Here is a 164,990-nt window from a genome sequence, read left to right as displayed (position 1 = left end):
TTTGGCCCGGGTGTGCCGGCGCGGCGCCCGCGCCGCGCCGTCACAGCCGGTCGGGTTCCGAGGGGCCTACCGGAGCTCGCGCTTGAGGATCTTGCCCGTGGCGGTCATCGGCAGCGCGTCGCGGAACTCCACGACGCGCGGGTACTTGTAGGCCGCCATGTTCTCCTTGGCCCAGGCGATCAGCTCGTCCTCGGTCGCGGTAGAGCCGGGCGTACGGATGATGTACGCCTTGATCTCCTCGCCGAGCGACTCGTGCGATACGCCGACGACGGCGGCCAGCGAGACGGCCTCGTGCGTCATCAGGACCTCTTCGAGCTCGCGCGGGTAGACGTTGAACCCGCCACGGATGATCATGTCCTTGGACCGGTCGACGATCGAGTAGTAGCCGTCGGCGTCGCGGGTGGCGATGTCGCCGCTGCGGAACCAGCCGTCGCGCATCACCTCGTCCGTGGCCTCCGGACGGCCGTAGTAGCCCTTCATGATGTTGTGGCCGCGGATCGCGATCTCGCCCGGCCCCTCGCCCTCGATCGTCTTCCAGCCGCTGTCGATGAGCTTCATCTCCACGCCCCAGATCGGGGTGCCGACCGTGCCCGGCTTGGCGGGGTGGTCCGGCTGGTTGAAGCTGGCCACCGGCGAGGTCTCCGACAGGCCGTACCCCTCGAGGATGGCGACGCCGAACGTCTTCTCGAAGTCCTTCAGCACCTCGAGCGGAGAGGCGGAGCCGCCCGCCACGGCGGTCCGCAGGCCGGCGGGCGGCGTGACGCCGTCCGCGTGGACCTTCGACAGCATCGCCCAGTACATGGTCGGCACGCCCGCGAAGAACGTGACGCCCTCCTTGGCCATGAGCGCCAGCGCGTCGCCCGGCTCGAAGCGCGGCATCAGCACGATCGAGGCCCGCCGCAGGAACCCCTGGTTCATCACGACCGTCTGCCCGAACGAGTGGAACAGCGGCAGCACCGCCATCATCACGTCGCCGCCCTCGGCGCTGGGGAACATCCGGTCGCAGACAATGGCGTTCATCAGCATGTTCTGGTGGCTGAGCTCGGCGCCCTTGGGCTGGCCGGTGGTGCCGGAGGTGTAGAGGATCACCGCCGTGTCCTCGGCCGCCGTCTGCACGGTCTCGAACGCGCCGGACATGCCGTCGAGCGCCGCCCAGATCGACTCGCCGTACACGGACTCGGTCGCCAGCGCCGTGGCGGGCAGCACGAAGAAGTGCTCGCAGCCCTCGGCCGCCTCGAAGCCGGCCTTGCCGCGCTCGCCCAGCGGCAGCTCGGGCGTGCCCTCGAAGCAGAACAGCGCCTTGGCGTCGCTGTCGTCGAGGTGGTAGGCGATCTCCCGCGACTGCAGCAGCACGTTGAGGGGCACCACCGTTGCCCCGGCCTTGAGGATGCCGAAGTAGACGAACGGGAAGTACGGCAGGTTGGGGCAGGCCAGCGCGACCTTGTCACCCTTGCCGATGCCGCGCGAGACCAGCAGGTTGGCCACCTGGGCGGCCACAGTGTCGATCATTGAGTACGGCAGGCGCATGTCACCGAAGACGATGGCCGTGCCATCCGGCGTGGCCCTGGCACTGTCCTCCAGGACGATCGACAGGTTGAGCATGAGCGCCTTCCTCCCTGTGTACGGCTTGCGCGCCATCATGGCAGCAAGACATACCGACCGGTAGGGGCAAACCCCGTCACCTCAGAGGCCGGTTACAGGCGCGTATAGACGCGGTACATCGCCTGGAGTAAGCAAGTACCAGATTACTTACGCCTGGGAGGGGCCATGGAGTACGACTACGTGATCGTGGGGGCCGGGTCGGCGGGGTGTGTGCTGGCCAACAGGCTCTCGGCCGATCCCAGGGTGTCCGTGGCGCTGATCGAGGCGGGCGGCAAGGACGACAAGCTGGAGATCCGCATGCCCGCGGGCTTCGCCAAGCTGTTCAAGACCGACTACGACTGGAACTACACCACCGCCAAGCAGAGCGAGATGTCCGACCGGGAGCTCTACTGGCCCAGGGGCAGGGTGATCGGCGGCTCGTCCTCGCTCAACGCGCAGATGTGGGTACGGGGCTGCGAACGCGACTACGACCAGTGGGGGATCCCGGGCTGGACCTATGACGACGTCCTGCCGTACTTCACCAAGGCCGAGCACCGCGTCGGCAGCAACCACGGCGGCGTCTACGGCTCGTCCGGCCCGCTGTTCATCTCCGAGCTGCGCAGTCCCAACGTCACCACCGCGGCCTTCCTGAAAGCCTGCGACGAGCTCGGATTACAGCGGCTGGCCGAGCTCAACGGCCGCTCCAACGAGGGCTACAGCGCCACGCCCGTCACCCAGAACCGCGGCAGGCGGTGGAGCTCCGCCGACGCCTACCTGCGCCCGGTGTTGAAGCGGCCCAACCTGACGGTGATCACCGGCGCGACCGTGGACCGGGTGCTGTTCGACGGCACGCGGGCCGTCGGCGTCGAGCACGACGGCGGCGCGCAGATCAAGGCCAAGCGGGAGGTCATCCTGTCGGCGGGCGCGATCGGCTCTCCGTACCTGCTCATGCGCTCGGGGGTCGGCGCGGCCGACGAGCTGCGCGACGAGGGCGTCCCGATCGTGCGGGACCTGCCCGAAGTCGGCAAGAACCTCCAGGACCACCTGTCGACCGGCGTGTACGTGCAGTCCAAGGAGCCGGTCACGCTGACCAAGGCGGAGTCGATCGGCAACCTCCTGCGCTACATCGTGCTGCGCTCCGGCATGCTCACCACGAATGTGGGCGAGGCGGTGGCGTTCATCAGGACGTCGCCGGAGGAGCCCGCCCCCGACATCGAGCTGATCTTCGCGCCCGGCCCGTTCATCGACCACGGCCTCACCCCGCCGACCGGCCACGGGCTGACCGTCGGCGTGGTGCTGCTGCAGCCGGAGAGCCGGGGCACGGTCGGGCTGAGCGGCCGCGAGGTGGTGATCGACCCCGGCTACCTGACCCAGGAGGCCGACGTCAAGCGGCTGGTCGCCGGGCTGAAGACGGCCAAGCAGGTCTTCGCCACCGCCGCGATGAGCAAGTACGCGGGCGGCCCGATGGCCCCCTACCAGGGGCCCGAGAGCGACACCGAGCTCGCTCAGTGGGTACGCGAGCGCGGCGAGACCCTCTACCACCCGGTCGGCACCTGCCGCATGGGCACCGACGCCGAGTCGGTCGTCGACCCGGAGCTCAAGGTACGCGGCCTCGACGGGCTCAGGGTCGTGGACGTGTCGATCATGCCGACCCTGAACCGCGGACACACGCACGCCCCGGCCATCATGATCGGCGAAAAGGGAGCCGAGCTCATCGCCAAGCGGTCTTGACGTAAGTGACTACTTGCAGAAGGCTTGGTGTTCATGACGCTCTCCAGTGACCTGGACATCTCGCAACTGGTGTTCTGGGGGCTGCCCCAGGCCGAGCGCATGGCCGCCTTCCGCCGGTTGCGCCAGCTGGACGAGCCGGTGTTCCTGACCGAGCAGGCCGTGCCGTTCATCAAGGGCGGGCCCGGCTACTACGCCCTGGTACGCCACGCGGACGTGACCGAGGCCAGCAGGAACGCGGCCGTGTTCAGCAGTGAGCCGTGTTCCAACAGCGTGCCCGACATGCCGCGCTGGCTGGCCGTGTACTTCGGGTCGATGATCAACATGGACGACCCGCGGCACGCCCGGCTGCGCAGGATCGTGTCCAGGGCGTTCACGCCGCGCATCCTGTCCAAGATGGAAGAGGACCTGGCCACGGCCGCCACCGAGATCGTGGACCGGGCGATCGAGGAGGGGCCGGGCGACTTCGTGGCGCAGATCGCCGCCCGCCTCCCGGTCCGCGTCATCTGCGACATGATGGGCATTCCGGCGACATTTCATGACATGGTGCTTCGGCGGACCAACGTGATCCTCGGCAACGCCGACCCCGAGTACACCGGCATCGACCCCGAGTTCAGCCGCGTCAACGTGGCCCGCGGCCTGGCCAAGCTGCTGCACGCCGGCTTCTCCCTGAACCGCCTCGCCGCCCGCCTGGGCGACGAGCGGCGCAAGAATCCCACGGGCGACCTGGTCAGCCTGCTGGTCAACGGCGAGGAGCGGCTCACCTCGCAGGAGCTGGGCTCGTTCTTCATCCTGCTCGTGGTGGCCGGCAGCGAGACCACCCGCAACGCCATCGCGTACGGGCTCAAACTCTTCACCGACCACCCCGAGCAGCGGCGGCTGCTCCTGGACGACTTCGACGGCCGCGTCACCAAGGCGTGCGACGAGATCGTGCGCTACGCCACGCCGGTGATCCAGTTCCGCCGCACCCTCACGCGGGACCATGAGATGAACGGCATGCGCTACAAGAAGGGGGACAAGGTCCTGCTCTTCTACAACTCGGCCAACCGTGACGAGACCGTGTTCAAGGACCCCGACACGTTCGACATCACCCGCGACCCGAACCCGCACGTCGGCTTCGGCGGCCCCGGCCCGCACTTCTGCCTGGGCGCCCACCTGGCGCGCAGGGAGATGAGCGTGATGTTCCGCGAGCTGTTCACGCGCCTGCCCGGCATCAGGTCAGAGGGGGAGCCCGACTTCCTGCTGTCCAACTTCATCAACGGGATCAAGCACCTGAAGTACACCTTCTGAGGGCCTCGGCCAGGCCCTCCTCGCCGCGCCAGGCCACGAACCCGTCCGGCCGTACGAGCAGCGTCCCGTACGGCCAGCCGTCCACCACGTGCACCGGAACGTCGGCCGCCACGCCGGGGTCGGCCGTGAGCACGCACCACTGCGATCCCACGAGATCCAGCGTGGACACCCCGTCGGCCACCCACATGTGCGGCAGGCGGGATCCCGGCGACCCGTCCAGGTCGAGGGTGACGTCCTCGGTGGACGGAAGCTCCGCGCCGCCGTACCGGTAGCCCATGTGCACCACCGGCGCGTTGATCGCCCCCGCCGCCTTGCGCGCCTCCGCCATGTCCTGCCCCCAGTGCAGGGACGGATCGTTGAACCGCAGGAGCGCCTGCTCCATCGTCATGAGGGCCACCGGATGGCGCTCCGCGTGATAAGTCGCCAGCAGCTCGGGCCCGGCCTCACCGCGTAGCGCGTGCGCGAGCTTCCACGCCAGATTGTGCGCGTCGGCGATGCCGGTGTTCAGCCCGAACGCGCCCAGCGGGGGGATGGCGTGCGCCGCGTCGCCCACCAGGAAGGCCCGCCCGGCGGAGAGGCGATCGGCCACCTGGCCGAGCCCCCGGAACGTCAGCACGCTGCGGATCTCCACCTCGATCGACGGGTCGCCGAGCGCGGTGCGGATGTGCTCCGGAGTCGGCTCCGTGCCGAGGCGGGTGAGGAAGACCCACTCGCGTTCGCCGTCGACGGTCACCAGCAGGCCGGTCGCGTCCGGATGCTCGATGTCGCACATGGCGAACGGCTTGCGCGGGCGCAGATCAGCGCGGAACAGGACGCTCGTCGTCTCCTGGCCGATCACACCGGGACCGGTGAGTCCGACGCCGAGGATCTGCCGAACCCGGCTGCGCACACCGTCGGCCGCCACCAGATAGCGCGCCCGCACGACCCGCCCGTCGGACAGGGTCGCCGTGACGCCGTCGGAGTCCTGCTCGAACGAGTCGAGCGCCACGCCGAACTCCACGTCGCCCGCCTTGGTGATCAGCACGCGGTCGAACCGGTTCTGTGCGCAGGTGCCGCGGATCCGGGCCGGCGTGTAGGTGAAGTCGGCCGCTCCTCTCGCCTTCCACGCCTCGCCTTCGGTGAAGTCGGCCTCGGCGAGCGTGCGTCCTTTGATCTTCCCCGCCCGCAGGTCGACCGCGGCCTCGTTGACCGCTTGTTCCAGGCCGACCTCGCGCAGGATCTCCACCGACCGCAGCCCGATGCCGTTGGCTCTGGGGTGGTGCGACAGCTCCGGCTTCTCCTCGACGACGAGGGGTTTGACGCCGTGGTGGCGCAGCAGCACCGCGAGCATGAGTCCGACGGATCCGCCGCCGGCGATCAAAACGTCTGTGGTAACAGTGTTCCCAGTCATGGGCACACCGTACCCACATCTGTAGACTCCTGTCCATGCCGCTTATCTGGGAGCGCGAGCCGTACCAGCCGAAAAGGCAGGCCCTGAGCGTGGAGCGCATCGTGGACACGTCCGTCGCCATCGCCGACGCCGAGGGGCTCGACGCGCTGTCGATGCGCCGTGTCGCCGCCGAGCTGTCGACCGGTACGACCTCGCTCTACCGCTACGTCGACAGCCGCGACGACCTGCTCGACCTCATGGCCGACGCCGTGCAGGACGACCACGTGCCGCTGACGGGAGACTGGCGGGCCGACCTCGAGGCGTACGCCCACCACGAGCGCGAGCTGTGGCTGCGGCACGCCTGGCTCGCCCCGCTGCTGGCGACCCGGCCATCGCTCGGCCCCAACTGGCTGCGCCGCCTGGAGCACGCCCTCGCCGCGGCCGCCCCGCTGACCTCCGACATCGCCGACGCGGGCTCGGCCGTCGGGCTGATCAGGGACTACGTGCGCGGCGCGGTCATGCGCGAGCTCGCCGAGAAGGAGACCCAGCGACGCACCGGTCAGACCGAGGACGAGTGGCGCGCCGACGTCGCCCCCTACATGCGCAAGGTCATCGAGAGCGGTGCCTATCCCCGGGTCTCGCGCATGACCGAGTCCGCCGACCTGAGCCCGGCCGAACAGTTCTCGAACGGCTTGCGCCGCATCCTCACCGGGATCGCGGCCTCTCAGCAGACGGAAAAGTGATCATCAACGCCGCGATCAAGCCTTCGAGGTGCCGCATGAACCCCATGCGGCACGGGCGAGAATCCTCGGGCTGCAACTGCTAGGTTTCGCAGTCATGGAGATCAGAACCGTCCACGCCAACGGGGTGGAGTTCGCGTATCTGGCCGTAGGGGAGGGGCCGCTGGCCCTGTGCCTGCACGGCTTCCCTGACACGGCCCACACCTGGCGTCACCTGCTCCCGGCGCTGGCCGAGCGTGGCTACCGCGCGGTCGCGCCGTTCCTGCGCGGCTACGCGCCGACCGAGATCCCCGCCGACGGCGCCTACGAGGCCGGCGCCCTCGTCGCCGACGTACGGGCGCTGCACGAGGAGCTCGGTGGCGACTCCGCCGCGGTGCTCATCGGCCACGACTGGGGCGCGTTCCCCGTCTACGCGACCGCCGACCGCTTCCGCAGATCCGTGGCCATGGCCGTGCCACCGGCGGCCGCCCTGGCGACCGGCTTCCTGGACTACGAGCAGCTCAAGCGCTCGTTCTACGTCTTCCTCTTCCAGACCGCCCTGGCCGAGACGGCCGCCGCCGCCCCCGGCTTCCTCGAGGGCATCTGGCGCGACTGGTCCCCCGGCTACGACGCCGAACAGGACCTGGAGTTCGTCCGGCAGAGCATCGGCGCACCGGCGAACCTGGCGGCGGCCATCGGCTACTACCGGGCGATGCTCGGCACCACCCCGCCCACCGGGCGCTACCCGGCACCGGAGCCCGCCACCACCGGGCCGATCCTCTACCTGCACGGGACTCAGGACGGCTGCCTCTCGGCCGACCTGGGCAAGGACGCGCTGAGCCACCTGCCGGCCGGATCGCGGACCGAGCAGGTGGCCGGCGCGGGCCACTTCCTCCACCTCGAAAAGCCGGCGGAGGTCAACCGGCTCATCCTCGACTGGCTGACCTCCTGAGGACCGCCACGACCGGATGGCGGCCTGACAGGGTGAGGTGGATCACCCTGTCCACCCCGAAGCCGGGTGGCTGCCACGCCTCCGGAATGAGCGCCACCACCGTGCCGTCCACGGCCAGGACCCGGTGGATCTCCCGCCACAGGTGGCCGGGGTCCCGGCGGAGCCGCCCGCTCGGGGCGACCTGGCGGTCCCAGGGCGGGTTCACCAGGACCCGGTCCACACTGCCGTCCGGCAGGGGAAGCCGCCCCGCATCGGCCACACCCCAGGCGATACCGCCCGTCGCGGGGCTCCGGCTCGGGTGGGCCGAGGTGGTGGCGCCCGTCGTGGGGATCCGGCCCGTCGGGGGCGCAGCCCGGTCGATGCCGCCCCTCGTGGAAGTCCGGCCCGTGTGGGCCGAGGTGATGGCGTCGGCTGCGGCGCGGGCGGCGTTGGCGGCGGCGACGTGGACGGCGCGCGGGTCGTGGTCGAAGCCGAGCAGGCGCGCGTGCGGCGCGAGCGCGCGGGCCTCGATGAGCGTGGTACCGGCGCCACAACAGGGGTCGAGCACCGTGCCGGCACGGTCGAGTCGCGCCAGAACGGCCATGGCGGCGGCCACCGGCGGATGCAGCGTGCCCGGGACCGACTCCGTCTTGTACGGCCTGCGGTGCAGCGGCCTGGCAGGCACCCGCAGCGCGATGACCGCCTGCCCGTCCTCCACCGTGACCCGCCACGCCGTCGAGCCTTCGGGCGGCACCCGGCCGTCGCGGCGCGAGTGGTACGGCAGGCCCAGCGGCCTGGCGAGCTCGGCGCCGACAGCGTCCTCGATGTCGAACCGGCTGTAGTTCCGCCGCCCGACGAACGACGCCGACACCTCCACCCCACCGCCCCGCACGCTGTACGGTGGGCCACCGTCCAGCACCCCGCCGTCCCGCACGCTGTCCAGCACCCCGCCGTCCCGCACGCCGTACGGTAGGTCGCCCTCCAGTACCCCGCCCGGCAGAGCGTCCCGCATCCCGCCGTCCAGCACGCCATACGGGCGGTCGGTGGTTCGGTCGGTGATCTGGTGGGCGAGTTTCGTCAGGCTCTCGGCGTCGAGCTGGCGAGCCGCCCGCGCCAGCCGCCCCAGCGCCTCCCTGTCGCGCCCGATCCCCTCCACGACGGCCGCCACCAGCAGCACGTCGTCGGCCATCCGCAATCCCAGCAGCTCCGGCCCGGGATCGGCCGTCTCGAACCACACCTCACGGTGGCGCACTCCGCGCACCACCCCGAGCCCGGCACGTCGGATCTCCGCGGCCACCAGGGGCTCGATGCCACGCACCGCCCTGGCCACGGCAAGTGTATGCACGTGTCCTTCTCCCACGTCGCGACCCGGGACGGCGGCCGGCCGTCCCGCATCACCGGCGGTGGGTCATCCACGGCCCGCCGGCGGGTCGCTAGCGCAGGAAGAAGAAGAACGTCATACGCCCACGCTATAGATCACCCGCCTCCGGAGGCCACCGATTTTCCGCGCACGCCCGGCCCCGCAGACGTACGGTGTACTTCGATCGCGTTGACGTGAATAGGCCGCTATCCGAATGATGGTGTTCATGGACGTGCTGGACTTCGACCTGTCGGACCGTGACTTCTGGGCCAAGCCGATGGCGGAGCGGAGGGCCGCCTTCGAGCGGCTGCGGGCGCGAGATACGCCGGCCTTCTTCGCCGAGCCCGTGGTCGACTTCGCCCCGCAGGGGCCCGGCTACTACGCGCTGGTCAAGCATGCCGACATCCTGGAGGCCAGTCGCAATCCCGAGGTCTTCTCCTCGGGCGAGGGCGGGGCCACGAACATCCTCGACATGCCCGCCGAGTTCACCGAGTACTTCGGCTCGATGATCAACATGGACGACCCCCGGCACGCGCGCCTGCGCCGGATCGTCTCCCGGGCCTTCACCCCCAAGATGATCAAGCAGTTCGAGGCCGACGTGGACGTCGCGGCCGCCAAGATCGTGGACGACCTGCTGGTCACGGGCTCCGGCTGCGACTTCGTCACCGAGGTCGCCGCCCGCCTGCCCTTGAAGATCATCTGCGACATGATGGGCATCCCCGAGCGCGACTACCAGTTCGTCTACGAGCGCTCGAACGTCATCCTGGGCGGCTTCGACCCCGAATACACCGGCGACGACGTCACCCAGGTGGTCCCGCTCCTGCTCAACGCCGGGATGGAGCTGCAGCAGCTGGTCCAGGACCTGGCCGCCTACCGCACCGACAACCCCACGAACGACCTGACGTCATCCCTCGTCAATGCCAACATCGACGGCGAGCGGCTGACCTCGCAGGAGCTCGGGTCGTTCTTCATCCTGCTGGTGGTGGCGGGCAACGAGACCACCCGCAACGCCATCTCGTACGGCCTGCGCCTGCTCACCAACAACCCCGACCAGCGGGGGCTGTGGCTGGAGGACGTCCAGGGCCGGGCGGCCGGGGCCGTGGAGGAGATCGTCCGGCTGGCCTCGCCGGTGAACTTCATGCGCCGCAAGGTGACCAGGGACCACGAGATGAACGGCCACCTGTACCGAAAGGGCGACAAGGCGGTCCTGTACTACTGGGCGGCCAACCGCGACGAGGCCGTCTTCGAGGAGCCCGAGCGCTTCGACATCACCCGCTCACCCAACCCGCACGTGGGGTTCGGCGGACCGGGGCCGCACTTCTGCTTGGGGGCGCACCTGGCCCGGCGGGAGATCACGGTGATGTACCGGGAACTGCTCCGCCGGGTGCCCGGCATCCAGGCGGGCAAGCCGGACCGCCTGCACTCCAGCTTCATCAACGGCATCAAGCACCTGGAGTGCACCTTCTAGAACCAGCTGCCCGGCCCCCGGGATGCCGGGGGCCGGGGGGACAGGGTCAGGAGGCGGGGGTGACCTTGATCTGCTTGATGACCGTGTTGACGTCCGGCAGAAGCTGCTTGCTGGTCGACGGGATCGACATGTAGACGATCGCCGGTACGTCCTTGCCGGTGTTGATGGCGGCCGTGACGATGGTGGCCTTCTCGGTGCCCGAGGTCAGGGCGTACGCGATGACCCGGCCCGAGGACTGCCCGACCTTGATCGGCTGCTGGGCGATCTTCTTGACCGTGTTGCCCACGGGGAAGAAGCGCTTGCGGGCGTTCAGCACCACCTGCTTGATCACCGGCTCCAGGTCGTCCTCGCTGGTGAACGAGGAGGCCAGCTTGGCCGGGAGCGGGCCGGTGAGGATCTGGGCGGAGCTGTCGGTGCCCGTGATGACGTACTGGCGGGTGTCGAAGCCGTACGTGGTCTTGACGGTGGCGCGCTGGTCCTGCTGCCAGGTGCCGCCGAGGCGCGGGACCGTGATGCCGGCCGAGGGGTTGGAGACTATGCCCGTCACGGGGGCGGCCTTGCCGGACCACCGCGGCAGGCGGGGGATCGAGCTCGCCGCCTTGGTGGGGGCGGCACTGGCCGACGTGCTCGGCTTGGCGGCCGCGGTGTTGGAGGTGGCGGCCGGCGTGTTGCTGGCCAGCGGTCCGGCCAGGAACGCCCAGAGGACGGCGCCGACCAGGGCGATGGCCACCGAGCCCGCCAGGGCGTAGATCCAGAGGGGTTTGCCGGGGTTGTCGAGCGACTCCGGCTCGCCCATCGCCTGGTAGTCGTCGCCGAAGACGGTGTTCCAGAGCTCCTGCTGGCGCTCGGGCGGCGGGGTACGGGAGCCGCTGATCTGGCCGGCCGTCACGAACCTGTGGTCCGGGTCGGACGGGTCGCGGCTCAGGTTGGAACCCGGCCTGCCGTGCTCGGCCTGGTGCTCCTCCCCGGTCGGCGGCTGGCCACCAGGCCCTTGGCCGCCCGGTCCGTGGCCACCAGGCCCTTGACCACCCGGTCCGTGGCCACCGGGTCCTTGCCCACCCGGTCCGGGACCACCAGGTCCGTGGCCGATCTGCGGCTGGCCGGGCGGTGCTTGGCCGACCGGCGCCTGACCGTACGCGACCAGGCGGTCGTCGGGGGAGGGCGCGGAACGCGGCACCGCGCGGTCGTCGAGGGGAGTGCCCCGGCGCCGACTGTCCAGCGGAGTGACATTTCGCGGCCCATCCAGCGGCGAGCCAGAACGAGGACCGTCGAGCGGGGAGCCCGAACGAGGACCGTCGAGCGGGGAGCCGGACCGAGGACCATCCAGCGGGGAGCCGGACCGAGGACCATCCAGCGGGGAGCCGGAACGCGGTGCGCCTCGGTCGTCCGGGGGCGGGTACGCGCGCTCGCCGAGCGGATTCGGCGGGAACTGGTGGTACGCCGTGGGCTGATTATCCGGAGAACCCTGGCCATAGGAGACCGTGCGCTCCATCGGGTCGCCGGGACGCGGCTGAGGCCGGGCGTCCTGCGGGCCGAGGTTCGACCACGCGTCCGAGGAGGGCGGTGCCTCCGACCAGGCGGGCCCGGAGTCCGGCCAGGACTGCTGCGACCCCTGCGACGGCGCGCCGCCGTGCCGCGACGGATCGGGCCAGGAGGGCGAGGACTGCGACGGGTCCGGCCACGAAGGCGAGGACTGTGCGGGGTCCGGCCACGAAGGCGAGGACTGTGCGGGATCGGGCCAGGACGGCGAGGATTGCGCCGGATCCGGCCACGAGGGTGAGGACTGTGCGGGGTCGGGCCACGACGGCGAGGACTGCGAGGAGTCCGGCCATGACGACTGGGCGGCACCGCCCCGTGAGGAGTCAGGCCATGCCGCGTCCTGCCGGGGCGCCTCGGGCCAGGATGTCGGCACCTCCGGCTTTGGCGCCTCGGGCCAGGACGGTGGCAGATGGGGTGCTCCGGAATTCTCCGTTGCCATTGCTGCCGTACCTCCCGAGGTTATGTCCGGATTTGACGCATCCGGCATGATCTCACGCGAGACCAGGGGTTCCGCAGTAAAACGCGCGAAGCCGTGCGGATCCGTCGGTGGGTCCTGCATGGGCAGGCCACCATCTGGACGTTCTGGCTCTACTGGGTACACCACGGCGACGAGAGTATTCTAATGGGACATTAGAGGTCACAACGGATACATCACCATCAGATCTCACCAGACCTGAAGAGTCCATTGTGCCCACTGACCCGGCTCGACGACCCGCATTCAGCCGAAGACGTGCGCTAGGCTTGACCTATGCGTTCCGCGACCCTGCTTCTTAGCGGGCCGCGACGGCTCTGATCAGCTCGCCGTCGCGGCTGCCCCTCGTCATGCGCACGAGGGGTTTTCTTATGGGTCCGAGTCAATCCAAAAGGACAACCGCCGTGAGTGAGTACAACCCGCAGGCGCTGCAGGCCAAGTGGCAGCAGCGATGGGAGGGGCAGGACCCGTTCCGGGCCAGCGATGACGCCGCCGACACGCGTGAGCGGCGCTACATGCTGGACATGTTCCCCTATCCTTCCGGTGACCTCCACATGGGCCATGCCGAGGTGTTCGCGATCGCCGATGTGGTCGCGCGCTACTGGTTCCAGAAGGGCTACAACGTCCTCCACCCGATCGGCTGGGACTCCTTCGGCCTGCCGGCCGAGAACGCCGCCATCAAGCGGAACGCACACCCCGCCGAGTGGACCTACGCCAACATCGAGACGCAGGCCGGCTCGTTCAAGCGCTACGGCATCTCCTTCGACTGGTCGCGCCGTCTGCACACCAGCGACCCCGACTACTACCGCTGGAACCAGTGGCTGTTCATCCGCTTCTTCGAGCGCGGCCTGGCCTACCGCAAGGGCGGCCTGGTCAACTGGTGCCCCCAGGACCAGACCGTGCTGGCCAACGAGCAGGTCGTGGCGGGCAAGTGCGAGCGCTGCGGCGCCGACGTGATCCGCCGCGAGCTGACGCAGTGGTACTTCAAGATCACTGACTACGCGCAGCGGCTGCTGGATGACATGCAGCAGCTGGACGGCTGGCCCGAGCGCCTGCTGACCATGCAGCGCAACTGGATCGGCCGCTCCGAGGGCGCCGACGTATTGTTCGAGATCGAGGGCCGCGAGGAGCCGGTCCACGTCTACACCACGCGGCCCGACACGCTGTTCGGCGCGACGTTCTTCGTGGTGGCCGTGGACGCGCCGCTGGCCGACGAGATCGTCACGGACGAGCAGCGCGCGGCCTTCGAGGCGTACCGGACCGAGTCGGCCAAGCTGAGCGACATCGAGCGGCTGTCCACCGACAAGGACAAGACCGGCGTCTTCCTGGGCCGCTACGCGATCAACCCGGTCAACGGTGAGCGCATCCAGGTCTGGGCGGCCGACTACGTGCTGTCCGACTACGGCCACGGCGCCATCATGGCCGTGCCCGCCCACGACCAGCGCGACCTGGACTTCGCGGTGAAGTTCGGGCTGCCGGTGAAGGTCGTCGTGCACACCGGCCTGGCCGACCCCGGCGAGACCGGCGAGGCCACGCCGGGCGAGGGCAAGCTGGTCAACTCCGGCCCGCTGGACGGGCTGTCCAAGACCGAGGCCATCTCCAAGATCATCGAAGTGCTGGAGACCCAGGGCCGGGGCACGGGCGCGATCAACTTCCGGCTGCGCGACTGGCTGCTGTCCCGCCAGCGCTACTGGGGCACGCCGATCCCGATCATCCACTGCGCCGACTGCGGCGAGGTGCCCGTCCCCGACGACCAGCTGCCGATCACGCTGCCCGACCTGCGCGGCGAGGCCCTGGCGCCGAAGGGCGTGTCCCCGCTGGCCAGCGCCACCGACTGGGTCAACGTCGAGTGCCCCAAGTGCGGCAGTCCGGCCAAGCGCGACACCGACACCATGGACACCTTCGTCGACTCGTCCTGGTACTTCCTGCGCTACACCTCACCCGGCTACACCGACGGCCCGTTCGACGTCGAGGCGGTCCGCAAGTGGGGCCCGATCGACCAGTACGTCGGCGGCATCGAGCACGCGGTGCTGCACCTGCTCTACTCGCGCTTCTTCACCAAGGTCCTGCACGACATGGGCATGCTGGACTTCACCGAGCCGTTCCTGCGCATGCTCAACCAGGGCCAGGTGATCAACGGCGGCAAGGCCATGTCCAAGTCCCTGGGCAACGGCGTGGACCTGGGCAAGCAGATCGACGACTTCGGGGTCGACGCGGTCCGCCTGACCATGGTGTTCGCCGGTCCGCCCGAGGAGGACATCGACTGGGCCGACATGTCGCCGGCCGCGTCGCAGAAGTTCCTGGCCCGCGCCTTCCGCGTGATGGACGAGGTGGCCGCCGAGCCCGGCGTGTCGTTCGAGGGCGGCGATGTCGAGCTGCGCAAGGCCACGCACCACGCGATCGACGAAGTCACCCGGCTGGTGGAGTCCCAGCGCTTCAACGTCGCGATCGCGCGCATGATGGAGCTGACCTCGGCGGCCCGCAAGGCCATCGACTCCGGTCCCGGCGCCGCCGACCCCGCGGTCCGCGAGGCGGCCGAGACGCTGGCCGTCATGCTGTCGCTGGTGGCGCCCTACACCGCCGAGGAGGGCTGGGAGCGCCTGGGCCACGAGGGCGGCGTCAGCCGGGCCGGCTGGCCCACCGCCGACCCGGCGCTGCTGGTGCAGGAGTCGGTGACCTGCGTCGTCCAGGTGGCCGGCAAGGTGCGTGAGCGCCTGGAGGTGTCGCCCGACATCTCCGAGGCCGACCTGAGGGCGCTGGCCCTGGACTCGGAGAAGGTCCGCTCCTACCTGACGGGCGAGCCGCGCAAGGTGATCGTGCGGGCGCCGAAGCTGGTCAACATCGTCCCCTGACGCAGACTTAGAGGCGGCGTAGCGCGGGCAGCAGCTCTTTCTCGGCCCAGCCGAAGAAGGGCTGCTGCTGGTCGTGGCCGATCTGGACGAGCGCGACGTGCGTGAACCCGGCGTCGGTGTACTTCCGGACCGCCTCGACCACCGCGTCCACGTCGTCGCCGCACGGCACGCTCTCGGCGACGTCCTCGGGCCGTACATAGTCGGCGTAGGCGCCGAAGTTGACCGGCCCCGGCAGCTCGGCCATCACCTTCCACCCGGCCGCCGACCAGCGCCACAGCTCGTGGGCCCGCTCCCTGGCCGCCTCAGCGTCGGTGTCGTAGGAGATGGCCAGCTGGCCGTACACCGGTTTGCCCGAGCCGCCGAGCGCGTTGAACTGCTCCACCACCTCCGGCATCGGCTCGTTGACGATCAGCAGATCGCCGAACTCGGCCGCCAGGTCCGCCGACTGCCCACCGGAGGCGGCGACCCCGATCGGGATCCGGCCCTCGGGCAGGTCGTAGAGCTTGGCCGAGTCCACGTCGTAGAACTCACCCTGGTAGGTGACGTACTCGCCGGAGAACAGCTTCTTGATGATCTGGACGGCCTCGCGCAGCATCCGGTGCCGGGTGTTGACCGGCGGCCAGCCCTCGCCGATCACGTGCTCGTTCAGGTTCTCGCCGGAGCCCAGCCCCAGCGTGAACCGGCCCTGGCTGAGCACGCCCATCGTGGCGGCCTTCTGCGCGACGACGGCCGGGTGATAGCGCATCAGCGGGCACGTCACGTACGTCATCAGGGGCAGCCGCTCGGTGGCGTTCGCCGCCGCGCCCAGGACCGACCAGGCGTAGGGCGCGTGACCCTGCTCCTCAAGCCACGGGAAGTAGTGGTCGGAGATGACCGCGTAGTCGAATCCGGTCCGTTCGGCTGTGGCCGCGTCGTCCACCAGCTGCCGGGCCGGGGTCTGCTCGCACATCAGGGTGTAGCCGATTTCTGCCATGGTGTGCCGCCTACCCGGGCCTGCACACGTTAGTTACCAGGCACCGGAGATCAACGTTGGGTCAGTTCCTCCAGCACCAGGCCCAGTCCGATGCCCAGCAGCCAGACGTCCTTGGCGACGGAGATCCCCTCCTGAGAGGGGCTCAGAGTGCCGTCTTTGCGCAGCCCGGGGGTCTTGACGTAGAAGCCCATCAGCCCGCCGGCGAACGCGGTGAGCGCCGCCCCCGCGAACAGCGACGGCACCACCGGGATCAGCAGCGCCGAGCCGACGGCGATCTGCGACTTCGACAGCAGCCGGATGAACGTCTCGGGATCGTAGCGGCGAAGGAACGGGAAGGCCGTGGCCGCCATGCCGTGCACGCCGGTGGCGGCCTCGCGGTCGGCCTGGGCAAGGGTCAGCCCGGAGTCCAGGATGTACGCGCCCGCCGCGATGCGAGGTGGCCACTGGTGGGGGCGGGCGAAGATCCTCACGCTTCCTCCAGAAATGACGTCACGTACGGCTTCTGCCCCATCACCATCCGTCACACGCCGCCCGGCGACGGCCTTGACCAAGACTTCAAGGGCGGACTTCGCGGCCGGGCGCGCACTAGTGTGCAGCTGTGACAACTGGCGCATACCTGAGATTTCCACACCTGCACGGTGACCTGGTCACCTTCGTCGCCGACGACGATGTCTGGCTGGCTCCCGTGGCGGGCGGACGGGCCTGGCGGTTCACCGCCGACCGTACGCCCGTGTCGTTCCCCAGGTTCTCGCCCGACGGCGCCCGCATCGCGTGGACCAGCCATCGGGAGGGACCGCCCGAAGTGTTCGCGGCCGAGCTCGACGGGGCCGAAGGCGAGCGGCTGACCCACTGGGGCAGCGCGACGACCAGCGCGCGCGGGTGGACCGCCGGCGGGGATGTGCTCGCGGTCAGCGCGGCGGGAGAGGGCTCGCGGGCCAGGAGCTGGGCGTACGCGGTCCCGCTGGACGGCGGCCCGGCGGTGCGCCTGCCGTACGGGTGGGTGAGCGAGGCCGCGGTCAGCGGCGAGAAGGTCGCGACCGTGTCGTCGGTCTACCGCGAGCCGTCACAGTGGAAGCGCTATCGGGGAGGTACGGCGGGCAAGATCTGGGTCGACGCCGAGGGGAACGGCGAGTTCGCCCGGCTGTTCGCCGACAGCGACGCCCAGTACTGGTCGGTCATGTGGGTAGGTGACCGCGTGGCGTTCCTGGCCGACATCGACGGCACCGGCAACGTGTACTCGGCCCTGCCCGACGGCTCCGACCTGCGCAAGCACACCGGGCACGACGAGTTCTACGCCCGCCACGCCTCGACCGACGGGGAGCGGGTGATCTACAGCCACGCCGGCGACCTCTGGCTGCTGGAGAGCCTGGACGCCGAGCCGTACAAGCTGGAGGTCAAGCTCGGCGGGCCGCGGCCGGCTCGCGCGCGGCGACCGGCGCCGGCCCGCGTCGGCGGGTTCTCGCCGGACGAGACCGGGCGGGCGAGCGCGGTCGAGATCCGCGGCACCGCCCACTGGGTGACCCACCGTGACGGGCCCGCGGGCGCGTTGCGGGTGGAGCCGGGCGTCCGGGTGCGGCTGCCGCGGGCGCTGGACGCCGACGGCCGGGCGATCTGGGTCTCGGACGCCACCGGTGAGGACGGGCTGGAGATCGGCACGCCCGGCGGCGAGATCCGTACGCTGGCCGCGGGCGAGCTCGGCCGGGTGCTCCAGCTTGGCGCCTCGCCCAACGGCAAGCACGCGGCCGTGGCCACGCACGACGGGCGGCTGCTCGCCATCGACCTCGAATCCGGAAATATCCGGGAGCTGGATCGCACGACGCAGGGGGACATCAGCGGGCTGACGTTCTCGCCCGACTCGTCCTGGCTGGCGTGGGTGCACCCGCATGACGCGCGGCTGTCGCAGATCAGGATGGGCCGCCTCGACGGGACCTCCGTCATCGACGTGACGCCGCTGCGTTTCGCCGACTTCGACCCGGTCTTCACCAGGGACGGTAAGCATCTGGCGTTCCTGTCGGTACGGACGTTCGACCCGATCTACGACGCGCACGTGTTCGACCTGTCCTTCCCGGCGGGCTGCCGGCCGTACCTGGTGCCGTTGCAGGCGACGACGCCCTCGCCGTTCGACCCGAGCCTGCAGGGGCGCGGGTTCAACGGCGAGGACGACAAGCCCGCCTTGTCCTCCGCCTCGTCGTCGGAAGACAAGAAGACCTCGGACAAGAAGGACGCCGAGCCGCCGCGTACCGAAGTGGACCTCGAGGGGCTGGCCTCGCGCGTGGTGCCGGTGCCGGTGCCCGCCGCGCACTACCGCAACCTGCGTACCGCCAAGGACGCCCTGCTCTGGCTGCGCCACCCGGCGGCCGGGCTGCTCGGCGACGGCACCGAGCCGACCGGCGAGACCGTCCTCGAACGCTACGACCTCAAGAAACGCGCCAAGGCCGAGCTCGGCAGGGAGACGCGCGCCTTCGAGGTGAGCGGCGACGGCAGCAGGCTCGTCCTCAACGGCAAGAACGGCCTGCAGACCCGTACCAGCGGCGAGGGCGACGAGGTCGTCACCATCGACCTCGACCGGATCACGGTCCAGATCGACCCGATCGCCGAGTGGCGGCAGGGCTATGCCGAGGCCGGCCGGTTGATGCGCGACCACTTCTGGCGCGCGGACATGAACGGCGTCGACTGGCAGGGCGTGCTCGACCGCTACGCGCCGCTGGTCGACCGGATCGGCGCCTACTCCGAGCTCATCGACCTGCTCTGGGAGGTACAGGGCGAACTGGGCACCTCGCACGCCTACGCCCGGCCTGTCGGCGGGGGCTACGACCCGCGCCGGCGCCAGGGCCTGCTCGGCGCCGACATCGCCCGCGACGCGGACGGCGTCTGGCGCGTCGAACGGATCCTGCCCGGCGAGTCGTCCGACCACGACGCGCGCTCGCCGCTGCTCGCGCCGGGCGTCGCCGTGCGCGAGGGCGACGCGATCGTGGCGGTGGGCGGCCGGCCCATCGATCCCGTACGCGGCCCGCTCGCCTCCCTGGCCGGTACGGCCGGGCAGCCCATCGAGCTGACCGTACGACCGGCGTCAGGCGGCGAGACGCGCCGGGTGGTGGTCACCCCGATCTCCGACGAGACGCAACTGCGCTACCACGACTGGGTGGAGGGCCGGCGCGCCTACGTCAGGCAGGCGTCGGAGGGGCGGCTCGGCTACCTGCACGTGCCCGACATGGTGGCGTCGGGGTGGGCGCAGTTCCATCGCGACCTGCGTACGGAGATGGCCCGCGAGGGGCTGGTCGTGGACGTACGCGAGAACGGCGGCGGGCACACCTCCGAGCTCGTGCTGGAGAAGCTGTCGCGCCAGGTCACCGGCTGGAATCACGCCCGCGGCTACGAGCCGATGCGCTACCCCGAGGACTCGCCGCGCGGCCCGATCGTGGCCGTCACCGACGAGTTCGCGGGCTCGGACGGCGACATCGTCAGCGCGGGCATCAAGAACCGGAAGATCGGTCCGCTGGTGGGCACCCGGACGTGGGGCGGAGTGATCGGCATCGACTCGCGCTACTCGCTGGTGGACGGGACGGTGGTGACCCAACCCCGCTACTCGTTCTGGCTGGCCGGGCAGGGCTGGGGCGTGGAGAACTACGGCGTCGACCCCGACATCGAGGTGGTCATCACGCCGCAGGACCGGGTGGCGGGGCGCGATCCGCAGCTGGAGAAGGCGGTCGAACTCGCGCTCGCCGCCCTGGCCGAGCACCCGGCGGCCACACCTCCGGACCTGCCGCCGCTGGCGACATGACCTCGCGGCGTTACTGACCTCGCTCGCGACATAACGGACTCATCACGGGATCCGCTCCGATGATGATCGGAGCGGATCCTGTCGGCAGAGTAAGAACTGTTGTCGGCGCTCGCTATGCCAGCTGGTGGTTGCCAGAAGAACTGTGGTTGGTTTCTGATCGACCGCGACTGAAGGTGATCAGATGGTAATGTTCAGTCACAGCCGGGTGCCTGACTGGCGTTCGGCCCCCGCCCCCATTGGTGTCCGCACCAACGGGACAGCGTCCGGCGGGGCGGTGGCCCAAGAGCCGCACTCTCTCCAGGAATGCGGGGTCAGGCCCCGACAAAGCGGTTCTCAACCACGGTCCGCCCGGCTCGCCGGACGGACGCGGTATCGGCTTCCACCAGATCGCCTTCCGGCCTCGGCCAGCAGGCGACGAGGCTACGCTGATGTCCGTTTTACTCACGTAAACACAGAGAGCGGAAGACGCTTGATCCCATGAAGTCCCTCGCGTATCGCCAGAGTGACGCCGCTGGGCAGGGCGTGGTCGCTATCGCCTTTCTTCAGGCGTAAGGCGGTGGATCCTCTCGCCTATCGTCAGAGCGGTATCCGGGAAACCGGGCTGAATGCTCAGGACATCCGGAAGGCCCTGGAAAAGCTCGCCGTTCCAGAGCTCCCCTTGGGGACGTTCGGCATGGCCGGTGGTGCGGCGAGAGATCGCCACAACCAGGCCAGTGACGAGTTCAACGGCCGGGCGCGGCGCGGTGTGGAGTCGGCCGAGGATATCTCGCGCAACCTGAAGCTCACCGCCGACGGGTATGTGCGGGCCTCCAACGACGTCATGCGCGCGGTCCTCGCCGTCGGCGGCCACCGGCAGCCTCTCGTACGCGGGCAGGCGCCTTCTCCGGAGTCGGAAGTCCGGAACGGCGTGGGATATGGCCTCACGTCGCTCGGCACCACGGGTATGACCCTCGTCCGGCTGGCGGAGGCCTCCTCCTACCTTCAGCAAGGCTCGGCCGCCGGGATCGCGAACATGTCGGCCGAGGCGGCGAAGATGGCGAACCTGAGCCAGCGCACGCTGTCCATGCTCAAGGTCGCCGCCACGATGTCGATCACGGCCGCGACCGGGCTCATGCTCTGGCTGGCCACCGTGACCTGGAACGACGACAAGGTCGACGAGGCCATCGCGGCCTGGCGCCACGCCGCCAACTCCCTGGGCGAGATCTTCGGGGCCGGGGACCCGATGAAGCTGGAGGCACTTGCGGCAGCATGGCACGGCGGCGCCAAGGACGTGGCCGACCAGAAGCTACGAGACTTCGTCACCGCGGGTGTCCAGCTCGCCGACTATGCCGCGGGCCGGGCCGTCGGGTTGCAGGACGCGGTGAAGCAGCTGAACCGGCTGCACTCGTACGCGTTCTGGACGACCATGGGCGAGCTGGGGGTGATCGCGGCGCTGCGCCTGGTCGCGTCCGTCAACCCGGCTGCCCGGCTGGCGTCCATCAAGGTGGGGTGGCGGTTGTCGCTCGCCCTTGTACTGATTCAGGGGGCTATCACCGCGCGGCTGGAGTACCTGGCGGGAGAGTCCTTGAAGAAGGACTCGGTGGGCGCCGGGCCGGCGGGGGTCGAGGAAACGGACTTCCCTCGCTTCTAGCCTGTTTGTGTGATGCGGTCCAGGATCTCGGTCAGGATGGGCTCGGTGGTGGCGAAGTTCAGCCGTACACAGTGCGCGCCGCCGGGCCCGAACGTGGCGCCATCGCTCAGCATGACCTTCGCGTCACGTTCGAGCGTTTCCTGTACGCCTGGGCGGCCGTAGTCGAGCCAGGCCAGGTAGGTGGCCTCCGGGATGCGGTAGCCAATCCCCTCGGGCAGCCGGTCGGCGATCGTCCGGCGATTCCTGTCCAACAGGGCACGGGTCTCCTCAAGCCAGGCGTCGCCGTGCCGCCAGGCCGCCACCGTCGCCTCCACTCCGAACAGATTGGCCGAGCCGAACACGAAGGGCGGCTGCGCGTCGAGAGCCTTACGCAGCTCCGGCGAACCGATGTGGGCGACCGAGCACCGGATGCCGCCAAGATTGAACGCCTTGGTGGCAGAGGTGAGCGTGACGGTCCGCTCAGGCAGGAGGGCGGCGAACGGGATGTGCTGGTTGGGGGCGTACGCGAGGTCGGCGTGGATCTCGTCGGAGATGACGAGCAGGTCATGACGCTCGACGTGCTCCGCCAGCTCGGTCAGCTCCTCGCGGGTGAAGACCCGACCTGTGGGATTGTGCGGGTTGACCAGCAGCAACACCTTGCAGCGGGACAGATCAGGCACCTCAAACCGCCACGAGTCCCCGTCGGCGATCAGCTGGAGGGGATGCAGCGGCCGGTTCATGGTCTCCAGCGTGCCGAGGAACGGGGGATAGGCGGGGGTATGCACGGCCACGCCGTCCCCTGGGCGGGTCCATACGTGGAGGAGCACCTGGAGCGCTTGGTTGATGTCGGAATAACTCCGCACATACTCAAGCTCCGGCTCCCAGCCGTACCGACCGGCCATCCGCTCAACGAACGCCTCAGCCAGGGGACCACAGCGGGGACTGTCCAGCCAGGTGGGGTAGCCGAGGTCACCGTGGGCCCGCCGTTGAAGGGCGTTGACGACTTCGGGGGCGGTGGGGAGGTCCATATCGGCGATCCAGGCGGGGATGACGCCGGGAGCGGCTTTGGCCCACTTGAATCCGTCGTGTGTTGCCTTGAGGTCTTCTGCCCGCTTTGTGTCGGTCACGCGGCCATTCTAGAAACCACCGCTGTTCTGGCCAGCCCGTCTCATTGGCCAGGCGACTTCACCTTCGGTCAGATGTCTCTTTTGGTACGCCGATCTCCGCCGGCAGTCGGTCGCGGAGACCGGCAACCTACGATCTGGTCCCTGTCTTGAGGCCGGTGGTCTGGCCCGAATGGCTGATGACCGTACTCCTCAAGAGGACACGAACAGAGGGCATGGCAGGTGTGTTGCCTGCCATGCCCTCTGTCGCATGCGTACGGAGCCGATGGCGTACGCCTGGCGCATCACCCTGCCATACGCCCGGACATGCGTGCGGTGCTAGAGGCGGCGGAGGACCGCTACGACCTTGCCCAGGACGCTGGCCTCGTCGCCGGGGATCGGGTCGTAGTTGGCGTTGTGCGGCACCAGCCAGACGTGGCCGTCCTTGCGCTTGAACGTCTTCACCGTAGCCTCGCCCTCGATCATGGCCGCCACGATGTCACCGCTCTCCGCGACCGGCTGCTGGCGGACGACGACCCAGTCGCCGTCGGCGATGGCGGCGTCGATCATCGAATCACCGGCGACCTGCAGGAGGAAGAGGGTGCCTTCACCGACCAGTTGCTTGGGCAGGGCGAAGACGTCTTCGACGCTCTCCTCGGCGAGGATCGGTCCACCGGCGGCGATCCGGCCGACCAGCGGCACGTAGGCGGCCGTGGGCCTGCTCACCGGGGAGTCGGACTCGTTGGCGGCGTCGGGATCGACCCAGAGCACGGGCTCGCCCGGCAGACGCACCTCGAGCGCGCGCGGCCGGTGGGGGTCGCGTCTCAGGTAGCCCTTGCGCTGCAACGCCGTCAGCTGGTGCGACACGCTGGACGTGCTGGTCAGTTGCACGGCCTCGCCGATCTCGCGCATGGACGGCGGGTAGCCCCGCTGTTGGACCGAGTCGCGAATCACCTCGAGGATCTTGCGTTGCCTGGGTGTCAGCCCCAGGGAGTCACGCCGACGCACCGCGAGGTCACTGACCCCGTTGGTGTCATCCCGATCGCTCATGATCTGCCTCCTCGCCCGGCGGCCCGCCTCACCGGCGAATCTCCCGGTCCGTGGTCTTCGTGTCGCACACAGCGACCGTATCGCTGTTGAAGATCATCTTCAAACAATTGTTCGAGTCTTCCTCGAAATTGTTGGCAGCGTGGTGTACAACATCGTACGGGAGTTCGATCGACACCGTGTTCGATTTGCCGATCTTTATTGGGTCTTTTTTTCGGGCCGGGACGGCTGGGAGGTCAAACATGCGAGCGACCACCATCACAGATGCGACCAGCGACGACGTCAAGCGACTCACCCTCCTGGCAGACGCCACCCGGCGACCGGTGGCGGGGGGCGGCAACACGGGTGACGACCAGGGGGATGGTTGTCGGGGCGGCGATTCCGCCGACCGGCCAGATCGCGAACCCCCGCTTACCCGTGACAACTCCGACAACCGGGCTCCGGGGTCCGCCGGTCCGGGGTTTGTTGGCCCGGCGCCTGACGGTCCGGGGACCGTCGGCACGGGGTCCGCTGGTCCGGGATCGACCGGTTCGGGGTCCGGCGGCCCGGGGTTCGCTGTTCCGGGGCCGGAAGGCCGTCTCGAGATAGCGGGCGGGGCTCGTTCCCGAACCGGGGGTGCGGGTCGTTCGCGGACTGGGGGCGGGAGCGTTCGCGAGAGTGGAGACGGAGGCCGTTTCGGCAGGGAAGGCGGGGCGCGGCCTGCACGCGGGGGCGGGGGTCGTCCCGAATACGGCAGCGGCGGCCGGCCGGGGGGAGGGGGCGAACGTACGAGGGGCGGATCGGCCGGCAGAGGGCCTCTCAGTCGTCGGGCCGCAGCACAGGGAAGACCGCTTCTGTGGCTGGTGCCCGCGCCACGCCCTGACTCCGACGACACACCGCGGTCTGATGGAAGTGTGCGACCCACGGACGCGACCGGGCGCCCAGTGGAGCCCGCAGGCTCGGCGGAAGTCGGGCGATCGGTGGAGTTCGGGAACTCGTCGGTTCGGGCGAGCGACGGCCGCGCGGAGAGCCCTCTGCGCGATGCGGGCGCTCGCTCCCGTGAGGCAGAGAGCCGGTCGGAGGGGCGCTCGCGCCGGGCGGGCGGCCGGTACGGTGCGCGGTCTCGGGGTGTGGGTGGGCGTGTCGGGGGCCCGGCTCGGGAAGTGGCCGGTCGTTCCGGCGGCCGGGTCCGTGAGGTGCCGGGCTCGTACACGCGCCGTCCCCGGCGCAAGGGCGGTCTGCCCGCCGATCGGACCCATCTGTCCAGGAGGCAGGCCGGCGTTACTCGACGGGGGCGGCGTAATCCTCCCGTACGGCTCACGCGACGGGGGCGGGCCGTACTGGTGATGGCCATGGCTCTGCTGTCCCTGGGCGGCTTCTGGCTCGGCACCCGCGCGGTCGGCCAGGCGTCCGCGGCGCCTGTCGTGCCGAGTCACGCGGGCCTGCCCTGGGTGACCGTCCACGAGGGGGACTCGCTCTGGACGATCGCCGACGCGGTGGCTCCCGACGAGGGCGACCCCGCAGCGGTGGTGACCGAGATCAAGCGGCTGAACGGCCTGCCCGGCTCGCTCATCCGCCCCGGCAGCCGCCTGTACATCCCGAGCGCCCGCGCCTTGCAGTAAGCCTCGAGCCTCAACCAGTAGCGATACGGTCCGTCCCCAACCGAAAGCGTGGAGACGAGCGCGTACGGATGTGCCGTACGAGATGCCTGTGAGCCGTGTTCACCCACGTGAGACCGGCCAACCAACGTGACCAGCGAGGCGAGGAACACACCCCCACCGGCCGGTGTTGACGACGACACGCCCGAGTCGGACCAAGGTGGCTGCGCTGATCAGCGACTTCGGCGGCAAGCCTCCGTCCAACTTGCGTTCATGGTCGCTCGCTTCTACGGTTGGACCACAACATCTAGTAGTTACACCGATGTAGTTCACCACAAATTGTGTTTCTCTGACCGCACCATGGCAAGCCGTGGGGCGTGCGCAAGCGTACGCAGAACAGCGCTTTACGCCTGTGGTGACCGCATGGTCGAGGAGGGCGAACAAACGTGCACTGTCCGTTCTGTCGTCATCCTGATACGAGGGTCATCGACAGCCGCTCGACAGAGGACGGCGCGGCCATTCGGCGCCGCCGTACCTGTCCGGAATGCGGGCGCCGGTTCACCACGCAGGAGACCGTACTGCTGATGGTGAGCAAGCGCAGCGGAGTAACGGAGCCGTTTTCGCGTGACAAGGTCGTCGCGGGCGTGCGACGGGCCTGCCAGGGCAGGCCGGTGAGCGAGGATTCGCTGGCTCAATTGGGCCAGCGCGTCGAGGAGGCCATCCGGGCCAAGGGTGCCGCTGAACTCCCCTCCAACGAGGTGGGGCTGGCGATCCTGGGCCCGTTGCGGGAGTTGGACGAGGTGGCCTACTTGCGATTCGCATCGGTATATCGCGGTTTCGAGAGCCTGGCGGACTTCGAGGCCGAGATCGAACAGTTGAAGGCGGAGAAGGGGGAGTCATGACGGAGACGGCCAGCGGTTCAGTCACGCGCGGAGGCAAGCGTCCGCGCAAGGGGCTCAAGATGAAGCGAATCTTCACTAAGCCCGGTGTGCACCCATATGACGACATCCAGTGGGAGCGCCGCGACGTCGTCATGACCAATTGGCGCGACGGCTCGATCAATTTCGAGCAGCGGGGCGTCGAGTTTCCTGAGTTCTGGTCGGTCAACGCGGCCAACATCGTCACCACCAAATACTTCCGCGGCGCCGTGGGCACCCCGCAGCGCGAGTGGAGCCTGAAGCAGTTGGTCGACCGGGTCGTCGGCGTCTACACCAAGACCGCGGTGGAGCACGGCTACTTCGCCACCGACGAGGATGCCGAGATCTTCGATCACGAGCTGAAGCACGCGCTGACGCACCAGGTGTTCGCGTTCAACTCGCCGGTGTGGTTCAACGTGGGCACCGCGAGCCCGCAGCAGGTGAGCGCCTGCTTCATCTTGGCCGTGGACGACACGATGGAGTCGATCCTCGACTGGTACAAGGAAGAGGGCGTGATCTTCAAGGGCGGCTCGGGCTCGGGGGTCAACCTGTCCCGCATCCGCTCCTCGAAGGAGCTCCTGTCCAGCGGCGGTACGGCCAGCGGGCCGGTCTCGTTCATGCGCGGCGCCGACGCGAGCGCGGGCACCATCAAGTCCGGCGGCGCCACCCGCCGGGCGGCCAAGATGGTCGTGCTCGACGTCGACCACCCCGACATCGTGGAGTTCGTCGAGACCAAGGCCCGCGAGGAGGACAAGGTCCGCGCGCTGCGCGACGCCGGGTTCGACATGGACCTGGGCGGCAAGGACATCGTCTCGGTCCAATACCAGAACGCCAACAACTCGGTGCGCGTCTCCGAGGAGTTCATGCACGCGGTCGAGAAGGGCGACGACTTCGCGCTGCGCGGCCGCCTGACCGGCGAGGTGATCGAGAAGGTCGACGCGCGGGAGCTGTTCCGCAAGATGGCCAAGGCGGCCTGGGAGTGCGCCGACCCCGGCGTCCAGTACGACGACACGATCAACGACTGGCACACCACCCCGGAGACCGGGCGCATCACCGCCAGCAACCCCTGCAGCGAGTACGTCCACCTCGACAACTCCTCCTGCAACCTGGCCAGCATCAACCTGCTGAAGTTCCTGAAGGACGACGACACCTTCGACGTCGCGAACTTCGTCAAGCTGACCGAGCTGATCATCACGGCCATGGACGTGTCGATCACGTTCGCCGACTTCCCGACCGAGAAGATCGGCGAGACGACCCGCGCCTACCGCCAGCTCGGCATCGGCTACGCGAACCTGGGCGCGCTGCTCATGGCCACCGGCCACGCGTACGACTCCGACGGCGGCCGCGCGGTCGCCGGGGCGATCACGTCGCTGATGACCGGTGTGTCCTACCGGCGCAGCGCCGAGCTGGCCGGAGTCGTCGGCCCGTACGACGGCTATGCCCGCAACGCCGAGCCGCACAAGCGGATCATGCGCAAGCACGCCGCCGCCAACGACGACCTGCGCACGGTCGGCTCGATGGACGCCAAGATCCACGCCGAGGCGTCCCGTCAGTGGTCGGAGTGCCTCAAGGCCGGCGAGAAGAACGGCTACCGCAACGCGCAGGCCAGCCTGCTCGCGCCCACGGGCACCATCGGCCTGATGATGGACTGCGACACCACCGGCATCGAGCCCGACCTGGCGCTGGTCAAGTTCAAGAAGCTCGTCGGCGGCGGCTCGATGCAGATCGTCAACCAGACGATCCCGCGCGCGCTCAGGCAGCTCAACTACCAGCAGGAGCAGATCGAGGCCATCGTCGAGTACATCGCCGAGCACGGCCACGTCGTCGACGCCCCCGGCCTGCGCAGGGAGCACTACGAGGTGTTCGACTGCGCGATGGGCGAGCGGGCCATCGCCCCGATGGGTCACGTCCGCATGATGGCCGCCGCGCAGCCGTTCCTGTCCGGCGCGATCTCCAAGACGGTCAACCTGCCGGAGTCGGCCACGATCGACGACATCGAGCAGGTCTACCTGGAGGGCTGGCGGCTCGGCCTCAAGGCGCTGGCGGTCTACCGCGACAACTGCAAGGTCGGCCAGCCGCTGTCGGCCGGCGGCAGCAAGAAGGAAGCCGAGAAGGCCGACAAGGCGGCCGAGGTCGCCGAGCCCGAGGTCCGGGTCATCGAGGTCAACCGGCCCACCCGGCGCCGGATGCCCAACCAGCGGCCCAGCATGACCACCCGCTTCACGGTCGGCGGCGCCAAGGGCTACATGACCGCCTCGTCCTACCCCGACGACGGGCTCGGCGAGGTCTTCCTGAAGATGTCCAAGCAGGGTTCGACGCTGGCGGGCGTCATGGACGCCTTCTCGGTGGCGATCTCGATAGGGCTCCAGTACGGCGTGCCGCTCGAGACGTACATGAGCAAGTTCGTCAACATGCGCTTCGAGCCCGCCGGGATGACGGACGACCCCGACATCCGGATGGCCACCTCGGTGATGGACTACATCTTCCGCCGCCTGGCCCTCGACCACCTGCCCTACGACGAGCGGGCGGCGCTGGGCATCTTCTCGGCGGCCGAGCGCGCCGCGCAGCAGCGCGGCGAGGACCCGGCCGCGCTCCAGGAGGCGGTCGACCGTGAGGCGCTCGCCCAGTCGGCCCCGATCGAGGCCAAGCAGGAGGCGGAGCAGAAGGCCGAGCCGGAGCCGGTGCAGGAGTTCACGCTGGAGAACCACCAGCGCATCACCGCCGACGCCCCGCTCTGCATGACCTGCGGCACCAAGATGCGCCCGGCGGGCAGCTGCTACGTCTGCGAGGGCTGCGGCTCGACCAGCGGCTGCAGCTAGTTTCAGGCGTCGAGGCGAGAAACGCCTGGTCAGGGCAGGGGGCCCGCATCTCTTAGGCTCCCTGCCCTGTGCTTTGCCTGACGATTGGCGCAGCGCGCGCACCGTTGCGAGCTGCTCTGGGTGGCATTCTGAAGAGACTCTCGCTGGAGGTGCCGCCATGGCCGTCGTCCACTTCGACAGCTATACCGAAGCTCGTACGCATCTCAAGGCGCTGCTGGACGCGGCGGAGCGAGGTCGCGTGGCCACAGTGCGGCGCGAATCGGCCGTGACGGCCCTCGTGGACGTTGAAAGACTGCGTCACTACCTCGCGATGGTCATTCCTTCTCGTGCGCAGGTGGTTCCTGAGGCAGGCGGCTGGTCGATTTTCATCCCGGGGTCACCGGTCGCCGCGGATGGCGCGACCTTTGATCAGGCTGTTGCGGAGATGGTCGAGGGGCTGCGTGAGTACGCCGAGGACTGGCAGGATCACCTGCTCGACGTTCCCAACCACCGTGACAACTGGGGGGTCGTGCAGTTGATCAGCCTCAGTAATGACGATCAGTTGCGTGAATGGCTGGTGGGGGCCAGCCGTCGGAGGCGTTGCCCGCCGATCTCGTCTTCATGTTGATCTCAAGGGTCGGACTCGACGAGATGACGGTCGCGGCGATGAGCAAGGACGAGGCCATCGCCAGAGTGCAGAAGTACTGGGTCGACGGCACCTGATCCGAGGAAATAGGGTCCGGCCATGGCTCAACAGCGATCAACGGGACCGGCCGGCTTCAAGTAGTTCGCCAGGACATACCTGGCGGTGCTACCCAGGGAGCCTCATGTCCCGCACTGCCCATCACAACGCTCGTCCTGTTCTCGGCGGGGGAGCCCCATGGCGGTCGGTGGTGATAGTTGATCTCCGTTACAGTGCCGCATGCCTGAGACAGGCACGGCGGGCCGGCCACCGGCCACGTCCGATGTCCCTCTGCCACAAGGTCGACGTCTACTCCTGGGCCAGGGCCGATCCCCGAGACCAGTCGGTATCGGAGTGGGCCGGCATCGAGGAGCGCCAGGCACGCCAACGCCTGCGCCTCAGGCTCGAAGCCATCCGTCAGAGGATCAACGCCACGACCGATGGCTGTCTGGCCATCGATGATCTCGAAATCCACCCCGCGCGACACCGTCACAACGCCATCTGGCAATACTGACCACGGAATGCCGCACCCATCGAATATGTGCCCAATATCCAGGCTGACCGACGGCCCTCAGGGGCCGGTTCAAAAGAGAGAGGCGTGATGGCGCCATGACCTATCCACCGCCGACCTATGACGGTGACGCCGGCGAGCCGAGCGCGACGTACCGGCGCCCGGACGCGGTGCCGGAACTGATCTACCCGAGCGGTAACACGGCGCATTACTTGGCGACCGGCGCGTCGACCAACGGACAGTTCGGGCTGTATCGCTGGGAAATGGGACCGGAGCCCAGCGGTCCTGCGGCGCACTTCCACCGGTCGATCTCTGAGTCGTTCTACATTCTGTCCGGCACCGTGCGTATCTACGACGGGCGGCGCTGGATCGACACCACGCCGGGCGATTTCGTGCATGTCCCGGAAGGTGGCGTGCACGCGTTTCGTAATGAATCGGGGGCGCCGGCGTCGATGCTGCTGCACTTCGCGCCGGGCGCGCCCCGAGAGGGTTACTTCGAGGGGCTGCTCACCCTGGCGGGCAAGAGCGAGGAAGAGAGGGCGGAGTTCTTCCGCGAACACGACACCTACTGGCTGTGACTTCCGCGCCCGCTGAACGGACCATTGGCCGTCAACCGCGGGCCGGGGCTCTATGGTTATCCGTCATGAAGATCAGCGTTCTCGCCGCCGTCGCGGCCGTCCCGATCCTGTTATTCACCGGTACGGCCGAGGCCGCCGCCTTCCCCGTCAAGGATGCCCCTGACCTGACGAACAACAAGCTGTACAAAGCAGGCAAGCTGGCCAAGCCGAAATGCGCCAAGCTGGTCAAGGGCACCACCAGGGCCTCCGTGGAGAAGTACCTGTCCGGGCTGGTCGGCTGCATGAACACCGCCTGGGCCGGAAAGCTGAAGCGTCCCGCCTTCGACTTCGACTACCAGGAGGCGACGATCGAGGTCGAGTCGACGTTCGCGGAGCGCGTCTGCGGTTCCTGGGGCAAGGCCAAGGGTTCCGCCGTCCTCTACTGCTACCGGAAGCTCCAGGTCCAGCTCAAGTCCGACTGGGTGAAGAACGCATCGGACCTCCCGATACTCGCCGAGATGAGCCGGGAGTTCAGCCTGCACGTGATGGGTCACGTGGACATCAACGAGGCATTCTCCAACCTCAAGAGCGAAAGCAACGCCGAGAACCGCGAGCAGTACCGCCGCTACGCCCTCCAGTCAGACTGCCTGGGCGGCGTCTTCCTCAAGAGCATCTGGGCCGGACAGGGCCGCACGGCCAAGGACTGGAAGCAACTGCTCGCCTACATCGAGGGCAGCCTCAAGGTGGCCGGTCCGCAGAACGCCTGGTACGGCAAGGCGTCCAGCCGCTCCTACTGGTTCGACCAGGGCTTCAGCCAGGCAGATCCCGCCTCCTGCAACACCTGGAAGGCGCCCTCGGCCAAGGTCGTCTAGCAAGAACCTGCCGTGTGTCACGACGTTCGACAGCACGTCCAAGGGGTCGCCGCAGAGGCGCACATTCCCGCAGACGGAGACCACGCGGCTAGGACGGAGACCACGCGGCTAGTTGGTCCGTATTCAGCAGGCATCCCCTTGGAGGAGTTCCTGAGCGTGGGGCTCCTCGCCAGGCGGCTGGCCCAGCACCTGCGCGAGCGCGTCGCGCCCGGACACTCCGAGCTTGGCGTACACCCGGCCCAGGTGGTTGTTGACGGTTCGGAGCGAGAGGCCGAGGCGGTCGGCGACGGCGCGGCTGGGCAGTCCCGCCGCGGTCAGCTTCGCCACCTGCAGCTCTCGAGGAGTCAGCGACACCTCGAGAGCCCCCGTCAGGTCCGTCAGCGGCGTCCGGGCGCCGTCGCACTCGGTGAGCAGCTCACGGGCGAACACGAGCGCGGCCTTGGCCGCCGTACGCCGCCGCGCCCCGGCATGCAGCCGGTGGGCCGTCGCGGCCGCCTCCGCGGCGGGCAGCAGATGGCCGAGGCGATGGAGTCGCTCGGCCGTCTCCGCGAGCAGGTGAGCGTCGTCCGTGGCCAGGGCGGTGGCCATCGTGGCGAAGGCCGCCGTCGCGGGTGCGGCGGTGCCCCTGGCGAGCTGGTGCAGCTTGTCGCACACCTCTTTCGCGGCGCCGAATCGCGCGGCGTCGAACAACGCCAGTGCCTCGATCATCGGCACTCCGGCCTTGCCCGCGGTCTTCGCGGCGCCGAGGGCGTGGCCGGCGGCGCTGGGGAGATCGAGCGCGGCGGCGGCCACCCAGGCGCGGTCGCGCTCGATCCAGGCGTCGAAGAGCGCGCCCCGTGGCGGGGGGCAGCCCTCCATCCGGCACAGCCACGCGTCCGCCTGGACGGTGTCTCCGGCCATCGCGTACGCGCCGGCCAACTCGGCCAGGTAGACAGCCGGTAATCGCAGCGGGTCGTGCTCGCCGAGTAACACGACCGCCTCGCGCAGCGCCTGCTGGGCCGGCTTCACCCGTCCCTGAGCCTTCGCCACGAAGCCGCGCACGATCGCCCACATGCCGACCATGGGTGCCGCCATCCGCGTCTCGACGGCTTCTCGATACGCGATGTCCACGGACTTGGCCGCGGTGGTGAGAGCGCCGGCCAGCACGAGGGCGACGCACCTGGCGGCGCCGACCTGGGCCTCTGTCCACGGCGAGGCGACCTCCAGGCCGGTGGCGCTCGCTCGTTCGACGAGGCGGATGTCTCCCATGAGACCGGCGGCGAGCACCACCGCCGTGGCCGCCCGTGCCGTCGCCTCCGCCGGCAGCGGCGGTCCTGGCCGGGTGAGCAGCGCCGTGCCGATGGAGAGAGCTCCCGCGACGTGTCCCTCGATCAGCATCGTCCAGGCTCGCACCGCCTCCGCCGCCCGCTCGCCGGTCGGATTCCCCTGCGCCGGTGCGGCTTCGTGCTGCCAGTATTCGATCTTCTCCCTGACTATCGCCCGCCGGTCGGCGCGTCCTTCGGTGTCGCATTCCCCTGGAGCCGGGAGTACGCCGGCCGCGTCGGCGAAGCGGCCCTGCAACGCCATCACCTCGGCCAGGGTCAGGTTCGCGTCCACCCCGCCATCGGCGGCACCGGCCGCGGTCGCCAGCCGCTCGGCGACCTCGAGCTCCAAACGTTCGGCGGCGCGTTCCGCGGCGGCCAGCAACTCCTGGCCGGAGGACTCGAGGCCCGCCGTGCGCCGCCACATGACCAGCTCGAGCGCGTCGTCCGCGCGACGGCGTGGCGAGGCGGCGAGGGACCCGGCCAGCCGCGCCCAGATCTCGTGCGCTCGGGCGCGTGGCATGCGCGCGCGGATGACCTCCCCGTACGCGGGTATCGCCAGTCGCGTCTGGTGCCGCGCTCCGGAGGGTTCGACCACCACCAGCCCTTGCCGTTCGGCCCGCACCACCGCGGAGTGCCCGGTGAGATCCTCGAGCACGAGCTGGCCGAGCGGCTCCTTACAGGCGAGCACCTCGAGTACGGCCAGCACGACCGGATCGTCGACCTGCATCTGCGCCTCGATCAGATCACCGAGCCGGCCGGTGATCCGCAGGTCACCGCCCAGGTGCCAGAGGCCGTCGCGGCGCAGCAGCGCGGATCCCTCCAGCGCGGACCGCGCGAGCTCACGCAGCACGAGCGGGTTGCCGGCGGACAGGCGGCGGAACGTGTGCCGCGTGACGGCGTCCAGCGGACCGCCCAGGCCGCGCTCGAGCAGGGTGTCCACCTCGTCGTCGCTCAGCGGCCGCAGCTCGACGCGGCGGGCCACCCCTTCCTTCCATAACGCCGTCATCACGTCGGGCGCCGTGTGTCCCTGCCGTACGGTGAGCAGCACGAAGGTTCTCGTGTGCACGGCGAGCTGGTAGACGAGCGCGGCCGAGACGTCGTCGAGCAGATGGGTGTCGTCCACGACGAATACCGGCCGTTTCCCGGAGGAAACGCTGAAACGTTCCACGATCTGGCCGAAGATGTGCGCCGTGACGGGCTCCGCGGCATCCTGGGGGAGCGCGAGATGCAGCAATGAGCCCAAGGGGATCGCCCCGGCGGCACGGGTCCCGGTCGCCCAGGCCGTCGGATGACCCGCCGCCGCGAGCCGCGCGACCGCCTCCTTGGCCAGGCGCGTCCGGCCCACACCCGGCGGTCCCACGATCACCACGCCGCCGACGTCCGCCCGCGTCGCCGCTGACAGGACCGTGCGCAGCGCCGTGGCGCGCCCGACGAGTGGCCAAAGGTTCCCGGGGCGTCCGTCGTGCGGACGGCTGTCTGCCATGTCGTCCCTTCCGGATGTCGTCACACTGCGACGTCGTGCCCTGACCGGAGATGCCCCGCGCGGCGACTCTCATGCCGCGTCCCCCCGCCTGAAACTCGAGCGGGTCCTTGATCTTCTCCACGTGAAGCGTGCTCCCCTTTGCCGCCCTTCAAACAGTTTGCCGCCCTGCAAACAGGCGTGGCCGGACGGTGACCGCGCGTGACGATGTCCGGCCACGCCGACGGCCACCCACTTGAGGCCCCAGGCCCAAGGGGTGGTGTGGACGGGCTGTTCGTTACGGTGCGAGGAGGTCGTCGGCGATGGCGAGCAGGCGTACGGCTGCCGCGTCCGACGACCGGTCCCTGCCCCGCAGCCGCTCGCCGATCCGCCGCAGCAGCGCGTGCGGGTCGGCGAGCGGCTCCCGGCCATCGCTCCGCCGCACGCGGATCAGGAGCTCCAGTGCGCAGGCGGCCTGCGTGGCGAACATCCCCAGGAGCTCCATGTCATCCAGATCACTGCGCGAGGCCGTGCGATCCAGCACCTCCAGGACGCCCACGCACTCCTCGAACCGGATGAGCGGCGCGGCCATGATGGTCCGCGGGACGTACCCGGTGGATTCCGCCGCGTCCTGGGCGAACTGCGTCACAGCCGACACGTCGTCCGCGACCATCGGCTGTCCACTCGCCGCGACCCAGCCGGCGATCCCGGTTCCCGCCGGAAAGTGGCTCCCGACCAGCTCTTTCTCGCCTTCGCCCGAGACGGCTTCGAAGACCAGGTCACCGGTGTCCGGGTCCACGAGGAAGATGGAGGCGGCGGCGGCGCCGAACATGTGGCGGGCCACCTCGACGATCGACTGCAGCAGCCTGCGCTCGGTGCCGTCCAGCGGATCGGGAGAGTCAGGGAAGTCAGCGGACATGGGGCTCTCCGTTCTGCGTCATGGTGTTGTCGGCGGCCAGGTAGAGGACCGTTTTGAGCTGGAACGGCGTCAGCCACGGATGCTTGCCCAGGATGAGCGCGCAGATCCCCGTGATGTGCGGCGCCGCGAAGCTGTTGCCGGTGCTGCGGATCTCCCGGCCGCCGGGCCAGGCGACCGGCACCCTGACCCCACGCGCGAGGAACTCGGCCGGCGGCGCGGGGTTGTAGTAGTACGTCATCGGGTTCGCCTCGTCGTGGCTGGCCACCGAGACGACCGAGGAGAACGTCCACGGGTAGCTGAGCACCGGCATGTTGTGCGCCGCGGCGACCAGGAGGCAACGCCGGAAGTACGCGCGGTCGGCGAGTTCGTGCAGGGATTCGCGCAGGCCCGACCTCGTGCTGGAGAGGCTGAGGTTGACCAGGTCGTAACCCTGGTCGATGGCCCAGCGCAGCCCGGTCACCAGGGCGTCGCCGGTGCCGGACTTCCCGTCGGTGAGCGCGCGTACGGAGGTGATCGCCGCTCCGGGGGCGACCGACCTGATCACTCCGGCGCAGGCCGTGCCGTGCCCCGCCGGGTCGACGGGAGCGCACTCGGCGACGCTCAGCCTGCCCTCGTCCCCGCTGACGACCTCGACCGACCGATCCAGGCCGCCGATCTTGGGATGGTCGCCCGCCACGCCCGTGTCCACGACGCACACGCGTACTCCCGTGCCGTCGGACCCACCCCATGCCCACTCCCTGGTCACCGCCGCCAGCGGGCTGACCTGGAAGGGCTCCGGGGGCTGCCGCGTGGTGGCCAGCCCCCACGCGGGCACCCCGGGGAAGTGCGCGCGCTGGTCCCGGCGCCAGGGCGGCGTGCTCATCGCGGTCCCTCCATCCAGTCGCGGACGCGCCGCGCCGGCAGATTCGCGCCCTTGCTCAGGTACGCGTCGAGCGCGCGCCGGGCGGCTTCGGCCGGGTCGTGTCCGGCGGCCCGCCGGATCCGCGCGATCTCGACCAGGACGTCCCCTCGAAGACAGGGGTCGTCGGTCGATTCGAGCAGCGCGCCCGCGCGTTCGGCGGCGCTCATCGCGTCCGCGTGTTCCCCGTCGAACGAGGCGATCGCGCCTGTCATCGTGATGGCCGTGAGCTCGCCGCGCAGCTGCGGTGGCCCCGCTTCGCGCGCCAGTTCCCGTGCCGCCTGCCGGACGTCTCCCTGCCGGAAGGTCTCCCGCGCCGCGTAGAGCTCCAAGGTGGCGGCGGGCCCCCCATGCCCTGCCGTACGGAGCGCGGCGGCGGCCCGCCTGAACAGCTCCCTGGCGTCCTCGTGGTTGCCGTCCAGGGATTCCACCAGCCCCCGCACCTGGACGACGGCGATCGCCGAGAGGCCGAGGTGCAACTCCTCCGCGTAGTGGCCGGCCGTGTCGAGCGCCTCACGGGCACCGCCGAGGTCGCCGGAGAGCGCGAGCAGGCGGCCCCTGGTGACGAGCACCGGCACCAGCAGGGCGCGATCGCCGGCGAAGCGGGCCAGCAGGTCGGCGCAGAGCGCGAGCCCTTCGCGCACCGGGGTGGGAGACCATTGCACCAGCTCGCACAGCCCGCCGAGCAGCCGGTCCTCTTCGTAGCGGTCGGCCATCGGCCGGGCCAGCGCGAGCCCGTCACGAAGCGCGCGGTCGGCGGCGCCGAAACGGCCTTCCTGGATGTGGACCAGGGCCTGGAGCTGGTGGAAGCGGCACCAGCTCAGGTCGTCCCGGGCGTCGAGCGCCAGCCGTACGCGAAGGGGCTCGAGCTCCGGCGCGCGGGCGCCCGAGCGCAGGGCGAGGACCTCCCGCTGGATCAGGCAGATGAGCTGAGTTCGCGGGTCTTCCGGCAGCAGTTCCTCCGCGCGGTCCAGGGCCGCGGCCGCCGCGGCGGCCTGCCCCCGTGCCAGCTCCGCGTCGCTGATGCGGACGGCCAGCGACCGGTGCTCGTCCCTGCCCGGGGGCAGGATCTCCCGTCCCTGCTCCAGCAGCGCGATCGCCGCGGGCAGGTCTCTGCGGTGCAACGCCTGACCGCCGTCCCTGATGAGCCGGTCCGCGGCCCGGCCGGTCAGCTCGGGCAGGAGCGGATCGCCGGGGCGTACCTGCCGGGTGAGGCGGCAGGCCGCCAGCAGGTGCCGGCTGACGTCTCCGGACGCCGGTCCGAGGAAGGGAGCCTGTTCCGAGGCGTCGCCGGCCCGGTCGCCGAACCAGTCGGCCAGCCTTCGGTGCCAGTCGGCCCGCACCTCCTTGCTCGTCAGCGCGTACACGGTCTCCCGGGTGAGGGTCTGCGCGAACTCGTACGCTCCCGGCAGCGCGCCACGCCGGATGAGGCGGTCGCGCCGCAACCGGCGCAGCGGAGCGGCCGTCATGGCGGGCTCATCGTCGAAGAGCGCCTCCAGCTGTTCCACCGAGAAGGCGTGCCCGATGGTCGCGGCCCGTTCGAGCACCTGGCGCTCGGCCGCGCCCAGCCGATCCAGCCGGGCGCCGAGCAGCGCCTGGATGGTGGGCGGGAGGGAGGCGGCGCCCTCGGCGATGGTCTCCAGCATCAGCTCGGCGAAGAGCGGGTTGCCGTCCGAACCGTGGATGACCCGCTGGTAGGTGCCGTCGTCGTCGTGGGCGACGACGTCCGCCCGCCCGGCGCGGAGCTCGGCGACCAGCCGGGCCATGTGCGGCGGGCTCATCGGGCCCAGCTCCAGCGACATGGCGCAGGTCATCCCCCCTCCCCAGGAGGGGCGGGCCTCGTAGAGCTCGGGCCGGGCGACGCAGACGAGGAGCACGGGCACGTCGGCGAGCCACGCCGAGCAGTCCTCGATCAGGTCGAGGAGGGTCGGCTCGGCCCACTGCAGGTTGTCCAGCACCACCACCAGCGGCCGGCGCTGGGCGAGCGCCTCGAAGAGCGACCGTACGGCCTGCGCGATCTCCGCGACCCCGGGAGTGTCGTCCTGGTAATCCGCGTCACCGCGGCACGCCAGCCCGCGCAACGCCCGCGCGCCATCCGTGCCCAAGGCTTCGGCGATGGCGGGCCAGTCGCCGTTGAGGGCCTCGAGCATCTCCGTGATGGGCCGGTAGGTGGCGCCGATGCCGTAGGACGGGCACCGGCCGGTGAGCACGGTCACGTCCGCGGGCAGGTTCGTCAGAAACTCCCTGACGAGCCGGGACTTGCCGATGCCCGGAACACCGAGCAGGGTCGCCATGCAGCACTGCCGGCCGCGTACGACGCGGTCGTGGAAGCGCGTCAGCTGCTGCAGCTCTTCGGTCCGGCCGATCAACGGGACCGTGTCGGTCTCCGGCGTGCCGCGATCGGGCTCCACGGCGATGAGCCGCCACGCCCGTACCGGATCTCTCTTGCCCTTGAGCGTGAGCGGGGGTACGCCGTCCAGCAGCGCGTGCTGCCTGACCAGGCGGGCCACATCGTCGCCCAGGAGGATCTCGCCGGCGCCCGCCGCGGACTGCAGCCGGCTCGCGGTGTTGACCGTGTCACCGATCACCCGTACGTTCGAGCCGGATCCGTCGGCGACCATCACCTGGCCGAAGGCGATGCCGCAATGGGCGTCCAGCCGGACTCCGTGGGTGGGGGCTATCTCGGCGCCGAGCCGGTGCACGGCCGTCATCGCCGCGTCCGCCGCGAGGACGGCCCGCAGCGCGTCGTCCTCGCGGCTGAGCGGGACGCCGAACACCGCCATGATCGCGTCGCCGATGTACTTCTCCACGGCGCCGCCGTGCTCGAAGATCTCCGTCCGGCACGCCGCGTAGTAGCGGTCGAGGATGCGCAGGAGCAGTTCGGGGTCGAGGCTCTCGGCGAGCTCCGTCGACCCCACGATGTCGATGAACAGGACCACGACGTTACGGCGGGCAGGTCGCGGGTCCCTGTCGCTCATACGAGCTTGAGCTCCTGTCCTTCCACTTCGCCGGTGTGGTCGTCCAGACGCTTCTTGATCGAGTTCAGTACGGCGACCTCGGTCTCCGTGAGCGAGGCGAACACGGTTCGCTGCCGCTCATCGAGCAGGTCGATGGGATGCCCGCCGGCCCGCAGCGTGGCCAGCGCGTCGAACCCGCCCGATCCGGTTGCGTTCATGAACCACAAGCCTGAGACGGCTCTTCAGGGTTCGCAAGAGATCGGGACACCCACATTCGTGTGGTCTTCGCTCTGCCTGGTGAAAGGCGGTTAGCCCACGTTTGTGGGGTTGTGTCCCCTCCGTACCGCCAGCCGATACTCGACCTGCAACGCGTCCCCCCTTAAGACGGAGAGGTGAAGGCATGGCCTTCGATCCGAAGGAAGCCCTGCGTGCAGCCGGCGTCCTGAACGACCCGATCGCCGCGGAAGTCGAGGCGGCGTTCGCCACCTTGACCAAAGAGGAAACCGACCTGCTCATCTCGCTGAAGGACAAGCTGCCCGCCGCACTGCCCGTGGTCATGGCGGGTGGCCAGTGGGCCAGGCCCGAGGTCGAGGTGCACAACGAGTCCCCCGAGGCGTCGTGCCTGTGCGGGGCCTGGTCCGGGTCCGGGTCCGGGTCCACCCCGACCAAGCCGAACCCCTAGTCCGACGGCTTACGGGTGCGGCCCCGGTCGCCTGTCGCCGGACAAGGCCGGGGCCGCGCCTGCCGCTGAGAGCGTGAAGGGAACTGGATGTCTGGGAAGCTGGCCCGGAACCACGCGTTGTTCTACGTACCAGAAGACCTTACCTACTTCATGCACGCCGGTAACCATCTGGTCGTCAACCCGAACTCCGGCGGTCGGTGTGTCCTCGATTCGCGTGAGTTCGGCGTCCTGCGAGCCTTGACCCGGCCCTACGCGCGGCTTGAAGAGACCGACGAGACCGATCGGGTCCTCGCCAAGCTCATTCTGAGCTGGATCGTCTACTACAACGGCAACCATCCGCGGATCAAGCTGAAGGAGCCGCCGCTCCGCATGGCGTACTACGCCATCACCGACGGTTGCAACCTTCGCTGCCCTTACTGCTACGCGTCCTCGGAGAAGTGCCTGCCGGGTGAGCTCAACACCGAGGAGTCGCTCAGCCTGGTCTCCCAGATCGCCGACTTCGGCGCCTCCACCGTGGTCTTCACCGGCGGCGAGCCCATGCTCAGGAAAGACCTGTTCCAGATCGTGGAGCATGCCAACCGGAGCGGCCTGACGTCGAACATCATCACCAACGCCACCATGATCAGGACTCCCGCGATGGCGGAGCGGTTCGCCGAACTGTTCGGCAGCGTCACGGTGAGCGTCGACGGCGGCACGGCCGAGACGCACGACCGTACGCGGGGCGCCGGCTCCTTCGCCAAGACCCACAAGGCCCTGCGGCTGCTCAACGACGCGGGCGTGGTGCCGTTGATCAACCATATCGTCACCTCGGAGAACGTCGAGGAGCTCGAAGGCTTCGCCTCGTTCATGGAGGGGATCGAGGTGAACAGCATCCGGCTGATGTACCACAACAACCTGGGCCGGGGAGAGAGCGACGAGTACGACTTCGGCTGGGACGACCATCTGAGGATCCAGCAGCTCACCTGGACCTCACCCGTCGCCGGCAAGCTGCTCCCGGACGGGCCGAAGACGCTGAAGCTGTGCTCGGTGAAAGCCAACTGCGGGATGGGCGGCAACGAGATCTACATCAACTCGCTGGGGGACGTCTACCCGTGCAAGCTCGTCACGGGACGCTCACACTTCGCGGGCAACGTGAGACGGCAATCCCTGGCGGAGATCTTCGGCAGCCCGGTCCTGTACGACATGCGGACGAGCTCCGTGTTCGGCGGCGACTATCACGCCGACTGCGCGAAGTGCTACATCAAGTCCTCCTGCGGCGGAGGCTGCCGCGCCTCTCATATGGCGGAGTCGGGGGACCTGCGGCGCAACAGCCGTCATCAGTGCAGGATCCTGCGGCACGGCATCGTCACGCAACTTTGGCTGGAATCCGGCGTCAACCCCGCGGAACTCGCCGAGGATCCCGAAATGCAGACGCCCCGCCTGCTCCTCAACGACGACGTCCATCCGGTCTTCGACGACTGGAAGACCTACGTTCTCCCCTCAGCCGACGCCGTCAAGGTCGGCGCGCTGCTTCCCATAACGCCGGTATAGAGGAGGTGGAGTGTGTCACTCCAGATCAGTGACTCGGTGATTTGGCAGGAGACCGCGGGGGGCATCTCGCTCTACCATGCCGAAACCGGGGATTTCCACACCCTGAACGAGACGGGTTCCCGGATATGGGAGCTCGTCGCGAGCGACGGGGAGCGCGAGCCGATCGTCGCGAAGCTGTCCCATGAGTTCGCCGGAGACAACCTCGCGATGAGCGTCCGCGTGCTGAAGGACGTGCAGGAGTTCCTCGGCAGCATGATCGAACGGGGTCTGATCGAAGAGCGCCCTGCATGACCAGAGCGGTCGTCCTCGGCGGCGGCTTCGCGGGAACGCTGGCCGGCGCCGTGCTCGCCAGGCACGTGGACGACGTGATCGTGATCGAGAACGATCACTATCCGGCCGATCCCCGTGCTCGGCGGGGGCTGCCCCAGTCGCAGCACAGCCATGTCCTCGTGGCCGGTGGCGCGAGGGCACTGCAGGAGTTGCTGCCTGGGACGCTCGAAGAGCTCTTCGCGCGCGGCGCGCATCACCGCCGCCTGCCCGGCGACGCGCTGATCCTCGCCGCGGCGGGGTGGTTCCGGCGGCTGGACACCGGGGCGTACCTCATCTCGTGCAGCCGGGGACTCCTGGACCAGGTGGTCCGGCAGCGGGCGCTGGGTGCCGTCTCGACCTGTACGGGAACGCGGGCGCCGGGCGCCGTCTCGACCTGGGCGGGCACGCGGGCGCTCGGCCTGGTGGGAGACGCGAGCCGGGTCACCGGGGTCTCGGTCAGCCGCGAGGACGGCGCGCCGGAGACGATCGAGGCGGATCTCGTCGTCGACGCGACCGGGCGCAGATCGAAGGCGCCACGGTGGCTGGCCGAGATCGGCGGCCCGGAGATCGAGGAGCTGACCGTCTCCTCCGGGCTGGCCTACTCCACCCGGGTCTTTCAGGCGCCCGCCGAACTCGCCGGCGAGATTCCGGCCATCATGCTGCATCCGCGGCCGTCGAGGGGGCGGCCGGGCCAGGGGGCGACGTTGTTCCCGATCGAGGACGGCCGGTGGATCGTCACCCTGACCGGCACCCGGGGCGGCGAGCCGCCCACGGATGAGCGGGGATTCGCGGACTTCGCGCGCTCGCTGCGCGACCCGATCGTGGCGGACCTCATGGCGGCGGCCACACCGCTCGGCGGGGTCCGGCCGTACCGCGACACCTCGAACCGGAGGAGGTTCTTCGAACGGGCGCGCCCGCCCGCCGGCTTCGTCGCGATCGGTGACGCGGTCGTCGCGGTGAATCCCGTTCACTCGCACGGGATGTCGGTCGCCGCGCTGGGCGCGCTCCGGCTGGACAGGGAGCTGACGCGGCGCGGGCTCGATCCGGCCGCCACCCCCGAACTGCAGGCGGCCATGACGGCGGAGGCGGAATCGTCATGGCGGATGGCGCTCGCGCAGGACGCGGGACCGGCCGGGCGGCGGGAGGCGACCGCGTTCGAGCGCGAGATTCTCACCCGCCGGACTCGGGCCCTGCTGAGCAGCCCAGAACTGGCCGCCGAATTCTTCCGCGCTCAGACCCTGATGCCGCCACGGGCGGAGAAAGACGGATCGGCGGTGGTTCGGGCGCTGACGGGAGAACCGGATCCGCTGCTCACCACGCGGGAAGCCGTCATGCGGTACCCCGCGCTGCACGCCTGGTGGGACGCGCTTACCCGCGTGCGCGGCGGCCGTGAGCCGAGCCTGCGGTGATGAAGCCGGATTCGTACGCGATGCCGACCGCGTGCGCCCGGTTCGCCGCCGACAGCTTGGTGAGGATGCGCGCCAGATGGGAACGGACGGTTCCGGTGCCGATGCCGAGCTTCTCGGCGATGCCGGCGTTCGACAGGCCGGCCGCGACGAGCAGGAGGACCTCGGCCTCGCGGCGGGTGAGTTCCGCGAGCCGGTGATCGACCCCGGTGGTCACCGCGGCGATGCGATCACGTAGCCGCGTGATCATCGAGCTGGAGATGAACGTGTGCCCGGCGGCGACCAGGCGGATCGCGGGCACGATCTCCTCGACCAGCGACGCCCGGTGCACGAAACCGCCCGCGCCCCCGCGTAACGCGCGCCCGAGCAGCTCCTCATCCAGCGCTTCGGAGATCACCACCACCCGCATCCCGTTCCTCGCCTGCGCCGCGACGATCCGGGCGAACTCCACGCCGTCGGCCTGCCGCAGCGCCGCGTTCACCACCGCCACCCTCGGCCGATGCCTGACGACCAGGTCGCCCAGCCGGTCGGCGGCGCCGGCCTCACCCACCACGTAGATGCCGTTGCCCATGTGGAGCACGCTCCTGAGCCTGGCGCGCACCACCCGGTCCGGCTCGCCCACGACGACCCGCAGAATGGGCATGGCCTCGCCGGCAGGGCTCGCGTCAATCGGTTGCGCCACCTGACCACCCGAGTTTGAGCCCGTTTGCTCGACCGGCACACTATGCGCGTCCGCCTCCCGGACAGCCAGAGCAGCGGGGTTACTCACGTCGGCGGGTCGCATGTGAGAGATACTCATGACTGCCTGTAGCCCGCGTTGTCGGGACGGCAACCGGAGAATCGGCCCTGTTGCCAGGGGTGGACGACCGGAGAATCGGTCCTGCTGCCTGGGCAGGCGGCCGGAGAATCGGCTCTCAGGACGGATCCGCGACGAGGATCCGAATCGCCGAACCGCGCAACGGCGGCGTGACGTCGGTCAGGTCGAACCCGCCGGCCGCGAGCAGAGCCTGGAACTCGGCCCGGTCGCGTTCCCAGCCGCCGGTGTAGACGAGCATGGCGATGTCGCTCATCACGACACCGGCCGCCTCCGGCGTGCCGAGCCTGGCCGGCAGCACCGGTTCCAGCACCAGCAGGCGCCCGCCCGCCGCGATCGAGGCGCGGCAGTTGCGCAGCAGCGCGGTGCACCGCTGGTCGTCCCAATCGTGCAGGACGCCTTTCAGCAGCATGAGATCGCCTTCGGGCACGGCCTCGAAGAAATCGCCCACGCGCCTGGTGCACCGATCCGACAGCCCCGCCTTCCGGAACGTCTCGGCGGCGGCCGCCCCGCCGTCGGCGGTGTCGTACAGGATGCCCTGGGCGCCGGGCGTGGCCGCCAGTACCGCGGCGAGCAGCGCGCCGTTTCCGCCCCCGATGTCGACCACGGTGCGGACACCGGTGAAGTCGTAGGCCTGGGCGACCTCCGACGCGATGCGCTCGGTGCCCTCGCACATGGCCGTGTTGAAGATCTCCGACAGGTCAGGATGGCCGGCGAGGTAGTCGAAGAGCGGCTGGTCGTGCACGTGATCGAAGGCGGCCGCACCCGTTCGTACGCTGTGGGTCAACGCCCCCCATGCCCGCCAGGTCGCGGGATCGCCGAGCAGCAGCACGCTGGAGCGCATCGACCAGGGATGGTCGGCACACAGCGGCTGACCCAGCTCGGCCAGCGCGAGGTGTCCCGGCGCCACCTCGTCGACCACGCCCAGGACCACCAGGGCCCGCGACAGCCGCTCCAGGGCCCGCGGGTCGGCCCCGATGGCGTGCGCCAGTTTCTCGACCGGCAGCGCACCGGCGGCGAGGGCATCCGGAATGCCCAGGCGGACGGCCGCGTACAGGATCTGCGAGGTGGCGTAGCCGAACGCCATCCGGGACAGCTCTCCGTACCCCTTGATCATGGGCCCTTCTCCAACAGCAGCGGCAGGCGGCGTACACCGTGCAGGAACAGGTCCGGCGTCCACTCCAGGCCGGCCGGATCGACGGCCAGGGCCAGGCCGGGGAAACGGCGCACCAGCGCGCCGATGGCGGCCCGGGCCTGCAGCCGGGCCAGCGCGGCACCCAGGCAGAAGTGGATGCCGTGGCCGAAGCCCAGGTGCCGGTTCGGGGTGCGGCCGATGTCGAAGGCATCCGGCCGGGGGAACACCGCCGGGTCGCGGTTGGCGGCCAGCAGCACCGGCACGACGATGTCACCACGGGGGATCACCGATGACCCGATCTCCACGTCGGCCAGCGCGAACAGCGGCCGGGAGTGCCCGACCGGGCCGTTGAAGCGCAGCACCTCCTCCACCGCGGAGTCGATCAGCTGGGGCCGGGCGCGGAGGCGTTCGAGCTGGTCAGGGTGGCGCAGGAGTTCCAGCACGCCGTTGCCGACGAGGTTGACCGTCGTCTCGTCCCCGGCCAGCAGCAACTGGAACACGCTGGACACCAGCTCGGCGTGCGTGATCTCCGTTGACCGGACGAGCCGCGACAGCAGGTCCGCGCCCGGGTGGGCCCGGCGCTCGTCGAGCTGCTCGTTGACGTAGGCGACGAACGCGATTCCGGTACGGCGCACCAGTGCCGCGTCCCGGCTGCGCAGCATGTCGTCGCTCCACCCGCGCAGCCGGGTCCGGTCGCCGATCGGGAAGCCGACCAGGTCCGCGACGATCAGGATCGGCAGCGGCAGCGCCAGGACCTCGATCAGGTCGGCTCCGTCTCCGGCGGCGGCCAGGTCGTCGACCAGCTCGCCGACGACCTGATGGATGCGCCGCTCCAGCGCCGCCACCGTCCGGGGGCCGAACGCGGGCGCCATCAGCCGCCGCAGCCGGGTGTGGTCGGGCGGGTCGAGGTTGAACATGTTCCGCCGCACCATCGCCAGCGGGTCGTTCTCCCACCGGCGGTGAAAGGCGGCCAGCTCGCCGGGCAGCCGGTCGAGCTGACGCCCTATGTCCGGGTGGTGGAGCGCGCGCTGCACGTCGGCGTAGCGGGTCAGGTACCAGGACACGCGACCGTTCGCCGGGGCGTGGCGGTAGACCGGCGCCCGCTCGCGCATGCGGTGGAAGAGCGGGTGCGGGTCCCGGCGGTGCCGCGCGCCGGTCGGGTCGAACGCCTGCTCAAGCCCGGTCGCGCTCATCACCCCTTGGCCTTACGCACATCCAGGGGGAAGAACCTGGCGGCGGTCTGTCCCAGATCCGCCATGCTGAGGAACCCGCGCCGCGCCAGCTCGACCTCCGCGGTCGTGCCGGGGCCGTTCCAGTGGCGGGAGAAGATCCGTCCGCAGATCGCCGGCGCCGGGACGACCACCCGGCCGAGGGTCTGTTCCGCGATCTCATCGGCACGGGCCACGATGCCGGACCATTCGGGCCAGCGGCTCGATTCCCGGATCCGCTCCAGGACGATCGGCCGCCAATCCGCCGACTGCCAGACCGGCCACACCCGCACCATGACCAGGCGGAGTAGCTCGGCGACGGGCAGGGTCGCCCGCTCCGTCTCGGACAGCCACGGAGCGAGGACGTGCGGCAGGCCGGCGCGGTCATCGACGCCGAGCTTGGCGCGCGCGTACGCCTCCAGCCCCATGCCCCGCGCGGCGGCGAAGTCCGCCAGGAGGCCGGTCAGGATCTCCTCGTGCAGCTTCGGGTAGTCCTGGTCGAACAGCCGCGCCGCCTCCAGGACATCGAGGTCGGACATCCACCTGCCCGGCGCGTACTCCCGCATCGACCGCCAGGCCAGCGCCTCATAGTGGGTGATGCCCGTCAGGGCCACCTCGGCCGCCCACGCGCTGGGCGCTTCGCTCCGGGGCCCGCCGACGGCTTTCAGGGCCGCCATCGCGTCCAGCCGCTTGAGGTCCCACTCACCCGTCCCGATTTTCTGCTCCAGCGTGCTCAGCGCGTCGCCGGTGTCCGGGCCCAGGGCCTCTTCCAGCTCGCGCCAGGTCCGGTGTACGAAGGGCCTGGATTTCGCCGCTTCGACGATCCGCTCGCCGGCCGCCGCCGGAACCAGGCCGCTCCTGACGCCCTCCTGGCAGCCGTAGCGGATGTTGACCATGGCCACCGTGCCGGTGGGGTACCCGCGTTCCGCCGGCCCGTGCAGGACCGCCACCTCGTCGTCCCCGTCGACCTCGCCGGTCGCGTACATGCGGAAGACGGACCCGACACCCCGCATGCCGTACGGGCTCAGTTCCGCCGCCCGCAGCGCCCCCATGCTCGCCGCCCCGATGACGTTCACGCCTTCGTTGAGCAGCCAGAGAATCTCCTTGTGGCCCACGGACAACCGCTCCCGGTAGTACCCGTCGATGATGACGGCGGTGTCGTCCCGGCTCCACTCCTGCCTGAGGAGATCGCCCCGGGCCACGGGCGGCCGCGCCTGTGCCTCGGGAAGCACGACGCGGACCTCGTCGTGCGAGATCGTCGGCCCGGCGTAGACGACTGTCTTCTGGCGGCTCACTAGAACACCTCCGGGGTGACGCGGCTGCCCGGCGCCACCACTCTGACCACCGGGACACCGATCTCTTCCCTCGTCAGATCGATGACGAGCGGGGCGGCGGAGAACGCGGCCGCGGCCCGCCCGACCACGTCCGCCAGATCGTCGACCAGGCTCTGGTGGGCCGTCAGCTTCGGGATCGCCTCGCCGGTGTCCGTCGCGGGTATGGGCCGGTGGCGCACGCCGTCGTGGACGCCCGGATGGAGGTCGTCTCTCGCGCCCGAGATGTAGCCGAGCCTGGCCTGCGCGGCCTCGGTGACGGCCCGGGTGAGCGCTATCTCCGAGCCGAGGTGGCAGCCGAATCCCATGAACGCCGGTGGATAGTCGTCGCAGGAGATCCGGGCGAGGAAGCACGGCAGCCCGGTGGGCGAGGGCAGGGACCTGACCTCGAGACGGACCCGGGCCCGCGCGATCATCCCGCACAGCTCGTCGACGACCGGCGACCCCAGGGTTCCCGGGTCGACGAGGACGCCCTTGTCGCCGCCGGCCATCGCCGTGGTCACGGCGTCTCGCTCGATCACCTCGTACAGGGCGTGCAAAACCGCCTCGACCAGGGTGTTCCCGCTCGCCAGGCCGTTCGTCGACTCGAAGAACGCCGGCGGGTTCCAGCCGGTCCTGCGTACGAGGGAGAATCCCACCGACTCCTTGGGCACCAGCCGCTCCGAGCCGTCGACCAGCGACCGGCCGGCCACCCAGTCCAGCGGCAGCCCCTCATGCAGCACGGTCGGCGGGGAGAGCGGCAGGTCGCGGACGTCATAGCCCAGCTGCCCGCTGACGTCGCGCGGAGAGGCCGTCGTCACCGGCGTCATGGGCTGCTCGGCATGCCAGAGCTCGACGGCTTCCATCATCGCGGACAGCTTCGCCAGCTCCGGCGTGATTCCTTTCCCCTGAGACACGGCGAGCGTCCGGGAAGTCGGCCTGATCGCCTGAAAGGTCGGAATTCCGATGGTGTCCAGTCTGGTGATGTCCGCGACCCTGGTGATACCGACCATCCGGGCCGCCCGGCCGGCCATCGCCAGCGTGGCCGTCGGGTCGTGAGCTCTGTCCGTGCCCGGCAGCCGGACCTTCGACCGGTCGGACCGCGAGAGAAGCCACGAGAGAGAGGAGTTGTCTGTCCGCATCGTCCCCTGCCCTTGACGAGATCAGATGTTGCGAGCGCGCTTGATCAGGGCCCGGCCGCCCACGGTGTAGGCGATGGCCGCCAGGACGGCCAGCACCAGGAGGTCCTGCCACGCGTCGGCGAAACCGAAGAACGCGGCGTTGCGCATCCCGTCGATCGCGTACGTCAGCGGGTTGATCATCGCTACCCACTGCAGCACGGTGGGCATGCTGTCGATCGGGTAGAGCGACGGGGCGCTGAACACGAGAACGGGGATCGACACGTTCGACAGCAGCATGAAGACCTGGTAGTCGGTGATCAGGATCGCCGTGGCCAGATACAGCCCGTTGAAGGCGAGGGCGGCCAGCGTGAGCGTCGACAGCAGGCCGACCCAGGCTTGCAGGTCGAACGGCAACGCGAAGATGAGCACCGCCACACCCAGGGCCAGCAGCGCCTGTCCCAGCACCAGTGACACGCCCGCGATCACCTTGCCGAGCAGGAAGCGTGACCTGCGCAGCGGGTAGGACCACAGCTGCGTCGCCGCGCCGCTCATCTCCTCCTGGAACACCGCCATGCCGGACGTTCCCGCCGCGCTGACGACCGACATCGCCAGCGTCATCGGCAGCAGGAAGATCGTGAACGGCACGTCGACGCCCTTGTAGTGGACGACCCTGAGGAGGTTGCCCAGCGAGGTGTTCACGAGCAGCAGGTAGATCAGCATCGGGGCCAGGCCGAGGATGAGATACACCCGGTTGCGGGCGAGCAGCGCGTACTCGCGGTAGAGCACCGCGGACAGGTCGGCCGCCTTCGGGGTCCCGGTCGGAGGAGTGTTGTCGAATGCCAGCTTGGCGGCCACATTTGCCCCTTTTGTAGGGATCAGTCCTCGGCTTCCGTCATCCGGAGGAAGACCTGCTCCAGCGAGTCCGTGACGGTCGAGACGCCGGAGATCGCGACCGCGTGGTCCAGGCAGTGCCGCGACAGTTCCGGCAGCACCTCCTGCGCTCGCGCGCCGTGGATGCGTACGTCGGACTCCTCGACCGTGGCCTTGAGCCCGGCCAGCTCCGCCCAGGCCGCCACCACCAGGCCGGCCGCCGGATCGTCGAGGGCCACCAGCAAGTGGGTGGTGCCGAACTCCTCGACGAGTTCGCGCGGTTTGGCGAAGCGCAGCACTTTTCCATGGTTGATGACCATCACGCGCTGGCTGTTGCGTTCCAGCTCGTCGATGTGGTGGCTGGTCCACAGCACGGTCACGCCGTGCTCCTCGCGCAGCCAGGTCACGAAGCGCTCGATGTGCCGCCGCCCCACCACGTCCAGCCCGGCGGAGGGCTCGTCGAGGATCAGCAGCCGCGGAATGGTGAGCAACGCCCGTACCAGCTGCAACCGCTGTCGCTGACCGCCCGACAGCTGGAAGCAGAAGCGCGGCAGGGCCTCCGTCAAGCTGAGGAAGTCCGCCAGTTCGAGCGCCCACGGCCGCACGGCACGCCACTTCAGACCGCGGAAGCGGGCGGCGATCCGCAGGTTGTCGAGCGCCGGCAGCATCATGTCGAACGGGCCCGACTGGTGCATCGCCCCGATGCCGCTCTTGGCGGCGACCGGCTGGCGCACCGGATCGGCGCCGAAGACGCGGACCTGGCCGGAGGTAGGGGTGGTGACCCCGCAGATCATTTTGATCAGAGTCGTCTTCCCGGCGCCGTTGGGCCCCAGGAGCCCGATGGTCTCTCCCTGCGCGATCTCGAACGAGACATCGTCCACCGCCGGTCTCTCGCTGCGCCGATAGCGTTTGGTCAGCCCCACGGCCGTCACCACATCGCTCGACACGGCACCACCCTTCACTTCCCGCTCGACAGAACGTGCAGGTTGTCGGCTGCTGGAGATGTGTTGCAGGTCGAGTATGGACCGGCGATCAGCGGGTGACACAACCCCACAAACGTGGGCTGTACGGGACGGTATGCCGAACGACAGAGGGCACATTGTGTGATCACGCTCCGTGTGATCATCATCGGCACATGGACCCGGTTCAGTCGCGCGTTCCGTACACCCTGCGCATGCCGGCCGCCACTCCCGGCGTGACCTGGCAGCTCCCGGAGGAGACCGACCCGGCGGCCGCACTGCCGTGCGTGGTCCTGGTGGATCGCGCGGGGATCTCCGAGTTCGCCGTGCTCCAGCGCGGGCTGCGCACGCTCGGCGTGCCGAGCGTGCGGATCGACGCCGGGTCGATCGGCGGCCTGCGGATCCTGACCCGGCTCGACGACGGCTCGCTGACGGTGAACGGGCGCCGCATCATCCCCACCGTCACCTGGGTGCGGCACTTCTCACCGCGGGCCGTGCAGGGGGAGAACGGCTCGGCGCTGTCGCTGTTCCGGGCCGACTCGTGGGCCGCCCTCATCGACCAGTTGTCGTCGCTGTCGGCCGCCCGGCTGCCCGGCGGCAGCGATCTGGGGCGATTGGTGCAGCTGGACGGGGCGGCGGAGGCAGGAGTCCGTACCCCGCGCACGATCGCCACGACCGACCTGGGGGCGGCGAGCGCGGCGCTGGCCAGCGACCGGATCATCGTCAAGGCGCTCGACCAGCATTTCGTCGAGACCGAACCGGGCACCCTGCACGGTGTCTTCCCGGAGATCGTGGCCGGCGTCGCGGCCAGAAAGCTGCCCGCGCGGGACGCGCCCATGATCGTCCAGGAGTACGTCGACCACTGGGCGGAGCTGCGCGTCTACTTCGTGGATGGCGAGATCCGGGCCTTCCGCGTCGGCAAACCGTCGCCGGAGGCGATCTGGTGCGACGCGGCGTCGGTCACGGTCTCTCCGGCGGCGGCGCCGGAGCCCGTGGTGGCGGCGGTGCACCGGCTCGCCGGGATCTGGGGCCTGCGCTACGGCGCCTTCGACTTCCTGCTGACCAGGCAAGGACCGGTCTTCCTCGAAGTCAATCGCGACGGCGATTGGCGATGGTTCGAAGCCAAGGCCGGGGTCGACGACGTCTCCATCGCCACGCTTTCCACGGTGCGTACACTCCACCGCCAGGTGGCCAGGGCGGGTTCGGCGCCGATCGACCTGGCCGGATTCCTGGCGCTGGGCACCGACCGGATCAAGCGGGCGAAAGCCAGCACCTCGCGCTTGGACGCCCGCGTGCTCGGCGCGCTCGAGGTCCGGGTGGACGGCACGCTCGTGCACGTCAGCGCCAGGAAGGCCCGGCTGCTGGCGGCCATCCTGCTCTCCCGCCCGAACCAGGTGGTTCCGACGGACCAGCTGATCGATTCCTTGTGGGGAGAACGACCACCCCCCACGGCACGCAAGAACCTGCAGGTCTACGTCTCGGCGTTGCGGCGGAGATTCGGGGACCGGATCTCCTACCAAGGCTGGGGATACCGGCTCGACGCCGGGCCGGACGAGCTCGACCTCCTCAGGTTCCGGCGGCTGGCCGGCGCCGGCCGGGACATGCGGCGCAGAGGCGACGCCGAGGCCGCGTTGACCGCGCTCGACGACGCCCTGCGCCTGTGGGGCGGCCAGCCGCTCGCGGAGTTCTCGGGTGTCGCCTTGGTCGATGAGGCGGTCGGCAGATTCACCGACCTGTACCTCACGGTCAACGAGGACTGGGCGGAACTCGAGATCGAGCGGGGCGGCCACGTCGAGGTGCTGAACCGGCTCGACGACCTGGTGCCCTTCTTTCCCGCGCGAGAGCGGCTCGTGGCGGCGAGGATGACCGCTCTCGCCGGTTGCGGCCGCGCGCCGGAGGCGCTCTCGCAGTTCGAGACCGTACGCCGGCATCTCGTGGCCGAACTCGGCATCGACCCCAGCCCCGTACTCAGGAATCTCTACGAGGAGATCTTCCAAAGGCAGCTCGCCCGGGCCGATCCTTAACCGCTCGCATGGTCCGGCCATACCGCTGATTAAGCAGACGCTTCTAGCTTGCACACAGAGGTGCTTTCACCAGGGGCGCCTCTGGCCAAGGCGATCCGAACCGGGACTTGCTATGGATCTTGTTTTCGACGATCTGATAACTGATCGCGACACGCGGCTGATCGTCCTGCTGGCCAGGGGATATACGACGACAAGAATCGCCCGCGAGCTGAAACTCAGCCGATATACGGTGGCGGAGCGGATCAGCAAGCTCCTCGACCGATTCGCCTGCAGTAACCGGAGCCAGCTCGTGGCGTACTCCTATGCCCACAAGCTCCTGGACGTCGGCATCTGGCCACCGGGCGCCTCCGAGCCGCTTCCTTGAGGAACCCGGCTGCTCCCAAGGATCGTCGTGGGAGCCGCGTCAGAACATGCCGTGTGGCACCTCCGCCGGTTCGGGGACCGGCTGGACCACGTCCCAGTGCTCGGCGATCAGGCCGTCTTCGACCCGCCAGAAGTCCACGACCGCCAGGCCGCGCCCGCCTTCCCGGGGGATCAGGTGATAGTGCATCACCACGAGATCGCCTTCCGCCACGACCCGCTTGAGCTCCAGCCGGGAGGTGGCCAGCGGGGAGTCTCTGATGAAGTCGATGAAGGCTTGCCTGCCCGATGGGTTGCCCGGGCTGTGCTCGATGAAGTCCTCGCTCAGGAGCGTCTGGAGCACCTCGATGTTGCCCGCGGCGAACTCCGCGAAGCCGGACATGATCAGTTCTTTGCTGCTCGTCATGGGAGAACGCTGACAGCGGCCGCGGGGTGGTGTCGATTACCTGGGATGTACTTTCCCCCGATGCTCGGGCGAAGAAGCAACTCGGGTTGACGATGAATGAAACGGGTGGCCGCTGTGCTCGCCGCGCTGGCGGTAGGTGCCGGGGTGATGGCCGGGACCGGGGTCGCCGGCGCCGAGACCGCCTGGTCACCCTGCCCGCCGCCGACATCACCTGCCACGCGGACTGAACATCAGGATCTGTTCCGAGAGGTGCCACAGCCTTGTGCCCGTAGGATGACCGGCTGGACCTGATCGCTGCCCAGCTGGGCAGGCGTCAGCACCGTACGACATGAGAGGCACAGCACCATGGCGAACCGGGACGCCATCGCGCTCGATGACCCGGTGGGCGCATCACTGCGCGGTCACCACGCGCACCATGCCCGCCGGCTCGGCAGGGCGGCCACTTACCAGCCGGATGTCGCGACCTTCTCCGCGGTGAGCGCCGACCCGGATCCGCAGGAGTGGGCCGACCTCGCCCGGCTGCTCGGCCGAGGCGAGCTCGCCGACATGTTCAGCCGCGCAACGGTGCCGCCGCCGGACTGGGAGCCGGTCTTCGTCCTCGAAGGCCGCCAGATGACCTGGTCCGGCGGCGGCCGCCGCCCTGCCGAGACCGGCACCGAGGTGGTCGAACTCGGCAGGGACAGCGTGCCCGAGATGCTCGATCTCGTCGCGCGGGCCAAGCCGGGGCCGCCGCCCCCGAGGCACGCGGGCGAGGCCATGCCGCCCGCCTGGTCGGTGCGCTCGTCGCCCGGATCGTGGCTCGTGACGAACGTCCCTTCATACATGTGGCCGAGGCGAACACCGGCGCGATCGCCCTCTACGAGCGGCTCGGATTCGAGACCCGCAAGCCCGTGACCTTCCGGGGGTTCCGCACGCCGTGACGGCTTCCGTCACTGAGCCGGGGCGCTACCGGACCTTGGTCCGCAGGGCCCCCGCCGTTGGCCACAGGCCGGCGGTGAGCAGGGTGGTCTTGCGTTGCTCGATGGAGAGCCGCACGCCCTTGGGGTCCGGCCGTACGGCGCCCGCGAACGAGTCCCTGCGCCAGTCGGAGAGCTTCTCCTCCTTGACCACGTCTCCGGTGTGCGGCGCGTGCACCATGTATCCGGGCCTCGAGATCATCCCCACGTGCCCGAGTCCGTGGAAGAAGACCAGGTCACCTGGCTTGAGGTGGGCCCAGGAGATCTTCTTGGAGAACGCGCTGTACTGCTCCGTCGTGGTGCGCGGCAGCTCGATCCCGGCGTGCTTGTACGCCTTGAGCATGAGCCCGGAGCAGTCGTAGCCGCTGTCGCTGGTCCCGCCCCAGACGTACGGGATACCGCGCTTCTTCATGGCGAACTTCAGGGCGACCTTCCAGGCCGGAGTGGTCTGGCCCGTCTGCTGCTGGACGGGCTTGCTCTCGGTGCCGGTAGAGGTGCTGGGGCCGGTAGGGGTGGTGGGGTCGGCGTGAGCTGGAGCGGCCAGAGTGAGCCCGGCGACGGCTGCCGCCAGGCAGATGGCGAGGGGAGCCACTGCTGTGTCCTTCCATACGGCCTACCGGGTTAGCTGACGGGCTCGGGCCTGGAAGTGGCCCTACGGCTATGCCGATTCGCCCCAGAGGGAACTTGGGTCCCCGGCTCCACGCGGGTGAGTGGATTAGGCGGGACGAACACTAACAAAACGGTCAAAGACTTGTAAACTGTCTAAAATCGGGCGTCAACTAGGCGGGCATGACATGGCAGGTAATCGACACCACCCTGGAAGGCCAGGTAGAACCAGCCACTATGCACATGGATCAGCCGATAGGGGAGTTGCTGCGAGACTGGCGGCACCTGCGCGGGCTCACGCAGCTCGACCTGGCCCTCCAGACCGACGTGTCCGCGCGGCACGTCAGCTTCGTCGAGACCGGGCGGACGATCCCGAGCCGGTCCATGGTGCTGCGCCTGGCCGAGCAGCTCGATGTGCCGCTGCGCGCGCGCAACCGGCTGCTGCTCGCGGCCGGGTACGCGCCCATCTACCCCGAGCGCCCGCTTGACGACCCCGACCTGGGCAAGGCGTACGAGGCGCTCCAGCGGATCCTGCGCGGTCACGAGCCGTATCCGGCGATGGCCCTGGACCACCGGTGGAACCTGTTACTGGCCAACGACGCCATGAACGTCTTCCTCGACGACGTGGACCCGGCCCTCCTGCGGCCGCCGGTGAACATGATGCGACTCGGCCTGCATCCGGACGGGTTCGCGCCACGCGTGCGGAACCTGGCGCAGGTCCGCGGGTTCCTGCTGCCCCGGCTCGCCAGGCAGGTCGCCCGCGCGGGTGATCCGGAGCTGAGCGCGCTCTACGAGGAGCTGCTGACCTATGGAGACGATGGCGAGGCGCCTCTGCCCGACCCCGCAGACATCGCGTTGCCCGTACGGATCACGCATCGGGGGGACGAGCTCTGCTTCTTCAGTACGATCACGACGTTCGGCGCGGCGTTCGACATCACCCTGGAAGGGGTCGCCGTCGAGGCGTATTTCCCCGCCGACGACGAGACCACGCGGCTAGTCGGGAACCGTTGATGCCACTGATGTGGCCAGTTCGGTACGGTTCGCGACACCCAGCTTCGCGTACACGTGAGCCAGGTGCGTCTTGACCGTACTGCGGCTCATGAAGAGCCGTTTGCCGATCTCCGGGTTCGTCAGCCCGTCGACGGCCAGCTGGACGACCTCGCGCTCGGCGGGGGTCAGGCTGGCCCAGCCGCTCGCCGGCCGCCGCCGGGTGGTGCGGGCCCGCCGCGCGTAGGCGATGGCCTCGTCGAGGTCCATCAGACGGCCCTCGGCCAGCGCGTCGTCGTACTCGGGCGCCCCCAGGGCCGGCTCCGTATGGAGGGTGTGGTCCGGCCGTGGACAGCCCAGATCGTCCCGCGCCCGGTCGCAGGCGCCCAGCAGGCGGGCGGCCTGGAGCGGCGAGCCGCGTTGGGCGGCCAGGGAGACCAGCGCGTCCAGACTGTCCAGGCAGGCCAGGCGGAGTCCGTGCTCGGCTCGTAGGGCGAGGGCCTCGTGGTGCAGGAGTACGGCCCGATCCGGGTCGGCCAGGAACGCCTGCTGCTCCAGCGCGGCGGCGATCAGCCTCGGCATCCCCTGGGTTCTGGCGAGTTCGAGGGCGCCCGAGCAGCTGCGCTCGGCCGCCGCGAGGTCACCGGCCGCGCGCAGGGCGGCCACGAGAGCTATGCGGGTCTCGAGCGCGAGATCCTCGTCCGAGGCGTCGCCTCCGGACCAGGAAGCCTCGCGGCGGTACGACTCGATCGCGAGGTCCGGCCGGCCGTCCCCCAAGTGGATCTGGCCGATCGCCAGCGCCAGCCGTGGGATGAAGGGCTGCGCGGGCGCCCGGTCCACCAGGCGGACGATCGGGTCGAGGGCCTCTCGCGCCTCGGCCGGTCGGCCCTGGAGCCCGCGGACGAAGGCCAGGACACTCCGGGCGGTGCCGACCCGGTGGTAGTCGGCGAGCGGGTGCGCGACGTCGACGGCCTGAGCGGCCAGGTCCCCGGCCTGCCGAAGCCGGCCGAGGTGGGCGTTGCTGAGAGCCATCAGCCCGAGCGCCATGGCCGCGATCCCGCGGTCGCCCCGGCGGACGAGCCCGGTGACGGCGGTCTCCAGGAGGGTGATGGCCTCCTGGTGCTCGTCCAGGGAGTGGGCCACGAGACCGGCGACGGCGCCGGCCGCGTCGGCGGCGAACGCGTCACCGGCCGCGCTCGCTTCGGCGCGGATGTCGAGCGCCTGGGCTCGCATGCCATCGAGATCGTGGCCGAACAGCCCGATCGCGCCCAGTACCCCCGCCAGGCGGGCGGTTCGGGGGTCTCCGCAGGCGCGGGCCATGTCCCTGGCCGCGTTCGCCGCGTCGAAGTCATCGCCGAACGGGTGCGTCGTGTCGGCCACCAGCGCCAGGCCGGTGAGCACCCGGGCCTGAAGGGCGGAATGTTCGTCGAGGCCCGAGCCTCTGTCCGCCGCCAGGCGCAGCAGGCTCAGCCCTTCGTGCCTGCGCCCTTCGAGGTGCCACAGCCACGCCAGCGCCGCCGCCAGCCGGCGTCCCTTGTGCGGGTCGTCGAGCGAAAGACCCCATTCGAGCGCCGTACGCAGGTTGGGGTACTCGGCGTGGATCAGCGCCCGCCAAGCGTCCTTGTCCGTATCGAGGAGCGGGGCGGCGCCCTCGGCGATGGCGAGATACGTGGTGAGATGACGGTCCTGTACGGCGGACAGCTCGCCCGACGAGGTCAGGCGGCCCAGCGCGTAGTGGCGGACCGTCTCCAGCATCCGGTAGCGCGTCACTCCCTCGCCGGTCTCCGCGACGAGCGCGACGAGCAGGGACTTGTCCACGAGCCGCCGCAGCGCGGGCAGGACCGCGATGCCGTCGAAGCCGCAGACGTTCTGGGCCGCGGCCAGGGTGAACCCGGCCTGGAAAACGCCGAGGCGGCGGAACAGCAGCCGCTCGTCCGCTTCCAGAAGGTCGTGGCTCCAGGCCATCGACGCCTCCAGGGTCCGCTGGCGCGGCGGGGCGGCCCGGGGGCCCGCTATGAGCAGGCCGAACCGGTCGTCCAGTTCGGTGACGATCTCATACGGGGACAGGGTCCCGGTCCAGGCGGAGGCCAGTTCGATCGCGAGAGGGATCCCGTCGAGCCGGGCGCAGATCTGGTCGACGGCGCTCGCGGCCGCCGGCGTCGCCGCGCCGCGTGCACAGCGCTCGGCGAACAGCGTCACCGCGTCACCGGCGTCCATCGGCGGCACCCGCCACACCACCTCGCCCAGGACGCCGAGCGGCTCCCGGCCGGTCGCGAGCACGGTGAGGTGCGGGCAGCGGCGCAGCAGCTCGGACACCACCTCGGCGACCGCGGGCAGGAGATGCTCGCAGTTGTCCAGGACCAGCAGCAGGTGGCGGTCGTGCAGCTGCCGGGCCAGCGCGGGCGTCGCGTCGGTCCCCGGCGCCGGCAGCACCCCGAGCCCGGACGCGATGTGCCGCGCCACGATGGCGGGATCCGTCTCGCGGGAGAGGTCGATCCACCAGACGCCGTCGCGCCAGAAGTCCACCTGCCGCTCCGCGGTCCGCTTGGCCAGGCGGGTCTTCCCGCAGCCTCCCGGGCCGGTCAGGGTCAGACAGCGCGCGCCGGTGAGGGCGACGGCGACCGAGCGGAGCTCGGCTTGGCGGCCGACGAACGACGTCAGCTCGGCGGGCAGGTTGTGGGCGTACGTCGTGGAGGCCGGGCCGGTCCGCCTGCCTCTGACCTCGTACGCATGCCGCAGATCGGCCACCTGGCCGATGTTATCGCTCGCCGTTCCCCCAAAGATGGTGACAACGGAGCAAACGATAAGGAAGTGACTCATGAGCGCAGCTCAGAACGCCGGCCGCACCGTCATCGGCAACATCCTCCTGTCCCTGGACGGCCGCGTCTCGGGCCCGGCGGGCGAGTACGACATGGGCTGGATCGTGCCGCACGCCATCAGCGAGGGCGCCAGGGAGCACGTCGCCCGCATCACGGAGACGGCCACCACGGTGCTGCTCGGGCGCAAGAACTACCAGGGATTCGGCGGCTTCTGGCCGTCGGTCGCCAACGACGACGCGGCCGACCCCCGGGACCGGTCGTTCTCCCAGTGGCTCAACGCTGTGGAGAAGGTGGTGTTCTCCTCGACGCTCAAGGAGGCGCCATGGGAGAACAGCCGCATCGTCGACGCCGCCCCGGCCGAGGTGGTCAAGGACCTGCGCGGGCAGGACGGCGGCGACATCGTCGTACTGGCCAGCGGTAGCGTCATCAAGGACCTCCTGCTGGCCGACGAACTGGACCGGCTGAGCGTCATCCTGGCCCCGGAGCTGGTCGGGGGCGGGGCGCGCCTGTTCGAGGACGGCCTGCCGACCTCGAGCTGGCGCCTCACGAGCGAGGCCGAGACCACGGCGAGCGGCGCCCTGTGCCTGTTCTACGACCGCGTCCGTGAGGGTGGCTGACATCCGCTGACGTCCGCGAGGCCGGCTGACGTCGGCGAGGCCGGGTGACATCCGCGACGCCGGGTGACGTCAGTACGCGGCGGTGAACCTGACCCGGTGGTGCCTGGGCCGTTCCGCCTCGTCCAGCAGCACGACCGCGAGGTCCTCCATGGAGATCGCCGAGTTCCCCTCGGCGTCCATGAGCAGCTCGTCGGCGCCCAGCCGGTAGACGCCGGTACGCTCGCCCGGCGCCAGCAGCGCGGCCGGACTCAGGTACGCCCAGTCCACGCCGGTCTCCGCGCGGCAGACGTCGAGCTGGTCGTTGCAGGCCAGCGCGATGTCGCGATAGGCGTCGGACATGAAGCGCGGGTCGTCGAGCACGGTACGCCCGCCGGATCCGGGAACGGTCAGCCCGGCCGCCCCGCCGACGAGCAGCAGCCGGACGCCGGTCCCCGCGAGCCCCGCCAGCAGCGCCTTGGCGGTCGTGACGAGATCGTGCTCGCGACCGGTGGGCGGGCGGGTCGCGCTGATCACGAGGTCCTGGCCGGTGCCGAGCCTGGTCACGTCCTCGACATAGGCGGCGTCGCCGACCTGCGGATGGGCGCCGGGGTGCAGTGAGGGGAAGCGGGCCGGGTCGCGTACGACGGCGGTGACCTCGTGGCCACGGGACAGCGCCTCGGCGACCACACGAGCGCCGACGCTGCCGGCCGCTCCGAACACGGTGATGCGCATGGTTTCTCCTTGATGAGCAGCGAGAGTGAGGGGGTGGAGATCGGACGGTCAGGGCGTGGGGATCAGACGATCACGAGTGGGCGCGTCCGCCTGACCTGGCAGCTTCTGCTCTGGGTCGTTACGAGGGGCTGGGCCGCGACGGGGGCGGCTGGTCTGGGCCGCTACTAGAGCTGTCAGGACGACGAGCCCGCCCACGATCTGGGCCACGGTGAGCGACTGTCCGAGGGCGAGCCAGCCCAGCGCGGTGGCGACCAGCGGGCTGAGCAGGCCGAGGAAGGTGACGTGGGTGGGGGACAGGGCGCGGATCCCGCGGAACCACAGGGAGTAGGCGACGGCCGAGCCGATGACGGCGAGGTAGGCGTACCCGGTCAGGTTCGCCGGGGTCAGTGCGGCGGGCGGCGGACCCTCGACGAGGAGGGCCACCGGGAGCAGCAGCAGGCCGCCCGCCACCAGCTGCCAGCCGGTGGTCGCGAGCAGGGGCGCCGGTGAGGTCCACCGCTTGCTGAGGACGACTCCGGTGGCCATGACGATCGCGCCTCCGGCGGCCGCGGCGATGCCGACGGCGTCCAGCCGGGCGTCGGCCCGCAGGACGAGGAGGCTGACACCGGCCACACCCGCCACGGCGGCGATCGCCGTACGCGCGGACAGGCGCTCGCCGAGCAGGCCGGAGGACAGACCGGCGACCAGGAGGGGCTGCACCGCGCCGATGGTCGCGGCCACCCCGCCGGGCAGCCGGTAGGCGCCGATGAACAGCAGCGCGAAGAACAACCCGATGTTGAGCGCACCGAGGACGAGCGCGCGCCACCACCACACCCCTCGCGGCAGGCGCCGGGTGAGCAGGAGGAGCAGCAGCCCGGCGGGCAGGGCCCGGACGACCGCGGCCAGGAGCGGGCGGCCGGGCGGCAGCAGTTCGGTGGTGACGAGGTAGGTGGTCCCCCAGATGGCCGGGGCCAGCGCGGTCACCATGATCAGGGCAAGTCGATTTCTTAGCACTAAGACAATGTATCTCATCGCTAAGACATCCGATAGGGTGGAGTTGTGACTGATCATGTTGACCGGGTGCTGGAGCAGTGGGCCGAGCAGCGCCCCGATCTGGATGTGTCGCCGATGGCGATCATCGGGCGGCTGTCACGACTGTCGCGGCTGATCGGCACGGAGCTGACCCGTACGTTCAGCGCTCACGAGCTCGACTCGGCGTCGTTCGACGTGCTGGCCACGCTGCGGCGCAATGGACGGTCGCTGACCCCGGCCGAGCTCATGAAGTCGGCCATGGTCACCTCGGGGGCGATCACCCAGCGCCTCGACCGCCTCCAGTCCCGGGGCCTGGTGTCCCGTACACCCAGCGAGAAGGACGGCCGAGTCGTGCACGTCGCCCTCACCGAGGAGGGCCGGGCGCTGATCGACCGGGCGCTGCCCGATCACGTCGAGACCGAGCACCGGCTGCTCGCCGCGCTCTCCGAGCCCCGGCGCGCCGCCCTGGCCGGCGAGCTCAAGGAGCTCCTGGAGTCACTGGGCGACACCCTGGACTGAACGGCGTACGCCGCCTGCCTGCCGGGCGATCACTCAGACGGGCGGGATGAGGGATCAGACCGGCGGGACGAGGGTGAAGTATCGGTCGAGCACGGCCCGGTCACCGTGCACGTCGAGCCGCTCGTACGGGATGCGGTGCCACAGGAACAGCATGAGGTCCGACGCGGTCCCGGCCACCACCACGTCACAGCCGTCCGCGTCCCCGACGCCCACGTCGGTCCCTTCCCCGATACTCACCTCGATTCCTTCTCCGACACTCACCTCGGTCTCTTCTTCGAGGCTCACGTCGGCCCCGTTCACGAGGCTCACGTCGGCCCCGTCGAAGCGGGCCGTCCACCGCCCCGGCCCGTCGCTCTGCCGGAAGCCGTACGTCTCTCCCGCTCCGGGCGGTGCCGCCGTCCAGGCCCGCCGGGCCGGGGCCATCACCTCGAACGTCTGCCCCACCGCGTCGGCCGCCAGCTCCGCGTCCATCGGCCCGGCGGTCCCCGCCACCGTTTCGGCGTCCCAGCGGTGAATGGCCGCCTCGATCGTCTGCATCCGCAGCCAGAACCCGACGCTCTGCTCGCCCGACCACGTCCACACCGGCACGTCCGGATCCGTGGTGGCGAACGCGGTCTCCAGCTTGGCGGCGCCCTCCGCGAACCAGTCGAGCAGCCCGGCCGGCAGCGGCCCGGTCGCCGGTGCCCCCGCCGGATCCGGCCAGCCCGCCGGATCGGCCGGCAGACCGAGGAAGGACAGGTCCGCGGGGTCCGGCTGCTCGGTGAGCCGGTCGCCGATGACCCACACCAGATAGCGGTGCACACCGCCCAGATGCATGACGAGATCGGGCACGCCCCAACCCGGACAGGACGGCACCAGAGCGGAACCCACGGCCCGGCACGCCGCCTCGAACGCGCGGACCTCCCGACCGAAGTGGGAAAGATGATCCATGCCTTCACTCTGCCCGCCCCGCCCAATCCCCGCCAGCGACAAGCGCCTGATGCCCGGCGCTCACCAACGTCCGCCGGGCATCCGCCCCCGGAGGGGGTCTCCCTCCGCAGGGAGCTCTGCCGCGACGGGCCGTCTTCTTCCGCTCCCCCGAAGGGGGATCCCTCCAAAAGGACCCCGGCCACCACGGATCGTCACAGAAATTGAGACGGTCGTGTGACGAACCCCCCGGGAACCACTGTGGGCCCCCGCACTAGCCTGGTTGGAATGAGATTCGGCGGGACGCTGGCCGTGCTTCTGTCCGCCTGGTTCATGGCCCAGTTCGACTTCTTCGTGGTCAACGTCGCCGCGCCGTCGTTCGAACGCGAGCTGCACGCGAGCCCCGCCGCCCTGGAGCTCATCGTGGGCGGCTACGCCTTCACCTACGCGGCGGGCATGATCACCGGCGGGCGGCTCGGTGACCGGTACGGCTACCGGCGGATGTTCATCGGCGGCGTGGTCGCGTTCACGATCGCGTCGCTGCTGTGCGGGATCGCGCTGAACCCGGCCCAGCTCGTCGCCGCCCGCCTGCTGCAGGGATTGGCCGGTGCGGCGATGGTGCCGCAGGTGCTCGCCATGATCTCCGCGGTCTTCCCGCCGCACGAGCGGCGCCGCGCCGTGGGCTGGTACGGCGCGGCCGGCGGTCTCGGCTCGATCGCCGGCCAGGTGCTGGGCGGGCTGCTGTTGTCGGCCGATCTGTTCGGGCTCGGCTGGCGGGTCATCTTCCTGATCAACCTGCCGGTCGGCCTGGTCGTGGTCCCGCTGGCCGTCTGGCTGCTGCCCAGGGTCGAGCCGGCCGGGCGCTCACGGCTGGACCTGCTCGGCGCGGCCGGGCTGGCCGCCGGGCTGGCGCTGGTCCTGGTGCCGCTCGGCCTCGGCAACGGCGCGGGCTGGCCCGCCTGGACGTGGATCTGCATCGGCGCGAGCCTGCCTCTCCTGGGCCTGACGCTGCGCTGGCAGTACGTCCTCGGCAGGCGCGGCGGTCAGCCGGTGCTGGACCTGGCGCTGCTCAAGGTGCACTCCTACCTGGCGGGCGTCGGCGCGATCACCGCGTTCATGGCCTACTTCGCCTCGTTCATGTTCACGCTCACGCTGCTGCTCCAGGGCGGGTTGCGGCTCACCGCGTTCCAGGCCGGGCTGGCGTTCGCGCCGATGGGCGTGCTGTTCACGATCAGCTCGCTGCTGGGGACCCGCCTGGTCGGGAGGTACGGCCTGATCGTCGTCATGATCGGCGGACTCGTGACCGCGTCGGGCCTGGCGCTGCTGCTGGGCACGGCGGGTGCCGGGCTGCCGTGGATCATGGCCGCGCTGGTGCTCGTGGGGCTCGGCAACGGCCTGGTGATCCCGCAGCTCATCGGGGCGGCACTGGTGGAGGTCGCGCCGCACCAGGCGGGCATCGGCTCGGGATTCCTCAGTACGGCCCAGCAGTTCGGGGGCTCGGGTGGGGTCGCGGTGATCGGGGCGGTCTTCTTCGCGGCCTCGACCGGCGGCGACTACACCGGTGCGATGCGCTGGTCGGCCGCCATAGATCTGGCGCTCATCCTCGCCGTGGTCGCGGTGGTGGCCTACAACCGGCGGCGGGCTATTCGGCGGGCGGCGCCGGCAGCGACGTCCCGTACAGCCGGGAGACCCGGAGCCTGATCACCAGCCGCCGGTCCGCGACCGCCTGACCCAGGAACGCGGCCGCGCCGACCGGGTCTTCGAGGCCCGCCGGACGTCCCGACCGCATGGCCAGCAGCTCCCGGCCCACCTCGTCGCCGGGCTCGACGCTCACCGGTGACAGCTCGGCCAGGCCCTCGGCCACGGCGTAGGACCAGAAGTCGTCGCTGGCCACGTACAGGGCGGCGCGCGGGTCCTTGTGCAGCTGGCGTACTTTGAGCCGGCCGTCGACCGTCGCGACGCGCACCACCCGCTGGTCGGAGTCCCAGTCGTACACGACGGTCGACAGGTGCGGGCGGCCGTTGGCGCCCAGCGTGGCCAGCGCGCCGAAGCGCTGCTGGCTGAGCAGGTGGGACAGGTCCTCGTCCGGCAGGCTGCTGGGGCCGGGCTCGTAGGCGGCCTGATCCTCGGCCAATTCGTTCTCCTTTGACTGTTGCCGAAACCCTACCCAAGCCCTGGTCAAGGAGCGAAGCGCACGGACTGCTATATGCCGAAATATCGGTCAATGTAGGTTGCTGTTATGAATCTCGCGATCACCAGCGGATATGTCGTGCCGGTTGATGGCGCTCCGATCGAGGGCGGCACCGTGCTGATCCAGGACGGGAAGATCGCCGCGGTCGGCCGCGAGGTCGAGATACCGCAGGGGACCCCTGTCGTCGACGCGGCCGGTGGCTGGGTGCTGCCGGGCTTCGTCGAGGCCCACGGCCACCTGGGCGTGCACGAGGAGGCCCAGGGCTGGGCCGGCCAGGACACCAACGAGACGACCGACCCCAACGGCGCCCGCCTGCGCGCCCTAGACGCCATCAACCCGGCCGACCTGGGCTTCGCCGACGCGCTCTCCGGCGGCGTCACCACCGCCGTGATCAAGCCGGGGTCGGCCAACCCCATCGGCGGCCAGACGGTGGCGGTCAAGTGCTGGGGCCGTACCGTCGACGAGATGCTGATCCGGGAGCCGGTGAGCGTGAAGAGCGCCCTCGGCGAGAACCCCAAGCGCGTCTACGGCGACCAGAAGCGGCTGCCCGCCACCCGCCAGGGCGTGGCGGCGGTGATCCGCGACGCGTTCATGAAGGCGCAGGACTACCGGGCCAGACGGGCCGCGGCCGCCGACGAGGGCAAGCCGTTCGAGCGCGACGCCACGCAGGAGATCCTCGTCCGCGTGCTCGACGGCGAGCTGCCCTGGTGCCAGCACACGCACCGGGCCGACGACATCGCGACCGCGCTGCGGCTGGCGGACGAGTTCGGCTACCGGGTGGTGATCAACCACGGCACGGAGGGGCACCTGATCGCCGACGTACTGGCCGAGCGCGGCATTCCGGTCATCATCGGGCCGCTCTTCACCAGCCGCTCCAAGGTCGAGCTCCGGCACCGCTCGCTGCGCAATCCGGGCATCCTCGCGCGCGCCGGGGTCGAGCTGGCGATCACCACCGACCACCCGGTGGTGCCGATCCACTTCCTGGTCCACCAGGCGACGCTGGCGGTCAAGGAGGGGCTGGACCGGGACGTGGCACTGCGGTCCATCACCGTCAACCCGGCCCGCATCATGGGCCTCGACGACCGGGTGGGCGCCCTGCGTCCGGGGCTCGACGGCGACGTGGTGATCTGGTCCGGTGATCCGCTGGACATCATGAGCCGGGCGCTGCGGGTCTTCGTCGACGGCCGCGAGGTGTACTCGTACGAGGACGGGGTCGCCGATCCCTACTACCGGGAAGCCGCACAGTGATCGAGCCCGGTAAGTAGGCGATCAAGCTCGGCAAGTAATCGTCAAGCGTCTGTCGACGGGCCCGATCCATAGTGGGAGCCCGTCCGAAAAGAGGTATGGCGATGACAGTGCGGACCCGACCTTCTTCGCTCCCGCAGCGGCCCAGCAAGGCGCTCCTGATCTGCCTGGTGATCTCGAGCGCCCTGGCGGTGCTCGTGCTGGTCAGCATGCTGCTGAAGGGTGGCCCGCTCGGGTTCGGCCTGTCGATGCTGCTGGCGCTGGCGCCCCTGCCGCTGCTGCTCGCGGCGGTGCTCTCGCTCGACCGGCTGGAGCCCGAGCCCGGGTTGCACCTGGGCTTCGCGTTCGCGTGGGGCGCGGGCGTGGCCATCGCGCTGGGCATCGTGCTGACCCTCGCCGGCCAGGCCATGTTCGCCAGAGCCGGTTACGGCGAGCAGACCGTCTACCAGCTGGGGACGGCCTTCCTGGCTCCGGTGATCGAGGAGGCGCTCAAGGGTTCGGCGCTGCTGCTGCTCCTGGTCAGAAGGCGGGAGATCGACGGCCTCACCGACGGCATCGTGTACGGCTCGATGGCCGGCCTGGGCTTCGCGGTCGTCGAGAACGTCGGCTACTACCTGGGCGCGTTCACCGAGGACGGTGTGGGCGGGGCCGTGCAGCTGTTCGTGATCAGGGGGCTGATCGACCCGCTCGGCCACCCCGTCTACACCGCGATGACCGGGCTCGGCGTCGCGTACGCGCTCACCCGCCGCGGCCCCGCGCGGTTCGCGGCCATCCCGCTCGGCTACTTCGGCGCGGTCTTCCTGCACGGGCTCTGGAACGGCACCGCCTTGCTCCAGTCGCTCGGCTGGCTGGCCCTGGCCTACCTGGTGATCATGGGAGCGCTCATCGGGCTCATCCTGGTGACCGTTCGCGAGCGCAGGCAGTTGGTGGCCAAGATAGGCGTCTACCTGCCTGCGTACCAGCCCACCGGGCTCCTCACCCCGCCGGACATCAAGATGCTGAGCACCCTGTCCGCCCGCCGGTCCGCGCGCAAGTGGGCCAAGGGCGTGGGGCTCGGCCGGGCGATGGGCGACTACCAGCAGGCGGCGACCGAGCTGACCATGCTGCACCTGCGCGCCGAACGCGAAGGCGCGGACCCGGTCGGGTTCGCCGCCGAGCGCGACGTGCTGCTCGACGCCTTGAGCCAGGCCCGGCGCTGGTAGCCACCGTCGCCTAGCCGGAGGCGTGGCTCAGTGGCTCAGCGGCTCAGTGGCTCAGCGGCTCAGTGGCGGGTGACGAGTGCGGCCACGGCCGTGGCCGCCGTCAGCGCGATGCACGCCGCCACCGCGACCACCACCCCCTGCTGCGCCCCGAGCCCGCCGATGACCCCCGCCACCCCGGCCGCCCCCAGTGAGCTGCCCACGTACCGGGCGGTGTTGTTGGCTCCCGACCCCATGCCGACCCGATGCGCCGGCACGCTCTCGATCGCCAGATGGGTGATCGAGGAGTTGATCACCCCGGCCCCGATCCCGCTCACCACCAGTCCGCCGACCACGAGCGCGGGCACGAACTCCCCGCCCAGGCCCAGCAGCCCCGCGAAGCCCAGCGCCGTCAGCGCCAGCCCGAGCGCCAGCCGCGCGGCCGTGGGCAGCCGCAGGTGCCGCGACAGGAGCGCGGCCACGAACGACAGCCCGGACCACAAGACGAACAGCAGCGCGGTCCCGAGCGGCGTCATGCCGTGCGCCGTCTGCAGCACGGTCGGCAGGTAGGTGAGCAGCCCGACCACCGCCGCGCCGACCACCAGCGCCCCACCCGTCGCCACCAGGAACACCGGCCGCCGGAACAGCTCCAGGTCGATCAGCGGCTCCGCCCGCCGCCGCTCGGCCAGCACGAAGGCCGTCACCAGCAGGGCCGCCACCGCGAACGCCACCAGCACCACCGGCCGCGACCAGCCGAGACGGCCCTCGGTCACGCCCGTCAGCAGCGCGGCGACGCCCAGGCTGAGCAGCACCACACCGGGCACGTCGAACCGCCGGGGCGCCGGCGAGCGCGACTCCTCCAGCGTGCGCGCCGAGACCACCGCAAGGGCCACCGCGCACGCCGCCATCAGCCAGTACGCCGCCCGCCAGCCGGCCACCTCGGCCAGCACCCCGGACAAGAGCGGTCCCACCATGGTGCCCAGCCCGATCATCGCGCCGTAGCGGCCGGTGGCCCGCACCCGCTCCGGTCCCGAGGGGAAGGCGTGGCCCACGATGCCGAGGCTCGCCGCCAGCATCGCCGCGCTCGCACCGCCCTGCACCAGCCGGGCCGCCACGAACACCACCACGGTCGTGCTCAACGCGGCCACCACACTGGCGACCGCGAGCACGACCGTGCCCGCCACCAGCACCCGCTTGCGGCCGTAGTCGTCGGCCAGCCCACCGGAGACCAGCAGCAGCGCCGACAGGCCGAGCGAGATCGCGCCCAGGATCCACACCGGTCCGGTAGGGCCCGCGCCGAGCTCCCGCGCGGTCAGGGGCAGCGTGACCGTCGGCACCGTGAAGTTCGTCAGCACGAGCAGGGGCGCCGACGAGGCCACGGCGAGCGTTCGCCGGCCGGGCGCGATCACCGGCCTTGGTTCAGTGATTGAACTCATGCCGGGCAAGCTACCATAGTTCAATGAACGAACCGAGGGGGTCTCATGGCGCTGGGTAAGAACTACGACGCTCAGGACTGCTCGCTGGCCAGGGCGCTGGAGGTGATCGGCGAGCGCTGGACGCTGCTGGTGGTGCGCGACGCGATGTACGGCGTACGGCGCTTCGGCGATTTCCTCGCCCATCTGGACATCCCTAGGGCGGTGCTGTCGCAGCGGCTGGCCACGCTCGTCGAGGCGGGCGTCCTCGACAAGCGCCGCTACCAGGACTCGCCACCGCGCGACGAGTACGTTCTGACCCCCGTGGGCCACGAGCTCTGGCTGCCGGTCCTGGCCCTGGCCGACTGGGGCGAGCGCCACTTGTCCGGGACCGCCCCGCGCCGCGTCTTCCACCATCTGGCCTGCGGCTCCCGCATCGACGGCACCGCCCGCTGCGCCGCCTGCGGCGTGCAGGTGTCGATCGGGGAAGTGGAGGTACGCCCCGGCCCGGGCCTGAAGGGCATCAGGAACGATCCGGTCAGCGTCGCCCTGCGTACCCCGCATCGGATGCTCCACCCGATCCCCTGAGAGAATTGGCGAAACCCCCGAAGGGAGACGGCATGAGCTGGGTGGAGATCGAGTCGGAAGCCGAACTGCGCGAGCTACTGGGCGAGGTGATGCCGCGCGCGGCCACCAAGGACCGGCCGAAGCTGCACGAGCGCGACAGGCAGTGGCTGGAGAGCTCGCCGTTCTGCCTGATCGCCACCTCCGACGCCGACGGCACCTGCGACGTCTCGCCCAAGGGCGACCCGGCCGGGTTCACGTACGTCATCGACGACACCACGATCGCCATCCCCGACCGGCCGGGCAACCGCCGGGCGGACGGCTTCCGCAATGTCCTGAAAAATCCGCACGTGGGGTTGATTTACCTGATCCCTGGGCGCAACGAGACGTTGCGGATCAACGGGCGCGCCCGGCTGATCAGCGAGGCGCCGTTCTTCGACGACATGATCGTCAAGGGCCACCGCCCGCACCTGGCGCTCGTGGTGGAGATCGAGCAGATCTTCTTCCACTGCGCCAAGGCGTTCCTGCGCTCGGCGCTGTGGAAGCCCGACAGCTGGGAGTCCGACGCGCTGCCCTCGCACGCGACCCTGGTCAAGGACGTGCAGAAGGTCGAGGAGACCCTCGAGCAACTGGAGAGCTACTACGGCGAGACCTACGCCAAGAAGCTCTACGGCTGACCCTCGGGGATCAGGCGGCGGGGGTGGGGCCGTCGGGGAGCCGGATGACGTTGCGGCCGCTGTAAGCTTGGAGATCGACGACCTTGGGATCGTGATCGCGCGCGACAGGCCTGCGGCGCTCTCCCGACCGGATGTCGCGGATCTTGTGCCGGGCGACGTGTGGCGGCACCACCACTAGTCTCTTCATCGTGAGCCCCCCGTGACGTTCTTGTTACCTATGTTATCTACAGCTGCCTCGGTAAGATAGGTGTAAGTAGCGATTCAGTAAGGGAGTCGGCGGCCCGATGGGGACCGCAGGTCCAGGCCCGTGTTCCGGTCCTGTCGCCGCTTCGCCGACTTGACGATCCGCACGCGTCTCATGATCTGCCCCCTCTCGCGCTCGCCTGCGACAGCCTCTACGTGCACTGTGCACGCCACCGCTTGACGGTGGCTTGGCGGCGAGTTGCAGCCGCCATGTGCCACAACCTAACCGGGGACGTCCGCTCGTTCCATGTATTTCTACCGGGGGACCGGGGGGGAGGTGCCTCCCCCCGGCGGAAACACTCAGGCGCCGGGCGCGACCCGGGCCATGACGTTGATCCGGTTCCAGGCGTTGATCATCGCGATCCCCACGACCAGCGAGGCGAGCTGCTGCTCGTCGTAGTGTTCGGCCGCCTCCTGCCACACCTCGTCGGGGACGGCCGCGCGGTCGGCCAGCCGGGTCGCCTCCTCGGTCAGCGCGAGCGCGGCCCTCTCCGCCGGGGTGTAGACCGTCGCCTCGCGCCAGGCGGCCACGGACCAGAGTCGCTCGTCGCTCTCGCCGGCCTTCTTCATGGCACGGCTGTGCATGTCGACGCAGTAGCCGCAGCCGTTGATCTGGCTGGCCCGCAGCTTGACCAGCTCAATCGTGCCGACCGGCAGCCCGCACGCGTGCAGATACTTCTCCACGGCGAAGAACGCCTGGTAGGCCTCGGGGGCGAGCTTCATGACGTTGAGCCGCTGAGACATGGGAACCTCCATCGTGTAAGTCGTGACACGAGGAAGACACGACAGGGCGCCCATGTGTGACAACTTCGGACGATCAGCTGCCGCGGACCGGGGGCGGGTCAGCCGGCGCAGTTGCCCCAGGAGTTACGGCCGCCGCCGGCCTCGACGCGGCCGCTGGGGTCGCGGGTCCAGCCCCAGAACTTCACGCACTTCCAGCTACCGTTGACATGACCGGTCTCGGCGTAGAAGCGGTACTTCTGGACGTCCTCGGACCGGCCGCCGCCCCGCACCACGATGCCGGCGCCCGTGGTGGTCTTGGTGCCGAGATAGGCCGTCTTGATGGCGGCCACGCAGTTCTTCCCGGAGCGCTTGTTGTACATCAGGTACACGTGCCCGAACACCGCCCCCTCGCGCGTCTTCATCGCACGGTGACCATCGTTGACCCTGCGGAAACCGGGGCCGCACACCCGCTCCGGCGAGTACGGGGCGGCGCTCGCGGAGGCGGCGGCGCTGACCGGCGCGGTGGGAGTGGCAGTGGCGGCAGCGGGGGTCGCGGCGATCCCGGCGGCGGCCAGAGTGGCCGCGATGACCGTTCGCGTGAGCACGATAATTCCTTCGATTGGGGATATTTAGGACATTGACGATCTTTGCTGGCACATAACCGTAATGCACGGTGAGGGGGGTTGGTGGGGGAACGCGGCATACCGTTGATCGCGGTCAGCGCGGCCTGGGGCGGGTTCTGGGGCTCCTGGTCAGCACTGCTACCGGCGATCAAGGAGCAGCTCGGCGCGTCCACGGCCGATCTCGGGCTGGCGCTGAGCGCGGTGCCGGTGGGGGCGATTCCGGCCATGGCCCTGGCCGGGCGGCTGGCCGGCGGCAGGGAGCGTACGGCGCTGATCGCGGTCACCGTGGCCTTCGCGCTGAGCGTGGTGGCCATCGCGCCCGTCGGCTCGCCCGTGGCGCTCGGGCTGACGTTGCTCCTGGTCGGCATGGCCAGTGGGGCGCTCGACATCGCGCTGAACCTGGCCACCGGGCGGGCCGAGCGGGAGAGCGGGCGCCGGCTGTTCCAGGCGGTGCACGCCGCCTTCCCCGTCGCCGTGATCGTCGCGGCTCCCGCCACCGGGCTGGCCCGGTCGCTGGGCATGGGCACCGGCGCGGTGCTGGTGACGGCGGCGGCCCTCGTCCTCGTTTCGTCGCTGTCCGTGACCGCCCTGCGCATCGGCCGGGGACTGCCCGCCGCCGGGGGAGCGGGCGGCAAGCGGCGGTGGAGGGTCGCCATCGTGCTCGGCGCGCTGGCCGCGTGCGTGCTGATCATCGAGAACTCGGTCGAACAGTGGTCGGTGCTGCTCCTCGAAGACCATCGCGGAGCCTCGACAGTGGTGGCGAGCGCGGCCCCGGCCGTCTACATGGCGGCGCTCACCCTGGGACGGATCATCGCGCACGCCCTGCCCAGGCTCACGCTGCGGACCTTTTACCTGGTGGGCGGGGTGGGCGGCGTCGCGGGCATGGCGCTGGCGGGGCTCGGCGGCTCGGTCCTGGCCGCGATGGCGGGGTTCGCGCTGACCGGGCTCGCGCTCGGGCCGCTGGTGCCCGCCGTGCTCAGCCGCGCGGCGGCCGACGACACGAGCGGGGCGCTGGTGTCCACGGTCTCCGCGATCTCCTACACCGGATTCGTCATCAGCCCGCTGCTCGTGGCCGCCCTGACGGCCCGGTTCGGCCTGCCGGGCGCGCTCGCCGCGCTGGGGCTGCTGGCCGTGCCCCTGGTGGCCGGCTATCTCGGCGTACGGACGGAAAATTGCCGTCCGTTGAGGCAATGAGGAGGGGGAAGCGGGTATCCCCGGGCCATGGCCGTCTGCGAAGTCTGTGGCAACGATTACGACATGTCCTTCGAGGTGCACGCCCAGGGGGCGGTGCACACGTTCGACTCCTTCCAGTGCGCCATCCAGTTCATGGCGCCCATCTGCGAGCACTGCGGCACCCGGGTGATCGGGCACGGAGTCCAGTCGGGCGAGCACTGGTACTGCTGTGCCCACTGCGCCCGCCAGGAGGGCAGCCAGGGAATCGTCGATCGTGTCATGGCGGCGATGTCCTGATAGGTGGACACTTGATGTGTGGCCCCTTTTGACTTCGATGTCCTCGTACTCGGAACCGGTCCCGGCGGGCAGAAGGCAGCAATCGCCGCGGCGAAGCTCGGCAAGCGCGTCGCGGTCGTAGAGAAGACGCACATGCTCGGCGGCGTGTGCATCAACACCGGCACGATCCCCTCCAAGACCCTGCGTGAGGCGGTCCTCTATCTCACGGGCCTCAACCAGCGGGAGCTGTACGGGGCGAGTTACCGGGTGAAGGAAGAGATCACGGTCGCCGACCTCGGCATGCGCACCCAGCATGTGATCGGCCGCGAGATCCAGGTGATCCGCAGCCAGCTCGGCCGCAACCACGTGACGATGCTGCAGGGGACCGGCCGGTTCCTCGACCCGCACACCATCGGGATCACCAGTGACGAGGAGGAGAAGAAGGTCACGGCCGACAAGATCGTGATCGCCACGGGCACCTCGCCGGCCCGTCCGTCCACTGTGGAGTTCGACGACAGGACGGTCATCGACTCCGACGCGATCCTGCACCTCGACCGGGTGCCCGAGACTCTTGTGGTCGTCGGGGCGGGGGTCATCGGCATCGAGTACGCCTCCATGTTCGCGGCGCTGGGCACCAAGGTGACCGTGGTCGAGCGGCGCGACCGGATGCTGGAGTTCTGCGATCTGGAGGTCGTGGAGGCGCTGAAGTACCACCTGCGGGACCTTGCCGTCACCTTCAGGTTCGGGGAGAACGTCGCCGCGGTCGAGCGGCGGCCCCGTGGGGCGCTGACCGTACTGGAGAGCGGGAAGAAGATCCCCGCCGACTGCGTCATGTACTCGGCCGGCCGGCAGGGAAAGACGGAGGAGCTGTGCCTGGAGGCGGCCGGGCTGGCCGCCGACGACCGGGGCCGGATCAAGGTGGACGAGAACTACGCCACGCCCGTCCCGCACATCTACGCCGTCGGCGACGTCATCGGCTTCCCCGCGCTGGCCGCCACCTCGATGGAGCAGGGCCGGCTGGCCGCGCAGCACGCCTGCGGCGAGCCGGTCGCGGAGATGAACGACCTGCCGCCGATCGGCATCTACACCATCCCGGAGATCAGCTTCGTCGGGAAGTCCGAGGACGACCTGACCCGGGACAAGATCCCCTTCGAGGTGGGCATCTCGCGCTACCGGGAGCTGGCTCGGGGGCAGATCATCGGCGACTCGTACGGCATGCTCAAGCTGCTGGTCTCCTCCGAGGACCGGCGGCTGCTGGGCGTGCACGTGTTCGGCACGGGCGCCACCGAGCTCGTCCACATCGGGCAGACCGTCATGGGGTGCGGCGGCACGGTCGACTACCTGGTCAACGCGGTGTTCAACTATCCGACGCTGGCCGAGTCCTACAAGGTCGCCGCCCTGGACGCGATGAACAAGATGCGGGTGATCGCCCGGCTGACGGCCGAGCTGTGACCCGGTGACCGGCTCCCGGCGGGGATCACTCGTCGGGGGTCGTGCGGCGGCCGCGGGCCGGGGGCTTCTTGCGCCCGGCCACGAGCGTGTCGCCCGTTGCGGGCGAGGGGGTGGGCTCGTCCCCGGGCTCGGCCGACGGGCGGCGCGGCCGGGTGTGCGGTGCCGTGTCCTCCAGCGCTTCCGGCTCGCTCTCGGAGCGCGAACTCGACGACGACCGCGCTCCTGACGACTTGCCGCTCGAACTCGACGAGGCACCAGAGCTCGAGGACCCTGAGGGCCCTGAGGACTTGGGCCGGGCGGGCGGCCGGAACCCGGGAGAGTCGGGGTCGCGGAGCGCCGCGATGACCTCGTCGGCCTCCGTCTCGGCGGCGAACTCGTTGGCCGCCGCCGATTCCCGGCGCCGGATCACCACCAGATGGTCCACGGAGATCCGCCCGGCCCCCACCACGGCCAGCAGCAGCGCGGCCACGCCCAGCAGGATCAGCTCGTTCGTGGTGATCGGGTTGAGCGGCGGCGCGATCAGGAAGACGGCCAGGGACTCGGCGAAGAGGATCAGCCCCATCACGGAAACGATCAGCCCGGCGATGAGCAGCGCCCCGCCGATCAGCTCGGTGAGCATGGTGACCGTGGCCCAGGCGCGCGGCGCGGGCGCGCCCTGCGCGAGGAATTTCGCCCCCGTGGTGTTCAGGCCGTCTTCGAGCTTGGTCCAGCCGTTGGCGAAGCAGATGCCGCCCACACCGATGCGGGCGACCAGGGAAGCGAGATCATGGAGGGTCTGTCTCACGGTTGTTGTCTGCCCTAAGCGGGACATCACACACCTCAATCACGGCGCAGCAGCGTGGCCACGACGACGGCGGTCAGGCTGAGCAGGACGACGCTCACGACGACGGTCGTGTGCAGGGCATTGACGAAGGCCCACCGGGCGGCGTCGAGCAGCGCACCACCGGCGCCACCGCCGACCTGGTCGGCGACGTGCGCGGCACTGGCGAGAGATTGCCTGGCCTCGTCCATGCCACCGCCGGACACTCCGGGAACGTCGGGCAACGCGGGCGCGTAGGCGATCGTGGTGATCGTGCCGAGCACGGCGACCCCGAGCCCGGCGCCGAGCTCGTAGGCGGTCTCCTCGATGGCCGCCGCCCCGCCCGCCTGGGCCTCGGGGGCCGAGGACATGATCGTGTCGGACGCGGCGAGCAGCGCCACCTGCACGCCGAACCCGACGCCCACGAAGCAGACCGAGAGCATCACCGGATGCGCCTCGACGCCCCAGGTGAGCGTGGGGGTGAGCGCGAGCGCGACGAGGCCGAGCCCGCCGCTCATGGTGGCGCGCAGGCCGATCCGGGGCAGCAGGTGCGCCGCGGCCAGCCCGCCGCAGATCGCCGAGATCACCAGCGGCAGCATCCGTACGGCCGCCAGCAGCGGGCTGTCGCCGAGCACGAGCTGCAGGTATTGCGCCAGCATGAGCTGCAGCCCCACCAGCGCGAACACGCCCAGCAGCACCCCGGCGACGCCGGTGCCGAACTCGCGCCGACGGAACAGCCCGACCTCCAGCAGCGGCGAGGCCAGCCGGAGCTGCCGCCGGACGAACCAGACGAGCAGCCCCACTCCGGTGAGCAGGACCAGGACGGATGCCCCGAACGGGAGCAGGCTGCCCGCTCCCGCCTCCTTCAGCCCGAACGCCACCGCCAGGATGCCGAACACGGACAGCGCGGCGCTGAGACCGTCCCACGGCTGCCCGCCACGCTGCCGCGACTCCGGCAGCAGCCGGGCGGCGGCGGGCAGCAGCACGAGCAGGATGGGCACATTGATGAGGAAGACCGCGCCCCACCAGATGCCGACGAGCAGCCCGCCGATCAACGGCCCCACGGCGGCGCCCGCCGCGGCGACCGCGCTCCAGACGCCCAGCGCGATGGCCCGCTCACGCCGGTCGGGGAAGACCTGGCGGATCAGCGACAGCGTGGCCGGCATGATCATCGCGCCGCCCACCCCGAGCAGCGCCCTGGCCAGGATCAGGACCAGCGGCGTGGGAGAGAAGGCGGCGGCGGCCGAGGCCACGCCGAACAGCACGAAACCCGCCAGCACCAGCCGTTTGCGCCCGTAGCGGTCGCCGAGCGTGCCGAACAGGAGCAGCAGCGGCGCCACGACCAGCGAGTAGACGTCGATGATCCAGAGCAGCTGCACCGCCGACGGCTCCAGCGCCGCGGTGAGCGCGGGCACGGCGATGTGCAGGACGGTCGCGTCTACGGTGATCAGGAGCAGGCTCAGGCAGAGCAGCACCAGGATGGACCAGCGGTTGTCCCGATGTTCCTGAACCGCGCGCCGGAGGACCGGGGCGGCCTGAGTGACGGTCATGGGGCCTCCTTGCAGGCCGATCCGATCTCACGCAAGGCCCACATGAACTTGCGTGGCAGCTTAGGCCATGCCATCCACTCGGGACAGCGGTATCGGTCTATCCACGGCCTGAGGCACCTCTCTAGAGAGACACAGCCATATGTCCCGGCCTATCCATCTCTGTCCGGTCAGCCGATCATGGGGTCCGTGGGGACCGCCGAAAGTGCCGACAGGACCGACAGATCCCCCCGCGAATGGTGTGCAGAGGCGGTCACCAGACTCCAGGCGGGCCGCCCGGAAGCCGCGCTGGAGGCCGCTCGCACGGCCGCCGACATGGATCCGGCCAACGAGTGGGCCTACCGCCTGATCAGCCTCGCGCTGGAACGCCAGGGCCGTGACGCCGACGCGGTCGCGCCCGCGGAGCACGCGGTGCGCCTCGCTCTGGGATCCTGGCCGGCCCGGCTGCGGCTGGGCACCGCGTTGCGCCGCGTCCCCGGCCACTGGGACGAGGCCGTCGAGCAGGCGGCGTTGGCCCGCGCGTACGCCCCCGAGGAGGCCGCCCCCCACGTGCTCCGCGGCGATCAGGCGCTGCTCCGCGCCGAGCACGCGCCCGCCCGGCGCGCCTATCTGACCGCGCTCGACCGGGATCCCGCGCATCCGCAGGCCCGCGTCAACCTCGGGCTGACGCTGCTGCGCTGGGACCGCCTTCCGGCCCACCGCGACCCCGCCTGGCCGATCGACCCGCGCGAGAGCGGCCGGGCCAGGCGGGCGCTGGAGGTCTGGTCGCGCCAGTCCCGCCTGCTGGTCGCGCTCGCGACGATCGCCATCGTCGTGGCCGCCCTGGCCTTCGACCGGGGCCGCGAGGGCCGGCTCGGCGGCCTCCTGGTGCTGGTCCTGCTCGTGCCGATCACGCTCAGGCAGGTGCGCAGGGTGGGGGTGTGGTCCTACGTCCCCGCCATGCTCGGCCGTGACCCCTGGCTGGGCGCCGCCCTGGTGTCGGCCGTCGCCTCGGTGGTCGCGTTCGCGGGCTGGCTGACGATGGGCGCGCTGCCGGGCCTGCCATCGGCCTTCGACCCGGTGTGGGCCGGTCTGGCGGGCGTGGTGGTGCTCGGCTGGCCGGTGACGGCGGGCGTACGCGCGCTGGCCGAGCTCTGGCGGGGCAGTCCGATGCGGGCCCTGGCCCAGTTCGCCCGGGTGCCCGCCGAGCGCACGGCCAGGCGGAACACGGGGGTCACGCTCTGGATCGTGCTCGGCAGGACGTGGTCGGTGCTGGTGCCCCTGGTGTGCGGGGCGCTGGCCGTGGAGCCGCGGGCCGCCGTACTCGCGGTGGTGGTGCCGTACCCGCTGCTGGCCTCCTACCGGCGGATTCGCCATCACGAGGACAGATGGCTGCCGGTCGCGACCGGGCTGGTCGTACTGGCGTCCGTGGCCTGCGCGGTGGGCGGTCTGCTGGGGCTGACCTGGGCATGGCGGGCCGGGCTCGGCGCGCTCTGCGCGGCGGTGGCGGTGTTCGCGCTGCGCGCCGCGCGGGCCTGGTGGCGCGGCGGGCCAGGGCCCTGGCGCGCGTCACTGATCATGTGCGACCTGCCCACCGGCGACGCCCCGTCCGTCGCGCTCACCCCGGAGGTACGCCAGGCGTTCGCGTACGCCAGGAGCGTCGTGCTGTCCTTCGGCGACTCCCTCGGCCCGCGCGTCGTGGGCACGGCGGCGACCGTCACCCCGTCGGGAGAGCTCAGGCTGGTCGCCGAGACGCAGACACGGACGGCCGTCGAAGCGGATCCACGGGTGGCGGTCTTCGCCGCCGATCCGCTGCAGCGCAGATATTGGGTGGAGGTGCGCGGCATCGCCGTGGCCGATGCGGACCTGCTGCGGATCACTCCCAAGCAGGTGCTCATGGGGGAGTTCCCTGGGCGGCACCAGCGGCGCTAGCTAGAATATCGTTCTATGCGGACTCTCCGTACCCCCGAAGAGCGTTTCGCCGGCCTGCCCGACTTCCCCTACGAGCCGCGCTACGCCGAGGTGGCCGACGGCCTGCGCATGGCCTACGTCGAGACGGGCCGCGCCGACGGGGCGCCGGTGGTGCTGCTGCACGGCGAGCCGACATGGTCCTTCCTCTACCGGCACGTCATGCGCGAGCTGGCGGCGGCCGGGCTGCGGGCCATCGCCGTCGACCTGGTGGGCTTCGGCCGCTCCGACAAGCCGGCCGAACGGGCCGACCACACCTACGCCAGGCACGTCGAATGGACCCGCGCGCTGCTGTTCGACGCGCTCGGGCTGAGCGGCGTCACCATGGTCGGGCAGGACTGGGGCGGCCTGATCGGGCTGCGGATCGCCGGTGAGCATCCGGAGCGCATAGCCAGGATCGTCGCGGCCAACACGGGCTTGCCGACCGGTGACATTCCCATGCCCGAGTTGTGGCATCGCTTCAAAGACGCGGTGATGAACGCTCCCGCGCTGGACATCGCCAGATTCGTCCAGTCGGGCTGCAAGAGCGAACTCCCCGCGGCCGTGCGCGCCGCCTACGACGCCCCCTTCCCCGACGAGTCGTACAAAGCCGCCGCGAAGGCCATGCCGGGGCTCGTCCCCATCACCCCCGACGACCCCGCCGCGCCCGCCAACCGCGCCGCCTGGCAGGTGCTCACCACGCTCGATCGCCCCTTTTTGGTGGCCTTCTCCGACGGAGATCCGATAACGGGGGGTATGGCGCCGATCCTCATGAAGTCGATGGCGGGCGCCGCAGGACGCGCTCATCCGGTGATCACGGGCGCCGGCCACTTCCTCCAGGAGGACGCGGGCGGCGAACTCGGCCGCCACATCGCACAATTCGTCACCGGCACCTAGCGTGTCAGGTCCGCCCAATCGTCGGTCTGGTGCGGTATAACCAGGGGCGGACCGGGGAGGCGTGATGCGTGAGTCCGGCAGGGCCCAGGCCGCAGGGCGGACCGCGGCGCGGGATCTGTTTGAACAGGTGCGGCTGCGCTATTTCCATCTTCCCCCGGCCATGCGCCGGGTGATGCACGTGGTCGTGCTCATCGCGACCGTCGGCGTGGCCGCCGCGCTCGGCTGGGACCTGTTCAAGACCTTCCTCATCACCCTGCTGGTGCTCGCGTTCCTCGCGCTGACGCTGCGCTTCCCGCGCGCCGCCGCGACCGTGCTGGTGCTCGCCGGCTGGTGCGCGCTGCTGCCGGTGTTCTACCTGTGCTTCCCGCCGCCCTCACTGGCCCCCACGCTCTTGATGGTGCTGGCCGTGCCCGTCGCCGCCGGCGCGCATCTGATCCGCTGGGTGACGCCGTGGCTGACCGTGCTGATGGCGCTGGTCCCCGCCGGGGCGCTCGCCGCGGCCCTCTCGTTCGTCTCCGACGGCGCCGCGGTCTGGGTCGCCTACGGCGCGGCCACCGCCGTCCTCGTCCAGCGTTTCATCGCCGCCCGCCGGGCCAGGGGCGCGCTGAGCGCCGAGGAGCAGGTCCGGGTCAGGGCCCGCGACGGCAGGCCGGAGGCGCCGCCCGAGAAGGCCGGCGGGCTGCCCGACATCTCGGTCGAGGAGGCGCTGGCCGAGCTGGAGAGCATGATCGGGCTCGTCCCGGTCAAGGAGCAGGTCCGCTCGATCGCCGCCTCCATCGAGGCGTCCCGGCTGCGGGCCGAGGCCGGCTACAAGGCCGGCCGGCCGACCAGGCACCTGGTCTTCCTCGGGCCGCCGGGCACGGGCAAGACCAGCGTGGCCCGTACGGTGGCGAAGATCTTCTACGCGTTCGGCCTGCTCGACACGCCCTTCGTGGTCGAGGCGCAGCGGGCCGACCTGGTGGGGGAGTTCCTCGGCGCGACCGCGATCAAGACCAATGAGCTGGTCGACCGGGCGCTGGGCGGCGTGCTGTTCATCGACGAGGCCTACGGGCTGATCAACTCCTCCGACGGCCAGCCCGACAGGTTCGGCGCCGAGGCCGTGCAGACGCTGCTCAAGCGGGCCGAGGACGACCGCGACCGGCTGATCATCATCCTGGCCGGCTACGAGCAGGAGATGACCTCGTTCCTGTCCAGCAACCCCGGCCTGGCCAGCAGGTTCGCCACCCGGGTGCGCTTCCCGAGCTACTCGCCGGGTGAGCTGTCGGAGATCACCGAGCTGCTCCAGCGGCACCGGGGCGACACGATGGCGCCCGACGCGCGCGCCGCGCTGCTCGGCCTGTTCGAGGACGTCCAGCGGCGCGGGCTGGTCGACGACCTGGGCAACGCCCGGTTCGTCCGCAGCCTCATCGAGGCCGCGGCGACGGCCCGTGACGTGCGCGTCGTGGGCGCGGGCGGGACGCCGACCACCGAGGACCTCGTCACCACCACGACCGCCGACGTGACCAAGGCGTTCGACGAGCTGACCGCCCGCTTCCGCGGCTACGAGGACACCCCCACCATCGAGGAGGCGCTGGCCGACCTCGACCGGATGGCCGGGCTCGAGCCGGTCAAGCGGCAGGTGCACGCCATCGCCGCCCAGCTCCAGGTCGCCCGGATGCGGCAGGAGCGCGGGCTGCCCACGCCGCCGCAGACGCGCCACTTCGTGTTCGCGGGCCCGCCGGGCACCGGCAAGACCACGGTGGCCAGGGTCATCGGCCGCATCTTCGCCGCGCTCGGCCTGCTGGCCAGGCCCGACGTGATCGAGGCGCAGCGGGCCGACCTGGTCGGCCAGCACCTCGGCGCGACCGCGATCAAGACCAACGAGCTGGTCGACCGGGCGCTGGGCGGCGTGCTGTTCATCGACGAGGCCTACAGCCTGGTCAACCCCGGCTACTCCGGCGGCGACGCGTTCGGCGCCGAGGCCGTGCAGACGCTGCTCAAGCGGGCCGAGGACGACCGCGACCGGCTCGTGATCGTGCTGGCCGGCTACCAACGCGAGATGGACACCTTCCTGGCCACCAATCCCGGTTTGGCCAGCCGGTTCAACCAGCGGGTCGCCTTCCCCAGCTACTCCGCGCGGGAGCTGTCCGAGATCGCCGTGCTGCTGGCCGACAAATCGGGCGACCGCTTCGACGAGGCGGCGCTGCGCGACCTCGACGAGGTCTTCGCCTGGGTCTGCGACGAGCGGCTGATCGACGGGCTCGGCAACGGGCGCTTCGCCAGGTCGCTGTTCGAGCGCGCGGCCATGCGCCGCGATGTGCGGCTCGCCGCTCTGGCGGGGGGTGGCGGGTCGGCCAGCTCGGCGGAGCTGACGACTATCACCAGTGACGATGTCCGCATGGCCGTGGACGAACTTTCCGGACGTTAGGCAGCGAACTTTCCGGACGTTAAGCAGACTGCAGTTTGGTAGTTCCGTGCGCCCCGATGCTCGCATGGTGTAGCAATATGACTACACATCGTGCGCGCCGAAGGGGAGGGCGATGGCGGGGTTCCTGGCCCGCAGGCTGCTCAACTATCTCGTGCTCGTGGCCGTCGCAGCCAGCCTCGCCTACATGCTCGCGGCCAGCGCCCTCGATCCGCGCTCCAACTACGCCGACCGGACCCCCAAGCCGCCCCCGGCCGTCGTGGACGCCCAGCTCACCGCGCTCAACCTCAACGACCACACGCCGCTGCTCGAGCGCTACGCGACCTGGGCGGGCGGTGTGGTGCAGGGCGACTTCGGCCGTACGGTGACCGGTTCGCCGGTCAACGAGGACCTCAAACGGCGCATGGGGGTCACCTTCCGGCTGGTCATGCTCGGGCTGATCTTCGGCAGCCTGCTGGGGGTGATCGTCGGGGCGGCCGCCGCGGTCAAGCAGTACGGGTGGTTCGACCGATTGTCGACAGGGATGTCGTTCCTGGTGCTCGCGATGCCGGTGGTCGTGCTGGCCAACATGCTGATCCTGCTCGGCACCCTGGCCAACGATCGGCTCTTCGGGCACCGGCTCTTCCTGGTCAGCGGCGAATACAGCGCCGGGCTCGACACCGGCTTCTGGGGGACCGTGAGCGACCGGCTGCGGCACCTGATCCTGCCGACGATCTCGCTGTCGCTGGGGCTGACCGCGGTCTTCAGCCGCTACCAGCGCAACGCCATGCTCGACGTGCTCGGCGCCGACTTCGTCCGCACCGCCATGGCCAAGGGGCTGAGCAGGAGCCAGGCGCTCATCCACCACGCCCTGCGCACCGCCCTGATCCCCGTGGCGACCTACTTCGCCTTCACCTTCGGCGCGCTGCTGACCGGCGCGACGTTCACCGAGAAGATCTTCGGCTGGCACGGGCTGGGCGAACAACTGATCAACTCCATCTTCACCAACGACGTCAACACCGTGGCGGCCATCGCCTTCATCGCCGCGATCGCGGTGCTGTGCGCGTCGCTGGCGGCCGATCTGCTGCACGCCGCCCTCGACCCCCGGGTGAGGGCCGGATGACGGCGCTGCTCGTCGGTAGACGGGCTCCCTCGCGGCTGCGGGTGGTCGCCTGGCGGTTCTTCCGGTCCACGCAGGGGCGGATCGGCTTCGCGGTGCTCGTGCTGCTGTTCCTGCTGGCCTTCGCCGGGCCGGTGCTCAGCCCGTGGTCCTACACCGACAAGGACTTCACCGCCTTCCTCAGCCCGCCGTCGGCCGAGCACTGGTTCGGCACGCTGCAGACCGGCGCCGACGTCTACGCGGTGACGCTGCGCGGCATGCGCAAGTCGCTGATCGTCGGGCTGCTGGCGGCGCTGGTGTCCACCGCGCTGGCCGCCGTCGTCGGGGCGTTCGCCGGCTACTTCCCCGGCTGGACCGACCGGACGCTCACCTGGGGCGCCGACCTGCTCCTGGTGCTGCCCGCGTTCCTGATCCTGGCCGTCATGTCGCCGCTGTTCGGGGCGGGGCAGTGGGTGCTGTTCGTGATCATGCTGGCGCTGTTCCTCTGGATGGTCACCTCGAAGATCGTCAGGGGGATGACGATCTCGCTGAAGCAGCGGGAGTTCATCCAGGCCGCCCGGTTCATGGGCGTCTCGCCGGTGCGCATCATCTTCCGGCACATCATCCCCAACCTGTCGTCGCTGCTGATCGTCGACGCCACCCTCAATGTCAGCGCGGCCATCCTCACCGAGACCTCGCTGTCCTACTTCGGCTTCGGCATCCAGCCGCCCGACGTCTCCTTCGGCACGCTCATCGCCGACGGCTCCAGGACCGCCCTCTACGCGCCGTGGACGTTCTGGTTCGTCGCCGGGCTGCTGGTGATCACCGTGCTCGCGGTCAACCTCATCGGCGACGCGCTGCGCGACGCGTTCGACCCCGCCTCCCGGAGGCCACGGTGACCCCCGTCCTGGAGGTCACCGACCTCAACGTCTCCTTCGGCGACGTGGCGGCCGTACGCGGCGTCAGCTATGCCGTACACCAGGGCGAGGTGCTCGGCATCGTCGGCGAGTCGGGCTCCGGCAAGTCCGTCACCTCGGCCGCGGTCATGGGCCTGCTGCCGCCGGGCGCCACGGTCATCGGCTCGGTGCGGCTGCACGGCAAGGAGCTGATCGGCGCCCGGCAGCGGGAGCTGACCGCCTTGCGCGGCAAGAGCATGTCGATGGTCTTCCAGGACCCGCTGTCCGCGCTGACCCCCGTCTACCGCGTCGGCGACCAGGTCGCCGAGGCCGTGCGCGTCCACCAGAAGGTGACCAGGAAACAGGCCGAGGCCATGGCCGTCGAGCTGCTCGACCTGGTCGGCATCCCCAACCCGGCCGAGCGGGCCCTGGCCTTCCCCCACGAGTTCTCCGGCGGGATGCGGCAGCGCGCGGTGATCGCGATGGCCATCGCCAACGACCCCGACGTGATCATCTGCGACGAGCCGACCACCGCGCTCGACGTCACCATCCAGGCGCAGGTGCTCGAGGTGCTGAAGAAGGCCCAGCGGGAGACGGGCGCCGCGATCGTCATGATCACGCACGATCTCGGGGTGGTGGCCGGGTTCGCCGACCGGGTGCTGGTGATGTACGCGGGCCGGCCGGTCGAGGTGGGCGGCGTGGACGACATCTACTACGGGCCGCGCATGCCCTACACCGTCGGACTGCTCAGCTCCATCCCGCGCGTCGACACCGACGGGCGGCACCCGCTGGTGCCCATCGAGGGCGCGCCGCCGTCGCCCGCGGCGCTGCCGCCGGGCTGCCCGTTCGCGCCGCGCTGCCCGATGCGGGTCGACGCCTGCGAGGCCGCCGAGCCGCCGCTGTTCGACGTCGGCCCGGCGCACCAGGCCGCGTGCATCCGGTGGCAGGACGTACGCCCCCGCGTGGCGGCCAAGCACGCGGTCCCCGCCGAGCCGCGCGACGGACGGCCGCGCCAGGACCGGCAGCCGGTGCTGAAGGTCGACGGGCTGGTCAAGCGCTACCCGCTGCTGCGCGGGTCGGTGTTCAAGCGCAGGGTCGGCACCGTGCACGCGGTGGCGGGGGTCAGCTTCGACGTACGCGAGGGCGAGACGCTCGGGCTCGTCGGCGAGTCGGGCTGCGGCAAGACCACGACGCTGATGGAGATCCTCGAGCTGACCGAGCCGCAGGAGGGCCGCATCGTCGTGCTCGGGCACGACACCGCCCGGCTCGGCGGCGCCGAGCGGATGGCGATCAGGCGCGACATGCAGGTCGTCTTCCAGGACCCGCTCGCCTCCCTCGACCCGCGCATGACCGTCTACGACATCCTGGCCGAGCCGCTGCGCACCCACGGCAAGGGCGATCCGGCCGGCCGGGTGGCCGAGCTGCTCGACCTGGTCGGGCTCGACCCCTCCCACGCGGCCCGCTACCCGCAGGACTTCTCCGGCGGACAGCGGCAGCGCATCGGCATCGCCCGCGCGCTGGCGCTCGAACCCAGGTTCCTGGCGCTCGACGAGCCGGTCTCCGCACTCGACGTGTCGATCCAGGCCGGGGTGATCAACCTGCTCGACGCGCTGAAGGCCGAGCTCGGGTTGTCCTACCTGTTCGTCGCGCACGACCTGGCCGTGGTGCGCTACATCGCCGACCGGGTGGCCGTCATGTACCTGGGCAGGATCGCCGAGATCGGGCAGGTGGACGCCGTCTACGAGGCGCCCGCGCACCCGTACACACAGGCGTTGCTGTCCGCGATCCCGCTGCCCGACCCGGTCCGCGAGCGCTCCCGCCGGCGGATCCTGCTCGAAGGCGATCTCCCCAGCCCGGCCGACCCTCCGTCGGGCTGCCGCTTCCGCACCCGGTGCCCGAAGTTCAGGGGCGAGCTGACCGATGACGAACGCACGGTGTGTGTGGCCGTCGAGCCTTCGGTGCACCTGCTCGACAAGGACCAGGGCGCGGCCTGTCACTACGCCGAGAAGCTCGAAGTCACCTAAGCGGGAGGATTCGCTCGATGAAAGCATCACGTCTGATCGTGGCCGCCCTGGCCGGCTCGCTGTGCCTGGTGGGTTGCGGCCGGGGCCCCGGCGGCTACGGCAGCGATGGCCTCGCGGGCGGCCCGCGGGGAGACGAGCGGAACGTCAAGGCGTACGACATCAACCCGCAGCCGCGGGACAAGGTCAAGGACGGCGGCACGCTGCGGTGGGGCATCAACGAGTTCCCCACCCAGTGGAACAGGAACCACGTCGACGGCAACCTCGCGGTGGCCGCCGTGGTCAGCAACGCGCTGCTGCCCGCGCCGTTCAGATCCGACGAGAAGGCCGACATCACCGCGAACCCCGACTACCTGATCAGCGCCGAGGTCACCTCCCGCGACCCGCACCAGGTCGTCACCTACACGCTCAATCCCAAGGCCAAGTGGTCCGACGGCAAGCCCATCGACTGGGCCGACTATCAGGCCCAGTGGAAGGCGCTCAACGGCACCAATCCCGCCTTCCACATCGTCTCGTCCACCGGTTACCAGGACATCTCCGACGTACGGCGGGGGCGCGACGACTATTCGGTCGTGGTGACGTTCGCCCGGACCTTCGGCGACTGGAAGTCGCTGTTCAGCCCGTTGCTGCCGGCCTCCACCAACAGCACCCCCGAGGCCTACAACACCGCCTGGCTGAACAAGATCCCGGTGACGGCCGGGCCGTTCAAGTTCAAGGGCTTCGACCAGACGGCGAAGACGATCACGCTCGTCCGCGACGACACCTGGTGGGGCGACCGGGCCAAGCTCGACCAGATCATCTACCGCGCCTCCGAGCAGGACTCCCTGATCGGCGCGTTCAGCAACGGCGAACTCGACATCACCGACGTCGGCCCGTCGGCGCCCGACTACGCGCGCGCCAAGACCACCCCCGGCGCGACCGTACGCCAGGCGGCGGGCCCCGACTTCCGCCACATCACCTTCAACGGCTCCAGCGACCTGCTGAAGGACCAGCGGGTCCGGCAGGCCATCCAGCTCGGCATCAACCGCCAGGCGATCGCCCAGTCCGACCTGCAGGGCCTCGACTGGCCGATCGCGCTGCTGAACAACCACTTCTTCATGAACACCCAGGAGGGCTACCAGGACAACGCCGGCGCCCTGGGCGTCTACGACCCGGCCCAGGCCCGGCGCCTGCTCGACGCGGCGGGCTGGCCGCTGGGGGCCGGTGGCGTCCGCCAGAAGGACGGCAAGCCGCTCGACCTGCGCTTCGTGGTCCCGTCGGGCGTGCAGACCGGCAAGTCGGAGGGCGAGCTCGCGCAGAGCATGCTCGCGCAGATCGGGGTCAAGCTCACCATCCAGGCCGTGCCCAGCGATGACTTCTTCACCAAGTACGTCATTCCCGGCAACTTTGATATGACGCCGTTCGCGTACATTGGCACGCCTTTTCCGGTTTCGAGCAGTTTTGGGATCTACGCCAATTCGCCGAACGGGCAGACGTGGAACGCCAACTTCGGCCGCGTGGGGTCGCCCGAGATCGACGCCGCGATGAACGAAGCCGGCCAGAACCTCGACCTGCGGCAGGCGCACGCGGACACCAACGCGGCGGACAAACTGATCTGGCAGGAGGTCAACGTGCTGCCGTTGTACCAGAGGCCGCAGAACGTGGCGGTCAGCGAGACGCTGGCCAACGTGGGGGCCCGCGGCTTCTACGACCTCCGCTACCAGGACATCGGCTTCACCGGCTGAGGTCAGTGCCGCCGCGAGCGCAGCCGGTCCAGGAATCGGCGGGCCTTGCGCTGGTTCTCCGGGTCGTTGGCCATGCGCTTGGCCTTCTCCATCGTCTGCTTGCCTTGGGGGCTGCGCAGATACGCGCGCACCCGATCCATGAGGGTTGCCATCCGGGACCCCTACCCAAAGTGGGCCGCTGAACCCGAATCGGTCAGCCGTTCCAGATTCGCTCGTAGGCGGCGCGATAGCCCGGGGGGTCCCACGAGGTGGCGTCGTCGACGTTGCGTCGCGTGGTCAGATGCACCGGCGCGACGTACCCGCTCGGGGGCCGCCCGGCGAACGCGCGGTTCAACTCGTCGACGATCTGGCTGCCCTGCGCGTTCAACGGCTCGGGAACGGTGGCCTGCTGGAACTGCCGGTCTCGGACACGCTGGAAAGCCGACGGATCGCCGTCACCCGCGCCGATCGCGTAAGGGGGCCCCTCGCCGGCCTTGCCCGCGGCGCGCAGCGCCGCCGCCGCGTCGGCGAAGTACAGGTCGTTGATGGCGACCGAGTAGGTCCATCGATCGCCGAAGCGCGACACGAGCGAGGAGACCGCCTGAGGCGTGCGGCTGCCCGTGTCGGGAAGCGGGATGTTCTGGTACGACAGCAGCTTGACGCCGGAGCAGCTCAGCAGCGTTTTCTTGATCAGCTGTGCCTTGTTCTCCGCGAAGGGGATCGACGAGTCGGTGAAGATGACGACTCCCGCGTGCCCTTTCGACTCGGCGATGATCCAGAACGCGCTGATTCTCGCGACGTCCTCCACCCGGGTGGTGATGTTGGTGAAGAGGCTCGGGTTCGCGCCGGGTCCTGGCCGGCTCGCCGCGTGCCACCCGACGAGCGGGATGCGCATGTCACCGGCCTGCTCGACCTGCTCGGCGGCGGAGTTCGGGTCGAACCCGCCGATGACGATCCCCGAGGGGCGCAGGGCGACGGCCTGGCCGAGGGCCTCCCGTACCCCGGCCGGAGTGCCCTGGCCGTCGATCACCCGGACGTTCCAGCCGATGGATCCGCCGGCTTCCCGCACCGCGTTGGCCGTGCCCGCGATACCGGGATTGGTCATGGTCGCCGCGACGTACACGATGCTCTTGCCGCGGATCGCTCGCGGACCACTTGTGGGACCGTTCCAGGGGACGACCTCCTCGGCCCGCGCGACGGCCGGGCCGGCCGTGGACAGGACACCGGGACACGTGCTCGCCGACGGGCCCGGTGCGGGGGCGAGAGCCGAGCCGGACGAGCCCCGGGAGCAGCCGGCGGCGAGCACGCAGGCCACCGCCAGCGCCGTCGCGGTGCGTGAGAACAGGTTCACGCTCGGATCCTTACCCAGCGGGTGGGACGGTTCGCGGCGGCGATGGGTCGCGGGGCGGTGTGGCGGCGGCGGACTCTGCCGATGGCGCCCCCGACAGAGGCGGAGGCGGCGGCGTGCGGCCTGACGCGGCCGGTCCCGCGTGCAGCCGGCGCCGGGCCGCGTAGCCGACGAGTCCGACCGCGATGAGCAGGGTGACCCCGTTGAACAGCGGCGTCACCCAGAAGTCCGCCCCCAGCTGGCCGATGCCCGACAGGCCGATCGCGAGGACGGCGACGGCGACGACGGTACCGAGAGGGTTGGCCCGTCCGGGTCTGATCGCGGTGGAGCCGAGCAGGGCGGCGACGAACGCCGGCAGCAGATAGTCGAGCCCGACGCTCGGATTGCCGATCTGCTGCTGAGCGGCGAGCAGGACGCCCGCGAAGCCGGTGACCAGCCCGGAGCCCACGAAGGCGTAGATGACGTACCGGCGGGTCGGGATGCCGATCAGGTCGGCGGCCCGCGGGTTCGAGCCGATGACGTAGAGGTAACGGCCGACGGGAAGGCGTTCGAGCACGAGCCAGAGCGCCGCGGCGAGGACGAGCACGTAGAACGCGGGGGCGGGCAGGCCCAGGAACTTGGCGTCGGATATGCCGGTGAAGGCGGGCGGAAGGCCTTGCGGGCCGGGAACGATCCTGGCGCCCTGGGTCGTCCAGCCCGTGATGGCGTACAGCACGCTGCCGGTGCCCAGGGTGGCGATGAACGAGTCGATCCGGGCGAACTCGACGAGCAGGCCGTTGATGACGCCGACGAGCGCGCCGCCGATGAGCACGCCGAGACAGGCCAGGGGCCAGGGCCAGCCGCCGGCGATGATGAGTTGCAAGGTCACGACGTGTCCGAGCCCGATGCCATAGCCGATGGACAGGTCGAACTTCCCCGTGATGATGGGGATCATCGCGCCCAGTGCCAGGATCGCGGTGATCGAATGAGCCGAGAGGATGGACGTCAGGTTGGCCATCGTGGGAAAGGTGTCCGGCAGGGCGAGCGTGAACACGACGAACAGGACGACCGTCAAAGCGAGCAGTCCATAGCTGCCGATGAAGTGGCCGGCGGTGCGCCGCCGGCGCGGGGATCTCGTGGTCATCGGGGATTCGCACCAGTGGCGGCGGGTGCGGCCGACGCGGCGTCGGTGAGCGCGGTGACCGTGAGGGCCGCACCGGCCACCTCGGTGGTCACCGTCCCCCGGACGAACATGAGGGCGCGATCACATACGTTCACGACCTCTTCGAAGTCGGCGGAGACGAGAATGGCCGCCAGCCCGGCGGCCAGGGCTTCGTCGAGGAGCCGGTAGATCTCGGGTTTGGCGCCGGCATCGACACTGGCCGTCGGCTCCTCGAGGATCAGGAGGTGGCGGTTCGTGCCGAGCCAACGGCCGATCATGACCTTCTGCTGGTTTCCGCCTGACAGGGTGGCAAGAGGCGCCTCGGCGTCCGCGGGGTGGACGCCGAAGCACGCGACGAGCGCCGCCGCCTCGGCACGCTCCACGCGGGGCCGGATCCAGCTCAGTGGTGATCGGCCGTGTGCCCTGGGGTTCGCCAGGAAGTTCTCCCGGACGCTGAGGCCCGGCGCGGCGCCTTCCTCCTGCCGGTCGCTCGTCACCAGGCCGACACCCGCGTCGACGGCCGCCGACACCGACCGCGGACCATAGGGCCGCCCGTCGAGCAGCACGCGGCCGGCGAGGATGGGGTGCGCGCCGGCCAGAGCGCGGCCGAGATCCACGTGCCCGGCGCCGGTGAGGCCGACGAGACCGATGGCCTCGCCGGCCCGCAGCTCGAGGCTGATCGGGCCGGCCTGCCCGGTGCGCACGCCGGCGAGGCTCAGCACCACCTCTCCCAGGTCGCGATTCGGGCGCCGGTGCGTCGTCGGTTCGCGCCCGACGATGTCACGCACGAGGGTGGTGGAATGGCCGACGGTGAGGGAGCCGTGGCTGACGAGGCGCCCGTTGCGCAGGACCGCGACTCTGTCGGCGATCTCACGCACCTCGTCGAGCCGGTGGCTCACGTACACGATCCCGTGACCCCGCGCACGTAGCGCGCGGAGCGCGTCGAACAGGCGGGCGCGGTCGGGCGCGGGCAGGCTCGCGGTCGGCTCGTCGAGGACGATGATCTCGGTTTCGGCGGCCAGCGCGCGGGCGATGGCGACGAGCGACCGCTCGGCGCGGGTGAGGTCGGCGATCTGGTCATCGGGGTCGAGCTGGATCGCGACAGACCGGAGGGCCGCCAGGCAGCGCTCGCGCACCCCATGCCAGGAGATGAGGCCGCCGCGCCGGCGGTAGCCGGTGCCCAGGGCGATGTTCTCGGCGACGGACATCCACTCGACGAGGCCGAGGTCCTGGTGGACGAACGACATGCCGCGGGAGGCGGCCTGGCTGCCCAGCGGATGGCCGGCCACCATCACCTCCCCTTCGTCGGCGCGATGGACCCCGGCCAGGATCTTGATCAGCGTCGACTTGCCGGCGCCGTTCTGCCCGAGCAGGGCGAGGATGGCGCCGTGGTGCAGTTCGAGATCCACCCCTTCCAGCGCGGAGATGCCGCCGAACCGCTTGCTCACTCCACGGATGCGGATGAGCGGCTCCGAGGCGGTCCGCGACGCCGGACCCGCGAGAAAGGTCACGGTCTGCCGGCCCGCTGTCGCGAACTCCAGGCTTTGGCGACCTGTGCCCTGGAGGTGAAGCTCAGCTTGCGCAGGATGTTCTCGACATGCCCTTCGGCGGTGCGCTGGGCGATCACGAGGGTCTCCGCGATCTCCTTGTTGCTCAGCCCTTGTGCGACCAGCTCGGCGATCTGCCGCTCTCTGCGGGTCAGGACGGACGCGACATCGGATTCGGGCGGGGGGCTCGCGGCGCCTCTCGCCGGCTTCTCCTCCAGCGCGTAGGCGACGGCCTGGTCGAGCGTGAGCTCCGAGCCGCGTGTGAAAGCCGCGGTGAACGCCTCGTTCCTGAGGCTTTCTCGTAGCTGGGCCTCGCATCGGTCGTGGAGACCCGCCAGATGTCCGAGTCCGGAGAGCGAGGTCCCGATCGACCGCCAGACCATGTGCGCGGCGCCCAGCAAGTGAGCGGCGCGGCTGTCCTGACGCTGATCGGCGATGATCCAGGCGAGTCCTTCCAGACCTTCGGCGATGCCGAAATGGTCGTCGCACCGCAGCTTGAACCTCAGCGCGTCGCGCATCATGGTGACGGCGGTGCCTGGATCGTGGTGCCGCCAGCGGTCCAGGGCCGTGACCCACAACGCGTAGGAGACGGACCAGTCCGCGTTCGCCTTCTGGGAGGTCTCCAAGACCTCCTGGCAGAGCGCCGTCGAGCGGGGATCGTCCATGACCACGGCGACCATGCTCAGCTGGAAGAGCGCGACCCAGGAGTGACCCCGGTGGCCGAGGGCGCGGCGGCGGACCAGGGCCTCTTCCAGGAGGGTGAACGATCGGGCGAAGTCTCCGGCCAGCAGTGCGGCGAAGCCGGTGATGTGGAGCGCGCCGGCGAGCTGCGCCTCATCGCCCAGCCGCTCGGCCAGCGCACGGCACTCCAGCAACAGTGGTCGCGCGGCGAAGAGGTCGCCCTGCAACAGCAGGAGCCACGCGTCGACCCACAGGGCCTTGGCCCGCGTGGCGATGGGAGCGGGCTCCTGGGCCAGCGCCCGCTCCAGCCAGTGGTGTCCTTCGCTGGGGGAGCTCCACGAGAGCCGGTGACTCCACATCGCGGCGGCGATCTCGAGGGCGGCCCAGGCCTGGCCCGGCTCGGCCAAGCAGAATTCCAGCGCCGCCCGTACGTTGGCCTGCTCCTGACGGATCCGGACGAGCCATTCCATCTGATTCTCGCCGAACCACTCGGCCTCCGCCCGCGCGGCCAGTTCGCGGCACCAGTCGCGATGCCGCAGCCGCAGCGCCGTCTCCTGCCGGGAGTCGGTGAGCCGTTCCCATCCGTACTGGCGCAGTGTCTCCAGCATCTCGAACCGCACGCCGGAGTCGTGCGTCCTGCGCAGCAGGATCGACTTGTCGACCAGCTCGATCAGCAGACTGGGGATGTCCTCCCGGGCGATCCCGTCGCCCGAGCACACCTCTTCGACCGCTTCCAGATCGCAGCCGCCGGAGAACACCGACAACCGTTCCCACAGCATCTGTTCCTCGGGCGAGCACAGGTCATGACTCCAGTCCACCAGCGCCCGCAACGTCTTCTGGCGGGGCACCACGACCGTGCGTTCCGTCGCCAGCAACCGGAACCGGTTGTTCAGCCGCTCGAGGATCTGGTCGACGGACAATGCCCGCATGCGCACCGCCGCGAGCTCGATGGCCAGCGGGATCCCGTCGAGCCGCTGGCACAGCCGCGTCACCGCCACGCTGTTGGTGGCATCGACGGTGAAACCCGGCACGACGGCCGCCGCGCGGTCCTCGAACAGTCTCACCGCCTCGTAGCGAACGTCGGCGGTCGCGACCATCGCCTCGCTCGTCCCGTGCACGGTCAACGGCGGCACCTCCAGGAGGTGCTCGCTCGGCACCTGGAGCGACTGCCGGCTGGTCGCGAGAATGTGCAGCTCGGTCGTCGCGGAGAGCAGCTTGCCGGACAGGATGGCGCACTCGTTCAGCACGTGCTCGCAGTTGTCCAGCACCAAGAGCAATCGCTTGTTGAGCAGATGCTCGCACAGAGCGGCCACATTCGGCTGGCGGCAGCCGATCGTGTCGGCGATGGTCTCCGCGAGCAGCTCTTCGGCCACCAGCGGAGCCAGGTCGATCAGCCACGCCCCGTCAGGGAAGGCCCGTGACATCTCCGCGGCGACTCTCAATGCCAGCCGCGTCTTGCCCACTCCGCCGACGCCGGTCAACGTCACCATCCGGCCAGCGGAAAGCAGACGTTTGGTCTCGGTGAGCTCATGCCGACGACCAACGAAACTCGTCAATTCGGCTGGCAGGTTGCCCGCTTGCCGCCGTGTCATCGTCCCCATGACAATTTCAGGCTAACTCATCTCGGCCACCCGAGTTCGGCGAGCCCGGTGTGAGCGGCCACTCAGCTGATGGCGTCCTGACCTGCGATGATAGTCGCTCTATACCTGCGGGCTTCCTACCTACGTAGGTAGGAACGGGTAATCATCCGGGCATTTATCCCGTCCTACATCCACGGTCCGCATGCGCATGCTGGTGTGGTCAGCAAAGAACGTCGTGACAGCGGCGACCGAATCAAGGAATGATCATGTGTCAGCACCAGCCTCGGTGCCCATCCGCATACGCCTTCGACCGCGAGGCCGCGCGTCTGGTGGCCTTCCACCCCGAGCAGGGGTGGGGCCTGCTGTGCAACGGCGTGGTGGTCTTCGAGGACAACGGTGAGATCCTGCCCGACGGGCGTAGCGTTCCCGCCCACTCCTGCCACCTCGGACGGGCAGCATGAACCAGCACTCCGGATCCGCGCTCATGAACGAGAGCGCACTCCGGCAGGACGAGCCGGGGGACACGGTGCTGTCCTGGAACAGTCACCCGCCGCTCTGGGACCGCCTCAAGGCCGGCATCCGGCGCCTCGGAGAGGTCGTCACCGGCTCCGGCCATCTGCCCGGTATGGAGGTCGCCTCCTGGTCGCTTTCCCCGGGCATGTCCTCGGTGCCCGAGGCGCGCCGTCGCACCCGTGCCCGGCTCGCCGCATGGGGGCTCGATGAGCTGGCCGAGGTCGCCGAGCTCCTGGTCAGCGAGCTCGTCACCAACGCGTTGCGCCATGCGCCAGGACCGCACCGGCTCACCCTCTACAGCAGTGACGGCCTGCTGCGCGGCGAAGTCGAGGACGCGGGCAGCGCGCCGCTGTATCTCCACCAGGCCACGCCGGGCGACGAGCACGGCCGCGGACTGGACATGATCGACCTGCTGGCCTGCTGCTGGGGCAGTGAAACCACGCCCAGGGGGAAGACCGTCTGGTTCGAACTCTCCGCCGACTGCGCCGCGAAGTCGGACGGGTTCAGTCCTTCACCGCACAAGTCGGCGCATCACAGGTGAGCACGCCTTCCACACCGAGTCGCGTCCCGTCTCGGAAGCTCGCCGCGAACGCCCGGCTCCCCAGTGTGTCGCGGGCCTGCTCCGCGCAGCGTTCGTGCCATTTCGCGTGGTACCAGAGCCGAGTGGGTGAGGCGTCCGCCGCCTGCCACAGCGAGTGCGCCGCCCCCAGCATCCGGGCGGCCCGTTCATGCTCCCCACGGGCACCGGCGATCCACGCCAGCACCTCCAGGCACTGCGCGAGGCACCAGCGGTCGTTGATCTCCTCGGTCAACTCGGCGGCCGCCCTCACCAGCGCGTCGGCTCGTGGGTAGTCACCCAGGTTCCACACGGCGATACCGAGCGCCAGCTGGGCGTACCCGCGGGACACCACCATGTGATGGGTCTCGCACAGCGCCAAGAGCTCCTCACCCAGCCGGACCGCTCGCTCCGGGTTCTCGATCGAGCCGTACGCCGCCGCGTAGTACAGGTTGAGTACGACGCCGTGAACGTTTCCGGCGGCCCTGAAGAGGGCGAGCGACTCCTCCAGGAGCGCGAGGCCACGTTGGGTGTCACCCGTGGAGAACGCGGCGACACCGGAGGTCCGGATGGCGAACGGCAGGACATCCTCGTTCCCCGGCCGCCGGGCCAGGGAGTGGCATTCCCGCAGTCTCGGCACCGCCGCCGCCAGGTCGCCCTGGCGCAGGGCGAGCATGCTGTCCACCCAGAGCGCCGTCGCCCGCGCGCTGTCGGGCGTACGCACCAGCTCCAGGGCGCGCTCCAGCCAGTAGCGGCCCTCGGTGAGGGCACCGGCCAGAAGCCAGAAGCACCACAGCCCCGACGCCGTCTCGAGTCCCACGTGAGCCAGGCGCGGCTCACTGAGGCACAGCTCGAGCGCGACGCGCACGTTGGGCAGCTCCTGCCGCAGGAGCAGGTATCGCTCGGCCTGGTCCGGGACGATCTTGTCGATCTGGTGCCGGTCGACCAGATCCCGGTAGTGGTCGATGTAGCGCCGGCACAGTACGCGCTTCTCGGCGGGCGACAACTGCTCGCACCCGTACGCGCGGATGCTCTCCAGCATGCGATACCTGAGCCCGGCCTCCCACCGCTCGCAGACCAGGATCGACTTGTCCACCAGCCCGGCCACCAGATCGATCACCTCGGCGGGGGAGATCCCGTCGCCCGAGCACACCGCCTCGGCGCCGGCCAGGTCGACCCCGCCGGGAAACATCGACAGCCGGGTCCACAGCCGCCGCTCCGCCGGTGAGCACAGGCGGAAGCTCCAGTCCATGGTCGCGCGCAGCGTCTGATGGCGGGGCAGCGCGGCGGGGCTCCCCGTCGCCAGCACCTCGAAGCGCTCGTCCAACTCGCGCGCCAGCTGTTCCAGGGGCAAAGCGCGCAGCTGCACCGCGGCCAGCTCGATCGCCAGCGGGATCCCCTCCAGACGCTGGGCCAGCCGCGCCACGGTCGCCGCGTTGCCCGCGTCCAGGGAGAAACCAGGCGCCACGCTCGCCGCCCGCTCCACGAAAAGGCGCACCGAATCGTGCCGGGCGATGCGGCTGAGGGGGCGGGCGGAGCCCGGCACGGACAGCGACGAGATCTGCAGCACCTGCTCGCCGTACACACTCAGCGTCTGCCTGCTGGTCGCCAGGATCCGCACCCTGGGAGCGCTCCGCAGCAGCCGGGCCACGAAGCGGGCGCAGTCGTCGAGCAGATGCTCGCAGTTGTCCAGGACCAGCAGCATCCGCTTGTCCGACAGGTGGTCCACCAGCGCGGTCATGGGGTCGGGCCCCGCCTCGCGCAGGCCCAGCGCCCCGGCGACGACCGGCTCCAGCAGCTGGCCGGCCTCCAGGGTGGCCAGCTCGACGACCTCCACGCCGTCCTTGTAGGTGCCCTGAAGGGCTTCGGCGACCCGGTGCGCCAGCCGGGTCTTGCCGACACCGCCCGTGCCGGTCAAGGTCAGCAACCGGGCCTGCGACAGCCCCCTCCTGGCCGCTGCCAGCTCGTGCCTGCGCCCGACGAAGCTGGACCCTTCCACGCGAGGACGGGCCCGGACCGTACGACCGCGCTCTGCCTGGATCATGATGTGTTCTGGCCGTCCGAGGCGTGCTGACCCTCGCCGACGTGTGATGCCACCTCAGTCATGACTGCTCCAGCGGCTCAGGCTTCCGTGATCACCATGCCGTCGGGACTGAGCCGTCATCAATCAGATTACGCCCGGACCGTTTCGGTGGCCTCTTTTCGGGGGGTTTGTGGGAACCGTCGTGGTGGCTGACCTGGCCCAAGATCCTCGCCTGGCGGCTCCGCGGGCAGGGGGAGGAGCGCACGCTGGGCATGATCACGGCGCCCCGGGTCTTGAGGGGATACTTGACGGTATGTTGCGCACCTTCCGCCAAGTCGACGTCTTCACCGCCACGCCGTACCAGGGCAATCCGCTCGCGGTGGTCCTCGACGGCGACGGCCTGAGCACCGAGGAGATGCAGCGGTTCGCCCACTGGACGAACCTGTCCGAAACCACCTTCGTCCTGCCCCCCACCGCTCCCGGCGCCGACTACCGGGTGCGGATCTTCACCCCGACCAGCGAACTGCCCTTCGCCGGGCACCCCACACTGGGCACCTGCCACGCCTGGCTGGAGAACGGAGGCGCGCCGAAGCAACCGGAGACGGTCGTGCAGGAGTGCGGCGCCGGGCTGGTGACGTTGCGCAGGACGGACGACGGGCTGGCGTTCGCGGCGCCCGCGCTGCTGCGCTCGGGGCCGGTGGACGAGCCGCTCGTCGAGCGCATCGCGGGCCTGCTGGGCATCGGCCGCGACGAGATCGTCGACGCCGAGTGGGCCGACAACGGGCCCGGCTGGGTGGCGGTGTTGCTGCGAAACGCGGACGAGGTGCTCGCGCTGCGCCCCGGGCCGGTCGACATCGACCTGGGCGTGGTGGGCCCGTACCCGCCGGGGTCGCCGCTCGCGATCGAGCTGCGGGCCTTCTTCCCGGTCAACGGCAGTACGGTCGAGGATCCGGTGACGGGCAGCCTGAACGCCTCGGTCGCCCAGTGGCTCCTGCGCACCGGCCGCGTCACTGCCCCCTACGTGGCCGGCCAGGGCACCGTGCTGGGCCGCGCCGGCCGCGTCCACATCACCACCGGCCAGAGCCCGGAGGGCGGTCAGGAGCCGACGGTCTGGGTGGGCGGCTCCACGGTCACGTGCGTGGTGGGGCAGGTCGAGCTGTGAGCTGTAGCCCCGGCAGCGGTCAGGGGCCGGCGGGTTGGGCGGGTGGCTTCAGCGTCACGTGCGTCGCCGGCCAGGCCGAACGGTGAACCGCACCCTGTCACCCGGCCGGAGCTGCGCGGCGATCGGCAGGTCCGCCGTCCGCACCACGCCGATCACCGGGTAGCCGCCGGTCGGCGGGTGGTCGGCGAGGAAGATGATCGGCTGCCCGCTCGGCGGCACCTGCACCGCCCCCGTCACCATGCCCTCACTGGGCAGCTCGCCCTCCCGTGCCCGTGTCGGCTCGCGGCCGCGCAGGCGTACGCCCACGCGGTTGCTGTCCTGGCTCACCTCGTACGGCTCGGCGCAGAGCTCGGCGAGCGCGTCCGGCGCGAACCAGTCGTCGCGCGGCCCCGGCACGATCCGCAGCACGGCGGGCGGCGGCTCTCCGGCGGGCGCCAGATCCACCGAGATCTCCACCAGACCCTCCGAGCCGCCCACCGGGAGCACGGTCCCCTGGCGCAGCGGCGGCGGGCCGAGCCCGGACAGCGAATCCGTGGAACGGCTGCCGAGCACCGGCTCGACGGCGATCCCGCCCCGCACGGCCAGATAGGTCCGCAACCCCCATACGGGCGCCCCGAACCGCAACTCACTCCCAGCCGGAACCCAGAACGGCACATTCATCCCGGCCACCACTGTGCTGGGCGAAGGCCCGGTCAGTGGGCAGGGCGCGCCAGTGACCGCGACCCAGGCGCCCGAGTGGAACGCCAGCCGTGCCCCTCCGTACGTCAGCTCGATCCCCGCCGCCTCCTCCGGGTTGCCGACGAGCCGGTTGCCCAGCCGCAGGCTCGCCTCGTCGGCCGCTCCGGAGCGGGGTACGCCCAGGTGCGCGTAGCCATGGCGGCCCAGGTCCTGGACGGTCGCGTAGGGGCCCGGTGCCAGTACTTCGATCATGCCGGCCCGAACCGTACGCGGGTCCCGGGCCGGAACAGTGACGGCGGGTCGGCCTCGACGTCCCAGATCCGCGTCGCCGTACGGCCCAGCAGCCGCCACCCGCCCGGCGAGGCGGTGGGGTAGATCGCGGAGTACGGACCGGCGATCGCCACCGAACCGGCGGGCACCGACGTGCGCGGCGTCGCCAGCCGTGGCAGGTGGAGGGCCGGATCCAGCCCGGTCAGATAGGCGAAGCCCGGCGCGAACCCCAGCCAGCCCACCACCAGCTCCCGCCCGGCGTGCCGGGCGATCACCTCGTCCACCGACATCCCGGCCAGTTCGGCCACGGAATCGAGATCCTCACCGTCATAGACGACGGGAATGACCACGACCTCCGGCTCGGCCCCGGACGAAGCCTCGCCAGGCTCCCGGGACTCAAGCGCTTCGCCAGGCGCCCGGGACTTGAGCGCCTCGCCGAGCAGTTCGTCGAGCCGTGACCGCAACCGGCCCTGGTCCGCCCCCGGCGCCACCACCAGCACCGTCTCGGGCCCCGGCACGACCTCCACCACCCCTGCGGGCCGCGCGGCGCGCAGCACCGCGTCGAGCCGGTGCGACACGGTCAGCGACCCCGTCTCGACGAGCAGCCCGTGCTCCCCGGCCACCCGGATCATGCGAAGGCCTGCAGGACCACTCCCGCCTCCAGCAGCCCATCGCGTACGGCCTGCGCCAGTCGTACCGCGTCAGGTGTGTCGCCGTGCACGCAGATGGACCGGGCGGAGACCGTCACCGGGCTGCCGTCCACGGCGGTCACCCGGCCCTCGACGGCCATCCGCACGGCGCGGGCGGAGACCGCGGCGACGTCGTGGATCACGGCCCCGGGTTCGCGCCGCGAGACCAGCGTCCCGGCGGCGGTGTAGGCACGGTCGGCGAACGCCTCGGTGATCGTCGGCACGCCCTCGGCGGCGGCCGCCCCGTGCACCACCGAGCCGGGCAGCGTGAGCACCGGCAGTGAGGTGTCGTAGTCGGCCACGGCCTCGATCACCGCGGCGGCCTGCTCCTCGTCGCGGCAGATGCGGTTGTAGAGCGCGCCGTGCGGCTTGACGTAGGAGACCCGGCCGCCCATGGCCCGCGCGATGCCGTCGACGGCCGCGAGCTGGTAGAGCACCTCGGCGCAGAGCTCCTCCGGCTCGACGTCCATCTCCCTGCGCCCGAAGTGGGCCAGGTCGCGGTAGGACACCTGCGCCCCGATCGCCACGCCCCGGTCCACGGCCGCCGCGCAGGTGCGCCTGATCGTCACCGGGTCGCCGGCGTGGAATCCGCAGGCGACGTTCGCGCTCGTGACGATGTCGAGCAGCGCCAGGTCGTCGCCCAGCCGCCAGACGCCGAAGCCCTCGCCCAGATCGGCGTTGAGGTCGATCACCATGCTCCCATCATGGCGGTAACGGCCACCTCAGCGCGACGATGGGGTCACGGACGCCGGCCCGCGGTGAGGCGGGCGTACGGCGCGCTAGATCTCGTCCGGAATGTCGGCGATGTCGTCGAGGGCGGAGGCGAGCTCGTCCGGGTCGCCGCCGATGCGCTCGGCGATCTCGATGAGCACGTGCAGCACGTCGTGCCGGTCGTGGCCGAGGTCGAGCAGCCGCTGGGCCGCCTCCCACAGCTGCGGCGGGTCCCCGTCCCACAGCCGCGCGGCGATCTCCTCGTGCCAGGCCAGGTGCTCCTCGTCGATGGCGCCGACGTGGTCGATCTCCAGCAGGGTGCGCCGGTCGGCCTCGTCGGCCGGGTTGAGCGCGTCCAGGTCGATGCCGCCGTGCACGCCCTGCAGGAACGGGAACGCGAAGGCCCGCCTGGCCAGCGCCGACAGGTCGCCGTCCGGCAGCAGCCGCTCCAGCAGCGGCCGGTCCAGGCCGAACGAGGTCGGATCCCGGTAGGCCTCCGGGAACTTGCCGGTCGCCTCCCACACGGCGTCCAGCGTGTCCTTGAGCCCCGTGTCGGGCAGGCCGGTACGGCGGGCGGCGAAGCGGATCCACGCCGACAGTACGTGCGGCATGGCCTCCTGCTCGGCCACGCTTAACATCACCTTGCGCGGCAGCCAGTCGAGCAGGAACGTCTCGCACTTGGTCGGGCTCACCCGCAGCGGCCGGTTGAAGTCCTGCTCGCAGCCGTAGTCGATGATGTGGTCGGCGCACCGCGAGGCCGCCGACGGGTCGGACAGGTGCTCGGCCGCGTCGGAGGCGAGGAACTCCGCGGCCAGCATCGCCCGGCGTTCGCGGCTGTAGGGAGCCTCGATGTGCAGGGGGGCGGGGCGCTTGCGGCCCGGCGGGAGGGCCTTGAGCCGGGCGCGGGCGAAGGCGTGGTAGGCGCTGTAGCTGTCGCTGACCGGCGGCGGGGTCTTCGGCTCCCTGGTCGCCTTCATGGCCGACTCCAGCAGCGCCCTGGCCTGCTGGGGCTCGATCTCCTCGAACAGCAGCATCGGGTTGCCGGCCGCCTCGACGCGTGCCTTGTCCAGCAGCGTGTCGACCTGGGAGGAGACCCAGGCGTCGCGCGCCATGCCCGACATGTTGTGGTCGACGACCATGACCAGCGCGTGCCGGTCCTGCTCACGCTCGAAGGTCACCCCTGCCTCGCCGCCCGCCCGCTCGTCGCGGGGGCCCTCGCTCCAGCGGTAGCCGAACGTGCAGATCACGGTGTCCTGGTCGCCGTAGGCGTCGCGGGAGACGTAGCAGCCGGTCGGTTTGACCGCGCCGACCCGCTCGGCCCAGCCCGGCCGGGCCACGCCCGACTCCATCATCGCCAGCGCCGCGCCCTCCGCCTTGGCGCCCTGGCGGGCCGTGCCGAGGTAGGCCAGGCAGATGAGCAGTGTCAGCGACGCCGGGGTGCCGGCCTTGGCGGCGTAGTCGACCAGACCTTCGCCGAGCACCTGCTCGACGTCACCACCCCTGACGCGCCTGCCCCACCAGGCTCCGATCATGTCGGAGACCATGAGCTCCGCGTCAAGGGGGCTGCGCACGGCCAGCAGCTCGCGAGCCGCCTGCACCATCTCCTTGAACACATCGTCTGGCGGGGTGCTCTCCCGGGGATCTCGTCGGTGTCGGCGCACGCCCTCACTCTCTCGCATTCCAGGCCGAAACGGTGCGTAGAACGCGGCCTGGTGACCCCGATGTTATCGGGGAGTCCGGGGCGGCGGTGCGGAGTTCACGATCGCCAGCAGATGTTCGCGGGCGATGCGTTCGATGACATCGGGCGTCGGGGAGATGCCGAGGTGCTGCGCGCAGGCGCAGACGTCGGACACGCAGCGGTCGATGGTGTCCACGGGTATGGTCAGGAACTCTTCGGCCAGCCTGAGACTGACCGGCTCCCTGAGGAAGCGTGTGGCCAGAGCGAGCATAGATGTGAGATTCCTCTGGAGCCCCGGGGCAAACCCCCAGGGAATGGATGCAGGGCGACTTGCGCTCCCATTTCATCTTTTCTCGGCTGAGTGTCAAGCCTCCACAACGCTTGTGTTCGCTTCTTCGGAACCGCATTCGTGCGAAGCTGTTCCCATGCGCATCCAGCTCGCCCAGCGGACGGAGGCCGACGATCTTCTCGGCCGAAGTCCGCTCGCCCTGCTCGTCGGCATGCTGCTCGATCAGCAGATCCCGATGGAATGGGCGTTCACGGGGCCTCACACCATCTCCGAACGCCTCGGGCACGACCTCACCGCGGAGGAGATCGCGGCTCGCGACCCCGAGGAGTTCGCCGCGCTGCTGGCCGTCAAACCGGCCGTGCACCGCTACCCCAAGGCGATGGCGGACCGGGTCCAGCAGCTGGCCGCCTACCTCGTGGAGCACTATGAGGGCAATCCCGAGCGGGTCTGGAGCGACGCGGCCGACGGCAAAGAGTTGCTCAACCGGCTCCTGGGACTTCCCGGCTTCGGCAAGCAGAAGGCTCAGATATTTTTGGCATTGCTCGGCAAGCAAATGGGGGTTCAGCCGCCAGGATGGCGCGAGGCGGCCGGACCCTATGGCGAGGAGGGGTCGTTGCGTTCGGTAGCGGATGTGGTCGACGCCGACACACTGGGTCGCGTTCGGGCCGCCAAGCAGGAGGCCAAGCGCGCGGCCAAGGCCAAGTAGCCTGATCTTGCTGCGCAACGTGGAGCGATTTTGACAGGATGCGTTGACCGTATGGCGGCCGGGGCTTCCGTCCGCGCCTGCCCATCGCCGATGATGTACTGCAGAATCCGGTCGCCCGGAGCTGCGCTACGCCGATACACAGTTATGGAGATGTGCCGCGTGGGAGACCCTGGCACGCGACGGAGGTGCCGACCATGAGCGCCGAGACCTCCGTTCCCCGTCCCCGGGAGTCGGATGTGGACATCTCAGACTCCGCCCTCTTCAAGGGCATGCTGTCGGAGGCGGAGTTCGCCTTCGCGTTCTTCGACGCCGCGGGCCACGTACAACTGGTCAACGACGTGTTCACCGAGGTCGTGGGCGTGCCCGCCGAGCGGCTCGTCGGCCGCGCGCCCGTCGAGACGCTGACGGCCGACCTCAGCCAGCTCATCACCCATGCGGTCCAAGCCGTCACCGAGAGCGACTCTCCGGTCACGGAGAGCCGCGTACGCGTGCGCTCGTCCGAGGGCGAGACCAGGCACTGGTCGCTGTCGTTCTCGCCGGTGCACGACGACGCGGGCGAGTTGCGGGCGATCGCGCTCATCGGCCTCGACGTGACCGAGAGCCGCCAGATCGAAGAGGACCTGCGGCGCAGCGAGGAGCGCTACCGCTCGCTGGTCGAGGCGCAGTCGCAGCTGGTCTGGATCACCTCGCCGACCGGCACGGTGGTCGAGGACGCGCCGCAGTGGCGCGCCATCACCGGCCAGGGGCTGGAGGAATACCTCGCCCTGGGCTGGCTGGAGGCCGTGCACCCGGAGGAGCGCCAGCAGACCGAGGAAGCCTGGAAGGAGGCGCTGCGCGGCCGGACCATGTTCGAGTGGAACTACCGCGTACGCACCCGGGCCAGCGGTTACCGCCACTTCGAGGTGCGGGCCGTACCCATCATCAGGCACGGCAGGGTCGTCGAGTGGGTCGGCGCCAACACCGACGTGACGCCGCAGCGTGAGGCCGAGGAGATGCGCGGCAGGCTGACCGACCAGCTCGGCGCCGCGGCCCTGCGCACTGCGCGGCTGCAGGGCGCCACCGCCCAGCTGGCCGAGGCGCTCACCGTCGAGCAGGTGGTGCAGGTCATCATCGACGTCGGCCGCACCGCCCTGGCCGCCGACCGCTCCGCGGTCGCGCTGCTCGACCCCGACCGTGCCGCGCTCAAGCTGATCAACGGCGAGGGCGTCCCCGAGGCGTCCGACACGCTCGGCGAGGAGATTCCGCTCTCTTCCTCCAGCGTGATGACCATGGCGGTCAACAGCCGCCGGCCGGTCTTCGCCGAGTCGCCCGACAGGCTGAAATCCCAGCTTCTCGAAGCCGGTGGCGACGAGCAGGTGCTGACCAATTATCTCACGCACAGTGACGAGCGGGCCTGGGTCGGCCTGCCGCTGCTGGCGGCCGGGCGGGCGCTGGGCGCGCTGCGCTTCTCCTTCACCAGGCCGCAGAAGATCTCCCAGGAGGACGGCGTCTTCCTGGAGGCGCTCGCCGGGCAGTGCGCGCTCGCCGTGGAGCGGGCCACGCTGTTCGAGCGCGAGCACCGCACCGCCGAGACGCTCCAGCGCAGCCTGCTGCCCGACCGCCTGCCGGTGGTCAAGGGCCTGGTGCTGGCCCAGCGGTTCCGCTCGGGCAGCCGTCACGTGCAGGTCGGCGGCGACTGGTACGACGCCTTCGTGCTGCAGGACGGCCGGGTCGCGGCGGTCGTGGGCGACGTCATGGGCAAGGGCGTCAAGGCCGCGGCGGGCATGGGCCGCATCCGCAACGCCATGCGCGCCCTGGCGCTGACCAACCCGCCGCCCGCGGCCGTGCTCACCGGCCTCGACCGGGTCTTCGACGCCACCGAGGAGGAAGAGCAGGTCACGACCCTCGCCTACATGGTGGTCGAGCCCGTCACCGGCGAGGGCACGCTGGCCTTGGCGGGCCATCCGCCGCCCGTCCTGGTCTCCCCGCAGGGCACCGCGGTCCTGGGCGACGTGGAGCCGGGCACACCGCTGGGCTGGCCGACCAGCCGCCGGCAGTTCCGGTTCGTGGTGCCGCCGGGACACACCGCCGTGCTCTACTCAGACGGCTTGGTGGAGAACCGGAAACGCGGTTTGGACGCAGGACTCGCAGAGCTTTGCAGTGTTGTGACCGAAGCGCCGCCTGAGGTGGTCAGTAGTCCGCACATGTTGCTGGACTTCCTGGTTGACCGGATGTTGTCTGGATATGAACAGGATGATGACGTTACCGCCCTGGCTATCCACGTGCCGCCCGCCACGAAGAGTGACTGAATGAATCAGTCATAAGGGTTGCTTTCGGGTATCAGTGCCGCGCTTACGTACGCACTACTGTCTGGGTCGGCCTAGGGTGGAGGTCAACCGCCGGGAGGTGGCCGTATGGAGTGCGTGGTCGTGCCAGAATGCTGGACAGGTCCGTCGCGATCCGCACGGCCGCATCGTTCTCCGAGAGAGGCAACAGCCCCCCAGCGGGTATCTGGGTCCATAGTCGCCACGCGTTCGTTCGAGAGGTGTTCGTGTCGCCTGCAAGTTCGACTCGCTCGAAGCCACAAGAGCTGAACGAGCCCGTCATTCAGCGACTGCTCGAGCGTGGGCGCTCGCAGGGTTTCCTCGAGTCTGAGGATGTCCGTCAGGCCTTCGAGGAGGCGGACATCCCCATGTCGCACGCCGCCGCATTTTTGCGGAACCTCAGTAAAGAGGGCGTGACCGTGGTGGTGACCGCCGCGGATTCGGCTGCGCCGAAAAAGTCTCGTGGTCCAGCAAAGCGCCGTACCGCTGCCCCCGTCAAGACCAAGGCCGCAGCGGCCGCCAAAGAGCAGCAGCCTGAGACCGTGACCGCGGTCGTGGGCGCCGCCGAAGCCGAGCCCGCCCCCAAGAGGGCGGCTCCCGCCAAGAAGGCCGCTCCGGCGGCGAAGAAGGCGGCCGTGCCCGCCAAGAAGGCCAAGCCAGACAGCGCTGGGCCTGCCGAGACCAAGCCGAAGAGCCCTGAGGGCGTCGACGACGACGAGGACATCGAGCTCGAGACGGATGTCGAGCTCGAGGACCTCGAAGACATCGAGGTCGAGGACGAGGAGATCGTCGCCGCGGACGACTCCGAGACCGAGGGCGACACCGACGACGACACCGAGGACGAGCCCAAGGCCGCCGACGTGGCAGCCGTCGCCGCCACGGAGAAGACCGAGGACGAAGTCCTCATCCTCTCCGACGACGACGATGACGCGCCGGTCGCGCAGGTGGCCGCCGCCGGCGCCACCGCCGACCCGGTCAAGGACTACCTCAAGCAGATCGGCAAGGTCCCCCTGCTCAACGCCGAGCAGGAGGTCGAGCTGGCCAAGCGCATCGAGGCGGGACTGTTCGCCGAGGAGCAGCTGGGCGGCGGCGAGACCGAAAGCCTGCCGGTCGACGTCCGGGCCGAGCTCGAGTGGATCGCCGAGGACGGCCGCCGGGCCAAGAACCACCTGCTGGAGGCCAACCTCCGTCTGGTGGTCTCGCTGGCCAAGCGCTACACCGGGCGCGGCATGCTGTTCCTGGACCTGATCCAGGAGGGCAACCTCGGCCTGATCCGCGCGGTCGAGAAGTTCGACTACACCAAGGGCTACAAGTTCTCCACCTACGCCACGTGGTGGATCCGGCAGGCGATCACCCGGGCCATGGCCGACCAGGCGCGGACCATCCGCATCCCGGTCCACATGGTCGAAGTGATCAACAAGCTGGCCCGGGTTCAGCGGCAGATGCTGCAGGACCTCGGCCGGGAGCCCACGCCGGAAGAGCTGGCCCGCGAGCTGGACATGACCCCCGAGAAGGTGGTCGAGGTCCAGAAATACGGTCGCGAGCCCATCTCGCTGCACACCCCCCTTGGTGAGGAGGGCGACAGCGAGTTCGGTGACCTCATCGAGGACTCCGAGGCCATCGTGCCGGCCGACGCCGTCAGCTTCACGCTGCTCCAGGAGCAGCTGCACTCCGTTCTCGACACATTGTCGGAGCGGGAAGCGGGCGTCGTGTCGATGCGGTTCGGCCTCACGGACGGGCAGCCGAAGACACTCGACGAGATCGGCAAGGTCTACGGGGTGACGCGTGAGCGCATCCGGCAGATCGAGTCGAAGACGATGTCCAAGCTGCGTCACCCGTCCCGGTCCCAGGTGCTCCGCGACTACCTGGACTAAACGGAAGATCGTTTCACCCCTGGCCCCGCACAGCTCCGGCTGTGCGGGGCCAGGGGCTTTTCATGCCCCTTTGTTGAGGCGTTCCGCCTGGGCGCGGCCGACAGCGCCGGCCCGGCGCAGGTAGTCGGCGATCACGGTCAGTTCCGTGTCCGAGTATGACTCCATCACCTCGGCGAACGCCTTGCCCGGCGTCTCCCAGGCGTCGCCGATCCTGGCCTGGGCCGAGGGGGCGAGGGCGACCAGCGCCCGCCTGCGGTCCGCCGGATCGGCGTGCCGTACGACGAGACCCGCTTTCTCCAGCCGGTCCACCAGGCGCGTGGCGGAGCCGGGCGTCAGGCCCGTCAGCCGCGCGATCTCCCCGGTGCTCACCGGCCCTGCCTCCAGGTCCAGCAGTGCCACGCACTGCAGGTCCGTCGGGTGAATGCCCAGATGGTCGGCCATCGCCTGATTGAACAGCGCGTATGCCGCATAGTGCCGCTGGCTCTCGTCGATGATCCGCTTCAGCGTTTCCGCTCGGTTTGACACCAGGTTGCTCCGTACCTCATATTTATGTGCGTCACGCAATCTTTGCGTGACACACTCTTTGTGTCACGTACGCATTCTATCGAGGGGATCCGCATGTCCGCACTCATCCGCGCCTCACCCGTCCAGGTGGACCGGCGGTGGGCCGTCCTGGGCGTCGTCATCGCCGCCGCCGTCCTGGACCTGCTCGACGCGACGATCACCAACGTCGCCGCCCCCACCATCGCGGCCGACCTCGGTGGGGGAGCGGCCCTCATCCAGTGGCTCGGCGCCGCGTACGCGCTGGCGCTCGGGGTCCTGCTGGTGGTCGGCGGGCGGCTCGGCGACCGCTACGGCCGCCGCCGCCTCTTCCTTCTCGGCATCGCCGGTTTCACGCTCGCGTCCGTCGCCTGCGGGCTGGCGGTCAGTCCGGGGGTGCTCATCGGTGCCCGGCTGGTGCAGGGCGGGTTCGGGGCGCTGATGATCCCCCAGGGGTTCGGCATCCTGGGGGCCGTCTTTCCCCGTGACCAGCTTGGCAAGGCCTTCAGCGTGTTCGCCCCCGCGCTTGGCGTCTCTTCGGCCGGGGGGCCGGTGGTGGCGGGCTTTCTGATCGAGGCCGATCTGTTCGGGCTGGGGTGGCGCGCGATGTTCCTGATCAACATCGTGCTCGGGGGCGCCGCGCTCGTCGCCGCCACCCGGCTCCTGCCCGCCGACGCTCCCGGCGATCGCTCCAGAGAGTCGGGGGTGGACGGTGTCGGTGCCGGGCTGCTGGCGGTGACCATGGTGGGTCTCCTGTACGGCCTGATCGACGGCTCGGCCCACGGGTGGACGCTCGTCCCGATCCTGTGCCTGGCCGGCGGGGTGGTGTTCTTCGGCCTGTTCTGCGTACGCCAGCGCACCGCCGCCAGCCCGCTGATCGAGCCGTCACTCCTGCGCAACCGCGGCTTCACCGCCGGCCTGGTCCTGGGCATGGTCTTCTTCGCGGCTGTGTCTGGCCTCCTGTACGTGCTCGTGCTGTTCATGCAGTACGGCCTGCGCTTCACGCCCGTACGGGCCGCGCTCGGCCTGGCCCCGGTGGCGGTGGGCATCGTCATCGCCTCGGTGGCCTGCCACCGGCTCATCGACCGCCTCGGCCGCACGCTGATCACCATCGGCCTGACCATCGCGCTGATCGGCACCAGTTGGCTGCTGGCCGTCGTCTCCGGGGTCGTGGACGGCGCCTGGGCGCTCGTCCTCGCGGCGCTTGTCATCGGACTGGGCATGGGCACCTGCTTCGGCACCGTCTATGACGTCACCTTGGGCGACATCGACCCGCGCGAGGCCGGCAGCGCCAGCGGGTCGCTCTCCGCGGTCCAGCAGCTGGCCAACGCGCTCGGCGCCGCGGCCGTGACCACCGTGTACTTCCGTACCGGCGACCAGATGGAGGCCGCGACCGGCAGCCTGCTCGTCGTGGTCGTCGCCGTGATCGCCTGCTGCGGCCTGGTGTGGCTCCTGCCGCGCAAGGCTCAGCCGCGCCGCCACTGACAACGCCGTACCGAGCCCAGCCGCCACCGCCGCGCAGAGGGCCCAGTCACCACCGTCACTGACGTCGCTGTAGAGGGCTCAGCCCCGCCATGGCCCGAGCGGCCTGCACAAACCACCAGATTCATCACCAGAAAGGCATATACCGCTATGACCACCCTTGTTACCGGCGCTCGTGGCGCCGTCGCCACCGAGCTCATCGCCATCCTGCGCCGGCGCGGTCTGCCCGTCCGTCCGGCCTCCCGCCAGCCCGGCGACCCGTCGATCACCACGTGCGACCTCAGCGACCCCGCGACGTTCCCCGCCGCCCTGGCCGGCGTCACCTCGGTCTTCCTGTACGCCGAACCGTCGCACATCGACGCCTTCGTCAAGGAGGCGGCCACGGCCGGAGTCGAGCACATCGTGCTCCTGTCGTCCTCTTCCGTACTCGGCCCGAACCCCGAGGCCAGCCCCCTGGCCAAGTCCCACCTGGACGTGGAGCGGGCCCTGACCGCCGCGCCCGTCCGCAGCACCCTGCTGCGTCCGGGCTCGTTCGCCGGCAACGCGCTGGCCTGGTCCTGGCCCGTCAAGGCCGGTGAGCCGGTGAGCCTGCCGTACCCCAACTCGCACAACGACCCCATCCACGAGGCCGACATCGCCGAGGTGGCCGCCGCCGTGCTCACCGACCCGGCTCTGGGCGGCCGGCCGTACCTGCTGACCGGGCCTGAATCGATCACCTTCGCGGAGCAGATCGGCGTCCTCGGCCACGCCACCGGCAGGGACATCACCATCAGGAACGTCACGCGGGCGGAGTGGAAGGCGGAGATGGCGGACTACATCCCCGAGCGGTTCGCCGAGCCGTTGCTGGACTGGTGGCAGTCCAACGACGGCGTGCCGGTCGAGATCACCACGGACGTCGAGCGGCTGATCGGCCGCCCCGGCCGTACGTTCGCGACCTGGGCGGCGGACCACCTGGGTGACTTCACAGGCTGACGTCGAGGGTCCAGGGACGGTTGGGGCGGGCGGGTTCGATCAGGTTCACCGCGTGGCCGTGATTGGCGAGGAGTGCGGCCAGTTCGTCGGGAGTGGCGGGATCCGCCCCGGTCTCCAGCAGGGTGCGGGCGATCTCACCCCGGGTCGCCTTAGCCATGTGGCTGACCACCTTGCCCTCCCGGAACACCCGTACCGCCACAGACCGCTCCCCGGGCTGCCAGGCTCCCGCGTAAGTGGCCGAACGCAGGTCGACCACCAGCCCGTCCAGGCGCTCCAGCTCCTTGGACACCGTGGGCCGCCAGAACGCGGCCAGCCCGCCCAGCACCGGCAGCGTCACCCCCATCGACAGCCGGTACGGCGGGACGCGGTCGGTGATCCGCAGCACGCCCCAGAGGCCGGAGAAGATGAGCACCGACTCCTCGGCCCGCTTCCTCGCCGCGTCCGTCAGGGTGCCGAGACCGAGGTTCTCGTACAGGACGCCGGTATAGAGATCGGCCGCCGGGAGGGCCGGAGCGGTCTGGAGCTCCAGGTTTTTGGCCAGTTCGCCTGCCAGGCCGGGCGACAGGCCGAGGACGTCGAGGGCATCACGCCGTTTGGACGCTCTTATGAGCGCGGTCAGTACGCGTTTGCGCGGTCTGTCCAGGGCGGGGAACGAAAGATCCCCAAGAGGAGGACCGCTGCCCTCCCCGGCCTTCCCCTCCGAGGGCGGCAACAAAATCAGCACGCCACAGCATAGTAAACGCCCACTACTCACCGCCCACCGTTCGTGTCTGGGGGGTCTCCGGGGAGGCGGCCGCTGTGGTTTGGCCGCCTCCCGGGAGGTCTTCCCTGGTCGGATAGGGTGCGCGGGTGGATTTCGACTTGCTGGTGCATGAGGCCTGGCCTGCCTATGAGCAGCGGACGTACGACGGCTGGATCCTTCGCTACGCCGCGGGCGTGACCAAACGCGCGAACTCCGTGCTCCCCCTGGGGCGGCCCGCCGATCTCACTGGCGCGATCGAGGCCGCCGAGGCGTTCTATGCCGAGAAGGGGCAGCGGAGCGTGTTCTCCGTGGGGATGGGGGCCACGCCGGGGCTCGATGACGAGCTGTCCGCTCGGGGGTATGAGACCGTCGACCCGACCGTGATCATGGTCGGCGGCGTTGTGCCCCAGGCCGTCCATCCAGTACGGGTGGAGGAGCGGCCCTGGCCGGGGTGGCTGGAGGCCTGGTGGGCTGTGGACGGGCGCTACGCCGAGGGCGTCGAGGTGGCCGAGCGGATCTGCCGAGGAGTCCCGGCCCTGTACGCCGCGGTCGAGGAGGACGGTCAGGCCGTCGCCGTCGGCCGGGGCGTGCCGCAGGGGGAGACGATCGGGATCTACTGCATGGCCACGTTGCCCCAGGCTCGCCGCCGTGGGCTGGCCAGGAGCGTGTTGCGTGCTCTCGTACGGCGTAGTGGGGCGCGTACGGCCTATCTGGTGACCACCGCACCCAACGAGGCGGCTCAGGCCCTGTACCGAAGCGAGGGCTTCGAGGTGCGGGGCCGCTATCACTACAGAGTGAAGTGAGGCCGCGTGAGATCAGACGGCGGGGATATGCCCGTGAGGTCAGGCGGCGATGTGCCGCCTGGTGAGACGGCCTGAGACATGACGAAACGGCGGTCCCGGTCATGCCGGGATCGCCGTTCCGCTTCGTGCAATATGTTGTTATCTCATCACGACCAGCGCCGGTTAGCGCTCGTCGTTGGGGGCCACTGTTGGGGTTTCGCTGAGCCGAGCAGACTCGTCCAGGATGTCGGCGCCCTTATCGCGGAGCGCTGCTATGTGCTGACGCCCGTGATGAGCGCAGAACAGCAGCTCCCCACCCACAGGCAGGGTCGCGCGAATGTAGGCCTGGGCGCCGCAACGGTCGCAACGGTCGAGGGCCGTCAGCGGCTTAACGGGGGCGAGAGCTCCAGTCACGTATCGCCTTTCGGGTCACCCCCGCCGAAGCGAGGATCTGGCGTCAGTCACTTGGACAACATCTAACCGGACGTGGACGTTCCCAATCACTGCCCGGCTACGCCGAGAGCAGAATGTGGCCGGAAGTGATGGAGAGCCGCCGCCTGGTAACACCAAACGTGCCGTCATGGCAAGCTTGTACGCGTGCGTAGGGGAAGAACGATAGGCTACGCACACATGTTCGATGCTGTTCGACGCTTAGACGCAGGGGAGCCGGAGTGACGCTAGTGGAGGCGGGTTACACGGCTCGCCACCTGTCGGTGCTTGAGGGGCTGGAAGCGGTCCGCAAGCGCCCTGGCATGTATATCGGGTCAACCGACAGCCGCGGGCTCATGCACTGCCTCTGGGAGATCGTCGACAACGGCGTCGACGAGGCGCTCGCCGGGCACTGCAGCCGCATCGAGGTGGAGCTCTACCCCGACGGCTCCATCGAGGTGCGCGACGACGGCCGCGGCATCCCCGTCGACATCGAGCCCAAGAGCGGCCTGGCCGGCGTCGAGCTCGTCTACACCAAGCTCCACGCGGGCGGTAAGTTCGGCGGCGGCTCCTACGGCGCGTCCGGCGGCCTGCACGGCGTGGGCGCCTCCGTGGTCAACGCCCTGTCCGAGCGCCTCGACGTCCAGGTCGACCGTGACGGCCAGATCCACGAGATCAGCTTCCGCCGCGGCGTGCCCGGTATCTTCGACGGCGACGGCCCGAAGGCCAAGTTCAAGAAGAAGTCCGGCCTGCGTGACGGCGGCAAGCTGAACAAGCGGGCCACCGGCACCCGGGTGCGGTTCTGGGCCGACAAGCAGATCTTCCTGCCCGACGCCGAGGTCTCGCTCGACGAGATCCACGTTCGCCTGCGCCAGACCGCCTTCCTGGTGCCCGGCCTGACCTTGTCCGTGGTCGACAGCAGGCACGAGGAGCGGGTCGAGGAGGAGTTCCACTTCGACGGTGGCATCTCCGAGTTCACCGAGTTCCTGGCCCGCGACGAGGCCGTCTGCGACGTGCTGCGCCTGCAGGGGGTCGGCCACTTCCACGAGACCGTCCCGGTGCTAGACGACCAGGGCCACATGACGGCCACCGAGGTGCAGCGCGAGCTCACCGTCGACGTGGCCGTGCGCTGGGGCAAGGGCTACGACTCGACCGTCCGCTCGTTCGTCAACGTCATCGCCACCCCCAAGGGCGGCACCCACCTCACCGGCTTCGAACGCGGCCTGGCCCGCACGATCAACGAGCTGCTGCGCGAGACTCGTCTGCTGAAGAACGGCGACGACCCGGTCAGGGGGGAGGACATCTCCGAGGGCCTGACCGGGGTCGTCACGGTCCGGGTGCCGGAGCCGCAGTTCGAGGGTCAGACCAAGGAGGTGCTGGGCACCTCGGCGGCCACCCGCATCGTCTCCCACGTGGTCTCCCGCGAGCTCAAGGAGCTGTTCGCCAACCCGCCGCGCGGCTACAAGCAGCCCTTGCGCGCCGTGCTGGAGAAGATCGTCGCCGCGGCCAAGGCCCGCATCGCGGCCCGTGAGCACCGCGACAACCAGCGCCGCAAGAGCGCCCTGGAAAACTCCGCGCTGCCCGCCAAGCTCGTCGACTGCCGCAGTGACGACATCGACCGCAGCGAGCTGTTCATCGTCGAGGGCGACTCCGCGCTGGGCACCGCCAAGCTGGCCCGCGACTCGGAGTTCCAGGCCCTGCTGCCGATCCGCGGCAAGATCCTCAACGTGCAGAAGGCGTCCGTGAGCGACATGCTCAAGAACGCCGAGTGCGCCGCGATCATCCAGGTGGTCGGCGCGGGCTCCGGCCGCTCCTTCGACATCGAGGCGGCCCGCTACGGCAAGGTCATCCTGATGGCCGACGCCGACGTCGACGGCGCCCACATCCGTTGCCTGCTGCTGACCCTCTTCCACCGCTACATGCGGCCCATGGTCGAGGCGGGCCGGGTGTTCGCCGCGGTCCCGCCGCTGCACCGCATCGAGCTCACCAACCCCGGCCGGGGCAAGGAGAAGTACATCTACTGCTACTCCGACGCCGAGCTGCAGAAGGTGCTGCGCGACCTGGAGCGGCGCGGCCGGCGCTGGAAGGACCCGGTGCAGCGCTACAAGGGTCTGGGCGAGATGGACGCCGACCAGCTCGCGGAGACCACGATGGACCCCCGCCACCGCATCCTGCGCCGCGTCCGCATCGAGGACGCGGAGACGGCGGAGGGGATCTTCAGCCTGCTGATGGGGAGCGACGTGGCCCCACGCCGCGAGTTCATCGTCAACAGCGCCGCCGAGGTCGACCGCGACCACATCGACGCCTGAATCATCTTTTTTCGGGCTTTCTTTTACGGCCGGCACGGTGAGCCCCAGACGCCGTAGCGGGCTGGGGCCTGTCCAGGGGCACGCTCCTCCGGTGGAGCGGGTCGGGCGCCGTGACGTGCGTATGGTTGACCGTGGCTTCCGTGTGGTTGAGTCCGTGGTGCCCAAAAGTCTGCCCAGGCCCGCGTTGAGGCCGCTCTATCGGGCCGTGGCGCGCCGCCAGGCCCGTCTGGGCGCGCCCAGACCTGCTCAGCACGCCTCCTGAGTCGCCCAGGCCTTGTTCTGCGACCCAGGATCTGCTCAGCGCGCTCCAGGGCCACTCAGGCCCGTTCAGCCTGCGGTTCCTCAGGTCTTGGCCCTCAGCTTTTCGCCTACTCCGCTCAGGTTCGTTTCAGCCCTCAGGCTCTTCGCCTAGGCTGCCCAGGTTCGTTTCGGCTCGCGACGCTCTCGTCTGTCTGTCTCGTCTGTCTGTGCCGATCCCTCACGGCAGGCGCCGGGATCGTCAAGGCGAGCGGCGTGGCTCAGGGGTTGAGTTGCGCTGACTGGCCGTGAGCTTGGCCAGGCCCGTGCGGGCGGCATCGAGTACGCGGTCGACCAGGGGGAGTAGTTCTTCGGTGGCGGTGTCGCTGTGGCGGGCCTCGTGGGTCATGTACAGCTCGCGCAGGCCGCCCACCACGGTGTACGCGGTCAGGCGCGGGGCCAGCGCGTCGGGCGGCAGGCCCACGTCCTTGCCGATGGCGGCGGCGATCAGGCGCTCCAGTTCGTAGTAGCTCGCGCGGGCGCGGGCGCGGAGATCCTCGTCCTCGGCTATCAGGGTGGCGCGCTTGATGCGCAGAGACCAGGTCTCGCCCGGCTTGCGGCCCTGGTCGGCGTCGCGTTCGTCGAGGGCGTGCATCATTTCGCGCATCCACTCACCGACGCCGTCGAGCGCGGTGCCGGGCCGGGTGTCCAGGCGGGCTGCCAGTGATTCCGCGGCGAACGGGTCGTCCGCGAACAGCAGGTCTTCCTTGGTGGAGAAGTGCAGCGTGACGGTCCGCGTCGCGACGTCCGCGTGTTCGGCGATCGCCGCGATGGTCGTGTTGCGGTAGCCGTGCGATGTGAACAGCTCCAGCGCCGAGGCCTGGATCCGTTCGCGCGTCTCCCGCTTCTTCCGATCTCGTCGGCCCTCCATGCGGCAACGATACTACACATATAATTAATGCAGTCCATGCTACTGTTAGTATGGAAGGTAGCAATCCGGGGGAGGTGAAGACGTTGTCCAAGACGTGGTTCATCACCGGCACGTCAAAGGGATTCGGCCGTGAGTGGGCGGAGGCCGCCCTTGAGCGGGGCGACCGGGTCGCCGCCACCGCACGCGACCTTGACCACCTGCGTCCCCTGGCCGAGCAGTACGGCGAGGCCGTACTGCCGCTGCGGCTCGACATCACCGACCGCGCGGCCGTGTTCGGCGCCGTGCGGCAGGCGGCCGAGCACTTCGGCGCGCTGGACGTGGTGGTCAACAACGCGGGCTACGGCCACTTCGGCATGGTCGAGGAGCTGACCGAGACCGAGATCCGCGCCGAGATGGAGACCAACTTCTTCGGGACGCTGTGGGTGACGCAGGCGGTCCTGCCTGTGCTGCGCGCGCAGGGTCACGGCCGGATCATTCAGGTCACCAGCGAGGGCGGCGTCCGGGCGTTCCCCGGCATCGGCGGCTACCACGCGTCGAAGTGGGCGGTGGAGGGGCTGTCGGAATCGCTCCGCCAGGAGGTCGAGCACTTCGGCATCGACGTCATCTGCCTGGAGCCCGGCCCGTACTCGACCGACTTCGGCGGCGGCAGCGTCCGCACCAGCGCCGAGCACCCGGACTACGCCGAGGTCCGCGCCGGCGCCGAAATCGCGTGGGATCTCGGTGACCCCAAGGCGACCCGCGGGCCGATCCTGGAGTTGGCCGACACCGACGACCCGCCGGCCCGGATCTTCTTCGGCAAGTCGTTGGAGCCGGTCGCGGCCGAGTACGAGGAGCGACTTGCCACGTGGCGGAAGTGGCAGCCGGTGGCGTTGGCCGCATTCCGTTGATCGTGCACAGCGGACTGAGGTCCATGTCCCGACAAGTCGGTCAGCGTCGAGGCACCCCTCGCGGGACGCCATACGCGTGGCCCGGTACGCGACGGTCGCGGGGTCCTCTGTCGTCGCTGACCGTCCGATGTCGGCGTACGGATGAACATGCGATGCGGTGTACGGCAGAAGTGCAGATGCCTGTGCTGGTGCCGTGGATTTCAGGGCGCGCCGACGTACCAATGGCCGGAGCCTCATCCCCTTGAGCCGAAGGCCGCCCCGAAGATGTGCCAGACGATGAGGACGATGAGCCAGAGTGTGGCGCGTCTGCTCGGCGGAGGGCCGCTGCGCAGCAGGGCGATGCCCAGCGGCACGAACGCGACGCAGAGGCCGCCTGCGGCGATGATGGACTGCGGTTCGGTGCCTTTGAGCGTCCCGAGCGCGAGCGCCGACATCAGGCCGAGCGCGATCGAGCGGCCCAGCCCCAGGGCGCCGGAGCGGTAGGCGCCGATGGCCAGCACGACCCAGCCTAAGAAGGCTGGTCCAGACAGTGTCCTGAACGGATGCCAGGTCATATCCCGCCATGCCGTGTAATAGTCGCCGATGCCGTTGATCATTGATTGCAGGCCAAAGCTGTCGGTCAGGTGAAAGGCGAGGTGATCAGTGCCGAATTGGAAGGTTCGAGTGAACAGGCCGGTGATCACCAGACAGCCGCCCCATAGGCCCCATAGCGGGCTGGTGGCGGCGATCCTTTGCGCCAGCGTCATGACCGCCGGACACAGCAGGATGATTCCGCAGGCGAAGCAGGCGTAGGCGGCGGTGATGAGGGCGGGGTGCCGGGTGTAGGCGGCGAGTTGAGCAGGGAAGAAGAAGTGGAACTGGGAGCGCAGGAGAATCCCGGTCATGAGCAGGGCGGGGCCGCAGATCAGCGAGATGGCGCTCACCCATCGTCCCGGAAACGAGGGTTGGCTCCGGTTGGCCGTGGCGTTGGCTGCGCGCCGGTCCGCGTCAGCCCGCCGCCATCGTGCGATCCGTCGGCCAAGATCAACATTCATGGGGTTCCTGCCCAACCTGTCCGTGTCGGTGCGTCTCGGCGTGGTGTGCCGAGTGCATCAGCATGGTGACGGGCCGTGTGGTGGGGACGCGTCGCGCTCAGGTCGCATCTTCGTGGGCATGCACGAGCCGGCGGTACAACCCCGGACTGATGCGGAAGTCCGACCGTGGGCAGATGCCGGGTGATCTGGCGAGGCGGTAACTTCTCGGCTTACCTATGCACGTATATCCGTCGACCTCTGTAGTGACGGGTGTACGCCGACATCCGACCGTCACCCGATCAGGCTGCGCTGGGGTCGGGCTGGGGGCGCAGGCAGGAGTGGTGCCGGGAACTGGACCGGGACCGGGACCGAGGCCAGGACTGGGGCCAGGGTCGGGGGCGGGGCTGGGGCGCAGGCGGGATCCGGGGCGCGGGGCCCGGGATGCGGGGTGCGGCCGGGGGCCGGGGGTCGAGGGGGTTCGGTCTGGCGTCAGATGGGGCGCAAGGTGCTGGTGTCCAGGACTGGCCACAGGTTGGTGATCTGGTTGTCCTTGAGTTCGAAGATGACGCAGGCCTTGATCTCCAGGGGCTGGTTTGTTGGTGGGACGCCGAAGAGGGTGCCGGTGTGGGTGCCGCTCAGAGTCCATCTGGTGGCAACTTTGTTGTCTTCTGCGATCATGTCCTGAACGTCGAAGTGCATGTCTGGGAGGGCTGAGCGGATGTGGGTGGAGATCTGCTTGACGCGTTCCGGGCCGGGTGGGTCGTTGGGGTCCGTGGAGAGGGTGCTGGCGATGATCTCGTCGGCTACGTCTAACCGGCCCTGGTTGAGCACCTCGTCGTACAGGCGCATGACGACGTCCTTCATCGGGATATCCTTCCGATTGACTAGTTGCTAGAGATGCTTATTTCTAGTTTTGCTAGATATTTGAAAAGCTAGAGAGTTTGGTGGGCGATGTCAAGACGTGCGACCTTGGTGACCGCGTTGCTCGAAGCGCTGCGCAAGACCAACGTGCTTTCGGTCTCGATGAGTCAGGCGGCCGCGGGGCGCATCGGCATCAACACCACCGATCTCCACTGCCTCAACCTGTTGAGTGAAGGGGCCCTGACGGCCAGCGAATTGGCGCGGCGGGCTGGGATCACCACCGCGTCCGTCACCGGGGTCATCGATCGGCTCGAATCGGTGGGGTACGTGCGGCGGGAGCGGGACGACGCCGATCGGCGGAAGGTCGTGGTGACGCTCGTGCTGGAGCGGGCGGCGGTGGATGTGGCGCCGGTGTTCACGCCGCTGATCAAGGCGTGGCGGGCTTCGTTGAGTGATTACAGCGATGAGCAGCTTGAGGTGATCACCGACTTCATGAACAAGACACAGGCCGTGTTCCAGGACGAGGTCGAGCAGATGCGCTCCGGCCCGTCGAGCTGACCCCGCCCTCGACTCCGGGCACACCGTGCCCGTCCGGGCACACTGAGCCCGCACGCGGACATGCTGGGCCCGCCCGCCGCCGCCCGGCGCGGTGGGCGCGGGCATGCTGGGCCCGTCCGGACACGCTGGGCCCCGTCCGGATGCTGAGCCCGTTCGGACGCCTTGTGCGTCCAGAAACTGGGCTCGCCCGGACGCGCCGAGCTAGTCCGGACATGCCGAAGGGGGCCGGGAGAGCCCGGCCCCCTTCGGGGTTTCAGACGGTTAGCGCCAGTAAATGACCGTCAAGGTCGGAGGCTTGACGCCCTCGTCCTTGTTCTCCGACGCGGCGAAGGCGCGCCAGTTGGTGGCCTCCGTCTCGTTGGCGCCCTTCAGCTGGACGCCGTAGTTGGCGGCGCCCGAGGCCCAGGCCTTGGCCATGGTGGTCACCGGCCACGCCAGGTAGCCGGCACCCCCGGCGCACGGTGCGGTCCAGGTGCGGCCGCGGCCCGCGCGGTTCGTCGCCTGGCCCTCCGTGGTGGTGGTGGGCTTGTTGTCCCAGTTCAGGTCGGTCTCGTCCCACGAGCTGGTGATCCGCTGGGCGGTGAGGCCGGAACCCACGCGGAGACCGCAGGCGTTCGTCTCCAGGTTCCACATCGCCATGTTGGCGAATATGACCCGCTTGCCGGTCAGCTTGTGAGTGTCGAACTTGATCAGGCTGCGCATGACGTCGCCGCCCTGGCCGTTCTCCCACGGCATCGTGCCCGCGATGATCATCGGGTCACCGGGGTGCGAGGCCCAGGAGGTGGCGACGTCGGTGTCCGTCACGCTCGGCAGCGTGATCACCGGGTCGACGGTCACCGGGTACACGCGCGACGGGTCCGCCAGGAACTTGGCGTCCGGCTTGAGCACGAGAACCTTGGTGCCGTTCTGCGTCTCGACCGTGGTGTCGATCTTCGAGAGCGAGTCGCCGCGAGGCTTGCCGTGGCCCTTCGAGTCCCACATGACCGGCTGCGGCCCGGCGGCGACCACCTGGTCACCGGCCGTACTGGTCAGGAGAAGGCGGCCGTCTGCCGACTCGGACAGATCGACGCCTTCCGTCTGTACGGGAATGCGGAGCTCCAGCGGACCGGAGGGCTTCTCGCGCAGAACGACGTCGTGACGGAATCCCGTCGGCAGAACAGTGATGACGAGGTCGGCCCCCGGGCCCGCCGCGTCGGTGAAGGTGGCGACGTTCGCCTTGACGACCGGCTTGGGCAGCGCGGTCGGCCACTTGAGCGAGAACACGCGGCCGTTGTCGTCGGTCATCTTCGCCAGCGTGCCCTCGCCGCCGTTGGAGACCTCGACCTGGGCGCGTGAGGCACGCGGCTTCAGTACCGCGCCGTCGGCGACGAGTGAGGTGTCGATGGGCACCCACTGGCCGTTCTGCTGCACCTGGGACGGGCCCGAGGTGATGGTCGCGGTGAAGCTGCCGTCGGGGTTGGCGACGGTGGTGCTGGACTCGTCCGACAGGCTCGGCACGGGTACGGGCTGGCCGTCGGCGGCGGCCTGGGCCGACGCGACGTCCTCGGCGCTCCGGCCGGTGGCGGCCAGAGCGGCGGAAGCCGGGATGGCCGTGGCCGCGGTGAGCACGGTCACGGCGCTGAGTCCGAGGGCCAGGCGGCCCATGGAACGGTTGAGAGACTTACGCAAAATCAACGTCCTAACGATCGATGGGTGTGGAGCAGCGCGCGAATGCGCTGACTTCAGGGCGTCGGGCGGGGGACTGGCCCCCGGCGACGATCACCGATCGTTAGGCGGCACCGGATTGCTGGTTGACATGACATCCCCGTTCTTTCGCGGCGACAAGATCGCCGACGGGTCACAGGAATATCACAGGTAACAGCACGGCAAAGTGAGAGACCGCTCTGGTGCGACATTTCTCACAAAGCGCAGAGTTATCCGGTTGAACAGAGAGTCAGATCAGGTCGACCGGCAGCAGTTCGCCCGTGTGCACGTCGTAGATCGCGCCGCCCACCGGCAGTCCCGGCGGCAGGAAGGGCGAGGAGCGGATCCGCATGAGGTCGTGGCGCAGGGCCGCGTTCTGGTCGGGGACGGTGTGGAACTCCAGGCTGCGGGTGTCGACGCCGTGCCGCTGGGTGAGCTCGTGCACGTCGGCGTCGGTGACCTTGGACATGCCGCAGTCGGTGTGGGGCATCACCAGGACGCGTTCTACGCCGAGCAGGTAGACGGCCAGGACGAGGGTGCGCAGGACGTCGTCCGTCACGCGCGCGCCCGCGTTCCGCAGGATCTTGGCGTCGCCCGCCTCCAGGCCCAGGAGGCCAAGGGGGTCGATGCGGGAGTCCATGCAGGTCACCACGCCGAGACCGCGAGCGGCCCGGCCGGTCAGTTCGGAATTCCGGAATCTGGCGGCATATTTCGCATTGGCGGAAATCAGGTCATCGAACTGGCTCATGTGACAGATGATCCCTCACATCCGTTTCGTGGTGGTTTCCGGGGTGGCGACACGGCTGAAGTTGCCCAAGGTCCCACGCACGACACTCACTTTGCGTGATGATGTCGTAGCCCAACGTATGAACAGTTCCGTGTGTGACCGAAGAAGGTTGTCGTGAGTAGGTCCGAATCGCTCGCCGCGTACCTGCGTACCCATGCCTGGCGCCGCCTCGACCGTGTGGAGACCCGAGACGACGGCCTCAACGCGAGGTGCGCGCTGGCGCTCCTCGACGCGGCCGCCTACGCGGGCGGCCTGCCCGACGACGACCCGCTCATCGTGCTGCTCGACCAGGCAGGCTGCTTCGGGCCGCTGGGCTGTGACGACTTCGACCCCGGAGAGGCCGGCTTCCGGCTGATCCGGGGCTGGCAGGGCGAGCCCCACGAACTCCTGCTCGCCCTGCCGGCCGCCATCGCCACCTCCGCCTGACGTCCCGTCGTCACCTCCGCCGACGTCCGGCAGTGGTCAGGCGGGTGCGTTGCCCGGCTTCCACTTGATGCCGCAGCCGAGTGACGGGTTCTGCTCCTCGCTCACCGGGTCGCCCGTCAGCAGGGCGTCGATCGCCGCGCGCAGCGAGGAGCCCGTCACCGGTACGGAGTTGCCGGGCCGGGCATCGTCGAACTCGCCGCGGTAGGCCAGCCGGAACGAGGCGTCGTACAGGAAGAAGTCGGGCGTGCACGCCGCCCGATACGCCTTGGCGGTCTCCTGCGTCTCGTCGAGCAGGTAGGGGAACGGGAAGCCCGCCCGCGCCGCCTGCTCGGCCAGGTGTGTCGGGTCGTCGTCGGGGTAGTTCACGCTGTCGTTGCTGCAGATGGCGACCATCGACAGTCTGGGCCCGTAGTCGGTGGCCAGGGCGCTGAGGCCGTGCTCGATGCGCCGCACGTAGGGGCAGTGGTTCGACAGGAACGCCACGAGGATGGCGGGCGAATCCTTGAGATCCGCGAGCGAGACGCTGCCGCCGTGGATCGCGGTCAGATGGAAATCGGGCGCTGGAGAGCCGAGTGGGACCATGAACGAGTTGGCAGCCATGGCATCCATTGTCGCTGTTGGCCCCGACGAAACCGTCGGTGGCCATCGGCATGACAGTCGCGGAGGTAAGTAATGAACGGCATCGCGGAGTTCCGGACCACGGTCCTCGATTGTGCCCATCCGATGGAGCTGGCTCAGTTCTATTCGCGGTTGCTGGGCTGGCCCGTCCTGGAGGGGTCCGACGAGGAGTGGGCCGTTGTCACCAATGGAGGCCCGCCCGCGCGGGTGGCCTTCCAGGCCGTCGACGACTATCGGCCGCCGGTCTGGCCCGGTGCGGAGCATCCCCAGCAGATGCACATCGACGTGACGGTCGGCGACATGGACAAGGCCGAGGCCCAGGTGCTGGAGATCGGTGCCACCAAGCACGAGCACCAGCCGAGCGAGGACGACTCCTTCCGCGTCTTCCTCGACCCGGCCGGCCACACGTTCTGCCTCTGCAGGGACGTCTGACAGACCGCCTCCGCGGGGACGCCTGACAGACGAGCGGACCGGCTTCTGGCGTGCTGGCGCCAGAAGCCGGTCCCCGCGTCAGCGGACTGCTTGCGTTAACTGCTTGCGTCAGCGGGCCGCCTGTGTCAGCAGTTCCACCGCCTTGTGTACGTTGCCGGCCGCCAGCTCGTGGTCGGCCGACGCCTGCAGGTCGGGCCGTCTGCCGGTGGCCTGGGCGACGTCCCTGGCCACCGAGACGACGGCGTCGTCCTGCGCGTACGCGTCCGTCTTCGAACGGTCGAGCAGCGCCGCCGCCGTGCCGATCGCCCCCAGCACGAGGCGGGTGTCCCGCACGGAGCCGTCGGCGTTCCAGTTGTTGCCCAGCAGCGCCACCAGCAGCGCCGCCGAAGCCGCCTTGGAAGCTCCGTCGCCGCCGGCGAGCCGGTCGTAGGCCGCCTTGAGCCGGTCGCGGGCCCGGTCGGTACGCAGTCCCCAGCCGTACGGATAAAGCGGGTCATAGGCCGCGTCGCCTACGTTGATCGGCACCTGCTCCGCCGTACGGAACCAGGTGAAGGGCAGCCGCCCCGTGTACGGCACGGCCCCGAACAGCGGGTCGGTCACGCCGGCGCCCTCGGTGCCCGGCAGCCACGACGCCACCAGCGCCTTGACCTTGGACAGATCGCCCAGCAGCAGCGGTCGGCCGGAGACGACCAGAACGGCGCACTTCATCGCCCCGCACACCCGGTCGATCGCGGCCCGGTCGGCGGCCGACAGGTCGAGCGTGTGCCCGTTGACGCCCACGTCGCCCTGGCCTTCGGCGTACGGCTTCTCGCCCACCACCACGACACCCACGTCATGCCCGGTCAGCGGCGCGGAGGCGTCGGCCGAGTAGGTGACGGAGGCCGCCCGGCCGCGGATGGCCGACAGGATCGTGGTGCCCTGCGTGATGGGCCCGGACGAGCCCTGCCAGGTGATCGTCCAGCCGCCGCTCTGGTTTCCGAGGTCGTCGGCGTTGGATCCGGCGACGTACACCTTGGCGTCGCGGCGCAGCGGCAGCAGCCGGTTCTCGTTCTTCAGCAGCACCTGCGACTTCGCGGCGGCCGTGCGGGCCACCGCGCGGTGGGCGGCCGAGCCGACGTCGCCGATGCCGGAGCGGTCGGCGTACGGGTGCTCGAACAGGCCGAGCCGGAACTTCTGCGTCAGGATCCTGGAGACCGCGTCGTCGATCCGCGCCATGGGCACCCCTCCGGCCGCGATCTCGGCCTTGAGCGTGCTCGTGAACAGCGGATACGCGTACGGCACCATGATCATGTCCAGCCCGGCGTTGATCGAGGTACGCACGTCGCTCGGATAGTCGCCGGGGATCTGGTCGATGGCCTGCCAGTCGCTGATCACGAAGCCCTTGAAGCCGAGCCGGCCCTTGAGCACGTCGGTGATCAGCTCCTTGTGCGCGTGCATCTTGAGCGGCCCCTGGCCGAAGTCGACGCTGGAGAACGACGGCATGACGCTGCCCACGCCGCGCTTGACCGCCTCGGCGAAGGGCGCCAGGTGGGTGGCCGCCAGCTGTTCCCTGGTGAGCTGGGTGACGCCTTGGTCGATCTTGTAGTCGCCGGTCGAGGAGCCGTACGTGGTGCCGCCGTCGCCGACGTAGTGCTTGGCCGTGGCCAGTACACCGTTGTCCTGCAGGCCGTCGATGATCGTGGTCAGCCGCGAGACCAGCGCCGGGTCCTCGCCGAACGACTCGTAGGCGCGTCCCCACCGGTCGTCCCGCGACACGCACAGGCACGGCGCGAAGTCCCACGGAATGCCCGTGGCCTTGACCTCCTTCGCCGTGACCTCGCCCGCCTGCTCGACCAGGTCGGCGTCGCGGGTGGCGCCGAGGCCGACGTTGTGCGGGAAGATCGTCGCACCGACCACGTTGTTGTGCCCGTGAACCGCGTCGACGCCGTAGATCAGCGGAATCTGCAGCCGCGTCTGCTGGGCGCGCAGCTGGAAGCCGTCGATCATGTCGGCCCACGCCTTCGGCGTATTGGTCGGCGGGGTGGAGCCGCCGCCCGACAGCAGCGAGCCGAGCAGGTAGGTGGCGATGTCGTTCTGCGCGCCGAGCGCGCCGCGTTCGGCCTGCGTCATCTGGCCGATCTTCTCCTCGGTGCTCATCCGGCCGAGCAGGTCGGCGACCCGCTGCTTGATGGGCTTACGAGCGTCGAGGTACGGCAGGCCGTGCGCGTTGATCACGATGGCCGGAGTCTCGGCCGGGGGCCTGGTGCCCGTGCCGGACAGCTCGATCGGGATGGTCTCGGCGACCTCGGCCGCGCCGTCGGCCAGCGTCTTGACCGTGAATGCCTTGGCCGAGCCAGAGGCGGTGCCCGCGGGGAAGGTCAGCGTGCCCTCGACCGGCGTGTAGTCCTGGCCGGGTGTGGCCGTGCCGGTCCCGGTGCGGTAGCCGACGGCCAGGTCGGCGGGGAGCGGGCCGCCGGTGGCGGTGGTGACCGAGACGCGTACCTCGGCCGTGCCCTTCTCGTTCACCGGGTAGACCGGCTTGTCCGTGGCCAGGCGTACCGGCCGGGGCGGGGCGGTGCCGTAGACCTGCACGTCGTCCCAGAACAGCGTGCCGGAGGCGGCCGGGAGCCGCATCGAGTAGCCCCACATGGCGACCAGGTCGAGCTGCCCGTCGGTGGGGGCGCCGCCCGGCTGGTAGTCGGCGCGGCGGGTGAAGCCGGCGAACGGCACCTGCACCTGCCGCCAACCGGCCGCATCATCGGTGAAGGACGATTCGAACAGCTCGGCGCTGCCCGCTCCGCCGCCGCCATCCTTGATCTCGAAGAACACCTTCTGCCCGGATCCGGTGCCCTTGACCCAGAAGGAGAACCCTTCGTAGGCGGACCAGTCCTGGGCGGTCGTCAGATCATGGGACCAGCCGCCCCACTGGCTCACGTTGTAGACCGCTTTGAGCACCCGATTGGTCGCCGGGGCGCCGGGCCGGGTCGCGTCGGGCTCGACGGTCAGGGCCGGGGTCGAGGCGGTGTCGTTGCCCCAGGCGGAGACGCCCGCGGGCAGGGTCGCTGACTCGAAGTCGGTGACGGTCAGCGGTTCGGCGGCGGCCTGGGCCGCAGGCGCGGTGACCAGCGCGGCTACCAGGGCCACCGCCGCCCAAAGCGGGGTCCTTAATCGGAACATGGATCCTCCCAAGAAGGCAGAGAGCGCTCTCTCCTAGAGGGGATCGTGTCACGGGAGCGATTTATAACAACCCCCGTCAACCTGTGTGATGCCGCCCGGCTGTCCGCAGGCCGGGCGGCCCGCACGCTAGAACAGCGGCGCTTCGTCTTCCGGCTGAGCGGGTTCGGCCGAGTCGTCGGCCGGGCCCGCCGCCAGGGCGCCGCCGACGGCGCCGATGGTGTTGGTGAGGCGGACGCCCGAGCCGTCGCGGCGCCCGATCTCGTCCGGCAGCGGCACCGGCTTGCCCACCGAGGACACCGCCTTGGCCGGCGCGGGCCCCACCCAGGCCAGCAGCAGCACGTCTTCGCCCTTGAGGAAGCGCTGGGCCCGGACTCCGCCGGTGGCCCGCCCCTTGGCGGGGAACTCCGCGTAGTCCGACACCTTGCCGCCCCCGACCTGGGTCCCCGGCAGGGCGGTGGACGAGCCCGCCACCGTCACCACCTGGGACGGACGGGACGGATCGACCACGCCGAACCAGACCACCCGGGCCGCGTCGTCGAGCCGGATGCCCGCCATGCCGCCCGCCGGACGTCCCTGCGGGCGTACCTGCGAGGCCGGGAAGCGCAGCAGCTGCGCGTCGGAGGAGACGAAGACCAGGTCGTGGTCCTCGGATTCGAGCTCCACGGCGCCCACCACGGTGTCGCCCTCCTTGAGGGTGATCACCTCGAAGTCGTCGCGGTTGGCCGGATAGTCGGGCACCACCCGCTTGACCACGCCCTGCGCGGTGCCGACGGCCAGCCCGGGCCCGTCGGGGTCGAGCGAGCCGAGCCCGACGACCGTCTCGTCCGGTTCGAGCGCGACGAACTCGGAGACGGGATGGCCGCCCGACAGCGACGGCGGGTTGGCGGAGGGCGGCAGCGTGGGCAGATCGACCACCGCGACCCGGATCAGCCGGCCCGCCGACGTCACCACGCCGACCTCGCCTCTGGCGGAGGTGCGGACCACGGAGACCAGCACGTCGTGCGCGGATCGCTCGTCACCGCCCGACAGCGGCGAGGCGTCGGAGGTGCGGGCCAGCAGCCCGGTGGACGAGAGCATCGCCAGGCACGGGTCGTCGGCCACCTGCAGGTCCACCGCCGCCGCGCGGGCCACGCCCGACGCCTCCAGCAGGACCGTGCGGCGCGGCGTGCCGTATTTCTTGGCCACGTCGGCCAGCTCGCCCGAGACCACCTGGCGCAGGCGGGCGTCGGACGACAGGATCCCGGTCAGCTCGGCGATCTCGTCGGAGAGCGTCTGCTTCTCGCGGTCGAGCTCCAGCTTGTCGAAGCGGGTCAGGCGGCGCAGCGGCGTGTCGAGGATGTAGGCGGCCTGGATGTCGCTCAGGTCGAAGACCTCCATCAACCGCGCGCGCGCCTGCGCCGAGTCGTCGGAGGTGCGGATGACCTGGATGACCTCGTCGATGTTGAGCAGCGCGATGATGAGGCCGTCGACCAGGTGCAGGCGCTCCTCGCGCTTGCGGCGGCGGAACTCCGAGCGGCGGCGTACGACCTCGAGCCGGTGCTCCACGTAGACGCGCAGCAGCTCACGCAGGCCCAGCGTGCGCGGCTCGCCGTCGACGAGCGCCACGTTGTTGATGCCGAAGGTCTCCTCCATCGGCGTCAGCCGGTAGAGCTCCTCCAGCACGGCCTCGGGGATGAAGCCGTTCTTGATCTCGATGACCAGGTGCAGGCCCTTGTGCCGGTCGGTGAGGTCCTTGAGGTCGGCGATGCCCTGCAGCTTCTTGCTGGTGACCAGCTCTTTGATCTTGGCGACGACCCGCTCGGGGCCGACGTTGTAGGGCAGCTCGGTGACGACGAGGCCCTTGCGGCGCGGCGTGATCTGGTCGACCCTGCACTTGGCCCGCATGCGGAAGGTGCCGCGGCCGCTCTCGTAGGCGTCGCGAATGCCCTGCAGGCCGATGATCGAGCCGCCCGTGGGCAGGTCGGGGCCGGGCACGAAACGCATGAGCTCGTCGAGCCCCGCGTCGGGCTTCTTGATCAGGTGACGGGCGGCGGCCACGATCTCGGCGAGGTTGTGCGGCGCCATATTGGTGGCCATGCCGACCGCGATGCCGGTCGTGCCGTTGACCAGCAGGTTGGGGAACGCCGACGGCATGACCGTGGGCTCGGTCTCCTGCCCGTCGTAGTTGGGCTTGAAGTCGACCGTGTCCTCGTCGAGCGACTCGACCATCAGCATGGCCGCCGGGGCCAGCCTGGCCTCGGTGTAACGCATGGCGGCCGGCGAGTCGTCGGGGGAGCCGAAGTTGCCGTGGCCGTCGGCCAGGGGCAGGCGCATCGAGAACGGCTGCGCCAGCCGGACGAGGGCGTCGTAGATCGCGCCGTCGCCGTGCGGGTGGAGCTTGCCCATCACGTCGCCGACCACCCGCGAGCACTTGACGTGGCCGCGTTCGGGACGCAGGCCCATCTCGCTCATCGAATAGAGGATGCGCCGCTGCACGGGCTTGAGACCGTCGCGCGCGTCGGGCAGCGCGCGCTGGTAGATCACCGAGTAGGCGTACTCGAGATAGCTTGCGCGCATTTCCGAGGAGACGTCGATGTCGACGATCCGCTCCTCGAAGTCCTCGGGTGGGGGTGCAGTCGTACGTCGGGCCATGTCGAACATTGTGCCGAAGAAAGTTGAGTGCCCGCGACGCATCGGCCGCGCCGGTCCGGAAGAGTGTGCTTGACCAAGCAATTGCTTGGGGCTTACGTTCGGAAATAAGCGGCAGACTCGCTTCCGGAGGCGTCATGATCGAATTCCATCCCGTGACCAAGCACATCGGCGCCGAGGTGACAGGCGTGGACCTGCGCAAGCCGCTGTCCCAGGAACAGGTGGAGACCCTGCGGGCCGGTTGGCTCAAGTACCTCGTGCTGTTCTTCCGGGACGCGGAAATCGACGACGAGCAGCACCTGCAGTTCGCCCTGAACTTCGGCACGCTCAACCACCCGGCCTTCAAGAAGGACAGCGCCAGCCCGATCCACGTACTCGACCAGACCGACCCCAAGGGGGAGGGCGGCGACGAGTGGCACAGCGACAACACCTTCGAGCCGACGCCGCCGATGGGATCACTGCTGCGCTGCGTCCAGCTGCCGAGCGTGGGCGGCGACACGTGCTGGGCCAACACCTACCTCGCCTACGAGACGCTCTCGCCGCCGCTGCAGCGGCTCTGCGACGAGCTCACGGCGGTGCACGACATCACGATGTCGATGAAGAAGGCCATCTCCAAGGGGCATCCGTTCGACCTGGCGGAGGTCCAGGCGAAATGGCCGCCGCTCGAACGTCCCGTCGTACGCGTACACCCGGAGACCGGCCGCAAGGCGCTGTTCGTCAACCGGGCGTCCACGACCCGGCTGGTGGGGCTGTCCGATCGGGAGAACGAGGCGCTGCTGCCTATGCTGATCGACCACATACGGTCGCCGGAGTATCAGCTGCGGCTCCGCTGGCGTCCGGGCACACTGGCGTTCTGGGACAACCGGCCCACCCAGCACTATGCGGTCGCCGACTACACGGAGCGCCGGCGCATGCACCGCGTGACTATCAACGCCTTCCCGGAACACCAATAGACCCTCCTGTTCTGTTACGGCGCAGCCACTCCACCCGCCACCCGCCGCCCGTGGCTGGGGGCTTCAGGGAAATGGGCGCTGAACTCGGCGGGTGATCGCTGCGGACAAACTCCTTCCATTCGTTACGGCACAACCGCCCCCAGGTCACCACCCGACAGACCACCGGCCGAACCACTGGCCGCCACCGGCCAAGAATGCGCACGTAACGGCGCCCGGCCCTGTGCGGGTTCAGCGGGCGTTTTCCTGGAGGCCCTCAGCCATGTGCGGCGGGTGGCGGTGGGTGCGGCTTGCCGTAACGGATGGAAGGGGTTTGTCCGGCCTGTAACAGAGCGGGTGCGGCTTGCCGTAACGGATGGAAGGGGTGGTCTGGACCGTAACAATGCGCCAAACGTCGGTGGGAGCTGGTAACAAGGACTTCATGATTGACGCCCCAGACGCCGAGATGCTGCGTGAAGAGGCCGAGACCCGGTTGCGGGCGCTCGCCGGCGAGCACGCTCGCCTGCGCGATGACCAGTGGGCCGCCATCGAAGCGCTGGTCATCGACCGGCGGCGGTGCCTCGTCGTCCAGCGCACCGGCTGGGGCAAGTCGGCCGTCTACTTCGTGGCCACCGCCCTGCTGCGCGAGCTCGGAGACGGCCCCACCGTCATCGTCTCGCCGCTGCTCGCCCTGATGCGCAACCAGATCGCCGCCGCCGAGCGGGCCGGGATCCGGGCCGTCACCATCAACTCGGCCAATCCCGAGGCGTGGGAAGAGATCTACGGGCAGGTGGCCGACGGGGAGATCGACGTGCTGCTCGTCAGCCCCGAGCGGCTCAACAACCCCGACTTCCGCGACAACGTGCTGCCCGAGCTGGCCGAGAGCGCGGGCCTGGTCGTGGTCGACGAGGCGCACTGCATCTCCGACTGGGGGCACGACTTCCGGCCCGACTACCGCAGGCTCGCCACGCTCTTCAACGAGCTGCCGCCGGGCATTCCGGTGCTCGCCACCACCGCCACGGCCAACGCGCGGGTCACCCGGGACGTGGCCGAGCAGATGGGCGAGGGCACGCTGGTCCTGCGCGGGCCGCTGGAGCGGGAGAGCCTGCACCTGAGCGTCGTACGGCTGCCGACCGCCGAGCAGCGGCTGGCGTGGCTGTCCCAGGCGTTGCGCGAGCTGCCCGGCTCCGGGATCATCTACACACTGACCGTGGCCGCGGCCCACGAGATCGCCGGATACCTGCGTGACCAGGGATATGAGGTGGCCTCCTACTCCGGGCAGACCGATCCCGCCGAGCGGCTGGCCGCTGAGGAAGCGCTGCTCAACAACAAGATCAAGGCGCTGGTGGCGACGAGCGCGCTCGGGATGGGCTTCGACAAGCCCGATCTCGGGTTCGTCGTCCATGTGGGGGCGCCGCAGTCGCCCGTGGCCTACTACCAGCAGGTCGGCCGGGCCGGGCGTGGCGTCGAACGGGCCGAGGTCATCCTGCTGCCCGGCACCGAAGACCGCGATATCTGGGCTTATTTCGCCTCGCTGGCCTTCCCGCCCGAGCCGGTGGTGCGGACCACACTCCAGGCGCTCGAAGAGCGGGGCGTGCTCTCCACCCCAGCACTGGAGACGGCCGTCGACCTCAGCCGGGGGCGGCTGGAGATGATGCTCAAGGTCCTCGACGTCGACGGCGCCGTCCGCAGGGTCAAGGGCGGCTGGGAGGCGACCGGCGAGCCGTGGGACTACGACGCCGAGCGCTACGCCCGCATCGTCGGCGAGCGCAAGGCCGAGCAGGAGGCCATGCTCGGCTACCTGACCACGACCGAGTGCCGCGAACGCTACCTGCGCGGCCACCTCGACGACGAGACGGCCGGCCCGTGCGGCAGGTGCGACAACTGCACCGGCGAGCACCGTTCACCGCAGATCGCCGAACAGGCCGTGGCGGGCGCCCGCGAGCGGCTGACCAGGCCCGGTGTCGAGATCGACGCGCGCAGGCAGTGGCCGACCGGCCTGGCCGACCTGTCCGGCCGCATCAAGCCGGAGCTCGGCGCCGAGCCGGGCCGGGCGCTCGGGCGGCTCACCGACATCGGCTGGGGCAACCGGCTGCGCGAGCTGTTCAACGGCGCCGACGGGCCGATGGCCGACGACATGTTCAAGGCCGTGATCCAGGTCCTGTCCGCGTGGGACTGGCGGGAGCGGCCCGTCGCCGTGGTCAATCTGCCGTCCACGTCGCGGCCTCTGCTCGTGCGCGGCTTCGCGGAGCGGCTGGCGCAGGTCGGGCGGCTGACCTACCTGGGCGAGCTCGGCTACCGCGACGGCTCGCCGGGCAAGCAGTTCAACAGCGCCAAGCGGGTTCAGGCGGTCAGGGCGACGCTGGCCATGCCGAAGGAGGTCGGCGCCGCCGTGGCGGCGTGCGGTGGTCCGGTCCTGCTGATCGACGACCGCATCGACACCGGCTGGACGATGACGCTCGCCGCCGCGCTCGTCCGCCACGCGGGCGCCCCGGCCGTGCTGCCGCTCGCCCTGGCGACGGTCAGCTGACGCCCATTGTCACCAGGTCATAGCCGCCGTAGACCGGGTTGACGTGCACGTTGGTCGCCTTCAGGCCGCGTACGAGCAGTGACCGCTCCCAGGAGAGCGGCACCAGCACGGCCTCGTCGGCGATCTTCTGCTCGACCTCGTTCCAGCGCCGGGCGCGCGTGGTGGCGTCGAGTTCGCGCTTGGCCGTGTCGATGAGGGCGTCGAGCGCGGGCAGGCGGACGTTCACGTTGATCGAGTTACCCTTCTCCAGGATCTCCCTGCTGTCGGCCAGCGGGGAGATGAACGTCTCCACGTCCGGCCAGTCGGGCGCCCACGCCCTGGCGATCAGGCCGACGCCCGCCTTCTTGAGATATTCGGGGTTGCCCCCGTACTTCGCGTGGAAGTCCGCGATCGGGTAGCCCCGCAGCTGCACCTTGATGCCGATCTTGGCCAGTGACGCCTGCACGGCCTGCGCGGCGGCGGACTCCCCGAAGGTGTCGCGGTAGATGTAGGTGGTGCTGAACCCGCCGGGCTTGCCGCAGGCGGCGAGTGACTCCTTGGCGGCGGTCGTGTCGCCGGACGCAGAGAGGCCGGGCAGGGGCGCGTGCGTGCCGGGGATCAGCGGCGGTACGAGCGAGGTCGGTATCTGGCCGCCCTGGTTCAGCCCGCCTACGGAGGCCCGGTTGATCGTCGCCAGGTCCAGGGCACGGATCACCGCGCGGCGGCAGTCGACGTGGTCGAACGGCGGTACCTGCGGATCGATCGCCAGATAGCGGATCCGGGAGCCGACGGGGGCGTCGGCGCGGCTCTTGTACGCGGGGTTGTCGTAGATCTTGGTCGAGTCCAAGGTCGCGATCGGCGAGCTGACCTCCGCCTGGCCGATCAGCATTTTGGCGCTCGCGTCGGCCGCGGCCAGCTCGAATTCGAGCTCGTACCGGTCCGGGAGGGCCTTGCGGTTCGGGTCGGTCGCGGGGTCCCAGTTCGGGTTGCGGACCAGGACGATCTTGTTGTCCGTCGCGCTTTCGAACTTGTACGGCCCCGACGAGATCACCGCGTACCGATACTTGGTGGCGGTGTCCTTGGCCTTGGGCACGGGGACGGTCTCGGGCAGCTGGGCGAGGTTGTCGAAGGCGCCGTACGGCTGCTTGAGGTGGAACACGATCGTGCGGTCGTCCGGCGTCTGGATGGCCGAGTCCGTGTTCGCGTCGGGCGACTTGTACGGCCCGTTGTAACCGGCGGGCAGGTCGAGGATCGTGTCGAAGTAGGTGGGGCCGTTGCTCAAGGTAGCCTTGTCCATGCTCCGCAGCACCGCGTACTTCACGTCCGCCGCGGTGATCGGGGCGCCGTCCTGGAACTTCACGCCGTCGCGCAGCCGGTAGGTCCAGGTCTTCCCGCCGTCGCTCGCCTGCCCTAGGGCCTCGGCCAGGTCGGGAACGAGCTGGGTGCCGGCCTGACCGGGGACCGGCTTGAACATCGTCAGCGACCGGCCATAGAGGCGGATGGCGTTCATGGCGTCGGGGTAGTAGGTGTTGCCCGGATCGGTGGAGTCCAGGCTGTAGGCCGAGGCCAGGCGGAGCGTGCCGCCGGTCTTGGTGGACGGGTTCGCGACCGCCGCGACGGCCGCGTCGAAGCCGGTGGGCGCCGTCGTGGCCGGGGTCGTGGGCCCGCTTTCCGGCCCCGTCCCAGGGAGGTCGCGGATGAAGATCCACGCCACGAGGCCCACCATGAGCGCCGTGGCCACCGCCCCCACCGACACCAGCACCCCGCGCTGCCGGACACCGGGCGCGGTCACGGGCGTGACACCACCGGGATCGGTGGGTCGCGGGTATGGCCCAGGCATCTGCGGCCCGGACTCCCAGCGAAACCCGGCAGGCGCCTGCGGCCCGGAACTCCCGTGCGCCCCCGCCGGTGGTGCGGCTTGCGGGTAGGCCATGGCAGATGGCGGTGGCGGTGGCGGCGGGGGAGGGGCGCTCGTGCGGATGAGCTCTCCCAGCACCTGCTCCGCCGTGGGCCGTCGCCGGGGATCCTTGCCCAGGGCCGTCCACAGCAGCGCCCTGAGCGGCTCCGGCACCCCCGACAGGTCCGGATCCATGCTCAGAATCCGGTGCATCACCACCGGCAGCGCCCCGAACCCGAACGCGCTGTGCCCCGTGGCCGCGTACACCATCGTCCCGGCCCACGCGAACACGTCGCTGGCCGGTGACGGCTCGCCGTGGAACTGCTCCGGCGCCATGTACGCGGGCGTGCCCACCACGCTGGTCGTCAGGCTCTGGCTCACGTCGAGCGCCCGCGCGATGCCGAAGTCGATCACCCGGGGCCCGTCGGGAGCGAGCAGCACGTTGCTCGGCTTGAAGTCGCGGTGCATCACCCCGGCCCGGTGGATCGCGGCCAGCGCGGTGGCGGTCGCGATGGCCAGCCGTACCAGCGCCTGGCCCCGCAACGGGCCTTCCCCGGACACCTGGCGTTGAAGGGACGGGCCGTCCACGTACTCGCCGACGATGTACGGCTGGTCGTTGACGGCACCCACCTCGAGCACCCGCGCCGTACAGAACTCCGCCACCCGCCGGGCGGCCTCAGCCTCGCGCCGGAAGCGTCGTACGGCCTGCTCGTCGTCGGCGAACCTGGCGTGCAGCAGCTTGATCGCCACCCGCTCGCCGCTCGGGGAGGTCCCCAGATAGACGCTGCCCTGGCCGCCCTCGCCGAGGAACCCGGTGACCTGATACGAGCCAACCGACACGGGGTCGCCTGGCCGTAACGGACGCACGCCCAGCATCCGGCTCCTCATCGTCCTTTATCGGAGCTTCTTACGATAAAGGGCACCAGGAAGATCGGACTAGAGGCGCGGGCGCGCTCCCAGATGAACAATCGCCTTGGCCGCCAGGCGGCAGCCGTCCGTCAGCGCCTCGGCCGGCGGCTTGCCCTCCAGCCACGGCGGCAGGAACCCGGCGCAGAACGCGTCGCCCGCCCCCGTGCCGTCGACGATCCGGTCGACCGGATCGGCGTTGACCCGGATCGGCTCGGATCGGCTGTTGCCGAACCAGAGCGCGCCGTCGACGTTCATCTTGATCACGACCTGCGGGAACCAGGCGGTGAGCACCTTGGCCGCGGCCTCGGGATCGTCGCGGCCGGTCAGCACTTTCGCCTGGTCGACGTTGGCGAACAGCAGCTTGACCCCGTTGGTCCACTCCAGGAACGGCTCGGCACCCGTACGCTCCAACGGCGCGGACGACGAGCAGTCGACCGAGATGGACATCCCGGACCGGCGAGCCATGTCGAGCGCGGCCAGCCCCGCGTCGCGGGACCCCTCGTTGATCAGGGTGTAGCCGGACAGATGCAGATGACCGCCGCCGAACAGGTCGCGCGGCAGATCCTCCGGCGAGAGCGCCGCGTTGGCGCCCGGGTCGGAGAGCATGGTCCGCTCACCCTTGTGCGTGACGAGCACCACGCAGGTGCCGGTCGGCCGCTCAGGATCCATGACGAGCCGGGCGTCAACGCCGTAACCCATCAGCTCCATGTCACGGTTGCGACCGGTGATGTCGGCGCCCCGGCGGCCGATGAAGGCCACCTCGGCACCCTCGACGGCCAGCCAGGAGGCGATGTTCGCCCCTGATCCACCGCCGTGCATCGTCACGATCGCCGGGGTGTCGCTCGCCCTGGCGAGCGCATAACGGGCGCGCGCGACCGCGTCGGTCATGAGATCGCCCACCACGACGACCCGCGTCATGATGCCACCACCTTGCTGCCTTCAGAACGAGCCTGGCCACGGCAAAACTAACAGCTTCCGGCCTACCCGTGGGGCGGACCCCGGACACAGGGGGGCAGTCGATGCACAAGCGTTGCCCAATAGGCCCTGCCGGGCGTGGCATTCGGGACGCGGGACTACGCTCGGGACTGTGGAGGCTCCGTACCCGGCTCACTGGGAGGCCGACGTCGTCCTGGCGGACGGCGGCACCGCCCATGTGCGTCCCATCAAGCCCGCCGACGCCGACAGACTGCGCGCCTTCTACTCCCGTCTCTCCGACGAATCCATCTATTTCCGCTTCTTCGGTCCCAGGCCGCGGCTCTCCGACAAGGAGGTCGCCTGGTTCACCACCGTCGACTATGTCGACCGGGTCGCGCTGATCGCCACCATCGGCACCGAGATGGTGGCCGTGATCCGCTACGACAAGACCGGGCCCGGTGAGGCCGAGGTGGCCTTCCTCGTCGAGGACGCCCACCAGGGCAGGGGAGTGGCCTCGGTGCTGCTGGAGCACCTGGCCGCCACGGCCCGCGAGCGCGGCATCCAGCGCTTCGTCGCCGACGTGCTCCCGGCCAACATGAAGATGATGGGCGTCCTGCGCCAGGCCGGATACACGGCGGAGAGCTCCTTCGCCGACGGTGTCGTCCGCATGACGCTCGACCTCACCCCCACGGAGACCTCGACCGAGGTGACGACCGCCCGCGAGCACCGCGCCGAGGCCAGGTCCATCGCCCGCCTGCTCGCGCCCGGCTCGGTGGCCGTCATCGGCGCCTCGCGCGAGCCGGGCGGAGTCGGTCACACCGTGCTGCGCAACCTGCTCGCCGCCGACTTCAGCGGCCCCGTCTACCCGGTTCACCGGGAGGTACGCGCCATGGCGGGCGTACGCGCCTATCCGAGCGTGGGTGCCATCGACGACCAGGTGGACCTGGCCGTGGTGGCCGTGCCCGCCTCCGGCGTCATCGAGGTGGTCAAGGAATGCGCGGAGAAGGGCGTACACGGGCTGGTCGTGGTCTCCTCCGGGTTCGGTGAGACGGGCGCCGAGGGCCGTGAGCGGCAGGATGAGCTGGCCCGCATCGCGCGCGCGTACGGCCTGCGCGTGGTCGGGCCCAACTGTCTCGGCATCGCCAACACCGACCCGGCCGTCAAGCTCAACGCCACACTGGCGGCGACCGTGCCGGGCCGGGGGCGGGTCGGCTTCTTCAGCCAGTCGGGCGCGCTCGGCACCGCGCTGCTCCAGCGGGTGGCGCAGCGGGGGATGGGCATCTCGTCGTTCGTCTCGGCGGGCAACCGGGCCGACGTGTCGGGCAACGACCTGCTCCAATACTGGGAGGAGGACGCCTCGACCGAGGTGATCCTGCTCTACCTGGAGTCACTGGGCAATCCCCGCAAGTTCACCCGCCTGGCCAGGCGCCTGGCCCGCAGCAAGCCGATCGTGGTCGTCAAGAGCGGCGGCACCCCCGCCGGTCACTCCGCCGAGGCGCTCGGGCTGCCCGATTCGGCGATCAGTTCGCTGTTCTCGCAGGCGGGGTTGATCCGGGTGGACGACCTCATCCAGCTGTTCGACGTGGGCCAGCTCCTGGCCTATCAGCCGCTGCCCGCCGGCCCCCGGGTCGGGCTGGTCACCAACTCCGACGCCCTGGGCCTGCTCGCCGCCGACGCCTGCGTCGCGGCGGGCCTGGAGCCCCTGCCGCCGGTCAACCTGGGGGCGGGCGCCGGGGCCTCCGCCTTCGGTACGGCCCTCGCGGACCGGCTCGACTCGCCGTCGGTGGACGCGGTGGTGGTGATCTACATGCCGCCGATCCCCGGCGAGGACTCGGCGGTCGCGGCCGAGCTGCTGCGGGTGTCCCAGGACTCGGCCAAGCCGGTGCTCGCCACCTTCCAGGGGCATCTCGGCATGCACCCCGACCTGCTGGTGGGCTCGGTGCCCTCGCGGGGGTCCATTCCCTCGTACGCGGCGCCGGAGGAGGCGGTCAGGGCGCTGGAGCACGTGGTCCGCTACGCGAGGTGGCGCGCCCGGCCGGCTCTACCGCCTCCCGAACTCCCGGACATCGACCCCCAGCGCGCCCGCACCCTGATCCACCACGCCCTCCACCAGCCCGCCGCTGCCACCATCGACGCGGCTTCCGCTTCCGTATCCGCGTCTTCCGTATCCGCGTCTTCCGTGTCCGCGTCGTCCGCTTCCGCGCGAAGTTTCTTCGCCGAGCCGGGACCGCCGGTCGAGGCCGATGTGGCCGAGCTGCTCGCCTGCTACGGGCTGAGTGTCTGGCCGGCCGAGGTGGTGCGGTCCCCGGACGAGGCGGTGGTGGCCGCCGAGCGGCTGGGCTGGCCGGTGGTGCTCAAGGTGGCCGGGGCCGAGGCCGCCCGCCGGGCCGGGACCGTACGCCTCGGGCTCGCGGGGCCGGACAGCGTGCGGCATGCCCACGCAGAGTTCGTCGCCCAGTTCGGCGAGGACGTGGAGCTGGCGGTCCAGCGGATGGCGCCGCAGCCCGCCGTACCGACCGTGGTGAGCGTCACCGAGAACCCGGCGTTCGGCCCCGTCGTCTCGTTCGGGCTGGGCGAGGTGACGGCGCGGCTCCTCCTCGACCAGGGCTTCCGGCTCGCGCCGCTCACGGGCGAGGACGCCGCCGGGCTGGTCCGTTCGGTCCGCGGGGCTCCACTGCTGTTCGGCGAGTACGGCTACCCGCCCGTGGCGGTCGACGCCCTGGAGGACCTCCTGGTCAGGGTGGGCCGCCTGGCCAACGACCTGCCCGAGGTGGCCCGTCTCGACCTCGACCAGGTGCTGGTGGGCCGGGAGGGCGTCATCATCCTGGGCGCCCGCGCCACGATCCGTACCCCACCCGGCCCCCGCCCGGACGGCGGCCCCCGCAGGCTGTCCTGATCAGTTAGAGGGTCGGCCGCCCTCGGAGAGCCCCGAGGGCGGCCTAGGGCTCGGTCAGCCGTGCACGATCGCGACGTTGTCGATCCAGTTCCACGCCGTGCCCGCGTTGTCCAGGACGAGGTTCAGCGCGTCGATGGAGTGTTCGCTCGCGTCCGCGGGGTCGGCGACCTTGAACGTCGTGGGATAGAAGGACCCGTCGGTGTAAAAGCCGCCGTATCCGTGAATGACGAGATAGTGCCGCAAGAGAGAGGCCTGGTTGTTCCACGGCAACTGGCCGGGTTTCACGATGATCATCACGGGATTGCCACGGGACAGGGAGGTGATGATCCGGTCGAAGACGACCTTGCGGGTCTGGTCGATGCTGACGTCCAGCCCTTCGAACGAGTACTGCCAGTCAGAGGATGAAATGTACTGGTTGATGACGTCGGGGATCCGTCCCGGCCAGGTGATGCCGTAGATCGCCTCGTCGGTGCCCAGCTTGTCGGCCAGTTCGGACTGCGGCGGAGCCGAGTAGCCCATCGTGGCGAGCGTCATCTGCACGGCGGCGGGCCCGCACCAGTTCGACTTCTCCTGCTGCTTGAGCGAGAGCCTCATGTCCAGGGCCCGGACGGTCGGCCGCCAGGTTCCGGCGATGCCGAAGGTGGCGTCGGCGACGGCGTAGGGCCGTCTGAGATCGGTGAACGCGGTGTAGCAGGCCCGGCTGGCATTCGTGGTCATCGTCGGGCACGAATCGGCGATGGTCGGGCCGCCCCCGCCGAACTTCAGCGTCAGATTGACCTGGAAGTTGGTGTACGCGCCCGGGTTGATGAAGGCCACCGCGCGTACCTGCGTACGGTGGTCGTTGAACTCCAGGCACACCTGGTAGGCGGTCCCGTTGTACGTCTGGGTGTCATTGCAGGTTCTGTTGGCCGCGGACGGATACTCGTGCCAGATTCCGGCCTGGGCTGGGAGGGCGGGCACGGCGACCACCGCGAGTGCCACGCCTGCCAGCAGCGAGAGTAACGCCGAAAGCAGTCTTTTCACGGGCTCAAGTCCTTCTCTGGGACGTGGTGCGGGAGGAGATCGGTTACGGCGCGGTCACCGCGAGCCTGTGCAGCCGTTCGTTGATCTTGTAGTAGAGGTCGCCGAACCTGTCGGCCGTCAGCCCTTCCATCCCCGGGTCGGTCAGCAGCACGGTCATGGCCTTGGTCGACTTGTCGATCCGGAAGATCTGGTCGCCGGAGGTGCCGTACACGTGGCCGGGATCCTTGTCCACCGTCAGCAGAACCCCGTCGCGCCAGGCCAGGCTGGGTTTGGCGGTGTAGTCGGGGTCGGCGAACAGCCTTTTCACGGTGATCGCGCCCGGATTGGCGGGGTCGAGCGTGAACAGCGACCCACCGGCCAGCCCCCAGAGCCCGCCGTCCACCTCAGTGAGGGCCGTGACGGCTTTGGGCTCGGTCAGCGGCAGCGGGTGGGTGCGCACGGCGCCGGTCGCGGGATCGTAGGAGAACAGGGTGGCCGAGGCTCCGGGGGTGTAGACGGGGTCGACGCCCAGCGCTCCGCGGGTGGAGGTGCCGCCGAACACCTTGCCGCCCGCGTAGGCCAGCGAGACGACGGCCTGGTCCCGCACCACGCACACGGTCCGGCCCGCCGTGCCGTCCTTCCAGATGCTGAGCGCGCCGCTGCGTTTGCCGTACTTGGGCACCGTGCCCATGTACACCGTGCCGTCGGGGCCGCCGGCCAGCGCGTACGGGCGGTCCTGCGGCGGCGGCCCGTTACCCGGCTCGCAGTCGTCGGCCTTGTCGCCCACCGAGCCGCCGGTGTACCTGAGCGTGGGCGGCCACGGGCCGTCCGGGTCGTAGCTGTAGAGCTTGGCCGAGGGGTAAGCGCCGATGTAGAGCCGTCCGTCGTGGGCCAGCAGGCTGTCGGTCTGGCTGAGCCCGGTACGGGGGGTCGTGTCCGGGTTGCCCTCGTCCTCGTCGCCGCGCAGCGGGTCGTAGACGCCGGTGCCACCCGTCAGGTAGCCGCCGGTGTAGATCTTCCCGTCGGGACCGGCGCCGAGCGCGTTGATCGCCGCGGGCAGGACGGGGGTGCCGACGACGACCCGGCTGCTCCACTGACCGGTCGCGGGCGTGTACTTGAAGATCCTGGTGCCGTCGCCGGCCGCGCCGAGACCGATGAGCGTGCCGTCCGCCCAGGTGTAGCCGGTGACGTCCAGGCCTGGCTGTACGGTCGTCGCCCGCACGGTCTTGGCGGCCAGGTCGTAGGACTGCAGCAGGCCGTCCTTGACCAGCCAGACCTTGCCGTCGGCGGCCGGTGAGTGGTGCAGGTCCACATCGGTGATCGTGGCGTCGGTGACGGCCCGGTAGGAGCCGTCGGCGTTCTTGACGATCTGCAGGACGAGCAGCGTACGGTCGATCCAGGCGAACAGCCTGCCCCCTGTCCAGGTGAGGCCGCCGACCATGGAGTTGTGCGCGTACGCGGCGGGCAGGAGGCTGTCGATCCGCCCTGTGAGGTTGTCGAACCTGACCAGCGCGGCGTTCGTCCCCGTGCCCAGATAGGTGGCGTTGGCGACCGGGTCGTGGGCGAGGCTGCGCACGTACTGCGCGTCGGCCACGATGGGCACGCTGCCGATCGTGGTGAAGGCGCCGTTGTCGTACTTGAAGTAGCGGCCGTCGTTGTACGTGCCGCCGTACACCTTCCCGCCCGCTCCCGGCTCCAGGTCCCAGATGAAGGAGTAACCGCCCTCAGCCCGGCCGAGGTCGGTCACCGTCGCCTGGCCGGGGACGTGCCGGTACAGCTTGGAGTTGGGGTAGGTGCCGAGGTAGACGCTGCCGTCGGTGGCCGTGGTCGCCGCCCAGCCGCCGACCGTGGGCGTGGCGGCGCTGTCCGGGATCGTGATCTTCTTGGTCACCCTTTCGGTGGCCAGGTCGATCTCCGCGAGCTGCGGGTTGGCGTCCGCGGTGCCGGTGTAGATCGCGTACGCGTCGCCGCCCGCGAACGTGGTGGCGTTGGGCACGCTGCTCTCGATCTGCACGCCGAGATCGGTCGTGTCCTTGGTGATCAGCACCTCGTCCCAGTAGGCGGTGCCCACATTGGCGACGCCCGAGTAGATGAGCGCCGAGACCGTGGCCGTGCCGGCGGGGGCGACGCCGGAGGCCGCGACGTCGTTCCACCGCTTGCCCGTGACCGAGGCGTTCGCGCTGCCGAGGAGCTGGCCCGAGGTTCCCCTGAAGCGCAGGTACAGCTCGGCGCTGCCGCTGTCGGCCCATACCTGGGCATAGGCGGTGTAGCGGGTACCCGCGGTGGCGGGCAGGCCCGGCAGGCTCTCCCTGCCGTAGGCGTTGCCCGGCTCGGCGTCGGCGATGCGCGCCGTGCTGCGGCCGTCCCAGGTCACGGCGGTGACACCGCCCGGGCTGTGCGAGCCACTCCACCCGGTCAGCCCGTCGTCGAAACCGCCGTTGGTGATCCGCAGGTCGGCGGCCTGCGCCGGGGCGAGTGGGACGGTGATGAGCGCCGCCAGCAGTGCCGCCGACAGCGTCCCCGTCAGCAGGCGCCTCATAACGCCGCCTGCACGGCGTGATGGCGCTCATCGAGCCTGGGGCCGGCCAGGTCGTCGGCTTCAGGTGGCGGCGGAAAGCGTGGGATGAACCCGGCCAGGGTTACCAGAGGGGATCGCGTCATGTCCCGTACCTCCAGCGAGCGTGTTCGATACTGCTCGGTTTCGGCCCTGACCGTAACTTTTGGGGCACGCCTCGTCAATAGGGTGCAGCGCTGGCGGCTCGGATCAGAAAAATTTGGGTCTTGACCGTAACTAGCCGCCTCTGAGAGCTTGTGATCGTTTCACTCGTCGCGAACTTGGGGAGTCCCAGGCGTCCGTCTGGACGGTGGTTCTCGGAGGGTCGCCAAACCTCATTTCTATGAAATTTCACCATTTGCCACTCGAGTGGTCGGCACGGCGGCAGTGATGAGGCGCAATGGCACGTCCGGTAATTGCACATGTCCGTACACGTAGATAACGGATAAAAGACGTTATAGAGCGTTATGTCTGGTGGGTGAGTGCACTGCGCGGTCCTGGCAGGATGGACCCATGAGGGAAACCCGAGTCTCAGCCGCGGGCCTGCGTGAAGCGATCGAGCGCAGCGGCTACTACCCCGACCTCGTCACCGATGCGGTCGAATCCGCGCTGGGCAAAGAGGCTGTGACCGCATTCGTGGTCCACCATGAGGCCACCTTCGATCCCGCGATGGAGGTGCGCAGGCACGTCACCGTCCTGGTGCTGTCGACGACGAGGCTGCTGGTCTGCCACACCGACGAGCACCCGGCGGTGGAAGGCGTCTCGACCTCACACGCCTCCACGACGACGGAGGCCGTCCGCCTGAGCCGCGTCCAGTCGGTCGCGGTCACCCGTGTCGTCCCCGACCCCGCCTCCTACGTGCCCGGCGTCCCTCCCACGGAGGTCACGCTCACGATCGGCTGGGGCGCCATCTCCCACGTCGACCTCGAGCCGGCCACCTGCGGCGACGAGAACTGCGAGGCCGACCACGGCTACACGGGCGCCATCACCGCGGACGACCTCTCGCTCCGGGTGAGCGAGGCGGCCGACGGCCCCGACGCGGTCAACCACGTCCTCGCCTTCTCCAAGTCCCTCTCCGAAGCCACCGCCCGCGCCACGACCTGACAAAACCACTCCCAGGCGCCCACCCTCTCGGCGCCACCAGGGCACGACGCATGCAGACAACGCGCACCCCGGTCCATGAGACCGCGCCCAGGAGGGAACCTCGGCGACAGCGCACGGCGCTCTCCAGCGAGGTCGATGAGCCACGCCCAGGCACCAGCGTCCCGGCGGCGCCGTCCGCAGCACGGTGGCCGCGCGTCTGCGATGACGGCTGCCCCAACTGCCTTACGGTGACCACGGCATCCACGGTATCTACGGCGTCCGTGGCTTCTGCGGCGTCTACAGCATCTGCGGTGTCCGCAGTGCCTATGCGGCCGCCCTTGGGCGCGCGCCTCCAGCCGGGGATTCCCCACGAACAGCCCCGCACCGTATGTACGGCGCCCAGCCGATCAAGCGAAGAAGACGGCCAAGAATACGCACGTAACGTCGCCCAGCCATGTGCGGGCTCAGCGGCCGTTTTCCTGGAGGCCCCTAGCCACGTGCGGCGGGTGGCGCCCACTCGGCAGTGCCGTACAACAAGATCGGTTTCTGGGGTTTGCTGCGCGCGGCCGTGCGGCGGGTGGCGCCCGCTTGGCTTTTGGGGTTGCGGCGATCAAGCGGGGTTTGCGGTGATTGCGTGATCGAGTTTTCGGACGAGACGAACGGAATGGAGCGCCATGGATGGATACGCGCCACTGATTCCCAGCTACGGCACCGCGTCGCTGGCCGAGCTGCCCGGGGCGTTGCTCGCGGCGCTGGGCGTGGCCGAGCCGAACCCCCTCCAGCTCGCCCCCGCCGACCGCGTCTGCCTGTTCATCGTGGACGGTCTCGGCGACGAGCTGCTCCAAGCGCACGCCGACCGGGCGCCCTTCCTCGCCGCCGCCACCCGGACCACGCTCACCGCCGGGTTCCCCGCCACCACCGTCACCAGCCTGTGCTCGCTGGGCACCGGTGTGTCGCCGGGTGAGCACGGCATGCTGGGTCTGATGCTGGCCGTGCCCGGCGCCGGGCACCTGTTCAACTGCCTGCGCTGGACGCTGCCCGGCGGCGCCTTCATGGAGCCGAGCCGATGGCAGCCCGCCGAGACCGTCTTCCAGCGCGCCGCCGCCGCGGGGATCACGCCGAGTTATGTGGCTCCGGCCCAGTTCGAGGGGAGCGGGCTGACCGAGGCCGTCTACCGCGGCGTGCGCTATCTGGCCGCCGACAGCGTCGACGAGCGTGTGGCCGGTGTACGCGCGGCGATGGCCGCGCCGAGGGCCCACGTCACCGTCTACTACGGCGACCTCGACGCGATGGGCCACATGACCGGCTGGGGCAGTGAGGAGTGGCTCGACCAGCTGGAAATCGTCGACCGGATGGCCGAGCGCATGGCCGCGGACCTGCCTCCCGGCTCCGCCCTCTACATCACCGCCGACCACGGCATGGTCAACGTGAGCGAGAAGCTCGACGCCGAGACCGACCCCGCGCTGAGCCGGGGCGTGGCGATGCTCGGCGGGGAGGCGCGGGCCAGGCATGTGTACGCCGAGCCGGGCGCCGCCTCCGAGGTGCTCGACGCCTGGCGTGAGACCCTGGCGGGCAGGGCATGGGTGGTGTCGAGGCAGGAGGCGGTCGAGTCCGGCTGGTTCGGCCCGCGTGTACGATCCGAATGGCTCGGACGCATCGGCGACGTCGTGGCCGTCCCGTACACCGACCTGGCCCTCACCGCGCCGGGCGCGCATCCGATCGAGGCGCTGTTCACCGGCTACCACGGTTCGATGACGACCGCCGAACAGCATGTACCACTCTTGGAGGTAAGCAGCCGATGAGGTCATTCATGGCAACTGGGGTGAGCGCCCGATGAGCCCGTTGATCACGCCCGAGGAGGTCGCCGCCCTGGACGAGGTGACCCTGCTTGACGTGCGGTGGCGGCTCGGCGGCCCGCCGGGGATCGAGATGTATGACGAGGGGCACCTGCCGGGCGCCGTCTTCTGCGCCCTCGACGCCGACCTCGCCGCGCCGGCCGGGACGGCCGGGCGGCATCCGCTGCCGGAGCCGGACGACTTCGAGAGCGCGATGCGGCGGCTGGGAGTGTCCGGCGAACGGCCGGTGGTGGTCTATGACGACACGGGCTCGATGGCTGCCGCGCGGGCCTGGTGGACGTTGCGTTATTTCGGCCACCCGGACGTCCGCGTCCTGGACGGTGGCCTGTCCGCCTGGGCCGACGCGGGCCTGCCGGTCGTCAAGGAGACGTCCGAGGTGGCGCCCGGTGACTTCGTCGCCAGGCCGGGCGGGATGCCGCTGCTGAGCGCCGCCGAAGCCGGGGCGCTCGCGACCTCGGGAGTGCTGCTGGACGCTCGGGCGGGTGAGCGTTATCGGGGAGAGGTGGAGCCCATCGACCCCGTCGCGGGGCACGTGCCCGGTGCCGTCAGCGCGCCGACCACGGAGAACATCGGCCCCGACGGCCGGTTCCGTCCCGTGGCCGACCTGCGCGAGCGGTTCGCCGCCCTCGGAGTGGGCGAGGGGGTGCCGGCTGGAGCCTACTGCGGCTCCGGCGTCACCGCCGCGCACGAGCTACTGGCCATGGAGGTGGCGGGCCTGCCCGCCGCGCTCTACGTGGGCTCGTGGTCGGAGTGGGTCGCCGACCCCACCCGGCCGATCGCCACGGGCTGAACCCCCGTCGCCACCGGCTGAGTCCCGGTCGCTACCGGCTGAGCTCCGCCCCTGGCGCGCTGAGCCGCCGCCCGGCCCCTGGTGAACGGCCGGTCTCCCGCGCCGAAGCACACGAAGCCGAGCGCTCCCGTCTTGGCCGAGGCCGACGCCAGGGCCGAGGCGGGAGCCCGGCCGTCGGCGAGGAGTTCGTGGAAGGCGGACATCACCGCCAACGCCTCCTCATCGCGCACCGGCACCATCCCCGCGACGACACAGGCCGTACCCCTGGCCAGGAACGCGCCGGCCAAGCCGAGCGGTGCGCCGTCCGCGGGCGTGTGCGCCATCCCCGAGTCGCACGCCGACAGCACCACGAGCGGGGCCGTCCGGGACAGCCCGAGCAGGTCGTACGCCATGAGCTGCCCGTCGGCGAGCGTGATGCCCGACAGCAGCGGGCTCCGCGCGTGGAACACCCCATGGGCCGCCAGGTGCAGCACGTCGGCGCTGGTCAGCGCCGCCAGCACGGACCCGGAACGGGCGGGCACCTCGCGTCCCCCGGGATGGCAGGCGAGCACCTGGGCGACCTCCGCGCGCGCGTGCGCCAGCCCCGGCCCGGCCGCGGCGATCATCACGGGCCGTTCGCCGGGTACGGTGGCGCGCCGCCGGGCCGCCAGCCAGGCGGCGGCGCTCGCGGCCACGGACACCGGACGATCACGCAGGCACGGCAGCGCCCCCCACGGCACCGTGTGCAGCAGGCCGGCGGGCACCAGGACCAGTGGCCGGTCGCCGAGCTCGGCGTGCAGCGGCCGGAGCAGCAGGCGTTCGAACTCCGCCGCGGCCGGCTCGACCGGGGCCTGGGCGGCGGCGCTGTCGCCGAGCACGGCCCGGCGCAGTGAGTAGCGCAGGCGGACGAGCGCCTCGCGAATCGGCCGCACATCGCCCAGCCGCCGCAGCGTGAGCCGTTCGCCGCTGATCAGCACGGCCAGCATCGAGGAGCCTTCGGCGACGAACTCGACCAGCGCCGCGCCGCCCAGCCCGGCCCGCACGGCGTCGGGGGCGGCCAGCCCGCAGGCGTGCGCGGGGGCGGCCACCGCCCGCCAGCGTTCGGCCCAGTCGAACACCTCCCGGGCGCACCCGTCACGCACCGCCATCGTCAGCCCGAACGCCGCCAGCCGCTCACCCGCCCGCGCCGCGTGGGCCCGCAGCGAAGGGTCCTCGAACGACTCCATGCTGCCGCCCATCTCGCTCAGCCCGTCGTGGACCGCGCGGAAGGCCTGGGTGACGTCCTCCTGCAGCGCTGCCTCCAGCGCGAGGGCGTGCTGGCGCACCAGCACCGGGATCTGCGACACCTGTGCGAGATGCCTGGCCTGCAACTCCGAGGCCAGCGACGTGAGACGGGTCCCGGCGGGAACCCAGCGCTCGCCGCGCCGCGCGTGCACGGTGAGGCGGGCCAGCTGCGCCGACGCCGTCGGGTGGTCGTCGAGCGCCAACGCCGCCTCCGCCGCCACCAGGCGCAGCGCGGCGGCGCCGGCCAGGTGGGCGGGACCGTTCTCGAGGTCGTCGGCGCACGCGATCAGCTGGTCGAGCAGGTCGGGGGAGGAGCCCTCCAGCGTCAGGCGGGCCCGCAGCACCACCTCCGTGGCCAGCGGCAGCCAGGAGAGGCGGTCCTGCTCGGCCAGCTCGACCGCCGCCTGCTCGGCCACGGCCAGCGCGCGGCGCGCGTCGCCGGTGAGCAGCTCCACCTGGGCCAGCTTCAGCCGCGCCTCGGACAGCGCCACCAGGGCGGCCGACGACTCCAGATCGGGTACGGCCAGGCTGAGCAGCGCCCTGGCCTCGCCGGGCAGGTGCGCGGCCAGCAAGGCTCCGGCGAAGTCGGCCCGCATCGTGGCCAGCCGCTCGGGGAAGCCGAACAGGGTGTTCTCGGCCGCCCGGTAGTGGGCGAAGGCTCCGGTGATGTCGCCCTGGCGGACGGCGAGGAAGGGCAGGTTGGCGGCGGCCAGGCGGGCCAGGTAGTCGAGCCTGGCGTGCCGGGAGATCTCCAGGCAGGCGGTGATGTCGCGGGTCGCGGCGTCCCAGTCGCTCCGGTAGGCGTGGACGAGGCCGCGGTTGAGCAGGCCGCCGGCCAGGAACCGGCGGTCGTCGATGGTGCCCGGCGCGGCCACGAGCGCCTGCAGCGCGCGGTCGCACGAGGCGACGGCCTCCTGGTGGCGGCCCAGGTGGGCGAGCGCGACGGCGCGCTGGGTGTCGAGCTTGGCCCGGTCGAGCGGGGAGAGGTAGGCCCAGGCCAGGGCGGCGATCCTGAGCGCCTGCAGAGGGTGGCCGCGTTCGGTGCGTACCGTCACCAGGGACAGTCGTGCCTGGGAGCGACGCTGCCGTGTGGCGCCGGGGGTGTCGATGGCCTGTCTGAGGTGATCTTCGGCGGCTTCGAGATCGCCGAGCTCGCGGGCGGCCAGGGCCATCGCTCTGAGGGCGACCACCGCGGCTTCGGCGCAGTCCGCTGCCCGGGCGGCGGCCAGGACGGTGCGCCCGGCGTGCAGCGCCTGCTGGGGATCGACCACCGAACGCAGGACCGCCGTCTCGGCCGCCACCACCAGCGGCCCGTTGGTGTCGGGGGCGGAACGGTCGTCCGACGTTGCGATCATGGCGCCTTGAGCTTCGTAGGGAGAGGTTGGGAGCCAGGGGGTGGGACGCGGTGCCTGGCTCCCGGGTGGTCATGGGCGGATCCGCACCCACCTGGTCTGGACGGGTGCGAAGCCGGGCCGGTGGCAGACCACGCTGAGCCAGCCCGGAGGCAGGCCGGTGACCGCGAACTGGCCCGAACGCGCAAGACGCCTGGTGAGCGTCAGATGCGGGGTCCTCACATCGACGTGGCTGCCCTCGCCGGGATGCGGGAACACTTGTCCCGCGACGTCGATGAGTCCGTCGCCCACCGTCACCTCCAGATCGAAGGTGAGGCCGGCCGCGACGAAGCGGATCATGCCGGGACCGTCGCCCCCTCGTACGCCACGGGGTGTGGCGCAGTCGGCGGGCGGGGCGGTCACCGCCTGAGAGACCCGGAGTCCGAAGGCATCGCGTGCGGCGGCGGAAACATGCCCAGGAATCGGATCGCTCCCGGCGGCGAGCCGGAGAGCCGCCAGGAAATACTCGTCGTTGATCATTGCACCGTCTCCTGTAGTGAGAGCAGGGTGCGCAGTTTTTCCAGGCACCGGATCCTGGTTGGACCCACGGTGCCCACGGGCATGCCGAGCCGCATCGCCACCTGCTGGCTCCCCATATCCGTCGCCACCAGCTGGAGGAGGGTGCGGCAGGGCTCGTGCATGGCGGAGACCGACTTCCACAGTAGGTGCCTGCCGTCGGCCTCCAGGACGGCAGTCGCCGGATCAGGGTCGTGTACGACGTCGAAGGACGGGAATCCGGGTGGTTCCTTCCTGATGATCAGAAGCGCCTCGCGACGCGTGGTCGTCGCCAGCCACGCGCCGACGCCTGATGGTTCCCTGATGGTGTGGAGGTTCTCGAGCAGACGCAGCCAGGCACCCTGAACCGCGTCCGCCGCATCGGTTTCGTTCAGCCCGCACGCGCGGGCGACAGCCCACATGCGCGATCCGAACCTGGACTCCAGCTGGTCCCAGGCCGTGTGGTCGTCTTCGGCCGCAGCCTTGAGCAGCTCCGCGGGATCGCGTGGCTCGTGCATGCGGCCTCCTTCGCCGTGACGGACGAGGAGGCCACCCTGCCTCCTCGTGATTGGCCGAGGACTGAGCGTAAACTCTACAGACTCGACCTGATGAGAACTCCCAGATCGGGAATTTGCCGGGTCGTCTCAGGGTCAAGGACTCGCCCGGCCGCCTCCTTGACGGGCAGGTCCTTGGCGGCGGCCGCGATGGCGCCCGCGACCAGGGCCGTGGCGAAGGAGGTGCCGCTCCAGACGGCGTAGCCGGTGAAGTCGTCGCGCTCCAGGAAGCTGCTGGCCAGCCACTCGCCACGGGCGCACGCGTCGACCCAGGAGCCGTAGGCGGAGAACGGCGCCCGGTGCTCCTGCGTCGGGTCGACCGCGCCCACGCCCACGACCTCCGACAGCGCGGCCGGCCAGAACGGCCGGTCGCTCGCGGTGTTGCCCGCGCAGGCCACCGTGACGGTGTCGGTCAGGCTCCGCAGCGCGTCGGCCAGGAGGGGCGGCGGCCGGTCGTCGAAGGTGTGGCAGCCGAAGGAGAGGTTCAGGACCTGTGGCGCGCGTTCGCGCAGCCGGTTGAGGGCGCGGACCACGCCCGCCTCGTCGCCGACGCCCTGCCCGTCGAGCACCCGCCATGCCCGCAGTGACACGCCCGGCGCCTGGCGCAGCAGCAGCCCGGCGAGGAAGGTCCCGTGGCCCGCCTGGGGACCTTCGAGCGTCTCGGCGTCGTCCCCGGGCTGCTCTTTGTACCAATCGCTGTCGGCCCACCACGGGTGCGGGGCGATCCCGGTGTCGAGCAGACCGACGACCACGTCCGACCGCGCTCTGCCCGGTTTGTACGGCACGGCCGAGGTGGGGAACGGCCGGGACGCCGGGCCGCCCCAGAACAGCGGCTGCCCCGTGAGCAGATGGTTGGGAGAGGCTCTGAAGCCGCGCTCCCGCAGGTCCATGGTGATCTCGATGGGGTCGACGCCAGGTGACAGGTGGATCACGCAGACGCCGTCGGCGTCGGCGACGGCCTGAGTCCAGCGAGCCGCGGCGGACAGCGCGTCCCGGTCGGTCAGTATCTGACCTTGCCGGATGAGCGACTCGCCGACAGATTGGATGTCCATGAGCGGGTATCTTTCCGCGCTCACCCGCGTGTCACACGCCACTGCGGCACCAAGTTGGTATGGCCGCCCTCTGGTGCCCGGTAGCGACCGACGGTAGTCTCTCCCTAGTCACTTGTGATCATCCCGGGGCGAGGCCGTTGGGGAAGGCGCACCTCGTACCGAATCGGGAGGTCCGGTGTCTGCTTGTGGCGTGCTCTACGTCCACTCAGCTCAGCCCGCGCTGTGCCCTCATATCGAATGGGCGGTCGCGGGTGTTCTTGGCGTACCCGTGGACCTGACGTGGACGCCGCAACCCGCCGCGCCCAATGTCGTGCGGGCGCAGGCGGAGTGGGAGGGTCGTCCGGGCATCGCGGCGGCCATCACCTCCTCCCTCATGGGCTGGCAGCGCATCCGGTTCGAGATCACCGAGGACGCCTCACCGGGCGTCGACGGGTCCCGCCATGCCTATACGCCGACGCTCGGCGCCTTCAGCGCGGTCGTCGGGGCCGCGGGGGACATCATGATCCCCGAGGACCGGCTCCGCACCGCGATGATGATGGCCGCCCAGGGGCGTGCGGTGCTGGAGGACGAGCTGGACAAGCTGCTCGGCCGGCCGTGGGACGAGGAGCTGGAGCCGTTCAGATACGCGGGCGACGGCGCGCCCGTCCGCTGGCTGCACGCCGCCGTCTGAGACCCGCACGAGGCCGCCTGAACGTGAAAGGGCCCCGCACCCAGGAGGTGCGGGGCCCTTCTCATACGACTACAGGGGGATGTTCCCGTGGGCACCCCTGGCCGGGGTGGCCTGGGCGAGGACCTTGGCGATCGCCCCCCGGGTCTCCTCCGGCTTGATGACCTCGTCGATCACGCCCAGCTGGCGCGCCCGCTCGAGCCCGCCGGCCAGCTTCTCGTGCTCCTCGGCCAGCCGCTGCTCCAGCTCGGCCCGCTCCTCTTCGGGGGCCGCGGCCAGCTCGCGCCGCTTCAGGATGCGCACCGCCGCGACCGCGCCCATGACCGCGACCTCGGTCGTCGGCCAGGCGAACACCTTGGTGGCGCCCAGCGCGCGGGAGTTCATGGCGATGTACGCGCCGCCGTACGCCTTGCGCGTGACCAGCGTGACGCGCGGCACCGACGCCTCGGCGAAGGCGTGCAGCAGCTTGGCACCGCGGCGGACCACGCCGTCGTGCTCCTGTCCGACACCCGGGAGATAACCGGGCACGTCGACCAGGACAACCAATGGGACCCCGAAAGCGTCACACATACGAACGAAGCGGGCAGCTTTCTCGGCGGACGTGGCGTCGAGGCAGCCACCCAGCCGCATCGGGTTGTTGGCGATCACGCCGACCGTCCGGCCACCGAGGCGGCCCAGCGACGTGACGATGTTCGGCGCCCACTTGGGGTGCAGCTCGATGCCCGGCTCGTCGAGCAGGCCGTTGACCAGCGGCTTGACGTCGTATGCCCGCCGCGCCGACTCCGGCAGCAGCGTGGAGAAGTCGACCTCGTCGATGCCCGTCGTGCGCACCCGTCCCTGGTGGCCGAGGAGCACGGCCAGCTGCCGCGCGCGCAGCAGCGCGTCGGTCTCGGACTTGGTGATGACGTGGACGACGCCGCTGCGCTTGCTGTGCGGCTCGGGGCCGCCCAGGGCGGCGCTGGTGACGTCCTCGCCGGTGACGCTGCGGACCACGTCGGGGCCGGTGACGAAGATGCGGCCGGAGTCGGCCAGGATCACCAGGTCGGTCAGCGCCGGGCCGTAGGCGGCGCCGCCGGCGGCGGGCCCGACGACCACGGAGATCTGCGGGACCACGCCCGAGGCCTTGGTCATCGCGGCGAATACCCGGCCGACGGCGTGCAACGACTCGACGCCTTCGGCGAGTCGCGCACCGCCGGAGTGCCAGATCCCGATGACCGGCACCCGTTCGCGGACGGCCACGTCGTAGGCGTGCACGATGTGCTCGCAGCCCTCGCCGCCCATCGCGCCGCCCTGGAAGCGGGCGTCACTGCAGAAAGCGACGATGGGGACGCCTTCGACGCGGCCCGTGGCGGCCACTATGCCGCTCTTGTCCTCGGGAGTGATCAACCGCAGCGAGCCCTCGTCGAGCAGCGCGGTCAGTCTGACGATGGGATCGCGGGGATCAGCGGGCTCTTGATCAGGGTCCTGTGGCGTCACCCGATTGTCGAGCACAGTCATTTAGGCCCCCTTGAACACGACTGCCACGTTGTGACCGCCGAATCCGAACGAGTTGTTGACCGCGGCGATGTCGCCTTCCGGCAGCGGGCGGTTCTCGCCGTAGACGAGGTCCACCTCGATGCCGTCGTCGAGACTGTCCAGGTTGATGGTGGCCGGCACGATGCGCTCCTGGAGCGCCTTGATCGTGAAGACCGACTCGATGCCGCCCGCGCCGCCCAGCAGGTGGCCGGTCATGGACTTGGTCGAGGTGACCAGCGGGTGCGTGCCGATGGCCTTGGCCACCGCCTGCACCTCGATGACGTCGCCCGCCGGGGTGGAGGTGGCGTGCGCGTTGACGTGCTTGACGTCCTGGCCGGTGACGCCCGCGTCGGTGAGCGCCTGGGTCATCGCCATGCTGATGCCCCGGCCCTCCGGCTCGGGCTGGGTGATGTGGTGGGAGTCGGCGGAGTAGCCGACGCCCGAGGCGTAGGCGTAGATCCGCGCGCCGCGCGCACGGGCGTACTCCTCGGACTCGAGCACGATGATGCCCGCGCCCTCGCCGAGCACGAACCCGTCGCGATCGCGGTCCCACGGCCGCGAGGCGCCCGCGGGGTCGTCGTTGCGGGTGGACATGGCGCGCGCGGCGGCGAAGGCGGCCACGTTCAGGCCGTGGATCGCCGCCTCGGTGCCGCCCGCGATCACCACGTCGGCGCGGCCGGACCTGATCATGTCCATCGCGTAGCCGATGGCCTCCGCGCCGGACGCGCAGGCCGACACGGTCGCGTGCACGCCGGCCTGGGCGCCGCGATCGAGACCGATCCAGGCGGCCGGGCCGTTGGGCATCAGCATCGGCACGGTGAAGGGCGAGAGCCGGTTCCAGCCCCGCTCCTTGTAGGTGTCGTAGGCGGACAGCGTGGTGGTGATGCCGCCGATGCCGGAGGACACCACGACGCCGAGCCGCTCGGGCGCCACCTCGGGGGCGCCCGCGTCCTGCCAGGCCTCGCGCGCGGCGACCATGGCGAACTGCTCGCTGCGGTCGAGGCGACGGGCCTCGGGCCTGGGCAGCACCTCGGTCGGATCGACCGCGGCCGTCCCCGCGAACTTCACGGGGACGGTGTCGATCCAGTCCGCGGTGATGCTCTCGACGCCCGACTGACCGGCGAGGAGCGCCGACCAGGTCGAGGTGACGTCTCCACCGACGGGCGTCGTCGCGCCGAGCCCGGTGACCACGACACGTACCCGGTTTGCACTCACGTTTCGCGCTCCTTGTCGATCAGGTTGGGTGTGAGATCAGTTCTGGATGAAGGTAAGGACGTCCTTGACCGTCTTCAGGTTCTTGAGCTGGTCGTCCGGGATCTCGACGCCGAACTCGTCCTGGGCGGCCACGGCGATCTCGACCATGGACAGGGAGTCGATGTCGAGGTCGTCCACGAAGTTCTTCTCGGGGGTGACGTCGCTCACCGGAATACCGGTGATCTCGTTGATGATCTTGCCGAGGCCCTCGAGGATCTCCTGCTCGGTGGCAGCCATGTCGCTATTTCTCCTTTGGTGTTTTCTGGTTCTGTACGGCTCAGGCCGTACAAGCTCCGATAGGTACGGCACGAGCCGTACCGGATCCTACGGAATCTCGATGACCTGACCCGCATAGGTCAGGCCCGCGCCGAAGCCGAGGATGAGCGCGAGCTCACCCGAGCGCACCTCGCCACGCTCCAGCATGCGCGAGAGCGCGAGCGGGATGGACGCGGCGGAGGTGTTGCCGGCGGTCACGATGTCGCGTGCGATGACGGCCTGGTCGGCGCCGATCTTGCGGGCGATCGCCTCGATGATGCGCAGGTTGGCCTGGTGAGGTACGAAGGCCGCCAGCTCCGAGGGGTCGACCCCGGCGCGCTCGCAGGCCTCCTTGGCCACCGGGTGCAGCGCGGTGGTGGCCCAGCGGAACACGGTCTGACCCTCCTGGTGGAGGGAGTCGTTGCGGTCGTTGACGATGATCGCGTCGGACTTGTCGCCCGAGCTGCCCCAGACGACCGGCCCGATGCCGGGCGTGTCGGCGGGGCCCACCACCGCGGCGCCCGCGCCGTCGGCGAAGATCACGGCGGTGGACCTGTCGGTCCAGTCGATCCACTGGGACAGCTTCTCGGCGCCGATGACCAGCACGTGCCTGGCCGAGCCGGCGCGGATCGCGGAGCTGGCCACGCCGAGCGCGAAGCAGAAGCCGGCGCAGGCGGCGTTCACGTCGAACGCGCCTGGCGCCTTGATGCCCAGGCGGTGGGCCACGACGGCCGAGGCGTTGGGGATCTGGCTCTCCAGCGTGCAGGTGGCGACGATGACCAGGTCGATGTCACCGGCCGACAGGCCGCTGGCGGCCAGCGCCTTGCCGCCGGCCTGCACGGCCATGTCCTCGACGGACTCGGTGGCGCCGGCGACCCGGCGTTCCTTGATCCCGACCCGGGACTGGATCCACTCGTCGTTGGTGTCCATGGTCTTGGCCAGGTCGTCGTTGGTGACGACGTTGGACGGCTGGTAGTGGCCGAGGGCCAGCACCTTGGCGCCCGGGGCGATGTCGGGAATCCTCACTTGGTCAGCTCCCTGGCCGCGTCTAGATCGTCGGGTGTCTTCAGCGCCACGGTGCGTACGCCCCGTAGCGCGCGCTTGGCCAGGCCGGTCAGCGTGCCGCCCGGCAGCAGCTCGATCATCCCGGTCACGCCCAGGTCGGCCATCGTGGCCATGCAGCGGTCCCAGCGTACGGGGCTGCTGACCTGGTCGATCAGCCGCCGCATCAGCACGGCGCCGTCGGTGACGACCTCGCCGTCGGCGTTGGACAGCAGCTTGACCCGCGGGTCGGCGGGGGTGATGCTCTCGGCGGCCGTGCGCAGGTGGTCGACGGCCGGGGCCATGTGCACGGTGTGGAAGGCGCCCGCTACGGAGAGCGCGATCAGCCTGGCGCGGGCCGGGCCGTCCTCCTTGAAGGCGGCCAGCTGCTCCAGCGTGCCACCCGCGACGATCTGGCCGGCGCCGTTGACGTTGGCGGGGGTCAGGCCGTGCTTGTCGAGGGCGGCCAGCACCTCCTCCTCCACGCCGCCGAGCACCGCGGTCATGCCGGTCTCGGTGACGGCGGCGGCCTTGGCCATGGCCTGGGCGCGCTCGCGCACCAGCGACAGCGCCTGCTCGGGGGTCAGCACGCCGGCCAGCGCCGCCGTGGCGAACTCGCCGACGCTGTGGCCCGCCAGCAGGTCGGGGGTCACGCCGAGCACCTCGGCCGAGGCCAGCGCGGCGGCCACGAGCAGCGGCTGGGCGACCGCGGTGTCACGGATCTCGTCGGCGTCGGCCTTGGTCCCATAGGTGATCAGATCGAGGCCCACGACCTCGGACCACGCGGACAGCCGATCCGCGAAGCCGGGGAGTTCGAGCCAGGGCGTCAGGAAGCCTGGAGTCTGGGCACCTTGGCCCGGGGCGACGAGTACAAGCACACAATCCACACTGCCCTGTAGAGGTTCGACACGAGGATAAGGATCCGTACGAACTTGGTCCCAGGGGTTTTGTAGGAACCCTACAGTGGGGGTTTCGGGGGAATTACGTTAGGGCGCGCCAGGTGACAGCGCTCTCCGAAAGCCTGCCGAGAATCAGTCCCACCTGCAAGGTGAAGGCCGACCTGCCCTCGGTGGGCTGGTAGCCGGTCAGCTCGGTGATCTTCTTGAGCCGGTAGCGCACGGTGTTGGGGTGGACGAACAGCAGCCGGGCGGTGGCCTCCAGCGAGGTGCCCTGCTCCAGGTAGGTGGCCAGCGTATCGAGCAGCGGGGTGCCGGCGAGCGGGAGGTAGACGTTCTCGATGAGCTGTTCTCTGGCGTCGTCGTCGCCGTCGAGCGCCCGCTCGGCGAGCAGGTCGTCGGCGTGCACCGGGCGGGGCGCGTCGGGCCAGCCGGACGACGCCTTCAGCCCGGCCAGCGCCGCCTTGGCCGATCTGGCGGCGGCGTGCAGGTCGGGCACCTCCGGGCCGATGACGATCGACCCCTCCCCGAAACGGGCCACGACCTGCTTGGCCGCGGCGTCCACGCTGTCGGCGCCGCCCACGATCACGATCAGCCGGTCGGCCTGCACGCCGGCGAGCAGGTCCATGCCGATGCGGCGGCCCTTCTCGCGCAGCCCGTCGATCACCGCGCGCGGGTCGCCCTCAGGGGCGCGGCCGGCGATCACGACGACGGGGGAGGAGGTCCAGCCCAGCGCGGCGGCCCAGGAGTGCAGCCCGTCGTCGACCTCGCCGCGCACCAGCGCGTCGACGATCAGCGCCTCCAGGCGGGCGTCCCACGAGCCCCTGGCCTCCGCCTCGCGGGCGTAGACGTGGGCGGCGGCGAAGGCCACGTCGCGGGTGTAGCGGAGCATGGCCTGCTCCAGCTGGTCCTCGCCGCCCGGCGCGGCCAGCTCGTCGGTCTGCGCCTCGACCACCTCCACGACGACCCTGACGATGTCGACGGTCTGCTGCAGGGAGATCGACCGCTTCAGCTCGCGCGGCGCGGTGCCGAAGAACTCGATGCTGGGCGTGGGCCGGTTCTCGCCCGCGTGCTGGAACCACTCCACGAACGCGGCGATGCCGGCCTGCGCCACGAGTCCCACCCAGGAGCGGTCCTCGGCGCTGAGGGCGCGGAACCACGGCAGCTGATCGTCCATACGCGCCATGGCCGCAGTGCCGAGCGAGCCCATGGCCCGCTCCAGCCTGCGCGTGGTGTCCTCCCGGGTCCGATCTGTCACGTCTCCTAGAGTGCCAGGTGGAGTCAGATGACCGCGACGCGAGCACGGCCGAGGGCGGGGTCTGGGTCGGATGACCGCGACGCGAGCACGGCCGAGGTCACAGCGGGGCCTGGGTCAGATGACCGCGACGGCGGTGATGAGCCCGATGGCGACGTGGGTGACGGCGAGCAGCCGGGCGCCCGGCTGCAGCTCGGGCTCCTTGACCAGGTCACGTACCGAGATGCCGACCAGCTTGTCGAAGACGAGCATCGCGACGGTCTGCACCACGATGCCGACCAGCCCGAAGACCACCGTGCCCGCCAGACCCTCGGTGAGCCGGCCGCCCGAGGACCAGATGGAGGCCGCGACGATCAGGCCCACCGCGGCCAGCGCCGAGGTGGCCAGCAGCGTGGCGTTGGGGTTGCGCTCGGTGCGGATGACCGAGCTCAGCTTGCCCGGTGTGGCGAGGTCGATCACGTAGAAGCCGACGATGAGCAGCACGACGCCCACGGCGGCGTAGGCGGCGATGGCGCCCGCGCCGCGGGCGAGGGTTTCCAGCAGGGTCATGGGTGCTCGATTCGGTGAGGGACGAAGGAAGAGGTGTCGTCGGTGATCAGGCCAGTAGTCTCTCTGATACCCATTCCGGCGGCCTCGTCGGCGATCACCCAGGCGCCGAGCACCGGCCGCTCGCCTTCGAAGTCGGGCAGGGCGTCGAACCCCTGGTAGACGTAGCCTTCCTGACCGTAGGAGCCGGGCGTCTCCTGGGTGCCGTCCGGCGTGACGATGCGCATCGACGCGCCCTCCCTGCCCAGGAGCGGCTTGGCGATGTAGGAGTCCAGGTCGCGGGGACCGTCGAGATAGGCGGGCAGCAGGTTGGGGTGGTCCGGGTAGAGCTCCCAGAGGACGGCCAGCAGCGCCTTGTTCGACAGCAGCGTCTTCCACAGGGGCTCGATCCAGGTCGCGTGCCGGACGGCGTGCCGCCCGAACGGGTCGGCCAGCATCCACTCCCATGGGTAGAGCTTGAACGCCGAGCGGATCATCCGCTCCTCGACGTCGACGAAGCGGCGATTGAGCGCGTCCCAGCCGATGTCCTCCATGGCGACGGCGACCGTGCTCAGCCCGGCCTGCTCGGCGGTCTCCTGGAGGTAGGCCAGGGTCATCGCCTCCTCGCCGGTCTCGTCCATGTTCGTCCAGGCGAAGTGGACGGGCCCCGCGGGCAGGGTCAGCTCCCGCCAGCGGTCCACGAGCCGCTCGTGGAGGGAGTTCCACTGGTCGTCCGCCGGGTGGACGTCCTTGAGCCAGAACCACTGCGCCACCGACGACTCGACCAGGGAGGTGGGCGTGTCGGCGTTGTACTCCAGCAGTTTGGCCGGCCCTGTGCCGTCGTAGCGCAGGTCGAAGCGGGCGTACAGGTACGGGTCACGCCGCTCCCAGGAGCGCGCCACGTCCTCGTGCGCCCAGGCGGGGATGGCGAAGTCGGCGTAGCGCCCGGTCGAGACGACGTGCTCGACGGCCCGAAGGCACATCCCGTGGAGCTCCTCGACCTGCTCCTCCAGCGCCTCGACCTCCGCCAGCGAGAAGACGTAGTGGATGGACTCGTCCCAGTAGGGCCGGGTGAGCCCCTCCGGATGGGCGGCCCGGTGGTAGGCCAGCCCATGGCTCTCGATCGTCTTCTCCCAGCCGTCCCTGGGGATGCCGTGTTCGCGTCGCACCGTCAGCCGCCGCCGCTCCAGTGGCTGCCGAAGCCGCCGCGCTGGATGTCGCGGCCCTTGCGGCTGGAGATGTTCACGTCGGAGGGGCGGTAGCTGGTGCCGGCGCGGACGCGCGTGCCGATCCTGGTGCCGCCGTAGTACCAGTGGTAGGCGCCGCGTGAGCCGCCGTAGAAGTGGGAGGTGCCGTCGTCGTCATCGTCGCAGAGGGACTCGTCGACGACCTCGTACGAGCCGTCGCTCAGCTGGTTGTTCATGTCGACGCAGTCGGCCGTCACGTCGTCGTCGTTCTGGGCCGAGCAGTAGCCCACCAAGAGAACGGACACGATGCCGAGGACGGACAGCGTGACCACCTTCGACGCCATCGACCGCTTGGGGGCCTCCGGCGAGGGAGGCGGCACGGGCGGCGAGTAACCCATCAAGCTCCTGCTTTCGTTGGCCGAACAGCCTATAGCCGCACGTCGTAACGCTTCAATGCCTACCACCGGCCGCTTGCCCGCGGCTTGGGTAGATATCAACACATGACACCCGTCGAGGCGCTGCGCGAGATCGCCTACCTGCTCGAACGGGCCGGCGAGCCCACCTACCGCGTGCGGGCCTTCCGCAACGCCGCCGCCGTGGTCACCGACCTGCCCCCCGACGAGCTGGTACGGCTGGCGCGGGTCGGCGGCCTGACCGATCTGCCGGGCATCGGCAAGGTCACCGCCCTGGCGATCACCGAGGCGCTGGACGGCGACGTGCCCACGTACCTGCGCAGGATGCGGGCCACCGAGGGCGCCGACCTCGACGACGCGACCGCGGCGCTCAGGACGGCGCTCAAGGGCGACCTGCACAGCCACTCGGACTGGTCCGACGGCGGCTCGCCGATCGAGGAGATGGCCGAGGCGGCCGAGGCGCTCGGCCACGCGTACTGGGCGCTGACCGACCACTCGCCCCGCCTGACCGTGGCCAACGGGCTGTCCGCCGACCGGCTCAAAGCGCAGCTCGACCAGGTCGAACGGCTCAACGAGCGGTTCGCGCCGTTCAGGATCCTGACCGGTGTGGAGGTCGACATCAACCTGGACGGCACCCTGGACCAGGAGCCCGAGCTGCTGGAGCGGCTCGACGTGGTGGTGGCCAGCGTGCACTCCAAGCTGCGGATGAGCGGTCATGAGATGACACGCAGGATGGTGACGGCGATCTCGAACCCGCACGTGGACGTGCTCGGCCACTGCACGGGGCGGGTCGTGCAGGCGGGCGGCCGGCGGGGGCGGGTGCGGCCGGAGTCGGACTTCGACGCCGAGCTGGTCTTCGAGGCGTGCCGCCGGTTCGGGGTCGCGGTCGAGATCAACTCGCGGCCCGACCGGCTCGACCCGCCCAAACGGCTGCTGCGGCTGGCCTACGAGATGGGCTGCGACTTCGCGATCGACTCCGACGCGCACGCGCCCGGCCAGCTCGACTGGCAGCGCCACGGCTGCGAGCGCGCGGCCCAGTGCGGCATCGAGGCGGCGCGGATCGTCAACACCTGGCCGCTCGCCGACCTGCTGGCGCGTCACGCTTGAACCCAGGCCGGCGCGTCACGCTTGGGCCTCTGCCGACGTGTCATGTGCTGGCGTGTCACGCTTGGATCTCTGCCGGGGTGTCATGTGCTGGCGTGTCACGCTTGAACCGGGATCGCCTGCCTGGTAAGGGGTTTGCGACCCGCGATTGTCGGTGGCGCGGCGTAACGTCACGAGTGTGAACCGTACCGACCGGCTCTACGCGCTCGTCGAGGACCTGCGCGCGATCTCGCCACGCTGCCGTTCGGCCCGCGAGCTGGCCAAGCGGTTCGAGGTCAGCGCCCGCACGATCGAGCGCGACATCATCGCGCTGCAGGAGTCGGGGGTGCCGATCTACGCCCAACCGGGGCGCAAGGGCGGCTACGCGATCGACAAGAAGATGTCGTTACCCCCGCTCAACTTCACCCCCGCCGAGGCGGTCGCCATCGCCGTGGCGCTGAGCCGGGCGGGTGACCAGCCGTTCGGCAGGCAGGCGCGCAGCGCGCTGCGCAAGGTGGTCGCGGCCATGCCGGGGCGGGAGGGCGAGCTGGCCAGGGAGCTGGCGCGCCGGGTGCGGATGGTCAGCCCGGCCGCCGAGCCGGGCGCCGAGATCCAGCCACTGGGCGGCGAGGGCATCTCCCGGGCGATCGAGGAGGCCCTGCAGCGGCGGCGCCTGCTCAGGATCGACTACGCCGACGCCAAGGGTGCGTTGACCTCGCGCGACGTCGAGCCCGGTGTGTTCCTGGGCGGTCGCGGTGGTTTCTGGTATCTCGTGGCGTGGTGCCGCCTGCGCGATGACGTACGGGTCTTCCGCCTCGACCGGATCGCCTCGGCCTCGGTGATCGCCGAGCGCTGCCCCGACCGGCCGCTGGAGAGGTTCTCCACTGACATCCCGGACATGTTCGTGCACGGCGCGGTGCTCGATTAATCATTCGAAAACACCGACATAGGGTTGTCGCCCATCCGTTAGATCGTTGTCTTGTTCGAGAAAGCAGGGAGACAACGATGGACAACACGGTTACCTGGTTCGAGGTCGCGACCGACGACCCCGAAGGTGCCCAGCGGTTCTATGGCGGGCTGTTCGGCTGGACGTTCGCGGCTTCCGAGGGCGGGCCGATCGACTACCGGATGATCGGTTATCCGGGTGGTGAGCAGCCCGGAGGCGGCCTCTACAACACCAAGGGCGAGTTCCCCGGCCACGCGATCTTCCATGTGGAGGTGGCCGACGTGGAGCAGAAGTGCCGCGAGACCGAGTCGCTCGGCGGCAAGGTCGTCACGAAGGTCATCGACGACGCCGCGGGCACCGACTTCGCCTACCTCCAGGACGGCTCCGGCAACCTCTTCGGGGTCTTCCACCGCAGGTGACCTGGCCGGGCGTGCACCCAGGAAGGCACCTTCCCCGCCGACCGGGGCACGCGCGCGAGCCGCTCTGGCGAGCGGTCACCCGCCCTGGACACGCCGCCGACCGCCGAGTGGCGGCGCGTCCAGGGCCTCACCGTTGATCACCGCGGCCTGATACAGCGGGCTGATTCAGCGGCTTGATTTTGCGGGCTGATCACAGCGCGGCGGTCGCCAGCCAGCGGTCAAGGAAGGCGCGGTCGCCGTGGACGGTCAGCGCGTCCGGGGAGCGCCTGCCGTACAACATCAGCAGCAGGTCGCTCACCGGGCCCTGGACGGCGACGTCGCCCTTGGCGTGGCCGCGCGCCCAGCTGATCCGGCCCGCCGGGCCCTGGGTGAGGGTCCATTCGCCGTCGGCGTCGCTCGCGTGGAGGTGGATCGTGGCCCCCTCCGCGTCGAGCGCCGCCAGGCGCTTGGCCACCCAGAACGCGTACGGCAGGGCCTCCAGGAACTCCTCGATCCCGTCGATCGCGACCGGCGCCTCGACGACGGGCGCCACGCCGACCGCTTGCTCGGCGTCACAGCGGTGCACGACCAGCTCGAACAGCATCCGGCGGGCCCACCAGCTCACGCGCTGATCGCCGCCCCAGGCCCAGACGGGCGTGTCCGGGTCGGTCTCGCGCAGCGTGGCGACCAGCTCCCGGGCGCCCGAGCCCAGCCAGGCCGGATCGCCGCGCTGCCCCTCGGCCAGGCCGTTGGGCACCTGGCGGGACCAGATCGGCTCCTGCCGGCCCGTCTCCACGATGTGCACCACCCACCGGTGCAGCGTGCCGACGTGCGTGATCAGGTCCGCCAGGGTCCAGCCGGGACAATGCGGCACCGGGGTGCCGGGATCGGCGCCGGTGGCCAGCTCGGCCAGCCGCGCGCTCTCGCTCTCCACCAGCCGGGGATAGTCCGTCACGTGACCGAGACTAGATCAGACCGACTTGCAGGTGGCACCCCGCTCGGGCATCTTCCCGGCCAGCAGGTAGGAGTCGACGAACCGCTTGACGCACTTGTTGCCCGACAGGTACGCGCCGTGCCCCTCGCCCTCGTACGTGACCAGCGTGGCCGTCTTGAGCTGCGCGGTCAGCTTGGGCGCCCACTCGTACGGCGTGGCGGGGTCGCCCGTGCCGCCCACCACCACGATCGGCGCCGAGCCGGTCGCGTCGACGTGCTTGGCCTCGTCGTCGCCCTTGACCGGCCAGACAGTGCACAGCCCGCCGGGGCCCTCGCTGCCGAACAGCGGCGAGATCTTCACGGCCGCGTCCTCGGTGTGCCGCAGCGTGGCCAGGTCGGGCCGTTCGGAGGTGTCGGCGCAGGTGATGGCCGGGAAGCTGGTCATCTGCGTGGAGTACGTGCCGTCCTGCGCCCGTCCGGTGTAGGAGTCGGCCAGGTACATCAGCGCCTGCCCCTGGCCCTTGAGCGCCGCGCCGAGCGCGTTGCCCAGGAACGGCCAGGCGAACTCGGAGTAGAGCGCGGCGGCGACGCCGGTGGAGGCCAGACCCTGGGTGAGGTCGCGCTGGCCGACCTTGAGCGGCTTGGCGGCGAGCTGGTTCATCAGCCGGCCGACGTTCGCGGCGGCGGTCGGCACGTCCTTGCCGACCTCGCAGCGGTCCTTGACGCAGGACTTCAGGAAGCTCTGGTAGGCGTGCTGGAAGCCGCGGGTCTGGGCCAGGGTGCGCTGCTCGAAGGTGACCGTGGGATCGAGCGGGGCGTCGAGCACCATGCGGCCCACCTTCTGGGGGAACTTGGTGGCGTAGACGGCGCCGAGCTGCGTGCCGTACGACATGCCGACGTAGTTGAGCTTGTCGTCGCCCAGCGCGGCGCGCAGCCGGTCCATGTCGCGGGCGGCGTTGACCGTGCCGACGTACGGCAGGATCTTGCCGGAGTCCTTCTCACAGAGCTGGGCCAGCTGCTTGTTGGCCGCGTCGCCCTCCGCGCGGGTCTGCTCGGTGTCGGGCAGCGTGTCGAGGGCCATGTACTTGTCCAGCTCGGCGCTGTCGCCGCAGCGCACCCCCGAGCTCCGCTCCACGCCGCGCGGGTCGAAGCTGACCAGGTCATAGCGGGAGCGCAGGCTGGACAGCGACTTGGCGGCCTGGTCAAGAGTGTCGACGCCGGAGCCTCCCGGGCCGCCGAAGTTGAACACCAGCGAGCCCAGCCGCTTGCTCTGGTCGGTGGCGGGGACCTTGATCAGCGCCATCTCGATCTTGTCGCCATCGGGAGCGGCGTAATCGAGGGGCACCGCCAGCTTGGCGCACCGCACCGAGGTGTCCTGCCTGGCCGGTCGCTGCCCGTCGGGCCGCTTGAGGTCCGTGCACGGTCCCCAGGCGATCTGCTGGGCGGCGCCGGTGCCTCCGTCCACGGCCGGCTTCGTCGGCGCACTCATGCAGGCAGCGGCCGATGTGGCCAGCGTGACAAGGGCAAGGACGCGTCGCATGTTCATATCCCCCTCGATAGCTCAGGGGGAAGTTTTCCCCACAATACGCGAGTGCGTATCAACGGAGCGAGGCGGCACGTACCCCTCCTGACGGAAAATGGCGCGCCGCCGGGCCGGCGCCCTGCGCGCTGTGCCGGGACGGAGACCGGTTCGTACCCGCCGAGCAGTGGCTGGACTCGGACCCGCGCCACTACAGCG

At 70.3% G+C, this 164,990-nt stretch carries 141 protein-coding genes and 1 riboswitch; of the genes, 64 read left to right on the top strand and 77 right to left on the bottom strand.

All coding sequences use genetic code 11. The annotated features are described in order from the left end of the window. Window positions 1-66: 66 nt before the first annotated feature. Window positions 67-1,602, bottom strand: coding sequence for a long-chain fatty acid--CoA ligase (locus AB0B61_RS39760; protein WP_358443585.1), 1,536 nt, complete (start codon window positions 1,600-1,602; stop codon window positions 67-69). A 165-nt stretch (window positions 1,603-1,767) separates the two neighbouring features. Here AB0B61_RS39760 and AB0B61_RS39755 point away from each other — a divergent pair, with 165 nt between their 5' ends. Together AB0B61_RS39755 and AB0B61_RS39750 are read left to right on the top strand one after the other, a co-directional pair. Further along, window positions 1,768-3,312 (top strand): GMC family oxidoreductase N-terminal domain-containing protein, encoded by a 1,545-nt coding sequence (locus tag AB0B61_RS39755; protein WP_358443578.1) that lies wholly within the window; start codon window positions 1,768-1,770, stop codon window positions 3,310-3,312. Window positions 3,313-3,345: 33 nt separating this feature from the next. Continuing rightward, on the top strand, window positions 3,346-4,599 hold the full coding sequence (locus AB0B61_RS39750) for a cytochrome P450 (RefSeq protein ID WP_358443576.1): 1,254 nt from the start codon (window positions 3,346-3,348) through the stop codon (window positions 4,597-4,599). Here the strand turns inward: AB0B61_RS39750 and AB0B61_RS39745 are convergent. Next, window positions 4,574-5,989, bottom strand: coding sequence for an FAD-dependent monooxygenase (locus tag AB0B61_RS39745; protein WP_358443573.1), 1,416 nt, complete (start codon window positions 5,987-5,989; stop codon window positions 4,574-4,576). The genes AB0B61_RS39750 and AB0B61_RS39745 overlap by 26 nt on opposite strands. Before the next feature lie 35 nt (window positions 5,990-6,024). On the opposite strand from AB0B61_RS39745, the gene AB0B61_RS39740 reads away from it, so the two are divergent. Further along, on the top strand, window positions 6,025-6,711 hold the full coding sequence (locus tag AB0B61_RS39740) for a TetR/AcrR family transcriptional regulator (RefSeq protein ID WP_358443570.1): 687 nt from the start codon (window positions 6,025-6,027) through the stop codon (window positions 6,709-6,711). Window positions 6,712-6,805: 94 nt separating this feature from the next. Then, on the top strand, window positions 6,806-7,639 hold the full coding sequence (locus tag AB0B61_RS39735; protein WP_358443567.1) for an alpha/beta hydrolase: 834 nt from the start codon (window positions 6,806-6,808) through the stop codon (window positions 7,637-7,639). Here AB0B61_RS39735 and AB0B61_RS39730 read toward each other — a convergent pair. Further along, window positions 7,614-8,963 (bottom strand): RNA methyltransferase, encoded by a 1,350-nt coding sequence (locus AB0B61_RS39730; protein ID WP_358443564.1) that lies wholly within the window; start codon window positions 8,961-8,963, stop codon window positions 7,614-7,616. The genes AB0B61_RS39735 and AB0B61_RS39730 overlap by 26 nt on opposite strands. 241 nt (window positions 8,964-9,204) lie before the next feature. Between AB0B61_RS39730 and AB0B61_RS39725 the strand changes: the two genes are divergently transcribed. Continuing rightward, entirely contained in the window at window positions 9,205-10,446 is a 1,242-nt protein-coding gene (locus AB0B61_RS39725; RefSeq protein ID WP_358443562.1) for a cytochrome P450, read from the top strand. 46 nt (window positions 10,447-10,492) lie between these two features. Here the strand turns inward: AB0B61_RS39725 and AB0B61_RS39720 are convergent, their stop codons facing one another. Together AB0B61_RS39720 and AB0B61_RS39715 are read right to left on the bottom strand one after the other, a co-directional pair. Further along, window positions 10,493-11,335, bottom strand: coding sequence for a hypothetical protein (locus AB0B61_RS39720; RefSeq protein WP_358443559.1), 843 nt, complete (start codon window positions 11,333-11,335; stop codon window positions 10,493-10,495). A gap of 32 nt (window positions 11,336-11,367) precedes the next feature. Next, window positions 11,368-11,676 carry a hypothetical protein gene (locus tag AB0B61_RS39715; RefSeq protein ID WP_358443557.1) on the bottom strand — a complete coding sequence of 103 codons (309 nt, stop codon included), beginning with the start codon at window positions 11,674-11,676 and terminating at the stop codon, window positions 11,368-11,370. A 1,152-nt stretch (window positions 11,677-12,828) separates the two neighbouring features. On the opposite strand from AB0B61_RS39715, the gene leuS reads away from it, so the two are divergent. Continuing rightward, window positions 12,829-15,309 (top strand): leucine--tRNA ligase, encoded by a 2,481-nt coding sequence (gene leuS / locus AB0B61_RS39710; protein ID WP_358443554.1) that lies wholly within the window; start codon window positions 12,829-12,831, stop codon window positions 15,307-15,309. A 7-nt stretch (window positions 15,310-15,316) separates the two neighbouring features. On the opposite strand, the gene AB0B61_RS39705 is transcribed toward leuS, so the two are convergent. Both AB0B61_RS39705 and AB0B61_RS39700 read right to left on the bottom strand, forming a co-directional pair. After that, entirely contained in the window at window positions 15,317-16,282 is a 966-nt protein-coding gene (locus AB0B61_RS39705) for a TIGR03557 family F420-dependent LLM class oxidoreductase (protein ID WP_358443551.1), read from the bottom strand. A gap of 50 nt (window positions 16,283-16,332) precedes the next feature. Then, the gene (locus AB0B61_RS39700; RefSeq protein WP_358443549.1) at window positions 16,333-16,752 is read right to left on the bottom strand and encodes a hypothetical protein; all 420 of its coding nucleotides are present in this window, start codon (window positions 16,750-16,752) and stop codon (window positions 16,333-16,335) included. 128 nt (window positions 16,753-16,880) lie between these two features. Here AB0B61_RS39700 and AB0B61_RS39695 point away from each other — a divergent pair, with 128 nt between their 5' ends. Next, entirely contained in the window at window positions 16,881-20,063 is a 3,183-nt protein-coding gene (locus AB0B61_RS39695; RefSeq protein ID WP_358443546.1) for a PDZ domain-containing protein, read from the top strand. Window positions 20,064-20,736: 673 nt separating this feature from the next. Continuing rightward, window positions 20,737-21,693 (top strand): hypothetical protein, encoded by a 957-nt coding sequence (locus tag AB0B61_RS39690; protein ID WP_358443543.1) that lies wholly within the window; start codon window positions 20,737-20,739, stop codon window positions 21,691-21,693. On the opposite strand, the gene AB0B61_RS39685 is transcribed toward AB0B61_RS39690, so the two are convergent. The 3 genes from AB0B61_RS39685 to AB0B61_RS39675 form a co-directional block, all read right to left on the bottom strand. Continuing rightward, window positions 21,690-22,799 carry an aminotransferase class I/II-fold pyridoxal phosphate-dependent enzyme gene (locus AB0B61_RS39685; protein ID WP_358443540.1) on the bottom strand — a complete coding sequence of 370 codons (1,110 nt, stop codon included), beginning with the start codon at window positions 22,797-22,799 and terminating at the stop codon, window positions 21,690-21,692. The genes AB0B61_RS39690 and AB0B61_RS39685 overlap by 4 nt on opposite strands. Window positions 22,800-23,114: 315 nt before the next feature. Next, window positions 23,115-23,825 carry a transcriptional repressor LexA gene (gene lexA, locus AB0B61_RS39680; RefSeq protein WP_357940151.1) on the bottom strand — a complete coding sequence of 237 codons (711 nt, stop codon included), beginning with the start codon at window positions 23,823-23,825 and terminating at the stop codon, window positions 23,115-23,117. A gap of 28 nt (window positions 23,826-23,853) precedes the next feature. Next, on the bottom strand, window positions 23,854-24,108 hold the full coding sequence (locus tag AB0B61_RS39675) for a hypothetical protein (protein ID WP_214635600.1): 255 nt from the start codon (window positions 24,106-24,108) through the stop codon (window positions 23,854-23,856). A gap of 1,045 nt (window positions 24,109-25,153) precedes the next feature. Here AB0B61_RS39675 and AB0B61_RS39670 point away from each other — a divergent pair. The 7 genes from AB0B61_RS39670 (at window position 25,154) to AB0B61_RS39640 (ending at window position 31,736) form a co-directional block, all read left to right on the top strand. After that, window positions 25,154-25,423: a LysM peptidoglycan-binding domain-containing protein gene (locus AB0B61_RS39670; RefSeq protein ID WP_358443537.1), complete on the top strand. Its 270-nt coding sequence runs from the start codon at window positions 25,154-25,156 to the stop codon at window positions 25,421-25,423. A 422-nt stretch (window positions 25,424-25,845) separates the two neighbouring features. Then, entirely contained in the window at window positions 25,846-26,301 is a 456-nt protein-coding gene (nrdR, locus tag AB0B61_RS39665) for a transcriptional regulator NrdR (RefSeq protein WP_214636146.1), read from the top strand. After that, entirely contained in the window at window positions 26,298-29,135 is a 2,838-nt protein-coding gene (locus AB0B61_RS39660; protein WP_358443535.1) for a vitamin B12-dependent ribonucleotide reductase, read from the top strand. Before nrdR ends, AB0B61_RS39660 begins: the two co-directional genes overlap by 4 nt. 157 nt (window positions 29,136-29,292) lie before the next feature. Continuing rightward, the gene (locus AB0B61_RS39655; protein WP_358443532.1) at window positions 29,293-29,742 is read left to right on the top strand and encodes a prevent-host-death protein; all 450 of its coding nucleotides are present in this window, start codon (window positions 29,293-29,295) and stop codon (window positions 29,740-29,742) included. Between the two features lie 337 nt (window positions 29,743-30,079). Next, on the top strand, window positions 30,080-30,310 hold the full coding sequence (locus AB0B61_RS39650) for a hypothetical protein (RefSeq protein WP_358443530.1): 231 nt from the start codon (window positions 30,080-30,082) through the stop codon (window positions 30,308-30,310). 95 nt (window positions 30,311-30,405) lie between these two features. Further along, entirely contained in the window at window positions 30,406-30,885 is a 480-nt protein-coding gene (locus AB0B61_RS39645) for a cupin domain-containing protein (protein WP_358443528.1), read from the top strand. 65 nt (window positions 30,886-30,950) lie between these two features. Next, window positions 30,951-31,736 carry a neutral zinc metallopeptidase gene (locus AB0B61_RS39640; protein WP_358443525.1) on the top strand — a complete coding sequence of 262 codons (786 nt, stop codon included), beginning with the start codon at window positions 30,951-30,953 and terminating at the stop codon, window positions 31,734-31,736. A gap of 123 nt (window positions 31,737-31,859) precedes the next feature. On the opposite strand, the gene AB0B61_RS39635 is transcribed toward AB0B61_RS39640, so the two are convergent. The 5 genes from AB0B61_RS39635 to AB0B61_RS39615 form a co-directional block, all read right to left on the bottom strand. Next, window positions 31,860-34,523, bottom strand: a complete 2,664-nt coding sequence (locus AB0B61_RS39635; RefSeq protein ID WP_358443522.1) for a LuxR C-terminal-related transcriptional regulator — start codon at window positions 34,521-34,523, stop codon at window positions 31,860-31,862. Between the two features lie 274 nt (window positions 34,524-34,797). Continuing rightward, window positions 34,798-35,418, bottom strand: coding sequence for a GAF domain-containing protein (locus AB0B61_RS39630; protein WP_358443520.1), 621 nt, complete (start codon window positions 35,416-35,418; stop codon window positions 34,798-34,800). Continuing rightward, window positions 35,408-36,280, bottom strand: a complete 873-nt coding sequence (locus AB0B61_RS39625; RefSeq protein ID WP_358443517.1) for a S8 family serine peptidase — start codon at window positions 36,278-36,280, stop codon at window positions 35,408-35,410. Before AB0B61_RS39625 ends, AB0B61_RS39630 begins: the two co-directional genes overlap by 11 nt. Continuing rightward, a complete protein-coding gene (locus AB0B61_RS39620) occupies window positions 36,277-39,294 on the bottom strand; it encodes an AAA family ATPase (RefSeq protein ID WP_358443514.1) in 3,018 nt (1,005 codons plus the stop codon). The genes AB0B61_RS39625 and AB0B61_RS39620 overlap by 4 nt, the downstream gene beginning before the upstream one ends. Continuing rightward, the gene (locus AB0B61_RS39615; RefSeq protein ID WP_225288900.1) at window positions 39,291-39,491 is read right to left on the bottom strand and encodes an aroma-sacti cluster domain-containing protein; all 201 of its coding nucleotides are present in this window, start codon (window positions 39,489-39,491) and stop codon (window positions 39,291-39,293) included. Before AB0B61_RS39615 ends, AB0B61_RS39620 begins: the two co-directional genes overlap by 4 nt. A 182-nt stretch (window positions 39,492-39,673) precedes the next feature. On the opposite strand from AB0B61_RS39615, the gene AB0B61_RS39610 reads away from it, so the two are divergent. The 4 genes from AB0B61_RS39610 to AB0B61_RS39595 all read left to right on the top strand — a co-directional run bounded on the left by AB0B61_RS39610 (window position 39,674) and on the right by AB0B61_RS39595 (window position 43,203). Next, window positions 39,674-39,955: a StsA-related sactipeptide RiPP gene (locus tag AB0B61_RS39610; protein ID WP_357648396.1), complete on the top strand. Its 282-nt coding sequence runs from the start codon at window positions 39,674-39,676 to the stop codon at window positions 39,953-39,955. 87 nt (window positions 39,956-40,042) lie between these two features. Next, the gene (gene stsB, locus AB0B61_RS39605; protein WP_358443511.1) at window positions 40,043-41,485 is read left to right on the top strand and encodes a StsB family radical SAM/SPASM domain sactipeptide maturase; all 1,443 of its coding nucleotides are present in this window, start codon (window positions 40,043-40,045) and stop codon (window positions 41,483-41,485) included. A 12-nt stretch (window positions 41,486-41,497) separates the two neighbouring features. Beyond that, window positions 41,498-41,776 (top strand): PqqD family protein, encoded by a 279-nt coding sequence (locus AB0B61_RS39600; protein ID WP_357648401.1) that lies wholly within the window; start codon window positions 41,498-41,500, stop codon window positions 41,774-41,776. After that, the gene (locus AB0B61_RS39595) at window positions 41,773-43,203 is read left to right on the top strand and encodes an FAD-dependent monooxygenase (protein ID WP_358443508.1); all 1,431 of its coding nucleotides are present in this window, start codon (window positions 41,773-41,775) and stop codon (window positions 43,201-43,203) included. Before AB0B61_RS39600 ends, AB0B61_RS39595 begins: the two co-directional genes overlap by 4 nt. On the opposite strand, the gene AB0B61_RS39590 is transcribed toward AB0B61_RS39595, so the two are convergent. From AB0B61_RS39590 to AB0B61_RS39560, 7 genes are all read right to left on the bottom strand, one after another. Then, window positions 43,163-43,882, bottom strand: a complete 720-nt coding sequence (locus tag AB0B61_RS39590) for a response regulator transcription factor (RefSeq protein ID WP_358443506.1) — start codon at window positions 43,880-43,882, stop codon at window positions 43,163-43,165. The genes AB0B61_RS39595 and AB0B61_RS39590 overlap by 41 nt on opposite strands. 232 nt (window positions 43,883-44,114) lie before the next feature. Beyond that, complete coding sequence (locus AB0B61_RS39585; RefSeq protein WP_358443504.1) at window positions 44,115-45,131, bottom strand: methyltransferase; 1,017 nt, start codon at window positions 45,129-45,131, stop codon at window positions 44,115-44,117. Further along, entirely contained in the window at window positions 45,128-46,342 is a 1,215-nt protein-coding gene (locus AB0B61_RS39580; RefSeq protein ID WP_358443501.1) for a cytochrome P450, read from the bottom strand. Before AB0B61_RS39580 ends, AB0B61_RS39585 begins: the two co-directional genes overlap by 4 nt. Further along, a complete protein-coding gene (locus AB0B61_RS39575; RefSeq protein WP_358443498.1) occupies window positions 46,342-47,652 on the bottom strand; it encodes a TfuA-like protein in 1,311 nt (436 codons plus the stop codon). The genes AB0B61_RS39580 and AB0B61_RS39575 overlap by 1 nt, the downstream gene beginning before the upstream one ends. Further along, window positions 47,652-48,809, bottom strand: a complete 1,158-nt coding sequence (locus AB0B61_RS39570; protein ID WP_358443495.1) for a YcaO-like family protein — start codon at window positions 48,807-48,809, stop codon at window positions 47,652-47,654. The genes AB0B61_RS39575 and AB0B61_RS39570 overlap by 1 nt, the downstream gene beginning before the upstream one ends. 21 nt (window positions 48,810-48,830) lie before the next feature. Beyond that, window positions 48,831-49,643: an ABC transporter permease gene (locus AB0B61_RS39565; RefSeq protein WP_358443492.1), complete on the bottom strand. Its 813-nt coding sequence runs from the start codon at window positions 49,641-49,643 to the stop codon at window positions 48,831-48,833. 20 nt (window positions 49,644-49,663) lie between these two features. Further along, window positions 49,664-50,605 carry an ABC transporter ATP-binding protein gene (locus AB0B61_RS39560; protein WP_358443490.1) on the bottom strand — a complete coding sequence of 314 codons (942 nt, stop codon included), beginning with the start codon at window positions 50,603-50,605 and terminating at the stop codon, window positions 49,664-49,666. Window positions 50,606-50,793: 188 nt separating this feature from the next. Here AB0B61_RS39560 and AB0B61_RS39555 point away from each other — a divergent pair, with 188 nt between their 5' ends. Together AB0B61_RS39555 and AB0B61_RS39550 are read left to right on the top strand one after the other, a co-directional pair. Next, a complete protein-coding gene (locus AB0B61_RS39555; RefSeq protein ID WP_358443487.1) occupies window positions 50,794-52,641 on the top strand; it encodes an AfsR/SARP family transcriptional regulator in 1,848 nt (615 codons plus the stop codon). A 112-nt stretch (window positions 52,642-52,753) separates the two neighbouring features. Next, window positions 52,754-53,005, top strand: coding sequence for a LuxR C-terminal-related transcriptional regulator (locus AB0B61_RS39550; protein WP_358443485.1), 252 nt, complete (start codon window positions 52,754-52,756; stop codon window positions 53,003-53,005). Between the two features lie 39 nt (window positions 53,006-53,044). On the opposite strand, the gene AB0B61_RS39545 is transcribed toward AB0B61_RS39550, so the two are convergent. Further along, window positions 53,045-53,407 carry a nuclear transport factor 2 family protein gene (locus AB0B61_RS39545; RefSeq protein WP_358443483.1) on the bottom strand — a complete coding sequence of 121 codons (363 nt, stop codon included), beginning with the start codon at window positions 53,405-53,407 and terminating at the stop codon, window positions 53,045-53,047. A gap of 500 nt (window positions 53,408-53,907) precedes the next feature. Here AB0B61_RS39545 and AB0B61_RS39540 point away from each other — a divergent pair, with 500 nt between their 5' ends. After that, window positions 53,908-54,327: a GNAT family N-acetyltransferase gene (locus AB0B61_RS39540; protein WP_358443480.1), complete on the top strand. Its 420-nt coding sequence runs from the start codon at window positions 53,908-53,910 to the stop codon at window positions 54,325-54,327. A gap of 25 nt (window positions 54,328-54,352) precedes the next feature. Here AB0B61_RS39540 and AB0B61_RS39535 read toward each other — a convergent pair whose 3' ends face one another. Beyond that, window positions 54,353-54,955, bottom strand: a complete 603-nt coding sequence (locus AB0B61_RS39535; protein ID WP_358443477.1) for a C40 family peptidase — start codon at window positions 54,953-54,955, stop codon at window positions 54,353-54,355. A gap of 3 nt (window positions 54,956-54,958) precedes the next feature. Further along, a riboswitch (cyclic di-AMP (ydaO/yuaA leader) is annotated at window positions 54,959-55,095 on the bottom strand. A gap of 117 nt (window positions 55,096-55,212) precedes the next feature. On the opposite strand from AB0B61_RS39535, the gene AB0B61_RS39530 reads away from it, so the two are divergent. Then, window positions 55,213-55,980, top strand: a complete 768-nt coding sequence (locus tag AB0B61_RS39530; protein ID WP_358443474.1) for a helix-turn-helix transcriptional regulator — start codon at window positions 55,213-55,215, stop codon at window positions 55,978-55,980. Here the strand turns inward: AB0B61_RS39530 and AB0B61_RS39525 are convergent. Then, window positions 55,963-58,704 (bottom strand): LuxR C-terminal-related transcriptional regulator, encoded by a 2,742-nt coding sequence (locus AB0B61_RS39525; RefSeq protein WP_358443471.1) that lies wholly within the window; start codon window positions 58,702-58,704, stop codon window positions 55,963-55,965. The two genes, AB0B61_RS39530 and AB0B61_RS39525, sit on opposite strands and share 18 nt — an antisense overlap. A gap of 70 nt (window positions 58,705-58,774) precedes the next feature. Here AB0B61_RS39525 and AB0B61_RS39520 point away from each other — a divergent pair, with 70 nt between their 5' ends. Further along, window positions 58,775-59,392, top strand: coding sequence for a dihydrofolate reductase family protein (locus AB0B61_RS39520; protein ID WP_358443468.1), 618 nt, complete (start codon window positions 58,775-58,777; stop codon window positions 59,390-59,392). 69 nt (window positions 59,393-59,461) lie between these two features. On the opposite strand, the gene AB0B61_RS39515 is transcribed toward AB0B61_RS39520, so the two are convergent. Together AB0B61_RS39515 and AB0B61_RS39510 are read right to left on the bottom strand one after the other, a co-directional pair. Next, window positions 59,462-60,103, bottom strand: a complete 642-nt coding sequence (locus tag AB0B61_RS39515) for an NAD(P)H-binding protein (protein WP_358443465.1) — start codon at window positions 60,101-60,103, stop codon at window positions 59,462-59,464. A gap of 48 nt (window positions 60,104-60,151) precedes the next feature. Next, the gene (locus tag AB0B61_RS39510) at window positions 60,152-61,096 is read right to left on the bottom strand and encodes an EamA family transporter (RefSeq protein WP_358443463.1); all 945 of its coding nucleotides are present in this window, start codon (window positions 61,094-61,096) and stop codon (window positions 60,152-60,154) included. A gap of 45 nt (window positions 61,097-61,141) precedes the next feature. Here AB0B61_RS39510 and AB0B61_RS39505 point away from each other — a divergent pair, with 45 nt between their 5' ends. Next, entirely contained in the window at window positions 61,142-61,633 is a 492-nt protein-coding gene (locus AB0B61_RS39505; protein ID WP_358443461.1) for a MarR family transcriptional regulator, read from the top strand. Window positions 61,634-61,687: 54 nt separating this feature from the next. On the opposite strand, the gene AB0B61_RS39500 is transcribed toward AB0B61_RS39505, so the two are convergent. After that, entirely contained in the window at window positions 61,688-62,563 is an 876-nt protein-coding gene (locus AB0B61_RS39500) for a maleylpyruvate isomerase family mycothiol-dependent enzyme (protein WP_358443459.1), read from the bottom strand. 264 nt (window positions 62,564-62,827) lie between these two features. Between AB0B61_RS39500 and AB0B61_RS39495 the strand changes: the two genes are divergently transcribed. Next, complete coding sequence (locus AB0B61_RS39495) at window positions 62,828-64,240, top strand: MFS transporter (protein ID WP_358443457.1); 1,413 nt, start codon at window positions 62,828-62,830, stop codon at window positions 64,238-64,240. On the opposite strand, the gene AB0B61_RS39490 is transcribed toward AB0B61_RS39495, so the two are convergent. Then, a complete protein-coding gene (locus AB0B61_RS39490) occupies window positions 64,182-64,673 on the bottom strand; it encodes a TIGR03618 family F420-dependent PPOX class oxidoreductase (protein ID WP_358443455.1) in 492 nt (163 codons plus the stop codon). The two genes, AB0B61_RS39495 and AB0B61_RS39490, sit on opposite strands and share 59 nt — an antisense overlap. A gap of 105 nt (window positions 64,674-64,778) precedes the next feature. On the opposite strand from AB0B61_RS39490, the gene AB0B61_RS39485 reads away from it, so the two are divergent. After that, window positions 64,779-65,978: an amidohydrolase gene (locus tag AB0B61_RS39485; RefSeq protein WP_358443453.1), complete on the top strand. Its 1,200-nt coding sequence runs from the start codon at window positions 64,779-64,781 to the stop codon at window positions 65,976-65,978. Window positions 65,979-66,079: 101 nt separating this feature from the next. Then, on the top strand, window positions 66,080-67,177 hold the full coding sequence (locus AB0B61_RS39480) for a PrsW family intramembrane metalloprotease (RefSeq protein ID WP_358443451.1): 1,098 nt from the start codon (window positions 66,080-66,082) through the stop codon (window positions 67,175-67,177). A 59-nt stretch (window positions 67,178-67,236) separates the two neighbouring features. Here the strand turns inward: AB0B61_RS39480 and AB0B61_RS39475 are convergent, their stop codons facing one another. After that, window positions 67,237-68,589: an MFS transporter gene (locus AB0B61_RS39475; protein WP_358443450.1), complete on the bottom strand. Its 1,353-nt coding sequence runs from the start codon at window positions 68,587-68,589 to the stop codon at window positions 67,237-67,239. A gap of 45 nt (window positions 68,590-68,634) precedes the next feature. On the opposite strand from AB0B61_RS39475, the gene AB0B61_RS39470 reads away from it, so the two are divergent. Both AB0B61_RS39470 and AB0B61_RS39465 read left to right on the top strand, forming a co-directional pair. Continuing rightward, entirely contained in the window at window positions 68,635-69,153 is a 519-nt protein-coding gene (locus tag AB0B61_RS39470; protein WP_358443448.1) for a helix-turn-helix domain-containing protein, read from the top strand. A gap of 32 nt (window positions 69,154-69,185) precedes the next feature. Further along, window positions 69,186-69,806, top strand: coding sequence for a pyridoxamine 5'-phosphate oxidase family protein (locus AB0B61_RS39465; protein ID WP_358443445.1), 621 nt, complete (start codon window positions 69,186-69,188; stop codon window positions 69,804-69,806). Window positions 69,807-69,816: 10 nt separating this feature from the next. Here AB0B61_RS39465 and AB0B61_RS39460 read toward each other — a convergent pair whose 3' ends face one another. The 3 genes from AB0B61_RS39460 to AB0B61_RS39450 form a co-directional block, all read right to left on the bottom strand. Further along, entirely contained in the window at window positions 69,817-69,993 is a 177-nt protein-coding gene (locus AB0B61_RS39460; protein ID WP_225288930.1) for a hypothetical protein, read from the bottom strand. Window positions 69,994-70,349: 356 nt separating this feature from the next. Continuing rightward, a complete protein-coding gene (locus AB0B61_RS39455; protein WP_358443442.1) occupies window positions 70,350-70,793 on the bottom strand; it encodes a carboxymuconolactone decarboxylase family protein in 444 nt (147 codons plus the stop codon). Between the two features lie 98 nt (window positions 70,794-70,891). Further along, window positions 70,892-71,377: a hypothetical protein gene (locus AB0B61_RS39450; protein ID WP_358443439.1), complete on the bottom strand. Its 486-nt coding sequence runs from the start codon at window positions 71,375-71,377 to the stop codon at window positions 70,892-70,894. 81 nt (window positions 71,378-71,458) lie between these two features. Here AB0B61_RS39450 and AB0B61_RS39445 point away from each other — a divergent pair, with 81 nt between their 5' ends. The 3 genes from AB0B61_RS39445 to sthA are packed head-to-tail and all read left to right on the top strand — an operon-like array spanning window position 71,459 to window position 74,296. Further along, window positions 71,459-72,589 carry an MFS transporter gene (locus tag AB0B61_RS39445; RefSeq protein WP_358443436.1) on the top strand — a complete coding sequence of 377 codons (1,131 nt, stop codon included), beginning with the start codon at window positions 71,459-71,461 and terminating at the stop codon, window positions 72,587-72,589. A gap of 27 nt (window positions 72,590-72,616) precedes the next feature. Then, the gene (locus tag AB0B61_RS39440) at window positions 72,617-72,865 is read left to right on the top strand and encodes a hypothetical protein (RefSeq protein WP_358443433.1); all 249 of its coding nucleotides are present in this window, start codon (window positions 72,617-72,619) and stop codon (window positions 72,863-72,865) included. An 18-nt stretch (window positions 72,866-72,883) separates the two neighbouring features. Beyond that, window positions 72,884-74,296: a Si-specific NAD(P)(+) transhydrogenase gene (gene sthA, locus AB0B61_RS39435; RefSeq protein ID WP_358443430.1), complete on the top strand. Its 1,413-nt coding sequence runs from the start codon at window positions 72,884-72,886 to the stop codon at window positions 74,294-74,296. Window positions 74,297-74,321: 25 nt separating this feature from the next. On the opposite strand, the gene AB0B61_RS39430 is transcribed toward sthA, so the two are convergent. Both AB0B61_RS39430 and AB0B61_RS39425 read right to left on the bottom strand, forming a co-directional pair. Next, on the bottom strand, window positions 74,322-75,080 hold the full coding sequence (locus AB0B61_RS39430; RefSeq protein WP_358443428.1) for a DoxX family protein: 759 nt from the start codon (window positions 75,078-75,080) through the stop codon (window positions 74,322-74,324). 35 nt (window positions 75,081-75,115) lie between these two features. Next, window positions 75,116-76,645 (bottom strand): MFS transporter, encoded by a 1,530-nt coding sequence (locus tag AB0B61_RS39425; protein ID WP_358443425.1) that lies wholly within the window; start codon window positions 76,643-76,645, stop codon window positions 75,116-75,118. 177 nt (window positions 76,646-76,822) lie between these two features. Between AB0B61_RS39425 and AB0B61_RS39420 the strand changes: the two genes are divergently transcribed. The 7 genes from AB0B61_RS39420 (at window position 76,823) to AB0B61_RS39390 (ending at window position 87,588) form a co-directional block, all read left to right on the top strand. Continuing rightward, window positions 76,823-78,553, top strand: a complete 1,731-nt coding sequence (locus AB0B61_RS39420; RefSeq protein ID WP_358443422.1) for a BTAD domain-containing putative transcriptional regulator — start codon at window positions 76,823-76,825, stop codon at window positions 78,551-78,553. A 15-nt stretch (window positions 78,554-78,568) separates the two neighbouring features. Then, complete coding sequence (locus AB0B61_RS39415; protein WP_358443419.1) at window positions 78,569-79,465, top strand: haloalkane dehalogenase; 897 nt, start codon at window positions 78,569-78,571, stop codon at window positions 79,463-79,465. Window positions 79,466-79,529: 64 nt separating this feature from the next. Further along, window positions 79,530-81,872 (top strand): AAA family ATPase, encoded by a 2,343-nt coding sequence (locus tag AB0B61_RS39410; protein WP_358443417.1) that lies wholly within the window; start codon window positions 79,530-79,532, stop codon window positions 81,870-81,872. Between the two features lie 112 nt (window positions 81,873-81,984). Next, entirely contained in the window at window positions 81,985-82,971 is a 987-nt protein-coding gene (locus tag AB0B61_RS39405; protein WP_358443414.1) for an ABC transporter permease, read from the top strand. Beyond that, window positions 82,968-83,846: an ABC transporter permease gene (locus AB0B61_RS39400; RefSeq protein ID WP_358443411.1), complete on the top strand. Its 879-nt coding sequence runs from the start codon at window positions 82,968-82,970 to the stop codon at window positions 83,844-83,846. The genes AB0B61_RS39405 and AB0B61_RS39400 overlap by 4 nt, the downstream gene beginning before the upstream one ends. Then, window positions 83,843-85,867: a dipeptide ABC transporter ATP-binding protein gene (locus AB0B61_RS39395; RefSeq protein WP_358443408.1), complete on the top strand. Its 2,025-nt coding sequence runs from the start codon at window positions 83,843-83,845 to the stop codon at window positions 85,865-85,867. The genes AB0B61_RS39400 and AB0B61_RS39395 overlap by 4 nt, the downstream gene beginning before the upstream one ends. Window positions 85,868-85,884: 17 nt before the next feature. Next, window positions 85,885-87,588, top strand: a complete 1,704-nt coding sequence (locus AB0B61_RS39390) for an ABC transporter family substrate-binding protein (protein ID WP_358443406.1) — start codon at window positions 85,885-85,887, stop codon at window positions 87,586-87,588. Between the two features lie 2 nt (window positions 87,589-87,590). Here AB0B61_RS39390 and AB0B61_RS39385 read toward each other — a convergent pair whose 3' ends face one another. Genes AB0B61_RS39385 through AB0B61_RS39365 form a run of 5 tightly spaced genes read right to left on the bottom strand, consistent with a single transcriptional unit; the run spans window position 87,591 to window position 93,774 of the window. Next, complete coding sequence (locus tag AB0B61_RS39385) at window positions 87,591-87,740, bottom strand: hypothetical protein (protein ID WP_357648476.1); 150 nt, start codon at window positions 87,738-87,740, stop codon at window positions 87,591-87,593. 41 nt (window positions 87,741-87,781) lie between these two features. Beyond that, window positions 87,782-88,918, bottom strand: coding sequence for a substrate-binding domain-containing protein (locus tag AB0B61_RS39380; protein WP_358443403.1), 1,137 nt, complete (start codon window positions 88,916-88,918; stop codon window positions 87,782-87,784). A gap of 10 nt (window positions 88,919-88,928) precedes the next feature. Continuing rightward, window positions 88,929-90,038, bottom strand: coding sequence for an ABC transporter permease (locus AB0B61_RS39375; RefSeq protein WP_358443400.1), 1,110 nt, complete (start codon window positions 90,036-90,038; stop codon window positions 88,929-88,931). Next, window positions 90,035-91,504 carry a sugar ABC transporter ATP-binding protein gene (locus tag AB0B61_RS39370; RefSeq protein WP_358443397.1) on the bottom strand — a complete coding sequence of 490 codons (1,470 nt, stop codon included), beginning with the start codon at window positions 91,502-91,504 and terminating at the stop codon, window positions 90,035-90,037. Before AB0B61_RS39370 ends, AB0B61_RS39375 begins: the two co-directional genes overlap by 4 nt. Before the next feature lie 59 nt (window positions 91,505-91,563). Further along, complete coding sequence (locus AB0B61_RS39365; RefSeq protein WP_358443395.1) at window positions 91,564-93,774, bottom strand: LuxR C-terminal-related transcriptional regulator; 2,211 nt, start codon at window positions 93,772-93,774, stop codon at window positions 91,564-91,566. Between the two features lie 356 nt (window positions 93,775-94,130). On the opposite strand from AB0B61_RS39365, the gene AB0B61_RS39360 reads away from it, so the two are divergent. Next, entirely contained in the window at window positions 94,131-94,325 is a 195-nt protein-coding gene (locus tag AB0B61_RS39360) for a DUF5999 family protein (RefSeq protein WP_358443392.1), read from the top strand. Next, a complete protein-coding gene (locus AB0B61_RS39355; protein WP_358443389.1) occupies window positions 94,322-94,918 on the top strand; it encodes an ATP-binding protein in 597 nt (198 codons plus the stop codon). Before AB0B61_RS39360 ends, AB0B61_RS39355 begins: the two co-directional genes overlap by 4 nt. Here the strand turns inward: AB0B61_RS39355 and AB0B61_RS39350 are convergent. After that, complete coding sequence (locus AB0B61_RS39350; RefSeq protein ID WP_358443386.1) at window positions 94,881-96,977, bottom strand: AAA family ATPase; 2,097 nt, start codon at window positions 96,975-96,977, stop codon at window positions 94,881-94,883. The two genes, AB0B61_RS39355 and AB0B61_RS39350, sit on opposite strands and share 38 nt — an antisense overlap. A gap of 292 nt (window positions 96,978-97,269) precedes the next feature. On the opposite strand from AB0B61_RS39350, the gene AB0B61_RS39345 reads away from it, so the two are divergent. Continuing rightward, window positions 97,270-98,118 (top strand): PhzF family phenazine biosynthesis protein, encoded by an 849-nt coding sequence (locus AB0B61_RS39345; protein WP_358443383.1) that lies wholly within the window; start codon window positions 97,270-97,272, stop codon window positions 98,116-98,118. A 54-nt stretch (window positions 98,119-98,172) separates the two neighbouring features. On the opposite strand, the gene AB0B61_RS39340 is transcribed toward AB0B61_RS39345, so the two are convergent. From AB0B61_RS39340 to AB0B61_RS39320, 5 genes are all read right to left on the bottom strand, one after another. After that, window positions 98,173-99,048 (bottom strand): biotin-dependent carboxyltransferase family protein, encoded by an 876-nt coding sequence (locus tag AB0B61_RS39340; RefSeq protein WP_358443380.1) that lies wholly within the window; start codon window positions 99,046-99,048, stop codon window positions 98,173-98,175. Beyond that, window positions 99,045-99,698, bottom strand: a complete 654-nt coding sequence (locus tag AB0B61_RS39335; protein WP_358443377.1) for an allophanate hydrolase subunit 1 — start codon at window positions 99,696-99,698, stop codon at window positions 99,045-99,047. Before AB0B61_RS39335 ends, AB0B61_RS39340 begins: the two co-directional genes overlap by 4 nt. After that, the gene (locus AB0B61_RS39330) at window positions 99,695-100,450 is read right to left on the bottom strand and encodes a 5-oxoprolinase subunit PxpA (protein WP_358443374.1); all 756 of its coding nucleotides are present in this window, start codon (window positions 100,448-100,450) and stop codon (window positions 99,695-99,697) included. The genes AB0B61_RS39335 and AB0B61_RS39330 overlap by 4 nt, the downstream gene beginning before the upstream one ends. Before the next feature lie 84 nt (window positions 100,451-100,534). Next, complete coding sequence (locus tag AB0B61_RS39325) at window positions 100,535-102,067, bottom strand: hypothetical protein (RefSeq protein ID WP_358443583.1); 1,533 nt, start codon at window positions 102,065-102,067, stop codon at window positions 100,535-100,537. 123 nt (window positions 102,068-102,190) lie between these two features. Continuing rightward, window positions 102,191-102,415 carry a hypothetical protein gene (locus AB0B61_RS39320; RefSeq protein ID WP_225288959.1) on the bottom strand — a complete coding sequence of 75 codons (225 nt, stop codon included), beginning with the start codon at window positions 102,413-102,415 and terminating at the stop codon, window positions 102,191-102,193. 154 nt (window positions 102,416-102,569) lie between these two features. Here AB0B61_RS39320 and AB0B61_RS39315 point away from each other — a divergent pair, with 154 nt between their 5' ends. From AB0B61_RS39315 to AB0B61_RS39305, 3 genes are all read left to right on the top strand, one after another. Further along, window positions 102,570-103,139: an HhH-GPD-type base excision DNA repair protein gene (locus AB0B61_RS39315; protein WP_358443371.1), complete on the top strand. Its 570-nt coding sequence runs from the start codon at window positions 102,570-102,572 to the stop codon at window positions 103,137-103,139. 194 nt (window positions 103,140-103,333) lie between these two features. Beyond that, window positions 103,334-105,427 (top strand): SpoIIE family protein phosphatase, encoded by a 2,094-nt coding sequence (locus tag AB0B61_RS39310; protein WP_358443368.1) that lies wholly within the window; start codon window positions 103,334-103,336, stop codon window positions 105,425-105,427. 242 nt (window positions 105,428-105,669) lie between these two features. Then, window positions 105,670-107,316: an RNA polymerase sigma factor gene (locus tag AB0B61_RS39305; protein ID WP_358443365.1), complete on the top strand. Its 1,647-nt coding sequence runs from the start codon at window positions 105,670-105,672 to the stop codon at window positions 107,314-107,316. A 60-nt stretch (window positions 107,317-107,376) separates the two neighbouring features. On the opposite strand, the gene AB0B61_RS39300 is transcribed toward AB0B61_RS39305, so the two are convergent. After that, complete coding sequence (locus AB0B61_RS39300; RefSeq protein ID WP_358443362.1) at window positions 107,377-107,841, bottom strand: MarR family transcriptional regulator; 465 nt, start codon at window positions 107,839-107,841, stop codon at window positions 107,377-107,379. Window positions 107,842-107,934: 93 nt separating this feature from the next. On the opposite strand from AB0B61_RS39300, the gene AB0B61_RS39295 reads away from it, so the two are divergent. Together AB0B61_RS39295 and AB0B61_RS39290 are read left to right on the top strand one after the other, a co-directional pair. Then, window positions 107,935-109,341 carry an MFS transporter gene (locus AB0B61_RS39295; protein ID WP_358443359.1) on the top strand — a complete coding sequence of 469 codons (1,407 nt, stop codon included), beginning with the start codon at window positions 107,935-107,937 and terminating at the stop codon, window positions 109,339-109,341. A 147-nt stretch (window positions 109,342-109,488) separates the two neighbouring features. Next, on the top strand, window positions 109,489-110,310 hold the full coding sequence (locus AB0B61_RS39290; RefSeq protein ID WP_358443356.1) for an NAD(P)H-binding protein: 822 nt from the start codon (window positions 109,489-109,491) through the stop codon (window positions 110,308-110,310). Here AB0B61_RS39290 and AB0B61_RS39285 read toward each other — a convergent pair. Next, window positions 110,300-111,034, bottom strand: coding sequence for a peroxide stress protein YaaA (locus AB0B61_RS39285; protein ID WP_358443354.1), 735 nt, complete (start codon window positions 111,032-111,034; stop codon window positions 110,300-110,302). The two genes, AB0B61_RS39290 and AB0B61_RS39285, sit on opposite strands and share 11 nt — an antisense overlap. A 125-nt stretch (window positions 111,035-111,159) precedes the next feature. Here AB0B61_RS39285 and AB0B61_RS39280 point away from each other — a divergent pair, with 125 nt between their 5' ends. Beyond that, entirely contained in the window at window positions 111,160-111,855 is a 696-nt protein-coding gene (locus AB0B61_RS39280; RefSeq protein ID WP_358443351.1) for a GNAT family N-acetyltransferase, read from the top strand. A 162-nt stretch (window positions 111,856-112,017) separates the two neighbouring features. On the opposite strand, the gene AB0B61_RS39275 is transcribed toward AB0B61_RS39280, so the two are convergent. After that, on the bottom strand, window positions 112,018-112,248 hold the full coding sequence (locus tag AB0B61_RS39275) for a hypothetical protein (RefSeq protein WP_357940303.1): 231 nt from the start codon (window positions 112,246-112,248) through the stop codon (window positions 112,018-112,020). Between the two features lie 257 nt (window positions 112,249-112,505). On the opposite strand from AB0B61_RS39275, the gene AB0B61_RS39270 reads away from it, so the two are divergent. Continuing rightward, on the top strand, window positions 112,506-114,572 hold the full coding sequence (locus AB0B61_RS39270; protein WP_358443348.1) for a DNA topoisomerase IV subunit B: 2,067 nt from the start codon (window positions 112,506-112,508) through the stop codon (window positions 114,570-114,572). A gap of 499 nt (window positions 114,573-115,071) precedes the next feature. Here AB0B61_RS39270 and AB0B61_RS39265 read toward each other — a convergent pair whose 3' ends face one another. Next, entirely contained in the window at window positions 115,072-115,740 is a 669-nt protein-coding gene (locus AB0B61_RS39265; RefSeq protein WP_358443345.1) for a TetR/AcrR family transcriptional regulator, read from the bottom strand. A gap of 50 nt (window positions 115,741-115,790) precedes the next feature. Here AB0B61_RS39265 and AB0B61_RS39260 point away from each other — a divergent pair, with 50 nt between their 5' ends. Continuing rightward, window positions 115,791-116,627 (top strand): SDR family NAD(P)-dependent oxidoreductase, encoded by an 837-nt coding sequence (locus tag AB0B61_RS39260; RefSeq protein WP_358443342.1) that lies wholly within the window; start codon window positions 115,791-115,793, stop codon window positions 116,625-116,627. Window positions 116,628-116,860: 233 nt separating this feature from the next. On the opposite strand, the gene AB0B61_RS39255 is transcribed toward AB0B61_RS39260, so the two are convergent. Next, the gene (locus tag AB0B61_RS39255) at window positions 116,861-117,550 is read right to left on the bottom strand and encodes a hypothetical protein (RefSeq protein ID WP_358443339.1); all 690 of its coding nucleotides are present in this window, start codon (window positions 117,548-117,550) and stop codon (window positions 116,861-116,863) included. Between the two features lie 579 nt (window positions 117,551-118,129). Next, window positions 118,130-118,504: an ester cyclase gene (locus AB0B61_RS39250; RefSeq protein ID WP_358443337.1), complete on the bottom strand. Its 375-nt coding sequence runs from the start codon at window positions 118,502-118,504 to the stop codon at window positions 118,130-118,132. Between the two features lie 108 nt (window positions 118,505-118,612). Between AB0B61_RS39250 and AB0B61_RS39245 the strand changes: the two genes are divergently transcribed. After that, the gene (locus AB0B61_RS39245) at window positions 118,613-119,059 is read left to right on the top strand and encodes a MarR family transcriptional regulator (RefSeq protein ID WP_357648526.1); all 447 of its coding nucleotides are present in this window, start codon (window positions 118,613-118,615) and stop codon (window positions 119,057-119,059) included. Window positions 119,060-119,320: 261 nt separating this feature from the next. Here AB0B61_RS39245 and AB0B61_RS39240 read toward each other — a convergent pair whose 3' ends face one another. Beyond that, entirely contained in the window at window positions 119,321-120,727 is a 1,407-nt protein-coding gene (locus AB0B61_RS39240; RefSeq protein WP_358443334.1) for a DNRLRE domain-containing protein, read from the bottom strand. A gap of 265 nt (window positions 120,728-120,992) precedes the next feature. Beyond that, window positions 120,993-121,490: a carbonic anhydrase gene (locus tag AB0B61_RS39235; RefSeq protein ID WP_358443332.1), complete on the bottom strand. Its 498-nt coding sequence runs from the start codon at window positions 121,488-121,490 to the stop codon at window positions 120,993-120,995. Window positions 121,491-121,643: 153 nt separating this feature from the next. On the opposite strand from AB0B61_RS39235, the gene AB0B61_RS39230 reads away from it, so the two are divergent. Further along, complete coding sequence (locus tag AB0B61_RS39230) at window positions 121,644-121,955, top strand: hypothetical protein (RefSeq protein WP_357940319.1); 312 nt, start codon at window positions 121,644-121,646, stop codon at window positions 121,953-121,955. A gap of 36 nt (window positions 121,956-121,991) precedes the next feature. On the opposite strand, the gene AB0B61_RS39225 is transcribed toward AB0B61_RS39230, so the two are convergent. Next, window positions 121,992-122,555 carry a thioredoxin family protein gene (locus tag AB0B61_RS39225; protein WP_358443329.1) on the bottom strand — a complete coding sequence of 188 codons (564 nt, stop codon included), beginning with the start codon at window positions 122,553-122,555 and terminating at the stop codon, window positions 121,992-121,994. A gap of 72 nt (window positions 122,556-122,627) precedes the next feature. On the opposite strand from AB0B61_RS39225, the gene AB0B61_RS39220 reads away from it, so the two are divergent. Beyond that, window positions 122,628-123,005 carry a VOC family protein gene (locus AB0B61_RS39220; RefSeq protein ID WP_358443326.1) on the top strand — a complete coding sequence of 126 codons (378 nt, stop codon included), beginning with the start codon at window positions 122,628-122,630 and terminating at the stop codon, window positions 123,003-123,005. A gap of 108 nt (window positions 123,006-123,113) precedes the next feature. Here the strand turns inward: AB0B61_RS39220 and AB0B61_RS39215 are convergent, their stop codons facing one another. Both AB0B61_RS39215 and AB0B61_RS39210 read right to left on the bottom strand, forming a co-directional pair. Beyond that, on the bottom strand, window positions 123,114-126,161 hold the full coding sequence (locus AB0B61_RS39215; RefSeq protein ID WP_358443323.1) for a glycoside hydrolase family 3 N-terminal domain-containing protein: 3,048 nt from the start codon (window positions 126,159-126,161) through the stop codon (window positions 123,114-123,116). Between the two features lie 126 nt (window positions 126,162-126,287). After that, complete coding sequence (locus tag AB0B61_RS39210; RefSeq protein ID WP_358443320.1) at window positions 126,288-128,801, bottom strand: DNA topoisomerase IV subunit A; 2,514 nt, start codon at window positions 128,799-128,801, stop codon at window positions 126,288-126,290. A gap of 125 nt (window positions 128,802-128,926) precedes the next feature. Between AB0B61_RS39210 and AB0B61_RS39205 the strand changes: the two genes are divergently transcribed. Both AB0B61_RS39205 and AB0B61_RS39200 read left to right on the top strand, forming a co-directional pair. Then, window positions 128,927-129,742 carry a TauD/TfdA family dioxygenase gene (locus tag AB0B61_RS39205; protein ID WP_357940329.1) on the top strand — a complete coding sequence of 272 codons (816 nt, stop codon included), beginning with the start codon at window positions 128,927-128,929 and terminating at the stop codon, window positions 129,740-129,742. A 418-nt stretch (window positions 129,743-130,160) separates the two neighbouring features. Further along, complete coding sequence (locus AB0B61_RS39200; RefSeq protein ID WP_358443317.1) at window positions 130,161-132,248, top strand: ATP-dependent DNA helicase RecQ; 2,088 nt, start codon at window positions 130,161-130,163, stop codon at window positions 132,246-132,248. Here AB0B61_RS39200 and AB0B61_RS39195 read toward each other — a convergent pair. After that, window positions 132,241-134,964, bottom strand: a complete 2,724-nt coding sequence (locus tag AB0B61_RS39195) for an ABC transporter substrate-binding protein (protein ID WP_358443314.1) — start codon at window positions 134,962-134,964, stop codon at window positions 132,241-132,243. The two genes, AB0B61_RS39200 and AB0B61_RS39195, sit on opposite strands and share 8 nt — an antisense overlap. Window positions 134,965-135,060: 96 nt before the next feature. Continuing rightward, window positions 135,061-135,951: a sugar kinase gene (locus AB0B61_RS39190; RefSeq protein WP_358443311.1), complete on the bottom strand. Its 891-nt coding sequence runs from the start codon at window positions 135,949-135,951 to the stop codon at window positions 135,061-135,063. A 169-nt stretch (window positions 135,952-136,120) separates the two neighbouring features. On the opposite strand from AB0B61_RS39190, the gene AB0B61_RS39185 reads away from it, so the two are divergent. Further along, a complete protein-coding gene (locus AB0B61_RS39185) occupies window positions 136,121-138,844 on the top strand; it encodes a GNAT family N-acetyltransferase (RefSeq protein ID WP_358443308.1) in 2,724 nt (907 codons plus the stop codon). Window positions 138,845-138,898: 54 nt separating this feature from the next. On the opposite strand, the gene AB0B61_RS39180 is transcribed toward AB0B61_RS39185, so the two are convergent. From AB0B61_RS39180 to AB0B61_RS39170, 3 genes are read right to left on the bottom strand one after another with little or no spacing between them, the layout of a single operon-like run. Next, window positions 138,899-139,867 carry a C39 family peptidase gene (locus tag AB0B61_RS39180; RefSeq protein WP_358443305.1) on the bottom strand — a complete coding sequence of 323 codons (969 nt, stop codon included), beginning with the start codon at window positions 139,865-139,867 and terminating at the stop codon, window positions 138,899-138,901. 43 nt (window positions 139,868-139,910) lie between these two features. After that, a complete protein-coding gene (locus AB0B61_RS39175) occupies window positions 139,911-142,385 on the bottom strand; it encodes a hypothetical protein (protein WP_358443302.1) in 2,475 nt (824 codons plus the stop codon). Further along, a complete protein-coding gene (locus AB0B61_RS39170) occupies window positions 142,382-142,507 on the bottom strand; it encodes a hypothetical protein (RefSeq protein WP_358443300.1) in 126 nt (41 codons plus the stop codon). The genes AB0B61_RS39175 and AB0B61_RS39170 overlap by 4 nt, the downstream gene beginning before the upstream one ends. 406 nt (window positions 142,508-142,913) lie before the next feature. Between AB0B61_RS39170 and AB0B61_RS39165 the strand changes: the two genes are divergently transcribed. The 3 genes from AB0B61_RS39165 to AB0B61_RS39155 all read left to right on the top strand — a co-directional run bounded on the left by AB0B61_RS39165 (window position 142,914) and on the right by AB0B61_RS39155 (window position 146,129). Then, a complete protein-coding gene (locus AB0B61_RS39165) occupies window positions 142,914-143,504 on the top strand; it encodes a DUF5998 family protein (protein WP_225288990.1) in 591 nt (196 codons plus the stop codon). Window positions 143,505-144,157: 653 nt separating this feature from the next. After that, window positions 144,158-145,285: an alkaline phosphatase family protein gene (locus AB0B61_RS39160; RefSeq protein WP_358443297.1), complete on the top strand. Its 1,128-nt coding sequence runs from the start codon at window positions 144,158-144,160 to the stop codon at window positions 145,283-145,285. A 31-nt stretch (window positions 145,286-145,316) separates the two neighbouring features. Continuing rightward, window positions 145,317-146,129, top strand: a complete 813-nt coding sequence (locus AB0B61_RS39155; RefSeq protein WP_358443294.1) for a sulfurtransferase — start codon at window positions 145,317-145,319, stop codon at window positions 146,127-146,129. Here AB0B61_RS39155 and AB0B61_RS39150 read toward each other — a convergent pair. The 4 genes from AB0B61_RS39150 to AB0B61_RS39135 all read right to left on the bottom strand — a co-directional run bounded on the left by AB0B61_RS39150 (window position 146,069) and on the right by AB0B61_RS39135 (window position 150,884). Then, window positions 146,069-148,747, bottom strand: coding sequence for a CHAT domain-containing protein (locus AB0B61_RS39150; RefSeq protein ID WP_358443291.1), 2,679 nt, complete (start codon window positions 148,745-148,747; stop codon window positions 146,069-146,071). The two genes, AB0B61_RS39155 and AB0B61_RS39150, sit on opposite strands and share 61 nt — an antisense overlap. A gap of 69 nt (window positions 148,748-148,816) precedes the next feature. Then, on the bottom strand, window positions 148,817-149,263 hold the full coding sequence (locus tag AB0B61_RS39145; protein ID WP_357648562.1) for a hypothetical protein: 447 nt from the start codon (window positions 149,261-149,263) through the stop codon (window positions 148,817-148,819). Further along, complete coding sequence (locus AB0B61_RS39140) at window positions 149,260-149,796, bottom strand: sigma-70 family RNA polymerase sigma factor (protein ID WP_358443288.1); 537 nt, start codon at window positions 149,794-149,796, stop codon at window positions 149,260-149,262. Before AB0B61_RS39140 ends, AB0B61_RS39145 begins: the two co-directional genes overlap by 4 nt. A gap of 74 nt (window positions 149,797-149,870) precedes the next feature. Beyond that, on the bottom strand, window positions 149,871-150,884 hold the full coding sequence (locus AB0B61_RS39135; protein ID WP_358443285.1) for a S8/S53 family peptidase: 1,014 nt from the start codon (window positions 150,882-150,884) through the stop codon (window positions 149,871-149,873). A gap of 175 nt (window positions 150,885-151,059) precedes the next feature. On the opposite strand from AB0B61_RS39135, the gene AB0B61_RS39130 reads away from it, so the two are divergent. Beyond that, window positions 151,060-151,554, top strand: a complete 495-nt coding sequence (locus AB0B61_RS39130; RefSeq protein WP_357940353.1) for a DUF3145 domain-containing protein — start codon at window positions 151,060-151,062, stop codon at window positions 151,552-151,554. A 69-nt stretch (window positions 151,555-151,623) separates the two neighbouring features. On the opposite strand, the gene AB0B61_RS39125 is transcribed toward AB0B61_RS39130, so the two are convergent. The 9 genes from AB0B61_RS39125 to AB0B61_RS39085 all read right to left on the bottom strand — a co-directional run bounded on the left by AB0B61_RS39125 (window position 151,624) and on the right by AB0B61_RS39085 (window position 159,877). Further along, complete coding sequence (locus AB0B61_RS39125) at window positions 151,624-153,048, bottom strand: carboxyl transferase domain-containing protein (RefSeq protein WP_358443282.1); 1,425 nt, start codon at window positions 153,046-153,048, stop codon at window positions 151,624-151,626. Further along, window positions 153,049-154,281, bottom strand: a complete 1,233-nt coding sequence (gene fabF, locus AB0B61_RS39120; protein ID WP_358443279.1) for a beta-ketoacyl-ACP synthase II — start codon at window positions 154,279-154,281, stop codon at window positions 153,049-153,051. Window positions 154,282-154,317: 36 nt separating this feature from the next. Further along, a complete protein-coding gene (locus tag AB0B61_RS39115; RefSeq protein ID WP_357648573.1) occupies window positions 154,318-154,557 on the bottom strand; it encodes an acyl carrier protein in 240 nt (79 codons plus the stop codon). Window positions 154,558-154,644: 87 nt separating this feature from the next. Further along, window positions 154,645-155,601 (bottom strand): beta-ketoacyl-ACP synthase III, encoded by a 957-nt coding sequence (locus tag AB0B61_RS39110; protein ID WP_358443278.1) that lies wholly within the window; start codon window positions 155,599-155,601, stop codon window positions 154,645-154,647. Continuing rightward, a complete protein-coding gene (locus tag AB0B61_RS39105; RefSeq protein WP_358443276.1) occupies window positions 155,598-156,494 on the bottom strand; it encodes an ACP S-malonyltransferase in 897 nt (298 codons plus the stop codon). Before AB0B61_RS39105 ends, AB0B61_RS39110 begins: the two co-directional genes overlap by 4 nt. Before the next feature lie 103 nt (window positions 156,495-156,597). Then, the gene (locus AB0B61_RS39100) at window positions 156,598-157,722 is read right to left on the bottom strand and encodes a helix-turn-helix domain-containing protein (RefSeq protein WP_358443580.1); all 1,125 of its coding nucleotides are present in this window, start codon (window positions 157,720-157,722) and stop codon (window positions 156,598-156,600) included. A 162-nt stretch (window positions 157,723-157,884) separates the two neighbouring features. After that, window positions 157,885-158,316 (bottom strand): DUF350 domain-containing protein, encoded by a 432-nt coding sequence (locus tag AB0B61_RS39095; protein WP_225289003.1) that lies wholly within the window; start codon window positions 158,314-158,316, stop codon window positions 157,885-157,887. Beyond that, a complete protein-coding gene (locus tag AB0B61_RS39090) occupies window positions 158,313-159,461 on the bottom strand; it encodes a glutathionylspermidine synthase family protein (RefSeq protein ID WP_358443274.1) in 1,149 nt (382 codons plus the stop codon). Before AB0B61_RS39090 ends, AB0B61_RS39095 begins: the two co-directional genes overlap by 4 nt. A 2-nt stretch (window positions 159,462-159,463) precedes the next feature. Continuing rightward, a complete protein-coding gene (locus AB0B61_RS39085; RefSeq protein ID WP_358443271.1) occupies window positions 159,464-159,877 on the bottom strand; it encodes a hypothetical protein in 414 nt (137 codons plus the stop codon). 102 nt (window positions 159,878-159,979) lie between these two features. Here AB0B61_RS39085 and AB0B61_RS39080 point away from each other — a divergent pair, with 102 nt between their 5' ends. From AB0B61_RS39080 to AB0B61_RS39070, 3 genes are all read left to right on the top strand, one after another. Continuing rightward, on the top strand, window positions 159,980-160,999 hold the full coding sequence (locus AB0B61_RS39080) for a PHP domain-containing protein (protein ID WP_358443269.1): 1,020 nt from the start codon (window positions 159,980-159,982) through the stop codon (window positions 160,997-160,999). 175 nt (window positions 161,000-161,174) lie between these two features. Further along, window positions 161,175-161,903, top strand: a complete 729-nt coding sequence (locus AB0B61_RS39075) for a YafY family protein (RefSeq protein WP_358443267.1) — start codon at window positions 161,175-161,177, stop codon at window positions 161,901-161,903. Between the two features lie 77 nt (window positions 161,904-161,980). Next, complete coding sequence (locus AB0B61_RS39070) at window positions 161,981-162,340, top strand: VOC family protein (protein ID WP_358443264.1); 360 nt, start codon at window positions 161,981-161,983, stop codon at window positions 162,338-162,340. Between the two features lie 190 nt (window positions 162,341-162,530). Here the strand turns inward: AB0B61_RS39070 and AB0B61_RS39065 are convergent, their stop codons facing one another. Continuing rightward, window positions 162,531-163,274: a maleylpyruvate isomerase family mycothiol-dependent enzyme gene (locus AB0B61_RS39065; protein WP_358443261.1), complete on the bottom strand. Its 744-nt coding sequence runs from the start codon at window positions 163,272-163,274 to the stop codon at window positions 162,531-162,533. Between the two features lie 15 nt (window positions 163,275-163,289). Continuing rightward, window positions 163,290-164,792: an alpha/beta hydrolase gene (locus AB0B61_RS39060; protein ID WP_358443259.1), complete on the bottom strand. Its 1,503-nt coding sequence runs from the start codon at window positions 164,790-164,792 to the stop codon at window positions 163,290-163,292. Between the last annotated feature and the right edge of the window lie 198 nt (window positions 164,793-164,990).

Origin of the sequence: Nonomuraea sp. NPDC049158, assembly GCF_040648335.1 — a bacterium.
Classification (GTDB): Bacteria; Actinomycetota; Actinomycetes; order Streptosporangiales; family Streptosporangiaceae; genus Nonomuraea.
The sequence above is the reverse complement of the archived record's forward strand: the minus strand, read 5'-3'. Positions and strand labels throughout refer to the sequence as shown.

Bases quoted from the DNA above. Each gene is read 5' to 3' on its own strand.
- AB0B61_RS39290 (WP_358443356.1), top strand. From the start codon at position 109,489: ATGACCACCCTTGTTACCGGCGCTCGTGGCGCCGTCGCCACCGAGCTC.
- AB0B61_RS39470 (WP_358443448.1), top strand. From the start codon at position 68,635: ATGGCGCTGGGTAAGAACTACGACGCTCAGGACTGCTCGCTGGCCAGG.
- AB0B61_RS39625 (WP_358443517.1), bottom strand. From the start codon at position 36,280: ATGAGCACGCCGCCCTGGCGCCGGGACCAGCGCGCGCACTTCCCCGGG.
- AB0B61_RS39360 (WP_358443392.1), top strand. From the start codon at position 94,131: ATGTGTCAGCACCAGCCTCGGTGCCCATCCGCATACGCCTTCGACCGC.
- stsB (WP_358443511.1), top strand. From the start codon at position 40,043: ATGTCTGGGAAGCTGGCCCGGAACCACGCGTTGTTCTACGTACCAGAA.
- AB0B61_RS39660 (WP_358443535.1), top strand. From the start codon at position 26,298: ATGACGGAGACGGCCAGCGGTTCAGTCACGCGCGGAGGCAAGCGTCCG.
- AB0B61_RS39260 (WP_358443342.1), top strand. From the start codon at position 115,791: ATGGAAGGTAGCAATCCGGGGGAGGTGAAGACGTTGTCCAAGACGTGG.
- AB0B61_RS39095 (WP_225289003.1), bottom strand. From the start codon at position 158,316: ATGACCCTGCTGGAAACCCTCGCCCGCGGCGCGGGCGCCATCGCCGCC.
- AB0B61_RS39205 (WP_357940329.1), top strand. From the start codon at position 128,927: ATGATCGAATTCCATCCCGTGACCAAGCACATCGGCGCCGAGGTGACA.
- AB0B61_RS39750 (WP_358443576.1), top strand. From the start codon at position 3,346: ATGACGCTCTCCAGTGACCTGGACATCTCGCAACTGGTGTTCTGGGGG.
- AB0B61_RS39170 (WP_358443300.1), bottom strand. From the start codon at position 142,507: ATGACGCGATCCCCTCTGGTAACCCTGGCCGGGTTCATCCCACGCTTT.
- AB0B61_RS39460 (WP_225288930.1), bottom strand. From the start codon at position 69,993: ATGAAGAGACTAGTGGTGGTGCCGCCACACGTCGCCCGGCACAAGATC.
- AB0B61_RS39250 (WP_358443337.1), bottom strand. From the start codon at position 118,504: ATGAAGGACGTCGTCATGCGCCTGTACGACGAGGTGCTCAACCAGGGC.
- AB0B61_RS39390 (WP_358443406.1), top strand. From the start codon at position 85,885: ATGAAAGCATCACGTCTGATCGTGGCCGCCCTGGCCGGCTCGCTGTGC.
- AB0B61_RS39330 (WP_358443374.1), bottom strand. From the start codon at position 100,450: ATGGTGATCGACCTCAACGCCGATCTGGGCGAGGGCTTCGGCGTCTGG.
- AB0B61_RS39070 (WP_358443264.1), top strand. From the start codon at position 161,981: ATGGACAACACGGTTACCTGGTTCGAGGTCGCGACCGACGACCCCGAA.
- AB0B61_RS39500 (WP_358443459.1), bottom strand. From the start codon at position 62,563: ATGGATCATCTTTCCCACTTCGGTCGGGAGGTCCGCGCGTTCGAGGCG.
- AB0B61_RS39640 (WP_358443525.1), top strand. From the start codon at position 30,951: ATGAAGATCAGCGTTCTCGCCGCCGTCGCGGCCGTCCCGATCCTGTTA.
- AB0B61_RS39415 (WP_358443419.1), top strand. From the start codon at position 78,569: ATGCGGACTCTCCGTACCCCCGAAGAGCGTTTCGCCGGCCTGCCCGAC.
- AB0B61_RS39740 (WP_358443570.1), top strand. From the start codon at position 6,025: ATGCCGCTTATCTGGGAGCGCGAGCCGTACCAGCCGAAAAGGCAGGCC.
- AB0B61_RS39725 (WP_358443562.1), top strand. From the start codon at position 9,205: ATGGACGTGCTGGACTTCGACCTGTCGGACCGTGACTTCTGGGCCAAG.
- AB0B61_RS39570 (WP_358443495.1), bottom strand. From the start codon at position 48,809: ATGCGGACAGACAACTCCTCTCTCTCGTGGCTTCTCTCGCGGTCCGAC.
- AB0B61_RS39155 (WP_358443294.1), top strand. From the start codon at position 145,317: ATGAGCCCGTTGATCACGCCCGAGGAGGTCGCCGCCCTGGACGAGGTG.
- AB0B61_RS39745 (WP_358443573.1), bottom strand. From the start codon at position 5,989: ATGACTGGGAACACTGTTACCACAGACGTTTTGATCGCCGGCGGCGGA.
- AB0B61_RS39585 (WP_358443504.1), bottom strand. From the start codon at position 45,131: ATGATCAAGGGGTACGGAGAGCTGTCCCGGATGGCGTTCGGCTACGCC.
- AB0B61_RS39580 (WP_358443501.1), bottom strand. From the start codon at position 46,342: ATGAGCGCGACCGGGCTTGAGCAGGCGTTCGACCCGACCGGCGCGCGG.
- AB0B61_RS39125 (WP_358443282.1), bottom strand. From the start codon at position 153,048: ATGACTGTGCTCGACAATCGGGTGACGCCACAGGACCCTGATCAAGAG.
- AB0B61_RS39225 (WP_358443329.1), bottom strand. From the start codon at position 122,555: ATGGCTGCCAACTCGTTCATGGTCCCACTCGGCTCTCCAGCGCCCGAT.
- AB0B61_RS39465 (WP_358443445.1), top strand. From the start codon at position 69,186: ATGAGCTGGGTGGAGATCGAGTCGGAAGCCGAACTGCGCGAGCTACTG.
- AB0B61_RS39735 (WP_358443567.1), top strand. From the start codon at position 6,806: ATGGAGATCAGAACCGTCCACGCCAACGGGGTGGAGTTCGCGTATCTG.
- AB0B61_RS39100 (WP_358443580.1), bottom strand. From the start codon at position 157,722: ATGGGCTCGCTCGGCACTGCGGCCATGGCGCGTATGGACGATCAGCTG.
- AB0B61_RS39350 (WP_358443386.1), bottom strand. From the start codon at position 96,977: ATGATCCAGGCAGAGCGCGGTCGTACGGTCCGGGCCCGTCCTCGCGTG.
- AB0B61_RS39325 (WP_358443583.1), bottom strand. From the start codon at position 102,067: ATGGTGCAGGCGGCTCGCGAGCTGCTGGCCGTGCGCAGCCCCCTTGAC.
- AB0B61_RS39620 (WP_358443514.1), bottom strand. From the start codon at position 39,294: ATGAGCGACAGGGACCCGCGACCTGCCCGCCGTAACGTCGTGGTCCTG.
- AB0B61_RS39555 (WP_358443487.1), top strand. From the start codon at position 50,794: ATGGACCCGGTTCAGTCGCGCGTTCCGTACACCCTGCGCATGCCGGCC.
- AB0B61_RS39520 (WP_358443468.1), top strand. From the start codon at position 58,775: ATGAGCGCAGCTCAGAACGCCGGCCGCACCGTCATCGGCAACATCCTC.
- AB0B61_RS39635 (WP_358443522.1), bottom strand. From the start codon at position 34,523: ATGGCAGACAGCCGTCCGCACGACGGACGCCCCGGGAACCTTTGGCCA.
- AB0B61_RS39150 (WP_358443291.1), bottom strand. From the start codon at position 148,747: ATGATCGCAACGTCGGACGACCGTTCCGCCCCCGACACCAACGGGCCG.
- AB0B61_RS39550 (WP_358443485.1), top strand. From the start codon at position 52,754: ATGGATCTTGTTTTCGACGATCTGATAACTGATCGCGACACGCGGCTG.
- AB0B61_RS39655 (WP_358443532.1), top strand. From the start codon at position 29,293: ATGGCCGTCGTCCACTTCGACAGCTATACCGAAGCTCGTACGCATCTC.
- AB0B61_RS39455 (WP_358443442.1), bottom strand. From the start codon at position 70,793: ATGTCTCAGCGGCTCAACGTCATGAAGCTCGCCCCCGAGGCCTACCAG.
- leuS (WP_358443554.1), top strand. From the start codon at position 12,829: ATGGGTCCGAGTCAATCCAAAAGGACAACCGCCGTGAGTGAGTACAAC.
- AB0B61_RS39315 (WP_358443371.1), top strand. From the start codon at position 102,570: ATGCGCATCCAGCTCGCCCAGCGGACGGAGGCCGACGATCTTCTCGGC.
- AB0B61_RS39175 (WP_358443302.1), bottom strand. From the start codon at position 142,385: ATGAGGCGCCTGCTGACGGGGACGCTGTCGGCGGCACTGCTGGCGGCG.
- AB0B61_RS39060 (WP_358443259.1), bottom strand. From the start codon at position 164,792: ATGCGACGCGTCCTTGCCCTTGTCACGCTGGCCACATCGGCCGCTGCC.
- AB0B61_RS39135 (WP_358443285.1), bottom strand. From the start codon at position 150,884: ATGGACATCCAATCTGTCGGCGAGTCGCTCATCCGGCAAGGTCAGATA.
- AB0B61_RS39340 (WP_358443380.1), bottom strand. From the start codon at position 99,048: ATGATCGAAGTACTGGCACCGGGCCCCTACGCGACCGTCCAGGACCTG.
- AB0B61_RS39755 (WP_358443578.1), top strand. From the start codon at position 1,768: ATGGAGTACGACTACGTGATCGTGGGGGCCGGGTCGGCGGGGTGTGTG.
- AB0B61_RS39475 (WP_358443450.1), bottom strand. From the start codon at position 68,589: ATGAGTTCAATCACTGAACCAAGGCCGGTGATCGCGCCCGGCCGGCGA.
- AB0B61_RS39310 (WP_358443368.1), top strand. From the start codon at position 103,334: ATGAGCGCCGAGACCTCCGTTCCCCGTCCCCGGGAGTCGGATGTGGAC.
- AB0B61_RS39160 (WP_358443297.1), top strand. From the start codon at position 144,158: ATGGATGGATACGCGCCACTGATTCCCAGCTACGGCACCGCGTCGCTG.
- AB0B61_RS39615 (WP_225288900.1), bottom strand. From the start codon at position 39,491: ATGAACGCAACCGGATCGGGCGGGTTCGACGCGCTGGCCACGCTGCGG.
- AB0B61_RS39140 (WP_358443288.1), bottom strand. From the start codon at position 149,796: ATGCACGAGCCACGCGATCCCGCGGAGCTGCTCAAGGCTGCGGCCGAA.
- AB0B61_RS39365 (WP_358443395.1), bottom strand. From the start codon at position 93,774: ATGGTGACGTTGACCGGCGTCGGCGGAGTGGGCAAGACGCGGCTGGCA.
- AB0B61_RS39385 (WP_357648476.1), bottom strand. From the start codon at position 87,740: ATGGCAACCCTCATGGATCGGGTGCGCGCGTATCTGCGCAGCCCCCAA.
- AB0B61_RS39085 (WP_358443271.1), bottom strand. From the start codon at position 159,877: ATGGGTTACTCGCCGCCCGTGCCGCCTCCCTCGCCGGAGGCCCCCAAG.
- AB0B61_RS39400 (WP_358443411.1), top strand. From the start codon at position 82,968: ATGACGGCGCTGCTCGTCGGTAGACGGGCTCCCTCGCGGCTGCGGGTG.
- AB0B61_RS39670 (WP_358443537.1), top strand. From the start codon at position 25,154: ATGGCTCTGCTGTCCCTGGGCGGCTTCTGGCTCGGCACCCGCGCGGTC.
- AB0B61_RS39645 (WP_358443528.1), top strand. From the start codon at position 30,406: ATGACCTATCCACCGCCGACCTATGACGGTGACGCCGGCGAGCCGAGC.
- AB0B61_RS39545 (WP_358443483.1), bottom strand. From the start codon at position 53,407: ATGACGAGCAGCAAAGAACTGATCATGTCCGGCTTCGCGGAGTTCGCC.
- AB0B61_RS39595 (WP_358443508.1), top strand. From the start codon at position 41,773: ATGACCAGAGCGGTCGTCCTCGGCGGCGGCTTCGCGGGAACGCTGGCC.
- AB0B61_RS39705 (WP_358443551.1), bottom strand. From the start codon at position 16,282: ATGGCAGAAATCGGCTACACCCTGATGTGCGAGCAGACCCCGGCCCGG.
- AB0B61_RS39410 (WP_358443417.1), top strand. From the start codon at position 79,530: ATGCGTGAGTCCGGCAGGGCCCAGGCCGCAGGGCGGACCGCGGCGCGG.
- lexA (WP_357940151.1), bottom strand. From the start codon at position 23,825: ATGAGCGATCGGGATGACACCAACGGGGTCAGTGACCTCGCGGTGCGT.
- AB0B61_RS39610 (WP_357648396.1), top strand. From the start codon at position 39,674: ATGGCCTTCGATCCGAAGGAAGCCCTGCGTGCAGCCGGCGTCCTGAAC.
- AB0B61_RS39515 (WP_358443465.1), bottom strand. From the start codon at position 60,103: ATGCGCATCACCGTGTTCGGAGCGGCCGGCAGCGTCGGCGCTCGTGTG.
- AB0B61_RS39480 (WP_358443451.1), top strand. From the start codon at position 66,080: ATGACAGTGCGGACCCGACCTTCTTCGCTCCCGCAGCGGCCCAGCAAG.
- AB0B61_RS39715 (WP_358443557.1), bottom strand. From the start codon at position 11,676: ATGTCACTCCGCTGGACAGTCGGCGCCGGGGCACTCCCCTCGACGACC.
- AB0B61_RS39235 (WP_358443332.1), bottom strand. From the start codon at position 121,490: ATGAGCCAGTTCGATGACCTGATTTCCGCCAATGCGAAATATGCCGCC.
- AB0B61_RS39530 (WP_358443474.1), top strand. From the start codon at position 55,213: ATGGATCAGCCGATAGGGGAGTTGCTGCGAGACTGGCGGCACCTGCGC.
- AB0B61_RS39220 (WP_358443326.1), top strand. From the start codon at position 122,628: ATGAACGGCATCGCGGAGTTCCGGACCACGGTCCTCGATTGTGCCCAT.
- AB0B61_RS39080 (WP_358443269.1), top strand. From the start codon at position 159,980: ATGACACCCGTCGAGGCGCTGCGCGAGATCGCCTACCTGCTCGAACGG.
- AB0B61_RS39165 (WP_225288990.1), top strand. From the start codon at position 142,914: ATGAGGGAAACCCGAGTCTCAGCCGCGGGCCTGCGTGAAGCGATCGAG.
- AB0B61_RS39335 (WP_358443377.1), bottom strand. From the start codon at position 99,698: ATGATCCGGGTGGCCGGGGAGCACGGGCTGCTCGTCGAGACGGGGTCG.
- AB0B61_RS39320 (WP_225288959.1), bottom strand. From the start codon at position 102,415: ATGCTCGCTCTGGCCACACGCTTCCTCAGGGAGCCGGTCAGTCTCAGG.
- AB0B61_RS39210 (WP_358443320.1), bottom strand. From the start codon at position 128,801: ATGTTCGACATGGCCCGACGTACGACTGCACCCCCACCCGAGGACTTC.
- AB0B61_RS39405 (WP_358443414.1), top strand. From the start codon at position 81,985: ATGGCGGGGTTCCTGGCCCGCAGGCTGCTCAACTATCTCGTGCTCGTG.
- AB0B61_RS39495 (WP_358443457.1), top strand. From the start codon at position 62,828: ATGAGATTCGGCGGGACGCTGGCCGTGCTTCTGTCCGCCTGGTTCATG.
- AB0B61_RS39145 (WP_357648562.1), bottom strand. From the start codon at position 149,263: ATGATCAACGACGAGTATTTCCTGGCGGCTCTCCGGCTCGCCGCCGGG.
- AB0B61_RS39420 (WP_358443422.1), top strand. From the start codon at position 76,823: ATGGGGTCCGTGGGGACCGCCGAAAGTGCCGACAGGACCGACAGATCC.
- AB0B61_RS39295 (WP_358443359.1), top strand. From the start codon at position 107,935: ATGTCCGCACTCATCCGCGCCTCACCCGTCCAGGTGGACCGGCGGTGG.
- AB0B61_RS39485 (WP_358443453.1), top strand. From the start codon at position 64,779: ATGAATCTCGCGATCACCAGCGGATATGTCGTGCCGGTTGATGGCGCT.
- AB0B61_RS39690 (WP_358443543.1), top strand. From the start codon at position 20,737: ATGGCCGGTGGTGCGGCGAGAGATCGCCACAACCAGGCCAGTGACGAG.
- AB0B61_RS39215 (WP_358443323.1), bottom strand. From the start codon at position 126,161: ATGTTCCGATTAAGGACCCCGCTTTGGGCGGCGGTGGCCCTGGTAGCC.
- AB0B61_RS39760 (WP_358443585.1), bottom strand. From the start codon at position 1,602: ATGCTCAACCTGTCGATCGTCCTGGAGGACAGTGCCAGGGCCACGCCG.
- AB0B61_RS39190 (WP_358443311.1), bottom strand. From the start codon at position 135,951: ATGACGCGGGTCGTCGTGGTGGGCGATCTCATGACCGACGCGGTCGCG.
- AB0B61_RS39425 (WP_358443425.1), bottom strand. From the start codon at position 76,645: ATGACCGTCACTCAGGCCGCCCCGGTCCTCCGGCGCGCGGTTCAGGAA.
- AB0B61_RS39265 (WP_358443345.1), bottom strand. From the start codon at position 115,740: ATGGAGGGCCGACGAGATCGGAAGAAGCGGGAGACGCGCGAACGGATC.
- AB0B61_RS39375 (WP_358443400.1), bottom strand. From the start codon at position 90,038: ATGACCACGAGATCCCCGCGCCGGCGGCGCACCGCCGGCCACTTCATC.
- AB0B61_RS39115 (WP_357648573.1), bottom strand. From the start codon at position 154,557: ATGGCTGCCACCGAGCAGGAGATCCTCGAGGGCCTCGGCAAGATCATC.
- AB0B61_RS39630 (WP_358443520.1), bottom strand. From the start codon at position 35,418: ATGTCCGCTGACTTCCCTGACTCTCCCGATCCGCTGGACGGCACCGAG.
- AB0B61_RS39200 (WP_358443317.1), top strand. From the start codon at position 130,161: ATGATTGACGCCCCAGACGCCGAGATGCTGCGTGAAGAGGCCGAGACC.
- AB0B61_RS39440 (WP_358443433.1), top strand. From the start codon at position 72,617: ATGGCCGTCTGCGAAGTCTGTGGCAACGATTACGACATGTCCTTCGAG.
- AB0B61_RS39345 (WP_358443383.1), top strand. From the start codon at position 97,270: ATGTTGCGCACCTTCCGCCAAGTCGACGTCTTCACCGCCACGCCGTAC.
- AB0B61_RS39355 (WP_358443389.1), top strand. From the start codon at position 94,322: ATGAACCAGCACTCCGGATCCGCGCTCATGAACGAGAGCGCACTCCGG.
- AB0B61_RS39650 (WP_358443530.1), top strand. From the start codon at position 30,080: ATGTCCCTCTGCCACAAGGTCGACGTCTACTCCTGGGCCAGGGCCGAT.